This window comes from Xanthomonas sp. NCPPB 3005 (assembly GCF_041228095.2).
GTDB classification, from domain to species: domain Bacteria; phylum Pseudomonadota; class Gammaproteobacteria; order Xanthomonadales; family Xanthomonadaceae; genus Xanthomonas_A; species Xanthomonas_A bonasiae.
The window spans coordinates 3,173,232-3,403,917 of sequence record NZ_CP166096.2; the positions used below are offsets into that span (position 1 = coordinate 3,173,232).

Annotated in this window: 166 protein-coding genes and 6 tRNA genes (2 of these 172 only partly in view); 65 read left to right on the forward strand and 107 right to left on the reverse strand. The window is 68.9% G+C overall.

Features of this window, described 5'->3' with window-relative positions; all coding sequences use genetic code 11:
- The 26 genes from AB8810_RS13910 to rlmE all read right to left on the reverse strand — a co-directional run.
- Positions 1-2,673: the 5' portion of an efflux RND transporter permease subunit gene (locus AB8810_RS13910; protein ID WP_179564193.1), read on the reverse strand. Its footprint begins 381 nt before the window's first position; only the first 2,673 of its 3,054 coding nucleotides appear in the window; it begins with the start codon at positions 2,671-2,673; its stop codon lies off the left edge, out of view.
- A 74-nt stretch (positions 2,674-2,747) separates the two neighbouring features.
- Positions 2,748-3,788: an efflux RND transporter periplasmic adaptor subunit gene (locus tag AB8810_RS13915; RefSeq protein WP_191826948.1), complete on the reverse strand. Its 1,041-nt coding sequence runs from the start codon at positions 3,786-3,788 to the stop codon at positions 2,748-2,750.
- A gap of 11 nt (positions 3,789-3,799) precedes the next feature.
- The gene (locus AB8810_RS13920) at positions 3,800-4,096 is read right to left on the reverse strand and encodes a hypothetical protein (RefSeq protein WP_369913978.1); all 297 of its coding nucleotides are present in this window, start codon (positions 4,094-4,096) and stop codon (positions 3,800-3,802) included.
- Between the two features lie 173 nt (positions 4,097-4,269).
- Positions 4,270-5,337 (reverse strand): ABC transporter permease, encoded by a 1,068-nt coding sequence (locus tag AB8810_RS13925; RefSeq protein ID WP_191826946.1) that lies wholly within the window; start codon positions 5,335-5,337, stop codon positions 4,270-4,272.
- The gene (locus AB8810_RS13930) at positions 5,334-26,285 is read right to left on the reverse strand and encodes a non-ribosomal peptide synthase/polyketide synthase (protein ID WP_369916673.1); all 20,952 of its coding nucleotides are present in this window, start codon (positions 26,283-26,285) and stop codon (positions 5,334-5,336) included. The genes AB8810_RS13925 and AB8810_RS13930 overlap by 4 nt, the downstream gene beginning before the upstream one ends.
- Positions 26,286-26,344: 59 nt before the next feature.
- Complete coding sequence (fabD, locus tag AB8810_RS13935) at positions 26,345-28,189, reverse strand: ACP S-malonyltransferase (protein WP_369913979.1); 1,845 nt, start codon at positions 28,187-28,189, stop codon at positions 26,345-26,347.
- Positions 28,190-28,208: 19 nt separating this feature from the next.
- Positions 28,209-28,466: an acyl carrier protein gene (locus tag AB8810_RS13940; RefSeq protein ID WP_179564183.1), complete on the reverse strand. Its 258-nt coding sequence runs from the start codon at positions 28,464-28,466 to the stop codon at positions 28,209-28,211.
- A 97-nt stretch (positions 28,467-28,563) separates the two neighbouring features.
- Positions 28,564-29,793 (reverse strand): aminotransferase class I/II-fold pyridoxal phosphate-dependent enzyme, encoded by a 1,230-nt coding sequence (locus tag AB8810_RS13945; protein WP_225210100.1) that lies wholly within the window; start codon positions 29,791-29,793, stop codon positions 28,564-28,566.
- Between the two features lie 80 nt (positions 29,794-29,873).
- Complete coding sequence (locus AB8810_RS13950; protein WP_369913980.1) at positions 29,874-30,860, reverse strand: NAD-dependent epimerase/dehydratase family protein; 987 nt, start codon at positions 30,858-30,860, stop codon at positions 29,874-29,876.
- A complete protein-coding gene (locus AB8810_RS13955) occupies positions 30,861-47,054 on the reverse strand; it encodes an SDR family NAD(P)-dependent oxidoreductase (RefSeq protein WP_369913981.1) in 16,194 nt (5,397 codons plus the stop codon).
- A gap of 293 nt (positions 47,055-47,347) precedes the next feature.
- Positions 47,348-47,518, reverse strand: coding sequence for a hypothetical protein (locus tag AB8810_RS13960; RefSeq protein ID WP_369913982.1), 171 nt, complete (start codon positions 47,516-47,518; stop codon positions 47,348-47,350).
- A gap of 542 nt (positions 47,519-48,060) precedes the next feature.
- A complete protein-coding gene (locus AB8810_RS13965) occupies positions 48,061-48,423 on the reverse strand; it encodes a hypothetical protein (protein ID WP_369913983.1) in 363 nt (120 codons plus the stop codon).
- 555 nt (positions 48,424-48,978) lie between these two features.
- Positions 48,979-49,071 (reverse strand) — tRNA-Ser (locus AB8810_RS13970).
- An 81-nt stretch (positions 49,072-49,152) separates the two neighbouring features.
- Positions 49,153-49,365 carry a carbon storage regulator CsrA gene (gene csrA / locus AB8810_RS13975; RefSeq protein WP_145700275.1) on the reverse strand — a complete coding sequence of 71 codons (213 nt, stop codon included), beginning with the start codon at positions 49,363-49,365 and terminating at the stop codon, positions 49,153-49,155.
- 135 nt (positions 49,366-49,500) lie between these two features.
- A complete protein-coding gene (gene alaS / locus AB8810_RS13980) occupies positions 49,501-52,149 on the reverse strand; it encodes an alanine--tRNA ligase (protein WP_369913984.1) in 2,649 nt (882 codons plus the stop codon).
- 106 nt (positions 52,150-52,255) lie between these two features.
- A complete protein-coding gene (recX, locus tag AB8810_RS13985; RefSeq protein WP_179564169.1) occupies positions 52,256-52,750 on the reverse strand; it encodes a recombination regulator RecX in 495 nt (164 codons plus the stop codon).
- Positions 52,751-52,868: 118 nt separating this feature from the next.
- Positions 52,869-53,918, reverse strand: coding sequence for a recombinase RecA (gene recA / locus AB8810_RS13990; RefSeq protein WP_145700280.1), 1,050 nt, complete (start codon positions 53,916-53,918; stop codon positions 52,869-52,871).
- A gap of 185 nt (positions 53,919-54,103) precedes the next feature.
- Positions 54,104-54,739, reverse strand: coding sequence for a transcriptional repressor LexA (gene lexA, locus AB8810_RS13995; protein WP_179564167.1), 636 nt, complete (start codon positions 54,737-54,739; stop codon positions 54,104-54,106).
- Positions 54,740-54,888: 149 nt separating this feature from the next.
- Entirely contained in the window at positions 54,889-56,565 is a 1,677-nt protein-coding gene (locus AB8810_RS14000; protein ID WP_179565567.1) for an AarF/ABC1/UbiB kinase family protein, read from the reverse strand.
- Between the two features lie 29 nt (positions 56,566-56,594).
- Entirely contained in the window at positions 56,595-57,089 is a 495-nt protein-coding gene (locus AB8810_RS14005) for a CinA family protein (RefSeq protein WP_191826501.1), read from the reverse strand.
- Positions 57,090-57,444: 355 nt separating this feature from the next.
- Positions 57,445-58,770 (reverse strand): ribosome rescue GTPase HflX, encoded by a 1,326-nt coding sequence (hflX, locus tag AB8810_RS14010; RefSeq protein ID WP_369913985.1) that lies wholly within the window; start codon positions 58,768-58,770, stop codon positions 57,445-57,447.
- A gap of 26 nt (positions 58,771-58,796) precedes the next feature.
- A complete protein-coding gene (gene hfq, locus AB8810_RS14015; protein ID WP_003471569.1) occupies positions 58,797-59,072 on the reverse strand; it encodes an RNA chaperone Hfq in 276 nt (91 codons plus the stop codon).
- A 119-nt stretch (positions 59,073-59,191) separates the two neighbouring features.
- Positions 59,192-60,142: a tRNA (adenosine(37)-N6)-dimethylallyltransferase MiaA gene (gene miaA / locus AB8810_RS14020; protein ID WP_179564161.1), complete on the reverse strand. Its 951-nt coding sequence runs from the start codon at positions 60,140-60,142 to the stop codon at positions 59,192-59,194.
- Entirely contained in the window at positions 60,142-61,041 is a 900-nt protein-coding gene (folP, locus tag AB8810_RS14025; RefSeq protein WP_191826500.1) for a dihydropteroate synthase, read from the reverse strand. Before folP ends, miaA begins: the two co-directional genes overlap by 1 nt.
- 346 nt (positions 61,042-61,387) lie before the next feature.
- Positions 61,388-63,331 carry an ATP-dependent zinc metalloprotease FtsH gene (ftsH, locus tag AB8810_RS14030; protein WP_179564157.1) on the reverse strand — a complete coding sequence of 648 codons (1,944 nt, stop codon included), beginning with the start codon at positions 63,329-63,331 and terminating at the stop codon, positions 61,388-61,390.
- Between the two features lie 59 nt (positions 63,332-63,390).
- Positions 63,391-64,023 carry a 23S rRNA (uridine(2552)-2'-O)-methyltransferase RlmE gene (gene rlmE, locus AB8810_RS14035; RefSeq protein WP_179565565.1) on the reverse strand — a complete coding sequence of 211 codons (633 nt, stop codon included), beginning with the start codon at positions 64,021-64,023 and terminating at the stop codon, positions 63,391-63,393.
- Positions 64,024-64,089: 66 nt separating this feature from the next.
- On the opposite strand from rlmE, the gene yhbY reads away from it, so the two are divergent.
- Positions 64,090-64,395 (forward strand): ribosome assembly RNA-binding protein YhbY, encoded by a 306-nt coding sequence (gene yhbY, locus AB8810_RS14040; RefSeq protein ID WP_003471333.1) that lies wholly within the window; start codon positions 64,090-64,092, stop codon positions 64,393-64,395.
- A gap of 19 nt (positions 64,396-64,414) precedes the next feature.
- Positions 64,415-64,789 carry an Mth938-like domain-containing protein gene (locus AB8810_RS14045; RefSeq protein WP_179564155.1) on the forward strand — a complete coding sequence of 125 codons (375 nt, stop codon included), beginning with the start codon at positions 64,415-64,417 and terminating at the stop codon, positions 64,787-64,789.
- Between the two features lie 244 nt (positions 64,790-65,033).
- Here AB8810_RS14045 and AB8810_RS14050 read toward each other — a convergent pair whose 3' ends face one another.
- Genes AB8810_RS14050 through surE form a run of 4 tightly spaced genes read right to left on the reverse strand, consistent with a single transcriptional unit; the run spans position 65,034 to position 67,930 of the window.
- On the reverse strand, positions 65,034-65,849 hold the full coding sequence (locus AB8810_RS14050) for a peptidoglycan DD-metalloendopeptidase family protein (protein WP_369913986.1): 816 nt from the start codon (positions 65,847-65,849) through the stop codon (positions 65,034-65,036).
- Positions 65,828-66,442, reverse strand: a complete 615-nt coding sequence (locus AB8810_RS14055; protein WP_179564151.1) for a YqaA family protein — start codon at positions 66,440-66,442, stop codon at positions 65,828-65,830. The genes AB8810_RS14050 and AB8810_RS14055 overlap by 22 nt, the downstream gene beginning before the upstream one ends.
- Before the next feature lie 34 nt (positions 66,443-66,476).
- Entirely contained in the window at positions 66,477-67,154 is a 678-nt protein-coding gene (locus AB8810_RS14060; protein WP_191826498.1) for a protein-L-isoaspartate(D-aspartate) O-methyltransferase, read from the reverse strand.
- Entirely contained in the window at positions 67,151-67,930 is a 780-nt protein-coding gene (surE, locus tag AB8810_RS14065; RefSeq protein ID WP_179564147.1) for a 5'/3'-nucleotidase SurE, read from the reverse strand. The genes AB8810_RS14060 and surE overlap by 4 nt, the downstream gene beginning before the upstream one ends.
- A 109-nt stretch (positions 67,931-68,039) precedes the next feature.
- Between surE and AB8810_RS14070 the strand changes: the two genes are divergently transcribed.
- A complete protein-coding gene (locus AB8810_RS14070) occupies positions 68,040-68,573 on the forward strand; it encodes a Smr/MutS family protein (protein ID WP_179564145.1) in 534 nt (177 codons plus the stop codon).
- 11 nt (positions 68,574-68,584) lie between these two features.
- On the opposite strand, the gene truD is transcribed toward AB8810_RS14070, so the two are convergent.
- The 8 genes from truD to AB8810_RS14110 all read right to left on the reverse strand — a co-directional run bounded on the left by truD (position 68,585) and on the right by AB8810_RS14110 (position 75,784).
- Positions 68,585-69,649: a tRNA pseudouridine(13) synthase TruD gene (gene truD, locus AB8810_RS14075; protein WP_369913987.1), complete on the reverse strand. Its 1,065-nt coding sequence runs from the start codon at positions 69,647-69,649 to the stop codon at positions 68,585-68,587.
- Positions 69,646-70,143 (reverse strand): 2-C-methyl-D-erythritol 2,4-cyclodiphosphate synthase, encoded by a 498-nt coding sequence (gene ispF / locus AB8810_RS14080; protein WP_369913988.1) that lies wholly within the window; start codon positions 70,141-70,143, stop codon positions 69,646-69,648. The genes truD and ispF overlap by 4 nt, the downstream gene beginning before the upstream one ends.
- 66 nt (positions 70,144-70,209) lie before the next feature.
- Positions 70,210-70,911 (reverse strand): 2-C-methyl-D-erythritol 4-phosphate cytidylyltransferase, encoded by a 702-nt coding sequence (gene ispD / locus AB8810_RS14085; protein WP_369913989.1) that lies wholly within the window; start codon positions 70,909-70,911, stop codon positions 70,210-70,212.
- Positions 70,911-71,264 (reverse strand): cell division protein FtsB, encoded by a 354-nt coding sequence (gene ftsB / locus AB8810_RS14090; protein WP_369913990.1) that lies wholly within the window; start codon positions 71,262-71,264, stop codon positions 70,911-70,913. Before ftsB ends, ispD begins: the two co-directional genes overlap by 1 nt.
- Positions 71,265-71,267: 3 nt before the next feature.
- Entirely contained in the window at positions 71,268-72,560 is a 1,293-nt protein-coding gene (eno, locus tag AB8810_RS14095; protein WP_206228450.1) for a phosphopyruvate hydratase, read from the reverse strand.
- Positions 72,561-72,741: 181 nt separating this feature from the next.
- Positions 72,742-73,578 (reverse strand): 3-deoxy-8-phosphooctulonate synthase, encoded by an 837-nt coding sequence (gene kdsA / locus AB8810_RS14100; protein ID WP_047324991.1) that lies wholly within the window; start codon positions 73,576-73,578, stop codon positions 72,742-72,744.
- 149 nt (positions 73,579-73,727) lie between these two features.
- Positions 73,728-75,392 (reverse strand): CTP synthase, encoded by a 1,665-nt coding sequence (locus AB8810_RS14105; protein WP_003474007.1) that lies wholly within the window; start codon positions 75,390-75,392, stop codon positions 73,728-73,730.
- A gap of 137 nt (positions 75,393-75,529) precedes the next feature.
- Positions 75,530-75,784: a hypothetical protein gene (locus tag AB8810_RS14110; protein ID WP_369913991.1), complete on the reverse strand. Its 255-nt coding sequence runs from the start codon at positions 75,782-75,784 to the stop codon at positions 75,530-75,532.
- Between the two features lie 166 nt (positions 75,785-75,950).
- Here AB8810_RS14110 and parE point away from each other — a divergent pair, with 166 nt between their 5' ends.
- Positions 75,951-77,840 carry a DNA topoisomerase IV subunit B gene (gene parE / locus AB8810_RS14115; protein WP_369913992.1) on the forward strand — a complete coding sequence of 630 codons (1,890 nt, stop codon included), beginning with the start codon at positions 75,951-75,953 and terminating at the stop codon, positions 77,838-77,840.
- A gap of 274 nt (positions 77,841-78,114) precedes the next feature.
- Here parE and AB8810_RS14120 read toward each other — a convergent pair whose 3' ends face one another.
- The gene (locus AB8810_RS14120) at positions 78,115-78,897 is read right to left on the reverse strand and encodes a CDP-diacylglycerol diphosphatase (RefSeq protein ID WP_225210099.1); all 783 of its coding nucleotides are present in this window, start codon (positions 78,895-78,897) and stop codon (positions 78,115-78,117) included.
- 105 nt (positions 78,898-79,002) lie between these two features.
- Between AB8810_RS14120 and AB8810_RS14125 the strand changes: the two genes are divergently transcribed.
- Complete coding sequence (locus tag AB8810_RS14125) at positions 79,003-80,553, forward strand: S10 family peptidase (protein ID WP_206228455.1); 1,551 nt, start codon at positions 79,003-79,005, stop codon at positions 80,551-80,553.
- A 117-nt stretch (positions 80,554-80,670) separates the two neighbouring features.
- Here the strand turns inward: AB8810_RS14125 and AB8810_RS14130 are convergent, their stop codons facing one another.
- Positions 80,671-81,792, reverse strand: coding sequence for an inorganic phosphate transporter (locus AB8810_RS14130; RefSeq protein ID WP_179564135.1), 1,122 nt, complete (start codon positions 81,790-81,792; stop codon positions 80,671-80,673).
- Positions 81,793-81,877: 85 nt separating this feature from the next.
- On the reverse strand, positions 81,878-82,504 hold the full coding sequence (locus AB8810_RS14135) for a DUF47 domain-containing protein (RefSeq protein ID WP_179564133.1): 627 nt from the start codon (positions 82,502-82,504) through the stop codon (positions 81,878-81,880).
- A 250-nt stretch (positions 82,505-82,754) separates the two neighbouring features.
- On the opposite strand from AB8810_RS14135, the gene AB8810_RS14140 reads away from it, so the two are divergent.
- Positions 82,755-84,098, forward strand: a complete 1,344-nt coding sequence (locus AB8810_RS14140; protein ID WP_179564131.1) for a hemolysin family protein — start codon at positions 82,755-82,757, stop codon at positions 84,096-84,098.
- Positions 84,082-84,732 (forward strand): exopolysaccharide biosynthesis protein, encoded by a 651-nt coding sequence (locus AB8810_RS14145; protein WP_191826489.1) that lies wholly within the window; start codon positions 84,082-84,084, stop codon positions 84,730-84,732. Before AB8810_RS14140 ends, AB8810_RS14145 begins: the two co-directional genes overlap by 17 nt.
- A gap of 61 nt (positions 84,733-84,793) precedes the next feature.
- Here AB8810_RS14145 and AB8810_RS14150 read toward each other — a convergent pair whose 3' ends face one another.
- Positions 84,794-84,958, reverse strand: coding sequence for a hypothetical protein (locus AB8810_RS14150; RefSeq protein WP_179564127.1), 165 nt, complete (start codon positions 84,956-84,958; stop codon positions 84,794-84,796).
- A 233-nt stretch (positions 84,959-85,191) separates the two neighbouring features.
- On the reverse strand, positions 85,192-86,187 hold the full coding sequence (locus tag AB8810_RS14155; protein ID WP_179564125.1) for an LLM class flavin-dependent oxidoreductase: 996 nt from the start codon (positions 86,185-86,187) through the stop codon (positions 85,192-85,194).
- Between the two features lie 343 nt (positions 86,188-86,530).
- Here AB8810_RS14155 and AB8810_RS14160 point away from each other — a divergent pair, with 343 nt between their 5' ends.
- Entirely contained in the window at positions 86,531-87,331 is an 801-nt protein-coding gene (locus tag AB8810_RS14160; protein ID WP_369913993.1) for an SDR family oxidoreductase, read from the forward strand.
- Between the two features lie 167 nt (positions 87,332-87,498).
- Here the strand turns inward: AB8810_RS14160 and AB8810_RS14165 are convergent, their stop codons facing one another.
- Together AB8810_RS14165 and AB8810_RS14170 are read right to left on the reverse strand one after the other, a co-directional pair.
- Entirely contained in the window at positions 87,499-88,266 is a 768-nt protein-coding gene (locus AB8810_RS14165) for a sulfurtransferase (RefSeq protein ID WP_369913994.1), read from the reverse strand.
- 193 nt (positions 88,267-88,459) lie between these two features.
- Positions 88,460-88,825, reverse strand: a complete 366-nt coding sequence (locus AB8810_RS14170) for a DUF6164 family protein (protein ID WP_058360033.1) — start codon at positions 88,823-88,825, stop codon at positions 88,460-88,462.
- A 66-nt stretch (positions 88,826-88,891) separates the two neighbouring features.
- On the opposite strand from AB8810_RS14170, the gene AB8810_RS14175 reads away from it, so the two are divergent.
- The 3 genes from AB8810_RS14175 to AB8810_RS14185 all read left to right on the forward strand — a co-directional run bounded on the left by AB8810_RS14175 (position 88,892) and on the right by AB8810_RS14185 (position 92,179).
- The gene (locus AB8810_RS14175) at positions 88,892-89,335 is read left to right on the forward strand and encodes an FKBP-type peptidyl-prolyl cis-trans isomerase (RefSeq protein ID WP_369913995.1); all 444 of its coding nucleotides are present in this window, start codon (positions 88,892-88,894) and stop codon (positions 89,333-89,335) included.
- A 13-nt stretch (positions 89,336-89,348) separates the two neighbouring features.
- Positions 89,349-90,608 carry a TIGR03862 family flavoprotein gene (locus AB8810_RS14180; RefSeq protein WP_369913996.1) on the forward strand — a complete coding sequence of 420 codons (1,260 nt, stop codon included), beginning with the start codon at positions 89,349-89,351 and terminating at the stop codon, positions 90,606-90,608.
- A gap of 119 nt (positions 90,609-90,727) precedes the next feature.
- A complete protein-coding gene (locus AB8810_RS14185) occupies positions 90,728-92,179 on the forward strand; it encodes a serine hydrolase domain-containing protein (RefSeq protein WP_369913997.1) in 1,452 nt (483 codons plus the stop codon).
- 145 nt (positions 92,180-92,324) lie between these two features.
- Here the strand turns inward: AB8810_RS14185 and AB8810_RS14190 are convergent, their stop codons facing one another.
- From AB8810_RS14190 to AB8810_RS14205, 4 genes are all read right to left on the reverse strand, one after another.
- Positions 92,325-94,511: a diguanylate cyclase domain-containing protein gene (locus AB8810_RS14190; RefSeq protein ID WP_191826484.1), complete on the reverse strand. Its 2,187-nt coding sequence runs from the start codon at positions 94,509-94,511 to the stop codon at positions 92,325-92,327.
- A 224-nt stretch (positions 94,512-94,735) separates the two neighbouring features.
- A complete protein-coding gene (locus AB8810_RS14195; protein WP_369913998.1) occupies positions 94,736-95,263 on the reverse strand; it encodes a GNAT family N-acetyltransferase in 528 nt (175 codons plus the stop codon).
- Positions 95,260-96,885 carry an FMN-binding glutamate synthase family protein gene (locus tag AB8810_RS14200; RefSeq protein WP_191826482.1) on the reverse strand — a complete coding sequence of 542 codons (1,626 nt, stop codon included), beginning with the start codon at positions 96,883-96,885 and terminating at the stop codon, positions 95,260-95,262. Before AB8810_RS14200 ends, AB8810_RS14195 begins: the two co-directional genes overlap by 4 nt.
- A 126-nt stretch (positions 96,886-97,011) precedes the next feature.
- Positions 97,012-98,304, reverse strand: coding sequence for a nucleotide sugar dehydrogenase (locus tag AB8810_RS14205; RefSeq protein ID WP_369913999.1), 1,293 nt, complete (start codon positions 98,302-98,304; stop codon positions 97,012-97,014).
- Between the two features lie 311 nt (positions 98,305-98,615).
- Between AB8810_RS14205 and AB8810_RS14210 the strand changes: the two genes are divergently transcribed.
- Together AB8810_RS14210 and AB8810_RS14215 are read left to right on the forward strand one after the other, a co-directional pair.
- The gene (locus tag AB8810_RS14210; RefSeq protein WP_179564115.1) at positions 98,616-98,939 is read left to right on the forward strand and encodes a transposase; all 324 of its coding nucleotides are present in this window, start codon (positions 98,616-98,618) and stop codon (positions 98,937-98,939) included.
- A 16-nt stretch (positions 98,940-98,955) separates the two neighbouring features.
- Positions 98,956-99,132, forward strand: coding sequence for a hypothetical protein (locus tag AB8810_RS14215; protein ID WP_179564113.1), 177 nt, complete (start codon positions 98,956-98,958; stop codon positions 99,130-99,132).
- Between the two features lie 135 nt (positions 99,133-99,267).
- Here AB8810_RS14215 and AB8810_RS14220 read toward each other — a convergent pair whose 3' ends face one another.
- Complete coding sequence (locus AB8810_RS14220) at positions 99,268-100,248, reverse strand: LacI family DNA-binding transcriptional regulator (protein WP_179564111.1); 981 nt, start codon at positions 100,246-100,248, stop codon at positions 99,268-99,270.
- Positions 100,249-100,406: 158 nt separating this feature from the next.
- Here AB8810_RS14220 and ptsP point away from each other — a divergent pair, with 158 nt between their 5' ends.
- The 4 genes from ptsP to AB8810_RS14240 all read left to right on the forward strand — a co-directional run bounded on the left by ptsP (position 100,407) and on the right by AB8810_RS14240 (position 107,059).
- On the forward strand, positions 100,407-102,926 hold the full coding sequence (gene ptsP / locus AB8810_RS14225; protein ID WP_369914000.1) for a phosphoenolpyruvate--protein phosphotransferase: 2,520 nt from the start codon (positions 100,407-100,409) through the stop codon (positions 102,924-102,926).
- The gene (locus tag AB8810_RS14230) at positions 102,923-103,876 is read left to right on the forward strand and encodes a 1-phosphofructokinase family hexose kinase (protein ID WP_369914001.1); all 954 of its coding nucleotides are present in this window, start codon (positions 102,923-102,925) and stop codon (positions 103,874-103,876) included. Before ptsP ends, AB8810_RS14230 begins: the two co-directional genes overlap by 4 nt.
- A gap of 97 nt (positions 103,877-103,973) precedes the next feature.
- On the forward strand, positions 103,974-105,701 hold the full coding sequence (locus AB8810_RS14235; RefSeq protein ID WP_369914002.1) for a PTS fructose transporter subunit IIC: 1,728 nt from the start codon (positions 103,974-103,976) through the stop codon (positions 105,699-105,701).
- Between the two features lie 92 nt (positions 105,702-105,793).
- The gene (locus AB8810_RS14240; RefSeq protein WP_369914003.1) at positions 105,794-107,059 is read left to right on the forward strand and encodes a carbohydrate porin; all 1,266 of its coding nucleotides are present in this window, start codon (positions 105,794-105,796) and stop codon (positions 107,057-107,059) included.
- A gap of 599 nt (positions 107,060-107,658) precedes the next feature.
- Here the strand turns inward: AB8810_RS14240 and AB8810_RS14245 are convergent.
- The gene (locus AB8810_RS14245; protein WP_369914004.1) at positions 107,659-108,420 is read right to left on the reverse strand and encodes a hypothetical protein; all 762 of its coding nucleotides are present in this window, start codon (positions 108,418-108,420) and stop codon (positions 107,659-107,661) included.
- Positions 108,421-108,610: 190 nt separating this feature from the next.
- Here AB8810_RS14245 and AB8810_RS14250 point away from each other — a divergent pair, with 190 nt between their 5' ends.
- The 10 genes from AB8810_RS14250 to AB8810_RS14295 all read left to right on the forward strand — a co-directional run bounded on the left by AB8810_RS14250 (position 108,611) and on the right by AB8810_RS14295 (position 117,842).
- A complete protein-coding gene (locus tag AB8810_RS14250) occupies positions 108,611-109,324 on the forward strand; it encodes a response regulator (protein WP_369914005.1) in 714 nt (237 codons plus the stop codon).
- An 8-nt stretch (positions 109,325-109,332) separates the two neighbouring features.
- The gene (locus tag AB8810_RS14255) at positions 109,333-110,751 is read left to right on the forward strand and encodes a sensor histidine kinase (protein ID WP_179564097.1); all 1,419 of its coding nucleotides are present in this window, start codon (positions 109,333-109,335) and stop codon (positions 110,749-110,751) included.
- Entirely contained in the window at positions 110,748-112,190 is a 1,443-nt protein-coding gene (locus AB8810_RS14260) for a TolC family protein (protein ID WP_369914006.1), read from the forward strand. Before AB8810_RS14255 ends, AB8810_RS14260 begins: the two co-directional genes overlap by 4 nt.
- A complete protein-coding gene (locus AB8810_RS14265; protein WP_179564093.1) occupies positions 112,190-113,323 on the forward strand; it encodes an FtsX-like permease family protein in 1,134 nt (377 codons plus the stop codon). The genes AB8810_RS14260 and AB8810_RS14265 overlap by 1 nt, the downstream gene beginning before the upstream one ends.
- Positions 113,320-114,093: an ABC transporter ATP-binding protein gene (locus AB8810_RS14270; RefSeq protein ID WP_369914007.1), complete on the forward strand. Its 774-nt coding sequence runs from the start codon at positions 113,320-113,322 to the stop codon at positions 114,091-114,093. The genes AB8810_RS14265 and AB8810_RS14270 overlap by 4 nt, the downstream gene beginning before the upstream one ends.
- Complete coding sequence (locus AB8810_RS14275; RefSeq protein ID WP_369914008.1) at positions 114,090-114,995, forward strand: efflux RND transporter periplasmic adaptor subunit; 906 nt, start codon at positions 114,090-114,092, stop codon at positions 114,993-114,995. Before AB8810_RS14270 ends, AB8810_RS14275 begins: the two co-directional genes overlap by 4 nt.
- A 67-nt stretch (positions 114,996-115,062) precedes the next feature.
- Positions 115,063-115,890, forward strand: coding sequence for a carboxylesterase (locus AB8810_RS14280; protein WP_191826468.1), 828 nt, complete (start codon positions 115,063-115,065; stop codon positions 115,888-115,890).
- Entirely contained in the window at positions 115,890-116,252 is a 363-nt protein-coding gene (locus tag AB8810_RS14285) for an EamA family transporter (RefSeq protein ID WP_009593961.1), read from the forward strand. The genes AB8810_RS14280 and AB8810_RS14285 overlap by 1 nt, the downstream gene beginning before the upstream one ends.
- Complete coding sequence (locus AB8810_RS14290; RefSeq protein ID WP_179564085.1) at positions 116,249-116,647, forward strand: multidrug efflux SMR transporter; 399 nt, start codon at positions 116,249-116,251, stop codon at positions 116,645-116,647. Before AB8810_RS14285 ends, AB8810_RS14290 begins: the two co-directional genes overlap by 4 nt.
- Positions 116,637-117,842 (forward strand): DegT/DnrJ/EryC1/StrS family aminotransferase, encoded by a 1,206-nt coding sequence (locus AB8810_RS14295; protein WP_369914009.1) that lies wholly within the window; start codon positions 116,637-116,639, stop codon positions 117,840-117,842. Before AB8810_RS14290 ends, AB8810_RS14295 begins: the two co-directional genes overlap by 11 nt.
- Before the next feature lie 109 nt (positions 117,843-117,951).
- On the opposite strand, the gene AB8810_RS14300 is transcribed toward AB8810_RS14295, so the two are convergent.
- The gene (locus AB8810_RS14300; RefSeq protein WP_369914010.1) at positions 117,952-118,833 is read right to left on the reverse strand and encodes a hypothetical protein; all 882 of its coding nucleotides are present in this window, start codon (positions 118,831-118,833) and stop codon (positions 117,952-117,954) included.
- Between the two features lies 1 nt (position 118,834).
- Entirely contained in the window at positions 118,835-119,905 is a 1,071-nt protein-coding gene (locus tag AB8810_RS14305; RefSeq protein WP_369914011.1) for a GNAT family N-acetyltransferase, read from the reverse strand.
- A 113-nt stretch (positions 119,906-120,018) separates the two neighbouring features.
- On the opposite strand from AB8810_RS14305, the gene AB8810_RS14310 reads away from it, so the two are divergent.
- Both AB8810_RS14310 and AB8810_RS14315 read left to right on the forward strand, forming a co-directional pair.
- A complete protein-coding gene (locus AB8810_RS14310) occupies positions 120,019-120,291 on the forward strand; it encodes an acyl carrier protein (protein ID WP_191826464.1) in 273 nt (90 codons plus the stop codon).
- Between the two features lie 6 nt (positions 120,292-120,297).
- A complete protein-coding gene (locus AB8810_RS14315; protein WP_369914012.1) occupies positions 120,298-121,533 on the forward strand; it encodes a beta-ketoacyl synthase in 1,236 nt (411 codons plus the stop codon).
- Between the two features lie 61 nt (positions 121,534-121,594).
- Here AB8810_RS14315 and AB8810_RS14320 read toward each other — a convergent pair whose 3' ends face one another.
- The gene (locus tag AB8810_RS14320) at positions 121,595-122,950 is read right to left on the reverse strand and encodes an aspartate aminotransferase family protein (RefSeq protein WP_206228713.1); all 1,356 of its coding nucleotides are present in this window, start codon (positions 122,948-122,950) and stop codon (positions 121,595-121,597) included.
- Between the two features lie 167 nt (positions 122,951-123,117).
- Complete coding sequence (locus AB8810_RS14325; RefSeq protein ID WP_369914013.1) at positions 123,118-123,810, reverse strand: MtnX-like HAD-IB family phosphatase; 693 nt, start codon at positions 123,808-123,810, stop codon at positions 123,118-123,120.
- A 282-nt stretch (positions 123,811-124,092) separates the two neighbouring features.
- On the opposite strand from AB8810_RS14325, the gene AB8810_RS14330 reads away from it, so the two are divergent.
- From AB8810_RS14330 to AB8810_RS14340, 3 genes are all read left to right on the forward strand, one after another.
- Complete coding sequence (locus tag AB8810_RS14330) at positions 124,093-125,082, forward strand: LysR family transcriptional regulator (protein WP_191826462.1); 990 nt, start codon at positions 124,093-124,095, stop codon at positions 125,080-125,082.
- Positions 125,083-125,387: 305 nt separating this feature from the next.
- Positions 125,388-127,556, forward strand: a complete 2,169-nt coding sequence (locus tag AB8810_RS14335) for a TonB-dependent siderophore receptor (protein WP_369914014.1) — start codon at positions 125,388-125,390, stop codon at positions 127,554-127,556.
- A 103-nt stretch (positions 127,557-127,659) separates the two neighbouring features.
- On the forward strand, positions 127,660-129,744 hold the full coding sequence (locus AB8810_RS14340) for an alpha/beta fold hydrolase (RefSeq protein ID WP_369914015.1): 2,085 nt from the start codon (positions 127,660-127,662) through the stop codon (positions 129,742-129,744).
- A gap of 164 nt (positions 129,745-129,908) precedes the next feature.
- Here the strand turns inward: AB8810_RS14340 and AB8810_RS14345 are convergent.
- The 3 genes from AB8810_RS14345 to AB8810_RS14355 all read right to left on the reverse strand — a co-directional run bounded on the left by AB8810_RS14345 (position 129,909) and on the right by AB8810_RS14355 (position 132,064).
- Positions 129,909-129,995, reverse strand: a tRNA-Leu gene (locus AB8810_RS14345).
- Positions 129,996-130,151: 156 nt separating this feature from the next.
- A complete protein-coding gene (gene hemN, locus AB8810_RS14350) occupies positions 130,152-131,558 on the reverse strand; it encodes an oxygen-independent coproporphyrinogen III oxidase (protein WP_369914016.1) in 1,407 nt (468 codons plus the stop codon).
- 71 nt (positions 131,559-131,629) lie between these two features.
- The gene (locus AB8810_RS14355) at positions 131,630-132,064 is read right to left on the reverse strand and encodes a group III truncated hemoglobin (protein WP_369914017.1); all 435 of its coding nucleotides are present in this window, start codon (positions 132,062-132,064) and stop codon (positions 131,630-131,632) included.
- 227 nt (positions 132,065-132,291) lie between these two features.
- On the opposite strand from AB8810_RS14355, the gene AB8810_RS14360 reads away from it, so the two are divergent.
- Both AB8810_RS14360 and AB8810_RS14365 read left to right on the forward strand, forming a co-directional pair.
- Entirely contained in the window at positions 132,292-132,606 is a 315-nt protein-coding gene (locus tag AB8810_RS14360; protein ID WP_206257181.1) for a hypothetical protein, read from the forward strand.
- 35 nt (positions 132,607-132,641) lie between these two features.
- The gene (locus AB8810_RS14365; RefSeq protein ID WP_372530392.1) at positions 132,642-133,748 is read left to right on the forward strand and encodes a 4Fe-4S dicluster domain-containing protein; all 1,107 of its coding nucleotides are present in this window, start codon (positions 132,642-132,644) and stop codon (positions 133,746-133,748) included.
- Between the two features lie 162 nt (positions 133,749-133,910).
- Here the strand turns inward: AB8810_RS14365 and AB8810_RS14370 are convergent.
- Positions 133,911-133,984 (reverse strand) — tRNA-Cys (locus tag AB8810_RS14370).
- A gap of 80 nt (positions 133,985-134,064) precedes the next feature.
- Positions 134,065-134,140, reverse strand: a tRNA-Gly gene (locus AB8810_RS14375).
- Positions 134,141-134,232: 92 nt separating this feature from the next.
- On the opposite strand from AB8810_RS14375, the gene AB8810_RS14380 reads away from it, so the two are divergent.
- Complete coding sequence (locus AB8810_RS14380) at positions 134,233-135,708, forward strand: hypothetical protein (RefSeq protein WP_369914019.1); 1,476 nt, start codon at positions 134,233-134,235, stop codon at positions 135,706-135,708.
- 136 nt (positions 135,709-135,844) lie between these two features.
- On the opposite strand, the gene AB8810_RS14385 is transcribed toward AB8810_RS14380, so the two are convergent.
- A complete protein-coding gene (locus tag AB8810_RS14385) occupies positions 135,845-137,377 on the reverse strand; it encodes a hypothetical protein (RefSeq protein ID WP_369914020.1) in 1,533 nt (510 codons plus the stop codon).
- Positions 137,378-137,419: 42 nt separating this feature from the next.
- The gene (locus AB8810_RS14390; protein ID WP_369914021.1) at positions 137,420-138,244 is read right to left on the reverse strand and encodes a glycosyl hydrolase family 18 protein; all 825 of its coding nucleotides are present in this window, start codon (positions 138,242-138,244) and stop codon (positions 137,420-137,422) included.
- Between the two features lie 941 nt (positions 138,245-139,185).
- Here AB8810_RS14390 and AB8810_RS14395 point away from each other — a divergent pair.
- Positions 139,186-142,554, forward strand: a complete 3,369-nt coding sequence (locus tag AB8810_RS14395; protein WP_369914022.1) for a DEAD/DEAH box helicase — start codon at positions 139,186-139,188, stop codon at positions 142,552-142,554.
- A 174-nt stretch (positions 142,555-142,728) separates the two neighbouring features.
- Here the strand turns inward: AB8810_RS14395 and AB8810_RS14400 are convergent.
- The 6 genes from AB8810_RS14400 to kdsB form a co-directional block, all read right to left on the reverse strand.
- A tRNA-Gly gene (locus AB8810_RS14400) sits at positions 142,729-142,804 on the reverse strand.
- A gap of 36 nt (positions 142,805-142,840) precedes the next feature.
- Positions 142,841-143,476, reverse strand: coding sequence for a CDP-diacylglycerol--glycerol-3-phosphate 3-phosphatidyltransferase (gene pgsA / locus AB8810_RS14405; RefSeq protein ID WP_003472804.1), 636 nt, complete (start codon positions 143,474-143,476; stop codon positions 142,841-142,843).
- Positions 143,477-143,485: 9 nt separating this feature from the next.
- A complete protein-coding gene (uvrC, locus tag AB8810_RS14410; RefSeq protein ID WP_179564044.1) occupies positions 143,486-145,345 on the reverse strand; it encodes an excinuclease ABC subunit UvrC in 1,860 nt (619 codons plus the stop codon).
- Complete coding sequence (locus tag AB8810_RS14415; protein ID WP_369914023.1) at positions 145,342-146,763, reverse strand: hypothetical protein; 1,422 nt, start codon at positions 146,761-146,763, stop codon at positions 145,342-145,344. Before AB8810_RS14415 ends, uvrC begins: the two co-directional genes overlap by 4 nt.
- Positions 146,760-147,248, reverse strand: coding sequence for a low molecular weight protein-tyrosine-phosphatase (locus AB8810_RS14420; protein ID WP_191826452.1), 489 nt, complete (start codon positions 147,246-147,248; stop codon positions 146,760-146,762). Before AB8810_RS14420 ends, AB8810_RS14415 begins: the two co-directional genes overlap by 4 nt.
- A complete protein-coding gene (gene kdsB, locus AB8810_RS14425; RefSeq protein ID WP_179564041.1) occupies positions 147,245-148,030 on the reverse strand; it encodes a 3-deoxy-manno-octulosonate cytidylyltransferase in 786 nt (261 codons plus the stop codon). Before kdsB ends, AB8810_RS14420 begins: the two co-directional genes overlap by 4 nt.
- 213 nt (positions 148,031-148,243) lie before the next feature.
- Between kdsB and AB8810_RS14430 the strand changes: the two genes are divergently transcribed.
- The gene (locus AB8810_RS14430) at positions 148,244-150,448 is read left to right on the forward strand and encodes a TonB-dependent siderophore receptor (protein ID WP_225210093.1); all 2,205 of its coding nucleotides are present in this window, start codon (positions 148,244-148,246) and stop codon (positions 150,446-150,448) included.
- A gap of 492 nt (positions 150,449-150,940) precedes the next feature.
- Here AB8810_RS14430 and lpxK read toward each other — a convergent pair whose 3' ends face one another.
- The 8 genes from lpxK to AB8810_RS14470 all read right to left on the reverse strand — a co-directional run bounded on the left by lpxK (position 150,941) and on the right by AB8810_RS14470 (position 162,418).
- A complete protein-coding gene (gene lpxK, locus AB8810_RS14435) occupies positions 150,941-151,975 on the reverse strand; it encodes a tetraacyldisaccharide 4'-kinase (RefSeq protein ID WP_179564040.1) in 1,035 nt (344 codons plus the stop codon).
- Positions 151,975-153,711: a lipid A export permease/ATP-binding protein MsbA gene (gene msbA, locus AB8810_RS14440; RefSeq protein WP_191826510.1), complete on the reverse strand. Its 1,737-nt coding sequence runs from the start codon at positions 153,709-153,711 to the stop codon at positions 151,975-151,977. Before msbA ends, lpxK begins: the two co-directional genes overlap by 1 nt.
- An 8-nt stretch (positions 153,712-153,719) precedes the next feature.
- The gene (locus AB8810_RS14445; protein ID WP_179564038.1) at positions 153,720-154,142 is read right to left on the reverse strand and encodes a biopolymer transporter ExbD; all 423 of its coding nucleotides are present in this window, start codon (positions 154,140-154,142) and stop codon (positions 153,720-153,722) included.
- Positions 154,143-154,146: 4 nt separating this feature from the next.
- A complete protein-coding gene (locus AB8810_RS14450; RefSeq protein WP_179564036.1) occupies positions 154,147-154,824 on the reverse strand; it encodes a MotA/TolQ/ExbB proton channel family protein in 678 nt (225 codons plus the stop codon).
- Positions 154,718-157,288, reverse strand: coding sequence for a DNA internalization-related competence protein ComEC/Rec2 (locus tag AB8810_RS14455; RefSeq protein ID WP_369914024.1), 2,571 nt, complete (start codon positions 157,286-157,288; stop codon positions 154,718-154,720). Before AB8810_RS14455 ends, AB8810_RS14450 begins: the two co-directional genes overlap by 107 nt.
- 471 nt (positions 157,289-157,759) lie before the next feature.
- Entirely contained in the window at positions 157,760-159,226 is a 1,467-nt protein-coding gene (locus tag AB8810_RS14460; RefSeq protein WP_369914025.1) for a carotenoid oxygenase family protein, read from the reverse strand.
- Between the two features lie 65 nt (positions 159,227-159,291).
- Positions 159,292-160,764, reverse strand: coding sequence for an aldehyde dehydrogenase family protein (locus AB8810_RS14465; RefSeq protein WP_369914026.1), 1,473 nt, complete (start codon positions 160,762-160,764; stop codon positions 159,292-159,294).
- Positions 160,754-162,418 carry an FUSC family protein gene (locus AB8810_RS14470; protein ID WP_369914027.1) on the reverse strand — a complete coding sequence of 555 codons (1,665 nt, stop codon included), beginning with the start codon at positions 162,416-162,418 and terminating at the stop codon, positions 160,754-160,756. Before AB8810_RS14470 ends, AB8810_RS14465 begins: the two co-directional genes overlap by 11 nt.
- A gap of 128 nt (positions 162,419-162,546) precedes the next feature.
- On the opposite strand from AB8810_RS14470, the gene AB8810_RS14475 reads away from it, so the two are divergent.
- Positions 162,547-163,257 carry a TetR/AcrR family transcriptional regulator gene (locus tag AB8810_RS14475; protein WP_369914028.1) on the forward strand — a complete coding sequence of 237 codons (711 nt, stop codon included), beginning with the start codon at positions 162,547-162,549 and terminating at the stop codon, positions 163,255-163,257.
- Positions 163,258-163,393: 136 nt separating this feature from the next.
- Positions 163,394-164,458 carry an SDR family oxidoreductase gene (locus tag AB8810_RS14480; protein WP_369914029.1) on the forward strand — a complete coding sequence of 355 codons (1,065 nt, stop codon included), beginning with the start codon at positions 163,394-163,396 and terminating at the stop codon, positions 164,456-164,458.
- Positions 164,459-165,030: 572 nt separating this feature from the next.
- Here the strand turns inward: AB8810_RS14480 and lolD are convergent.
- The 9 genes from lolD to AB8810_RS14525 form a co-directional block, all read right to left on the reverse strand.
- Positions 165,031-165,741: a lipoprotein-releasing ABC transporter ATP-binding protein LolD gene (gene lolD, locus AB8810_RS14485; RefSeq protein WP_255432568.1), complete on the reverse strand. Its 711-nt coding sequence runs from the start codon at positions 165,739-165,741 to the stop codon at positions 165,031-165,033.
- A 37-nt stretch (positions 165,742-165,778) separates the two neighbouring features.
- Positions 165,779-167,023, reverse strand: coding sequence for a lipoprotein-releasing ABC transporter permease subunit (locus AB8810_RS14490; protein ID WP_179564026.1), 1,245 nt, complete (start codon positions 167,021-167,023; stop codon positions 165,779-165,781).
- Positions 167,024-167,046: 23 nt separating this feature from the next.
- Positions 167,047-167,502, reverse strand: coding sequence for a hypothetical protein (locus AB8810_RS14495; protein WP_369914030.1), 456 nt, complete (start codon positions 167,500-167,502; stop codon positions 167,047-167,049).
- The gene (locus AB8810_RS14500) at positions 167,453-167,701 is read right to left on the reverse strand and encodes a succinate dehydrogenase assembly factor 2 (protein WP_191824597.1); all 249 of its coding nucleotides are present in this window, start codon (positions 167,699-167,701) and stop codon (positions 167,453-167,455) included. The genes AB8810_RS14495 and AB8810_RS14500 overlap by 50 nt, the downstream gene beginning before the upstream one ends.
- Before the next feature lie 131 nt (positions 167,702-167,832).
- Positions 167,833-168,615, reverse strand: coding sequence for a succinate dehydrogenase iron-sulfur subunit (locus AB8810_RS14505; protein ID WP_179564023.1), 783 nt, complete (start codon positions 168,613-168,615; stop codon positions 167,833-167,835).
- Positions 168,616-168,726: 111 nt separating this feature from the next.
- On the reverse strand, positions 168,727-170,517 hold the full coding sequence (sdhA, locus tag AB8810_RS14510; RefSeq protein WP_206228495.1) for a succinate dehydrogenase flavoprotein subunit: 1,791 nt from the start codon (positions 170,515-170,517) through the stop codon (positions 168,727-168,729).
- A gap of 29 nt (positions 170,518-170,546) precedes the next feature.
- Positions 170,547-170,933, reverse strand: a complete 387-nt coding sequence (gene sdhD, locus AB8810_RS14515; protein ID WP_179564020.1) for a succinate dehydrogenase, hydrophobic membrane anchor protein — start codon at positions 170,931-170,933, stop codon at positions 170,547-170,549.
- Entirely contained in the window at positions 170,930-171,322 is a 393-nt protein-coding gene (gene sdhC / locus AB8810_RS14520) for a succinate dehydrogenase, cytochrome b556 subunit (protein WP_179564018.1), read from the reverse strand. The genes sdhD and sdhC overlap by 4 nt, the downstream gene beginning before the upstream one ends.
- Before the next feature lie 60 nt (positions 171,323-171,382).
- The gene (locus tag AB8810_RS14525; protein WP_179564016.1) at positions 171,383-171,553 is read right to left on the reverse strand and encodes a DUF1674 domain-containing protein; all 171 of its coding nucleotides are present in this window, start codon (positions 171,551-171,553) and stop codon (positions 171,383-171,385) included.
- 38 nt (positions 171,554-171,591) lie between these two features.
- Between AB8810_RS14525 and AB8810_RS14530 the strand changes: the two genes are divergently transcribed.
- Positions 171,592-172,464: a folate-binding protein YgfZ gene (locus tag AB8810_RS14530; RefSeq protein ID WP_369914031.1), complete on the forward strand. Its 873-nt coding sequence runs from the start codon at positions 171,592-171,594 to the stop codon at positions 172,462-172,464.
- A gap of 99 nt (positions 172,465-172,563) precedes the next feature.
- Here the strand turns inward: AB8810_RS14530 and AB8810_RS14535 are convergent, their stop codons facing one another.
- Positions 172,564-173,655, reverse strand: coding sequence for an ABC transporter ATP-binding protein (locus tag AB8810_RS14535; RefSeq protein WP_369914032.1), 1,092 nt, complete (start codon positions 173,653-173,655; stop codon positions 172,564-172,566).
- Positions 173,656-174,066: 411 nt separating this feature from the next.
- Between AB8810_RS14535 and zwf the strand changes: the two genes are divergently transcribed.
- From zwf to AB8810_RS14560, 5 genes are all read left to right on the forward strand, one after another.
- Positions 174,067-175,530, forward strand: a complete 1,464-nt coding sequence (zwf, locus tag AB8810_RS14540; RefSeq protein ID WP_225209771.1) for a glucose-6-phosphate dehydrogenase — start codon at positions 174,067-174,069, stop codon at positions 175,528-175,530.
- Positions 175,527-176,534, forward strand: coding sequence for a glucokinase (gene glk, locus AB8810_RS14545; protein WP_179564008.1), 1,008 nt, complete (start codon positions 175,527-175,529; stop codon positions 176,532-176,534). Before zwf ends, glk begins: the two co-directional genes overlap by 4 nt.
- Positions 176,531-177,250, forward strand: a complete 720-nt coding sequence (locus tag AB8810_RS14550) for a 6-phosphogluconolactonase (RefSeq protein WP_179564006.1) — start codon at positions 176,531-176,533, stop codon at positions 177,248-177,250. The genes glk and AB8810_RS14550 overlap by 4 nt, the downstream gene beginning before the upstream one ends.
- Positions 177,251-177,374: 124 nt before the next feature.
- Positions 177,375-179,291: a phosphogluconate dehydratase gene (gene edd / locus AB8810_RS14555; RefSeq protein ID WP_206228498.1), complete on the forward strand. Its 1,917-nt coding sequence runs from the start codon at positions 177,375-177,377 to the stop codon at positions 179,289-179,291.
- Positions 179,292-179,388: 97 nt separating this feature from the next.
- Positions 179,389-180,045, forward strand: coding sequence for a bifunctional 4-hydroxy-2-oxoglutarate aldolase/2-dehydro-3-deoxy-phosphogluconate aldolase (locus AB8810_RS14560; RefSeq protein WP_179564002.1), 657 nt, complete (start codon positions 179,389-179,391; stop codon positions 180,043-180,045).
- Between the two features lie 125 nt (positions 180,046-180,170).
- Here AB8810_RS14560 and AB8810_RS14565 read toward each other — a convergent pair whose 3' ends face one another.
- The 10 genes from AB8810_RS14565 to AB8810_RS14610 form a co-directional block, all read right to left on the reverse strand.
- Entirely contained in the window at positions 180,171-183,314 is a 3,144-nt protein-coding gene (locus tag AB8810_RS14565; protein WP_369914033.1) for a discoidin domain-containing protein, read from the reverse strand.
- Positions 183,315-183,688: 374 nt separating this feature from the next.
- Positions 183,689-184,525 carry a carbohydrate ABC transporter permease gene (locus AB8810_RS14570; protein WP_191824603.1) on the reverse strand — a complete coding sequence of 279 codons (837 nt, stop codon included), beginning with the start codon at positions 184,523-184,525 and terminating at the stop codon, positions 183,689-183,691.
- On the reverse strand, positions 184,522-185,403 hold the full coding sequence (locus AB8810_RS14575) for a carbohydrate ABC transporter permease (RefSeq protein ID WP_369914034.1): 882 nt from the start codon (positions 185,401-185,403) through the stop codon (positions 184,522-184,524). The genes AB8810_RS14570 and AB8810_RS14575 overlap by 4 nt, the downstream gene beginning before the upstream one ends.
- Positions 185,400-186,713 carry a sugar ABC transporter substrate-binding protein gene (locus AB8810_RS14580; RefSeq protein ID WP_369914035.1) on the reverse strand — a complete coding sequence of 438 codons (1,314 nt, stop codon included), beginning with the start codon at positions 186,711-186,713 and terminating at the stop codon, positions 185,400-185,402. The genes AB8810_RS14575 and AB8810_RS14580 overlap by 4 nt, the downstream gene beginning before the upstream one ends.
- Positions 186,710-188,332, reverse strand: a complete 1,623-nt coding sequence (locus AB8810_RS14585; protein ID WP_179563996.1) for a glucoamylase family protein — start codon at positions 188,330-188,332, stop codon at positions 186,710-186,712. The genes AB8810_RS14580 and AB8810_RS14585 overlap by 4 nt, the downstream gene beginning before the upstream one ends.
- Positions 188,333-188,438: 106 nt before the next feature.
- On the reverse strand, positions 188,439-191,414 hold the full coding sequence (locus AB8810_RS14590) for a TonB-dependent receptor domain-containing protein (protein ID WP_369914036.1): 2,976 nt from the start codon (positions 191,412-191,414) through the stop codon (positions 188,439-188,441).
- A 344-nt stretch (positions 191,415-191,758) separates the two neighbouring features.
- A complete protein-coding gene (locus tag AB8810_RS14595) occupies positions 191,759-194,740 on the reverse strand; it encodes a TonB-dependent receptor (protein WP_206257146.1) in 2,982 nt (993 codons plus the stop codon).
- A 118-nt stretch (positions 194,741-194,858) separates the two neighbouring features.
- Positions 194,859-195,878: a LacI family DNA-binding transcriptional regulator gene (locus AB8810_RS14600; protein ID WP_179563991.1), complete on the reverse strand. Its 1,020-nt coding sequence runs from the start codon at positions 195,876-195,878 to the stop codon at positions 194,859-194,861.
- A gap of 245 nt (positions 195,879-196,123) precedes the next feature.
- Complete coding sequence (locus tag AB8810_RS14605; RefSeq protein WP_206257219.1) at positions 196,124-196,399, reverse strand: BolA family transcriptional regulator; 276 nt, start codon at positions 196,397-196,399, stop codon at positions 196,124-196,126.
- A 20-nt stretch (positions 196,400-196,419) separates the two neighbouring features.
- Entirely contained in the window at positions 196,420-196,719 is a 300-nt protein-coding gene (locus AB8810_RS14610; protein WP_369914037.1) for a YciI family protein, read from the reverse strand.
- 372 nt (positions 196,720-197,091) lie between these two features.
- On the opposite strand from AB8810_RS14610, the gene AB8810_RS14615 reads away from it, so the two are divergent.
- From AB8810_RS14615 to AB8810_RS14625, 3 genes are read left to right on the forward strand one after another with little or no spacing between them, the layout of a single operon-like run.
- Positions 197,092-198,030, forward strand: a complete 939-nt coding sequence (locus tag AB8810_RS14615; RefSeq protein WP_179563987.1) for a ScpA family protein — start codon at positions 197,092-197,094, stop codon at positions 198,028-198,030.
- Between the two features lie 22 nt (positions 198,031-198,052).
- Entirely contained in the window at positions 198,053-199,078 is a 1,026-nt protein-coding gene (gene scpB, locus AB8810_RS14620; RefSeq protein WP_369914038.1) for an SMC-Scp complex subunit ScpB, read from the forward strand.
- Entirely contained in the window at positions 199,071-200,633 is a 1,563-nt protein-coding gene (locus AB8810_RS14625) for a pseudouridine synthase (RefSeq protein ID WP_369914039.1), read from the forward strand. The genes scpB and AB8810_RS14625 overlap by 8 nt, the downstream gene beginning before the upstream one ends.
- A gap of 427 nt (positions 200,634-201,060) precedes the next feature.
- Here the strand turns inward: AB8810_RS14625 and AB8810_RS14630 are convergent, their stop codons facing one another.
- A complete protein-coding gene (locus tag AB8810_RS14630; RefSeq protein ID WP_206257140.1) occupies positions 201,061-201,687 on the reverse strand; it encodes a hypothetical protein in 627 nt (208 codons plus the stop codon).
- A 268-nt stretch (positions 201,688-201,955) separates the two neighbouring features.
- On the opposite strand from AB8810_RS14630, the gene AB8810_RS14635 reads away from it, so the two are divergent.
- Entirely contained in the window at positions 201,956-202,648 is a 693-nt protein-coding gene (locus AB8810_RS14635; protein WP_179563981.1) for a hypothetical protein, read from the forward strand.
- Between the two features lie 81 nt (positions 202,649-202,729).
- Here AB8810_RS14635 and AB8810_RS14640 read toward each other — a convergent pair whose 3' ends face one another.
- The 3 genes from AB8810_RS14640 to AB8810_RS14650 all read right to left on the reverse strand — a co-directional run bounded on the left by AB8810_RS14640 (position 202,730) and on the right by AB8810_RS14650 (position 205,344).
- Entirely contained in the window at positions 202,730-203,167 is a 438-nt protein-coding gene (locus AB8810_RS14640; protein WP_179563979.1) for a hypothetical protein, read from the reverse strand.
- A 90-nt stretch (positions 203,168-203,257) separates the two neighbouring features.
- Positions 203,258-204,088 carry an amidohydrolase gene (locus AB8810_RS14645; protein WP_369914040.1) on the reverse strand — a complete coding sequence of 277 codons (831 nt, stop codon included), beginning with the start codon at positions 204,086-204,088 and terminating at the stop codon, positions 203,258-203,260.
- Positions 204,089-204,195: 107 nt separating this feature from the next.
- Complete coding sequence (locus tag AB8810_RS14650) at positions 204,196-205,344, reverse strand: pyridoxal phosphate-dependent aminotransferase (RefSeq protein WP_369914041.1); 1,149 nt, start codon at positions 205,342-205,344, stop codon at positions 204,196-204,198.
- Positions 205,345-205,562: 218 nt separating this feature from the next.
- Here AB8810_RS14650 and ccmA point away from each other — a divergent pair, with 218 nt between their 5' ends.
- The 10 genes from ccmA to AB8810_RS14700 all read left to right on the forward strand — a co-directional run bounded on the left by ccmA (position 205,563) and on the right by AB8810_RS14700 (position 213,883).
- Positions 205,563-206,210, forward strand: a complete 648-nt coding sequence (ccmA, locus tag AB8810_RS14655; RefSeq protein WP_047324868.1) for a heme ABC exporter ATP-binding protein CcmA — start codon at positions 205,563-205,565, stop codon at positions 206,208-206,210.
- Positions 206,207-206,902, forward strand: coding sequence for a heme exporter protein CcmB (gene ccmB, locus AB8810_RS14660; protein ID WP_179563973.1), 696 nt, complete (start codon positions 206,207-206,209; stop codon positions 206,900-206,902). The genes ccmA and ccmB overlap by 4 nt, the downstream gene beginning before the upstream one ends.
- A 115-nt stretch (positions 206,903-207,017) precedes the next feature.
- Positions 207,018-207,767: a heme ABC transporter permease CcmC gene (gene ccmC / locus AB8810_RS14665; protein ID WP_179563971.1), complete on the forward strand. Its 750-nt coding sequence runs from the start codon at positions 207,018-207,020 to the stop codon at positions 207,765-207,767.
- Positions 207,764-207,937: a heme exporter protein CcmD gene (locus AB8810_RS14670; RefSeq protein WP_003474125.1), complete on the forward strand. Its 174-nt coding sequence runs from the start codon at positions 207,764-207,766 to the stop codon at positions 207,935-207,937. The genes ccmC and AB8810_RS14670 overlap by 4 nt, the downstream gene beginning before the upstream one ends.
- The gene (ccmE, locus tag AB8810_RS14675; RefSeq protein WP_191824611.1) at positions 207,934-208,386 is read left to right on the forward strand and encodes a cytochrome c maturation protein CcmE; all 453 of its coding nucleotides are present in this window, start codon (positions 207,934-207,936) and stop codon (positions 208,384-208,386) included. Before AB8810_RS14670 ends, ccmE begins: the two co-directional genes overlap by 4 nt.
- Before the next feature lie 123 nt (positions 208,387-208,509).
- Positions 208,510-210,444, forward strand: coding sequence for a heme lyase CcmF/NrfE family subunit (locus tag AB8810_RS14680; protein ID WP_369914042.1), 1,935 nt, complete (start codon positions 208,510-208,512; stop codon positions 210,442-210,444).
- Entirely contained in the window at positions 210,444-211,046 is a 603-nt protein-coding gene (locus AB8810_RS14685) for a DsbE family thiol:disulfide interchange protein (protein WP_369914043.1), read from the forward strand. The genes AB8810_RS14680 and AB8810_RS14685 overlap by 1 nt, the downstream gene beginning before the upstream one ends.
- Positions 211,043-211,489 (forward strand): cytochrome c-type biogenesis protein, encoded by a 447-nt coding sequence (locus tag AB8810_RS14690; RefSeq protein WP_191824613.1) that lies wholly within the window; start codon positions 211,043-211,045, stop codon positions 211,487-211,489. Before AB8810_RS14685 ends, AB8810_RS14690 begins: the two co-directional genes overlap by 4 nt.
- 4 nt (positions 211,490-211,493) lie before the next feature.
- On the forward strand, positions 211,494-212,570 hold the full coding sequence (locus AB8810_RS14695) for a tetratricopeptide repeat protein (RefSeq protein ID WP_369914044.1): 1,077 nt from the start codon (positions 211,494-211,496) through the stop codon (positions 212,568-212,570).
- A gap of 200 nt (positions 212,571-212,770) precedes the next feature.
- On the forward strand, positions 212,771-213,883 hold the full coding sequence (locus tag AB8810_RS14700; protein WP_369914045.1) for a homoserine O-acetyltransferase: 1,113 nt from the start codon (positions 212,771-212,773) through the stop codon (positions 213,881-213,883).
- A 239-nt stretch (positions 213,884-214,122) separates the two neighbouring features.
- Here the strand turns inward: AB8810_RS14700 and cydC are convergent, their stop codons facing one another.
- Positions 214,123-215,802: a thiol reductant ABC exporter subunit CydC gene (gene cydC, locus AB8810_RS14705; RefSeq protein ID WP_369914046.1), complete on the reverse strand. Its 1,680-nt coding sequence runs from the start codon at positions 215,800-215,802 to the stop codon at positions 214,123-214,125.
- Complete coding sequence (locus AB8810_RS14710; protein ID WP_369914047.1) at positions 215,799-217,718, reverse strand: ATP-binding cassette domain-containing protein; 1,920 nt, start codon at positions 217,716-217,718, stop codon at positions 215,799-215,801. The genes cydC and AB8810_RS14710 overlap by 4 nt, the downstream gene beginning before the upstream one ends.
- 201 nt (positions 217,719-217,919) lie before the next feature.
- Here AB8810_RS14710 and AB8810_RS14715 point away from each other — a divergent pair, with 201 nt between their 5' ends.
- The 4 genes from AB8810_RS14715 (at position 217,920) to AB8810_RS14730 (ending at position 220,962) form a co-directional block, all read left to right on the forward strand.
- On the forward strand, positions 217,920-219,509 hold the full coding sequence (locus AB8810_RS14715; protein ID WP_369914048.1) for a cytochrome ubiquinol oxidase subunit I: 1,590 nt from the start codon (positions 217,920-217,922) through the stop codon (positions 219,507-219,509).
- Between the two features lie 19 nt (positions 219,510-219,528).
- Complete coding sequence (cydB, locus tag AB8810_RS14720) at positions 219,529-220,680, forward strand: cytochrome d ubiquinol oxidase subunit II (protein WP_369914049.1); 1,152 nt, start codon at positions 219,529-219,531, stop codon at positions 220,678-220,680.
- A gap of 34 nt (positions 220,681-220,714) precedes the next feature.
- A complete protein-coding gene (gene cydX, locus AB8810_RS14725; protein ID WP_206259812.1) occupies positions 220,715-220,825 on the forward strand; it encodes a cytochrome bd-I oxidase subunit CydX in 111 nt (36 codons plus the stop codon).
- 60 nt (positions 220,826-220,885) lie between these two features.
- Positions 220,886-220,962: transfer RNA gene (locus AB8810_RS14730), tRNA-Pro, on the forward strand.
- Positions 220,963-221,088: 126 nt separating this feature from the next.
- Here AB8810_RS14730 and AB8810_RS14735 read toward each other — a convergent pair.
- From AB8810_RS14735 to AB8810_RS14750, 4 genes are all read right to left on the reverse strand, one after another.
- Entirely contained in the window at positions 221,089-221,649 is a 561-nt protein-coding gene (locus AB8810_RS14735) for a cyclophilin-like fold protein (protein ID WP_369914050.1), read from the reverse strand.
- Between the two features lie 28 nt (positions 221,650-221,677).
- Complete coding sequence (locus AB8810_RS14740) at positions 221,678-222,877, reverse strand: MFS transporter (RefSeq protein ID WP_369916674.1); 1,200 nt, start codon at positions 222,875-222,877, stop codon at positions 221,678-221,680.
- 103 nt (positions 222,878-222,980) lie between these two features.
- Positions 222,981-224,015, reverse strand: coding sequence for an alpha/beta hydrolase (locus AB8810_RS14745; RefSeq protein ID WP_369914051.1), 1,035 nt, complete (start codon positions 224,013-224,015; stop codon positions 222,981-222,983).
- Positions 224,016-224,027: 12 nt separating this feature from the next.
- Positions 224,028-225,077, reverse strand: coding sequence for an NAD(P)-dependent alcohol dehydrogenase (locus AB8810_RS14750; RefSeq protein ID WP_369914052.1), 1,050 nt, complete (start codon positions 225,075-225,077; stop codon positions 224,028-224,030).
- A gap of 122 nt (positions 225,078-225,199) precedes the next feature.
- Between AB8810_RS14750 and AB8810_RS14755 the strand changes: the two genes are divergently transcribed.
- Entirely contained in the window at positions 225,200-226,087 is an 888-nt protein-coding gene (locus AB8810_RS14755) for a LysR family transcriptional regulator (protein ID WP_369914053.1), read from the forward strand.
- A 96-nt stretch (positions 226,088-226,183) separates the two neighbouring features.
- On the opposite strand, the gene AB8810_RS14760 is transcribed toward AB8810_RS14755, so the two are convergent.
- Positions 226,184-228,100, reverse strand: coding sequence for a CocE/NonD family hydrolase (locus tag AB8810_RS14760; protein WP_179563956.1), 1,917 nt, complete (start codon positions 228,098-228,100; stop codon positions 226,184-226,186).
- A 317-nt stretch (positions 228,101-228,417) separates the two neighbouring features.
- Between AB8810_RS14760 and AB8810_RS14765 the strand changes: the two genes are divergently transcribed.
- Positions 228,418-230,686: the 5' portion of a glycoside hydrolase N-terminal domain-containing protein gene (locus tag AB8810_RS14765; RefSeq protein WP_369914054.1), read on the forward strand. It continues 140 nt past the right edge of the window; 2,269 of the gene's 2,409 nt are visible here — the first part of the coding sequence; its start codon is at positions 228,418-228,420; its stop codon lies off the right edge, out of view.

Below are 230,686 nucleotides of genomic sequence, written 5' to 3' on the forward strand. Positions count from 1 at the left end.
CAGACTCAGCTCCATGCCGGTCGCGAACAGCAGCAGGAACGCGCCGCCGATCGACAGCGGCAACGCCATCATCCGCGCCAATGGCTGCAACCAGTCGCGATACAGCAAGACCTGGATCGCATAGACCAGAAACAGACCGGTACCGAGCGCCTTCAGGAAACTCACCATCAGTTCGTTCACGAACTCGGCGTCGCCGGTATTGAGCACACGCACGCCCGGCGGCAGGTGCTTGATCGATGGCAAGGCGTTGACCGCCTCCATCGCGGTACCGAGGGCGACGCCGTCGAGATTGGCCTGCAGATCGATGCGACGCTGCCGGTCGTAGCGCTCGATGGTGGCCGGCCCCTTGCCGAATCGCAGCGTGGCCACGGACGCCAATGGCACGCTGTCGCCAGCGGCCGTGCGCAGCTTGAGATTCTGCAAGATGCCCAGATCGGTGCCGTATTCGCGCGGCAGGCGAACGCGCACCGGAATTTCCCTGCTCATGTAATTGAACTTGGACAGTCGCGGAATATCGTCGCCGATCGTCGAGGTGCTGACGGCCTCGCCGACCTGCTGCGCGGTGATGCCGAACTCGGCCGACTTGAGCGGATCCATCTGCACGACGATTTCCGGCTGCTCCTGGCCGACGCTGGTATCGACGCCGATCAGCCCGGGAATCTTCTGCATGTCGCGTTTCACCGCATCGGCCGCGCGGGTGAGCGCGCGATCGTCGTCGCTTACGAGCGCGATCGACACGTCCTTTCGACCCGACAGGCTGTCGAAACTGACCCGCATGTCGGCCAGCTTGGCGATCTCCGGATAGACGCGCGTGGTGAATTCGCGCTCGCTGATGTCGCGCTTGGTTGGAGGAACCAGCTTGACGTAGATCCGCGACTTGTTGACCGCGCCGTCGGCGCCGCCGGAAAGGGTGAGGACGTACTCGACCTCCGCGTGCTTGCTCACCACTGCGGCGACTTGCTGCGCTGCCTGATCGGTCTGCTCGATGGTGCTGCCGCGCGGAACTTCCAGAGTGATGCTGGAGACCGAGTAATCGTCGTACGGCATGAAGCCGAGCGGCAACAAGGGCACCAGCCCGAACGAAGCGACCACGCCGAGCAGCGCCATCACCAGCGTCTTGATGCGGTGCTTGAGCGTCCATCGGACGATCGCAAGATATCGGATCGTCAAGGCGCCGTCCTGCGGATGATCCGTGGTCGGCACTTTCATCAGTCGCGACGCCAACATCGGCGTCAGCAAGCGCGCCACCATCAGCGAGAAGAACGCGGCGACCGCCACGGTCAGACCGAATTGGCGGAAGTACAGGCCCGGCAGCCCGCCCATGAAACTGACTGGAATGAACACGACGCAGATCACCAAGGTCGTCGCGATCACCGACAGGCCGATCTCTTCCGAGGCTTCGATCGCCGCCTGCATGACCGATTTTCCGGAGCGCATATGCCGGTCGATATTCTCGACCTCGACGATCGCATCATCGACGAGCACGCCGGTGACCAAGGTGATCGCCAGCAGGCTGATCATGTTCAAGCTGAAATCCAGCCATTGCATGACCAGGAACGTGGGAATGATCGACAACGGGATCGTCAGCGCCGCGATCAAGGTGGCGCGCCGATTGCGCAGGAACCAAAACACCACCAGCACGGTGAGAATGGCGCCTTCGAAGAAGTTGAACATCGTCGCGCGATAGCCGATCTCGACGAAATCGATATCCGAGAAGGCTACACGGAACTTCACCCCACCCGTCTTCGACAACGCTTCCAGACGCTCGCGTACCGCCTTGGCGACCGAGACCTCGCTGATGGCGGGATCCTTATAGACCATGAAGGTCACCGCCGGGCGACCATCGACCTTGGTGATGTTGCGCACCTCCGACGGGCCGTAGGAAACGACACCGATGTCCGACAGCTTCACCTTGCGTCCGCCCGGCACCGCGATGCGCGTTCCCGCCAAGGCATCCAGACTGTCGGCGCGGCCGATCGTGCGCAACGCGTATTCCGTCGCGCCGAGGGTGAAGCGTCCGCCCGGAGAATTGACGTTGCTGGCCACCATTTGCTGGCTGACGTCGGCTGCGCTGATTCCGAGCGACGCCAGTATCGCCGGGTCGAGCACGATGGAGATTTCCTGATCGCTGCCGCCACTGCGGTCGACACGCGATACGCCCTTGACCGTAAGCAGTTCGCGCGCGACCGTCTGGTCGACGAACCGGCTCAGGTCTTCCATCGGCATTTCCGGCGCTTCGGCGATGTAGATGCCGACCGGCCGGCCGGTATCGCTAGCGCGGCGCACGATGGGTTCGCGTACTGTCGCCGGCAGATTCTGCCGGATCGCGGCTACCGCGTTGCGTACGTCGTTGGTCGCGCGATCGACGCCGATATCGAGGTTGAACTCGATCTGCGTCGTCGACTGGCCTTCCGTCACTGTCGACACGATGCGCTTGATGCCCGGGATCGACGCCACCGCATCTTCGACCTTCTGTGTCGTCTCCGTCTCCAGCTCGGTGGGGGTCGCGCCTGGCTGCAGAATCAACACGTCGACGACAGGCGTGACCACGTTGGGCATCGCGGTGATCGGCAACTGCATGAAGGCGACGATGCCCGCCAGCGTGAGCATGACGAACAGCAGAATCGGTGGCACCGGATTGCGGATCGCCCAGGTGGAGAAGCCGAAGTTCATTTCGAAAGGTCTCTATCCAATGAGGAAGTGCGGCAGGTGGAGCGTTGCGGTACCTGGATCATCGACGCGCGCGGTCAGCGACTCGCGTCGGCGATCAGCACTTTGTCCTTCTCGCGCAGGAACGGACCGGCCTTGGCCACAATGCGCAGATCGCCGAGAGATTCCGACACCACCACTTCGTCGACGGTCTGCAAGGTCGGCGTGATCGGCATGCGCGACACCAGGCCCTTGTCGCCCACACGCCAGACATAGCTGCCCAGCGAATCCTGCTGCATCGCCGTGCGCGGAATCGTCCAGCCTTCCACCTGCGCCAGGTCGATGCGCGCCTGAGCGAAGATGCCGACCGGAACGACGTCTTGCGTGTGCAGACGGATCCGCACTTCGCTCGAACGGGTGGTGCTGTCCACGTTCGGGGTGATCAGCCGAATCTCGCCGGAGATGGGCTCGGCGTGCCCGGCCAGCTTGACGCTCGCGCTCATGCCCGGCTTCAGACGCACGACCACCGCTTCGGGCACGCTGGCATCCATCTCCATCTCGCCGTCCTTCGCGATTTCGAACAAGGCGACGCTATCGCTGGTGAGATTGCCAATCTCGGCGGTGCGCCGATAGACGAAGCCTGCGGCCGGAGCGACTACGCTGGTGCGCTGCACGCTCAGTCGTGCGTTCTCGTAGCGCGCACGTGCGCCCTCGAAATCCGCCTGTTTCTGCTTGAACGACTCCACGCTGACCAGCTGCTGCGGCAGCAACAGGCGCATGCGCTCGTAGTCGCCCTGCGCGCGCTCGAAGTCCGACCGCAGCTCGTTGCTGGAGATCCCCATGCCCTTGCCGTCCAGCACCGCCAATACCTGCCCGGCCTTGACGTAGTCGCCGACCTCGGCTTCCACGCGTTGCACCTGCAGGCCCGACAACTGCGGGATCACCGGTACGTTCTCGCGGCTGCGCGTCGCGCCGACCACGGAAACCGCCTCGGCCAGCGCCTTGCGTTGCGGCTTGACGATGCTGACCGTCAGTGGCGGCGTGGCTTGGTTGGTGGTGACGGCAGACTTCGCGGGCCGGCCGCTGAGCAAAAGCCCCAACACCAAACCGGTGCCCAGCAAGGTTACAGCGTAGATCATGGGACGCATTTTCATGGCGAGGCCACTTCGGTATTTGAACGGTAGGAACGAGCCAGCGACATGTGCACATCGAACCGCTGCGGCGATTGCGCCTGTGTCGGCGCGGCGGCCACCTCGTGACGCTCCGTCGCCAGCGCGGCCAGCTGTGGCGACGATGGCGGAGCGAACGAGACGACGTGAGAACTTCCGAGCGTGTGATCCATCGCACTTCCCTGCGCTAGATAAATGGTGCTGTAGGCAGCCATAACACCAGCACTGCCAATATCAATGGATGTGCCCGTCATTTGCACCCAACTGATGGCATACATGGATCGAAACTGGGGACTGTCTCTCATATCCGGATGCGATAATCGCCGCTGCCGTTCGTTTCGTACGGCACACCCTCCATGCCGCCCTGCCCCGCGCCTGCTGCGGCCGCGCATGAATATTCCGTCGTCCTGCACGACGATGCCCACGCCTATCCGCCACACAGGCGCAGCGCTCACCATCGGAATCTCCAGCGCGCCAGCAACAGAATCACCACCATCCAGATCGACATGGTGATCAGCGACGGATACAGCTGCGAGACGTCGCGCAAACCGACGCCACCGAACATCAGCTCGCGCAGGATCGAGGTGAATGGTGCCAACGGCGAATGCTCGGCGATCGGCTGCAACCAGGATGGGAACAGCTTGATCGAGAAGAACGCGCCTCCGAGCAGCAGCATCGGCACCTGGATGAAGCTGACGATGCCGCTGAACGCCATTACCGAGCGGCTGAACAGGAAGACGATCAGGCCGATGCCGAGGTAGGTCGTCGCGCCCATGGTCACCGCCAGCAACAGCAACGGATAGTTGATGTCGGCCGACACGCCGAGCCCGAGCACCGAGACGGCGAGCATGCCGGCGACCACGCTGTAGGCGACCAATACGCGCGAGAGAAACAGTCCGGCGAAGAACGGCGTCGGCGAAACGTCGATGGCTTTCAGATTCTTGAACAGCCCTGCGCTTTCCTCGCCGATCAGCACCGACCCGAAACCGCTCAAGCCGATCACCAGCATCGTCATCCCGATCAGGCCCGGCAACAAGGTGGCCAGATAGGAAGAGCGCCGGCTTACTTGCACGTTCTGCAGGCGCAGGTTGGCTGCCGGCGAGGCGGAGGCGTTCGCCTTCAGGATCGACGCCAGCGCGATCGCCGAGATTCGGTTCTCTTCCAGCGAGTTGCTTTCGATCGTCACGTTCGCCGGCCCGCCTTCCGAGGAGCCGGACACGCTCAGCAGGTGCTGGATCTCGTTGTTCTTGAGCGCGCTCTCGGCCTGCCCGCGCTCGCCCACGAAGGGCACGACGTGGACGAGGTCCTGCTTGCCGAGCGCGTCGACCAAGGACTTTCCGGCCGGCGCGATCTCGGTTTCCAGGTAGGAGACCTTGATCTTGTGATTGCCGGACAACTCCAAGGGATAGCCGATACCGAGCAGCAGCACCACCGGGAAGATATAGCAGAACACCAGCGCCACCTTGTCGTAGCGCAGCTGGCGCATGCGCAATTTGAAGAACACCCAAACCGTTCTCATGACTTCAGTTCCTTCCCTGTCTTGTTCAAGAACACGTCTTCCAGATTCAAACGGTCGACCTGTATGCCGGCCACCGCGACGCCGCGCGCTTCGGTGATGGAGAGGATCTGGCGGATCGCGCCGGTCACGTCGTCGGTGGGGATGCGCAGCGAGTCGGTGAAGGCATCCCAGGTCGCGACGAACTTCGGCGCCATTTCCACGGCGATCCCTTCACCGGGCGCGCCGATGCCGAGCTTGACCACGACCTGCTGGGTCGCGTTCAACTGCGCCACCAGGGACTTCGGATCGCCGCGATCGACGATCTTCCCCTGATTCATGATCATGATCTCGTCGCACAGACGCTCGGCCTCTTCCATGTAGTGCGTGGTCAGCACAATGGTGCGGGTGCGCTCCTGCTTGAGTTCTTCGATGAACTCCCACAGATGGCGACGGCTATGCGGATCGAGGGCGGCGCTGGGTTCGTCGAGGAACAGGATGTCCGGATCGCCGAGCAAGGCGATCGCGATCGACAGGCGCTGCTTCTGCCCGCCGGACAGGTCGTCGACCTTGAACTTCATCTTGTCGGCCAGATCCAGGCGATCGAGCAAGCGTGCGGTCGTGTCGAGCCTGCGCTTGCCGCTCGCCGCGGCGCGGTACTGCGAGTAGAAGGTCAGCAATTCCTCGACGGTGAGGAACTGGAAGTAGTTGCTGCTCTGCAACTGCACGCCGAGCCGCGGCTGGATCTTGCGGATCTGCGTGCCAACGTCCATGCCGAGCATGGTGATACGGCCGGAGGTGATCGGAACGATGCCTTCGATCATGCCCAGAAGCGAGGTCTTGCCGGCGCCGTTGGGGCCGAGGATGCCGAAGCAAGTCCCCTTTGGCACGCTGAAGGTAAGGCCCTTGACCACCTCGACATCGCCATAGCGCTTGTACACGTCCTGCACCACGATGGCAGGTTCCGCGACTGCGACCGACGGCGCCACCACCGCAAGGATCGGTGCCGCCGCCAGTACAGGCGCAGGTACCGGATCGGCGCCGGCGCTGGCGTCTGCGGTGCGGAGCATCCCTCCCGCCGACGCGATCAAGGCGTTCACTTCTTCGACCATCGCATTGCTTCCTTTGAATACCAATATGGCGTCGAGTCTTTCGCTGCCGGCGTAGGCGTCGAACACGACGCCCTGCACGGCTTCGATCTTGGCGTGCAGCGCCTGGAAGTCGACATGCGAGTGGTCCAGTCCATGGCCGGCGACACGTTGGAAATTGAAGGCGACTTCGCTCTGTGCCGAGGCCAGCGTTCCCGCGACGCGGGCGTCGCCGGAGCGATACCAGTCGAGGAAGCGAACGCCTTGGCGATGCAGCAGGTTGGCGCGTTCGATCGCATCCTCGAGCGCGCTCTCCGGGCCGACGGCGACCGGAATCTTGTCGAGGAACAGGCCGAACTGACCGGCGAACCCGCGGTTCGCCAGTTGTCTTCCGTGATGGGTCATCGCCATCGCGAAGCGGTCCAGCCCGGTGACCGTTGCGACCAGCGTGCGGAACAGATCGAAGGCTTGCTTGGCCGCGCCGTCGGAGGATGCCGCCGGCATTTCGATCACCAACATGCGTGTGGGCTGATCCGCATTCGCCGCGAGTGCATCGGCGGTGGCCCGCGTCGCCTGCGCCATGCCCGTGTTGTCCAGCGCGAGCGCCAGCCGCTCGAGCAAGGACGGATCGTGTTGCTGCGCGCACGCCGCGACGAACTCGCGATAGCAGCCCCGGGTCGGTTCGCCGTCCCCGATCAGGACCCGACGCAGTCCGTCGGCGACGGCTTCAAAGGAGCGGCCGTCGCTGATCAGGTGATCGTTCACCATCAGCAAGCGATGTTCGGTATCGCTGTGCGACAGCAGCACGGCGGCATGGCATAGGCGTGACGTCGACTGCGCCCGATGCAGCGCGGCGACGATCTCCGGCCAGGCAGCATCGGCGTCGCTGGACGAGAGCTGGCGCAGGTCGAGCCACGGCACGTCGTCGGCACGGAACGCCGCCGGTTCCAGCACGTCCCAGCTCAACGCGTCGAGATCGGCGGCCGCACGCAGCATGTCCTGACTGCGCACCAGCACGGCGAACGCAGCGCGCAACTCATCCGCCGACCACAAGCCGTTCACCGGCACGACGTGCTGGGAGACGCGATCGTGCCATTCGATGCCGGACTTCTGCACTTCGCTGAAGGCATACCGTTCGGCGACGCCCGCCGCGCGGATGGCGCGTTCGCTTTGCGCAAGCGAGGCGTCCAGGTCGGCGAGGAACGCGCGTTGATCGAAGCGTGCGTTGCTGGCCGCGGGCGTTTCCTCGCCGATGACGATACGGCTCGGATTCGCTGCGCCGCTCAGCGAAGCGCTGAACTTCTTCAACGCCATAATGTCGGCCGGCGTGGCCGGCGACAGGCGCAGGATCCGACGCCCTTCGACGGTTTCGGCACGGTAACTCCAGCCGCGACGATCCAGCCACGCTTCCATCGTGAGGTCGGCGGCGGCCGCATCGCTATCGGCCTCGATCGCGGCCGCGATGGCCTGCACCGTGCCGAGCCGGTAGATGTCGGGAATCTTCAACTCGATGCCCAGGGCCGCGAGCCTGTCGATCACCACCAACACCATCAGCGAGTGACCGCCGAGTTCGAAGAAATCGTCGGAACGGCCGACCCGGTCGACGTGCAGCAAGTCGGCCCAGATCGTCGCCAGCGCGGTTTCCACACGCCCTTGTGGCGCTTCGTATTCGCGCCGCGCGTAAGCGGCATCGTCCGGCGCCGGCAAGGCCTTGCGATCGAGCTTGCCGTTTGGGGTGAGCGGTAGCGACGGCAACACCACGAATGCCGCCGGGACCATGTAATCCGGCAATTGTGACAGCAACTGCGTGCGCAAGTCGGCGATCGCCGAGGTCGCCCCGGAGCGCAGCGTCACGTAGGCGACCAGCCGCTTCTCGCCCGACACATCCTCGCGCGCCACGACCGCCGCTTCGTGCACACCGGTGCATGCGGCCAGCTTGGCCTCGATCTCGCCCAACTCGATGCGGAAGCCGCGGATCTTCACCTGGAAGTCGTTGCGGCCCAGATATTCGAGTTCGCCGTTCGCGGTCCAGCGAGCGAGATCGCCGGTCTTGTACATGCGCGCACCGGCCTGCATCGCGAACGGATCACGCAGGAAGCGCTCGCCGGTCAGCTCCGCAAGCCCCAGATAGCCGCGCGCGACCTGCACGCCGCCGAGGAACATCTCCCCGGGCACGCCGACCGGCGACGGCTCGCCATAGGCGTCGAGCACATACACCGGCGTGTTGAGGATCGGCTTGCCAATCACAGGGCCACCCAGCGACTCGCGGATGCTGCCGATGGTCGCATCGACCGTGCATTCGGTCGGGCCGTACATATTGTGGAAGTGAATCTTCGGCGAGGCCTTCAGGCGCTCCCACATGCGGCGGCCCACCGGCTCGCCGCCCAGATAGATGCTGGTAGGACGATGCCCAGTGGATTCGAGCAGGCCCGCAGACAGCAGCACCTCCAATTGCGACGGCGTACTGTCCATCGCCTCGATCCGGTAGCGATCGAAGAAGGCCAACAAGGCCGGACCGTTGGCGCGGATCGCCTGCGGCACCAGCACCACGCAGTGGCCTGACAGCAACTGCAGAATGCCCTTCAGCGACATGTCGAAAGAGAATGCCGCGTTCAAGGCAACGCGCGAATTCGGCGCCAGCTCGCGATGGGTGGTCTGACGCATCGCCCGCCAGAAATTGACCGGCGAGCGATGTTCGACCATCACCCCCTTGGGCTGACCGGTCGAGCCGGAGGTGTAGATCACGTAGGCCAAGTGGCGCGAAGTAAGACCCGCGATGCTCGGATCGTGCGCGTCCGCCGCATCCAGGCTACCGTCGTCCAGCACCAGTACCGGCGCTTGCGCAGCCTGCAGCAATGGCAAGCGGGCGTGCACCTGTGCTTGCGTCAGCAATGCCGTGGGCCGGCTGTCTTCGAGCATGTAGGCCAGACGATCTGCCGGATAGCTGGGATCCAACGGCACGTAGGCCGCGCCGGCTTTGAGAATGCCGAGCAGACCCACGATCATCGACAGGCTGCGCTCGGTGCAGATCGCCACCCGATCGTCGGGCTGTACGCCCAGGGCGACCAAGCGATGCGCCACCTGGTTGGCACGACGGTTCAGTTGCGCATAGCTGAGCGTGTCGTCTTCGCAGATCAGCGCCGGCGCATCGGGCGTGCGCCGTGCCTGCGCTTCGAACAGCGCGTGCACGGTCGACTCCGGATGCGTTTCGCGGGCCGCGTTCCACTCGTGCAGCATGCGCATGCGCTCGGCTTCGTCGAGCAGCGGCAGACGCGCCACGGCCATGGACTCGTCCTGCGCCATTCCCGCCAGCAGACGCTGCCAGTAGCCGGCGTAGCGGGCCGCGGTCGCTTCATCGAACAGCGCCGTCATATAGGTCAGCGCACCGACGATGGAGCCATCACGTTCGCCCAGGTCCAGGGCCAGATCGAACCGGGCCTTGCTGGTTTCCTGGGCCAATCCCTCTGTCGCAATTCCAGGCATCGACAAGCGCGCTTCGTCCTGGTTCTGCCACGCCAGCATCACCTGGAAGATCGGCGTGTGCGCGGTGCTGCGCACCGGCTTGGTCACTTCGACCACGTGATCGAACGGCAGGTCTTGGTGCGACTGCGCATCGAGGACTTGTCGGCGCGTACGCGCCAGCAACTCGGCTACCGTCGGTTCATCGCCCAGGTCGATCCGCAGGGCGAGCGTGTTGACGAAGAAACCGATCAACGGCTCGATCTCGGCCCGGTTGCGGCCGGCCATCGGGCTGCCGATCACCACCTCGTCTTGGCCGGACAGGCGGCCCAGCAGCGCCGCCCAGCTCGCCAGCAGGGTCATGTAGAGCGTGACGCCGTGGCGTTGGCTCAGCGCTTTCAGGCTCGCGGTGAGCCCCGCATCCAGATCGATTGCGAGTGCGGCGCCGGCGAAATTCTGATGCGCCGGACGCGGGCGATCGGTCGGCATTTCCAGCAAGGTCGGCGCGCCAGCGAGGGCTTCGCGCCAATACGCGGTCTGCCGCTCGAGTTGACCGTCGGCCAGCCACTGTCGTTGCCATTGCGCATAGTCGATGTACTGGATCGGCAGCGGCGGCAAGGGATCGGCCGCACCTTCGACCTCGGCGGTATACAGCCGGCCGAGTTCACTGAGCATCACGCCGATCGACCAACCGTCGGAGACGATGTGATGCATCACTACGTACAGCGCGTAGTCCTCGTCTTCCAGCTGCACCAGCAGCACCCGCAGGGGCAGATCGGTGCGCAGGTCGAAGGCTTCTGCGTAGATCGCTTCGCCTCGGGCCGCGCGCAACGCCTCGCGGTTTTGTTCGCCACGCAGATCTTCGAAGCGCAGCTGCAGCGTCGCCTCTGCATCGATCTTCTGCATCGGCTGGCCATCGACCAGCACGAAGCGTGTGCGCAACGATTCATGGCGCGCGACGATCCGTCGCAAGGAGCGCTCCAGTGCGTCCACATTCAAGCGGCCGCTCAGACGCAAGGCTCCGGCCGAGTGATAGGCGGCGCTGGCGCCATCGATCTGGGTCAGGAACCACAAGCGTTGCTGTGCCAACGACAGCGGCATGTGGGTGCGACGCTCGGCCACGGCGATCGCGGTCAGTTGCGCGGCTTCGCCAGTCGCCAGGCGCTGCGCCAGTTGCGACAGCACCGGCGCTTCGAACACCCACCGCAGCGGCAGTTCCACGCCCAGGGTCTGGCGCACGCGCGAACTCAGCTGTACCGCGAGCAGCGAATGCCCTCCCAGTTCGAAGAAGCCGTCGTGGCGGCCGACCTGTTCGACCCGGAGCAACTGGCTCCACAATTGCGCCAGGGTGTGTTCGATCTCGCCCTGCGGCGCCTCGTACGCACGCCGCGCATAGGCACTGTCGTCCGGCGCGGGCAGCGCCTTGCGATCGAGCTTGCCGTGCGCGGTCAGCGGCCACGCGTGCATCTGCACGAACGCCGCCGGGACCATGTACTCGGGCAACTGGCTCGCCAGGCGCTCGCGCAACGCACCAGCGTCCACCCCCTCGTCCGAGGTACCGTCGCCCAGGCAGTACGCCACCAGCCGCGGCTCGCCGCCCTCCTCACGCGCGACCACCACCGCCTCGCCCACGCCGGGGCATTCGACCAGCCTGGCTTCGATCTCGCCCAGCTCGATGCGGAAGCCGCGGATCTTCACCTGGAAGTCGTTGCGACCCGCGAACTCCAGACTGCCGTCGGACGACCAGCGGCCGAGGTCGCCGGTGCGGTACATGCGCCCACCGGGTTCACTGCAGAACGGATCGGCGACGTAGCGCTCCTCGGTCAGCGCGTCGCGGTTCAAATAGCCCGGCGTGACGCCGTCGCCGCCGATCCACAACTCCCCGGTCACACCGACCGGCACCGGCTGACGGTGCGCGTCCAGCACGTACACCCGGGTATTGGCGATCGGACGGCCGATGCTGATGCGCGCTTCGTCGGCGCTCAGCGCCGTCGTGGTCGACAGGATCGTCGTCTCGGTCGGGCCGTAGCCGTTGACGTATTCGCCGCGACCCGCCCAACGCCGCACCAACTCTGGCGTCGGCGCCGAACCGGCGGTCAGCAGCTTCATGCCGGCCGGGGCCAGCGCCGGATCCAGTTGTTGCAGATACGCCGGCGGCAAGGCCGCGAAGCCGATCCGCTGCTCCAGCAGATACGCCTGCAGGCGCTGCGGACTTTGGATCGTCGCTTCGTCCAGCAGGTGCAGCTCGGCGCCGCCGAGCAGGCCGGCGAAGATCTCGCCCGCCGATGCGTCGAAGGTATACGGCGCGAATTGGGTCATGCGCACGCCCGCTGCGAGCAATCCGGCATCGCGGCACCAGCAGCAGAAGTTCACCACGTTGCGGTGCGAGACCTGCACGCCCTTGGGCGTCCCGGTCGTGCCGGAGGTGTAGATCACGTACGCCAGCTGCGTCGCATCCATCTGCGCGAGCGCCGGATCGTGATCGGGGTGCGCCGACAGCGCCTCGGCCAATGTCTCCAATCGCGCCACCGGCACACCCGGCATGTCTGGCAGCTGCGCACTCGCGTCCGCGATCAGCAGAGCCGGCTGCGCGTCGTCCAGCATGAATGCCACCCGCGCTGCCGGCAGATCCGGTGCCATCGGCACGTAGGCCGCGCCCGCCTTCAATACACCGAGCAGCGTCTCCACCATCGGCACGCCGCGCGATAGCGACAGAGCGACGCGTGCGCCACGGCCGATGCCCTGCGCCCCCAACCAGTGGGCAAGTCGATTGGCACGGCGATTCAACGCGTCGTAGCTGACCCGCTGCTCGCCCCACACCAAGGCCACCGCGTCCGGCTGTGCCGCGGCCTGCGCGGCGAACAGCTCGCCCACGCAGGTGTCGCGCGGATAGGACTGCGCCGTCGCGTTCCAGCGGTGCAACACCTGCGCGCGCTCGGCCTCGCCCAGCAACGGCAGCGCCGACACGGGCGCCGCATCGTCGTCGGCCATCGCTGTCAGCAAGCGCTGCCAGTAGTCCGCGTAACGCGCCACGGTTGCTCGATCGAACAGCGCGGTCGCGTAGTTCAGGCCGCCCTCGATACCCTGCACGGTTTCGCGCAAGCCAAGGGTCAGATCGAACTGCGCCGTGCGCAGCACCGTGGCAACGGCCGTCGCTTCGATGCCGGGCAACGACAACTGGCCTTCGTCCTGTGTCTGCCAAGCCAGCAGCGTTTGGAACACCGGTGTATGCGATGGATTGCGCGGCGGCTTGACCGCTTCGACCACTTGATCGAATGGCAGATCCTGATGCGACTGTGCCTCGAGCACGCAACCGCGTGTGCGCGCCAGCAACCCGGCGACCGTCGGCGTGCCGGCCAGATCGATGCGCAACGCCAGCGTGTTGACGAAGAAACCGATCAGCGGCTCGATTTCCACGCGGTTGCGTCCTGCGACCGGGCTGCCGATCACCACCTCGTCCTGACCGGATAGACGGCCGAGCACTGCCGCCCAACTCGCAAGCAGGGTCATGTACAAGGTCGCACCGTGGCGGTGGCTCAGCGCTCTCAGCCGCGCGGTCAGATCCGCATCCAGACTGAGCTCGAGCGCGGCTCCAGAGAAATCCTGATGCGACGGACGCGGACGGTCGGTCGGCAGTTCCAGCAAAGCGGGCGCGCCGCTCAATGCCTCACGCCAATACGCGATCTGGCGTTGTGACTGGCCGTCCGCCAGCCATTGCCGCTGCCATTGCGCGTAGTCGACGTATTGCACCGGCAACGGCGGCAGCGGATCGCGATCGCCTTGCAGTTTCGCGGCATAGAGGCGACTCAGCTCTTCCAGCATCACGCCGATCGACCAGCCGTCGGAGATGATGTGGTGCATCACCACCGCCAATCCAAAATCGTTCTCGCCCAGCTGCGCCACCTGCACGCGCAGCAGCGGATCGTGCTCCAGATCGAAGGCCTGCGCGAACAAGGCCTCGTTGAGTGTCGAATTCGCCGCTTCGACATCGTCGTGACCGCGCAGATCACGCACGCGCAGATCGGCCGCAGCGTGCGCCGCCACCTGCTGCATCGGCTGCCCGTCGACCAACACGAATCGCGTCCGCAGCACGTCATGCCGCGCCACAACCTGATCGAGCGCGTGCGACAGCGCGGCCAGATCCAGCGCGCCACGCAGACGCTGCGCGCCCGACAAGTGATAGGCGGCGCTCGCGCCGTCGATCTGGCTCAGAAACCACAGACGCCGTTGTGCCTGCGACAAGGGCATGAACGCCTGCCGTGCCGCCGGCAGAATTGCCGATTGATCCGAGCGCTGCCCCGCCGCGACGTGCGCGGCCAGCCGCGACAGGGTCAGCAACTCGAACAGCTCGCGCATCGACAAGTCGACATCGAACGTCTTGCGCACCCGCGACGCCAATTGCACGGCCAACAGCGAATGTCCGCCGAGTTCGAAGAAATCGTCGAAGCGGCTGATCGCCTCGACCGCCAGCAACTCGGCCCAGATCACCGCCAGGCCTCGCTCGGTCTCGCTTTGCGGCGCCTCGAAAGCGCGTCGCGCATATGCAGAGTCGTCCGGCGCCGGCAATGCCTTGCGATCGAGCTTGCCGTTCGGCGTCAGCGGCCACGCAGGCAATCGCACGAACGCCGACGGCAGCATGTACTCCGGCAAGCGCTTGGCCAGATGCTCGCGCACCGAGGCGATGTCCAGCGTTTCGTCGGCCAGGCAGTACGCGACCAGACGCTTCTCGCCAGCCGCATCCTCGCGCGCCAGCACGACCGCTTCGCGAACCCCCAGGCTTTCGACCAGCTTGGATTCGACCTCGCCCAGCTCGATGCGGAAGCCGCGGATCTTCACCTGGAAGTCGTTGCGGCCCAGCAGGGTGACCTTGCCGTCATCCGACCAACGGCCCAGATCGCCGGTGCAATACATCCGCGCGGCGGGATCGGCCGCGAACGGATCGCGGACGAAGCGCTCGGCCGTCAGCTCGGGTTGGCCGAGGTAACCGCGCGCCACGCCCGCACCGGCGATCCAGATCTCGCCGGCTACGCCGATCGGCACCGGCGCACCGGCCGTGTCCAGCACATAGACCTGCGTGTTGCCGACCGGGCCGCCGATATCGCCGACAAAGCCGCTGTCGCGCGTCATCGTGGTCCAGGTCGAATAGGTCGTCGTCTCCGACGGCCCGTACAGATTGCACAGACGTTCGACGTTGGCGCTGGCCAGGATGCGTTCCGCCAGCGAACGCTTGAGCGCCTCGCCCGCCACATTGACCACGCGCACGCTGGGCGGAATGGCCTGCGCACGGGTCAACTCGGCCATTGCCGAGGGGACGGTATTGATCAGCGTCACCGGGTGCGCGGTGTCCAACAATGTCAGCGCATTCGCGACCAAGGTCACCGTGCCGCCGACAGACAGCGGTGCACCGTACTCGAACAACGACAGATCGAAATTGATCGAGGTCGAGAACAGGCAGTTGCTCAGGTCGTGCGCGCTGAACGCCCCCGTGGCCCAGCTGAGGAAGTTCACCGCGTTGCGATGCTCGATCGCCACGCCCTTGGGCCGTCCGGTCGAGCCGGAAGTGTAGATCAGATAAGCGAGATTCGACGAGCGCAAACCAGCGGCCGCGACGTTCTCATCGGAGGCGTTTGCCCACTGTGCGGCATCGGCTTCGATATCCACGATCACCGGCGAGGATGTGTTTTCGGCGCGGTCCAAGGCCTGTGCCAACACCGGCAGGCCCACCGCATCGGCAAGCACCACGCGCGGCGTCGCATCGTCGAGGATCTGCGTCAGGCGATCCGGCGGATACGCCGGATCCAAGGGCACATACGCCCCGCCCGACTTCAACGTCGCCAGCAACGCCACCATCATCCCGGCCTTGCGTTCCAGGCACAGACCAACCCGATCGTCGGGGGCGACGCCCAGGCTGCGCAAATGCCGGCTCAAACGATTCGCGCGGCGATTCAGCTCGTCGTAACTGAGCCGCTCCTCGCCCGCCACCAAGGCAATCGCGTCAGGCGTGCGTTGCGCCTGCGCTTCAAACAGGTCGTGCAGGCAAGCCTCACGCGGGTACGCCAATGCCGTCGCGTTCCATTCCGACAGCATCCGAGCGCTCTCGGCGGCGCCCAACAAGGGCAAGCACGCGACGAAGGCCTCGCCGTCGGCGACCATGGCGTGCAGCAAGCGCTGCCAGTATTCGGCGTAGCGCGATACCGTTTCCGCATCGAACAACGAGGTCATATAGCCGAGCGCGCCCTCGATAGCGCTGCCGGTATCGCGCAGATCGAGAATCAGCTCGAACGGCGCGGTCGTCGTCGCCAGTGCCTGCTCGGCGACGTCGATGCCGGCCAGATGCAAGCGGCCCTCGGCCTGGCTCTGCCAAGCCAGCATCACCTGGAAGACCGGCGAATGCGCGGTGCTGCGCGGCGGCTTCACCGCTTCGACGATCCGATCGAATGGCAGATCCTGGTGCGCCTGTGCGTCGAGCACCTGGGCTCGCGTGCGCGACAACAGCTCGGCCACGGTCGGCTCGCCGCTCAAGTCGATGCGCAGCGGCAGCGTGTTGACGAAGAAGCCGATCAACGGTTCGATCTCGGTGCGAGCGCGGCCTGCGACCGGGCTGCCGATCACGACCTCGTCCTGCCCCGACAAGCGACTCAACACCGCCGCCCAACTCGCGAGCAGGGTCATGTACAGGGTCGTGCCGTAACGCTGGCTCAGCTTCTTCAGACCCATGTAAAGCGTTTCGTCCAGATGCAGGCCGATGGCCGCGCCGGCGAAATCCTGATGCGGCGCGCGTGCACGATCGGTCGGCAGCTCGAGCAGGGTCGGCGCACCGGCCAGGGTTTCGCGCCAGTACTTCGCCTGCCGCTCGGCCGGACCGCCGGCCAGCCATTGCCATTGCCATTGGGCGTAATCGATGTACTGCACGGGCAACGGCGCCGGCGATTGCGCCGCGGCTCCGACTTCCAAGGCATAGAACGCGCCGAGTTCGTCGAGCAACACACCGATCGACCAACCGTCGGAGACGATGTGGTGCAGCACCGCGTGCAAGGCATGGACGTCGTGCGCGATCTGCACCAATTGCATGCGGATCGGCAGTGCCACACCCAGATCGAAGGGTTGCGCGAGGAAGGCGGTGCCGAGCGCTTGGCTGGCGCCCTCAGGATCTTGCGTGGCCCGCACGTCTTCCAAGCGCAGATCGAACGCATCTGCGCCGACGAACTGCTGCATCGGCTCGCCTTCTACCAGCACGAAGCGTGCCCCCAGGATCTCATGTCGCTCGACGATGTGCCGCAGCGCCCGCGCCAGCGCGCCGCGATCCAATGGACCGGTGAGGCGAAGAGCGCCGGCCGAGTGATAAGCGGCGCTTGCGCCGTCGACTTGGGTCAGGAACCACAGACGTTGCTGTGCCGGCGACAGAGGCATGTATGGCTGGCGCTGCACGATCTCGATCGCCGTCGTCACCGACGAGGTCGCGAGCGATACGCGTTCGGCCAGGCGTGCGAGTTCGGAGGCTTCGAACACGTCACGCAGGTTCAGCTCGACATCGAGCGCATCGCGCACGCGCGTCGCCAGCTGCACCGCGAGTAGCGAATGTCCGCCGAGTTCGAAGAAGTCGTCGAAGCGGCCGACCCGGTCGAGCTTCAGCAGTTCGATCCAGATCTTCGCGAGAGCGGCTTCCACATGTCCTTGCGGCGCCGCATGGCCGCGGCGCGCATAGGCCGCGCCGTCCGGCGCTGGCAAGGCCTTGCGATCCAGCTTGCCGTTCGGCGTGAGCGGTAGCGACGGCAGAATGACGAACGCGCTGGGGACCATGTAGTCGGGCAGCTGCACCAACAGCTGAGCGCGCAGGTCGGCGACGGCCGTGGAAGACTCGACCGACATGGTCAGGTAGGCGACCAACCGCTTCTCGCCCGGCACGTCCTCGCGGGCCAGCACCACCGCCTCGCGCACGTGCTCGCATTCGGCGAGCTTGGCTTCGATCTCGCCGAGTTCGATACGGAAGCCGCGAATCTTCACCTGGAAGTCGTTGCGTCCGAGATACTCGACGTTGCCGTCGGGTAACCAACGCGCCAAGTCGCCACTGCGGTACAGGCGTGCCCGTGGATCACGCGAGTAGGGATCGGCGATGAAACGTTCTGCGGTGAGCTCCGCGCGGTTGCGATAGCCGCGGCCGACTTGCACACCGCCGATGTGCAATTCGCCGGCGACGCCGACCGGAACCGGCTCGCCATGCGCGTCGAGCAGATAGACGGAGGTGTTGGCGACCGGCTTTCCGATCGGCACGGTGCCGGCATGCGCGTCATCGACACACCGCCAGTAGGTGACGTCGACGGCGGCCTCGGTCGGCCCGTACAGATTGTGCAACTGCGCGTGCGGCAATGCGGCACGGAAGCGTTGCTGCAAGGCATAGGGCAAGGCTTCACCGCTGCATTTGACGTGACGCAGCGAACCGCAGCGCGCCAGATCGCTCTGCGTCAGGAAGGCCTGCAGCATCGAGGGCACGAAGTGCATCACGGTAATGCCGCAGTGCTCGATCATCTCGACCAGGTACGCCGGGTCCTGATGGCCGCCGGGACGGGCCAGGGTCACGCGCGCGCCAGCCAGCAACGGCAGGAAGAACTCCCATACCGACACGTCGAAGCCGAAGGTGGTCTTCTGCAGAACGCGATCGCTTGCGTCGAGCCCGAACTGATCCTGCGCCCACAGCAAACGATTGACCACGCCGCGATGTTCGTTCATCGCCCCCTTGGGCAGGCCGGTCGAACCAGAGGTATAGATCATGTAGGCCAGGTGCGACCCGCTCACCGCGACAGACGGATTCGCATCGCTATGCGACTGCGTCGACAGCCGATCGAGGTCGAGCACGGGGAACGGCGCTTCGGACGCTGCGGCCAGCGCAGCGATCGTCTGCGTCAACTGACCATGACTGAGTGCCGCTTTCGGCGCGCAATCGTCCAGCATGTGGCGCAGACGATGGTGCGGATACGAAGGATCGATCGGCACATAGGCCGCGCCGGATTTGAGGATCGCCAGCAGGCCGACCACCATGTCCAGGCTGCGTTCCATGCAGATCGCGATACGATCCTCCGCGGCCACGCCCATCGCGATCAGATGATGGGCAAGGCGGTTGGCGCGGCGGTTCAATTCGGCGTAGCTCAGCGCATTGCCTCCGGCGCCGTCCTCGTAACTCAGCGCGATCGCATCTGGGCTGCGTTGCGCCTGCGCCTCGAACAGCGCATGCACGGTGGTGTCTGGATAGCTGCGCTCGGTCGCGTTCCACTCATTCAGCAAGCGGTGGCGTTCGGCGGCGCCGAGCAACGGCAGGCGCGCCATCGCCGCGGTGTCGTCCTGGGTCATGCCGGCCAGCAGACGCCGCCAATAGCCGAAGTAACGTGCGACTGTCGTTTCGTCAAACAAGGACGTCATGTAGCTCAGCGCGCCGACGATCTCCTCGCCCTGCTCGCGCAAGTTCAGGATCAATTCGAACTGGGCGTTGCTCGCTTCCTGTTCCAGGCTCTCGGTGGCCACGCCAGGCATCGACAGCCGCGCTTCGTTCTGGTTCTGCCATGCCAGCATCACCTGGAAGATCGGCGTGTGCGCGGTGCTGCGCACCGGCTTGGTCACTTCCACCACGTGGTCGAACGGCAGGTCCTGATGCGATTGCGCGTCGAGTACGCGACGGCGTGTGCGGGTCAGCAGTTCCGCCACCGTGGGCTCGCCGCCCAGTTCGATACGCAGCGCGAGGGTATTGACGAAGAAGCCGACCAGCGGCTCGATCTCGGCCCGGTTGCGGCCGGCCATCGGGCTGCCGATCACCACTTCGTCTTGGCCGGACAGACGGCCCAGCAGCGCCGCCCAGCTCGCCAGCAGGGTCATGTAGAGCGTGACGCCGTGGCGTTGGCTCAGCGCTTTGAGCTGCGCAGTCAGGGTCGCATCGAGTACGACGTCCAGCGCGCTGCCGGCGAAGCTCTGATACGGCGGACGCGGGCGATCGGTCGGCACTTCCAGCAAGGTCGGCGCGCCGGCGAGGGCTTCGCGCCAATACGTGACCTGACGCTCCAGCTGGCCGTCGGCCAGCCACTGCCGTTGCCATTGCGCATAGTCGATGTACTGGATCGGCAACGGCGGCAAGGGATCGGCCGCACCGTCGACCTCGGCGGTATACAGGCGACTGAGTTCTTCCAGCATGACGCCGATCGACCAACCGTCGGAGACGATGTGATGCACCACCACGTACAATCCGTAATCCTCGTCCTCCAGTTGCATGAGCATCACCCGAAGCGGCGGATCGGCGCTCAGGTCGAACGGTTCCGCGTACAGCGCTTCGCCTCGGGCGGTGCGCAAGGCTTCGCGATTGTGTTCGCCGCGCAGGTCTTCGAAGCGCAGTCGCACGCTTGCGCTTGCGTCGACCCGTTGCATCGGCTGGCCGTCGACCAGCACGAAGCGCGTGCGCAGCGATTCATGGCGCGCGACGACGCGTTGCAAGGAGCGCTCCAGCGCCGCCACGTCCAAGCGGCCGGTCAAGCGCAATGCGCCCGCCGTGTGATAGGCGGCGCTGGCGCCGTCGAGCTGGGTCAGGAACCACAAGCGTTGCTGTGCCAACGACAGCGGCATGTGGGTGCGACGCTCGGCCACGGCGATCGCGGTCAGTTGCGCGGTTTCGCCAGTCGCCAGACGCTGCGCCAGTTGCGACAGCACCGGCGCTTCGAACACCCACCGCAGCGGCAGTTCCACGCCCAGGGTCTGGCGCACGCGCGAACTCAGCTGTACCGCGAGCAGCGAATGCCCTCCCAGTTCGAAGAAGCCGTCGTGGCGGCCGACCTGTTCGACCCTGAGCAACTGGCTCCACAACTGCGCCAGGGTGTGTTCGATCTCGCCCTGCGGCGCCTCGTACGCACGCCGCGCATAGGCGCTGTCGTCCGGCGCGGGCAGCGCCTTGCGATCCAGCTTGCCGTGCGCGGTCAGCGGCCACGCGTGCATCTGCACGAACGCCGCCGGGACCATGTACTCGGGCAACTGGCTCGCCAGGCGCTCGCGCAACGCACCGGCGTCCAACGCCTCGTCCGAGGCGCCATCGCTCAGGCAGTACGCCACCAGCCGCGGCTCGCCGCCCTCCTCACGCGCGACCACCACCGCCTCGCCCACGCCGGGGCATTCGACCAGCCTGGCTTCGATCTCGCCCAGCTCGATGCGGAAGCCGCGGATCTTCACCTGGAAGTCGTTGCGACCCGCGAACTCCAGACTGCCGTCGGACGACCAGCGGCCGAGGTCGCCGGTGCGGTACATGCGCGCACCGGGTTCACTGCAGAACGGATCGGCGACGTAGCGCTCCTCGGTCAGCGCATCGCGGTTCAAATAGCCCGGCGTGACGCCGTCGCCGCCGATCCACAACTCCCCGGTCACACCGACCGGCACCGGCTGACGGTGCGCGTCCAGCACGTACACCCGGGTATTGGCGATCGGACGGCCGATGCTGATGCGCGCTTCGTCGGCGCTCAGCGCCGTCGTGGTCGACAGGATCGTCGTCTCGGTCGGGCCGTAGCCGTTGACGTATTCGCCGCGACCCGCCCAACGCCGCACCAGCTCCGGCGTCGGCGCCGAACCGGCGGTCAGCAGCTTCATGCCGGCCGGGGCCAGCGCCGGATCCAGTTGTTGCAGATACGCCGGCGGCAAGGCCGCGAAGCCGATCCGCTGCTCCAGCAGATACGCCTGCAGGCGCTGCGGGCTTTGGATCGTCGCTTCGTCCAGCAGGTGCAGCTCGGCGCCGCCGAGCAGGCCGGCGAAGATCTCGCCCGCCGATGCGTCGAAGGTATACGGCGCGAATTGGGTCATGCGCACGCCCGCTGCGAGCAATCCGGCATCGCGGCACCAGCAGCAGAAGTTCACCACGTTGCGGTGCGAGACCTGCACGCCCTTGGGCGTCCCGGTCGTGCCGGAGGTGTAGATCACGTACGCCAGCTGCGTCGCATCCATCTGCGCGAGCGCCGGATCGTGATCGGGGTGCGCCGACAGCGCCTCGGCCAATGTCTCCAATCGCGCCACCGGCACACCCGGCATGTCTGGCAGCTGCGCACTCGCGTCCGCGATCAGCAGAGCCGGCTGCGCGTCGTCCAGCATGAATGCCACCCGCGCCGCCGGCAGATCCGGCGCCATCGGCACGTAGGCCGCGCCCGCCTTCAATACACCGAGCAGCGTCTCCACCATCGGTACGCCGCGCGACAGCGACAGAGCGACGCGTGCGCCACGGCCGATGCCCTGCGCCCCCAACCAGTGGGCAAGTCGATTGGCACGGCGATTCAACGCGTCGTAGCTGACCCGCTGCTCGCCCCACACCAAGGCCACCGCGTCCGGCTGTGCCGCGGCCTGCGCGGCGAACAGCTCGCCCACGCAGGTGTCGCGCGGATAGGACTGCGCCGTCGCGTTCCAGCGGTGCAACACCTGCGCGCGTTCGGCCTCGCCCAGCAACGGCAGCGCCGACACCGGCGCCGCATCGTCGTCGGCCATCGCTGTCAGCAAGCGCTGCCAGTAGCCAACGAAGCGCTCGATCGTCTCGCGATCGAACAAGGCGGTCATGTAATTCAGGAAGCCGCTGATGCAGCCGTCCTTCTCGCGCAGATCCACCAGCAGATCGAGCTGCGCGGTCTTCATCGCCTTCGGCGCGCGCAGGACTTCGATGCCTGGCAGGGCCAATTCGCCCTCGTCCTGACTCTGCCAGGCCAACATCACCTGGAACATCTGGTTGTAGGCGCTGTTGCGCGGCGGCTTGAGCGCTTCGACCACGCGGTCGAACAGCACATCCCCGTGCGCCTGCGCATCGAGCAGCCGCTGGCGCGTGCGGGTGAGCAGTTCGCCGGTGGAGGGATTGCCGTCCAGATCGATCCGCAACGCCAGGGTATTGATGAAGAAGCCGATCAGCGGCTCGATCTCTTCACGGCTGCGGCTGGCCATCGGGCTGCCGATCACGACCTCCGATTGACCCGACAGGCGCGAGAACACTGCCGCCCAGCTGGCCAGGATCGTCATGTAGAGGGTGACGCCGTGGCGCCGACTCAAGGCTTTCAGCCGTGCGGTCAAGGCTTCGCCCAGATGCAGATCGATCGCTGCACCAGCGAAATCCTGCTGCGGCGGGCGCGGGCGATCGGCCGGCAACTCGAGCAGCGGCGGCGCACCCGCCAGCGCATCGCGCCAGTAGCCGATCTGCCGATCCTGCTCCGCGGCCGGCAGATGCTCGCCCTTCCAGAACGCGTAATCAAGGTACTGCACCGGCAGCGCTGGCAGTGCTGCCTGAGCGTGGCCGGTCTCGGCGGCGTAGAACTCGCTCAGTTCCTTGAGCATGACACCGATCGACCAGCCATCGGAGACGATGTGATGGGTCACCCATTGCAGCTCGAATGCATGCTCGTCCAGTTGCAGGACTTGTGCGCGCAGCGGAACGTCGTGACCGAGATCGAAGGGTTCCGCGTACAGTTCCGAATACAGCGTGTCGCAACGAGCGGCCGTATCTTCGGCGCCACGGATATCCTGAAAGCGCAAATCGAACGGCGCAGTCTGGTCGACGCCCAGCATGGGCTCGCCATCGACCTGAACGAAACGGATGCGCAGGATCTCATGTCGCGCGATGATCGCGCGCCAGCTGCGCTCCAGTGCCGGACGATCGAGGTCGCCAGCGAGGCGATACGCGCCGCCGATGTGATGCGCTGAGGTCGCCTGACCGAGCTGGGTCATGACCCAGAAGCCGCGCACGATCTGCGGCATCTGCATCAACGGCCGGCGCGCCACCGGCACGATCTGGCTCAGGCTCGAGACGGCGATGCGCGGCAGGCGCTCGCCCAGCTCCCGCAGTTCCGAGGCTTCGAACACATCGCGGAACGTCAGCTCGACATCGAGCGCCTTGCGTACGCGCGATACCAGCTGTACGGCGAGCAACGAGTGCCCGCCAAGTTCGAAGAAATCGTCGTTGCGTCCGATCTTTTCGAGCCGCAACAAATCGGACCAAATGGAGGCGAGCGTCGTCTCGATCTCGCCCTGCGGCGCCTCATACGCACGGCGCGTATACGCGTCGTCGTCGGGCGCGGGCAACGCCTTGCGGTCGAGCTTGCCATTGGCGGTCAGCGGCCAGGCTTCCAGACGCACGAATGCCGACGGCATCATGTATTCGGGCAGAGCGCTGGCGACATGCTCGCGAATCGCCGCGATGTCCAGCGCTTCGTCGGCCAGGCAGTAGGCGACCAGACGCTTGCCGCCGTTGTCGTCGTCGCGTGCGACCACCACCGCTTCGCGTACACCCGCGCATTCGCCGAGCCTGGCTTCGATCTCGCCCAGCTCGATGCGGAAGCCGCGGATCTTCACCTGGAAGTCGTTGCGACCCAGCAAGGTGATGGTACCGTCGTTCGACCAGCGCCCGAGGTCGCCGGTCTTGTACATGCGCGCGCCGGGCTCGGCGCTGAAGGGATCATCGAGAAAGCGATCCGCGGTCAGCTCCGGCTTGCCGAGATAGCCGCGGGCGACGCCATGGCCGCCGATGAAGATCTCACCGGCCACGCCGACCGGCGCGGGAGTGCCGGCCTCATCGAGGATATAGACCTGCGTGTTGCCGACCGGACGGCCGACGTCGGCGATGAAGCCGGTACTGCGATCCATCCGCGTCCACGTCGAATAGGTGGTGGTTTCGGACGGGCCATAGAGATTGCACAGTTGCTCGACCTGCGGGGTCGCGATGATGCGTTCGGCGAGCGCGCGCTTGAGGGGCTCGCCGGCGACGTTCACCACCCGCACGCTCGGCGGAATCGCCTCGGCGCGCGTCAGCTCCATCATCACCGAAGGCACGGTGTTGATCAGGGTGACCGGCAAGGCCGCGTTCAACAAGGTCAGCGCGTTGTCGACCAGGGTCACACAGCCTCCGCACGACAGCGGCACGCCGTATTCGTAGATCGACAGATCGAAATTGATCGAGGTCGAGAACAGGCAGTTGCGCAGCGTGTCGGGCGAGAACTCCTGCAAGGCCCAGCAAATGAAGTTGACGCCGTTGCGATGTTCGATGGCCACGCCCTTGGGCCGGCCGGTCGAACCGGAGGTATAGATCAGATAGGCCAGATGACGTGAGTGCAGGCCGACCGCTTGCGCCGACGGATTCTCGCCGGGTGCGTTCGCCCACGCAGCCGCATCGGCCTGCAGGTCGAGCACGGCCAACGACTGCGCCTGTTCCGCCAAGGCCAGCGCTTGCGCCAGCACCGGACCACCAACGGCATCGGTGAGCACCACGCGCGGCATGGCGTCGTCGAGCATGTAGCCCAGACGATCGGCCGGATAGGCCGGATCCAGCGGCACATAGGCGGCGCCGGACTTCAGCGAGGCCAGCAGCGCGACCAACATCTCGGCGTTGCGCTGCACGCAGATGCCGACCCGCTCGTCCGGGCCAAGGCCAAGCGCGCGCAGATGATGCGCGAGGCGGTTGGCGCGCTCGTTGAGTTGCGCATAGCTCAGCGTACTGGAGCCGGCGACCAGCGCCACCGCATCCGGCGAGCGCACGACCTGCGCTTCGAACAACTCGTGCATGCAGGCGTCGTGCGGATATTCGATCGACGTCGCGTTCCAGGTCTCCAGAACCAAGCGGCGCTCCTCCTCGCCAAGAATCGGCAGGCGCGAAACCGCCCGCGTCTCGTCGAGGGTCATCGCGCGTAACAAGCGCTGCCAGTGGCCGAGGTAGCGTTCGACGCTGTCGGCGTCGAACAAGGCGACCGCGTAGTAAAGTTCGCCGGCGATGCCCTCGCCGGTCCCGCGCAGATTCAAGGCCAGATCCACGCCTGGCGACTGTGCCTGGGATGGCGCATCGGCGTCGCGCAAGGCCAGCACGCTCTGAAACACAGGCGCCGGCAGCGCGCCGGCCAGCGATGCGGTCGACGCGACAATGCCTTCGAAGGTTGGCACTGCGTGCGCGAAGGCATCGCGCAGACGCCGGTCGACCCGGGCCAGCAGTTCGGCAACGCTCGGCTGCCCGCTCAGATCGATGCGCAGCGGCAGCACATCGCCGATCGAACCGGCCGGCGCATCGCCATCGGTCGGCACGCCGATCACGACATCGTCCTGACTCGACAAGCGCGCCAGCGTCGCCGCCCACGCCGCCAGCAAGACGGTTTGCACGGTCGCGTCGTGACGCGCGGCGAGCGCGTCCAGGCGCACGGTCAACTCGGGATCGATAGCGACCGCGACGCTGACCGTAGCAGGGTCCCGTCGCCCGGAACGCGGACGGTCGGTCGGCAACTCGAGCATGGCCGGTGCGCCGGCGAGCGCGTCGCGCCAATAGGCGACGTGACGATCGAAGTCGTTGCCGATCGCAGGGTTGACCGTTGATGTACCCGCATCGGAACCGATGCCGGTGCTGATCGAAGCGTCCAAGAAGTTCCCGTTTGACATCCCTATTCCCTGTCCTTGCTGCATCGAACCGGCTTTCCAGCCGGTCCTGTCCTCATGATGCGGACCGAAAGGTCCGATACGCTTCAGGCTGCGAGCCTGTCGATCGCGCCGGCGACGGTTTCCGCGTTGCGTCCGAACTGATTGATCGTGGTGATCTGTTCCAGGCGATCGCCATAACCGTATTTGATGAAACCCGACAGCGTGCCGGTGGGGCCGAGATCGACGAAGCGACACGGCCCTTCCGCGGCGATCGCGGCGATCGCGGCGCGGAAATCCACCATCTCGCTGGTCACCTTCCAGTAGTGCGACGGCTCGACCCGCTCCAGGCGACCACCGGTCGCGGAGGAGTACTGCGCGATGGATGGCACCGAGATCGGCACCCCATCGAACATGCGCAGGAAGGTCGGTTCGATCGGCGCGAGCAAGGGCGAATGAAACGGATACTCGACCGGGAGACGCATCGAGACGACGGCCCGAGCATCTAGCTTGCGCCGGGTGTCGTCGATGGCCGCACGACTGCCACTGACAACGAAGTTGCCGTCGAAATTGACGCTGCCGATCGCGGTACCGCCGTAGAGCTCGGGATGACTGTGGAAATGTCCGACCGGCGCCATCACGGTGAGCATGCCGCCGCCGGCGGCCTCGCTCCTGAACACCCCGGCCTGGCGGATCACGATGCGCATCGCGTCTTCGTGCAACAGCGTTCCGGCCGCGACCGAGGCCGCGTACTCGCCCAGGCTGTAGCCGAGCACGGCATCCGGACGAATGCCGGCATGCGCCATCGCCTGGGTGAGGCCATAGCCGATGCTGAAGATGGCCGGATGCGACAAACCGATATCGGTCATCTCGCGGCGCTTGCTCGCTTCGTCGTAGAGCTCGGCGACCAGATCGCGCGACGTCATATCCCGATAGATGGCGTTGCACGCGTCCATCGCCTCTCGGAACGCGGCGTTCTTCGCATACAGCTCTCGCCCCATCCCGTAGTACTGCGAGCCTTGGCCCGAGTACATGAAGACGATGCGCGGTTTCGCCGCGAAGCGGGCTGGCTCCGTGGCAGCGCTCAAGATCATCGGCGCCTTGCGGATCTTCACGAACAAGCCGCTCAGCACATCGCCCGGCCCGATTTCCCGCAACGCGACCTCGCCCTGCGCCAGCAGCCACGACATCGATTCGTACCAGTTCACCGGATGGCTGATCTGCTCGATCAACTTCGGCAGCCAGGCCTCGCGCGCATGCGGGCGCGCCGTGCGATTGGAGACGACATCGGCGCGCAGCGGATGCAGACGGCCTTGTTCGAACAGCTGTCCGACGAACTCGGCGTAGGCATTCTCGACTTCGCGCATATAGCGCGAATGGAAGGCTGCGCTGACTTTCAGGCGCACGAAACGCGCGCCCGCCCCGGCAAACACGGCCTCGCAGCGACCGATGTCCTCGTGCAGACCCGAAATGACGTGCTGAGTGTCGGAATTGATGTTCGCGATATCGACGCCGCTCAACCCCGATTGGTCCAGAATCGTCCGCACGTGGGCCAGCTCCGGTCCGATGATTGCCGCCATCGCGCCGCGCGGCGCTTGCGCCATCAATGCCCCGCGCTTGGCGACCAACTCGATGCCGGTCGCGAAATCGAACGCGCCCGCGGCGAACAGCGCGGCGAATTCGCCGAGGCTATGGCCGGCAAAGACCTGTGGAACTGCCGCACCCTCGTCGCGGGCCTGCAGAAACGCCAGCGCCGACACTGCGAACAGCGCCGGCTGGGTGTACTCGGTCTGGTTGAGCAGGCCGTTCGGATCCTCCAGGCACAGCTCGCGCAAGGAGTAGCCCAGGACCGCGTCGGCCTGCGCGACCAGCTCCGGATAGCGCCCGAACAGCTCGCCGCCCATGCCCTTGTGCTGCGATCCCTGTCCAGGAAACACCCATACCGTCGTCATCGCGCCGTCCTCGTCCGTCTCAGGCGACCAGCGCGCGGTTGTTCAGCTGCGCGCTCAGCACGTCGACGACGTCCTGCAGCGTGTAGCGGTCGCGCTTGTCCGAATCGGCGATGCGCACGCTCAGGCGCTGCTCCAGTTCGTACCAGATTTCCAGCATTTCCCGCGAATCCACGCCCAGATCGCCACCGAGATAGAAGTCCGGTTCGACGGTATCGACGGTGAATCCGGTCCGCTTGATCTCGTTGATGGCGGACAACACTTCTGCGTACACGTTCATGTCTCTCTCCTCAGCTGACATTGCGTCCGGCACGAAGCAGCGCTCGCCCGGATCTCGTTGGCGCGCATTGCGGCGCGCGAATGGCGAAAAACCGGCGTTAGAGCAGCCCCATCTCGCGCGCGGTCGATGCGATCAGATCGACCGCGGCGTCGATCTCTTCGCGCGTATGCGTGGCCATGACCGACAGACGCAGGCGCTCAGCACCCGGTGGAACCATCGGGTATTCCATGATGTTGGCGAACAGGCCGCGACGGTACAGCTCCTTGTTCAGCCGCCTGACCGCGCCATCCTCGCCGAAGAACACCGGCACGATCCCGGATTCGCCGCGAGCGATGCGCATGCCCGCCGCCTCCAGGCGGTCCTGGATGTAGCGGACGTTGGCATGCAAGTTCTCGATGCGCTGCGGTTCGCGCTCCATCACGTCGAGCGCGGCCGAGATCGCGGCGATCGTCGGCTGCGCCAGGCCCGAGGTAAACAGGTACGGATACGAGAAATTGCGCAGCAGGAAGATATGCTCGTTGCTGCCCGACACGAACGCGCCCTGCGCACCGATCGCCTTGCTGCAGGTGGACATGCGCAGGTCGACCTGGCCCAGCAGATCCAGATGCTCCAACGTGCCGCGCCCGTTGCGGCCGACCGTGCCCAGGCCGTGGGCATCGTCGAGGATAGTGATCACATCGTGGCGTTTGCAGATCTCGACATACTTCTTCAGGTCGATGATCAGACCGTCGACCGAGCGCACGCCCTCGACCGTGGAGAAGATCTGCGCGCCCGGCTTGGCCTTGGACTTGATCCGCTCGAGAATCCTCTCGAAGCCATCGAGTTCGTCGGGGTCGAAGGTGTAAAACGGTACGCCGGCCATCTTAATCGCGTTGATCACGCTGGCGTGGCTGTTCTTGTCGTAGACGATGACGTCGTTGCGGTTCATCAGGCCGCTGACCCAGCACAGATTGGCCATGTAGCCGCCCGGCAACAGCACCGCATCTTCGTGGTCGGCCAACTTGGCCAGACGCAGTTCCAGATCGCGATGCTGTTTGGTGTAGCCGGAGAACGCCGGCGATCCGCCGCTGCCGATGCCGTACAGTTCGACCGCCTCGATCACCTTGCGCTTTACATAGGGATCGTTCGACAGACCCAGATAGCTGTTGGAACCGAATACCAGGACCTCATTGAAGACCTCGCTGTTGAGTTCCTTGTACTTCATGCGGCGATCGACCGGACCGAAGCCCTGGCGGCCGACCATGTACCCCGCCTCCAACTCTTTCACATAGGTTTCGTACTGGTGCGCGAGCCGCTCTTTGAAAGGCTTGCGTTCGAGTTCGATCAAAGCTCTTGAGTCCATGTTCTTTCCCTATCCTTCCTGTTAAGTGTCCCTACCGCGTCCTGAGCATCGTCCACGCAGAGCCTTCAGCCGAAAAATCCGTTGCGCCTGTACCACTCCGCGCTGTCGCGAACCATCGCTTCGATCGGCGCGGAGCGATAGCCGAGCTCACGCTCGGCCTTGCTCGAATCGAAGTAATACGTACATCCCATCACGCGCATCCGGTACGCCTCGACCGCGGGCTGGCCGGGTACGAACGGGAACCGGCGCTCCTGCAGAGTGGTCTTCAGGCGCAACCAGCGGTAATTCGCTTTCGGAATACGCAACGGCTTTTCCAAGACTTCGCCGATCACGTTCAGGAAACGAGCGATGCGAATATTCTCTCCGCCCAGCAGATAACGCTCTCCGGGCCTTCCAAGGGACAACGCACTGACATGCGCGCGCCCCACCTCGGCTGCGGAGCAATAGGTCGCACCGCCTGGCGGACTGAACGGAAGTTGGTCGTAGTGTGCGGCGATCAGCAACCGACCCCACTGCAGGTTGTGATCGTAGGCCCCGACCACCTCCGCCGGATTGAGCACGATCGTCTCCAGACCACGCGCATTGGCCTCGAACACGACGCGCTCAGCCTGCTGCTTGGTCGCCGCGTACGGGCTGCGCCTACGGTAGCCGGTGAGCGGCACGCTTTCATCGGCGACGCGCGACGCGTCGTCGAAAGCACCGATCGTCGATGTGGTGCTGGTGTAGACCAGCCGGCGTACGCCATTGCGCAAGGCCGCATCGACGACGTTGCGCGTGCTGTGCACATTGGCTGCCTGCAACATCGGCAGGTCGCTCCACTTGCAACTGGTGTTGCCGGCGGCATGAATCACCGCATCGGCGCCGCGCATGGCCTGCGACAGTGCATCCACATCGTCAAGACCGCCACGGACGATGTCCACGCCGAACGGTTCCAGGTACTTCGTGTTCGAATCCGACCGCACCATGGCGGTGACGCGATGCCCGGCGGATACCAGCGCGGAGACGATGTTGAGACCGACGAAGCCATTGCCGCCAGTGACGAATACAGTCATTCAGGAACCTTCCGTGGTAATGGCTTTGGCTTCCATGGTCTTCCAGAAGCGTTCCCGGCTCTCGGATTTGGTGCGCATGCCGAGCGCGGACGGGATGCGATCGGGATTGGAGACAATGCCTTCGAGCAGCACGGTGATCTGTTCGAGCAGCATCGCCGCGCTGGCGTGGTCGGGCTCGACCGCGCGATAGATCAAGCTCAGCTCCAGCGAATCGACGTCGATCGCCGCAGCCAGTTCCATGCGCGGGCGCAGGCCGCAGGGATACGCTTCCGAGGCCAGGTGGCGTTCGCCATCCTCGCCTGGCTCGATCGGCGAGCCGAAGCTCACCACGCAATCGAACAACTGCTCGCGCCCGACCCATTCGCCAATCCGTTCGACCGTCGTGGAGGCGTGGCGATGCTTACGCAGCAAGGTCGTCTGCAACTCACCCAGCCATTCGAGCACCTTCTGCCGACCGACGGTGCGCACCCGCACCGGCAGCAGGACCGCCTCACCGGCATGATCGGCGCCGAGGAGACCAAACTGGGAATAGCGGGCATTGCTGTATCGATTGAGCAACACGGCCCAGGCCGCGGCGATCAAGGTTTCCAGCGCGATGCTGTGGCGCGAACCAAAGACCTGCAGCAACTGCGTCAATGCCGGATCGACCACCTCGGACACGGCATGCACCGTCCCCGGCCCATCGCCCCCCGGTGCCGCGGACTCCAGCGACATGCGCTCGCCCAAGGCGACCACGGTATCGGACGCGTCGCCCAGGTGGTCGACCCAGTAGCGGCGCACCCATTCCTCGTAAGGCTCATCGGCCGCGGTCCAGCCTGATGCATCTTCGACGTCGGTGGAGGCGACATCCGACAGACGGCGCCATTCCGCGGATGCTTCCACTGCTCCTGTGGGGGCTTCGGCTTCGCTGATTTGCAGGCGGTTGTCGGCCAGGATGTCAACCGGCCTCGACTGAGCAGAGGCCACACCGTCCGGGACGACTACATTGCGCAAATCGCAACGTACCTGTTCGAACGGCGTGCCCGGGAACGAGGCGCGACGGCGCGGTTGGCCATGGTGGATCTCGGACCAATCGATCGCCGCACCGCGCACCCACAGCTCGGCGAGCTTGTCGAGGTCTCGCGCACGCAGCAGCGTGTCGACGAAGCCGTCTCCGGCATCGCCGTCTAGCAAACGCAGCACGTCCAGCGAACCATGGGCTTCAGTATCGCCCGAGAACATGCCGCTACGGCCGCCGGCCTCGTGCGGGTGCTCGAGCGCTGCAATCAGCGCCTGCGCATCGGCGGCAACCACCGCCAGACGATGACGATAGGCGATGCGCCCGACTTGCGAGGTGTAGGCGAGGTCGGCGAATGCAGACTGGGTCAGTCCCTGCGCGATCTGCTCGCGCATGAAGGCAGCAAGCGAGGCCGTGTAGCTCTTCAATCCCTCTTGGCTACGCGCCGACAACACGAACAAGACCGGCACCGCGACGCTCGCGGCTTCGGCCGGCGCGGACTCATGCGATTCCACGATCACGAATGCATTGGAACCACCCATGCCGAACGAGTTGACGCCGGCGATACGCGTGCCCTTGGCATTGCGCGGCCACGCCGTCGCCACATCGGGAAAACGGAAGGCTGAACCGGCATGATCGAAATTGCTGTTGATCCGGCGCAGCTTCGCGCAGGGCGCGAATTCGCCGTGGCGCATGCTCAACAACACCTTGATCAGCGAACCGATGCCGGACGCGGCCTCCATATGCCCGATGCCGGCCTTGCTGCCGATCGCGCACCGGCCGATCGCGCTGGAAGTACGCCGCAGCGCATTGTCGAGCGCCTTCAATTCGATCGGGTCACCCAATTCGGTACCGGTGCCGTGTGCTTCGATGCACCCTATGTCGTCGGCGACCAGACCGGCATCGCGAATGCAGTCGGCGACGGTGTCTTCCATCACCTGCAGATTCGGCATGAACTGCCCCGGTCCGGTGCCGAAGTGGCCGATGCGCGAAGCGCGAATGACACCGTGGATATGATCGCCGTCGGCAAGCGCACGGCTGAGCCGCTTGAGCACCACCACGCCGGCACCCTCGCTCGGCACAAGACCATTGGCGCCTTCATCGAAGGTGCGTTCCTTGCCGTCAGGCGACAATACCTTCATATCGTGCAACAACTGGTACTTGCTCTGATGTAGCGACAGATTGATGCCGCCGACCAGGGCTATTTCGCAATCGTCCGAAAGAATCGACTGCCGCGCCAGATGCAGTGCGGTCAGCCCCCCGGAGCATGCGGTCGAAACGGTCAGGCTGGGCCCATGGAAGTTCATCACGAACGACAAGCGGTTCGACAGCTCGCTGGCGACCGAACCCGGGCCGATGTACTCGCGGCTACTCCGCTGCATGTCGGCGGCGACACGGCTGAAGTCGTCGTTCATCGCGCCAACGAACACGCCGACCTTGGAGGCAGCCAAGGCCTGCGGCGTATACGCGGCATCCTCGACCGCACGCCACGCGGCGCGCAGCAATACGCGCAGTTGCGGATCGGCCTTGTCGGCCTCGGCCTGCGACATGCGGAACAGCTTCGGATCGAACAGTTCGACATCGGACAGGAAACCTCCGACGTCGGCGATCGATTGGCCAGAGCGCGAGCGATGCTCGTTGAGCGAAGATGCGAATCCGCGTGCCAGCGGAATACGGGTCAGGCAATCGCGGCCTTCGCGCAGATTCCGCCAGAACTGATCCAGGTCGGGCGAGGACGGGAATTCACCGGCCATGCCAACGATCGCGATGGCTTCAGCCGCGGCGGACGGCGCGCGCCCGGCCGGCAGCCGCTTGGAGTGCATCGGCGCGGCGGTCTTCTCGCGAGCGGGCGACGGCACGGCCGGCGTTGCGCGCGCCTCGCGAACCGGGATGCCGGTAGCCAGCGCGTCGGCAATGGCGAAACGCTGGCGCACCGCCTCCGGATAACGCGCAAGCAGATAGCGCGCGAGCTGCGCGGCACTGTCGTATTCGAACAGCGCGGTCTTCGGCAATTCGGCAAAGTCCGCACGCAGTGCGGTGTGCAATTCGAGCATCAACACCGAATCCATCCCGCACTGCTCGAAGCTGGCACGCGAACCGATCGCCGAGGCCTGGGTCTTGGTGACTGCGGCCATGCATTGCTTGATGAACTGTTCGACCTCGATAAGCAGCGTGTCGTCGATGACGCTAACGTCGGCTACGCGGTGCGCGGCTGGCGACATTTGCTGGTTGGGACGCGCGGCCAACGGCGGCTCGGCCGGCGCAATGTCGCGCACCGCTGGCTTGGCATCGATCATGCGCATCGCAACGGCGCGCTCGACGGCGACCGGCTTGTCCGCTTGCGGCACAGCGTCGTCCGTCAACCTCAGGGTCTTCGCGATGCGCTGCGGATCGCCGACCGTCACCAGCACGCGTCCCTGCGCCGAACGCAACAGCGTGTCGAGGATCTCCAACCCTTCGGCCTCGCTCAGCGCCTGCATGCCGGAGAACCCGAACACCACCGAATCGCCGCCGGTGATTTCCATGCCGCCCGTCGCCCACAACGGCCAACCGATCGACAGGCTGCGACCATGACGCAGGCCGCGGGCGCGCTGCGCCTCGCGCCACAGCGCATAGCCATCCATGAAGCGATTGCCGGCTGCATACGCGCCCGATCCCAGATCGCCGATCAGCGCCGAGACCGAAGAGAATGCGACGAAGAAATCCAGCGGCAATGCCGCGGTCGCACGGTCGAGCACGATCAAACCGTCGACCTTGGGCGCGAGCAGCGCGTTGAAACCGGCATCGTCGAGTTCGAGAATGGAGCGATCGCTGGCCGCGCCGGCGCAGTGAATGACGCCGTTCAAGCCGCCCAACTCGCGCTCGGCCACCGTCACCAACGCCGCAACCGCGGCCGCATCGGCGATATCGACGCCGCGATACTCGACTTGCGCGCCGAGCGCGCGGATCGCGTCGACCGCCTCGCACGCGCTCGCCGGCAACTCGAGCGAGCGACCGCAGAGCAGCAGCCGCGCCCGGCACTTCGTCGCCAACCAATGCGCCACCGCCAGCCCGAGCTTGCCCGCGCCGCCGGTGATCAGATACGTGCCGTGATCGCGCAACGTCAATGCGGCATTCGCATCGTGCGCGGCCATCGGCAGGACGCGCAACGCCCGGCGGTGCCGATGGCCGCCGCGCCAGGCGATTTCGTTGGCGCCGAAACCAGTATCGACGTCCAGCTCGTCGATGATCGCCCGTGCGCACACCTCGATCCGATCTCGATCGTCGCTCAGCGTGGACAGTTCGAAACGATGATTGGCCATCAACAGCGAACGCGCGTATCCAATGATCGCCTCGTGTTGCGGCTGGACGTCGCCGTCATCGCGATACGCATACAGCAACCGCACCGCGGCGCCGGGATTGGCCCGCTCCGAGGCAATGAACAATTGGCGCACCGACTGCAGTCCGCGATGCAAAGCGCTCTGTCCGGCGCCCTCGGCCGACCACGCGGCAGCGGGCGCACCGCTTCTAATCACGATATGGTCCGGCAGCAGATCGCGCTCGCGCAGAGAATCGAACAGGGCCGACGCACTCGCAGCATTGAACGGATCGAAGCGATCCGGCGCAGATGCCTCTTCTCCATCCGCCGCGAACGCGATCGCGACGCCGCGATCGCCCTTGGGTAAGGCGCGAACCAAACCATGCGCAAACTCGCGGTCGTCCGCGATCACCAGCACCGTGCGCGCGGCACGGCTCGCGACCGTGACCTGCGCTAGCGGCGCAGGCACCCAGTGATCGTCGAAGAACTGCACCGCGCGGCTCGGCACCTCCTGACGAACCAGCGCGCGGCCGCTGAAGCCGTGCAACTTCGCCAGCACGCGACCATCCGCGTCGGTCACCAAGATGTCGTACTTGTAGGCGGTCGCGTCGGTGGTCGACGCCAATCCGGCCGGCAGCGCGGTCGCCAGCGCATCGCGGCTGCGCACGACATGCGCATAGCAGGTTTCGGTGAGCGGGTGACGAATCTCCAACTCATCCAGTGCGAATGGCACGATCGGCACCACCGGATCACCGCTACCGGCCATCTCGACCGCCAGCCCGGCGCGCAATGCAGCATCGAGCAAGGATGGGTGCAGAGCGAATTGGCTCACGCCCGAGCGCAGATGCGCCGGCAGGCGCAGCTCGCACAACGCGCCTTCGGCCAGGCGATAGCGAGCCTGGGTGACCTGGAAGGATGGGCCGAAATGGAAGCCCATGCGGCGGAAGGCGGAGTAGATCTCCTCCGGACCGCGTTCGATGCGGGTGCCGCGCGCGACCATGGCCTGGATGTCCAGCCACTCGTCGGCGACCTCGTCCCCGGCCCCCTGGAACAGCAGTTCGCCGTCCACGCAGATCGCCGCATCCGATTCGCGCAGGATATCGAACTGCAATCCGGCCTCGTCGTTGTGCATGCGGATCGTCAGCGCATCGGGCGCGCCGGCGATTTCGAACGGCTGGCGCCAGGCGAAATTGCGGATACGCGACACGCGCCAACCTTCCCCCGCCGCAAGATCGCCGGCCGCACGCGCCATTTCCAGATAGGCCACGCCCGGCAGAATCCTACGGTCGCGGTCGGTATGGACGATATGGTCACGCAGGTAGAACTCCTGGCCATCGAAACGCTTGCGATAGATCTGCGCGGCGAGAGTGGACAGGTTGCGGTCGATCAGCGGATGCGGGGCGTCGGCAACCGCATCGCGGCGCTTCTCGTCGACCCAATAGCGCTGGGTGATGAAGGGCATGGTCGGGAACGGCACACGACGCGGTCGGGCGCCACCGGCATTGACCGGATACAAGATGTCGACATAACGCGCCCAATCTACGTCGAGCATCGAGACCCAGGCGCGCGCCAACTGGGGCAAGCGGCCGCCGGCGATCAAGGTGCGGATGATCGCGTCGCGCTCGCCCTCCTCGACGATCGCATCGAGCTTCTCGCCTTGCCGGCGCGGCGAACCGCGCAGCACACCCTCGGCAATGGAACCGGCGCGACAGGCGCGCAACGCGTTCAACAGTTCGGCGACGCTGGTCGCAACGATCGCGAGGCGCTCGTCCATCGCCTCGCGGCCGATCTGCGAGGAATAGGCGAGCGAACGAAGGTCCAGACCGACATCCGGATCGCCGCCACGTTCCAGGAACGCGATCATGCGATCGACATAGCGCATCAAGCGCTCTTCGCCGTCGGCCGACAACACGAACAGCACCGGTCGACCGTCGGCGACCGCCGGCAAGGTCCTGGGATGGTCCTCGATCAGACAATGCGCGTTGGCCCCGCCTGCACCGAAGGAACTCAAACCGGCGCGACGTGGGCTGTGCACGCCGGTCGCGACCCACGGCTCTTGCTGTTGAACCACGCGAAAAGGCGCTTGGGCGAAGTCGATGTTCGGATTCGCAGGCGAAGCATGCAGCGACGGTGCGATGGCGTGGTGGCGGAACTGCAGCAGGATCTTGGTCAACCCGGCGATGGCCGCAGCCGATTCCAGATGGCCGACATTGGACTTGACTGAACCGATGCGGCACTTCTGGAGACTCGATTCGGTGCCGCGGCCGAAGGAAGCGGAGGCCGTATCGAATGCGCGGATCAGCCCGGCGATCTCGATCGGATCGCCCAAGGACGTGCCTGTACCGTGCGCTTCGATGTAATCGATGCTGCGTGGATTCCAACCGGCCTGCTTGAGCGCCTTGCCGATCACATTGGTCTGCCCGACCTGATTCGGCACGGTGTAGCCATCGGTCTTGCCGCCGTGATTGAGGCTGGTCGCCTTGATCACGCCGTAGACGTGGTCGCCGTCCTCGATCGCCTGACTCAAGCGCTTGAGCATTACCACACCGACGCCCTCGCCCGGCACGTAGCCGTCGCCGTTGGCGCCGAACGCGCGGCAGCGGCCGTCGCTGGACAGGAACTGCGCGGCGGACAACTTCTGATACTTGTTCGGATGCACGATCACGTTGACGCCACCGGCGAGCGCCATGTCGCAGTCGCCGTTGTCGATAGCGCGGCACGCCAGATGGATTGCGGTCAACGACGAGGAGCACATCGTATCGATGGCCATGCTCGGGCCGTTGAAATTCATGAAGTACGAAACGCGGTTGGCGATCGAGGAGAACGGCGGATTCGGCCGTCCCGACTTGAGCTGCTCGTCTGTGACGTCGATCTGACCGTAGTAGCCCCACATCACCCCGACGTACACGCCGACCGACCGGCCTTTGAGCGACTGCCGGGTCTGGCAGGCGTCCTCGACGCATTCCCAGGCGGTTTGCAGGAACAAGCGCTCCTGCGGATCGATCAGTTCAGCTTCGCGCGCGGAAATATTGAAGAAGCGCGCATCGAACTGATCCACGCCGTCGATGAAGCCCCCCCACTTGCTGTAGACCGCGCCCTTGAGCGTGCGATCGGGATGGAAGTAACGGCTGTGGTCCCATCTCGACAGCGGAATTTCGCTAACGCTGTCGCGGCCGGCCGAGAGATTCTGCCAGAACGCGTGCAGATCATTCGCGCCGGGATAACGGCCACTGAGGCCGACGATGGCGATGTCTTCCGGCTCGAAGCGATCCGCGCCGCCGCGCAGACGGCGGAACGCGCCCGACGTACTGAGCCCACGCGCTCTCGCGGGCGTCGGACTAGCGGCGCTCGCCTGCGTGTGCACTTCCGCGCGGATGTGCTGAGCGCGTCCGTCCCGCCAATGCAGGTCGGCGGCCCAATCGGCCAGCGTGCCATGGCGGTATGGAGCGGACGCATCCACACCTTCGAAATCCTGCGCCAAGGCATGCAGCACGGTGACGATGTTGACCGCGTCCAGAGGCCAATGTGCGATCGGCGTGTCGACGCGGCAGCGCGCGGCTTCCGCGCCGAGAATCCGCCGCAGTTGCCGGAACAGATGTTCTTGCACGCTCGCATCACCGCCTTCCGCGGCTACCGGCGCCTCATCGCTCACGCTGGCCGGCGCGATCCATGCCGCCGACGTTGCTGCGGAACCGGCTCCGGCCAAGGATTGAGCGGCCTCCGGGAACGCCTCGGCCAGATGCTCGGCAAAACTGGCGACGTCCTGGTATTCAAAGAACAGCGTCTTGGAGATTGCGCCGAAGGTCTCTTCCAGACGACCGGTCAGTTTGACGATCATCACCGAATCGATGCCGTAGTTTTCCAGCGGCACGTTCGGATCGATATCGGACGGACTCAGGCCAACCGTTTCGCCGAGGATGCGGCGCAGGAATTCCTGCGCGGCCAGTCGCGGTGCATCGACGGAGACAAGCGGTTCTTGCGCGACAGCGAAGGTTTGCGTCGTCGGTGCGTGCGCCTCGGCGGCAGGCGCCATCGCGCGCAACAGCTCAGCGTGATTTTCTGCGAGGTAGCCCGCGATGCCGGACAGTTCCTGGTACTCGAAGAACAGCGTCTTGGGCACTTCGCCGAAGCGCAGCTCCAACTCGCGGTTCAAGGCAGCGATCATGACCGAATCGATACCGTAGTTTTCCAGCGGCGCATGCGGATCGATCTGCGCCGGCGCAAGCTTGGTGACGTTGGCGAGCAGTTCGACCAGGCGCGCGGTCGCGATCGCCTGCAGGGCTTCCGGTTCGGCCATGGTCGAGTTCGCCGCAACCGCAGACGACTGCATCGCCGCCGGCAGGGCCTTCGCGGCCACCGGTTTCGGCGCCGTACGCGCACGCGCGAGCAGCGACAGTTGCGGCGCGGACTGAATAGTGAGTTGTTCGATGCGCACCAGTACCCGGCCTTGCGCATCGCACACGCTCAGGTCGAAGTGCGATTGCTCAGGCGTCATATCGCCGTGCACGATCGTGCTCCTGCACGCATGCACGAACACCCGTTCGCCCGGGATCGCGAGGATCTCGATCCGGCGCAACCGTACCGGCACGCGGATGCCATCGCCGTTCGCGCTGAACCCGCCGACGCCGAGACCGACGCGGATGGCACCGTCGATCAACGCCGGATGCAGGACGAAATCGCCCGCCTCCACCCCGACGATACGCGGCAGGCGCAACACGCCCAGCGCTTCATCGGCGTTGTGACGCAGGCTTTCGAAGACCTGGAAACTTTTTCCGAAGGCAAAGCCCATGGCCGAGAACGCGGCTTCAACGTCGGTGCCGTCGAGCGCGGCCGTGCGGACCGCTATCGCGGCCAGATCCACACCCGCAACCTCGCCAGCGACGAAAGCATCGCCGAGCACGATCGCACCATCGGCATACGGCTGTTGCGCATCGCCGCCGACGGCGCCGATAGCGAAGGCAACCGCGCCACGCTCAGGCAGCAGCGAAATCCGTACGGTTTGCGGCGCATCGTTGACCACGATCGGCTTGTACCAATGCACGTCTTCGATTGCCGTCACCACGCGCCCGGGCGCGGCTAGCTGCGCTGCCTGCAAGGCCAGTTCGAGATACACCACACCCGGCAGGACGCGGTTGTCGCCCAGGCGATGATCGCGCAGATAGAACGCGTCGGGCCGCAATGTCTTCAGGAAAGCCTGTTCTTCCAAGGTGGACACGTTGACGTCGATCAACGGATGCAATGTAGCGATGCCGCCCCCGCCGCTCGCGTCGACGTCCGATGTCTCGACCCAGTAACGCTGGCGTTGGAATGCATACCCCGGCAGCGGCACACGGCGCCGGCTGCCGGCGACATGCAACACGCGCCAATCGATCGCTACGCCGTCTACCCAGGCCTGCGCCAAGGCGGGCAGATCGCGAGCGGCGAGCGATTCCGACAGCCGCGCCGTCGCGGCGGCGCCGCGTGCGGCCACCGCAGGGTCGCGTTTGGCGGCATCGCGATGACCGGACCACGCTTGCGCGGCCAGCAGACCCCGCTCGGCGTACAGTCGCAGCGCATCCAGCAGCTCGCGCCGCGATGTCGTCACGAAAGCGACGCGGATTTCCATCGCGATGCGGCCGATCTGCAAGGTATATGCTGCATCCTGCAAACCGATCGTCGGATCGTCCTGCAATCGTTGGGCCAACCTGGCGGCCATTTCGCGCAAGGCGGTATCGCGACGCGCGGACAGCACGACGATGACCGGTGCATCGGCGCCCACGCTGCCGCGAGCCTCCTCGATGTATTCCTCGACGATCAGATGGCCATTGCTGCCGCCGGCGCCGAACGAGCTGATGCCGGCCAGGCGCGGCAATTCCGTGCTCGCCCCGGCATGTTCGACGACCGGACGCCGCCAAGGCTGCAAGCTGCGCTGCACGCGGAACGGACTGTGCGCGAAGTCGATGTAGGGATTGGGCGCATCGGAATGAATCGACGGCACCAGACTGCAATGCCGCATCTGCAGCAGCACCTTGGTCAGGCCGGCGATGCCCGCGGCCGCTTCGAGATGGCCCAGATTGGATTTGGCCGAACCGATCGCGCAGTACTGATGCTCGCTTTGAGCGAAGGCCTTGGTCAGGCCCGCGACCTCGATCGGATCGCCCAGGCTCGTGCCGGTGCCATGCGCCTCGACATAACTGATATGGCGCGCATCCACGCCCGCCGAATCCAGCGCTTCCTGCACCAGCGCCGCCTGGCGCTTGGGATTGGGCACGGTGAACCCAGAGGCCTTGCCGCCGTGATTGATCGACGAGCCGCGGATGATGCCGTAGATGTGGTCGCCGTCGCGGCGCGCCTGAGCGAGGGATTTCAACACCACCGCGCCGACGCCTTCGCCGGGCACATACCCGTCGCCACCTTCGCCGAAGGCGCGGCAGCGGCCGTCGCTGGACAGGAAATGCATGTCCGAGAGCAGGTTGTACTTGTTCGGGTGCAGCGACAGATTGACCGCACCGGCGATGGCCACGTCGATCTCGCCCACGCCGATCGCCTGACAGGCGAGATGAATCGCGGTCAGCGAGGACGAGCAGGCGGTGTCGATGGTCAGACTCGGACCGGAAAAATTGAACTGATACGAAACCCGATTGGCGACAGCCCAATAGAAGCTGTGCGGCACCACCCAGCTGTCACGTGGACGATCCACGCCGTGCAGCTGGTAGTCACCCCACATCAGACCGGCATACACGCCGACCGGGTTCTCGCGATACCCACGCGCCTGCGCCAGCGTGTCCGGCGTATAACCGGCATCCTCGATCGCCTGCGAGGCGATCTCCAGGAACAGGCGTTCGTTTGGATCGATGTTCTCCGCTTCTTTTGGCGAAATATTGAAGAACAGCGGATCGAACTGGTCGACATCGCGCAGGAATCCGCCCCAACGGCTGTAGCTGTTGGCCCGCGTCGCTTCGCCCGGCTGGAAGCGGAACTTCGCCGCCAGATCCGGCCTCTCGGCGGGAATTTCCTCGACGCAATCGCGGCCCAGCCGCAGGTTTTCCCAGAACGCTTCCAGCGTTTCCGCCTGCGGATAGCGACCTGCCAGGCCAATGATCGCGATGTCGTCGCGCTGCGGCGGGGATGCGGGTTCGACGGCACCGCGGCGGATCGGCGAGGATACAGCGTAGGCGGCAGCGCGCCCGGAATCGTTCGCGATGGTCGGCGCAGGCGGCGTTTGCGCGGCCGTGTATGCGGCAGATGCAGCGGCGATGTCGACGGCGGCTTGTGTGGGATTCGCGATCGCGCGGCAACGATCCGGGTGCTGCTCGATAAAGTACGCGCTGAGTTCGGCCAGCGTCTGGTATTCGAAGAACAGCGTTTTCGGCAAGGTGCCGAAGGGTTTTTCCAGATCGGCGATGAGGTCGATCATCACCACCGAATCGAAGCCGTAATCCTTGAACGAGCGGTCCGGCTCGAAGTCGGCGGAAATGCCGAGCTGCGAGGCGAACAAGTTCGCGAGGAAACTGGATACCGGCGCGCGCCAGGCAGAAGGATCGTGATCGGCATGGCTCCCGTCGGCACGCGGCGCGGCGATGGCGATGGCGGCAGCCACGGGCCGGTGATCCTCGGCGATCACACCCAGCACTTCGCGCACCTTATCGATATCGCCCGCCGGCATCACCACGACTTGCGGCTGCGCTTGCGCAATCGCGTATTCCAGCACCTCGATACCGCGCTCGGTCGTCAACGGCACGATACCGAAGCTGCGCCGCAGCGCTTCCTCTTCCTTGTCGCTAAGCCGCATGCCGCCGTCCTGCCAATACGGCCAGTTGATCGACACCGACTTGCCGCTGCGTTGGCCGACTGCGACCAGCGCCTCGCGCATCGCCGAAAACTCATCCTCGAACGCGTTGCCGAACGCGTAGTCGCTCTGCCCGACATTGCCCAGCACACCGGTGACGGAGGAAAACAGCACGAACAGGTCCAGCGGATCGCGCTGCGTCTCCTGATCCAGGCACCAGGCACCCAGGGTCTTGGGCGCAATGACGCGCGAGAACGCTTCCGCGGGCTTGCGCAGCAGGAAATCGTCCTCGATGACCCCGGCCGAATGCAGCACGCCGTTCAGCACTTGATCGCGCAAACGCAGATCCTCGCGGATCGCCGCAAACACGCGCCGGACTTCGTCGCGGTCGGTGATATCGCACGCCAAATACATCGCATGACCGCCCAGGCCGGCCAAGGCGTCGAGCGCCGGCTGCTGCGCCTCGGACAGTGGCTTGCGACCGGTCAGATAGACCGTGGCCCGATAGCGCTCGCACAGATGGCGGGCGACGATCAGGCCGAGCGCACCGAGTCCGCCGGTAATGAGATATGCGCCGCCCGCCCGAAAGTCCATGCCGCTCGCGTGAGCCGCGGCCGGCAGGGCGTTCGAATGCACGGGCGCGAACCGGCGCGTCTCGCGCAGGCCGTTGCGATAGCGCACGTCGGTGACTTTGTCTGCGGCGAGCAATTCGTCGGCGACCAGGTCGGCCCAGCCCGTGCTATCGGCCGGGCATTGCACAACGCGCCCGTTGAAGCTCGGCTTTTCGATCGACAGCGTCTTGTAGAACCCGCCCAGCGCGACGACATCGGTGACGCCGAGCCCGTCGCGATTCGCCACGCCTTCGCTGTCTTGTTGAGCCAAATGAACAAAGCGCGCGCGCTTAGGACCGCGCAGCATCGCCTTGACCAATGCGAACGCGGCACGCGCGCTGGTGTCGATGCGCGCCTGCACGGACAGGTTCTTGCCCGGCCTCGGCGCGACCCAGACAAAGTGTTCCGGTTGCGCGCCGCGCGCTTTCCAGGCTGCGACCACGGCCTCGGCATCGGCGAGCGAACCGGCGCGAAGAACCTTGCCCGGCTCTGCCGGCGCGAGTCCGGCGTCCGCGGCCAGGACCGGCAGGCATTCGAAACTCGTGCCGGCGAACCGCAGCGATCCTGCAAGCAGCGCATGCAGGCTGTCGAGATCGTCCCGCTCGCCGATCATCACCACCGTCGCGGGCGCTTGCACCGCGCTCGCTGCCGCAGCCTGCACCCACAGCGGTGCGTAGAGATCGCCGGCAATCGATTCGGGCGGAAGACGCATCGCAACGGCGGCGGGGCCCTGCGCCACCGAGGTTTGCGCCATGCGTGGACGCAAGCTCAATCCACGGAATGCCAGGCACACACGACCGACGGATTGGCCGGGCTCGCACTCGATCAGATCGATATCGAACCGGGAAATTCGCTCGCTGCCGGACGAGGTCGGCGCGAATCGCGCCCAAGCGTACAGCTCGGTTGTATTCGAATCGGAACCCGTTCCCGCATCCAGAACATCCAGACGATCCAGGGCGAACGGCAAGCACGGCGCATGCGCGCGCGGTGCGTTAGTCGCGTCGATGGCGGACGCAAGTATGACCGCCGCCTGCAGTGCCGCATCAGCCGTACTCGGATGCACGACGAACCCCACGTGGCCGGCCGAAAGCTGCGTGGGCGACACGATCCGCGCCAGACACTGGCCGGCGCCGAGGCGCACATCGGCGATCGACTGGTGCCTCGGTCCGTATTGCAATTGCAATCCGGCCAAGCCACGGTAGCAGGCTGCCGAATCGACGAGGCCGGCCGTGCAGTCGTTGCCGATCGCGCCGATATCCACCAGCATTTCGCCGGTATCCCGATCGACGTCCAACAGGCCCTGGCAGTACACCTGCGCCGATTCCCGCGTTTCCGCGTCAATGACCCGAAAGCGCAGACGAGCCGGGCCGGCGTTCTGCGCCACACCGTCGCCGGATGCATCCAACTCCAACTCGACCGACACCGCAGCGCCCGTCACTTCGAGCGGACGCTGCCAGACCACGTCGTGCAAGCTGACAGTGGACACGGCCCCCGCATCCGCACCATCGGCCAGCGCAAGACGCGCAGCGGCGCGGGCCATTTCCAGATACGCGACGCCAGGCAGGATCGATCGGCCGTCGACGACGTGATCGGCAAGGAAGAATTCGCGACCGTCGAAGGTCGAGCGGAAGCGCTGCCGGCCGAGGACGGACACGTTGTTGTGCAGCAGCGGGTGCAGGCGGGCTTCGGCCTTGGCCTCGCCGCGCAGATCCGCCGTGATCGATGCGGGCGTCCAGAAGGTCGCGCCCTTGAAGGGGTAGCCGGGCAGGCGCACGGGCTGCGCCGACATGCCGGCGAACAGCGGCGGCCACGACAGCTTCGCGCCGCCACGGAAGGCGTTCGCCAAGGCGCTCAATGCGTCGATGCGCGCCTGTTTCTTCAGCTTTGGCCATTTCGACAGCAGCGCCTGCAGCGCCTCAGCGTCCACATTTTCGGATGTGGCGGCGCCTTGCGTGTTCGCATCCATCGCTTGATTCAATGCATCCAGCAATGCAGCCGGGCTATCCACCACGCATGCGAACCGGCAAGCCAAGGCGTCGCGGCCCAATAGCAACGTTCGGCTGACATCCATCAGCCGCGTCCGTCCCGCATCGTCCCGTACCCAATCGCGCAGTGTCGCGATGCGGCGCTGCAAGGCCGATGCCGTCTTGGCCGACAAGGCGATCAACACCGGTTCATCGCCACGAACGCGACCGACGCCCTGCCCGACCGGCGCCGCCGGCGCCTCTTCCAGAATCACGTGGGCATTGGTGCCGCCGAATCCGAACGAACTCACGCCGGCGCGCAGCGGTTGCCCCGGCGCAGGCGGCAGCCAGGGGCGGCTGTCATCGAGGACATAGAACGGCGTGTCATCGATAGCGATGCGGTGGTTGAGCCGGGCGAAATTCTGGAACGGCGGCAGGCGGCGATGCCGCATCGCCAGCAACACCTTGATCACGCCGGCCACGCCCGCGGCCGCCTCGAGATGGCCGATATTGGTTTTCACCGAACTCAAGCCGCAGTATGCGGACGGCAGTTCGATGCCCTGCTTGCGCGCCAGGCCACCGAAGGCCTGCAGCAGGCCTTCGAATTCGATCGGATCGCCCTTCGGTGTGCCGGTGCCGTGCAGTTCGACGAATCCCAGGCTGTCGACGGCCACGTTGGCGCGTTCGTGCGCGGCCATGATGACCTCGGCCTGCGCCTGCGGACTCGGGTAGGTCAAGGTATAGGTGCTGCCGCAGTGATTGACCGCGGAACCCTTGATCACACCATGGATCGCGTCGCCATCGGCGATGGCCCGCTCCAGCGGCTTGAGCAGCAAGAACGCCGCGCCTTCGCCGCGCACATAGCCGTCGGCAGCGTTGTCGAACGTCTTGCAGGTGCCGCTCGGCGAGAGCATGCCCATCTTCGAGAACGAGATATGGCGGGTCGGCGTCAACATCAGGTTGATGCCGCCAGCGAGCGCCATCTCGCAATCGTCGTATTGCAAGGCCTGGATGGCGCTGTGGATCGCGTTGAGCGAACTAGAACACGCCGTATCGATCGGCACGCTAGGCCCGCGCAGGTCGAAGTGATGCGAGACGCGATTGGCGATCACCGCGGTCGCGGTACCGGTGGAATGATGCGCTTCGATCGAAATCTCGTCGCGCTCCTGCAGTTCCTTGTAATCGTGATTGAAGACGCCAACGACAACGGCGATCTTGCGTCCGCGCACACTCGAAGGCGCCACACCGGCGTCTTCCATGCAATTCCAGGCGAGCTCCAGCATGATCCGCTGCTGCGGATCCATGGACTGCACCACCTTGGGCAGAAAACCGAAGAACTCATGATCGAACGCGTCGACCGCGTCGATGAATCCGCCCCATTTGCTGTCGGTTTTATTGACCGTCTGCTTTGGATCGCCCCATACGCCGCGCCAATCCCAGCGCTGCGCTGGAATCTCGGTCACGCTCGATTTACGGTCAATCAAATTTCCCCAGAACGTCGTACTGTCGTTCGCCCCTGGAAATCGAAACGCCATCCCAATAACCGCGGTATCCATATCGCTCTAAGCATCCTGTCTGCGTCGCGATCGCGATCGCCGTCTCTCCCCATTTAAGAGACCGGCAATATCCTTCTGCCCCCACAGATGGTTATCCGAATGTGACGGACTTACTCGAAAATATTTTAGATTGATATCACAAACCAAGAAAGACGCCGTAGACAGATGCTGAGTAAACCGGGGAAGAGATACCTAGCGCATGTCGATCCAGCGCTCGAAGCGGATGCAAACTTGCCGTGCCGGCGGACTGAACGCCGTTCCGCTCGACCGGCCGACGAGGCGCCACCAGGTCATCACCCTTGATCGCCTGGCGCGCGATGCGCAAAGCCGCTTAGCTTGAAGCGATCACGGCAGCGGTCGATGTCGCAGCCCTTGTAGGCAACTCGCTTGGTCCGCGCCATGGACGCCCCGCCTGCCGGCATTGGCAACAAGGTATCGATCAACTCTTGAAGCATCTGAAGCATCAACAAATCGTGCCGATTGGCTTGGGCAATACAAAGCGCCAGAGGCACCATTGCGATCGACGATCAGATGCCGGCAGCAGTATTTCTTTGCAATGAGTCATGCGGATAACTCTGCCGCGACCGATGCAGTGTTTGAGCGGTTTTGCTGGAGGTTCTGAGTGCTGCCTAGCCGAGATCGACGGCCATAGCGCGTACGCGGTTTTTCATCCTCGTCTCCTTCGATTCTGTTGCGAGCATGGATCGCCCTGGAATGAAGACGAGGTGCGCGCGCACTGACCGTCCGGAAACGTCCGCGTCCTGATCGACAACCGCCATGGGCCGATCGTCAATACGTGGGCGATAGGGCGTGCTAGCCGATGCTCGGCAAGCAGCAGCACGGGACGCGGTGCTGACACTTGGAACGGACAAGGCGCTATGACCCAGCCGAGTTCATCCAGGCGCAGGATAGGCTGAAGATCCTGCCGCGTGTGACGCAGAAGTGCGCCAGGCCGACGTTCGGCGATGGCCGATGCGGTCGCGGCCAGCGAGGATGGGGCGATCTCTCAGCGCAAAAGCGAGTTGCTCGTGTAGGGATTGGGCTGGACCAAGTCATCAGGCCGTATCCGGCAGGCGAGGTACACGGCCTGGAGAAAGTTGACCATGTGTTGGTGCTGAACATGGCGGCCTACAACGTGATGCAAATGCGCACGCCAAGACAACTGCGCCTGCCGACCGGGGCAACGGCACGCCGGCACTCGCTTGATGAAGTTGGCGCAGGCCGGGAACCGGTTGGTGATGTAGATGCAGATGATGACCCGCTTCTGCGCGGTCTCGTGCAGGAACCACTCGAAGAAGCCGGTTCGCGTCAGCTTTCCCAGCCGCACGGCACGCTTGGCCTTGCGCTGCACCGCCACGAAGGCATCCATCCTTGAGGGTGCGGGTGTTTGAACGATCGTCTTCGGGTAGTTCTGCCCTAGATGCTACCCAGATATTTGGCGCCGGCGTCTGCGAGGGTTAGGCCGGCGGGGGCGCGCCTCGCCGATAGGCTGGATGCCCCTCGGCGGGAACGGCGCCGGTGCGGGCCGGGCACTGCGCTGCCAACCGCTGGAACAGCGACAAGTCGTGATGTCGTTGATTCCGACCTGACCGGATGCCCCGCCCGGCAGCTTCACGCCTTTGATCAGCTCCAGTGGCGGCGTCCCTTCAAAGCTCTTCAAGCACTCATCCAGCTCCGATCCCGTGCTGCCATTCCTGATGGCTGCGAAGGCTTGAGCCGAGGCAGCGCGATCGCATGTCGTCCCGGTGCCGCGCGTGAAGACCTGCCTGCAGATCGGCAGGAACGCGCAAACGGACGTAGTAGCGGCCAGTCGAGCCGCGCCTGAGGAGTGCGCTACTCGCATGGAAGTGTCCAAGCGAGTGTCCAAGGTGGGCGAAAAGAAAAACGCCCGCAAATCGTTGATTTGCGGGCGTTTCCTTGACACTGGCGGAGTGAGAGGGATTCGAACCCTCGATAGAGCTTTTGACCCTATACTCCCTTAGCAGGGGAGCCCCTTCAGCCGCTCGGGCATCACTCCGGATTTAGACGCTGCGGATATTCCGCGACCGGGCGCGAAGGATAACGGTTTGTAGGGTCTCAGGTAAACCCTTTCGACGCATCAATCGGAAGATTGATCGCCATGGCCGCCGCCATGCGAAGTCGGCTCGTCGCCGCGCTGGATGCGCTGATAGATTTCTTCGCGGTGCACGGCGACATCCTTCGGTGCGGTGATACCGATGCGCACTTGATTGCCCTTGACCCCAAGCACCGTCACGGTGACCGAATCGCCGATCATCAAGGTTTCGCCTACCCGGCGAGTCAGGATCAACATTTTTAAAATTCTCCAGGGAACCGGTGATTCCCACCGGTACGGCGTCCCGAGCCGGGACGCCCCATCACGAAAGGGAAAAGAAGATCGATGTTAAGGGAAGCCGCGCCCTGCCAGCAAGGCGGCGCGAGTTCGTGTTCAGGGGAGATGTTGCTTGACCCAGGCGGGTACGCCCTCGAGCGCAAGGGCAAGGGCGGGCCCGTCCTCGCCACCACCCTGGGCGAGGTCCGGGCGGCCGCCGCCCTTGCCCGAGATCTGACCGGCGATATGGCTCAGCAGTTCCCCAGCCTTGACCCGGCCCATTGGGCTGCCGTTCACCCCGGCGACCAGGGCCGCCTTGCCCTCGCTGGCGCCGGCCAGCACGATCACGCTGTCGCCCAATTGCTGCTTCAGGCGGTCCATCGCCTCGCGCAAGGCCTTGGCATCGAAGCCTTCCAGGCGCACCGCGAGCACCTTCACACCGGCCACCTCGACCGCCGTGGCGGCCAGGTCGGCGGTGGCGCCGGACGCCAACTTGGCCTTCAGCGCCTCCAGCTCGCGCTCCAGGCGCTTGTGCCTGTCGCCCAGCTGGCGAATCTTCTCGACCACGTCGCCGGCGCTGCCGCCGACCAGCTCGGCCGCCTCGTGCAGCTTGGCCTCTTCGGCCGCCACATGGTCCAGGGCGCCCTGCCCGGTCACCGCCTCGATCCGGCGCACGCCGGCCGACACGCCGCCCTCGCTGGTGATCTTGAACAGGCCGATGTCGCCGGTGCGCGCCACGTGCGTGCCGCCGCACAGCTCGGTGGAGTAGTCGCCCATCTTCAGCACACGCACACGTTCGCCGTATTTCTCGCCGAACAGCGCCATCGCGCCGAAGTCCAGCGCCTCCTGCATGCCCATGTGGTGCACCTCGACCGCGTGATTGGCACGCACCTGCGCGTTGACCTTGCGCTCGATCACCGCCAGTTCCTCGGCGCTCATCGGCTGGAAGTGCGAGAAATCGAAGCGCAGCCGGTCCGGCGCGACCAGCGACCCCTTCTGCTGCACGTGGGTGCCGAGCACCTCGCGCAACGCGGCGTGCAGCAGGTGCGTGGCCGAATGGTTGAGGATGGTGGCGCCGCGGCGGTCGCTGTCGACCTGCGCCGACAGCGTGGCGCCGACCTGCAGGCGGCCGCTGCGCAGCTGGCCGACATGCCCATGGAACTGGCCGGCGAACTTCTGCGTCTCCTCGACCTGGAACAGCACGCCGTCCGCGCTCAACTGGCCCAGGTCGCCGACCTGGCCGCCGGATTCGGCATAGAACGGGGTGCGATCGAGCAGCACGATCGCCGCATCGCCGGCCTCGACCGACTCGACCGGACGCCCGTCCTTCAACAGCGCGACCACCTTCAGCGCATCGGCCTGCAGCGCGTCGTAGCCCAGGAACATCGTGGGAACCAGTTGCGCCACCAGGTCCGCCGGCAGCGTGGTACCGCCGCCGAACTTGCCGGCCGCGCGCGCGGTCTCGCGCTGGCGCTCCATCGCGCTTTCGAAGCCGGCCATGTCCACCTCCATGCCGCGCTCGCGGGCGATGTCGGCGGTGAGATCGACCGGGAAGCCATAGGTGTCGTACAGGCGGAACGCGTCCGCGCCGGGGATGCTGCCGCTGGCGCGGGCGGCGATCTCGTCGAAGATCTTCATGCCCGAGTCCAGGGTCTCGGCAAAACGCTCCTCTTCGGCCTGCAGCGCCCGCTGCACGGTGGACAGCGCCGCCGGCAGTTCCGGATAGGCCTCGCCCATCAGGTCGGACAGGGTGGCCGCCATCTTGTGGAAGAACGGCTGGCGCACGCCGAGCATCCAGCCATGGCGCAGGGCGCGGCGGATGATCCGGCGCAGCACGTAGCCGCGGCCCTCGTTGGAGGGCAGCACGCCATCGACGATCAGGAACGCGCAGGCGCGGATGTGGTCGGCGATCACGCGCAGCGACTTGTTCTCCAGGTCGGCCATGCCGGTCAGCTCGGAGGCGTGGCGGATCAGCGTCTGGAACAGGTCGATCTCGTAGTTGCTGTGCACGTGCTGCAGGATCGCGGCCAGGCGCTCCAGGCCCATGCCGGTATCCACGCACGGCGCCGGCAGCGGCACCAGGGTGCCGTCGGGCTGGCGGTCGAACTGCATGAACACCAGGTTCCAGATCTCGATGAAGCGGTCGCCGTCCTCGTCCGGCGAGCCCGGGGGCCCGCCGGCGATATGCGCGCCGTGGTCGTAGAAGATCTCGGTGCACGGGCCGCAGGGGCCGGTGTCGGCCATCTGCCAGAAGTTGTCCGAGGCGTACGGGGCGCCCTTGTTGTCGCCGATGCGCACGATCCGCTCCGGCGGCACCCCGATCATGTCGCGCCACAGCTCGTAGGCCTGCTCGTCGGTGTGGTAGACGGTGACCAGCAGGCGCTCCGCAGGCAGCTTCCAGACCTGGGTCAGCAGTTCCCAGGCCCAGGCGATCGCCTCTTTCTTGAAGTAGTCGCCGAACGACCAGTTGCCCAGCATTTCGAAGAAGGTGTGATGGCGCGCGGTATAGCCGACCGAATCCAGGTCGTTGTGCTTGCCGCCGGCACGCAGGCAGCGCTGCACGTCGGCCGCGCGCACATAGCTGCGCTTCTCGGCGCCGAGGAACACGTCCTTGAACTGCACCATGCCGGAATTGGTGAACAACAGCGTCGGATCGTTGCCCGGCACCAGCGGCGCGGACGGAACGATGGTATGGCCCTTCCCGTTGAAGAACTCGAGGAAGTCGCTGCGGATCTGGGAGGTGGAGAATTTGGCGGGTGCGTTCATGGGCTGGCTATAGACGAGCGGACGGGTTTCCGGGCGTACCCCCTCAAGATAAGGGCGTGCGGAAACCGGACAAGACAATCCGCCAAGGTTAGCAGGCCCGGCCCGCTCAGTCCTCCGGCTCGTAGCGCGTGGCCGCGCGGATGCTGTCGCCATCGAAACCGCGCCGCGCCAGCAGATCGGCGGCCTTGCGCCGCTGTGCCAGGTCCACCGGTCCGGCCGCGCCGAAGCGGCGCTGCACCAGATCGCGGGCGTTTTCGCTCCAGTCGCCGTCGAATGCGGCCATCGCCGTGGCGATAGCCTCGCTATCCAGGCCGTGGGTGCCCAGTTCGGCACGAATATGCAAGGGTCCATAGCCGGTATTGGCCCGGCTGCGCACCAGCAGTTCGGCGAAACGGCCATCGTCCTGCCAGCCCTCGCCCGCCAGGCGCTCCACCGCGGCGGCGGCGGCATCCTGCTCCACGCCGCGCGCCCGCAATTTGCGGGTCAGTTCCTTGCGCGAATGTTCGCGGCGCACCAGCAGGCCCAAGGCCCGCTGCAACGGCGTCTGTTCCGGCTGCCGGCGGCGCCGGCGCGGTTCCTGTGCTTGTTCGTCGTCACCCATGCAGGCTCACCGCCACGATCGTCAATGTGCCGTCCCTGGCACCTGCCCTCCTGGCTTGCTCAAGACTGCCGAGGGAGACGAGCGGCACTGACTCCACCGCTCCCCCGGCAGAAGACCATCACGCCTCGGCGTCTGCGTCGGCGTCCTCGGCTTCGGCCGCGCTCGGCGCGATTTCCGTAGGCTGGAACTTCTCGCGCAGCTCGCTTTCCAGCTTCGCCGCCACCTGCGGGTTGTCGCGCAGGTACTGGCGCGAATTGTCCTTGCCCTGGCCGATGCGCTCGCTGCCGTAGCTGTACCAGGCACCGGCCTTCTCGACCAGCTTGGCTTCCACGCCCATGTCGATCAGCTCGCCTTCGCGGCTGATGCCCTCGCCGTACAGGATCTCGGTGATGACCTGCTTGAACGGCGGCGCCAGCTTGTTCTTGACCACCTTGATCTTGGTCTGGTTGCCGATGATCTCGTCGCCCTTCTTGATCGCGCCGATGCGGCGGATGTCCAGGCGCACCGAGGCGTAGAACTTCAACGCGTTGCCGCCGGTGGTCACTTCCGGGCTCTGGCCGGGCATCATCACGCCGATCTTCATGCGCAGCTGGTTGATGAACACCACCAGCGTGTTGGAGCGCTTGATGTTGCCGGTCAGCTTGCGCAGCGCCTGGCTCATCAGGCGGGCCTGCAGGCCCGGCAGCTGGTCGCCCATCTCGCCTTCGATTTCGGCCTTCGGGGTCAGCGCGGCGACCGAGTCGACCACCACGATGTCGACCGAGCCCGAACGCACCAGCATGTCGGCGATTTCCAACGCCTGCTCGCCGGTATCCGGCTGCGACAGCAGCAGTTCGTCGACGTTGACGCCGAGCTTGCCGGCATAGATCGGGTCCAGCGCATGCTCGGCATCGATGAAGGCCGCGGTGCCGCCCTTCTTCTGGCACTCGGCGATGGCCTGCAGGGTCAGCGTGGTCTTGCCCGAGGATTCCGGACCATAGATCTCGACGACGCGGCCCTTCGGCAAGCCGCCGATGCCCAGCGCGATGTCCAGCATCAGCGAGCCGGTCGGAATCACCTCGACGGCTTCGATGATGCGATCGCCCATCCGCATCACCGAACCCTTGCCGAACTGCTTCTCGATCTGGCTCAGTGCGGCAGCGAGCGCGCGCTTCTTGTTCTCGTCCATTTTGGTGTCCTTCGGAGGTGAGGATGATTTGCGGGGTAGGTTCAATTTAGCGGCCAGGTATCGCACGGGCTGAGACAGTGCGGGGCAAAGAAAAAATAATTCGTCCGGGCAGGTCTACAGCAGCGGCGAACAGCGATGGTGCGGGTCGGGAAAATCCGGCCTGCGGTGTAGTGCAATCTCCAACATCAACGGTTGGGGCGCAGCAGGCCGCAATACAGGCCTTCGATAGCGAAATCCTGGTCGGGCAGCACGTCGATCGGCGCGTAGTCCGGGTTGCGCGGCAGCAGGCGGATGCGGTCCTTGCCGATCTTCAGCAGCTTGACCGTGATCTCCTCGTCGATCCGCGCCACCACGATCTGCCCGGAACGGGCGTCGCGGGTCCGGTGCACGCCGATCAGGTCGCCGTCGAAGATGCCTTCGTCGCGCATCGAGTCGCCCTGCACCTTCAACAGGTAGTCCGGCGCCGGCGAGAAGAACACCCGGTCCAGCACCACGAAATCGTCCGAACCGATGTCCGCGCCGATCGGCAGGCCGGCGGCGACCCGCCCCAGCACCGGCAGGCGCAGGATGTCGGCACTGTCCACCTGCGGGGCCGGCGCCGGTGCGGCCGCGCCGCTCACCAGCCGGATGCCGCGCGCCTGTCCCGGCACGCGGCGGATCGCGCCGGCCTGCTCCAGGGCTTCCAGGTGGTATTGCGCGGCGCGCACACCCTTGAAGCCGAAGGCACGGGCGATCTCGGTCTGCGACGGCGGTGCGCCGTCGTGCTCGATACGCTGGGCGATCAGGTCGAGGATCGCTTGCTGGGTTTCGGTCAGTTCCATGGTTAGTAGTAATACTACTAAAAACGGAAATGGGCAACCCCTGCGTGATCGCATCAAGGGGGCTGCCGTTCCGCAGATTGCCCGCCCCGCTGGGCCTTGCGGCCACACCCGCACACCGGGACTTCGCTCGCAGCGACAACCCGCTCCGCTCAGCGGCCGCTGCGCCAGATCGAGATCAGGATCCACACGCCCGACAGCGCCGCGCCGATGAAGCCGCCCACGCCGATCGCCAGCAGCCAGCGGCTGGAGACGCCGCCGACGCTGTTCATCACGATCGAGGAGCCGATGATCAGCGCGGCGGTGACGATGCCCATGGTCAGCCGATTCGCGGCGCGGTTGACCTGGTCGCCGAAGCCCTTCAGCGACGTCGTCTCGACGTTGAGCTGCAGCCGTCCGCGCCGCGCCGCCTGCAGCAGCCGGCGGGTGTCGCGCGGCAGGTCGCCGAGCAGTTCCAGCGCGCCGAGCACGGTGCGGCGGCCGCGCTTGGCCATCGCGCGCGGGGCGAAGCGCTGCAGCATCACCCGCTCCAGGTACGGCGCCGCGGCGCCGGCCATGTCGAAGTCCGGATCGAGCTGGCGCCCTACCCCTTCCAGGGTCAGGAAGGTCTTGATCATCAGCGCCAGGTCGGCCGGCAGCGCCAGCGCGTGCTGGCGCAGGATCGCGGTGACGTCGCCGAGCATCGCGCCGACCCTCAGCTCCTTCAACGGCACGCCGCGGTACTGGTCGACGAAGCCGGCGATCTCCAGTTGCAGCCGCGCCTCGTCGATCTCGGCATCGCCGTCGGTCCATTCCAGCAGCACGTCGGTGACCGCCTCGGCCTCCTGGGTGACCAGGCCGTGCAGCAACTGCACGACCTGGTAGCGGCGCTGCTCGGAGATGCGCCCGACCATGCCGAAATCGATCACCGCGATGCGTTCGCCGGGCAGGTAGAAGATGTTGCCCGGGTGCGGATCGGCGTGGAAGCAGCCGTCCTCGAGCACCATCTTCAGCACGATCTCGGCACCGACGCGGGCCAGTCGGCGGCGGTCCAGGCCGGCGGCATCCACACCCGCCAGGTCGCGCCCGCCGATGCCGGCGACGAAGTCCTGCACGTTGAGCGTCTCGCAGGTCCACTGCCAGTGCACGCGCGGGATCAGGATCTCGTCGTGGCCCTGGAAATTGGCGGCGATGCGCTCGGCGTTGCGGCATTCGCCGGCGAAATCCAGTTCGCGCCGCAGCGACACGGTGAACTGATGCACCACCTCCGCCGGGTGGTAGCGCTTGAGATCGGCCGCACGCGCCTCGACGATCTCCGCCAGCCGCGCCAGCAGCCGCAGGTCGGCCTCGATCACGTCGCGGATGCCGGGGCGACGCACCTTCATCACCACCGCAGTGCCGTCGTGCAGCCAGGCACGGTGGGTCTGCGCCAGCGACGCGGCGGCCAGCGGAGTCTCCTCGACCTGGGCGAAGATCGCCGACGGCGCCTCGCCCAACGCCTCGAGCAGTTGCGGCAGGATCTGTTCGTAGGGCAACGCCGGCGCCGCGTTCTGCAGCTCGCCGAGTTCGTCGATCCACTCCGGCGGCAGCAGGTCCACGCGCGTGGCCAGCACCTGGCCGAGCTTGACGAAGGTCGGCCCGAGATCCTGCAACGCACGCCGCACCCGCTGCGGCGCCGACATGCGCAGCATCTCTTCGGCGTTGTGCCAGTGCAGCAGGCGTCCGGCGCGTTCCAGCACGTCGGCCATGCCGATGCGGCGGACCACGTCGCCGAAGCCGTAACGGATCAGCACCGAGGCGATTTCCTGCAAACGCCCCAGGTCGCGGACCGTGCTCAGCGCCTCCCACATCGCGGTCGCCACCTAGCGCCCGTCGGCGTTCACAGCAGCGCGCCGAGGCCGTGCAGCGCCGCGGCGACGGTCTGCCGGCGCACCGCGTCGCGGTCGCCGTCGAAATGGAACAACTGCGCGCTGGCGTAGCCGCCGCGCCGCTTCCAGCCCACCCACACGGTGCCGACCGGCTTGTCGGCGGAACCGCCGCCGGGGCCGGCGATGCCGGTCACCGCCACCGCGATGCTGGCGCCGGAATTGACCAGCGCGCCGGACACCATCTCGATCACCGTCTCGCGGCTGACCGCGCCGTGGTGCTCCAGGGTCTGCGGACGCACGCCGAGCAGCGCCTGCTTGGCCTCGTAGCTGTACGCGACCATGCCGCAGTCGAACCAGTCCGAGGAGCCGGAAATATCCGTCATCGCCTTGGCGATCCAGCCGCCGCTGCAGCTCTCGGCGGTGACCAGGCGCTCGCGCGCGGTGCGCAGCTGATCGCTGAGCGCAGTGGCGAGTTGCAGGAGTTGCGGGTCGGTGGGGACGTTCATGGCGCTGCTCGGGAAACCAATGCGCTTTGTAGCCGAATTCGCCACGGCTGTCGCGTTTGCGCAGCGCGCGGCCCTGCGTGGCTTCAGCGATGGTGGCGCAGCGGGCTGGTGCTGGTGCTTCAGGCGCAGGCTCGCTTGCATGCCGCCACCATCAGTAGCGTCTTCGCGCAGCGGGGAAGAACAGCGACTTGCCGATTCATATGACATCACCGCAGGAGCCGCTTCAGCCGCGACGGACCGTATCGGTAGAGCCCGCCGCGGCTGAAGCCGCGCCTACAGGCCTTGCGCAAGCCGCAAACGGCCGAGTCCAAATGCACTTAGCCGAGGCGTGCAGCGGCGTCATCCGGCATTGCGGCTAACGCTGCTGCCACTCCTCTTCCTCGCGCGGCGGCAACAGCGCGCGGATCGGCGCGCCGTCGGCGCTGGCGGCCAGGCGCTCGGCCTCGGTGATCGGGATGTCCACCTGCAGCAGCCAGCCGTCTTCGTCGGCCTGCTCGCTGCGGACCACCTGCAGTTGGTGCAGTTGCGAGCGCAGGCGCCCGGCGCTGGACGGCAGGCGCAGGCCGCCCTGCACGCGCTGCAGCCCCAGCCGCTGGCCGAGCACGCCCTGCAGCAGGTCCAGGCCACGTTCGTCGCGCGCCGAGATCCAGACCCGCTCGCGACGCGCCTCGTCCGGCACACCGTCCTGCGCATCGTGGCGCACGTCGGCGCCTTCGATGCGGTCGATCTTGTTGAACACCAGCAACTGCGGCAGATCGCCGGCGCCGACCGCGTGCAGCACCTCGTCGACCTGGGCGATGCGCTCTTCGCGCAACGGATCGGCGGCATCGACCACGTGCAGCAGGAAATCGGCCTCGCGCGCCTCGGACAGGGTCGAGCGGAACGCGGCGACCAGTTCGTGCGGCAGGTTGCGCACGAAGCCGACGGTGTCGGCCAGCATCGCGTTGCCGCCCGGCAGCGCGATGCGGCGCACGGTCGGGTCCAGGGTCGCGAACAGCTGGTCGGCGGCGTAGGCCTCGGCCCCGGTCAAGGCGTTGAACAGGGTCGACTTGCCGGCATTGGTATAGCCGACCACCGCGATCCGCGGCAGTTCGCTGCGCACCCGCGCACGGCGCATCTGGGTGTGTTGCACCTCGACCTTTTCCAGCCGCTTCTGCAACTGCTCGACCCGCTTCTGCAGCAGCCGGCGGTCGGTTTCCAGCTGGGTTTCGCCAGGACCGCGCAGGCCGATCGAACCGCCGCGCTGGCGCTCCAGATGGGTCCAACCGCGCACCAGCCGCGTGGCCATGTGGCGCAGCTGCGCCAGTTCGACCTGCAGCTTGCCCTCGTGGCTGCGCGCGCGTTGCGCGAAGATGTCCAGGATCAGCCCGGTGCGGTCGATCACGCGCCGCTCCAGGTACTTTTCCAGGTTGCGCTCCTGGCCGGGACTCAGGGCATGGTTGACCAGGATCAGATCGGCGCCGCTGGCCTCGGCCGCGGCCTTGACCTCTTCCAGCTTGCCGCTGCCGATCAGCGTCGACGGGCTGGGCTTGTCGATGCGCGCGGTCAGCGTGGCGGCGATGCTGGCACCGGCGGAGCGCGCCAGGTCGGCGAACTCCTCCAGCACATCGTCCTCCAACGGTCCACCGGCATAGGGCTGGATCAGCAGTGCGTGTTCGCCGCGGCGGGAACGATCAAACACCCGCGGCTCCGGTCTTCACCAGCGTCTTACTCGGCTTCGTCATCGTCCGCACTACCACCCTCGTTCTGCTGCACATAGCCACCGCCCGGTCCGACGCGCACGTTGCGCGCCGGCACCACGGTGGAAATGGCGTGTTTGTAGACCATCTGGCTCACGGTGTTGCGCAACAGCACCACGAACTGGTCGAAGGACTCGATGGTACCCTGCAGCTTGATGCCGTTGACCAGATACACCGAGACCGGCACCCGTTCGCGACGCAGCGCGTTCAGGAAAGGATCCTGTAAGGATTGCCCCTTGGACATGCTTCACTCCCGTTTATTGTTTTTATGTGCCCGGGACGGCACTGCAGCTCCCCTGCCGTGGCCCGGACCGCCGATGTTACACAACCGCGGGCTCCAGCACAGCGCGGCGTGTAGCCAAATCAGCCAAGAAAGTCCGCCACTGCGACATCCAGGCGCGCGCCGTCGCATTCGGGGTCGAACCAGCGCGCGTCCAGCTCCCCGCGCAGCCAGGTCAGTTGGCGCTTGGCCAGCTGGCGGGTAGCGGAGATCGCGCGATCGCGGAACGTGGCCGCATCGCTGGCCCCGTCCAGGTGTTCCCAGGCCTGGCGGTAGCCGACCGCGCGCACCGCCGGCAGCTCCAGCGGCCGCGCCACCTGGCGCAACGCCGGCAAGGCGCGCAGCGCACGCACCTCGTCGAGGAAGCCCTGCTCCAGCATCGCGTCGAAGCGCAGCGCGATGCGCCGGTGCAGCAGCGCGCGGTCGGGCGGCGCCAGCACCAGTTTCAGGACCCGCAACGGCAGCCGCGGCGGCCCCGGCTGCGCCTGCCATGCGCTGATCGGGCGGCCGCTGAGCTGGAACACTTCCAGCGCGCGCTGGATGCGCTGCGCGTCGCCGGGCCGGATCCGCCGCGCGGCCAGCGGATCGACCTGCTGCAGTTGCGCGTGCAGCGCCGCCCAGCCGTCGGCCTGCGCGCGCGCGGCCAGCGCTGCGCGCAGCTGCGGATCGGCCGGCGGCATCGGCGCCAGGCCTTCCAGCAACGCCTGGAAATACAGGCCGGTGCCGCCGGCCAGGATCGGCAGGCGGCCGCGGGCGACGATCGCCTCCAGCGCGGCACGCGCGTCCACCGCGAATTCGGCGGCCGAATAGGGTTGCCACGGATCGCGCAGGTCCAGCAGATGGTGCGGCACGCGCGCCAGCTGCCGGGCATCGGGCTTGGCCGCGCCGATGCTCAAGCCGCGGTACACCAGGGCCGAATCGACGCTGACGATCTCGCCGCCGTAGCGCTCGGCCAGGGCGATCGCCGCGGCGGTCTTGCCCGACGCGGTCGGCCCCATCAGCGCGATGGCGCGCGGGCGCCGGTCGGCGGGCATCAGTCCTCGTCCGGCCAGCGGAGCGCGGCGGGCGCGGCGCCGCTGCGCGGCAGCGGCACCGCCGCCAGCGCATTCCAGACCTTCAGCGCGTCGACCGTGGCGGCGACGTCGTGCACGCGCAGCAGCAGCGCACCGCGCTGCGCCGCCAGCAGGTGCGCCGCCACCGAGCCGGCCATGCGCTGCTCCGGTGCGGTGCGCCCGGTCAGTTCGCCGATGCTGCGCTTGCGCGACAGCCCGGCCAGCACCGGCACGCCGAGTTCGACCAGGCGCGACAGCTGCGCCAGCAACTGCAGGTTGTCGGCGGTGCCCTTGCCGAAACCGAAGCCCGGATCGACCAGCAGGCGGCGCTTGTCGATGCCGGCCATTTCCGCGGCGAACAGGCGCTCGGCCAGGAACCGGTGCACCTCGCCGACCACGTCGTCGTAGTGCGGCGCGCTGCCGGCGGCATAGGCGTCGTCGGGCATGTGCATCAGCACCACCGGCACCCGCAGTTCCGCCGCCGCGTCCAGTGCGCCGGGCCGGCGCAGGGCCTGGATGTCGTTGATCATGCCGGCGCCGGCGGCGACCGCCGCGCGCATCACGTCCGGCTTGAAGGTGTCCACGCTCAGCGGCAACGTGGTCTGCGCCGCCAGGCGCTCGATCACCGGGATGACCCGGCGCAATTCCTCTTCCACCGGGACCGGGGTGGCGCCGGGACGGGTCGATTCGCCGCCGATGTCGAGCAGGTCGGCGCCCTCCTCCACCAGGCGCAGGCCATGCGCGACGGCCGCTTCCACCGTCGCATGCGCGCCGCCGTCGGAAAACGAGTCGGGGGTGACGTTGACGATGCCCATCACCCGCGGACGATCCAGCAACAGGCGGCGTCCGCCGCAATCCAGGCTCGGCGAGGTTTCGAACATCAGCGGTACTCCTGCGGGTTGCCGCACCGGATGGGGATGCCGCGCACGGGCTTCGTTGCGCTTCGTGCAGCGGCGCGGCGCGTCGTGGCGACGACGGCGTTCGCAGGCAGCGACAGCGATGGACAAGCGGGCGTTGGCATGGGCGGCGGACAGTGATGACGGGGCGCCATTGTCGCCCAGTCGCAGTGCCTACGACGACGCGGCGGCAGGATGCGTCCACAAGCTCGGCCGGAGCGATGCGATCGCCGCTGCGGCGGCCTGTCCTGCACCACCGGATCTACAAAAGCGCAGGCAACAAAAAAGCCAGGGATCGCTCCCTGGCTTTCCGATCGACCCGAGCGGGCGCTTACAGCTGCTCGGCCGGGCCGGTGATCGGCGGCAGCGGCCGCGAACTGCCCTTGTCGTTGCCACCGTCCTTGCCATCCTTGCCGGACTTGTTCCAGCCCATCGGCGGCGGCGGATCGCGGCCTTCCATGATCGCGTCGATCTGCGGCACGTCGATGGTTTCGTACTCCAGCAGCAACTTGGCCATCACGTGCAGCTTGTCCAGGTTCTCGGTCAGGATATGCGTGGTCTTGGCGTAGGCCTTGTCGAGGATCGAACGCACTACTTCGTCGATGCGGCGCGCGGTATCGTCGGACACGCTCTTGTGCTGGGTCACCGAACGGCCCAGGAACACCTCGTCGTCTTCCTCGCCGTAGGCGATCGGCCCCAGCTCGTCGGACAGGCCCCACTTGGTGACCATGTTGCGCGCCATCTTGGTCGCGCGCTCGATGTCGTTGGAGGCGCCGGTGGTGACCTTGTCGGTGCCGAAAATCAGCTCCTCGGCGACGCGGCCGCCGTACAGCGAGCACAGCTGCGACTGGATCGCGACCCGGTTGATCGAGTACTTGTCGCCTTCCGGCAGGTACATGGTCACGCCCAGCGCACGCCCGCGCGGGATGATGGTGACCTTGTAGACCGGATCGTGCTCCGGTACCAGGCGACCGACGATGGCATGGCCGGCCTCGTGGTAGGCGGTGAGCGTCTTCTCTTCCTCGCTCATCGCCATCGAACGGCGCTCGGACCCCATCAGGATCTTGTCGCGGGCGCGATCGAAGTGATCCATGCGGACCTCCTTCACCGTTTCCCGCGCGGCGAACAGCGCCGCCTCGTTGCACAGGTTGGCCAGGTCGGCGCCGGAGAAGCCCGGGGTGCCGCGCGCGATCACCATCGGCTCGACGTCGTCGGCCAGCGGCAGCTTGCGCATGTGCACCTTCAGGATCTGCTCGCGGCCACGCACGTCCGGCAGGCCCACCACCACCTGGCGGTCGAAGCGGCCCGGGCGCAGCAGCGCCGGGTCGAGCACGTCCGGACGGTTGGTCGCGGCGATCACGATCACGCCTTCGCCGCCCTCGAACCCGTCCATCTCCACCAGCAACTGGTTCAGGGTCTGCTCGCGCTCGTCGTGGCCACCGCCCAGGCCGGCACCGCGATGACGGCCGACCGCATCGATTTCGTCGATGAAGATGATGCACGGCGCGTGCTTCTTGGCCTGCTCGAACATGTCGCGCACGCGGCTGGCGCCGACGCCGACGAACATCTCGACGAAGTCGGAACCGGAAATGCTGAAGAACGGCACCTTGGCCTCGCCGGCGATGGCCTTGGCCAGCAGCGTCTTGCCGGTGCCGGGCGGGCCGACCATCAGCACGCCGCGCGGGATCTTGCCGCCGAGCTTGGTGAACTTGGTCGGATCGCGCAGGAAGTCGACCAGCTCGCTGACTTCCTCCTTGGCCTCGTCGCAGCCGGCGACGTCGGCGAAGGTGATCTTGATCTGGTCCTCGCCCTGCAGCTTGGCGCGCGACTTGCCGAACGACATCGCGCCCTTGGCGCCGCCGCCGCCACCCTGCATCTGGCGCATGATGAACAGCCAGAAGCCGATGATCAGGATGACCGGCAGGAAGTTCAGCACCAGCGACCAGAAGCTCGGGCCGTTGGCCGGCTTCTGCCGGGTCATCTCCACGTTCTTGCTGTACAGCACGTCGACCAGCTTGTCGTCGCGCGGGCCGTAGACCGTGCTCTCGCTACCGTCGCTGCGCTTGAAGCGGATCGCGGTCACCGACAGCCCGGTGTCGTCGGTGAAGTCGACCGACTTCACCCGCCCGCCGTCCACTTCCTTCAGGAACTGGGTATAGGTCACGGTGTCGTTGCCGGGACCGCCGGCCAGCCGTGGCGAGAAGCTCTGGAACACCACCATCAGCACGACGGCGACGACTACCCACAGCAACAGATTCTTGGTCAAGTCGTTCATCCTCATTGGCTCCGGTGTCCCTTCAACTCTTTCTCGATGCGTGATGCGACGGGTTCAGCTTACTTGATCTGGGCACGCTTGCCCTGTCCGAGGACATAGACCTCCGGCGAGCGCTTGCGCGATGCCGCCGGTTTGCGGATGGACACCTTCTCGTAACGGCGGCGCATCTCGCGGATGTAGTCGTCGGACCCGACGCCCTGGAACAGCTTGATCAGGAACGCCCCGCCCGGTTTGAGGTGGGTATCGGCGAACGCCATCGCCAATTCGGCCAGATGCATCATCCGCGGCTGGTCGACCGCATCCATGCCGCTTTTATTGGGGGCCATATCCGACAGCACAAGGTCTACCGGGTTGCCGCCCAGCATTTCCTCGAACTGCGATAGCACCGCGTCTTCCCTGAAGTCGCCGTGAAGGAACTCCACGCCGGCCAGCGGCGGCATCTCCAGGATGTCCAGCGCCAGCACCCGGCCGCGCTCGCCCAGCGACTTGCGCACCTGCTGCGACCAGCCGCCTGGCGCGGCGCCGAGATCGACCACCAGCATGTCCGGCTTGAGCAGCTTGTCGCGCTGCAGCAGCTCTTCCAGCTTGTAGGCGGCACGCGAACGCATGCCTTCGGCCTGGGCCTTCTTCACGAAGGGGTCGGCGAAATGTTCGCGGAGCCAGCGTTGGCTGCTTTTGCTGCGGGTTGCCATGGGATCGCGGTCGTGGTGGGCGGCCATGATACCCTGATCGCCCTTGGCAACCCCGTTCCCGCCTGCATGTCGATCAGCCTGACTCCGTCCCAGAACCGCTTCCTGCGCGGCCTGGCGCACGACCTCAAACCCCTGTTGCAGATTGGCGGCAAGGGCGTCACGCCGGCCTTCCTGGCCGAACTGGACGAGGTGCTGGAGCGCCACGAACTGGTCAAGGTGAAGGTCGGCGGCGACGACCGCGAGGCCCGCGACGCGAGCATCGCCAGCCTGGTCGAGCAATCGCACAGCGTGCTGGTGCAGCGCATCGGCCACACTGCGATCCTGTATCGCCCGGCCAAGGAAGACCGCCAGATCGTGCTGCCGCGCGGCTGACCCGCTTCCCGGTGCCCTCATGCAGCTGACCCAGGACCTGCCCGACTACGCCTACACCCTGCGCATGGCCGATGGCCGCCAGGCCAAGGTGAACGACCGCCTGCTCACCCGCAGCTTCATTCTCGCCCCGGATGCTTTGGTCGAGGCGTGGGACGCACCGGTCGCAACCGAGCTGCAGCCACAGCACCTGCAGCCCTTGCTGGAAATGAACCCGGCCCTGGTGATCCTGGGCACCGGCGAACGCCAGGTCTTCCCCTCTGCCGCCGCGCTGGCGCTGTTCCTGACCCGCGGCATCGGCATCGAAGTGATGAACAACGCCGCGGCGGCGCGCACCTACAACGTACTGGCCGCGGAAGGCCGGCGCGTGGCGGTCGGGTTCCTGCTCGAAGGCTGAGCGGCGGCACCGCCGCTGTCTGCGCGGACCGCGTTTCGCCGTCCGATCCACTGGCGCGCTGCGCCGGAATACGCCCCATCGCCGATCCGCCGCTTGCTTGCTCAGCAAATACAGCAGCGTGATCGACCGGCTTGGCCGTTGTAGCGGGCTAGGCGGCGCCGCCTGCGGTCCACCGGACCGCGCGCCGCCGAGCGCCCGGCGCGCTGCGCCGGGCCGGGGATCCGCCCGATCGATGACGTGCCGGTTATTTGCTGGGCAGGTACAGCAGCGGGTCGACCGGCTTGCCGTTGTAGCGGATCTCGAAGTGCAGCATGTCGCGCGCGGCGCCGCTGCGCCCCATCTCGGCGATCTGCTCGCCGGCCTTCACGTTCTGGCCTTCGTTGACCAGGCGCTTGCGGTTGTGGCCGTAGGCCGACAGCCATTGCTCGTTGTGCTTGATGATGATCAGTTCGCCGTAGCCGACCAGGCCGGCGCCCGAATAGACCACCACGCCATCGGCGGCGGCACGCACCGCCTGGCCGCTGCTGCCGGCGATGTCCACGCCCTGCTTGGTGGTCTCGCCGACCACGAAGCGGCTCACCACCGCGCCGTCGGCCGGCCAGCGCCAGCTGAAGCCGCTGCTCACCGGCGTCGGCGCAGCGACCGGCGGCCGCGCGGCCGTTCCCGCAGAACCCGACGGCGCGACCGGAGCGCTACCCGGCCGCGCGACGACCGTGCCGCCGCCACTGCCGCCACCCGGCGGGTACAGCTTCAGCGACTGCCCGGGATAGATCGTGTACGGCGGCGGCAACCGGTTCCAGGCGGCCAGGTCCTGCGGATTGATGTTGTTGACGCGGGCGATCGCATACAGCGTGTCGCCACGGCGCACGGTCGCACTGACCCCGGGCTTGGGCACGGACGGACGCGGCGCCGACGTGCCGGGCTTGCCGGGCGCTCCGGACGTCCGCACCACGGTGGCGCTGCTGCACGCGCCCATCCCTGCCGCCACCAGCAACCACACGCTGCAACGCAGGCCGTTGCGCACCACCCGATCGACGCTCATCCGTACTTCGCTCTCCATATGACCCACACCACCAGCAGCGCCAGGATCGCCATCGCGACCCAACCGAGCGGTTCGATCCAGCGCCGCAACGCGGCTTCCGCACGCGGCCCGCCCAGGCGGATCGCGCCGGCCACCAGGTACACGCGCTTGCCGCGGCCGACCAGCATGCTCGCCAGGAACGGTAGCAGCGGGATTCCCACGATGCCTGAGGCCCAGGTAAATATCTTCAGCGGGATCGGGGTGAAACCGGCCAGCACCAGCAGCCAGAACGCACGCCATGGCGACTCGGCGACCACCTCGCGCAGATGAGTCACCTGCGCATCGATCTTCTGCGTCCAGCCCAGCCATTCGATCAGCGGCTGCACCGCGGCGAAGGCGAAATGGCCGAGCATGTAGCCGACCAGCGCACCGGCCAGCGAGCCCATCAGGCTCAGCGTGGCGAACCACAGCGCGCGCCGCGGTTGCGCCAGCGACATCGGCGCCAGCATCACCTCCGGCGGCACCGGGAACACGATCGCCTCGGCGAAGCTGAGCCCGGTCAGGAACGTCGGCGCGCGGCGATGGCGCGACCAGGCGATGGCACGTTCGTACAACGGCCCGAATATCTTCATGCAACCCAGCTCCGGTGATTCAATCCAGGGTGACTCAATCCAGCATGCCCGACAGCAGCGGGACGAAGGTCACCGGCGCCAGAATGTCCTGTTCGATGCGGCCTTCGGCATCGCGGCGCAGGCGCACCAGCGATTGCGACGAGGGGCCGCCGACCGGCGCCACCAGGCAGCCGCCCGGCGCCAGTTGCTCGACCAGCGCATCGACCAGCGCCGGCGCCGCGGCGGTGACCACGATCGCATCGTAGGGGCCGTGCTCGGCCCAGCCGATGCGGCCGTCGTCGTGCTTGCTGCGCACGTTCATGCCGAGCTGGCGCAAGCGCTTGCGCGCCTGCCGCAGCAGGTCGCCGATGCGCTCCACGGTATAGACCTCCAGCCCCAGCGCGGCCAGGATCGCGGCCTGGTAGCCGGAGCCGGTGCCCACTTCCAGCACCTTCTTCGGTGCAACCTCGAGCACGGTCTCGGTCATCCGCGCCACCACCCACGGCTGCGAGATGGTCTGGCCATGGCCGATCGGCAGCGCAGTGTCCTCGTAGGCGCGCGAGGCCAGCGCTTCGTCGATGAACAGGTGCCGCGGCACCGTGCGCACCGCGTTGAGCACGGCCTCGTCGCGAATGCCGGACTCGCGCAGGCGTTCGACCAGGCGGTCGCGCACGCGCTGCGAGGTCATGCCGATGCCGATCGCTTCCGGTTGCAGGCGCAGCCGCGGGGTCATGCCGGGTTGTCCAGCGCGGCGGTGAGGCCGCCGACCCAGCTGGCCACCGTCTCCAGCGCCTGGTAGCGGGTCAGGTCGACCTGGATCGGGGTGATCGAGATGAAGCCGGTGCGCACCGCGTGGAAATCGGTGCCCGGGCCGGCGTCCTGCTCGCGGCCGGCCGGGCCGATCCAGTACACGGTGCCGCCGCGCGGATCGGGCTGCGGCAGGCACGGTTCGGAGCGGTGGCGGTTGCCGAGCCGGGTGACCTCGAAGCCCTTGATCTCGCCCCACGGCAGGTCCGGCACGTTGACGTTGAGGATGGTGTCCGCCGGCAGCGGATCGGCCTTCAGCCGCGCCACGATCTCGACCGCGGCGCGCGCGGCGGTCTGGAAGTGCTTGGGTTCGTGGTTGTGGGTGACCAGCGACATCGCCAGCGCGGGCAGGCCCAGGAAGCGGCCTTCCATCGCCGCCGAGACGGTGCCCGAATAGATCACGTCGTCGCCCAGGTTGGCCGAGTTGTTGATCCCCGAAACCACCATGTCCGGTTCGTCGTCGAGCATGCCGGTGAGCGCCAGGTGCACGCAATCGGTCGGCGTACCGGCGACGCTGCAGGTGTGCGGGTCGATGCGCTTGATCCGGATCGGCAGATCCAGGGTCAGCGAGTTGCTGGCGCCGGAACGATCGCGATCAGGTGCGACCACGGTCACTTCGTGGCCCGCGCCGCGCAGTTGCTCGGCCAGCATCTTGATGCCGGGGGCGTCGACGCCGTCGTCGTTGCTCACTAATACGCGCATGGGACTCCTCGGATAACCCGGCCATGATACCGGATGCGTCCCTCGCCTTCCGCCCTCATGCACGCTTGCACTGCTTGCGCCGCGTGACCGGCGGGTTACGCTGTGCGCCATGTCGCATCCCGAAGACGAAGATCCCGCCGCCCTGTTCCGCGCGGCGATCGGCGCGGTCACGCCGCTCAACGCGACGCCGCCGGCCAATGCCAAGCCGCGGCCGAAGCCGCGCGCGCGCATGGCCGAGCGCGACGACGCAGAGGCGCAGAGCGAATTCCAGCGCCTGCTGCGCGACAGCGCGCCGCTGGAGGCCGGCGACGTGGCCAGCTACCGCCGCGAGAACGTGCCGGCGCGGGTGTTCCAGCGGCTGCGCCGCGGCCAGTTCTCCGCCCAGGACGAACTGGACCTGCATGGCGCCAACGCGGCGCAGGCCGAGGCGCTGCTGCGGCAGTTCATCGCCGAGGCGCATGCGCACGAGTTCGGCTGCGTGCGTATCGTGCACGGCAAGGGCCTGCAGTCCGGCGGCATCCCGATGCTGAAGAATCTGGTCGATCGCCTGCTGCGGCAGCGCAACGACGTGCTGGCGTTCCATTCGGCGCCGCCCACGCAAGGCGGTACCGGGGCGATGCTGGTGTTGCTGGCGCGGCGCTGACGCCGCGCCGCTCACTCCTGCGCCGCCGGCTCGGCCTGCGCGCCCTGTCCGGCATCGACGACCTCGCCCAGCTCGTGCAGCAGCGCGGTGGCATAGCTGCCCGGCGGCAGCGCGAAACGCAGTTCCAGCGCGTCGTCGTGCGCGTCCAGCCAGCGCCACTGCAGCGTGGCCGCGCGCAAGCGGGTGGCGCGCCGCTCCTGTTTCAGGCCTTCGCGCTCCAGGCCTTCGCGCAAGCGCACGGACGTCGCATCCTCGAGCGCGGCCAGTTCCAGCGCGCGCGCCGCGTCGGCGCTGCGCAACTCGCCCGCGCCCCACAACGGCGCCGAAGGATGGATGTCGAAACGCTGCAGCCGCTCGGCCAGCACGTCGGACCAGGGTTCCGGGCCGAACACGCTGCGGCTGCCGTCGAGCAGCCACACCTCGCCATCCAGCGCGCCGTCCCAGTTGCCCGCCGCCACGCGCGCGGCCAGGACCCGGTTGAACAGTTCCGAGCGCGCCGCCGACAGCAGCAGCGAGCGCTGCTCGCGCCGCGCCCGGCGCCCGCCGAACATCGCCAGCGCGTTGCCGACGTTGCCGCCGTCGCGGCCGAAGCGCTGTTCGCCGAACCAGTTGGGGATGCCGCGCGCGGCGATCTGCGCCAGCCGCGCCTCGATCGCGGCGCGCTCGCCGCGCACCTCGCGCAACACCAGCACGAACCCGTTGCCGGCCAGCGCGCCGCGCGGCAGCTTGCGGTTGTGCCACTGCGACTGCACGACCTGCAGGTCCTCGCTGTGCAGCGCCTCCAGCGCCGGCGCCACCCGCTTGGGCAGGTGCACCGAGAAGCGCTGGGTGGTGACCGCGTGGCGGTCCTTCATGCCCGCATAGCCGATCGCCATCTCCGTCACACCTGCCCATTGCGCCAGGCGGCGTGCGGCGAATGCGGTGTTCATGCCGCGCTTGCGCACGGTCAGCAACAGATGTTCGCCCTCGCCGCTCGGCTCGAACGCGGGCATTTCGTCGACCTGGAAATCCTCGGCCACGCTGCGCATGCGCGCCTGCAACGGCGCGGCGCCGAATGCGCGCGGCAAGTCGCTCACAGCGCCACCAGCAACACCGCCGCCTGCGCCGCGATGCCTTCGCCGCGGCCGGTGAACCCCAACTGCTCGCTGGTGGTGGCCTTGACGCTGACCCGCTCGACGCCGACCTGCAGCAGCGCGGCCAGGCGTTCGCGCATCGCCAGCGCATGCGGGCCGACCTTGGGCCGCTCGCAGATCACGGTGACGTCGGCGTTGCCGAGCTGCCAGCCGCGCTCGCGCAACAGTTGTTCGCAATGGCTCAGGAACTGCGCGCTGTCGGCGCCTTTCCAGCGCGCATCCGAGGGCGGGAAATGCTGGCCGATGTCGCCCAGCGCCAGTGCGCCGAGCAGCGCGTCGCACAGCGCGTGGATCACCACGTCGCCGTCGCTGTGCGCGAGCACGCCGCGCGTGTGCGGCACGCGCACGCCGCCGAGCATCACATGGTCGCCGTCGCCGAAGGCGTGCACGTCGTAGCCCTGGCCGATACGGAACGGAGGAAAGTCAGGCATGGGCATCGCAGGATCGCAAAAGGAAAAAAGGAAGGCATCGGCGGCGCGACGCCGCAGCGCGGCGCGGCCGCGTCACGGCTGCCGCGCGCGCAGGAACAGTTCGAACTCGAAGCGCACCAGGTCGGCCGGGGTGGTGACCTTGAAGTTGTCCTCGGCGCCCTCGACCAGCAGCGGCCGCAGGCCCAGCAACTCCATCGCCATCGCATCGTCGGTGACCTCGACGCCGGCGGCCGCGGCCTGTTCCAGCGCCCTGGTCAGCTGCAGGCGCCGGAACAACTGCGGGGTCAGCGCGCGCCACAGGCGCTCGCGCGGCTCGGTGGCGTCGATGCCGCCGTCGTCGCCGGCGCGCTTGAGCGTGTCGCGCACCGGTGCGGCCAGGATCGCGCCGACCGGATCGCCGCGCCCGGTTTCCAGCAGCCGGTCCAGGTCGGCCAGCGCCAGGTTCGGGCGCGCCGCATCGTGCACCAGCACGAAATCGTCCGCCTTGACCGAGTCCGGCAAGGCCTGCAACGCGGCCAGCACCGAGCCGGCACGGCTGGCGCCGCCGACGCAGGTCAGCACCGGCTTGCCGTCCAGTTCGTTCCAGCCCGGCCAATCGGCATCGTCGGTGCCGAGCGCGACCATCGCCCCGACCACCGCCGGATGCGCCAGCAGGGACTGCAGCGCATGCGCGATCAACGGCTGCCCTCCGGCCTGCAGATACTGCTTGGGCACGGGACTGCCGAAACGGGTGCCACGGCCGGCGGCCGGCACCACGGCCCAGACCGTGGCCATCAGGGTTGCTCGCTCGGCGCGGCCGGCGCCTGCGCCGGGGCGCCGTCGGCGGCCGGCGCGACCGGCACCGGCGCGTCCTCGACGACGCGATAGAACTTCTCGCCCGGCTTGATCATGCCCAGCTCGCTGCGCGCGCGCTCCTCGATCGCCGCCTCGCCGTCCTTGAGGTCCTTGACCTCGGCGGCGAGCGCGGCATTGCGTTGCTGCAGGCCTTCGTTATCGCGCTTCTGGTGCTCGACCTGGCTCTCGAGCACCAGTACCTCGCCGGAATTGCCCGGACCGAGCCAGAAACGGTACTGCAGCCACGCCAGCAGTCCCGCCAGCACCAGCAGCAGCCAGCGCCAGTTGCGCACGGCTTACCGCTTGAGCGAGACGAATGCGTCGCGCCCCGCGTAGCGCGCGCCGCTGCCCAGCGCTTCCTCGATCCGCAGCAGCTGGTTGTACTTGGCCACGCGGTCGCTGCGGCACAGCGAGCCGGTCTTGATCTGGGTGGCGGTGGTGGCCACGGCGATGTCGGCGATGGTGGTGTCCTCGGTCTCGCCGGAACGGTGCGAGACGATCGCGGCGTAGCCGGCGGTGTCGGCCATGGCGATCGCTTCCAGGGTCTCGGTCAGGGTGCCGATCTGGTTGACCTTGATCAGGATCGCGTTGGCGGTGCCGGACTCGATGCCCTGCCTGAAGATCTTCGGGTTGGTCACGAACAGGTCGTCGCCGACCAGTTGCACCTTGCTGCCAAGGCGATCGGTCAACAGCTTCCAGCCGGCCCAGTCGTCCTCGGCCAGGCCGTCCTCGATGCTGATGATCGGGTACTGCGCGGCCCAGTCGGCGAGGAAGTCGACGAACTGCTCGCTGGTCAGGCGCTTGCCCTCGCCCACCAGGTGGTACTTGCCGTTGTCGTAGAACTCGCTGGAGGCCACGTCCAGGCCCAGCAGCACGTCTTCGCCGGCGGTGTAGCCGGCCTTGCCGATCGCCTCGAGGATGGTGTCCAGCGCTTCCACGTTGCTGCGGAAGTCCGGCGCGAAGCCGCCCTCGTCGCCCACCGCGGTGGACAGGCCATGGCCCTTCAGCACCGCCTTGAGCGCGTGGAAGATCTCGGTGCCGGCGCGCAGCGCTTCGGAGAACGAGGCGGCGCCAACCGGCAGCACCATGAATTCCTGGAAGTCGACGTTGTTGTCGGCATGCGCGCCGCCGTTGATGATGTTCATCATCGGCACCGGCAGCGCCACGTTGGCGGTGTTGGCGCCGGCCAGGTACTGCCACAGCGCCTGCTTGCGCGAGGCGGCGACTGCATGCGCGTTGGCCAGCGACACGCCGAGCAGCGCGTTGGCGCCGAGGCGGCCCTTGTTCTCGGTGCCGTCCAGGTCGATCAGGCGCCGGTCCAGGCCCTGCTGGTCGGCACCGTCGAAGCCCTGCAGCGCACTGGCGATCGTGGTGTTGACGTTCTCCACCGCCTTGCGCACGCCCTTGCCCAGGTAGCGGGTCTTGTCGCCATCGCGCAGCTCGACCGCTTCCTTGGTGCCGGTGGAAGCGCCCGACGGCACCGCGGCGCGGCCCAGCGAGCCGTCGGCCAGCGTGACTTCCGCTTCGAGCGTGGGGTTGCCGCGGGAATCGAGAATCTCGCGGGCGTGGATCTTGGCGATAGTGGTCATAAGTCCAGTCGGTTACCAGGAAAGGAGGGGGACACCGGAAACCGTCGGATTATGGCCGCAGCGCCGCTGCTTGCCAAATGAACCGCGCGCCGCGCCGGCGCCGCGCACGGGTCCGAACAACGCGAGCGCTGTGCGAGAGACGGGTGCATCCAGGGGCCGGCGCACCCGCACCGCCGCCGCATCAGCCCAGCCCGTGCTCCAAGAAGCCGCTGCGCTTGGTGATCGCGTCCAGCGCCATCAGCGTCTCCAGCAGCGCCTCCATCTTGTCCAGCGGCCAGGCATTGGGGCCATCGGATAGCGCCTTGGACGGATCGGGGTGGGTCTCGGCGAACACGCCGGACACGCCCACCGCCACCGCTGCGCGCGCCAGCACCGGCACGAACTCGCGCTGGCCGCCGGAGGTGCTGCCCTGCCCGCCCGGCAACTGCACCGAATGGGTGGCATCGAACACCACCGGGCAGCCGGTCTCGCGCATCACGCTCAGCGAGCGCATGTCGCTGACCAGGTTGTTGTAGCCGAAGCTGGCGCCGCGCTCGCAGACCATGATCTGCTCGTTGCCGGTGGACTTGGCCTTGTCCACCACCGGCTTCATGTCCCACGGCGACAGGAACTGGCCCTTCTTGATGTTGACCGGCTTGCCGGCGGCGCAGACGTTCTTGATGAAGTCGGTCTGCCGCACCAGGAACGCCGGCGTCTGCAGCACGTCCACCACCGCCGCCACCTCATGCATCGGCGTGTACTCGTGCACGTCGGTCAGCACCGGCACGCCGATCTGCTTCTTCACCGCCTCCAGCACCTTGAGCCCCTCTTCCAGGCCGGGGCCGCGGAAGCTGGTGCCGGAAGTACGGTTGGCCTTGTCGAAGCTCGACTTGAAGATGAAGTTGATCCCCAGCCTGCCGGTGATCTCCTTGAGCTTGCCGGCCACGTCCAGCTGCAGCTGCATCGACTCGATCACGCACGGGCCTGCGATCAGGAACAGCGGCTGGTCCAGGCCGACTTCGAAGCCACACAGTTTCATCGGATCACCTATCGATTGGAGCCCCTCTCCCATTGGGAGAGGGGTTGGGGTGAGGGTACGGGCGAAGCTTCGAGGAATTCAGGCGCGCGAGGCTGCGCCCGTCCCCTCATCCGGCGCTTCGCGCCACCTTCTCCCGATGGGAGAAGGAACTAGGCGCGCGCTTCCTTCAACAGCTTGCCGCCGGCCTTCTTCTCGCGCGCGGCGCGCACGAAGCCGATGAACAGCGGATGGCCGTCGCGCGGCGTGGACAGGAACTCCGGGTGCGCCTGGCAGGCCAGGAACCAGGGATGCACCTCGCGCGGCAGCTCGACCATCTCCACCAGGGTGTCGTCCATCGACTTGGCGGAAATCACCAGGCCGGCGTCCTCGAGCTGGGTGCGGTAGCGGTTGTTGAACTCGTAGCGGTGGCGATGGCGCTCGGACACCACGTCCTTGCCGTACATCTCGCGCGACAGCGTGCCGGGCTTGAGCCGTTGCTCCTGCAGGCCCAGGCGCATGGTGCCGCCCAGATCGGACTTCTCGTCGCGCTTCTCCACGTCGCCGCTGGCGGTGCGCCACTCGGTGATCAGGCCGATCACCGGATACGGCGACTGGCGGTCGTTCTCGGTGCTGTTGGCGCCGTCCAGGCCGGCGACATGGCGCGCGTAGTCCACCACCGCCGCCTGCATGCCGTAGCAGATGCCGAAGTACGGCACGCGGTGCTCGCGCGCATAGCGCGAGGTCAGCACCTTGCCTTCGAAGCCGCGGTCGCCGAAGCCGCCGGGCACCAGGATGCCGTCCACGTCGGCCAGCGCCGACAGGTCGCTGCCTTCCAGTTCCTGCGCCTCCAGCCACTTCAAGGTGACCTTGGTGCGCTGGCGCAGGCCGCCGTGCTTGAGCGCCTCGCCGACCGACTTGTAGGCGTCCTGGTGGTCCACGTACTTGCCGACCACGGCGATGGTGACCTCGTCGAGCGGGTGCTTGGTGGCGTCCACCACCGCTTCCCATTCGGACAGATCGGCCGGGCCGACCTTGTCGCGCAGCTTGAACTGGTCGATGACGATCTCGTCCAGGCCCTGCCGGTGCAGTTCCAGCGGCATGCCGTAGAGCACGTCGATGTCGGCGGCGCTGATCACCGCGCGCTCGGAGACGTTGGTGAATAGCGCGATCTTGCGCCGCTCCGAATCCGGAATCGCCTGCTCGGAGCGGCACAGCAGCACGTCCGGCTGGATGCCGATCGAGCGCAGCTCCTTGACCGAATGCTGGGTCGGCTTGGTCTTCAGCTCGCCGGCAGCGGCGATGTACGGCACCAGGGTGAGATGCATGAACAGCGCGCGCTCGGCGCCGCGCTCGGTGCGCACCTGGCGGATCGCTTCCAGGAACGGCAGCGACTCGATATCGCCGACGGTGCCACCGATTTCCACCAGCGCCACGTCGAACCCGGCGGTGGCTTCGTCCACGCAACGGCGGATCTCGTCGGTGATGTGAGGGATCACCTGCACGGTGGCGCCCAGATAGTCGCCGCGGCGCTCCTTGCGGATCACGTTCTCGTAGATGCGGCCGGTGGTGACCGAATTCTTGCGCGACAGGCGGGTGCGCACGAAGCGCTCGTAGTGGCCCAGGTCCAGGTCGGTCTCGGCGCCGTCGTCGGTGACGTACACCTCGCCGTGCTGGAACGGGCTCATCGTGCCCGGGTCGACGTTGATGTAGGGGTCCAGCTTCATCATCGTGACCGACAGGCCACGTGCTTCGAGAATGGACGCAAGCGAAGCGGCCGCGATGCCCTTGCCAAGCGAGGACACTACGCCGCCGGTAACGAAGATCAGGGGGGTCATGGCTCGAAGGCCTCCCGGAAAGCCATAGTTTAACGGGTGAAGCCGATTTGCCCAAGCGCTTTCGGACCGATCGACCGCACAAAAAGAAGACGCCCCGGCACCAGCCGGGGCGTCGCAGGTCGCAACAGGGCGCGCGCTCAGGGCTTGCGCGCTTCCTCTTCTTCCTCTTTCTTCGGCGTAGCCGCATCCTTGCCGGCCTTGTGCTCGGCCGCCGCAGCGGCACGGCGCTTGGCCTTGGCATCGGCCTCGGCCTTCTCCTTCGCGACCTGCGCCTCGTAGGCGGCGGCGCCGGAGGTGGCCGGATCGGCGCTCTGCGCCTGGGCCATCGCGACCGGGATGGCCACCGCGGCGGCGACCAGCGCGGCCAGGGTCAACAGCTTGCGAACGTTCATGGCGTACTCCTGTGTGAGGCTGCAACGACAATGGGGATGCCGTTACCGATTTTCCAGTGCAAGGCTAGCGCACGGCCACGGCACTGGCCCTGAACACCGGCGACGTGCAAAAAGCCGCCGCACACCGCACACTTCCGGATCTGCTTCGCGCCACCTGTTGAGACGCATGAATACCCGCTACAACGCCGCCGACATCGAAGTTCTCTCTGGCCTGGACCCGGTCAAGCGCCGGCCGGGCATGTACACCGACACCGCCCGCCCCAACCATCTGGCGCAGGAAGTCATCGACAACGCCGTGGACGAGGCGCTGGCCGGCCATGCCCGGCACATCGAGGTGACCCTGTTCAAGGACGGCAGCTGCGAGGTCGCCGACGACGGCCGCGGCATGCCGGTGGACATCCATCCGGAAGAGAAGATTTCCGGCGTCGAACTGATCCTGACCCGGCTGCACGCCGGCGGCAAGTTCAACGACCGCAACTACACCTTCAGCGGCGGCCTGCACGGCGTCGGCGTCAGCGTGGTCAACGCGCTGTCCAAGAAGGTGGAGCTGTTCATCAAGCGCGACGGCAACGAATACCGGATGGAATTCGGCGACGGCTTCCCCACCTCGAAGCTGGAGATCGTCGGCAGCGTCGGCAAGAAGAACACCGGCACCCGGCTGCGCTTCTGGGCCGATCCGAAATACTTCGACACGCCCAAGTTCGCGGTGCGCGCGCTGCGCCACCTGCTGCGCGCCAAGGCGGTGTTGTGCCCCGGCCTGACCGTGAAGCTGCACGACGAGGCCACCGGCGAACAGGACACCTGGTACTTCGAGGACGGCCTGCGCGACTACCTCAAGGGCGAACTGGCCGAGCGCGAACTGCTGCCGGCCGACCTGTTCGTCGGCAATCTGAAGAAGGATCGCGAGATCGTCGACTGGGCGGTGGCCTGGGTCGCCGACGGCGAGCTGGTGCAGGAAAGCTACGTCAACCTGATCCCGACCGCGCAGCACGGCACCCACGTCAATGGCCTGCGCAGCGGCTTCACCGACGCGTTGCGCGAGTTCTGCGACTTCCGCAACCTGCTGCCGCGCGGGGTCAAGCTGGCGCCGGAAGACGTGTGGGACCGGGTCACCTTCGTGCTGTCGCTGAAGATGACCGACCCGCAGTTCAGCGGCCAGACCAAGGAACGCCTGTCCTCGCGCCAGGCCGCCGGCTTCATCGAAGGCGCCGCGCACGACGCCTTCAGCCTGTGGCTGAACCAGAACGTGGAAACCGGCACGCGCATCGCGCAGATCGCGATCGATCGCGCCAGCGCGCGGCTGAAGACCGAGAAGCAGATCACCCGCAAGAAGGTCACCTCCGGCCCGGCCCTGCCCGGCAAGCTGGCCGACTGCATCAGCCAGGACCTGTCGCGCACCGAGCTGTTCCTGGTGGAAGGCGACTCGGCCGGCGGCAGCGCCAAGCAGGCGCGCGACAAGGACTTCCAGGCGATCCTGCCGCTGCGCGGCAAGATCCTCAACACCTGGGAAGTGGCCTCCGGCAGCGTGCTGGCCTCCGAGGAAGTGCACAACCTGGCGATCGCGATCGGCTGCGACCCGGGCAAGGACGACATCACCGGGCTGCGCTACGGCAAGGTGGTGATCCTGGCCGACGCCGACTCCGACGGCCTGCACATCGCCACCCTGCTCACCGCGCTGTTCCTGCGCCACTTCCCGGCGCTGGTGAAGGCTGGTCACGTGTTCGTGGCGATGCCGCCGCTGTTCCGCGTGGACGTGGGCAAGCAGGTGTTCTACGCGCTGGACGAAGAAGAGAAGCGCTCGCTGCTGGAGAAGATCGCGCGCGACAAGCTCAAGGGCCAGCTCAGCGTGACCCGCTTCAAGGGCCTGGGCGAAATGAACCCGCAGCAGCTGCGCGAATCCACCATCCACCCGGACACGCGGCGGCTGGTGCAGCTGACCGTCGACGAAGGCGACGAAACCCGTGCGCTGATGGACATGCTGCTGGCCAAGAAGCGTGCCGGCGATCGCAAGCAGTGGCTGGAGACCAAGGGCGACCTGGCGTCGCTGGAGGTCTGAGGGGCCGGGATTGGGGAGTCGGGATTGGGGATTGGGTTAGCCCGATAGACTCCATGCGTTGCCCGTGCTGCCACTGGTGACAGGAATGCGATTCGGTTGGAGCGGAGCCAGACGGCCCCGGCCATCTGGCACCGCGCTGCGTGCCGGCCATGGTTGCAGATCCAGCGGCGCCGTCACGCGCGGCCGGCCACTGAGAGGAGCGGCGTTCGATTCCAGGCGCTCGCCGGCATCGCGGTAGACCGGTCCTCGCGCCGCCCCTCCCCGGGGGAGGCGCTCAGCGCACGCCCGGCAGCACCTGCTCCGCGCCGGTCACCAGGCCGCAGGCATGGTCCTGCAGTTCCTCGCCGCTGGCGCGATTGCCGCTGGCGGCATCGACTCGCGTTGCCAGCAACACGAACCCGGGCGCCGGACTGGCGTCCCCGACGACGACCAGCGAGTAGTCGCGCAGCGCGTCGCCGGCCGGCAATCCCTCGGCGAGCAGCCGCAGCGGATTGGCCGACAGCGCCTCCCCTGGCAGGCGCCGGGCCAGGTAGCGGTGGCCCAGCAGCGGCTGCGGCAGCGGCCGCCACGCCGTACCGACCTGCGCCTGCATCGCATCCAGCTCGCGTCGGACCTGCGGATGCAGGCAATCGACATGGATGTGCAGTTGCTCCTGCGACCGGCCATGCGGGGAATTGAGCGCCAGCGACAGATACTGCCGCGGCAGCGGACGGCCGAGCGCCCGTTCCACGAAGATGCGCGCGTCCCACGCCGCGGCGAAGTAGTTGGGCGAACCGGCCTGCAACAGGCGGGGGTCCTCGATGCCGGTGATGCGGTCGATCGGCAGCAGCAGGAACTGGAAGTCGCCGTGATTGTCCTTGAGCACCACCGAGCGCCGCTCCGGCTGCGACCACACCGCGGCGCAGTCGACCGCGCGCGGCGCGTCGGCGGCCAGGCAGTGTGTGTTGATGATGCGCCACAGCGCGTCGGGATCGGCCGCATGACGCACGCGCGGTACGCTCAGGCACGCGGCCAGCGCCAGCAGCAACGCCAATGGCAACAGGCTTCTGAACTTCAAAACGACGTCTCCGGGCAGGCAGGGCGGGACATGATAGGGCCCGTCGCGCCATGCGTGCCGACCATGCCTTTGGGCACATCCGCGCGCGCCGCGCCGCGGCCTAGCATGCCGGCTTCCCTTCTGCCGAGCGCCCTCCCCGTGCCGAACCTGTCCAAGCCGCTGCTGGCGGCGTTGTTGCTGGCCGTCCTGCCGATCTCCGCCGCACTGGCTGCCGATGCCGACGGCGCCGACAAGGCGGACAAACCCGACAAGGCCGACAGCGCCGAGCAAGCAAAGCCGGCCGCGCTGCCGGCCGACGCGAAGGTGCGCCAGGTCACGCACGTGGACGGCAAGTCGCTCAGCTACACCGCCACGGTCGGCACGCTGCCGGTGAAGGACGCACAGGGCAAGACCGTCGCCGACGTGGTGTTCACCGCCTACACCGTGGACGGCAAGGACCGCCCGGTCACCTTCGCCTTGAACGGCGGCCCCGGCGCCGCGTCGGTCTACCTCAACCTGGGCGCGATCGGGCCGAAGGTGGTCACCTTCGGCAGCGAGGGCGACAGCGCCTCGGCGCCGGCGACGCTGCACGACAACCCCGGCACCTGGCTGGATTTCACCGACCTGGTGTTCATCGATCCGGTCGGCACCGGCTTCAGCCGTTCGCGGGTCGCCGACGAGCAGGCCAAGAAGCTGTTCTACAACCCGCAGGCCGACATCGAATACCTGTCGCGCACGATCTACGACTGGCTGCTGAAGAACCAGCGCCTGCAGTCGCGCAAGTATCTGGTCGGCGAGAGCTACGGCGGCTTCCGCGGGCCGCGCATCACCCATTACCTGCAGACCCAGCTGGGCGTGGCGATGAACGGCGTGGTGCTGGTCTCGCCGTACCTCAACCCGACCCTGGACGACAACGGCGACGTGTCGCCGCTGGCGTGGATGCTGACCCTACCCTCGATCGCCGCCGCGCACCTGGAGCGCGAGCAGCGGCTGACCCCGGAGGCGATGCGCCAGGTGATCGACTACACCCGCGGCGACTACGTCACTGCGCTGCTGCGCGGGCGTTCCGACGCGGCCGGCAGCGAACGCATGATCCAGCAGGTGGCGGCGATGACCGGACTGGACCCGGTCTACGTGCGCCGCGCCGGCGGCCGCCTGGAAACCCAGGCCTACCTGCGCGAGGTGTTCCGCGACAAGGGCCAGCTCGGCAGCCGCTACGACTCCAACGTCACCGCTTTCGACCCGTTCCCGAACGCGCCCGAGCAGCGCGCCAACGACCCGCTGCTGGACAGCATCATCGCCCCGACCACCACCGCGATGGTCGATTTCGTGACCCGCGTGGTGGGCTGGAAGGTGGATGCGCGCTACCAGGCGCTGAACTACGACGTGAACAAGCTGTGGGACTGGAACGACGAACTGCGCAAGGGTTCGGTGACCGAACTGCGCCAGGCGGTGGCGATCGATCCCAAGCTTCGGGTGCTGATCGTGCACGGCTGGAACGACCTGTCGTGCCCGTTCATGGGTTCGGTGCTGACCGTGGACCAGATGCCGGTGATGGGCAACGACCCGACCCGGGTACAGGTCAGGAACTATCCGGGCGGGCACATGTTCTACAACCGCCCCGACAGCCAGCGCGCGTTGCGCGGGGATGTGCTGGCGATGTATCGGGCCAACTAGCGGGGAGTGGGGAATCGGGAATGGGGAATCGCAAAAGCGGCTCCCCGCGCATCCGAAGGACAGATGCCTTCGGCTTTTACGATTCCCGTTTCCCCATTCCCGTGTCCCGGCTTTACCTCACGTCCAACCGAACAGCGCAAACATCCGGAAGATCAGATACGCCACACCGGCGGCGGCCGGGATGGTCAGGATCCAGGCCCAGACGATGCGCTCGATCACGCCGAAGCGCAGCGAGCGCGGGTTCTTGGCGAAGCCCACGCCCATGATCGCGGTGGAGATGCTGTGGGTGGTGGACACCGGCATGCCGAAGTGCGCGGCCAGGGTCAGGATCGTCGCCGAGCTGGTTTCCGCGGCGAAGCCGTGGATCGGGTGCAGCTTGACCATCTTGTGGCCCAGGGTCTTGATGATCTTCCAGCCGCCGGAGGCGGTGCCGGCGGCCATCACCACCGCGCAGGTCAGCACGATCCAGGTGGCGATGCCCTGGCCCTGGCTGGCGGCCGGGTGCAGGAACGCCAGCCACGCCGGCAGGTCGTCCAGCGCGCCGGTGCTCTGCGCGCCGACCAGGGTCATGGCGATGATGCCCATGGTCTTCTGCGCGTCGTTGTGGCCGTGCGCATAGCCCATGTACGCGGCCGAGGCGATCTGCGCCTTGCCGAAGAAGGCGTTGACCCAGCGCGGCCGCGCCAGCCGTCCGATGCGGCCGCCGAGCCCGGCCATGCCGGCGATGATCGCCCACAGCAGCAGCATCACCACGATGCCGAGCAGGAAGCCGGCGATCGGCGAGGTGATCATCGGCACGAACACCTTCCACAGCAGGCCCTTGTTCTTGGCCCAGTCGCCGACGTTCTGCGACCAGATCAACGCGCCCCAGTTGTTGTGCGCCGCGGCCAGGCCGGCGCCGCACAGGCCGCCGATCAGGGCGTGCGAGGACGAGGACGGCAGGCCCTTCCACCAGGTGATCAGGTTCCAGACGATGCCGCCGAGCAGCGCGCACAGGATCACCTGCGGGGTCACCGTCACCACGTCGGTGTTGAGCAGGCCCGAGGCGATGGTCATCGCCACCGCGGTGCCGGTCAGCGCGCCGATCAGGTTCATGCCGGCGGCCAGGATCACCGCCCAGCCGGGGCTGAGCACCTTGGTCGCGACCACCGTGGCGATGGAGTTGGCGGTGTCGTGGAAGCCGTTGATGAACTCGAACACCAGCGCGGCCAGGATCACGATCAGGACCAGCGTCAGCATCGTGCGCTCCTCGCCTCACGCATGGCGGCCGCGGCGGCGGGCATGGCGGCGCAGCCGCGCATGCAGCGGATCCGGAGCGTGCCCATTACGAATTCTTCAGCACGATCTGGTAGACCACCACGCCGGCCTCGCGGCAGCGGTCGATGGCCTTCTCCAGGATCTCGAAGAACTCCTTGAGCAGGAACATCTGCAGGTTGTCCAGGCGCCCGGAATAGATGTCGCGGTACAGCTCCAGCATCAGCCGGTCGGCCTCGTTCTCCAGCGAGCGCAGCTTGTCGTTGAGCGCGCTCATCCGGTCCAGGTGCATGTTGCGCAGGTCGTGGACCATCTCCACCACCACCGCCGCGGCCTGTTCCAGCATCGCCGCGCGCGGCGCGAAATCGATGTGCTCCAGGTGCTGCACCGCCAGCGAATAGCGGTCGGCGAACTTCTCCACCTGCTTGGGGATCTTGTACAGCGCCGAGCCCAGCGCCTCGATGTCCTCGCGCTCGATCGGGGTCATGAAGCTGTCGACCAGCGCCTGGCCGATCTTGTCGGCGGCGGCGCGCTCGCGCAGCCGCGCCAGCTTGAAGGCGTCCAGCGCCGGCTGCCGATCCGACTCGCGCATCATCGAATGCAGCGCCTTGGTGCTGTCGTAGGCGGCCTGGGCCGCCTCGTCGAGCAGGGTGTAGAACTGCTTGCCGGAACCGAAGATGGTCTGCAACGAGAACATGAAACGCAATCCCGCCGTCGCGGGAGGGACGGCACCGGGGCGGAATTATGACCGTTTGCTGACAAAACGGGGAAATCGGGCGACCGGCGGCAGCGCACCGGCGCCGCGTGGACGCGCCCGCCACCCGGGTTTGCTACCATGCAGCCGCGCCGTCGCTAGGCGCACCCTATGGACGACCACCCTAGCCCCCCTCCCCCGCGCCGCCTTGGCGCCCATGTCCCCGCTTCCCTCGCCGCCAGGGAGCGCGCGCATGCTTGAACTATTGGTCGTGGCAGCCCTGGTGCTGCTGAACGGCTTCTTCGCGATGTCCGAGATGTCGCTGATGACCTCGCGCAAGAGCCGCCTGAAGCAGATGGCGCAATCCAGCACGCGCGCGGCCAAGGCGCTGGCGCTGGCCGAGAATCCGGAAAACTTCCTGTCCACCGTGCAGATCGGCATCACCGCGATCGGCATCCTGACCGGCGTGTTCGGCGGCGAGGCCATCGGCGAGGCGATCGCGGCCAAGCTGCAGTCGCTGTTCCCGGCGCTGTCGGCCACCTTCAGCCTGATCGGGCAGCCGCAGCCGTATTCGGCGGTGATCGGCAAGACCCTGGCGATCGTGCTGATCACCTTCCTGACGCTGATCTTCGGCGAACTGGTGCCCAAGCGCCTGGCGCTGACCCGCTCGGAAGTCATCGCCGGCTTCGTCGCGGTGCCGATGGGCTGGCTGGCGCTGATCGCCGCGCCGGCGGTGTGGGTGCTGTCGCGCTCGACCCGGCTGGTGCTGCGCGTGCTCGGCCTGGGCAACGAGCAGTCGGCGTCGGTGACCGAAGAGGAGATCCGCATGCTGGTGGCCGAGAGCCACGAGGCCGGCGTGATCGACAGCCACGAGCGCGACATGATGAACCGGGTCATGCGCCTGGGCGACCGCACCGCCGACAGCCTGATGACGCCGCGCAACCGCATCGCCTGGCTCGACGCCAATGCCGAGGCCGAACGCAATTTCCAGGTGATGCGCGAGCACGAGTTCTCGCGCTATCCGGTCTACCGCGGCAGCGACCAGGACATCGCCGGCGTGCTGGAAGTGAAATCGCTGGTCACGCGCATGGACGGCAACGCCACCCAGCTGTTCCAGAGCCTGCGCGAGACCCTGTTCGTTTCCGAATCCACCCACGCGATGAAGCTGCTGGAGATCTTCCGCGAGGAACAGCAGTCGATGGCGCTGGTGGTGGACGAATACGGGGAGATCCAGGGCCTGGTCACGATCAGCGACCTGATGGGCGCGGTGGTTGGGCGCCTGCAGTCGGTGGACAACGCCGACGAGGACGCGCTGGTGGTGACCCGCGCCGACGGCTCGCTGCTGATCGACGGCTCGCTGGCGATCGAGGACCTGCGCGAGCTGCTCGGCGGCGCCGAACTGCCCAACGCCGAGGAAGGCGACTACAACACGCTGGCCGGCCTGTGCATCTACTACTTCGGCCGCATCCCGCACGCCGGCGAGTTCTTCGATTGGGCCGGCTGGCGCATCGAGATCGTCGACCTGGACGGCGCGCGCGTGGACAAGCTGCTGTTGAGCAAGCTGCAGGACGAGAACAGCGATGACATCACCGGGTGAGACACCCGGCACGGACGACGCTCACGGCTACAGCGCCGAAGGCATCCGCACCCTGCTCGACACCTTCCTGCTCGGCGATCCGGACGAACAGCTGCGGCTGCGGCTGATCTTGGCCGACCTGCAGCAGAGCGCGTTCGGCATGTTCCTGTTCGTGGCGATCCTGCCGGCGTTCCTGCCGGTGCCGGGCCTGGCCGGCGGCATCAGCGGACCGCTGGTGACGCTGATCGGCGCGCAGATGCTGATCGGCCTGCGCAAACCCTGGCTGCCGCGCTTCATCGGCGAACGCGGCCCGCGCCGGCGCACCATGCAGCGCTTCGTCGGGCGCATCGCGCCGTGGCTGCGGCGGCTGGACAAGCTGCTCAAGCCGCGCCTACCGGCGCTGGTCGAGACGCTGCCGGCGCGCGCCTTCAGCGGCCTGTTGCTGGTGGTGCTGGGGATCCTGCTGTCGCTGCCGATTCCCTTCACCAACTATGCGTTCGGCGCGATGCTGCTGCTGTTCTCGCTGGCCCTGCTGGAACGCGACGGCGGCCTGATGCTGGTGTCTTGGCTGGGCGGCATCGCGGTGGCGGTCGGCCTGGGCCTGGCCTCGGACCAGGTGGTGGACCTGGGCCGCGAGTGGATGCACAAGCTGTAGCCCGCAGTTGGCGCGAAACCGCGCCCGCGCGCCACCGGCACGCATCTCTCGCGACGCAGCGCTACTCCGAAACCGGCGCCTCGGCGAACACCTGCCTGCGCAACGGCTGCGCCGCCCGGGCGTCCTCCGGCGCGCGCTGCAGACGTTGCAGCTGCAGCGCGAGCTGATGCAACACGGCCTCCAGGCCGCAGCCGCGCGCGGCCGGCGGCAGGTATTCGGATTCCATGTGACGCCCCCTGTTTCGATCCGTGGATGCGTGGCGCCGACCGGTGCGATGCCGGGTCCTGCCGCCACGTGCGCGCCAACCCATGGCGTGCCATCCGAATCTGCTCCAAGGCACCGACAAGGCGCAGTGAAAACCGCCGCCGTCGCCGCGACTTGTCTACGCTGCGCGCCAAGACGGCCCAGGCCGCCGGCCTGGCGAACGCGGCCACGCAGTGCGACCGCGCCTGCCGCCGCCTACGCGGCCGCCGCCTGGGTCCAGGCCTCGGCGGCGATCGCGAACGAGCGCAGCCGCGCCGCGTGGTCGTGGATGTTGGCGGTCAGCAGCAGTTCGTCGGGGCGATGGCGGGCGACGAACTCGGCCATGCCGCGCGCGACCTCGGCCGCATCGCCGAGCACGGTGCAGGCCAGCGCGCGCTCCACGCCGGCCTTCTCGTGCGGCTGCCAGAACGCCTCGATGTCGTCGATCGGCGGCGGGATCAGCCCCGGGCGGCCGCGGCGCAGATTGACGAAACTCTGCTGCTGGGTGGTGAACAGCCGCCGCGCCGCATCCGTGGACTCGGCGCCGACCACGTTCAGCGCCAGCACCGCGTACGGATCGCGCAGCCGCGCCGAGGGGCGGAACTCGCGCCGGTAGACCGCCAGCGCCTCGTCCATCGCATCCGGCGCGAAGTGCGAGGCGAACGCGAACGGCAGTCCCAGCGCCGCCGCCAGGCGCGCGCTGAACAGGCTGGAGCCGAGCAGCCACACCGGCACCTCGATGCCGGCGCCCGGCACCGCGCGCACCAGCTGGCCGGGTTCGGCCGGCTCGAAATAGCGCAGCAGCTCGGCCACGTCCTGCGGGAACTGGTCGGCGCTGTCGAAATAGCGGCGCAAGGCGCGCGCGGTGGGCTGGTCGGTGCCGGGCGCGCGGCCCAGGCCCAGGTCGATGCGCCCCGGATACAGCGAGGCCAGCGTGCCGAACTGCTCGGCCACCTGCAGCGGCGCGTGGTTGGGCAGCATGATGCCGCCGGCGCCGACCCGGATCCGGCGCGTGCCGCCGGCCACATGCCCGATCAGCACCGCGGTGGCGGCGCTGGCGATGCCGGGCATGTTGTGGTGCTCGGCCAGCCAGTAGCGATGATAGCCCCAACGCTCGGCGTGCTGCGCCAGATCCAGCATGTTGGCGAAGGCCTGGGTGGTGTCGCTGCCTTCGCAGACCGGGGCGAGATCGAGGATGGAGATCGGCATCATGGAGAGCGGGTTCCTGCAAAGCGATGCAGTGGAAATGGGGACGGACGGGCCGATTGCAGCGGCCGGCGCCGGAACGCTGATTTGCGATGGCGGCGTGGCTGGTTCGCGTGCGGCCGTACCCTCACCCCACCCCCTCTCCCGGGGGGAGAGGGGCTCGAGCAAGCGAGCGCTCCCTTCTCCCTCCGGGACCATGGCACCCTTTTCGGGGGAAGGTGCCCCGAAGGGGCGGATGAGAGTACGGCCGCCCACTGTCTTTCGACACCCACGCGCAAGCGCGCCACGGCAACGCCGACTGCACGACCGCCTGGCTACGCTTGCACTCCCGCCCTGCCCGGTGTGCGCCATGCCCCTGATCCCACCAGTCTCCACCACTCCCGCCCTGCCGCTGCGCGACCGCGTGGTGCTGGTCACCGGCGGCGCGCAAGGAATCGGCCGCGGCGTAGTGCAGGCGGTGCTGGGCGCCGGCGGCCGGGTCGCGTTCGGCGATCTGGACGCCGAGGCCGGGCGCGCCTGCGTCGCCGAACTCGATGCCGGCGACCGGGTGCTGTTCCGGCGCCTGGACGTGGCCGCCGAGGCCAGCGTGCGCCGTTTCGTCGATGCCGCGCTTGCGCGGTTCGGCCGCATCGACGGCCTGGTCAACAATGCCGGCGTCGCCGATCCGCACAGCGGCCCGCTGGAGCGCCTGGCGCTGCGCGAATGGAACCGGCGCCTGGGCGCGAGCCTGGGCGGCGCCTTCCTGTGCAGCAAGCACGCGCTGCCGGCACTGCGCGCCAGCGCCGGCGCGATCGTCAATATCGCCTCGACCCGCGCCCACCAGTCCGAACCCGACAGCGAAGCCTATGCGGCGGCGAAAGGCGGCCTGCTGGCCTTCACCCATGCGCTGGCGATCAGCGCCGGGCCGGCGGTGCGGGTCAACTGCATCAGCCCGGGCTGGATCGCCACCGATGCCTGGCGCAAGCCCAGTGCGCGGCGCAAGCCGGCGCTGTCGCGACAGGACCATGCGCAGCATCCGGCCGGCCGGGTCGGCACGCCGCAGGATATCGGCGCGCTGGCGGTGTACCTGCTGTCGAACGATGCCGGGTTCGTCACCGGCCAGGACTTCGTGGTCGATGGCGGGATGACGCGCAAGATGCAGTACGCCTGAAACGCTGGGAATGGGGAGTCGGGAATGGGGAATGGGGTGGCGCCGTGTTGCAGCGGCTGCGGACTTATCGCGAGGACGCGGACGGCAAGGGGCACCAATGTTGCTTGATGCAGATGCCGGACCGGGCTATTTCTGGATGAAAAACCGCGCTCGCGGCGTCGCTGCGGTCAGGCGGTCGCGCTGAGGCTCGCCGGTTGCGGATCGTCCACCAGCGGCCGCAGCTGCGGGTCCAGCGCCACGCGTTCGTCGAACACGAAGCAGCGGCCGGCGTAGCCCTCGCCGCCCACTTCCTCGAAATAGCCGAGGATGCCGCCGTCCAGCTGCAGCACGTTGTGCATGCCGTCGGCGCGCATCCACAGCGCCGCCTTCTCGCAGCGGATGCCGCCGGTGCAGAAGCTGACCACGGTGGCGTCGGCCAGCTCGGCGCGATGCGGCGCCAGCGCCTCGGGCAGTTCGGTGAACTTGACGATCGGCAGGGTCAGCGCGCCGGCGAAGGTGCCGTACTCCACTTCCTGGGCGTTGCGCGTGTCCAGCAGCACCACGCGGCGGCCGCTATCGTCGTGGCCCTGGCGCAGCCAGCGCTGCAGCGTGGCCGGCGCCACCGCCGGGGCGCGTTCGGCGGCCAGCGGCGAGGCGGCATCGCGGCGGAAACTGATGATCTCCGGCTTGACCTTGGTCTTCAGCCGCGCGAACGGTTGCTGCGCGCTGAGGCTGGTCTTGACCCGCAGCGCGGCGAAGCGTGGGTCGGCACGCAGTTGCGCGTAGAAGTCGTCGATCGCCTCCGGCGCGCCGGCCAGGAACAGGTTGATGCCCTCGCCCGCGACCAGGATGGTGCCGCGCAACGCGCCGGCCTGCGCCCAGTCCTGCAACCGCGCGGCGAGCGCGTCGGGATCGGCGATGGCGACGAAATGGTAGGCGGCGGTATTGGCGATCATCCGCGCATTTTAGCGCGCGGCGTGCAGCCGGGGCTGGCAGCGCGAGGGCGATGGCGTCGCCGCGCTCATGCGCGAGGGCAAGGGAGCAATGAGGCCCCATGCGTCGCCTGCGTCGCCGAGCGACGATCCTTCCGGGACACGCCCAGCCACGTCACGCCGGTCGCCGCGCCCCTGCCAATCGTGCCGGCTGGCTTCAGCCGCGCAACAGGAAGAACGGCAGCAGCACCAGCGAGGCGATCAGCAGCATGCCCAGCAGCGTCGCCAGCACGAACAGCGGGCGCCGCCGCAGCAGCGTGGCGAAGGTCTCGGCGCTGCCGTCGCGCAGCGCCGCGGCACGCTCGGCGCGGGCGCGTTCGCCGCGCTGCGCCTGGTAGTCGGCCAGCAGCGCCTTGGCCCGCGCCTGCTCGGCGTCCTCGCGCAGCCACACGCCGCCGGCGGAAATGCCGAAGGTGCCGGGACGGGTTTCGTAGTAGTCGATGCGCGCGGCATCGAGCAGTGCCCGCACCTCGGCGAGTTCGTCGTCGGGCACGTGGCGCAGGTTGAGCAGCAGTTTGGCCATGCGCCGATGATAGCCGCTGCGGCGATGCGCTACCCTTGCACGCCCTGTTCGCCCATGGATGACCGCATGCGCCGTGTCCTGTTGCTGTTGAGTCTGTCGTTGCCGGCCTGGCTGTTGAGCGGCTGCACGCCGCCGGGTCCGCCGCCGGGCGGCAGCATCGCCGCGTTCCAGATGATCGACGAGCAGGTCGGCAGCGGCGCCGAGGCGCGGCCCGGCAACCAGGTGACCGTGCACTACACCGGCTGGCTGTACGACGAGGCCGCCAAGGACCAGCATGGCAAGAAGTTCGACGCCTCGGCCGACCACGGCCAGCCTTTCAGCTTCACCCTTGGCGGCGGCCAGGTGATTCGCGGCTGGGACGAAGGCGTGGCCGGCATGCGCGTGGGCGGCAAGCGCAAGCTGATGATCCCGTCGGAATACGGCTACGGCGCCAGCGGCGCCGGCGGGGTGATTCCGCCGAACGCCTCGCTGGTGTTCGAGGTGGAACTGCTCGACGTCAAGCCGCGTTGAGCCGCTGCCGCCGATGTCCGCCAGCAAGCTCGCCGCCGCCGTGCGCGGCCGCATTGCCATCGTCGGCGGCGGCCCCGCCGGGCTGATCGCCGCCGAGACCGCACGCGCGGCCGGTGCCGAGGTCGACGTGTACGAGGGCAAGGGCTCGGTCGGGCGCAAGTTCCTGATCGCCGGCAAGGGCGGGCTCAACCTGACCCACTCCGATCCGTTCGCGCTGTTCGTGTCGCGCTACCGGGAGCGTGCCGCGCAGGTCGGCGAATGGCTGGCCGACTTCGACGCAGACGCGCTGCGCGCCTGGGCGCAGGCGCAGGGCGTGGAAACCTATGTCGGCAGTTCCGGCCGCGTGTTCCCGCTGGACCGCAAGGCCGCGCCGCTGCTGCGCGGCTGGGTGCGGCGGCTGAAGGACGCCGGAGTGCGCTTCCACGTGCAGCATCGCTGGCTGGGCTGGGACAGCGCCGGCGCGCTGCGCTTCGCCGGCGCCGACGGCGAGCGCCTGGTGCATGCCGATGCCTGCGTGCTGGCGCTGGGTGGCGGCAGTTGGCCGCAGCTCGGCTCCGACGGCGCCTGGCAGGAGACGCTGCGCGTGCGCGGCGTCGACCTCGCGCCGCTGCGGCCGACCAACTGCGGCTTCGATATCGACTGGAGCGCGCATTTCCGCGAGCGCCATGCCGGCGCGCCGCTGAAACCGGTGATCGCGCACTGGCGCGATGCGCAGGGATGCGAACACGCGCTGCAGGGCGAATGCGTGGTCGGCGAGCACGGCATCGAAGGCAGCCTGGTCTATGCGCTGTCGGCGGAGCTGCGCGAGGCCATCGCCGCGCACGGCGCGACCACGCTGTGGCTGGACCTGGCGCCGGGGCGCGAGCTGGCGCGGCTGCAGGCCGAACTGGGCAAGTCGCGCGGCGGGCGCAGCTTCGGCGAGCACCTGCGGCGCCAGGCCGGCATCGACGGGGTCAAGGCGGCGCTGCTGTTCGAGATCCTGGGCAAGCAGGCCGGCGACGATCCGGCGCGTGCGGCGGCCACGCTGAAACGGCTGCCGCTGACCCTGCTGCGCCCGCGTCCGCTGGCCGAGGCGATCAGCAGCGCCGGCGGCGTGCGCCTGGAAGCGCTGGACCCGGCGCTGATGCTGCGCGCCCTGCCCGGCACCTTCTGCGCCGGCGAAATGCTCGACTGGGAAGCGCCGACCGGCGGCTACCTGCTCAGCGCCTGCTTCGCCAGCGGCCTGCGCGCCGGGCGTGGCGCGGTGGCCTGGCTGCAACGGACGACGGGCTGAGCGGCATCGGCCGCAAGGGGCGCCGGAACGGCCAATGACCTTCGGGCCTGTCGGCCATGCCGCGGCGTGGCATATCCATGCGGTGGCCGCCGCAACGGCGCCATCGACCCGGAGCACGCATGCGCCTGTTGACCCTTCTCGCACTCGGTGTGGTGAGCTGCAACATCGCCGGCGCCGCGCCGCCGGCGTCCTCCGCGCAGATGCGGCGGGTGGAAACCGGCCTCTTGCCGGCCGTCGTGGTGCAGGACCAGGCCACCACGACGCTGTCGCTGCGCGAGCAGATGGACGCCTTGCACGTGCCGGGCGTGTCGATCGCGGTGATCCACGGCGGCCGCGTCGACTGGGCCAAGGGGTACGGTGTCACCGCCGCCGACGGCGCCCCGGTCGACGCCAGGACCCTGTTCCAGGCCGGCTCGGTGAGCAAGCCGGTCGCGGCGATGGCGGCCTTGAAGCTGGTCCAGGACAAGCGCCTGGCGCTGGATGCGCCGGTCAATGCGCTGCTGAAGACCTGGAAGCTGCCCGACTCCGTCTACACCCGCGATCACCCGGTCACGCTGCGGCAACTGCTGTCGCACAGCGCCGGCACCAGCGTGCACGGCTTCGACGGCTATGCCCAGGGCGCGGCGGTCCCGACCCTGCAGCAGGTGCTCGACGGCCAGGCGCCGGCCAACTCGGCGCCGGTGGTGGTGGATGCGCCGGTCGGCGAACGCTACCGCTATTCGGGAGGCGGCTATACGGTCATGCAGCAGTTGCTGATCGACGTCGGCGGCAAGCCGTTCCCCGACCTGCTCCGCGACAGCGTGCTGGCGCCGCTGCGCATGGAGGCCAGCGGCTATACGCAACCCTTGCCGGTGGCGGTGCTGGCCAGGGCGGCGCAACCGCACGACGCCATGGGCCAGCCCATCGCAGGCGGCGCGCATGTCTATCCGGAACTGGCCGCCGCAGGGCTGTGGAGCAATGCCGAGGACCTGGCGCGCTATGCGCTGGAGCTGTGCGCGGCCAGCGCCGGACATGGCCGCGTGCTGTCCGCGGCCAGCGTGCGCAGCATGCTGACCCCGGTGCGCGGCGACTACGGGCTGGGACTGCAGATCGGCGGGCATGGCGCGCGCCGCTACGCCTATCACGATGGTTCCAATGCCGGCTACAAGGCCACCCTGGTCGTCTATCCCGACCGCTGCGACGGCGCGGTGGTGCTGAGCAACGGCGACCAGGGCTACCAGTTGGGCCTGGAAATCGTCCGCGCCGTCGCCGCAGCCTACGACTGGCCCGACTTCCGGCCGATCCAGCGCCAGGCCGCCAGCGTGGACATCGCCGTGCTGCGCCGCTTCGTCGGCCGCTTCGCCATTCCCGAGCTGGGCACGTTCGACATCCGCGAAGGGGCTGGCGGCCTGCAGGTCGAACTGCGCAAGGATCAGGCCTACCCGCTGATTCCCTCGTCGGAGCATGCGTTCTTCCTCAGCGCGCAGGACATCGTGATCCGCTTCGACGCCGGCCAAGCCGACCTGGGTACGATCGACGCCGGAAGCTTTCACTCGCCGTTCCGCCGGGTGCCGGCCGACAGCGTACGCTGAGGCGCGCGAATGCGATGGGAAGGACCGCGCCGTGCCCGGGCGCGTCCGCGGCAGGCAGGCACGAAGACCGATAAGCGCGCGAACAAGGGCGCCCCCCGCGCGCCGATCGGGTCGCCGTGCCCCGCCCCCATCGCGTCGCCGCGGATCAGAGATCGGCGATCTGCACGCGTCGCTGCGGATCGCGCTTGGCGCTGTACATGGCCTCGTCGGCACGCTGGATCAGCAGGACCGGGTCGAATTCCGGGCCGGTCTGCAGCGCGATGCCGATGCTGGGCTGCAACGGCAGGCGCTGCCCGTCGACCACGCAACCGTCGCGCGCGGCGGCCAGCACCCGCGCCGCCGCCGCGTGCGCTTCGCTGCGGGCGTCTGCCAACTGGTCCAGCAGCACCACGAACTCGTCGCCGCCCAGGCGCGCGATGAAATCCTCCTCGCGCAGGCAGGTCTTGAGCAATCGCGCGAAATGCACCAGCACCGCGTCGCCGGCGTGATGGCCGAACCGGTCGTTGACCGTCTTGAAATCGTTGAGGTCCAGGAACATCACCGCCACCTGGTCGGCACCGCGGCGGCCGGGCTGGGCCAGGGTCCGGCGCAGGGTCTCGTTCCACGCCATCCGGTTCGGCAGCCCGGTCAGTTCGTCGCGCAGCGCGCGCGCTTCCATCAGCCGCGCCAGTCGCGTCTGCCCGGTGATGTCGCTGATCATGATGTGGAAGCCGGGGCGCGCCGGCGCCATGGAGTCGTCGGGCACGTAGCTGGAGTGCATGACCCGCAGTTCGCCGGCCGCGTCGCGCAATTCCGTATCGAAGTGCTGCGCCTCGCCGTCCAGCACCCGCTGCAGATGCGGCCGGATCCTGTCCATGTGCTCGGCATCCAGCAGCTCCGGCATGCGCCGGCCGACGATCGCCGCCGGCGCCAGCGCGAACCAGTCCGCATAGGGCTTGTTGACGAACTGATAGCACAATTGGCTGTCGACGTAGGCGATCAGGGTCGGCGCGTTGTCGGCGATAGTGCGCAGCTGCGATTCGCTCTGGCGCAGGCGCGCCTCGGCCAGGTGCTGCTCGGTGACGTCCTGGATCTGCGCCACGAAGTGCAGCGGCCGCTCGTGTTCGTCGCGCACCAGCGATACCGCCTGGCGCGTCCACAGCGTGGCGCCGTCGCGGCGCAGGTAGCGCTTGTCGAGGTGGTAGCCGCTGCGTTGCCCGGCCACCAGTTCGGCCGCCAGCGCCAGGTCCGGGGCGACATCCTGCGGATGGCTGAGCTGGCGGAAATCCAGCGCCAGCAGCGCATCGCGATCGTAGCCGAGCATCGCGCACAGGGCGTCGTTGACCTCGAGCCAGCCGCCTTGCAGCGACACCAGCGCCATGCCGTGCGCCGCCGCCGAGAACGCGCCGGAGAAGCGCTGTCCGGCCAGCAGCGCGGCACGCGTGGCCTGGCGCTCGACGGTGACGTCGCGCATCACGCAGACCGCGCCCAGCGCGTGGCCGTCGGCGTCGTGGAGCCGCTCGGCGCTGCACAGCACGCTGCGCGGCGGCTGTCCGGCGGCGGCGACGACGATTTCCGCATCGCGCACCGATTCGCCGCGCCAGGCGCGGAACAGCGGGATCCGTTCGCGCTCGAGCAGGCGCTGGCCGTCCGCGTCGAACAGATCGAAATACTGCGCCCACTGCGCCGGCGGCAACGCACGCGGATCGGTGCCGTGCCAGGCGCGCGCGACCCGGTTGAACTGGGAGAGCGTGCCGTCGGCGGAACACGACACGACCGCGTCGGGCACCGTTTCCAGCAGCAGGCTCAGCATCTGCGCCTGGGTCTGGGCGATGCGCGCGTCACGGCGCGCCTCCAGCTGCATCGTCACCTGCGCGGCCAGGCGCCGCAGCCCCTCGCGCTGTGCCGTGCCCAGCTGCCGCGGCATGGTGTCGATCACGCCCAGGCTGCCGTAGAGATGGCCGCCGCTGCCGCGCAGCGGCATGCCCGCATAAAAACGGATATGCGGCGCCCCCTGCACCAGCGGGTTGCCGGCGAAGCGCGGATCCTGCAGCGCATCCGGCACCTCCAGCAGTTGCGGCGACAGCAGCGCATGCGCGCAGAACGCCAGCTCGCGCGGCGTCTCTGAAACATTCAGGCCGCGGCTGGCCTTGAACCACTGGCGGTGTTCGTCGATCAGCGTGACCAAGGCGATCGGCACGTCGCACAGTTGGCTGGCCAGCCAGATCAGGTCGTCGAATACCGGCTCCGGCGGCGTGTCCAGCATGCCCAGTTCGGCCACCGCGCGCAGCCGCTCCAGTTCGTCGGCGGGCAACGGCGCGGGAATGAAGCCGAGGGGCGGTCGCTGGGGCATGCGCGGCAAGCGGGATGGGGAGCCGGTCACGATAACTGGCCGCGGGCGACGATGGCAGTCGCACGATCGCGGTTGGCGACGTGCACCACGCATTCGGCGCGCAGCGCGGGTGTCACGGCAGGTGACGTGCTGCGGCGCAAGCAGTGCCTGCGCAGCGGGGTGGCCGGGGGCGTCACGCCCCGGGCCGGCCGCCGCGCCGCTCCAGGCAGCCGCCGCAGGCGCCGCTAGACGGCGGCTTGCGGCGTGCCTGCCTGCGTCTGTGCGGGGTGCTTTTCCATGTACACGCAGGCCAGCGCGATGCCGCTGGGATGCGCATAGCTGCCCTGCTGCAGCACCGCGTAGCCCTGGGCCCGATAGAACGCGACCGCGTTGAGTGCGGCGGCCAGGTGGATGCGCGCGCCGGGCACCAGTTTGGCTTCGAGCGCCTGCAGCAGGCGTCGCCCCAGTCCGCTGCCGCGCACGTCGGGATCGACGAACAGGCCGTCGATCTCGCTGCCGGCCAGATCGGCCACGCCGAAGCCGAGCAGGCGACCGCCGGCGTCCTCGGCGAGCACCGCGCCGCCGCTGGCGATCAGCTGCGGATACGTCGCCGGCGCCGGTGCCGACGCCCAGGCCGCGATGACCTCGGGCGGATAGTGCGTGCTGCACACCTGGCGCACGCAGCGGGTGCGCAGCGCCCACATCGCGGCGATGTCGGCGTGCCGCGCCGCGCGCAAGGCGACGGCGCCCGACGGAGGCGCGGCGGCACTCATCGCGACTTGCTGTCGCGCAGGCTGCGGATCCGCGCCGGCGGCTGGAACGAATCGCTGCGCGCATCGGCCCAGTACTCCTGGAACACCGCGTGGTCGGGCACGCCGTCGCGCAGCAGTTCGCCCGGTTCCAGATAGCGGTACAGCGAGGCCAGCGAACGGATCTCGACCTGCGAGATGCGCCGCAGGATGTGCTCCGGCCCCAGTTGCGACGGATCCGCCAGGCCGGCGGCGCTGAGCAGTTCGCGCAGCGCGCGCAGGGTGTTGGCGTGGTAGTGCTCCACCCGCACCGCCTTGTCGGTGGGATCCAGGTGCTTCCAGCGGCGCTGGTCCTGGGTGGCGATGCCGGTCGGGCAGCGGTCGCTGTGGCAGCTCAGCGACTGGATGCAGCCCAGCGCGAACATGAAGCCGCGCCCGGCGTTGCACCAGTCCGCGCCCAGCGCCAGGGTGCGCGCGATGTCGAACGCGCTGGTGATCTTGCCGGCCGCGCCGAGCTTGATCCGGTCGCGGATGTCCAGCCCGACCAGGGTGTTGTGCACCAGCAGCAGCGCCTCGTGCATCGGCACGCCGACATGGTCGATGAACTCGGCCGGCGCCGCGCCGGTGCCGCCCTCGGCGCCGTCGATGACGATGAAATCCGGGTACAGCCCGCTTTCCTGCATCGCCTTGGCGATCGCGAACCACTCCCACGGATGCCCGATCGCCAGCTTGAAGCCGCTCGGCTTGCCGCCGGACAACTCACGCAGCCGGGCCACGAATTGCAGCAGCTGCAGCGGCGTGGAGAACGCCGAATGCCGCGACGGCGACACACAGTCCTGGCCCATCGCCACGCCGCGGGTGGCGGCGATCTCGGCGCTGACCTTGGCCGCCGGCAGCACCCCGCCGTGGCCGGGCTTGGCGCCCTGCGACAGCTTGACCTCGATCATCTTCACCTGCGCCAGCGTGGCGTTGGCGACGAAGCGCTCCTCGCTGAAGCGTCCGTCCGCATCGCGACAGCCGAAGTAGCCCGAGCCGATCTCCCACACCAGGTCGCCGCCGCATTCGCGGTGATACGGCGAGATCGAGCCTTCGCCGGTGTCGTGGTAGAAGCCGCCGCGGCGCGCGCCCTCGTTGAGCGCGCGGATGGCGTTGGCCGACAGCGCGCCGAAGCTCATCGCCGAGATGTTGAACACGCTGGCCGAGTACGGCTGCGCGCAGCCGGCGCCGATGGTGACGCGGAAATCGTGATGGGCGATCTCGCTGGTCGCCAGCGAGTGGTTGATCCACTCGTAGTCGGTGGCGTAGGCGCTGCGCAGGGTGCCGAACGGCACCACGTCCATGACGTTCTTGGCGCGCTGATAGACCAGGGCGCGCTGCTGGCGCGAGAACGGCGCCTCCTCGATGTCGCTCTGCAGGAAATACTGGCGCATCTCCGGGCCGACCGATTCCAGCCCATAGCGGAAATGCGCCAGGATCGGATAGTTGCGGCGCAGCGTGCTGCGCGTCTGCAGCAGGTCCCAGGTGCCCAGCAGGGCCAGGACCGCGAAGGCGGCCACGCCCCAGCCCCACAGCGGCCAGATCGCGCACAGGGCGATGGACAGCGCCAGCAGCACGCAGCTGGCGACATAGGCTAGGTAGCGGTGCATCGCGTTCCTCGCGAGATTCGGAAGGCAGCGAGTGTAGGCGGTGCAGGCCGGCAATGGCGCTGGCGCAGCCTACCGCCCGCTTGGGCGGCGTACAGCTTGGTGGTGCACAGCGTGCGGCGCTTTCGGCTACAGCCGGTCGTCCACCGCCTCGCGCGGCCACACCGACTTGACGTCGTAGACCACCAGGTTCGGCGTGCCCAGCGCGCGGATCCGCGCGGCATCGAAGCCGCGGTATTCCTCGTGCGCCACCGCCAGCACCACCGCGTCGTAGCGGCCGGCGACCGGCGCCGGCAGCAGTTCCACCCCGCCATGTTCGCGCGCCAGCTGCGGCTCGGCCCACGGGTCGCAGGCATCGACCCGGGCGCCGCTGGCGGCCAGCGCCTGCACCAGCTCCAGCGCGCGGCTGTTGCGCAGGTCCGGGCAGTTCTCCTTGAAGGTGACGCCGAGCACCAGAATCGTGGCCGCGGCCATGGCCACGCCCTTGTCCGCCAGCAGTGACTGCACCCGCGCGGCGACGTGCGCGCCGACCCGGTTGTTGACCTGGCGCGCGGTGTGGATCAGGTCCGGGTGGTAGCCCATGCTCTCGGACTTGTGCAGCAGGTAGTACGGATCCACGCCGATGCAGTGGCCGCCGACCAGCCCGGGACGGAACGGCAGGAAGTTCCACTTGGTGCCGGCCGCTTCCAGCACGTCCTGGGTATCGATGCCGAGGCGGTCGAAGATCAGCGCCAGCTCGTTGACCAGGGCGATGTTGACGTCGCGCTGGATGTTCTCGACCACCTTCGCCGCCTCGGCCACGCGGATCGACGGCGCGCGCCAGGTGCCGGCGTCGATGATGCTCGCGTACAGCGCATCGACCGCCTCGGCGGCCGCGGCGCTGGAGCCGGAGGTGATCTTGCGGATGTCGGCCAGGCGCCGCTGGCGGTCGCCCGGGTTGACCCGCTCCGGGCTGTAGCCGCAGTGGAAGTCCTCGTTGAAACGCAGGCCCGAGCCTTGTTCCAGCAGCGGCACGCACACCTCTTCGGTGGTGCCCGGATACACCGTGGACTCGTAGATCACCAGGTCGCCACGCTTGAGCACGCCGGCGAGCAGTTCGCTGGCCTGGCGCAACGGCTGCAGGTCGGGCTGCTCGTAGGCGTCGATCGGGGTCGGCACGGTGACGATGTAGACGTTGCGGTCGCGCAGCGCGGCGGCATCGTCGCTGTAGCGCAGGTGCACGCCGGCACGCAGTTCGTCCGGTTCCATTTCCAGGGTCTGGTCGTGGCCGTCGCGCAACTGCGCCACGCGCTGCGCGTCGATGTCGTAGCCGAGCGTGTCGTAGCGCGCGCCGAACGCCACCGCCAGCGGCAGGCCGACATAACCCAGGCCGATGACGGCGATGCGCAGTTGCGCGGGATCGAACACGATATCGACGGGCATGCCGTTCCTTTCAGGGCGCAGCGGCGGCGTGCGCCGTCGATGCGGGTGGTCGCGGAAGTGCGGATGTCCGCGGCGCGGACCCACGGCCATGGTAAGCGGCGCGGCGGCACGCTCCAAGCGGGCACTGCCTTCACGCACGACATGCCTATCATTGGCCCATCGCACACACCGTCTCGCCAGCCTGTCGCGGTTCTTGCCACGGCCGCGACGCCGATGTGACCTGGCGTTTACGCCTTACGCCCTAGTCTGGCCAAGCGCCTCCGCGCAGTTCCCAGAACAACCCCCTCATCACTACTACAGGAGATCCTGCCGTGAGCCACGCTCCGTGCCTGCTCGTGGATGTCGAAGCCGAACTGGCGCATTGGAAGGTGCTGCACGGGGAAGGCAAGCTGGGGCCGCAGTCCTTCAGCGAGCATGCGCGTCTGATCAAGATGGCCTGCGATGTGTTTCTGCAGCTGCCGCGCGAGTCCAACGAGGTGCGCATGCAGCGCCTGCGCCAGCGCTACGACGCCGAACATCCGTGGCCGCGCATCGCCTGGAACGATGCCGAAGCCTTCGTGCTGGCCTGCTGGGCCAGGCTAGACGGTTCCGAGCGGCGCGATACTCAGCCCGATCCTGCCCCTGTCCCCGCCTGACCCTGGAGGCACGCCCATGTCCAACCCACCCAATCGCGAGAACGCGGACAGTCCGCAGCAGCGCGGCCACACGCCCGACAAGCTGCGCAACGACGCGGCGAAGTGGAAGGACCGCGACCAGCCGGACAGCGACCCCGAACGCGACCACGCCGATCCGGAGCACGACTACCCGCGGCCGGACGGCAGCGAGTAGGCAGACACACCGCCGGCGGCACGGCGCCGGCGATTCCAGCCTGCACGCGCCTAGCATTGCGCTCCAGCGCGCTCATCGACGCTCGCGCCACCGCGCCAGCGTCCGTCCCTCGGCGCGCCCTGCGACGCCACGCCCTCAGCGCAGGCTGGACCCGCGCACGATGCAGCGTCCGCTCAGCACCACCTTGCGCATCGGCAGGGTCGGCGCATTCAGTCGCTCCAGCAGCAATGACATCGCGGTGCGGCCCATGTCCTCCACCGGCTGTTCGATCACGGTGATGCCCGGCTCGACCAGGTCGGTCCAGCTCTCGTTGTCGAAGCCGGCCAGCGCCAGGTCCTGCGGAATGCGCAGGCCGGCGCCGCGCGCGGCCTTCAGCGCGCCCATCAGCAACAGGCTGTTGCTGGCCACCAGCGCCTCCGGGCGCTCGGGTTGCGCCAGCCACGCCTGCACCTCGGCGGTCGCCGCCTCCGCGCTAGGCGCCACCTCGCGGTAGCTCGGCGCCAGGCCGTGCGCCTGCATCGCCGCCAGATAGCCGTCGCGGCGCTCGGCGGCGGTGCTGCTGGTCTTGCCGAACAGCCCGCCGATGCGGCGCAAGCCGCGCTCGGCCAGGTGCTCGATCAAGCTCGCCATCGCCGCGGCATTGTCCAGCACCACGCTGTCGTGCACGCCGGCCTTGCCGGCACGGTCGAGCAGCACCACCGGATAGTCGAAGTTCAACTTCGGCAACTGGCTCTGGGTGGTGCGGGTCGGCGCGAAGATCAGGCCGCTGACCCGTTCTTCCTGCATCAGCTGCAGGTACAGCGCCTCGCGCTGCGGATCCTCGTCGGTGTTGCACAGGATCACCCGCATCCCGGCGCGGTAGGCCACCTCCTCGACCGCGCCGATCGCCGCGGTGAAGAACGGGTTGCGGATGTCGGCCACGATCAGCCCGACGATCCCCGAATGCTGCGAACGCAGCCGCCGCGCCATCAGGTTCGGCCGGTAGCCGGTCTCGCGCACCGCCGCCTCGACCCGCGCCCGCACGTCCTCGCTGACCGGGCCCTGGCCCAGCGCCCGCGATACGGTCGAAGTCGAGACACCGGCCACCCGCGCCACGTCATGGATGCTGACCGTCACTGGCAACGTTCCCGCAAAATTCCCACTGCAACCCCCTTCCAAGTGGCCAAATTCGATAGTAGCACCGGGTTTTCCCGAATAAATTGTGCAGTGCACATTGACGCGAGAGTGGGAACGTTCCCACACTGCGCCCACTCGCCGCCCCAGACCCTCGAAGGATGCCCCGCGTGACCCAGACGAATCCCCCCGTATTGGTCGCCAGCGAACTGGTCCGCGTCAACGTCCAGGTCCGCGACAAGGCCGACGCCATCGCCCAGGCTGCGCAGCTGCTGGTCGCCGCCGGTTGCGTGCCGCCCGCCTACGCGGCCAGCATGCTGCGCCGCGAAGCCCTGGCCAACACCTTCCTCGGCCACGGCGTGGCGATCCCGCACTGCACCGGCGAGGACCGCCACCTGGTCCAGCGCGACGGCATCGCGGTGCTGCAGATCCGCGACGGCGTGGAGTGGAATCCGGGCCAGACCACCCATCTGGTGGTCGCCATCGCCGCGCAGTCCGATACCCACATCACCTTGCTGCGGCGCCTGACCCGGCTGATCCAGGACCAGCCGCGGCTGGACGCGCTGTTCGCCAGCGACGACCCGCAGGCGATCGTCGACGCGCTGAGCCAGGACCCGGCCGTCGCGGCGAGCGGCGCCCCGGTCGCCGATCTCGGCGAGCGCTTCGAATGGACCGTCGCCTACCCCACCGGCCTGCATGCGCGCCCCGCGACGCGCTGGGTGGAGACCGCGCGCGGTTTCGCGGCCAGGATCCAGGTGCGCGCCGGCGAGCAGACCGGCGATGCCAAGAACCTGGTGTCGCTGCTGCAGCTGGGCCTGCATGCGGGCGACACGGTGACCATCTCGGCCGAAGGCCAGGACGCCGCCGCCGCGCTGGCGCGGCTGCGCAGCGTCATCGACGGCCTCACCGCACAGGAGAAAGCCGACGCGCAGGCCGCGGCGCAGCGCCGTGCCGCCCCGGTCAGCGGCTGGACCCCGCCGCAGGCGCAGCCGGCCATCGTCGGCATCGGCGCCAGCCCCGGCCTGGCGATCGGCGTGGTGCACAAGCTGGCCGGCAACGACGGCCCGGTGCCGGACGCGCCGGTGCCGCTCAGCGACGGCGGCGCGCTGCTGCACGACGCCTTGCTGCGCACCCGCCAGCAACTGCAGGCGATCGAGGACGACACCCGGCGCCGGCTCGGCGCCGGCGATGCGGCGATCTTCCGCGCCCAGGCCGAACTGCTCAACGACACCGACCTGATCACCCTGGCCTGCCAGCTGATGGTCGAAGGCCACGGCGTGGCCTGGTCCTGGCAGCAGGCGGTCGAGCGCATGGCCAACAAACTGTCGGCGCTGGGCAATGCGGTGCTGGCCGGACGCGCCAGCGACCTGCGCGACGTCGGCCGCCGGGTGCTGACCCAGATCGACCCGAGCCTGGCCAGCGGCAGCCTGGAGCACCTGCCCGACCGTCCGTGCATCCTGCTCGCCAGCGACCTGTCGCCGTCGGACACCGCGCACCTGGACACCAGCCGCGTGCTCGGCCTGGCCACCGCGCTGGGCGGGCCGACCTCGCATACCGCGATCCTGTCGCGCACCCTGGGCCTGCCGGCGCTGGTCGCCGGCGGCGCCGACCTGCTCGACCTGGACGACGGCGCCACCGTCATCGTCGACGGCAACAGCGGCCGCCTGTACCTGGCGCCGTCGGAGGCCGACCTGGCCTCGGCCCGCGCCTACATCGAGGAACAGCGCCAGCTGCGCGAGCGCGAGGCCGAGCAGCGCAACCAGCCGGCGCAGACCCAGGACGGCCACCGCGTGGAGATCGGCGCCAACGTCAACCTGCCCGAGCAGGTGCCGATGGCGCTGGCGCAGGGCGCCGAGAGCGTCGGCCTGATGCGCACCGAATTCCTGTTCCTGGAGCGCGGCAGCACGCCGAGCGAGGACGAGCAGTACGACACCTACATGGCGATGGCCAAGGCGCTGGACGGGCGTTCGCTGATCGTGCGCGCGCTGGACATCGGCGGCGACAAGCAGGTCGCGCACCTGAACCTGCCGCGCGAGGACAACCCGTTCCTCGGCGTGCGCGGCGCGCGCCTGCTGCTGCGCCGCGCCGACCTGCTGCAACCGCAGCTGCGCGCGCTGTACCGCGCGGCCAGGGACGGCGCCAAGCTGGCGATCATGTTCCCGATGATCACCTCGGCGGCGGAGATCGTCGCGCTGCGCGCCGAGTGCGAACGCCTGCGCGCCGAGCTGGACGCGCCGGAAGTGCCGCTGGGGATCATGATCGAAGTGCCGGCGGCGGCGATCCAGGCCGACGCGCTGGCGCGGCATGCCGACTTCTTCTCGATCGGCACCAACGACCTGACCCAGTACACGCTGGCGATCGACCGGCAGAACCCGGACCTGGCCGCCGAGGCCGACAGCCTGCACCCGGCGGTGCTGCGCCTGATCCGCACCACCGTCGAAGGCGCCGCGCGCCATGGGCGCTGGGTCGGCGTGTGCGGCGGCCTGGCCGGCGACGCGTTCGGCGCGGCGCTGCTGACCGGGCTGGGCGTGCACGAGCTGTCGATGACCCCGAACGACGTGCCGGCGGTGAAGGCGCGCCTGCGCGGCAGCCGCCTGGATGCGCTGCAGGCGCTGGCGCAGCGGGCGCTGGACTGCGAAAGCGCGGCCGACGTGCGCGCGCTGGACGGAGCCGGCGCATGAGCGTGCAGGCCGTCAGCGTCAGCCTGAACCCGGCGATCGACCTGACCGTGGCGATCGAGCGGCTGCAGCCCGGCCAGGTGCATCGCGCCAGCAGCGCACACGCCATCGCCGGCGGCAAGGGCATCAACGTCGCCGCCTGCCTGGCCGACGCCGGCGTCGCCACGGCCGCGCTCGGCGTGCTCGGCGCCGGCAACGCGCACCTATTCGAGACCCTGTTCGCCGCGCGCGGTATCGACGACCGCTGCCTGCGCGTGCCCGGCGACACCCGCACCAACCTCAAGCTGGTCGCCGCCGACAGCGGCGACACCACCGACATCAACCTGCCCGGCCTGCCGCTGGGCGCGGCCGAGCTGCACGCGGTCGGCGCGCGCCTGGCCCCGCTGCTGCGTCCGGGCCTGCCGGTGGTGCTGACCGGCAGCCTGCCGGCCGGCCTGGCCGACGACAGCTGGCGCGTGCTGCAGGCGCAGGCCGCCGCCGCCGGCGCGCGGGTGCTGCTGGACACCAGCGGCGCGCCGCTGCGCGAAGCGCTGGCCGCACCGCGCGCGCAGCTGCCGTTCGCGATCAAGCCAAACCGCCACGAACTGGAGGACTGGGCCGGCACGCCGTTGCGCGCGACCGCCGAATTGCTGGCGGCCACCCGCGCGCTGCTGGCCAGCGGCATCGCGCTGGTGGTGGTGTCGCTGGGCACCGACGGCGCGCTGTTCGTGCGCGGCGAGCAGGCGCTGCTGGCACGCCCGCCGCAGCTGGCCGGCGGCAGCAGCGTCGGCGCCGGCGATGCGATGGTCGCCGGCCTGGTCGCGGCGCTGCTCGCCGAGGCCGACCTGGCGACCTGCGCGCGCCAGGCCACCGCCTTCGCCGTGGCCACGCTCGGCAGCGGCGCCGCGCGCCGGCTGCCGCGCGACCAGGTCGACGGCATCGCCGCCGCGGTCCGCATCGAGTCGCTGCAATGAACCCCACGTCGAACCGCATGTGTTCGAACCGCATGTCATCGAACCGCACGCCGCCGCCATCGCGCGCGGCGTCCCCCTGCGTCCATCGGGAGCAAGCATGAATCCTATCTTCGTGGTGATCGTCGCCGGCGAACGCAGCACCGAAGCCGTCCTCGCCGCCGAGGCCTTGCGCCATGCGGCCAGCGCACGCGGCGCGGTGGTGCACGCCGAGGTGCGCACGCCGCAGGGCGTGATCGCGCCGCTGGACCTGGCCGCGGCCGGCAGCGGCTATCCGCTGCTGCTGGTCGGCGACGGCGATGCCGATGCGGCGCGCTTCGCCGGCGCCGCGCCGCTGCGCGCCAGCCTGGATGCGGTGCTCGACGATGCCGACGGCGTGCTCGCGCCGCTGCTGGCCGCGGCCGCGGCCGCACCGGCGACGACCGCCGGCGCGGCCACGCAGACCGATGGCCCCAAGCGCATCGTCGCCGTGACCTCCTGCCCCACCGGCATCGCCCACACCTTCATGGCCGCCGAAGGCCTGCAGCAGGCGGCCAAGACCCTGGGCCACCAAATCCGGGTCGAGACGCAAGGCTCGGTCGGCGCCCAGGACACGCTCAGCGACGCCGAAATCGCCGACGCCGACCTGGTGCTGATCGCCGCCGACCGCGAAGTGGACCTGTCCCGCTTCGGCGGCAAGCGCCTGTTCAAGAGCGGCACCAAGCCGGCGATCAACGACGGCCCCGGGCTGATCCGCAAGGCGCTGGCCGAGGCCGGCGTGCATGCGGCCAGCGGCAACGGCGCCGCACCGGCGAGCAGCGAACGCGGGAAGTCGGCCGGCCCCTACAAGCACCTGATGACCGGCGTGTCGTTCATGCTGCCGTTCGTCACCGCCGGCGGCCTGCTGATCGCGCTGGCGTTCGCGCTGGGCGGCATCTACGCCTTCGACGACGCGCACAAGGGCACCCTGGCCTGGTCGCTGTTCCAGATCGGCGCCAAGGCCGGCTTCACCCTGATGGTGCCGGCGCTGGCCGGCTACATCGCCTACTCCATCGCCGACCGCCCCGGCATCGCCCCCGGCATGATCGGCGGCATGGTCGCGGCCAACCTCGGCGCCGGCTTCATCGGCGGCATCTTCGCCGGCTTCATCGCCGGCTACGGCGTGGCCGCGCTGAACCGCGCGATCAAGCTGCCGCGCACGCTGGAAGGGCTCAAGCCGGTGCTGATCCTGCCGGTGCTGGGCACCCTGCTGGTCGGCCTGACCATGCTGTACGTGGTCGGCCAGCCGGTCGCCGAAGCGCTGGCCTGGCTCACCGACTGGCTGCGCGGCATGCAGGGCAGCAGCGCGGTGCTGCTGGGCCTGCTGCTCGGCGCCATGATGGCCTTCGACATGGGCGGGCCGGTCAACAAGGCCGCCTATGCGTTCTCCACCGGCCTGATCGCCAGCCAGGTGTACACGCCGATGGCCGCGGCGATGGTCGCCGGCATGACCCCGCCGCTGGGCATCGCGCTGGCCACCTGGGTGTTCCGCAACCGCTTCACCCGCGAGGAGCGCGGCACCAGCGCCGCCACCGGCGTGCTCGGCCTGGCCTTCGTCACCGAAGGCGCGATCCCGTATGCCGCGCGCGACCCGCTGCGCACCATCCCGGCGCTGATGCTGGGCTCGGCGCTGGCCGGCGCGATCTCGATGGCCGCCGGTGCCGAACTGAAGGTGCCGCACGGCGGCGTGTTCGTGCTGCCGATCCCCAACGCGGTGACCCATCTGGGCATGTACCTGATCGCGCTGCTCGCCGGCACCGTGCTGACCGCGCTGGCGCTGCGCGTGCTGAAGAAGCCGGTCGCCGAATAAGTCCTGCGCCGACGCGCTGCCGGGGGCGATGTCCCCTCCCCCGTCGCCCACGGCGGCGCGCCGGCCTCCATCACACCCCAGGAGTCTCTGCCATGTCCCTCCCCCTCACCCGGCGCCTGTCGCTCACCGCCCTGGCGCTCGCGCTCGCCCCGCTGGCCCACGCCCAGGACGCCAGCGACGCGTTCAAGCTCAAGCTCGCCTACACCGGCGAGGCCGCGGTCTCGCTGGACGGCGGCAAGGAACAGGGCAGCGCCTACGCCGGCCAGCTGATGCTCGGCACCGACGTCGACCTGCAGCGGCTGATGGGCTGGAACGGCGCCACGCTGAAGGTCTACGCGATCAACCGCCACGGCACCAACCTGGCCAACAGCGACATCGGCAACAGCACCTCGGTGCAGGAAATCTACGGCGGTCAGGGCACGCGCCTGGCCAACTTCACCATCGCGCAGAAGCTGTTCGACGACCGCCTGGAACTGGAGGCCGGCCGCAGCGTGGCCAACATCCATTTCCTCGGCTCGGACCTGTGCGGCTACTTCCAGGGCAACTCGGCCTGCGGCAATCCGACCTTCGTGTTCCGCACCAGCAACTTCACCTACTGGCCGGTGTCCAGCTGGGCCGCGCACGCCAAGGCCTGGGTGACCCCGAACGTGTACGTGCACGTCGGCGCCTACGAGGTCAATCCGACCCAGGCCGAGGACGGCGAGCACGGCCTGAACTGGAGCAGCCGCGACCGCACCGGGGTGATCGTGCCCTACGCGATCGGCTACAAGACCGAGGCGGCCAGCGTGCGCTTCCCGGCGATGTACGAACTGGGCGGCTGGCAGGACAACTCCGACTACACCGACCCGCTGACCGACCGCAACGGCAACCCGGCGCGGCTCAGCGGGCTGGACTACGCCCCCCGCAACGGCCGCTCCGGCGCGTTCTTCCGCTTCGAACAGCAGGTCACCCGCCCCGACGCCGACAGCGCGCGCGGGCTGGTGCTGTTCGGCTCGGTGCTCAAGGGCACCTCCGGGCAGCTGATCGAAGACCACTTCCTGGAGCTGGGCCTGGTCCAGCGCGGCACCTTCGCCAGCCGCGAGCAGGACAACATCGCCTTCGTCGTCACCCAACAGCGCTACAGCGACGACGCGCTGGAAGACCTGCGCCTGGCACGCGCCGCGGCCGGCGGCAGCGGCACCCCGCACAGCTCGCAGTACATGATGGAACTGAGCTACGGCATCCAGGTCACCCCGCAGCTGCGCATCGCGCCGAACCTGCACTACATCGTGCATCCGGACCAGTTCAACGACCCGTCGCGGACCCGCGACCTGCCGAATGCGCTGGTCGCCGGCATGCGCGTGGATTGGGCGTTGTAGAGCCGGGATTGGGGATTGGGGATTCGTCGCGCCTGGGCGGACGCTGATGGTGGCGTGCGCAGGGCGCGGTGTTTCCTCAGCGCGCGTAGCCGATCGCCTCGATGCCAGGCGGCAGGATCGAAGCGACCGCGATAGCGGCGATCCTGCCTGGCTAGCGAAGCAGCGGTCCAGCGGATATCGCAAGGTCAAAGGACGGTCCGGGAATGGATGCACCGACAGTCCGCAGTAGCGTCCAGGCGACGCCGATTTCTGCATCGGCGCCACGGGAACGTCATCGCTCGGCCGGTATTCCGCGCAGGCGCGCGGCCAAGCAAGATGCACCCAAACGCACGACGCCCCGGCATGCCGGGGCGTCGTGCGTTCCGTCCGTGTCACTCCGCTCGCATGCACGCGCGCCGGTCCGTCGGCGCATGCGGGAACGAAATCCGGTGGCCGGCGAATCGAGATCCGTTCGATTCCGTGCAAGCGCGCATCCCTGGCGCGGGAGCGATGACGTTGCCGACAGACACAGGATGCCTGTGGCCACGTGCCGGCGCGATCGGTCGATGCCGTGTCGTGCCGTCAGAATTTCCCGACACGGACCGACAATCGAGGGCGGGCTAAGGACTCCGATCCGCCGCAAGCTGCCGCGCGCACAGTCCTTGCGGCTGCCAGGCCTGGGTCAAGGTCGTCGCTGGCCGGTCGGCGTCGTGGAGGATGAGCGCAAAGCCTTGCCGTGGCACCGTGCCGATCGCCATCAGCAGCATCGGCGGTCCGGCCTCGATCGTCAGGCTGTTGCCGGGTCCGCGCCCGACCTGGACGCCGGCCGGCGTCTCCAGGCAGGTGTCGCCGCTGACCGCGAAGAAGGCCTCCGGCCCGGAATGGACATGCAACGGCGCCGTCGTCCCCGGGAGGAAGATCGAGCGCAGATAGTCGGCCGCATAGGTCGACGCCGGCGCCACCGCGAGCGGACCGACCGTGGACACGTGCTCGCCGCCCTCTGAATGCCATGCGGCCTGCGCGAGGGTGAATAGCCAGACCGATCCGAACGCCTCCACCACCACGCTGGTCGGGACGGCGGCAGCGTCTGCGGACGCCTTCGACGCAAAGCGATCGAGATGCCAGAACACCGCCCCGGCAGGCAACGCCGGTAGCGGCTTGCGCGCCAGCAGGCACGCCGGCCCCGCCTCCTCCACTGCCCCGCATTGCCGTGTTGTCGCCTGCGCGACCGCCGCGGTGGGACACGCCGCCGCAACTGCAAACAGACAGAAAAGCATCCCGCGCATTGCCAATCCCCTGGCCGCGAAGCAGATCGGGAGCTTGCGCGCTTGTGGGCCCGGTTTCAACGGTGTGCGCGCATCGACGCGCGGCGGCTTGCGCAACGGCAGGCGCCGCCGCGGGAGGACCGCGGCCGTGGCCGAGCCGCCCGCTGGCCGCGCCGGCTCGGCGCCGGCCGCGCCGCAGTTGCCGCGCAACCGTCACCGTCGCTACATAAACGGATCCCATCGTAATCGCCTCGCCACCGCCGATTACGACGGTTTTCCAACATCCGCGTTGCAAGCATCTCGCGCCATGCGCATCCTGGTTGCCGAAGACGATACGTCCATTGCCGTTGCGTTGCGCGACTCGCTCGCCGAGTGCGGGCACGTGGTGGACCACGTCAACGACGGCGCCGCCGCCGAGCGCGCGCTCAGCGCCGAGTCCTACCACCTGCTGGTGCTGGACCTGGGCCTGCCGCGGCGCGACGGCCTGCAGGTGCTGCAGCGCGTGCGCGAACGCCGCGACGAGGTCGCGGTGCTGGTGGTGACCGCGCGCGACGGCGTGGAGGACCGCATCCGCGCCCTCGACCAGGGCGCCGACGACTACCTGATCAAGCCGTTCGAACTGTCCGAGTTCCTGGCCCGCACCCGCGCCCTGCTGCGCCGGCGCAGCAGCGGCGGCATCCCCGAGCTGGCCCTGGGCCAGCTGCGGATCAACCTGGCCGGGCGCCGGGTATGGCTGCAGGACGAGCCGCTGGAACTGACCGCGCGCGAGTTCGCGCTGCTGGAAACGCTGCTGATGCGCAGCGGGCGCGTGGTCAGCCGCGGCCAGCTCACCGACGCGCTGTGCGACTGGCAGCACGAGATCACCGACAACGGCCTGGACATCTCCATGCACCGCCTGCGCCGCAAGCTGCACGGCTCCGGGGTCGGCATCCGCACCATCCGCGGCCTGGGCTACCTGCTGGAAGAATCCCGCACCGCGGACGCCGACGCCGACACCGCCAACGACCCGCACGCGTCGTGAGCGCGGCCGTGGCAGCCGCGACGGCGGGCGCAGTCCCCGCCCATCCCAGCCTGCGCCGGCGCCTGCTGGCGTTCCTGCTGATCCCGACCCTGCTGCTGATGCTGGTGGTCTCGGCGCTGTTCTACCTGCTGATGCTCAAGTACTCCAACCACGTCCACGACATGGACCTGAAGGAGGACACGCTGGGCCTGGCCAAGGCGGTCAACGACGCCGGCGCGCGCCTGCCGCTGCCGCTGCAGGCGCGGCGCCTGCTCGAATACAGCAGCGACGGCCGGGTGTTCTTCGAGGTACGCAGCCGCGACCACGGCGTGATCAGCAACAGCGCGCAACCGATCCCGGCGCACGCCGCGCCGGCCGCGCTCGGCCGGGTGGTGCTGCGCGACGAACGCATGGCCGACGGCACCCCGGTGCGCGTGGCCAGCCTGATCGTGCCGTCGGCCTGGGAGGCCAACGACCGGCTGACGATCTCGGTGGCCGAGACCCTGGACGACCGCCACCGCCGCGCGCGCGAGATCCTGATGCTGATGCTGCCGACCGAACTGCTGCTGACCTGCTCGCTGCTGGCGCTGGTCTGGCATGGGGTGCGCGTGGGCCTGCGCCTGCTGCAACCGGCGGTGCGCCGGCTCGACGACAGCCAGCGCGACCTCAGCCCGGTGTCTGGCCCCGACATCCCGATCGAGGTGCTGCCGCTGACCCAGGCCATCGACGGCCTGCTGGGCCGGCTCAAGCAGCTGATGGCCTTGCAGGAGCGCTTCGTCGCCGACGCCGCGCACCAGCTGCGCACGCCGCTGGCCGGACTGAGCATGCACGTGCAGCGCGCCCAGGCCAGCACCCGCCCGCAGGACACCGCGCAGGCGCTGCAGCACATCCGCCAGCTGACCGACCGCGCGATCCGCAGCTCCACCCAATTGCTGGCGCTGACCCGCGCCCAGGCGCCGCGCGAGAGCATCCGCCCGCTGCTGCCGCTGGACCTGGCCGCGTGGCTGCCGCAGGCGCTGGCCGAGCGCATTCCCGACGCGCTGCAGGCCGGAGTCGATCTGGGCTACGACGACGACGATGCCGACAACGGGCCGGCCTGGGTCGCCGCCGACGCCTGGTCGCTGCGCGAACTGCTCGACAACCTGCTCGACAACGCCTTCAGGCATGCCGCCGGCGGCATGGTCACGGTGAGCCTGCGCCGGCAGTCGCGGCACCTGCAGCTGGCGGTCGACGACGCCGGCCCGGGCGTGGACGAGGCCTTGCTGCCGCGCCTGGGCGAACGCTTCTTCCGTGCCCCGGATGCGCCCGAAGGCGGCACCGGCCTGGGCCTGGCGATCGTCGCCAGCATCGCCGCACGCCACCACGCCGCCCTGCGCTACCAGCGCTCGGCGCTGGGCGGCCTGCGCGTGGAGCTGGACCTGCCGGCCAGCGCGGCGACGCCCGCATGAGCCGCCGTCGCGCATCCCGGCTGGCCGGCCTTGCCGTGCTGAGCGCCGCGGCGCTGGCCGGCTGCGTCAGCACCCCGCTGCCGGAGCTGACGCAGCCGCTGCCGTCGCAGTGGACATCGCTGCCGGCAGCGGCCACTCCACGACCGCCCGGCAGCGCGTGGTGGCAGGACTTCCACGACCCGCAACTCGATGCGCTGGTCGCGCAGGCGCTGCGCGACGATCTCGACGTGGCCCAGGCCCTGGCCAGGCTGCGCGCGGCGCGGCGCATGGATGGCGTCGCAACGGCAAGTCTGAAGCCGCAGTTGCATGCGCGCACCGAAGAACCGATCGACCCCGACGCCAGCGCCTCGTTCCTGGTCGCCGGCTTCGACGCGGAATGGGAACTGCCGCTGTTCGGGCGCGGCGAAGCCACCCGCCGCATGAGCCGCGGCGACCTGCAGGCCGCGCAGGCCAGCCTGGAGCAGGTCCGCACCGCCACCGTCGCCGACGTGGCGCGCAACTGGATCGAACTGCGCCACGCGCAACAGGCCGAACAACTGCTGCAACGCATCGCCGACGCCCGCCAGCGGCAGGCGACGCTGAGCGCCTCCCTGGTCGCGCTGCGCCTTGCGCCGCCGGCCGCCGCCGCCCAGGCGCAGGCCGCGCAACTGCAGGCGCAAGCCGCGCTGGGCGAACCGCGCACCGCCAGCGCCGCCGCCGCGCAACGGCTGGCGGTGCTGCTGGCGCGCAGCGCACCGGACCCGGCGTGGAGCGCCGCCGACGCGGCAGCCGCCGCCCCGGACGCGACGGCGTCGGGCCTGCAGATCGGCGCGATCGACGCGGTGCCCGCGGATCTGCTGCGGCGGCGCCCGGACATCGCCGCGCGCGAGGCCGAGGTGCTGCGCGCGGCCGGCGAACTGGGCATCGCCCGCGCCGACCGCTACCCCAGCATCGGCCTGGGCGGCGCCATCCACTGGTCCACCAACCTGCTCTCGCACCGCCGCACCGCCACCCCGCACGAGATCGCCTCGCTGGGTCCGCTGATCGACATCCCGCTGTTCGACTGGGGCCTGCGCCAGGCCACGGCGCAGGCCCGCGGCGAGCTGCTGCAGGCGGCGACGCTGGCCTACCGCCAATGCGTGCTGGATGCGGTGGCCGAAGTGCAGAACGCGCTGACCGCGCTGGAACAGCAGCGCCAGCGCGTGCTGGCGCAGCAGCAGGCGCTGCAGGCGCTGCAGCAGGCCGCCGACGCGGCGCAGGCGCGGCGCAGGCTGGGCCTGGGCAGCGATCTGGACGTGGCCACCCAGCAGGCCGCGCGCGACCAGATCGCGCTGGAGCTGCTCGAGGCGCAGCGCCAGCGCGACCTCGACTACATCGCGCTGCAAACCGCGCTGGGCAGCGCGCAAACGCAGGCCACCGCCACCGTCGGCGACGCGGGCAGCGCAGGCGCAACGCCCTGATGGTCGCGCTGGCCCGCCAGACCCTGCGCCACGAATGGCGCCGCTTCCTGCCGGTGGTGGTCTCGGTCGGTTTCGCCAGCCTGTTGCTGCTGCTGCAGACCGCGCTGGTGCTGGGCATCTTCGGCAGCGCTAGCGTCTACGTGTCCGGCTCCGACGCCGACCTGTGGCTGGGCTATCCGGGCACGCAGAGCGTGGACCAGGGCCGCCCGATCGATCCGGATGCGGCTACGGCGCTGTACCTGGACCCGCGCGTGGTCCAGGTCGAGCCGTTCGTCTGGTTCGACGGCGACTGGCGCGGCCCCGACGACACCGGCGCGGTGTCGATCTATGTCTCCGGCATCGACACCCGCGCCGACGGGCTGATGTTCGCGCGGCTGCTGAGCCCCGCCCTGCGCGCGGCGCTGCGCGAACCGGACACGGTGGTGGTGGACCGCGCCGAACTGGACAAGCTCGGCGTCGGCATCGGCCGCAGCGCGCGCATCAACGGCCACCGGGTGCGGGTGATCGGGGTCGGCCGCGGCCTGCGCGCACTGGGCGGGGTCAACGTGCTGGCCTCGCTGGAAACCGCGCGCGCCCTGAACACCGATGCCGTGCACCCGGACTGGCCGACCTACATGGTCGCGCGGCTGCGGCCCGGCAGCGACGCCGCGGCGGTGGCGCGCAGCCTCGCCGGCAACGCCGCGCCGGCGCGCATCGAGGCCTGGAGCGCGGCGCAGTTCGCCCGGCGCAGCATCCTGTTCTGGATGTTCGACACCGGCGCCGGCTCCGGCGTGCTGTTCCTCGGCGGCATCGTGCTGCTGGTCGGCGTGGCGATCACCAGCCAGACCCTGCTGGCCACGGTGCTCGGCGCGGCGCGCGAGTACGCCACGCTCAACGCCCTGGGCGTGAGCATGCGCGCGCTGCGCTGGGTGGTGCTGGAGCAGGCGGCCTGGGTCGGCGCGCTCGGCCTGCTCGGCGCCAGCGCGCTCGGCGCCGCGCTGGTGGCGCTGGCGCGTGCGCACGACGTGCCGGTGGCGTTCGATGGCAACGGCTGGGCCGCGTGCGTGGTCGCGGTGATGTTGCTGACCGTGCTCTCGGCGCTGGCCGCGCTGCGCGGACTGCGCCGCGCCGACCCGGCGCTGCTGCTGCGATGAACCAGGCCGCCGCCCCCGCCGACGCCGCACTGCTGCCGCACGCCGCCACGCTGCACGGCAGCGCCCTGTGCAAGAGCTTCGTCTCCGGCAAGCTGCGCACCGAGGTGCTGCGCGACGTGAGCCTGCAGGTGTGGCCCGGCGAACTGACCCTGATCTCCGGACCGTCGGGCTGCGGCAAGAGCACCCTGCTGTCGATCCTCAGCGGCCTGCAGCGCGCCGACAGCGGCCGGGTGCAGGCGCTGGGCGAGAACCTCGGCGCGCTCGACGCGACCGCGCTGGAGCGCTTCCGCCTGCGCCATACCGGCTTCATCTTCCAGGGCTTCAACCTGTTCCCGGCGCTGAGCGCGCTGGACCAGGTGCGGCTGCCGCTGCAGTACATGGGCCTGGCCGCCGCCGAGGTGCGCGCACGCGCCGAAGCGGCGCTGGCCGAGGTCGGCATCGCCCATCGCCAGCACCTGCGCCCGGCCGAACTGTCCGGCGGCGAGAAGCAGCGCGTGGCGATCGCGCGCGCACTGGCCAAGCACCCGGCGCTGCTGTTCGCCGACGAACCGACCAGCGCGCTGGACGCCGGCAACGGCCAGATCGTGATCGACCTGCTGCACCGCATCGCCCGCAGCCACAACACCATGGTGCTGTGCGTCAGCCACGATCCGCGGCTGATCCGCCATGCCGACCGCGTGCTGTCGATGGAAGACGGCCGCATCCTCGACGACCGCCGCCTGGCGCCGCCGCCTCCGCCCCCCTCTTCGTCCCGGATGTCCGCACCATGAAAGCGTTCCTCGCCGCTCCCCTGCTGGGCCTGCTGCTGGCCGCCTGCGCGCGGCCGCCGCAGGCGGCGCCCGTGCCCAGCGCGGCGCCGGCCTACCTGGCGGTGGCGCGCGGGCGCATCGACGTGGAAGGCGGCCTGCTGCGGCTGAGCCTGCCGGTCGCCGCGACCCTGCAGCGGGTGGCGGTGCACGAAGGCGACGCGGTGCGCCGCGGCGCGCTGTTGATCGAAGCCGACGACCGCGCCGCCGCGCTGGAGCTGGAGATCGCGCAGACCCGCGCGCAGGCGGCCAGCGCGCACGTGAGCCAGCTGCAGCAGCGGCTGGCGCACGCGCAGCAGCGCCAGCGACGGCTGGCCGAAGCGGCGCGGATCGGCGCCGGCGACGGCCAGAGCGCGGATGATGCCGCCGACGCCAGCCAGACCCTGGCCGACGCGCTGCAGGCCGCGCGCAGCGACGCCGCGCTGGCTGCCGAACAGGTGCATCAGGCGCAACTGCAGCGCGACCAGTACCGCCTGTCCGCGCCGGCCGACGGCCGCGTGCTGCAACTGGCCGCCGCGGTCGGCGCGCGCAGCGACGGCGGCGCCACGCCGCTGCTGACCCTGCTGCCGGACGCGCCGCGCCTGGTCCGCGCCGAATTGAACGAAAGCTACGCCGCCGCGGTGAGCCCCGGCATGCAGGCCGAGGTGATCAGCGACGACGGCCGCCAGACCGCACTGGGCACCGCGGTGGTGCGCTGGCTGGCGCCGGCGTTCGGCCCGGCGCAACTGCACGACGACGCCGATGGCGCCAGCGCCGGCAACGACCGCAGCGTGGCCTGCGTGCTGGCGTTCCGGCAACCGTCGGCGCTGCGCCTGGGCCAGCGCGTGCTGGTGCGCTTCCGCAACCCGGCCGCCGCGCAACGCTGACGAAAGGCTGCTGAAACGCCTGTCCGCCACGCTGCGCGCGTTCCTCCGCTGCCGACGCCGTGCCGCCATGATCCAATCCGCCGAATTCCACTTCCAGGGCGGCCGCCACGGCGTGCTGCTGCTCCACGGCCTGACCGGCACCCCCAGCGAGATGCGCCTGCTCGGCAAGAGCCTGCACCGCGAAGGCTTCAGCGTGCATGGCGTGCAGCTGGCCGGACATTGCGGCAACGAGGACGACCTGATCGCCACCGGCTGGCGCGACTGGAGCGCCAGCGTCGAGCAGGCCGCGGCGCAGATGCGCCCGCAGGTGGACAAGCTGTTCGTGGCCGGCCTGTCGATGGGCGCGCTGCTGGCGTTGCAACTGGCCGAAGAACGGCCGGAGTGGGTCGACGGCGTCGGCGTGCTCGGCGCCACCTTCCGCTACGACGGCTGGAACATCCCGCGGCGCGCGCGGCTGGCGTTCCTGCTGCCGTGGTTCAAGCGCCTGGGCATCGGCCGCCGCCGCATGTTCCTGGAAGAACCGCCGTACGGCCTGCGCGACGAGCGCATCCGCGCGCAGATCAGCGGCGCGATGCTCGGCGGCGACAGCAGCGCCGCCGGCCTGCCCGGCAATCCGTGGCACGCGCTGGCCGAGATGCACCTGCTGTCGCGGCGGGTGCGCCGCAACCTGGCCAAGGTGACCGCGCCATGCCTGGTCGCGCATGCGGCCGAGGACGACATCGCGCATCTGCGCAACGCGCAGCTGGTGGTCGCCGGCGTGTCCGGGCCGGTGGAACTGCTGTTGCTGCACGACAGCTACCACATGATCACCCTGGACCGCGAACGCCGCGTGCTCGGCGCGCGGCTGGCGCAGTTCTTCGCCGCCCAGGCCGGCGCGCCGCGCCAGGCCGCCTGATGGCGCTGCAGGCGCCCGTGGTCGGCGTGTGGCTGGCGACGGTGGCGCTGGACACGGTCGGCCAGCTGGCCTTCAAGCACGTCGCCAGCGATCCGCTGGCGAGCGGCGCGGCACGCTGGCGGCGCATGGCGCGGCAACCGTGGCTGTGGCTGGGCATGGCCTGCTACGCGTTCGAATTCCTGGCCTGGACCGCGTTCCTGTCGCTGGTGCCGCTGGGCCGCGGCGTGCTGCTCGGCTCGATCAACATCGTGGCGATCATGCTCGCCGGGCGCTGGCTGTTCGGCGAGCGGCTGGGACGCATGCAGGTGGCCGGAATCTGCCTGGTCAGCGCCGGCGTGGCCGTAGTCGGGCTGGGCACATGAGCCGCCCGCCGCTGCACCGCTACGCCGTGGGCTTCGCCCTGCTGCTGGGCTTCGACACCCTGGCCCAGTTCGGCTTCAAGCTCGGCGGCGCGCATGCGTTCCCGCCACAGGCCGAGTGGGCCTGGGTGCTGCGCCTGCTCGCCAGTCCCTGGCTGTACGCCGCGCTGCTGGGCTATGTCGGCGCGTTCTTCACCTGGATGAAACTGCTCGAACACGCGCCGATCGGCCCGGCGTTCGCCGCCTCGCACCTGGAGGTGGTCAGCGTGCTGCTGCTGTCGGCGTGGTGGTTCGGCGAACCGATCGGCGCCTTGCAGGCGCTCGGCGCGGCGCTGATCGTGGCCGGCATCGTCTGCCTCGCGCTCGGCGAGCGCGCCGCGCCGGCCGATGCGCACTGAGGTTCCGCCCACCGCCGGCCTGCCGCTGCGCTGGCGCGACCTGTGGCCGGCGCGCACGCCGCAGCGGCTGGCCGCGCAACTCGGCGTGCCCGATGCGCTGCTGACCTGCTCGGGCACCGCCGCGCTGGTCGTCGCGCTGCGCACCCTGGCCGCCGGCAGCCGCCGCCGGCAGGTGCTGGTGGCCGCCTACACCTGTCCGCTGGTGGCGCTGGCGGTGGCCCACTGCGGCCTGCAGCTGGTGCTGTGCGATCTGCTGCCCGATGCGATCGAACCCGATCCGGCGCAGCTGGCGCAGCGCTGCGGCAGCGACACCCTGGCGATCGTCGCCACCCACCTGGGCGGGCGCCTGACCGACCTGGAACCGCTGCGCCAGGCCGCCGCGGCCTGCGGCGCGATGCTGATCGAAGACGCCGCGCAGGCGCTGGGCGGCGTGCACGCCGACGGCCGGCCGGCCGGCCTGGGCGGCGACATCGGCTTCTGCAGCCTGGCGGTGGGCAAGGGCCCGACCCTGTACGAAGGCGGCCTGCTGATGTCGCCGCACGCGCCATTGCGGCGCAGCCTGGCCGCGATGGCGGCGCGCCTGGGCCAGCGCGACTGGCGTTGGGAACTGCAGCGCAGCCTGCAGTTGCTCGGCTACGCCGCGCTGTACCGGCCGCACACCTTGCGCTGGGCCTACGGCGCGCCGCTGCGTCGCGCCTTGCGTCGCGGCGACCGCGTGGCCGCGGCCGGCGACCATTTCGATGCGGCGATCCCGCAACACGCGGTCGGCGCCTGGCGCGAAGCGGTCGGCGTGCGCGCCAGCGCGCGCTGGCCGGCGTTCCTGGCGCAGGCGCGCGACCAGGGCCGGCGCCGCAGCGCCCGCCTGGCCACGCTGCCCGGGCTGCGCGTCGTCGCCGACAGCGCCGGCGCGCAAGGCAGCTGGCCGGCGCTGCTGGTGCTGCTGCCGGACGCGGCCGCGCGCGAACGCGCGCTGGCGCAGCTGTGGCCGCGCGGACTCGGCGTCGGCCTGCTGTTCGTGCACGCCCTGCCCGACTACGCCTATCTGCGCGACATCGTCGATCCCGCACCGATGCCCAACGCGCGCGACTTCGCCGCGCGCTGCCTGAGCATCAGCAACAGCCCGTGGCTGCACGAAGAGGGTTTCGAGGCGATCGTCGCGGTGCTGCGGCAGGTGTGTGCCGAGCGGATCGGCTGATCCCGCAACACCATCGCACCCTGCACAATCCTGTAGGAGCGGCTTCAGCCGCGACAGGATCCATCGGTAACGCGGGTCGCGGCTGAAGCAGCTCCTGCACGGGCATGCGCTATCGACGCAGCCCGGCCTCGGCCAGCGCGTCCAGCAGCCGCAAGTTCACCTCGTGCTGCTGCGCCTGCCATGCCGGCAGCGCCTGCGGCGACGGCGGCGGCTGCGCATCCAGCGCCGCCAGGCGCCGCTTCCACCATTGCGGATAGCGCGCTTGCGACACCTCGCCGGTGATGTCGCTGCCGAGCAGTTGTCCGTGCAGATAGGCGATGGCGGTGAGCAGGTGCGGCACCCGCAGCTCGCCCTGGTCCCAGTTGGTGCGCGCGTCCTGCGGATCCAGCACGTCCTTGTCCAGCGACAGGTAGGTCGGCATCGGCGTGCTGCGCAGCTGCTGCAGGAAGGCGTCGATCATCTCCATGCTCGAGCCGAAGCCGCGCACCGCGCGGCCCAGACCCAGGCGCCGCGCCCAGCCCACGTCCACGCCGCTGCACCAGTAGCGCAGCTTGCCGCGATACAGCGGCCGCAGGTGGTTTTCCCAGGCGTGCGCGGCGCCGACATCGCCCGAGGTGATGCCGACCACTTCCACCCGCGCCACCTGCGGCAACGCCGCGACCCGCCATACCCACGAGCCGCAATGCACCGCGAACGGGAAGCGCATGTTGTCCGGATGATTGTCGAACACCACCACCCGCAGCGGCGCCTGCGCGCGCTGCGCCTGTCGCACGATCAGCGGCAGGCTCAGGTGGTGGAAATCGCCGCTGCCCAGCAGCACGGTGCCATGCCGCGCCGGCAGCACGCGGTCGAGTGCGGCGCCGAAGCGCCGCAGCCGGCGCAGCGAACAGGCGAAGCGCAGCCCGTCGCACCACTCGTGCAGCGGCAGGCGCAACGCGCCCGGCACCGTGCCGAGCGAGTCGTCCAGGTCCAGCAGTACCGGTGCGCTCATGTCATTCCGCCGCGTCGGCGTCAGGGTCTGGAGTGCCGACGTCGTCGGCTTCGAACAGCGGCCGCAGCCGCCGCAGCGCAATGCGCAGCAGCGGATTGCGCAGGTACACCGCATGCCAGGTGTAGGTGAAGCTGGCGCCGAGTTGCGCCTTCACTTCCGGATCGGTCCAGCCGGCGACATAGGCGCGCAGGCCATGGCGGCAGGCGTAGTCCAGGTTGTGCATCCAGCTCAGCGCGTACAGGTTGTGTTCGCGCGCATCCGGATAGTGCAGGCCGATGTACTTGTCCAGCAGCCGCCCGTCGTGCACGTAGCACAGGTTCCAGCCGATCAGCCGGCCCTGGTGGCGGTAGGTGAACACCAGGCCGCCGGACTGGGCATCGGTCAGCAACGCATCGAAGAACGCGGCGGTCAGCAGATCGAAATGCACCTCGCTCTGCGCATAGACCTGCAGGTACAGCGCGTAGCAGTGCGCGCGCAGCGCCGGGTCGGCGAAGGCGGCGCCGGTCGGCAGTACCTCGATCTCCAGGTCGGCGCGCGAGCGCAGCTTGCGGCGGATGTTGCGGCGGCGGCCGCGCGACAGCCGCGCCAGGTATTCGTCGGTGGAGGCGAAATCGATCGGCACCCAGGCCAGCGCCTGCCCGCGCAGCAGCACGTAGCCGCTGCGTTCGCAGGCCTCCAGGAACACGTGCGCCCAGGCATTGTCGGTGGCATCGAGCAGCGGCGAGTGCTGCGGGATGTCCTTGACGATCAGCAGCGGGCGCTTGCGCCCCAGCTGCGTTCGCCACTGGCCGGGCAACTGCGCCGGATCGGCCGCACGCGGCAGCCAGGCGTATTCGCTGACGGTACTGCCGACGAAGCTGGTGCGCGGCCGCAGCCAGCGCCGCCACAGCCGCTGCAGCGGCCAGCTGGCCACGCGCGCGCGCAACGCCGGATCGGCGGTGGTGAGCAGGTCGAACACGGCGTCGAACGCAGGCACGCCATGCTCCAGGGTCCGCGCCTGGAAATCCTGCGGGGGATGCGCGAGGAACTGCTGCTGCAGCGCCCGCGGTTCGAGTTGGCTTACGAAAGGCATCTGCAAGATTGACCGGCTAGCGTGGAGGATGGATGCCGCCGCCGTGGGCTGTGGCATGCCTTCCACCGGCGGCACGCGCCGCGCGGTGGCCATTCATTTCGCGGAGGACTGCCATGACCCCGTCTATCGAGACACAGATCCACAGCATCGTCGCCAAGCATGGCGAGATCGATCCCGCCGGCCTGACCGCCGACACCAAACTGCAGGACCTGGGCGTGGATTCGCTCGAGGCGATCGAAATCCTGTTCGACATCGAGGAGCACTTCGACATCACCTTCCCGCAGCGCGATCCGAACCTGGACGACGGCTCGCTGGGCAAGCTGGCCGAAGCGGTGCACCAGGCGCTGGCCGCCAAGGCCGCCGCTGCGCTGGCACCGGCGCACTGAGCCGGCATGGACCGCTCGGCGCAGGGACACCGCGTCGTCGTCACCGGGATGGGCGCGGTCAGCGCGCTCGGCCTGGGTGCCGATGCCCTGTGGCGCGGCATGTGCGAGGGCCGTAGCGGCATCGCCGCGCTGGCCTCGCCCGATCCGCAGGCCACCCTGAAGATGCGCCTGGCCGCCGCTCTGCCGGGCTTCGCGCCGCAGGCGGCGCAACTGGGCGGCATCGCGCCCGGCCAGTTGGACCGGATGACGCAGATGGCGCTGGTCGCGGCCTACGAGGCCGTGGCCCAGTCCGGCCTGGACGTGGACGGCACCGGCGCCGCACGCGGCGCGGTGGTGATCGGCACCGGCGTCGGCGCCGAATTGAGCCGCGACGAACAGTCGCGGCGGCTGTACCGCGAGCAGGCCGAGCGCCTGCATCCGCTGACCATCGTGCGCAGCATGAACAACGCCCCGGTCAGCCAGATCAGCATCGCCTTCGGCCTGCGCGGCCCGGCCTTCGCCGTGTCCAGCGCCTGCGCCTCGGCCAACCACGCGCTGGCGCAGGCGGCGCTGCTGATCCGCCACGGCCTGGCCGACGTGGCCATCGCCGGCGGCAGCGAAGCCTGCCTGAGCCTGCCGCTGATCCGCGCCTGGGAAGCGATGCGCGTGATCAGCGACGACACCTGTCGGCCGTTCTGCGCGCAGCGCAGCGGCCTGGTGCTGGGCGAAGGCGCCGGCATCTTCGTGCTGGAAAGCGCCGCGCATGCGGCCGCGCGCGGCGCCATGGCGCTGGCCGAACTGGCCGGTTTCGGCATGAGCGCCGATGCCCACGATATCGTCGCGCCCAGCGCCGACGGCGCCGCCGCGGCGATGCGCCTGGCCTTGCAGGATGCCGGCCTGCAGCCGCAGCAGATCGACTACATCAACGCCCACGGCACCGGCACCCTGGCCAACGACCGCTGCGAGACGCAGGCGATCCGTGAGGTGTTCGGCAGTCACGCCGATGCGCTGGCGGTGAGTTCGACCAAGGCGGTGCACGGGCATGCGCTGGGCGCCGCCGGCGCGCTGGAACTGGTCGCGGCGATCGGCGCGCTGCGCGAGCAGACGGTGCCGCCGACCGCGAACTTCCTGGATCCGGATCCGGACTGCGACCTGGACTACGTCCCCAACCACCCCCGCGCGCAACCGGTGCGCGCGGTGCTCAGCAATTCCTTCGCCTTCGGCGGCCTCAACGCGGTGCTCGCGTTGCGCGAGGCGCGCTGAGGCCGATGCCGCGGCGGACGACGGGAGGCAACGCGGCGCCAACGCGCTGTCTCCCGCCATCTCATGCCACCCGCTTGGCGCGGGTCAGCAACTGGTCCAGCAGCGACAGGCCCAGATCGATCTCGTCGTGGCTGATGTGCAGCGACGGCGCCAGGGTGATCACGTTCTTGTAGTAGCCGCCCACGTCCAGCACCAGGCCGATGCGCTTGCCGTTGTGGCGCAGCTCGCCTTCCAGGCCCATGTCCACCATCGTGTCGAGCAGCTTGCGGTTCGGGGTGAAGCCGTCCGCCTGGCAGATCTCCGCGCGCAGCGCCAGGCCCAGGCCGTCGACGTCGCCGATTTCCGGATGGCGCTTCTGCAGGTCGCGCAGGCCGTCGAGGAAGTGCGCGCCCTTGGCCATGACCATCGACTCGTAGTCGGTCTCGGCCAGCATGCGCATCGTCTCCAGGCCCACCGCGGTGCCGAGCGGGTTGGAGGCGAAGGTGGAATGGGTCGAACCCGGCGGGAACACGGTCGGGTTGATCAATTCCTCGCGCGCCCAGATGCCGGCCAGCGGATTGAGGCCGTTGGTCAGCGCCTTGCCGAACACCAGCACGTCTGGGGTCACCCCGAAATGCTCGATCGCCCACAGCTTGCCGGTGCGGAAGAAGCCCATCTGGATCTCGTCCACCACCAGCAGGATGCCGTACTTGTCCAGCACCCGCTTCAGGCCGGTGAAGAAGTTCGGCGGCGGGATCACGTAGCCGCCGGTGCCCTGGATCGGCTCGACGTAGAACGCGGCGTACTCGCACTGCCCGGCCTTGGGATCCCACACGCCGTTGTACTCGGTCTCGAACAGGCGCTCGAACTTGGCCACGCACTGCTCGCCGTACTCTTCCTTGGAAATGCCCTTGGGGCCGCGGAAGTGGTACGGGAATTCGATGAACTGGGCGCGGTCGAAATGGCCGAAGCGGCGCCGGTAGCGGTACGAGGAGGTGATCGCCGAGGCGCCCAGGGTGCGGCCGTGGTAGCCGCCCTCGAAGGCGAACATCAGGCTCTTGCCGCCCGTGGCATTGCGCACCAGCTTCAGCGAATCCTCCACCGACTGCGCGCCGCCGACGTTGAAGTGCACGCGGCCCTTGCGGCCCCACTTGCGCTCGGCATCCACCGCGATGGTCTTGGCCAGTTCGATCTTGGTCGGGTGCAGGTACTGGCTGGCCACCTGCGGCAGCGTGTCGATCTGCCGCTTCAGCGCGCCGTTCAGGCGCGGATTGGCGTAGCCGAAATTGACCGCCGAATACCACATCTGCAGGTCCAGGTACGGCACCTCCTCGGTGTCGTACAGATAGCTGCCGTCGCAGTGCGCGAAGATCCGCGGCGGCTCGCTGTAGTGCACGGTGTCGCCGAACGAGCAGTACTCGGCCTCGTCGGCCAGCATCTGCGCATCGCCGAGCGCGGCGTGGTAGGCCGGGCCGGTGCGCAGCAGCGCGTCCGGATCGGGCGAGGCCGGCTGCAGGCCGTCGTGCGCGGCCGGATCGAGCGTCTCGAGATCGCCGTGGAGCGGCGCAAGCGCGGTGGGGAGCGGAACATTCCGATTCATGGGGATCAGGCTCGTTGGGGAACGGGGAGTGGGAAGCGGGTGCTGGCGGCGGCAGGCGCGGCGAGCTCGTGCAGCAGGGCGATGGCGTCGTCGAAACCGCCGATCGCGCGGTGGGCGATGCCGCTGGTGCGGCAATGGCGCAAAAGGCCGTCCTTGGCGAAGACCAGATCGGCCTTGCCGGCCACGCAGAAATCGGAGCGGCCGTCGCCGATCAGCAAGGTGGCGCGCGCCGGCTCCTGCTGGGCCATGACCGCGCACTTGCAGGTACCGCTGGCGCAGCCAGGCTGCGCGTGCGGCGAGGCCATGCGCCATTGCCCGGCGTCGGTGCGCAGCAGGCGGTTGGCGATGATCGGCAGCTGATGCAGGCCGTGCCGCGCCAGGATCCGCGCGATCGGGTAGTCCAGGCCGTCGCTGACGATGCTCAGCGGCATGCCCAGGTCGCGCGCCAGATCGACGAAGCGCACGAACGCCGGATCGATGCGGACCTCGTCCAGCACGCGGTGCAGCGCGTCGACGTCGCCGTCGAGCAGCGCCACCTGGCCGCTCATGCACTCGCGCGCACCGATGCGCCCGGCCACCCAATCGTCTTCCAACGCGCGCCAGCCGGGCTGGCCGAGACGCTCGAGCAAGGTATCGGTCACATCCTGCAGCGACACGGTACCGTCGAAATCGCAAAGAATTTTCCACTGGACGCGCAAGGCGGCTCTCCGGCTAATTCGGGCAGAGCCTAGGCGGGCTGTCTTTCGTGCTCCTTTCCGCGCGCGGACAGCGCCCGGCAACGCGGGCCTGGCCGGCGGACCCGACCGGCAGGCGGCAGCGGCGGCTGGGCGAACCGCTTCGCGCACCCCGGCACGCATCGCGTCTGCGCCCGATCGGGCGGCGGCCGTCGCCGTATTGCGCGCCTTGACACACATCCAGCCAGGCGCAAGGCTAGATTCGCATCAGGGGGGGCTCATCGGCGGTAGCGGGGGCCTGTTTCAATGAAAGACGCCGTGCTGTCGTCCTGCGCCGAGCAGGACGCCTTTCGCCTGGACGCGCAACTGCTGTCGGACCTGTGGGTGTTCCGCGCCGCCGCCCGCCATGGCAGCATCACCGGCGCGGCAGCGGCGCTGAACGTCACCCAGGGCGCGGTCAGCCAGCGCGTGTTGCGGCTGGAAGCGCGCCTGGGCACCGAACTGTTCCGCCGCAGCCAGCGCAGGATCGCGCTGACCCCGGCCGGCATGACCCTGCTCGGCGCGGTCAACGGCGCCTCGGCCGGCCTCAACGACGCGCTGTCGCGCATCGCCCGTTCGCAGGGCGGCGCGCTGGTCGTGGTCTGCCCGCCGTCGCTGGCGATCGAATGGCTGATGCCGCACCTGCCGGACTTCTACCGCGAATGCCAGGGCATCGAGCTGCATGTGCGCGCGGAGATGGTGGCGCCGCATGCGTACTGGATGGAAGAGCAGCGCGTGGACGTGGTGATCGGCTATTCGCATGCGCCGATCGCCGGCCTGTGCCAGCTGGCCGAATTCGCCGAGACGATCTTTCCGGTGTGCTCGCCGGCGACGCGGCAACGCCTGGACGCGCAGCCGGCGCAGGTGCGCGACGTGCTGCTGATGCACGACGACGCGGTCTGGCTGGAAGGCGAGTTGGCCGGCGCGGAGTGGCGCGAGTGGCTGGACCACGTGGCCGAGAAACCGCGCTGGCGGATCACCGCCGAACGCCATTTCAACCTGGCCTATCTGGCCTACCAGGCGGCGATCTACGGCGACGGCCTGGCGATGGCGCGCTCGGTCGGGATCCAGCGGCTGATCGATTCCGGCCTGCTGGTGCCGGCGCTGGATCGGCCGCCGGTGCCCAGTGCGCATTACCGGCTGATGTCGCTGCTGCCGGCCCGGGAAGGCAGCTCGGCCGCACGCTTCACCGAGTGGCTGATCGGCAGCATGCGCCGCACCCAGCAGCGCGCGCTGGCGGCCCTGGAGCATCGGTGAACACGATCTATCAGCCTGGCTATTGGATTCGCTAGAAATGCTGCATTGCCGCAAGCGCGGCGCCGCGCTACATAGGATCACAGCAAGGCAGAGAAAGTGGGGATGCGCTTTCCGGCCGGGGACAGGCCCGCCTTGCACTGCTGGAGCGGGATCCATCCTGCCCGGCCTCCGCTTCTGCCTTCCGCTCGCCGGATCGTCGTCATCGCCCGTACCGGCGCAGTCAGTGCGTGGGCGCCGGTATGCCGACGCTCGCCGGACCCGGCGTGGAGGCATTCGCCTAGCCACTTTCGCGAGGTTCGACCGCCATGATCGCCATACCCGTCCGTGCCGTTTCCCACGCCCTGCCCCGCCGCGCCGCGGTGTCCAGCCGCATCTCCGTCGCCCTGGCGCTGGCATTGCTGACGCAGCATGCGTTCGCCGCGGAGGATGACGGCACCCAGGTAACCGATCTCAACAGCGTCGAGGTCACCGCCAAGAAACAGAAACAGCAGGTGCAGAACGGCGCGCTCGGCGACACATCCGACCTGGACACGCCGTTCTCGGTCAGCACGGTGGACGCGGAGCAACTGGAAACGCGCCAGGCCAAATCGCTGATGGACGTGTTTTCGCGCGACGCCAGCGTCAGCCGCAGCGCCGGCAGCGACTACAACGGCTGGGCCTCGCGGCTGATCGTGCGCGGCCTGCCGTTGAGCTTCGAGGACAGCATGAAGGTCAACGGCCAGCCGACCGCGCTGTTCGGCGTCAACCTGCCGCTGGAGGCGATGGAACAGGTGCAGTTGCTCAAGGGCGCCAGCGGCTTCATGTACGGGTTCGGCCAGCCCGGCGGCATCGTCAACTACATCACCAAGAAGCCGCCTGCCGACGGCGGCGACATCGCCAGCCTCGACATCGGCTACCGCTCCGACAGCGTCGTCAGCGAACACGTCGATGTGGGCGGCTGGCTCGGGCAGGACAAGGATTTCGGCTATCGCATGAATGCCGTGCACGAAGCCGGCAACTTCTATTCCGGCGGCCACGTCGACCGCAACGCGTTCGCGCTGTCGCTGGTCGGCAAGCTGACCCCGGCGGTGACCTGGACCGCGGACCTGCTGTACCAGGACAAGCAGATCGATGCGCCCACGCCCTACTTCTATCCCTGGAGCTACCCGCTCAAGTACCTGCCCGACGGCATCAGCGGCAACACCAACTATTCCTCGCCGGCCACGCTCAACCACGACAAGTTCAGCATGCTCTCCACCGGCCTGGCCTGGGAGATTTCGCCCGACTGGAAGGCGACGCTGTCGCTGGGCTACCTGAAGAACGATTACCGGCTGCGCCAGGAATACTTCGAACTGGACGGCGCCGACGGCTACTACGACGACTGGGTGTTCAACGGCCTGGACCTGTGGACCTTCAAGTACGCGCAGGCGATGCTGCAAGGCGGCTTCGCCACCGGCGCGATCGGCCACAAGGTCGTGGTCGGCGCGTCCTGGCAGGAAATGGCGCAGGACCTGGGCAACGGCAACCTGAGTTCCTGGGACGTGATCGGCTCGGGCTACCTGTCGGTGCCGGTGCGCTTCGCCTGGAATCCCAGTTCCGACAACCTGGCGCTGTTCCGCTATTCGGACGTCAAGCAGCTGGCCGGCTTCGCCAGCGACACCCTGACCTTCTCGCCGCACTGGTCGTTGCTGCTCGGCGCGCGCTTCACCGACTACACCCAGACCAACCACGCCTGGGGCACCGGCGAGGTCACCGACATCTACAAGAAGCCGGTGTGGACGCCGACCGTGGCGCTGCTGTTCAAGCCCGCCGCCGACTCCACGATCTACGCCAGCTACGTGAAGTCGCTGGAACAGGGCAGCAGCGTCGGCAACAGCTTCGCCAATGCCGGCGCGCAGCTGGATCCGCTGCAGAGCAAGCAGTACGAGCTGGGCTACAAGATCGAAAAGCCGGGCTGGCAGGCCGCGGCGGCGCTGTTCCGGATCGACCGCGGCGCCGAATACGCCAATGCCGACAACGTCTACGTGCAGAACGGCAACCTGCGCTACGACGGGCTGGAGCTGGAGGGCCGCGTGCAAGCGACCGCACGGCTGGGCCTCGGCGCATCGCTGCTGCTGCTCGACGCCTACTACCAGCAGACCAGCACCGCCTGGCTGGTGGACAAGCAACTGGAAGGCACCGCCAGGCTGACCGCGACCCTGGACGCCGACTACCAGGTGCCCGGCATCGACGGCCTGGCGCTGCATTCGGACCTGAAGTGGTACGGGCGCACCGCGATCTACAACAATACCGCGCAGCAGACGACCGTCTATGCCAAGGGCTATGCCGTGGTCAACGCCGGTGCCGGTTACCAGACCCGGATCGGCGGCCGCCCCGTCACCTTGCGCGCCGAGGTGCAGAATCTGTTCGACCGCGACTACTGGCAAGGGGGCTATTACGAGTTCGCGATCGGCGCGCCGCGCACCTACGCCGCCAACGTCAAGATCGATTTCTGAGCCGGCATCCGCAGCCTGCGTTTGCCATCCTGCGCGGCCGCCACCGGCCGCGCACCTGCCGCCGCGCGTCCCACGGCGGCATTCTTCGAAGAGATGCCCCGCTATGACCCGAACGTTGTTGCCATGGCGGTTGTGCGCCGCATTGCTGGTGTCGGCATGGAGCGTCGCCACGCCGGCGGCGGGCTTGCGTCCGATCAGCGCCGACGACATCGTCGACCTGCGCCATCTGGACGATCCGCAGATTTCCGCCGATGGCCGCCAGGTCGCCTACGTGCTGAAAACCCCGCGCGACAACGGCAAGCCGCCGCTGTTGCGGCTGTGGCTGGTGGACACCGCCGCCGGCGCGGCATCGGCGCATGCCTTGACCGATGCGGGAAGCTCCGCGGCCGGCGAAACGTCTCCGCGCTGGTCGCCGGACGGTGCCTGGATCGGCTTCCTGTCCGATCGCGGCAAGACCCAGGACCCGCGCCCCGCCTGCGCTCCCGGCGACGCGGCGGCGGACGCCGACGCGCCGAGCATGCAGGTCTGGCGCATCGCCCGCGGCGGCGGCGCGCCGCAGCAACTGACCGCGGCTGCAGGCGCGGTCAGCGCCTTTGCCTGGTCGGCGGACGGAAAACGCCTGGCCTGGATCGCTACCGATCCGCCGTCCGCCGAGCGCAAGGCACGCCTGCAGCGCAAGGACGATGCGCAGCAGGTGGACCACGACGTCGCATTCGACCGGGTCTGGGTCCGCGACCTGCCCGACGGCGCGCCGCGCGCGCTGACCGCGCCCGGCCTGCAGGTCTCGCAACTGGCCTGGTCGCCGGACGGCACCGAGCTGGCCTTGCGCGTGGCCGACGCCCCCGGTTTCAACGGCTACTGGAACCGCTCGCGGCTGGTGCTGGTGGATGCCGCCGACGGCCATCTGCTGCGCGTGGTCGCCGCCTCGGTCGGCGCGCAGCCGCCGCGCTGGTCGCCCGACGGCAGCCAGTTGCTGTATGCGGCGCTGAGCCAGGGCAAGATGACCTCGACCCTGCTCGCGCACCGTCTGGCCGACGACCGCCAGGTGCGCCTGGCGCCGGACTGGACCGGCACGCTGTGGCATGCGCAATGGCGCGACGACGCGCACATCGTGGTCGAAGGCCAGCGCGGACTGCGCGCCGAATTCCTGCAGGTCGACGCCGATAGCGGCAAGGCGCGCACGCTGGCCGCCACGCATGCGGCCTGGGCCTCGTTCACCCTCGCCCGCGACGGCCGTGTCGCCTTCCTCGGCGAAACGCCGACGGCCCCGGCGGAAATCTGGCTGCTGCGCGACGGCCGCACGCACGCGCTCACCGACAGCAATCCGCAGGTACGGCAATGGGCGCTGGGCACATTGCGCGAACTGAGCTGGCGCAGCTCGCGCGACGGACGCCGCATCGACGGCGTGCTGGTGCTGCCGCCAGGATGGAAAGCCGGCACGCCGTTGCCGACGCTGCTGCAGATCCACGGCGGGCCGGCATGGGCGTGGTGGTCCGGCTGGCTCGGCTCCTGGCACGATTGGGCGCAGCTGCTGGCCTCGCACGGGTACGCCGTGCTGCTGCCGAATCCGCGCGGCTCCGAAGGCCAGGGCGCCGCCTTCACCGAGGCGGCCAACAACGACTGGGGCGGCGGCGACTACCAGGACGTGCTCGACGGCCTGGACGCGATCGTGGCCCAGCGCATCGCCGATCCCGCGCGCGTGGCCATCGGCGGCTGGAGCTACGGCGGCTACCTGGCGGCGTGGGCCGCGACCCACGACCCGCAGCGGCGCTTCCGCACCGCCATCGTCGGCGCCGGCGTCACCGACCTGTACAGCATGGCGCTGACCACCGACGTGCACGATTTCCTGCCCGGCTATTTCGGACGCGACGCCCTGGCCGCACGCGCCATGCTGGACGAGCGCTCGCCGCTGCGCTACGCCGAACGCGTGCGCATGCCGGTGCTGATCCTGCACGGCGAACAGGACCAGCGCGTGCCGCTGGCGCAAGGGCAGATGCTGTACCAGGCGCTGAAAACCAACGGCACGCCGGTGCAGATGGTGACCTACCCGCGCAGCACGCACTGGCCGGAAGAACGCGATCTGCAACGCGATCTGCTGCAGCAGGTGGCGCGCTGGCTGGATAAGGAGCTTGCCGTCGGCGCAACGAGCGAAGGCGCCGGCGATGCCAAGCCGGCGCCGGTCCAATGACGTTGTGCTTCATGCAGATCGGCCCAGCCCGCGAAGATGCGCCATGCCGGCGCACGCTACAGCTGCGGCATCACGAGCGTGCAGTCTGGGAAATGCGCGGAAGCCGACCCGCCTTTCCCCATTCCCTACTCTCCATTCCCCATTCCCGGCGTCAACGACGCCACTGGTGCCCGGAGCCGGAATCGAACCGGCATGGGGTCGCCCCCGGCGGATTTTAAGTCCGATGCGTCTACCAGTTTCGCCATCCGGGCCTGGTGCCGCTAGCGTGCCTGATTGCAGCCCGCTTGTGAACCGCGGCGCGGGCAGCAGGCTCCTGCGCGGCCCCCGAAAAGAACCCCGGCGTCGCCGCCACGACGGCGCCGGGGATGCCATTCGGCAACGGTGAACCTGGTGACTCCGCGTGGCGCTCAGATCGCCCGCGAATAGCGCGCCGGTTGCGCCGGCTGGCGCAGATAGCGGTCGAAGCACATCGCGATCAGGCGCAGCAGCGGGCGCCCGCGCGCAGTGGCCTGGATCGTGCCGTCGCGGTAGTCGGCCAGGCCATCGGCGCACAGCGGCGCCAGCGCCTGCAGCTCCTCGTCGAAATAGCTGGCGAAGTCGATGCCATGGCGCTGCGCCAGCGCCGCCACATCGGCGCGGCCCTGGCACATCAGCTGCTGGATCAGCTCCGCGCGCAGCGCGTCGTCGGCGCTGAGCCGCAGGCCGCGCAGCACCGGACTATCGCCGGCATCCACCGCCGCTTCCCAGGCCGGCAACTCGCGCTGGTTCTGGCTGTAGCTGTCGCCGATACGGCTGATCGCGCTGACGCCCAGGCCGAGCAGGTCGGTGTCGGCATGCGTGGTGTAGCCCATGAAATTGCGGTGCAGCCCGCCCTGGCGCTGCGCGCGCGCCAGGTCTTCGTGCGGCAACGCGAAATGGTCCATGCCGATGTACTGGTAGCCGGCCGCCGACAGCTTGCGCACCGCCAATCCGAGCAGCGCGAGCTTGTGCTCGGCGTCGGGCAGGTCCGCATCGGCGATGCGCCGCTGCGCCTTGAACAACTGCGGCATGTGCGCATAGCCGTAGACCGCCAGGCGGTCCGGGCGCGCCGCGATCACTGTGTCCAGGGTGCGCTCGAAGCCGGCCAGGGTCTGCCGCGGCAGGCCGTAGATCAGGTCCACGTTGACCGAACGCATGCCCTGCACGCGACACGCGCGAAGGATGTCCAGCGTCTCGGCCACGCCCTGGCGGCGATTGATCGCCTGCTGCACCAGCGGATCGAAATCCTGGATACCCAGGCTGGCGCGGTTGAACCCCAGCGCCGCCAGCGCGGCGATGTCCTGCGGCGTCACCGTGCGCGGGTCTAGTTCGATCGAGATGTCGCGATCCGGCGCCTCGCTGAAGCGGAACAGCCCGCGCAAGCCCTGCAGCAGTTCGCCGAGCAGTTCCGGCGCCAGGAAATTCGGCGTGCCACCGCCCAGGTGCAACTGCACCACCTCGCGCTCGGTGTCCAGGCAGGCGGCCATCATCGCCGCCTCGCGCAGCACGCGCTGCACGTAGGCCCGGCCCTTGCCGGTGTCGCGGGTGATGACCCGGTTGCAGCCGCAGTAGAAACACGGGTTGCGGCAGAACGGCACGTGCACGTACAGCGACAGCGGCCGCGTCGGATCGCTGGCCTGCACCGCCGCGAACAGCTGCACCGGGCCGAAGCCGGCCTGGAAATGCGGCGCGGTCGGATACGAGGTATAGCGCGGGCCGGGACGGTCGTAGCGGCGCAGCAGCTCGGCGTCGAAGGTCCAGGTGGCGGCGGGATCGGAGGCGGTCAGGATGTCCATGGCGGCCAGCATGCGCGGCGCGGCGGCAGGCCGCTTTGACCTGGATCAATCCGCCGGATCGATCCGCTGCGTCACTCGACAGGCGACAACGGCGTCGCCGGCTCGAACGGCCGCCAGCTCATCTGGTGGCGGCGCCAGAAGGTGTCGGCGATGCGCGCGGCGATGTCGTCGGCCAACAGGCGCATCGGCGCATTGTCCAGTTCGGCGGTGGTGGCGCGGAACAGGCCTAGCCAGCGCTGGAACAGGACGTCGCTGAGTTCGCGCATGGCCATGTGCTTGGGCATCGGCGCGCCACGGAAGCGGCGGGTGCCGCGCAGCATCGCCGACCAGAAATCGGTCAGCTGCAGCAGGTGCGCGTCCCAGTCCTCGATATGCGCGGCGAACACCGCGGCCAGGTCGGCGTCGGCGCGCACGCGGCGGTAGAACGCGTCCACCAGCGCGCTCACTTCCTCTTCGCTGCACAGTTCAGGCCCGGGCAACGGCAACGCGGCGATGTGGTCATGCATGTCGGTGCTCCTGCTCGATGGCGCCAGTATCCGCAGCCGCCGCGGCCCGGCCTTGATCAGGATCAATGTCGCCACGCGCGGCACTGCCTAGTCTGCATGGGCGGCATGCGCCTGCGCCGACGCCGACGGGGAGCGGCGGCGCGACCGCGTGCGGGCGGCGCCAGCCCATGCGTGGCACCACCCAGGCGCATGCCGCACCTCCCCTTCCGCGATGGAGCCCGCCCGTCATGACGCCCAGCGACGACCCCCTGCTCGATCCGCTCGATGCCGCCGCGCCGCGCCCGCTGGTGCAGCGGCTGGGCGTGATCCTGTGGCCCAGCTTCCTGGTCGCCGGCGCGATGAGCGTGCTGTTCTTCGCCCTGGTCGATCCGCTGGCGCTGCGCGACATCACCTTCCCCGGCCGCCCGTTGAGCCGCGAACTCGGCTACACGCTAGGCTTCTTCATGTTCTGGTTGGCCACGCTGAGCTCGAGCGTGCTGACCGGGTTCCTGCTGCGGCCGGCGCCGCATGCCGCTGCAGACGACGACGAGTCGCTGTCGTGAGCGGAACGCCGATGCCCCGCGGCATTCCCCTGCGCATGCACGACGCCAGTGCCGCACACGGCGCCGCCGATGCCGCGGCGCCGCCGCGCGGCCGCTACGCGCGCCTGCGCCGCTGCAGCCTGTGGCTGCTGTTCGCCGCGTTCTACCTGCTGCCGTGGCTGCGCTGGGACGGCCGCCAGGCGCTGCGCTTCGACCTTCCCGCGCGGCGCCTGGACCTGTTCGGCCTGACCCTGTGGCCGCACGATGTCGGCTGGCTGCTGCTGGCGCTGTTCGCCGCGGCCGCCGCATTGATGGTGACGACCACCCTGGCCGGACGGGTGTGGTGCGGCTTCGCCTGCCCGCAATCGGTCTGGAGCCATGCATTCGCCTGGCTGGAACGGCGCTTCGCCGCGTGGCCGGCGGCCGCGCGGCATGTGGTCTGGGCGGCGCTGGCGCTGTGGACCGGGATCAGTTTCGTGGGCTACTTCGCGCCGATCGCCGACCTGGTCGCGCGGCTGCGGCCATTCGCCTGGAGCGGCTGGGAAAGCTTCTGGGTGCTGTTCTACGCCCTGGCCACCTGGGGCAATGCCGGCTTCCTGCGCAGCCAGGTGTGCCGCTACCTGTGCCCCTACGCGCGGCTGCAGCCGCTGCTGTGCGATCGCGACACGCCCCTGATCGGCTACGACGCGATGCGCGGCGAGCCGCGCGGCGCGCGCGCCTGCGGCCAGGGCAGCGTCGCCCAGCGCGGGCGGCGCCTGCTCGACGCCGGCACCGCGCGCGACTATGCGCTGCGCGCCAGCATCGCCCGGCTCGCCGGCCAGGGCGGCCACCGCGGCGACGCGCTGGCCACCTACGCCGGCACCCTGCCCAAGTTCACCGACGCGCAACTCGGCGACTGCGTGGACTGCAGCGCCTGCGTGGACGCCTGTCCCGCGCGCATCGACCTGCGCAACGGCCCGCACTACGCCTGCACCGCCTGCGGCGCCTGCGTGGACGCCTGCGACCGCAGCATGGATCGCCACGACTTCGCCCACGGCCTGCTGCGCTGGGCCAGCGCCAACGCGATCGAGCGCCAGCCGCCACGCAGGCTGCGGCCGCGGCTGCTGACCGGCGCCGCACTGCTGCTGGCCGCGTTGCTGGCGGCGTTGTTCGCGGCTGCCTGACCGGCACGCCGTCGGCGACGGGAACGACAGGCATTCCAGGCGCGCAGCAAAAGGGCCCGGCAAGCGCGGCGGCGATCCACCGCGGCGAGCGCCCGCCAGATCGGGCAGCCACGAACGCAAACGCCCGGTAGATCGTGGATCTACCGGGCGTCGAAGTGCAGATGGAGGCCTGGGTCGGAATTGAACCGGCGTACGCGGATTTGCAGTCCGCTGCATAACCACTCTGCCACCAGGCCGGTGGACTGAATTCTAGCCGAAACCGCCAACAGCGGTGTCCGACAAAACAAAGCCCCGCTGACGGGGCTCTGTCTGAATCTGGAGCGGGAAACGAGACTCGAACTCGCGACCTCAACCTTGGCAAGGTTGCGCTCTACCAACTGAGCTATTCCCGCTTGGGAGCCAGCCATTCTACAGCCCTCCTGCGCATTGCGCCAGCCTTCGGGCAAAAAAATCCGCCAGTGGCGTTCGCGCGGCCGGGAGCACGGTGCGACGGGCCATCCGCACCGGATCCGCGGCGCGCGGCGGCGCCTGCCCCGGCGAAGACCGCTGCCGCATCGGCGGCGCCGCCGGCGCGAGCGCGGACTGGAATCTCCACCACAGCGCCTCGCCCATCGAGGTAGACAAGTGCCTGGACGTGCATGCGTCGCTGCGCACCTGCGCCGGCCATGCCCCTAGCATCGCAGCGACATCCATACGAGGGATCGCCATGAACCGATGGACACGCTGCAGCGCCGCGGTGGTTTGCCTGGCCGCGGCCGGCGCCGCGCAGGCGCAGTCCTGTCGGCTGCAGACGCAGACCCTGCGCTTGCCGCTGGTCTCGCAGAACATGCCGAAATACGCCTACCAGGTGCGGGTGCAGGTCGGCACGCCGCCGGCCTCGGCGACCTCCGCCGCTGCCGCCAGCCAGGTCCTGGAAGTGGACACCGGCTCCACCGGCGTGGTGGTGCCGCTCAGCGCGGCGATCCAGCAGGCCTGGGACGCCTCGACCAAGCTCGGCTACATCTTCTATTCCAGCAACAGCCAGTACCACCCCGGCAAATACGTGCAGGTGCCGATGCGGCTCGGCGTATCGGCCGACGGCAACAGCGCCGCGGCGCGCATCGACGCGATCGAGGTCCTGGCCGCGCAATGCACCTGCGACGTCGCCACGATTCCGAAGGGAACGCCGCCCGGGTCGGCGAAGACGCTGAGCCAGGCGCCGGACAACTGCGCGGCCTACAACAACACCCTCGCCCTGAGCAGCGGCGGCACGCAGACGTTGAAGGACTGCAAAACGATCTCTCCCGACTTCGGCATGATGGGCGTGGGCTACGACCGCGGCGTCGCGGCAGCACGCAATCCGTTTCTCAACCTCGTGCAGATGCGTACCGGCAACATGAGCCCGGGCTACATCGTCAGCGCGTCGGGCATCACCCTGGGCGTCAGCGAGCAGGCGCTGCGCGCCTTCTCGCTGATTCCGCTGCAGCGCGCCGCGGCGAGTGCCGCCGGTGGCGCCGACTGGCAGGCGCCGAACGCATGCGCCGGTTTTCCGGCCAGCGGCAGCGATTACCAGGTCTGCGGCAAGCTGCTGCCGGATACCGGCATCGCTTACATGATGCTGACCCCAACCAAACAACCGCCTGCCCCGGCGAAATTGCAGCAGAAGCTGACCACACCCGCAAAGCCTGCAAGCGCAACGTCCGGCCGCGCCTCCGACGCCACTGCGGCCACTTCGCTGGTGGTACCGGAAGGAACGCAGATGACGCTCGCCATCGGTCCGGCCGGGCATCCGGTCTTCAGCTACGGCTTCAAGGTCGGGGGCACCGCACCGGCGACACCGGACAGTGTGCAATGGCGCGGACCGCTCGACGCACCGCCCGCGCACATCAACAGTGGCCGCCACGTACTCGCTGCGACGGACTACGCCTACGATGCCGCCTGCGGACGGGCGGGCTTCCGCGAGGCTGCGACGATGCCCTGACGCAGCGGTCGGGTACTGCGATTGCGACGGGCGTACCGGTAACGCCCGTCGCGGCTGAAGCCGCTCCTACAGGGTCACGTGCATCGACAGGCCGCATCCGCAGCGAACGCTCCATATCTCCGCCGCCGGCGCGCGTTCAACGGCGCCGGAGCAGGAACACACCGACGCGGACGGCCGCCAGCGCCTTCTTCCATTTGCCGGGCAGCGCGACCTTGCCGAAGGATTCCCGATCGATGCTGCCGGCCAAGTGCTGCTGCAGCCGGCGGAAGCTGTCGACTTGCCGCGCGAGCGCGTCGATGTCGACCAGGTCGCCTTCGCACTCCGCAAGCAGATACTCGGGACCGGTGACCAGCGCGACCGCAGGAATTCCCCGCTCGAACAGCGGCTCGCCTTCGCCGAAATGCAGCAGCGCGCCGGGCTTGACCGGGGTCGCTGCATCGGCGATTGCGCCACGCCACAGCGTGCGGGTGAGTCGGGCGAGTTCGGGTGTCGTGGCGTACAACAGTTCGGGTTCGAGCGTGCCGTCGGACGCGTAGCGCCCGGTGGCGGCATCGATGCGCAAGTGCTTTGCGCCCAGATGTTCGATGACCAGACCGGCGGCCGCGGTATAGCCGCCAGGTGTTCCGGCCCACAGGTCGCGGTGGGTCTCGAGCCAGGCGGTGGTGGCTTGGCCGTGCGCGGTGACGGCCGGCATACGCAGGTGGCCGGCGGTGTAGACGAAGACGATGCTGCGTTCGTGCGGCGCGGCGACCGCGTCGCGCGCCAGCGCGAGCAAGCCGATGTGGCCGTTCTCTTCGACCGCGTTGCCGCCATCGCTGTGGGTGACCACCAGCACCGACTCGCTGGCCCGCGGACCGGTTCCAGGCGACACGGCCCAGAGCGTGTCCATGCGCGCGTTCGCGGTCTTGCTCGCGCTCACGGTCAGCGTGGCCACAGCGCCGCGTTCGGCGGCGGCGAGCAGCTGCGCGCGCTGGCTTTCGGCAACCCAGACGGCCGGCAGGCCCTGATAGCCGCGGGTGAAAGGCAGATACTGACCCGCAGCGGCCGCATCGGGCAGGCCGCGCCAGACCGCGATCACGCCGAGCACCCCCGCGCGCTTTGCCTTGGCCAGATCGGTGCCGGCGAGTTCGGAACTGATGATCGGGTTGGAGACCCGGTCGAACGGCAGCGGCCCGTCCCAGGCCTCGACCAACAGCGTCGTCGGCACCGCGATGTGCGGCACTTCGATCACCGCGATCTTGCCGGCGGCCGCTCGCCAGTGCTTGCGTCGCCCGCGCAGCAGGACCAGCGGCGCGGTCGTGCCTTCGCGCGGAGTTTCGCCGGAATAAGGCCACGCCGAGGCGATCGCGATGCGACGTTCCCCCACCTGCAGCGCCAGCGTGTCCCGGTCGACCTCCCAGCGTTCGAACGTGTGCGGATCGCGCCGCACGTCGAGGCCGAGCTCGGCCAACGCGGTCGCCACATGGTCGATCAGCGCATTGTGGGCCGGCGTACCGGACGCACGCGGCCCCAGCTCGGTCAGGTAGCGAATCTGATCCGCGTAGGCGTCATGGCTGGCACTCACTTCCTCGGTCTTCTCTCTCGTCTGCGCCGCTGGAGTATATCCAGCGACGCATGACGCCCCGATCGTGCGCGCGACGATGCAAGCGGCGTGCAGCGTGCCACGCATGCACCCAGGCCTGGCGGCGCACTGCCGCCGTGCAGAATCGCGCTAACGCAGCGGGTCCGCGGCGCCGCGCTGCGCATGGACGGTGTCGTAGATCGTCTTGGCGCCGGTGAAGGTCGGATCCACGTCCTCTTCCTGGCCATCCTGGCCATGGTCGTTGTCCAGCCTCCAGCTGAACATGCCGCGCAAGCCGTTCTGCAGCGCGTAGCTGGTCCAGGCCGCGGTGTCTTCGAGCGAGGTCTGCACGTTGCCGTTCTCGGTGGCCACCCCGCCCATCAGGATGTCAGCGCGCACCCCGGCCTGGATCCACACCTGCGCATCCTGCGGCGTGCCGGAGGACGAATAGTCCTGCAATTCGGCGGCATCCACGTACTGGTTGAACGCCGCCACCGCGCCGTCGCCGTACAGCGCGACCGGCCCACCGGCAGGCCACGGCACCGACACCGCGATGCCGAGCCCGGCCGCCTTGAAACTCGGGCTGAGCTGCGTCACCAGCTCCACCACCGAGGACATGCCGTCGCCTTCGGAATCGATGCTGATGCCGTTGAGGCCCTGCTGCTGCAGATAGGCCACGATGTTGGCGGTGGAACGGTTGGCGTTGTCGCGATTGTCCGCCACCGTCGCCACCAGCCCGGTGTCGCCGACGCCGGCATAGATCAGCGCGCCGGGCGCCTGCGTCTTGATCTGGCCGAGATTCTGCGCGGCGAATTGCGCGTTGAGGTCCAGGGTATAGCCGTTGCCGGTCTCGACGAATATGCCGAAGGCCAGGTTGTAGCGGCTGGCATAGCCGAGCGGCACCTTGCCCTGCGCAAGATTGTCGGCACCGGTGCCGTTCCAGGTGTCGTACCAGGTCGCGATCTCGAAATTCATGGTGGCTCCTGCAGCGGTGAGATGGATGTGCGCCGGGCGACCGGCATCCGCGCATGCGCTTGCCGCCCGACCGTTCCGGTCCCGATGCAAACGTCTGTCGTGTCTTGCTCGTGCCGGGTCGCTGCGGCTGCAACGCCGCCTCCTCCACCCGCCTGCACGCGATGCAATGCCGCCTGGCCGAACCTAGCGCAGATCGCGGCGCGCGCGGTCGACACTGCGCGGCTCCGGAACAGCCATCCCAGTCGCGAAGCCGGCGCGCATGCGGGCCGGCGCCGCCGGCCTCGGTAGCCACGGTCACCAGCTGCGCCTGCGCCGCGGCATCGCCGATGTTGTTCAGCGCGACGTTGGCCGGGATACGCCCTTGCCACCCTCGCCAGGCGCGGATCGGCGTGCACGCCATCGCTGGCGATCGGCAACGGCGCGCGCTCGAGCAGCCACACATGGCGGTACAGGCCGCCGCCTTCGGACCGCCACCGTTCCCATGCCATGCGAACGAAGAAAGAACGAAGGACACACGCCGACCACACTGCGATCGCGCACGGGCATTCCGATTCAAGCACACCCGGCCGCCGCACGCGCGGCAGGCGATTCGGCCCGCGCAACTGGCGTCCAGTAGACACTGCGGGCCTGGCGCGCAGCTGGCGCCAGGCCGCGCCCGAGGTGCCGCAGATGGAGAAACTCCCCGCGTCTGGATCGAACCATCCATGCGACCGGCGCCCCACGCGGCACCACATGCCGATAGCCGGCGTGATAGACGCCACAATCCGGCGCCGCACCGCTCCAGACTGCGATGCTGCGCACGGCATCCTGCGGACCACTGCATGGTGGGGCGAATTCGGAAGCGCTATGCTCGAAGCGCATTGCTTTTGTCATCGACGGGACCGGCAAGGACCCGTGCAGGCGCAGGAAACGCGCCGATGTGTCTTGAATGGAGTGATACCTTGAGTAATTCGGCCAGCGAACCCCTTCGCGTCCTCGGTTTTTGGCGCGACCTGGAAGTCTTCAACATCCCTACCGCGCCTTCGGCCCGGGATGCCACCGGCCAGACCAAGATCACCACCCTTCGCCACGGCCAGTCGCTGCCCTGGCATCGCCACGATTTCAGGCCCACGGCAGAACACGGCTACGTCCATGTGGTCTATCTCGGCGTCGCCGATACCGATGCTCTTTCTCGGCTGCTGTTGCGCGCGATCTTCCCCGGGCGCGACCTGAGCGAGCGCGAGCGTCAACGTGTCACCGGCAACGGTTGGCTGGCCGCCTTCGTCGTCGACGAGGACGGTCGTCCCAAGCCTGACAGCTACCTCGCTGCCAGCTTCGCCCACGGCGTGCAGGCATTGCGGCAAAGCAACACGCTGGAGAACGTCAATGCGCGCCTGGGCCGTGCGCGCGACGAGTTCGCCCAGCGCTGCCACCGCCTCGAAGAGATCGACGATGCCTCCGCTCCGCGCACGGCGAGCGAGAGCGCGACGGCCTTGTCGCTGACCTGGGACGAGCTGGAGACCGAGTTGCAGCTGGTGCGCCAGTTGCTAGGCAACGACACCGACGAGCCAGCCCTGGACTGGCGGGTGGTTGTGCGCAGCAGCCGGGTCAAACGCCGCTACCTGAGCGACAGCCTGCAGGCCGCCACCGATTTCCTGAATTCGTTCTACCTGGACGACCTCGATCGCCTGATTGCACAGGCACAGAACGGCCGCCCCTTCGGCGCGGCGCTGAGCGCGTACCTGGGACCAGCGCTCGAGCAGCGCCAGCGTACTGACATTCTGGTACAGCATGCCGCAATGGCCAAGCTGGTGAGCGCGGCGCATCTGCCCAGCGCACGTTGGCCCGCGTCGTCGCGGCACCCATTGGTACTGGCGCAGCAAGCCGCAGTCGCGCAGGTGCTGCATACGCTCGGAACGGCCGATGGCGTCATCGGCGTCAATGGACCTCCCGGCACCGGCAAGACCACCCTGCTGTGCGATGTGGTCGCCGACATCGTCACCGAACGCGCCCGTCGGATCGCCGCGCTCGACCGGCCTGCAGCCCTGTTCGAGGACAAGATCGGCGTGGCCGGCAAGAGCTTCTTTCCGCTCAAGGCCTCGGTGGTCGCAGGCACCTCCATCGTGGTCGCCAGCACCAACAACAACGCGGTCAAGAACATCACCCAGGAGTTGCCGGCACGCAAGAAAATCGCGGACGAGTATGGCCCTGTCGATTATTTCGCCGGGGTCATGGCAGAGATATTCAAGGCGCAGAAGGTCGTGGACGACAACGATCGGCCGCTGCAAGGCTGGGGCGTGATCGCCGCGGCGCTGGGCAACGCCGGCAATCGGCGCTCGTTCGCCCAGGGGTTCTTCCGCGAGGACTATGTGCCGCGGGTCGAGACCGCCGAGGCGCCCGGCGAGGATGCGGAACCGACGCAGCAGCAAGCCGAGGAATCAGCTGGCGCCACTCCGGCCGCAGCACTGCCGCCGTCGATGAAGCAGCTGCTCGAGGTCGCCGCCGATGCCGACTACCGACGCCATCAGGAAGAATGGCAAACCGCCAAACGCGGTTTCCTGCAACTGCTGTCCGAGTTCGAGCAACACCGCGAGGCGTTGCTGCGCGCAGAGCGAGCGGCCCAGGCGCTGGATGCCGAGCATGGCCACCTGGCTGCGCTCCAGGCCGACATCGATCGCGTGACCGGCGACATCGCCGAGAGCGCACTGATCCTCTCCCGACAACAGGCAGCGCTGTCGGATCAACGCGCGATGCTGGATGCCCACAAAGCCCTGCTCGCGCAGCGGCAAGCGGCAGCGACGCCCAACCTGCAGGACCGCCTATCGGGCTTGTTCGGCCGCCAGACGCAGCGGATGGCGGCATTGCGCCAAGCCCTGGAAGAGCCCGCCAGGCGTCTAGCCGAGTCCGCCGAGGCCTTTGCGCAGCAAGCCAAGGACGTCGCCCAACGCCAGGCAGAGCTGGATCATCGGCACGAGCGCCTGAAGTTGCTGTCCTCCGAGCGCGCCAAGTTGGACCAGGACCTGCAACGGCACAGACAGGCGCTGGACGCCGGCTACGCGCTGGGCGCCCGCCACTTCCCGGACCGCAAGCTGTGGGAACTGCAGCCCGCCGACCTGCAACGCGCCAGCGTGGCGGTCTATTCAGAGCTGGACCAGCTGCGTGCGCGGGTCTTCCTGCAAGCGGTGGAGTTGCACAGGCTGAGCATCCTGGCCAACGCCGGCAAATTCATCGCCAATCTGCGCGCGGTCAACGGCATGTTGATGGGCACGCTGCGGGACAAGCTCCCCGTCGAACAACGCCCCGCACTGTGGGACGCGTTCTTCTTCGCCGTGCCGGTGGTGTCCACCACCCTCGCCTCCTTCGACCGCCTGTTCCTGGGCATGGGCCAGGACAGCCTGGGCTGGTTGCTGCTGGACGAAGCCGGCCAGGCCACGCCGCAGTCGGCGGCAGGCGCCCTGTGGCGCAGCCGCCGCGCCGTGATCGTGGGCGACCCGCTGCAGATCGAACCCGTCTTCACCGTGCCGCTCAGCCTCGCCGAAGACCTGCGCCAGCGGCATGGCGTCGACCGCACCTGGTCGCCGGTCGACGAATCCGTGCAGACGCTGGCCGATCGCATCACGCCCTTCGGCTCATGGGTCGCGATGGCATCCGATCCGGCCGCAGCCGATGCGCCGGAACGCCTGTGGACCGGCATGCCGTTGCGCACGCATCGCCGCTGCGACGACCCGATGTTTTCCGTTGCCAACGACATCGCCTATGCAGGACAGATGGTGCAAGGCCGGGTGGACAAGCACGGGCAACCCCAGCCCATCGCGTTCTCCTGCGTGCTGGGCGAGAGTGCCTGGCTGGACGTGCGATCCAGCCAGATCCAGCACCCGGTCTGCAGCGACGAAATCGCTCACCTGCTCGCATGCCTGGAGCAATTGCGGCAGACGCCGGCACGCGTGCTGTCGGGATCGCCGGATGAGCCGGACACGCAGGCCAAGGTGTTCGTCATTTCGCCCTTCCGCAAGATCGCCCAGGCCTGCAGGAGCCACATCAAGCAGGCCGGCGTCAGCGGCATCGAATGCGGCACCGTACATACGTTCCAGGGAAAGGAAGCGGATATCGTGTTCTTGGTCCTCGGCACCGCGCCGGGCGCGGAGGGTGCAGGCGCGCGTGCCTGGGCCGCAGGCAAGCCCAACCTGTTGAACGTGGCGATCACGCGCGCCAAGTGCCGCCTGTATGTGCTGGGCGATGTGCAGCAATGGGGTGGCCTGGACTATTTCCGGCAATTGCGCGAAGCGCTGCCGGTGCGGCGTATCGACGCGACGACCGCATCGACGCCGTAGCGGAAGGCGCGGCCGCACTCGCGCGATGGCGCTCGCCAGGCGCAGCACCGTGCCGATGGGCGGAGCGTCGTCGCGCAAGCGCATTGCGCTGCCATCGGCCAGAAACGAAAAAAGGACCCGAAGGTCCTGATTTCATCGTTTCGCCGGTATCCGCTGGATGCCTGCAAAACCGTCTGGAGCGGGAAACGAGACTCGAACTCGCGACCTCAACCTTGGCAAGGTTGCGCTCTACCAACTGAGCTATTCCCGCTTGAGGCCGCGAATTTTACCGGGAACCGGCAGGCTGTCAACCATTGCCTTCGATTTTTTTCGCATTCTTGTCCGCGACCGCGGCACGCTCGTCGGCGCGCAGGCTCGGCCAGGCCGCATGCAGGTACTGGATGCCGGACAGCAGGGTCAGGATCGAGGCGATCGCCAGGGTCCAGTCGCCGATGTGGAAGATGAACAGGCCCATCCACACGCTCTCCGGCGGCGAGCCGTCGGGCATCACCGAATACAGCAGGCACAGCAGCGCGACCATCTGCGCGGTGGTCTTGACCTTGCCGATCATCGCCACCCGCACCTTGGCGCGCTGGCCGATCTCGGCCATCCACTCGCGCAGCGCCGACACCGCGATTTCGCGGCCGACGATCACCGCCGCCCAGAACGCCATCCACGGCGTCGGGTGGCCCTGCACGATCAGGAACAGCGCCACCGCGACCATCAGCTTGTCGGCCACCGGATCCAGGAACGCGCCGAACGCGGAATACTGGTGGTAGCGCCGCGCCACCCAGCCGTCCAGCCAGTCGGTGAACGCGGCCAGGCCGAAGATCGCCGCCGAGGCGAAGTTCGTCCACGTGTAGGGAAGGTAGAACACCAGCACCAGCACCGGAATCATCACGATCCGCAGCAGCGTCAGCCAGGTGGGGATGGTCAACTTCATTGCGCTGCTCTACTCGCCTGCCGGATCGGGCACCGGCAGCCCGTGCAGGTTAGCGTAGATTCGTGCAGCGAGCGCGTCGTTGATGCCTTCCACGCGCGCGATCTCCGCTTCGCCGGCGGCCTTGAGTCCGGCCAGTCCGCCGAAATGCTTCAACAGGCTGGCGCGGCGGCGCGGACCGATGCCGGGGATGTCCTCCAGCTTGCTGGTCATGCGCGCTTTCTGGCGCCGCCCGCGGTGGCCGGTGATCGCGAAACGGTGCGCCTCGTCACGCACCTGCTGAATGAACTGCAATGCCGGCGAGGCCGCACCGGGGCGCAGTTCGCGCCCGTCCGGCATCACCAGCGTCTCGTGGCCGGCGCGGCGCTCGGCGCCCTTGGCCACGCCGATCACCAGGATGCCGTCCACGCCCAGGTCGGCGAGCGCGGCGTTGGCCTGCGCCAGCTGGCCGGCGCCGCCGTCGATCAGCAGCACGTCGGGCAGCACCGCATCGCCCTTGCCCTCGCCTTCCGCGGCGCGGCGGAAGCGGCGCTCGATCGCCTGGCGCATCGCCGCGTAGTCGTCGCCCGGCTCGATGCCGCTGATGTTGTAGCGCCGGTACTGGCTGCGCACCGGGCCGCTGGCGTCGAACACCACGCACGAGGCCACGGTGGCCTCGCCCATGGTGTGGCTGATGTCGAAGCACTCCGCGCGCCGGACCGGCTCGGCCAGCCCCAGCATCTCGCGCAAGGCCTCGCTGCGCGCATGCTGCGCGTTGCGGCTGGTCAGTTCGGTGGCCAGCGTGGCCTGTGCGTTGCGGCTGGCCAGTTCCAGGTAGCCGGCGCGCTCGCCGCGCACGTTCCAGCGCAGCTGCACCTTGCGTTCGGCGGCCGAACTCAAGGCCGCTTCGATCATCTCCGCATCGTCGATCTCGCGGTCCAGCAGCACCTCGCGCGGCGGCGGCTGTTCGGCGTAGTACTGCGACACGAACGCGCCCAGCACCTCGGCGGCGCTGTCCTCGCCGTTGGTCTTGGGGAAGAACGCGCGGGTGCCGAGATTGCGGCCGTCGCGGAACGCCAGCAGCAGCACGCAGGCGTTGGCGCCCTGCATCGCGCAGGCGAGCACGTCCAGGTCGGCGGCGCGGCCGTCCACGTACTGCCGGCTCTGCATGCTGCGCAGCGAGCCGAGCAGGTCGCGCAGGCGCGCGGCGCGCTCGAATTCCAGTTGCTCGCTGGCGGCCTGCATCGCCTGCACCAGTTCCTCGCCGAGCTGGTCGCTGCGGCCGTCCAGGAACATCGTCGCGCGGCGCACCGATTCGGCGTACTCGTCGGCCGGCACCAGCGCCACGCACGGCGCGCTGCAGCGGCCGATCTGGTACTGCAGGCATGGCCGCGAGCGGTTGCGGAACACGCTGTCCTCGCAGCTGCGCAGCTTGAACAGCTTGTGCATCAGGTTCAGCGTCTCGCGCACCGCGGTGACGCCGGGATACGGGCCGAAGTAGCGTCCGGGCAGCGCGCGCGGGCCGCGGTGCAGCGCGATCCGCGGCCATTCCTCGCGGGTCAGCAGCACGTAGGGATAGCTCTTGTCGTCGCGCAACGACACGTTGTAGCGCGGCGCCAGCGACTTGATCAGCTGGTTTTCCAGCAGCAGCGCCTCGCCTTCGCTGCGGGTCACGGTGACATCCATGCGCGCGACCTGGGCCAGCATCGCCATGGTCCGCGCGTTCTTCGGCGAGGCGCTGAAATAGCTGGACACGCGCTTGCGCAGCGCGCCGGCCTTGCCGACATAGAGCAAGGTGTCGTCGGCCGCGTACATGCGGTAGACGCCGGGCGCGGTACTGAGGTTGGCGGCGAAGGCCTTGCCGTCGAACGGGGGCAGTGCGGATGCGGTCATTCGCTGATCGGCACGTCGCTCAGTTCGCCGCTGGCGATGTCGTAGCGCAACACGGCGTGGGCGTCGGTCTCGGCGATCCACACCGTGCCGGCGCTCACCGCCAGCCCGGCCGGGCCGTGCAGGCGCCGCGGCAGGGCGGTGGTCGACAGCTCGCCGCCGCCCAGGCGCAGGCTGCGCAGGCTGCCGTTGCCGCTGTCGGCGATCCACAGCAGCGGCGATTCCGGACTCAGCGCGATCGCCTGCGGAAACTGCAGGCGCGCGCGGCTGCGCGGGCCGTCCTCGTTGCCGAAGTCCCACGGCCCCTGGCCGCCGAGCAGGGTCTGCACCAGGTCGCCGCGCAGCTGCAGCGAACGCACCGCCGAGCCCAGCGCGTCGCACACGTACAGCGCCTGCTGCACCGCGGCCAGGCTGCACGGCTGCGCGAACGCGGCCAGGTGGCCGCTGCCGTCGCGCAGTTCCAGCGCGCCTGCGCCGGCACGCCAGCGCAGGGTGCGGTTGCCGAGTTCGTAGCTCCAGATGCGGTTGTCGCCGGCCATCGCGATGTGCACCTGGTTGTCGGCCACCACCACGTCCTGCGGGTGGTTCAGCGGCGCCTGCTGCGCGTGCTGCACCGGCCCTTCGACCGGTTCGCCGGCGCGGCCGTTGCCGCACAGGGTATCGACGTGGCCGCTGAGCAGGTTGATCCGGCGCAGCGCGTGGTTGCCGGTATCGGCGACGTACAGCACGCCGCGTTCCAGCGCCAGTCCGCGCGGCCGGTGGAACGCCGCCTCGCCGATGCCGCCGTCGATGAAATCGGCGGTACCCAGCCCGAACTGGCGCAGCACGCGGCCGCCGGTGGTGCATTCGAGAATGCGGTGGTGGCCGCTGTCGGCGATGTACAGGCGATCGTCGGCGACCGCCAGGCCGACCGGGAAACGCAGCGCCAGGCGCGGCTCGGGCTGGGTCTCGCGCGCATCGCGCAGCTCCTCGTCCAGCGGCAGCGACTGCCCGGCGCACAGCGCGTTGAGCGCCTTTTCCAGATCGGCGCCGCCGATCCCGACCAGGCGCTCGCGCTCATAACCGCCGGCGTCGAGCAGCACCAGGGTCGGCCAGGCCTGCACGTCGAAACGCTGCCAGGCGGCCCAGTCGGCGTCGAGCAGGATCGGCGCCGACACGCCCTGGCTGCGCAGCAGCTTCAACGCCCGCTGCGGTTCGCGCTCGCTGTCGAAGCGCGGTACCTGCACCACGATCAGCTGCAGGCGCCCTGGATTGCGCGCCTGCCACTGGCTGAGTTCGGCCAGGCGCTGCGCGCACCACACCGAGGCGGCGTTGACGAAGGCCAGCACCAGCGCGCGGCCCTGCTGCTCGCGCAGCGTGGTCGGCGCGGCATTGAGCCAGGTGCCGGGCTGCGGCAGTTCCAGGGCGGCGATCGAGTTCATCGGCCGATTATGCCGGAGCCGCCGTCGGCGGACAGTCGCGCCACGCTGCGCGCCGCCGCTTCGTCCACCAGGCGCCAGACGTCCTCGAAGTGGTCGCTGCCGCCGGTGTACGGGTCGGGGATCTCGCTGCGACCGTCCATCCCGGCCCACGGCAGCCACAGCGCCACCCGTTCCAACGCGGCGGCCGGCGCGCGCTGGCGCACGTCGCGCAGGTTGGCCGCGTCGGCGCACAGGATCCAGTCGAAGGCGGCGAAGTCGGCCGCCCGCAGCTGCCGCGCGCGCAGCCCGGCGATGTCCACGCCATGGCCGCGGGCGCAGGCGATCGCGCGCCGGTCCGGCGGCTCGCCGCTGTGCCAGTCGCCGGTCCCGGCCGAATCCACCTGCACCTGGCCGGCCAGCGGCGAGCGCTCGAGATGGTGGCGCAGCGCGCCTTCGGCCATCGGCGAGCGGCAGATATTGCCGAGACACACCAGCAGCAGCTTCATGCCAGGGCCTGCAGGTGCGCCTCGGCGCGGGCCAGGTCCTCGGGCGTGTCCACCCCGGGCGGGAACGGCTCAGGCGACAGCGCCACCGCGATGCGGAAGCCGGCCTCCAGCACCCGCAGTTGCTCCAGCGCCTCCACTTGTTCCAGCCCGCCCGGCGGCATCGCCGCGAAACGGCGCAGGAACCCGGCGCGGTAGGCATAGATGCCGATGTGGCGCAGCCACGGACCCGGCGGCAACCGTTCGCGCGAGGCGGCGAACGCGTCGCGGTGCCACGGGATCGGCGCGCGGCTGAAATACAGCGCATCGCCCCGCGCGCTGCGCACCAGCTTGACCACGTTCGGGTCGAACAGGCTGTCGGCCGAGGCGACCGGCGTGCCCAGCGTGGCCATCTCCGCGCCGCTGTCGGCCAGCGCCTGCGCCACCGCGACGATGCCGGCGGCAGGCGCGAACGGTTCGTCGCCCTGCAGGTTGACCACCAGGGTGGCGTCGTCCCAGCCGGCGATGTCGGCGCATTCGGCCAGGCGATCGGTACCGGAGACATGCGCCGCGGACGTCAGCGCGACATGCACCCCGTCCAGATCGGCCACCGCCGCGGCGATGCGCGGATCGTCCGCGGCCACCCAGACCTGCTGCGCGCCGGCGCCGAGCGCACGCCGTGCCACGTGCCGCACCAGCGGCTCGCCGCCGAGCAGGCGCAGCGGCTTGCCGGGCAGGCGCGAGGCGGCGTAGCGCGCCGGAATGGCGACGACGAAGGGCGGCGGCGCCGCGTGCGGTGCGCTCATGGGGCGCTCGCGCCGGAGGCGATAGCTGAACGCTGGAATTCACCAAACCGAAACATGCGTTGCTCTTTCCCTGTCGTTTATTGAGAATAGTTCGTATTCGCCAGAACGGCGACGACCTGCGGCTACCAGATGGCGTCCACTGCACGCCGTTTCCAGTCCGCTGCCGGCCGCGTGACATTTCGCCCTCCCCCACCATTCTATAGATCCCGCCCGATGAACCTTCCTGCCCGTTCCGCCTGGTCTGCCGCCGCGCCGGCCCGCCTCCCCGTCCGCCGCCAGGCCCTGTGCCTGGCGCTTGCCGCCCTGCTCGCGCCGCTGGCCGCCAGCGCGGCCGATACGGAAGCGGCCACGGCCGATGCGGCCACGGCCGGCGACACGGCACCGAAGCTGCTGGACAAGCTGCAGGTGGTGGCGCAGCGCAGCGACGGCTATACCCCGCCGGCCAGCGCCACCGGCACCGGCCTGGTGTTGAGTCCGCTGCAGACGCCGCAGTCGGTGAGCACGATCAGCCGCGAGCAGATGGACGATTTCGGCCTGGACAGCGCCAATGCGGTGCTGGCGCTGGCCACCGGCGTCAACGTCGAGAAGATCGAGACCGACCGCACCTACTACACCGCGCGCGGCTTCGACATCATCAATTTCCAGGTCGACGGGCTGGGCCTGCCGTTCACCAACGGCGGCGCCGAGGGCGACCTGGACACCGCGATGTACGAGCGCGTAGAGGTGCTGCGCGGCGCCAACGGCCTGCTGTCCTCGACCGGCAACCCGTCGGCGACGGTCAACTTCGTGCGCAAGCGCCCGACCGAGGAACTGCAGGGCAGCGTCGGCGTCACCGCCGGCAGCTGGGACACGCGGCGCGTGGACGCCGACCTGTCCGGCAAGCTCGACCGCAGCGGCCGCGTGCGCGGGCGCATCGTCGCCGCCGGCCAGGACGGCGACAGCTATCTGGACCGCTACTCGCTGAAGAAGCGCAGCGTCTACGGCATCGTCGAGGCTGATCTCAGCGACAGTACCTTGCTCAGCGTCGGCGCCAGTTACCAGAAGAACGAGCCGCACGGCGGCATGTGGGGCGCCTTGCCGCTGTACTACAGCGACGGCAGCGCCACCCACTACGCGCGCTCGACCAGCACCTCGGCCGACTGGTCGTACTGGAACAGCACCGACAAGCGCGCGTTCGTGGAACTGCAGCAGGCGCTGGGCGGCGGCTGGCAGCTCAAGGCCGCACTGAACTACCGCAAGCTGGAGTCGGACGGCAACCTGTTCTATGTCTACGGCACGCCCGACCGCGACACCGGGCTGGGGCTGTACTCCTATCCCTCGCGCTACGTGAGCCACGAGACCCAGAAGTACGCCGACCTCTACGCCAGCGGTCCGTTCGCCCTGGGCGGACGCGAACACGAACTGGTGGTGGGCGTGAAATGGGCCGGCATCGACGTCTCGCAGATCTCGACCTATCCCGATTCCAGCGACAGCAGCGCCTGGTTCGCGCTGCCCAGCCTGGAGGACTGGACCGGCGCCATCGCGCTGCCGGCGTTCACCACCGCGCCGACCGGCGCCGAATTCGACATGATCCGCCGCAGCGCCTACGCCACCGCGCGCTGGAATCTGAGCGACGCGCTGAAGTTGATCACCGGCGTCAACCACACGCAGATCGAGAGCCGCGGCCAGAATTACGGCGTGCAGCACGTCTACGACGACAGCAAGACCACCCCCTTCGTCGGTGCGGTCTACAATTTCGATCCGAACTACGCGCTGTACGCCAGCTATGCGGAGATCTTCAATCCGCAGACCGAGCTGGACCGCAACCTGCAGGTGCTGGATCCGATCACCGGCAGCAATGCCGAACTGGGCATCAAGGGCCAGTGGCTGCAGCAGCGGGTCAACGCCTCGTTCGCGCTGTTCCGCGCCAAGCAGGACAACACCGCCGAAACCGACCTCTACATCGGCAACGTGCAGACCTACAAGGCGGTGGACGCGACCTCCACCGGCTACGAGTTCGACCTCGCCGGCCGGCTCGGCGACCACTGGCAGCTCAACGCCGGCTACACCCAGCTGAGCCTGAAGGACGACGCGGGCCGCAACGTGCGCACCTACGTGCCGCGCCGTACCTTCAAGCTCGCCACCACCTACACGGTTCCGCAATGGGAAGCGCTGAAGCTGGGCGCGACGCTGACCTGGCAGGGCGACATCTACCGCGACCAGCAGGCGCTGGACACCAGCGGCAACGAGATCTTCACCCGCCAGGACAGCTATGCGCTGCTCGGGTTGATGGCGCACTACGACTTCACCCCGCAGTTCAGCGCCACGCTCAACGTCTACAACGTCACCGACCGCAAGTACATCAACAGCCTGTACTGGGCGCAGGGCTATTACGGCGCACCGCGCAATACCTCGCTGTCGCTGAACTACAAGTTCTGAGCGGGGGTGCGCGGCGGACATCGCGATGCGGCGATGTCCGCCTTGCCGAACGGCGCTGGCGAGCGCGACGAGCAATTCCTCGTCACGTGGCCACGCGCTGACGGGTCAGCGGCGGAGGCGTGTTCGAGGTCGGCGGCAATCAAGTCGGCCACGGCCTGGAAACGAACAGCAGGCCTGCCTACAGGCGGAACATGCGGCAGCAGTTGCGCACGGCCGCCACGTCAGCGGCCTGCGCGTGGCAGCGATCGCGAATATGACAAGGAACTAGCTGCGCGCACACCTGCGGAAAGTCCGTTACTGCGCGCGATCGGGACAGCACTTGCGTCGCATCGCGACACAGCGAGCTGTGGCCCCTATCGAGGTGTGCTCGCGACCGAACCAGCCGCACCCCCGACAGCCGAGGCCGTCGGGCTGGCCGCATGCAACAGGGTCTCGGCGCCCTGCACCGCCACTCTCGTCTCCGCTGACTGCGCCTGAGCGCAGCCAGCGCCGCTATTCGATGGCGTCGCCGCTGCGCCCGCGCAGCTTGTCCAGCCGGTCGAGCAGGCCGATCCAGAACGCGGCCGGCAACTCCGCCACCAGCGGCACGCTGAAGCACCAGTCGTTGACCAGCGCCGCGCACTTGACCGCGTCCTTCTCGGTCATCAGCACCGGCAACTCGCTGCCGAACGACAGGTCGGCGGCGCGGTAGCGGTGATGGTCGGGAAACGCGTGCGGCACCACGCCGATGCCATGCGCGCGCAGCATGTCGAAGAAGCGCTGCGGATGGGCGATGCCGGCGACGGCGTGCACGCGCTGCCCGGCGAAGCTGCGCAAGGCGCGCGCGCGGCCGCCCTGCAGCGGTTGCGCGCTGTCGATGCGCAGGCGCATCGCCCATTCGCCGAAACCGGCCTGGACTTCGCCGACATCGCTGGCCTGGCCCAGGTTGATGACCCGGAAATCGCATTCGCGGCCGCGCGCCACCGGCTCGCGCAGCGGCCCGGCCGGCAACAGGCGGCCGTTGCCGTAGCGGCGGTGGCCGTCGACCACTTCGATCTCGATGTCGCGCTGCAGCCGGTAGTGCTGCAGGCCGTCGTCGCAGACCACGATGTCGCAGCCGGCCTGCAGCAGCGCGCGCGCCGCGGCGACGCGGTCGCGGTCCACCCGCACCGGCGCGCCGGTCTTGTGCGCGATCAGCACCGGCTCGTCGCCGCCCAGTTCCGGCGTGGTCCCGGGCTCGATCCAGCGCGCGACCTGGTCCTGGCTGCGGCCGTAGCCGCGGGTGGCCACGCCCGGCGTCCAGCCGGCGTCCTGCAGCTTGCGCACCAGGGCGATGGTCAGCGGGGTCTTGCCGGTGCCGCCGGCGGTGAGGTTGCCGACCACGACCACCGGCACCGCGATGCTGTAGCGCTTGCGCCAGCCGCGCCGGTACAGCGCGCGGCGCAGGCCGATCGCCGCCGCGTACAGCGGAGTCAGCAACTGCGCGTACAGCGGCGGCGTGCCCTGGCCATACCAGTAGCCAGGCGTGTGTGGCCCGCGACCGCTCATCAGGGCTGCCTTTCGCGGAACTGCATGCTGTGCAGGTGGGCGTACAGGCCGCCCTGGGCGAGCAGCGCGTGGTGGGTGCCGCGCTCGACGATGCGGCCGTGGTCCATCACCAGCACCTGGTCGGCATGCTCGATGGTGGACAGGCGGTGCGCGATGACCAGCGTGGTGCGCTCGGGCATCAGCCGGTGCAGCGCATCCTGCACCAGGCGCTCGGATTCGTTGTCCAGCGCGGCGGTGGCTTCGTCCAGGATCAGGATCGGCGCGTCGCGCAGGATCGCGCGGGCGATCGCCAGGCGCTGGCGCTGACCGCCGGACAGCAGCGCGCCGTTCTCGCCGACCGGGGTGCGCAGCTGCAGCGGCAGCCGCTCGATGAACTCCCAGGCATTGGCGGCCTCGGCCGCGGCGCGGATCTGCGCGTCGCTGGCCTGCGTGCCGTAGGCGATGTTGGCGGCGATGGTGTCGTCGAACAGCATCACCCGCTGCCCGACCAGGGCGATCTGCCGGCGCAGGTCGTGCAGGCGGTAGTCGTGCAGCGGCACCCCGTCCAGGGTGATGCTGCCGCCGCTGGGTTCGTAGAAGCGCGGCACCAGCCGCACCAGGCTGGTCTTGCCGCTGCCGGAGCGGCCGACGATGGCGGTGACCGTGCCCGGCCTGGCGGTGAAGCTGATGTCGTCCAGCGCCAGTCCGCTGTCCTGGCGGTAGCGCAGCATCACCTTGTCGAACGCCAGTTCGCCGCGCACGCGCTGCACCGACACGCTGCCGCTGTCGCGTTCCTCCGGCGTGTCCAGGATCGAGAACAGACGTTCGGCCGCGGCCACGCCGCGCGAGATCGAGGTCTGCACGCTGGTCAGCCGGCGCAGCGACGGGATGATCGCCATCATCGAGGTCATCAGCGCGATGAACTGGCCCGGGTTCAGGCGCCCGGCCAGCGCCTCGCGGGTGGAGACCCAGACGATCGCCGCCAGCGCCACCGCGGCCAGGAACTGGACCATGCTCGAGGCCAGCGCGCGGGTGGTCTCGACCTTCATGTTCAGGCCCAGCATGCGGTTGGCCAGCACCGCGTAACGCGAGATCTCCAGCGACTGGGTGCCATGCACCTTCACTTCCTGCTGCGCGCTCAGCGATTGCTCGGCACTCTGCGCCATCGAGCCCATGCCGTCCTGGATGCCGCGGCTGATCTTGCGGTAGCGCTTGCCAACGTAGGAGACGATGACCCCGATCAACGGCGCCACCACCAGCAGCGCCAGGGTGACCTTGACGCTCATCTGCAGCATCACCACCAGCATGTAGAAGATGGTCAGGGTGTCGGCGACGATGGTCTTCAAGGCGTCGGCGGCGGCCTGGGTGACCTGCTCGGTATCGAAGTTCAGCCGGCTGACCATCACCGGCGTGGCCTCCACGTCGAAGTGCGAGGACGGCAGGTGCAGGTACTTGGCCAGCACCTGCTCGCGCAGGTCGCGCACCACGCTGCGCCCGGTGCGCGCCATACAGTAGTCGCCGACGAAGGTGGCGAAGCTGCGCATCACGAACAGGCCCAGGATCGCCAGCGGCAGCAGCACCGCCATGCGCGGCTCCGGATTGACGAAGCCGCGATTGACCAACGGGTCCATCAGCCGGGTGAAGAAGTAGCCGGCGGTGGCTTCCACCACCATCGCCACCAGCGCGGCGGCCAGCATCACCCAATAGGCGCGGGTATATCCGAGCAGCCGACGGTAGATCGGCCAGACCGGTGCCATCTTGCCGCTCACTGTTTGACTTCCGGCGCGGTGGCGATGGCGATGCGGCGGAAGCCGAGCTGGCCCAGCGCGTCCTGCGCGGTGACCACGGCCTGGTAGGGAGTGCGCGCATCGGCGCGCAGCAGCACCGGCTGCTCGCGGTCGTCGCCGGCGACCTGGGCGATGCTGCGCTTGACCGACTCCACATCGGTGCGCAGCACTTCCTGGTCGTTGATGAAATAGTGCCCGTCGGCGTTGACCAGCACGCTCAGCGCACGCGGCGGCGCCGGGTTGTGCTGGTCGCTGGCGTTGGGCAGTTGCAGTTGCAGCGTGGAACGAGCGTCGAAGGTGGTGGTCACTACGAAGAAGATGATCAGGACAAGGATGACGTCGATCAGGGGCACCAGGTCGATATGCGGCTCGTCCTGGCCGCGGTCGTCGCGGATCCGCACCGGCTCAGCCCTTGGCCGGCGCAGCGGCGCCGCCGCGCGCAGCCGGACGCGGCGCGGCCGGCGTCGCCGCGCCCGCACGGCCGTGGCCGTCGAGGACGTCGCTCAGGGCGGTGGCTTCGCGCTCCATCTCGATGATGTAGCCGGCGATGCGGCTCTTGAAATAGCGGTGGAAGACCAGCGCCGGCACCGCGATGATCATGCCGGTGGCGGTGCACACCAGCGCCTTGCCGATCCCGCCGGCGAGCTGGTTCACGTCGCCGACGCCGTGGTCGAGGATGCCCAGGAACATCTGGATCATGCCGACCACGGTGCCGAGCAGGCCGAGCAGCGGCCCGGCCGAGGCCACCGTGCCCAACGCGTTCAGGAACCTCTCCATGCGATGCACGACGTGGCGGCCGGTGTCCTCGATGCGTTCGCGGACGATCTCGCGCGGCCGGCTGCGCACGTCCAGCCCGGCGGCGAGCAGCTCGCCCAACGGGGAATTGCGCCGCAGCGACTCGATGTGGGTCGGGTCGAGCTTGCCGCGCGTGGCCCAGTTGCGCACTTCCTGGCCCAGCCCCGGCGGCAGCACTTCGCTACGGCGCAGGCTCCAGAACCGCTCCAGGACGATCGCCAGCGCGACCACGCCCAACAGCAGCAACGGCACCATCGGCCAGCCACCGGCCTTGACCAGTTCCCACACGTTGCAACCCTCCGGCACGTTCGGCCGTTCGTTCACTGGCCGATAGGATAGCAGCCGCCCGCGCCCGCTCCGCGGCATCCCACAGCCGCGCCCGCCACGGCCGCCGTTCGCGCAGCTGCAGGCCGGCGTGTCCCAGCCACACGCGCAGCGCGCCGCCGTGCGGGGTGGTGGCGACCTCGGCGCCGGACGCCTGCCAGCGCGCCACCACCGCCGCCCGCGGATGGCCGAAGCGGTTGCCCTCGCCGGCCGAGATCAGCACCAGCCGCGCGCCGGTGGCGGCGACGAAGGCCGCCTGCGAGGAATGCGCGCTGCCGTGATGCGGCGCCAGCACCACGTCGGCGCGCAGGTCCTGCGGGGCCTGGCGCAGCAGCCGGCGCTCGATCACATCGCCGATGTCGCCGGTCAGCAGCATCGCGCCATGCGCGGTTTCCACCCGCAGCACGCAGCTGGACTCGTTGTCGAGATAGGGAAAGCCGGGCGCCGGATGCAGGAAGCGGAAACGCACCCCGTCCCATTCCCACGCCGCTCCGGCCAGGCACGGCCGGTCGACCCGTACCGGCGCGCCGGCCGGCGCCTCGGCCAGGCCGACCGGCAGCGCCGCGCGCACCGCCTCGAAGCCGCCGGCGTGGTCGTTGTCTCCATGGCTGATCACGGCCCGGTCCAGGCGCGCCACGCCGAGCGCGTGCAGCGTCGGCACCACCGCGCGCTCGCCGGCGTCGTAGCCGTCCTTGATCGCCGGGCCGGCGTCGTACAGCACCTGATGCCGTGCGGTACGCACCAGCACCGACAGGCCCTGGCCGACGTCGATCATCACCAGTTCCACTTCGCCCGCCGCCGGCCGCTCCAGCGGCGGCCAGAACAGCGGCAACCACAGCAGCGCCGCCAGCGGCTTGCCCGGCACCGCGCGCGGCAACAGCAGCCAGAACGCACCGAACAACGCCAGCGGCAGCGCCCAGTCGCGCGCCTCCGGCAGCCACCACAGCGCGAAGCGGCTTTCGCCCAGCGCGGTGAACAGCGGCCAGCTCAGGTCGAAGCACGCCGCCGCCGCGCGCCATGCCCACACCCCGGCGCCGGCGTGCACCGCCTCCAACGCGCTGCCGAGCAGCGCCAGCGGCACCACCACCAGGCTCCACCACGGGATCGCCAGCAGGTTGGCGAGCGGCCCGGCCGCCGAGGCCTGGCCGAACAGCATCGTGCTCAGCGGCAGCAGGCCCAGCGTGGCAACGCCCTGCGCCGACAGGAATTGGCGCAGTTTGTCGCGCCAGCCGCTGCCCGCGACCGGCATGCACCAGGCCAGCCAGGCCACGCCGAGGAAGCTCAGCCAGAAGCCGGCGGACAGCACCGCCAGCGGGTCGAACGCGAGCATGACGATCGCCGCCAGCGCCAGCGCATCGACCACGCGTACCGGGCGCCGCCACAGCCGCGCCGCCACGACCACCGCGATCATCAACGCGGTGCGCACGGTGGGCAGCGCCATCCCCGACAGCACGGTGTAGCCGCCGGCACCGAGCACCGCCAGCAGCGCAGCGGCCTGGCGGCGCGGCCAATGCCGCCCCAGCCGCGGCCACAGCCGCCACAGGCCGCCGCCGAGCAACGCGAACGCGCCGGCGACCAGGCCGACATGGAAGCCCGAGATGGCAATCAAGTGGGTCAGGCCGGCGGCGCGCAGGATGCGCCAGTCGCGGTCGTCCAGCATGCGCGTGTCGCCGAGCGCCAGTGCCTGCACATAGCGCGCCGACGCATTCGGCACCGCTGCCGCGATCCGCGCCGCCAGGCGCTCGCGCCAGGCATCGATGCCGTGTCCCGGCGCCAGTTCGACGGCCGCGTGCGGCGCGGTCACATAGCCGCTGGCGCTGATCCGCTGCGCCAGCGCATACGCCTCAGCATCGAAACCGCCGGGATTGCTGAGCCCGCGCGGCGCGCGCAGGCGCACGCTCAGACGCCAGCGCGCGCCGGCATGCAGCGCCGTGCGCGGCCCAGGCGCGTGCGCACCGAAGTCGTCGTACCAGGCCAGTTGCAACAAACGCCCGCGCAACGGCGCCGGCTGCGCCGGATCGGCGTCCACCCGGAACATGAACCGCGTGCGCCGCACCTCGGCCTGCGGCAGCTCCACCACCTGCCCCTGCAACGTCGCCACGCGCTTCTCCCAGTCGGCGGGCAGTTGCCGCGCCAGCACCATGCCGGCGATCAGCCCCAACCAGCCGCAGCCCACGGGGAAGGCGCCCAGCCATCGCCAGCGCGGCATGCCGACGCAGACCGCGATGCCGCCGAGCAGCAGCGCCAGCGACAACGGCCACGGCGCCAACCGCGGCAGCCACAAGGCGGCCAGCACGCCGGCGGCGAGGCTGGCGGCGACGGCAATGCCGAACGGGGCGACCGCAATGCCGTGCCACGGCGCAGACGTCGGCGCGGACGCCGGCGCCACGCGCTCATGGCCACTCGCGGATATGCGGCATTGCTGCATACGATCGCCACTCCTTGGCGGGGCACTAACGTGCGGATGGAAATGCGACGGCCCGGTTCGCGACCGGTGGCGACCAGCACGACGGAAACCGCATCGCCAGCGTCGCGCGCCGATCGACCGACCGCTATCGGCCAAGTCCAGGGCAGTGCGTAGGAATTCGCCTCAGCCGCCGCATCGGTCGGTGGCTGGGCCGCATCCCCTGCCCGGCCGCGACGCGGCGGGCGAGGCGAACCGACATCGCTGCCGCGGCGAGGCGGGCCGGAACGCTCGACATCCCCGCCAAGTGGCCGCAGTGCCGTCGCTACGCACCCGCATCCGCGTCCCGATCGTCGTTGCGGCGGCACGCAGCAGCGCCAGGCGAGCGCAGCTACGGCGACCGCGCCAGGGGCAAGCACGCGATCTCGCCCGGACCCGGCACGACCGACGACGCGACCTGCGTCGATGCCTGCCGCGCCAGGCCCGGCAGTGCGATCAGACCGGCGCTGGCGCCAGCGCCCTGGCCGGCGTCCAGTTGCCATGCAACGACATGCGCATCCGCAACGGCACCTTGATGCGCGCCACCGGGCCATCGGCCATGCGCAGCGAATCGAACACCAGCAACTCGGTATCCTCGCCGTGCAAGTGGTTCAGCAGCGCGAGCACATAGCCGTCGCCTTCCGCCGCGTCGGCAGAACGCGGCACGAAGACCGGCTCCTGGAAGCATTGCGCATCGCCCGGATACCAGGCTTCGCTGGTGCCGGCCACCAAATCGACATGCGCCAGCTGGTTGAAGAACTGGAACGGCGGCGCGCCGAGCGAGGCGTCGAACGGCAGCGTCGGGTCGAACGCCAGCACGAAGCCATGCCGATACGGCTTGCCGCTGTAGCGTTCGTCGCAGCGCGGGAACTCGCACGGGAATTCGGTCAGCGCCACCGGCTCGATCGCGCCGCCCTGGGCGCTGAGGTCGAACGTCCAGCGCATCAGCTGCGAGCGCAGCGTCTCCGGCGACGGCACCGACCCATCGGCCTGCGGGAAGAAGTAGAAGACGTTGCCCGACGTCACCGGCATGTCCAGATAGAGCTTGCCGCCCTCTTCGTAGGCGTTGAGGGTATGGCCCTGGAAACCGTCCTTGGGGCCGGTGAACCAGCGCACGTCCTCGGCACCGCCGCCGCGCGGCAGCACGCCGAACAATTGCGGCAGATCCGGTTGCCACTGGAAATGCTGCCCGCCCTGGCGCATACGCTGCACATCCACGGTCAGCGGAATGAGCGGAAACACGACATGGTGCTCGGTGACCGCGAAGTCGTGGATCATCGCCGCGTACGGCGCCTCGAACCAGACTTCCTGCTTCAGCTTGCCCTGGGCGTCGAGCTCGAAATAGGCGATGTCCGGCGTGCCGTCGCCCTTGGCTTCATAGGCGAAGCACAGCAGGTCGCCGTTGTCGGGATCGACCTTGGGATGGGCGGTGAAGGTAGCCGAGGTGATCTGCCCGCCGAAGTCCCAGACCCCGCGCGTCTGCAGCGTGTGCGGATCGAGCGCGTAAGGCAGCGCGTCTTCCTTCATCGCCAGCAGCACGCCGCCATGGAACAGCACGGTGGTATTGGCGGTGGTGTTGTTGGCGGCGGCCAGCGCATCGTTGGTGTGCACGTTGCGATAGACGCCGTTGAGCGAACGCCCTTCGCGGCGCTGCGCCAGCAGGCGGTCGGTCTGCACATAGCGGCGGCGCAGGCTGACCCGGCCAGCTTCGAAACGGAACGCGCTGACCAGACCGTCGCCGTTGAAGAAGATGTCCTTGCCCAGCATCGGCGGGTACTGCGAATCGGGCGAGACCTGGAAGAAGACGCCGTCGATCGCGGCCGGCACCTCGCCTTCGATCTGCAGGTCGACCACATCGGCTTCGACGCGGCTGGGCTTGTACAGCCCGGTGAATTCGGGGATTTGCGGAAACAGCATGCTCATGGTGTTGTCCTTTTGCTCGGTAAGGCCTGGCGCGGGGTGAGCCAGCGGGAGTGCCGGCGGATGGGTCAGAACGGAGCGGCGTACGCTTGGTGCTGCACGCTGATCCAGTGGTCGGTGGTGAACTCGTCGATGATCCAGTCGCTGTTGAAGCGGCCGATGCCGCTGTTCTTCTCGCCGCCGAACATCGCCGACGGATCGTCGTTCGGGCTGATGTCGTTGATGTGGGTCATCCCCGCCTCGATCCGCTGCGCGAAGCGCAGACCGCGCGCCGCGTCGCCGGTGAACACCGCGCTGGACAGGCCGAACTCGGTGGCGTTGGCCATGCGCAGCGCGTCCTCCTCGTCGGCGGCGCGGATCAGCGGCGCGATCGGGCAGAACTGCTCGGTCTGCGCCAGCGCCGAGTCGTTGGCGACATCGACGAATACCTGCGGCGGCAGCACCTGCCCGATCGGCGCGCCGCCCAGCACCTGGCGCTGCCCCTCGGCCTGCGCGGCGGCCAGGCGCTCGGTGGCGGCCTGCAGCTGGCGGGCGTTGATCAGCGGGCCAATCACCGTGTCCGCCAGGTTGGGATCGCCCACTTTCAGCCCGCGCGCGCGCTCGACGAAGGCCTCGACGAAACGGTCGTACAGCGGCGCCTGGACGATGATGCGGTTGCTGCTCATGCAGATCTGGCCCTGGTGCAGGAAACGGCCGACGATCGCGCCGGTCACCGCCCGCTCCAGGTCGGCATCGTCCAGCACCACGCACGGCGCGTTGCCGCCCAGCTCCAGGCCGACGCGCTTGAGCCGCGGCCCGCTGACGGCGAGCTCGCCGATGCGCCGCCCGACCCGGGTGGAGCCGGTGAAGGAGATGAATTTCGGGATGGGATGCAGGGTGAAGGCATCCCCGATCTCGGCGACCTGGCCGACGACGACGTTGAACAGCCCGGGCGGCAGCCCCGCCTCCTCGTAGATGCGCGCCAGCAGCAGGCCGCCGGTCACCGGCGTGTCCTCGGCCGGCTTGAGCACCACGCCATTGCCCAGCGCCAGCGCAGGGGCGACCGAGCGGCTGGACAGGTGCAGCGGCCAGTTCCACGGGCTGATCACCCCGACCACGCCGAGCGGGCTGCGGTACACGCGGCTTTCCTTGCCGGCGATGTCCACCGGCAGGATGCGGCCGGCCACGCGGCTGGGCATGGTCGCGGCGGCCAGCGCGTCGGCGCGCAGCGCGCCCCATTCCATCTCCGCCTTCAGCCGGGTGCTGCCGGATTCGGCGATCAACCAATCGACGATCTCGGCATGCCGGCGCTCGATGACCTCGGCGGCGCGCAGGAACACCGCGGCACGTTCGCGCGGCAGGGCGCGGGCCCAGTCGCGCTGCACCGCCGCGGCGGAACGGTAGGCCGCGTCCAGGTCGGCCCGCGACGCATTGGCGATCTCGGTCAGCAGCGACTGGTCGTAGGGATTACGGTCCTGCAGCACGGTGCCGGCGCTGCCGGGGCGCCACTGGCCGGCGATGTACTGCCCGGTGAAGTCGTTCGGGTATCGGCTATCGCTCACGGTGGTTGTCCTTGGTGGAGGTGGGCACGCGTTCGGCAGGCGCGGCGGTTGCGGCGCGGCCGGTTGTGGAAGGCGGCATGGCGGCTTCGGCGAGCGAACGGCTGGTCAGCCGCCTGCGCGCCCACGCCAGGCACTGCAGCGTGTCGGCGGTCGCTTGCCGCGGATCGCTGCAGGCCAGCAACCGGACCTGCGCAGCGCGCAAGCGGCGGTGCGCACGCAGTGCCGCCGCCGCATCGGGCGCCCGCTCCACGCGTGAGGCCAGGCGCGCGATGCGCCGCAGCAGCAGGCGGCGCCGTGCCGCCGGCGTGGCCGGCAGGATCAGCCAGTAGGTCGCGACCGCCAGCAGCACGCCGACGACGATCGCCGCTGCCTGGTGCAGCGCCATCGCGGCCGGCACCGGCGGCGAGCCGGGCTGGGCCACGAGCAGGAAGGTCAGGGTCAGATCGATCGCCATCCTGGCCGTGCGCGGTCGCTGCATCAGCCAGGCGCCCAGCAGCAGGAACGGCGCGATGCACAGCAGCACCGGCAGCAGGCCCTCGGCATGCGGCAGCACCAGCAGGCGCGCGCCGGCACCGAGGAGCGCGCCCGACAGCGAGCCGAGCAGCACCTGCAGCAGCGCCTGGTTGCCCTGGTCGCTGCTGGAAAAAAGCGAGGCGAACAGCGCGGCGGTCATCGCCATCATCGCGCCCATCTGCCAGCCCGTGCCCCACCACAACGCGGCGGCGATGGCCAGCGCGACCACCGGGCGCAAGGCCGCGCGCGACATCGCGGCGACATCGATGTCCCATGCCAGGCCAGATGGAAGCGAGGCCGCGGGTCCGTGCAGCGCCTGTCGCAGTTCGTCGAGCGTCGCGGCCAGCGCCGGCTGTCCGGCCGATGCGGCGTGCGCGGCAAGCAGGACGAGCCGATCGTCGGCCTTGTGCGGCATCGCCGGCAGCTCGGAAACGGTGGCCTCTGGCGGCTGCAGCGTCAGCGCGATCAGCTCCAGCACCGGGCCGGCGATGCGCCGCACCCGCAGCGCGACGCGACGCCCGCTCAGCGAACCGGCCGCGTCGCTCTCGATGTCCCGATCGAGCGCCTGGATCTGCGCGATGACGGCCCCGGCCGGCGCCGGTGCGGCGCCGCGCAGCTGCGCCTCCACCCTGCACAGGCAACGCTGCAGAACCGCCTCCAGGCGCACCGCCACGTGCTCGCCGCGCGCCGCTGCTGCCCCATGCAGCGATACCAGGCTTACGCAGACGATCCCGAGCACGGTGCAGACCACGCGGTCCAGTGCCAGCCCCGCGTCGAACGCGCCATCGCCGAGGCCGAACAGCGCCACGATCGCCGCGGTATAGCCGGCCAGCACGAAACCGTAGTTGCGGAAATGGCGAAACAGGCTGCCGACGCCCGCGCACAGCGCCAGCCACACGGCGATCGCCGCAAGCAACAGGGCCGGAACGCCACCGAGCGTGTGCAGGATCAAGGCGCCGACGATGGCCCCAAGCGCCGTTCCGACGAACCGTGCCACACCGCGTTCCAACAACAGGCCGCGGGTGGGCTGGGCGACCAGCCAGACCGTCATCGCCGCCCACCACGGATGCTGGATGCCCAGGCCCGCGGCGATCGCCAGCGCCAGCAACGCCGCAAGCGTCGTGCGCAACGTCCAGGCCACGGGGCCATCCGTGCCCAGGCTAGGCGTCTGTCGCGAAACGAGCATCGGATTGGCCACGGGCCCTTCTTAACTGAACTAATTCGTACAGTTATCCGCCCAGGAAAGGGTCACGTCAACATTTCTTTACGATGTCGTTCAGTTATCAGCTATGTTATCGGCGAAGACCGCACCGGCCGCCAAGCGCGCCACGGCCTTCTTCCCTTCCGGATATCGACGAGACCCGCTGCACGATGCGCAAGAAAACCGAAGTCCGCCGCCTGAGCTTCGCCAATGCCGCCGGCAAGCTGTTCATCGAACGCGGCTTCGGCGCGGTGACCATGGAGGCGATCGCAGCGGAAGCCGGCGCCTCCAAGGTCACGCTGTATGGCTACTTCGCGAGCAAGGACGCCTTGTTCGAAGCGTTCGTGGTGGAAGCCGGCCGCGGCGGCCTCGCCGCGCTCGAGGCGTCGAAACAGGACACCGATCTGCAGCAGAGCCTGCTGCATCTGGGCACGGCCTACCTGGAGCTGGTGATGCGCCCGGATGTCGTCGCGCTCAACCGGCTGATCATCGGCGAAGCCGGACGCCAGCCGCAGCTGAGCCGCATCTTCTACGAGAACGGCCCCAAGCAGACCCTGCTCACGATCTGCGACGTACTGGAAAGCCTGATGGAGCGCGGCCTGCTGCGCCGCGCCGCGCCGCGGCAGACCGGCCTGTACTTCAAGTCGCTGTGCGAAGCGGGGATGCTGGAACGGCAGCTGTGGGGACTGGACCCGCCGCCCGATGCCGAGAGCCGCCAGGCGGCCGTGCTCAGCGCCATCGACGCGTTCCTGCCTGCGTATCGTCCCGCATCGTCGTAACCGAAGTCCGCACCGCCTCGGGGCAGCAAGACCCACGTCTCTTCTCGCGACTGCGACGCGCAGGTACCGACGACTTCGCCGCATGTTCATCGGCCTGCGGCTAGCGTGTGCCCTTTATGGCGAAGGAATTCTGCGCATGCGCAAGGGCACCGCATTGGTGGTCGGGGTCACCGGCATCTCCGGCTACAACCTGGCGAACGTTCTCGTTGCCGAAGGCTGGACCGTCTATGGGCTGGCGCGCCGTCCGGTCGCGCAGGAAGGCGTGATTCCGGTCGCGGCCGATCTGCTCGACCGCGACGCGACCATCGCCGCGCTGCGCGGGTTGCCGATCACCCACGTGTTCTTCTGCACCTGGACGCGGCGCGACACCGAGCAGGAAAACGTCGCCGCCAACGGCGCGATGCTGCGCCACCTGTGCGAGGGCCTGGACAGCGCAGCGCTGCAGCACATGGCGCTGGTCACCGGCACCAAGCACTACCTGGGTTCGTTCGAGCACTACGGCAGCGGCAAGGCGGAGACGCCGTTCCGCGAGAGCGAGCCGCGCCAGCCCGGCGAGAATTTCTACTACACGCTGGAGGACCTGCTGTTCGACGCCGCCGCGCGCCATGGCTTCGGCTGGAGCGTGCACCGCTCGCACACCATGATCGGCCAGGCCAACGGCAGCAATGCGATGAACATGGGCGTGACCCTGGCGGTGTACGCGGCGCTGTGCAAGCACAGCGGGCAACCGTTCGTGTTTCCCGGTTCGCGCGCGCAATGGGACAGCCTCACCGACCTCACCGACGCCGGCCTGCTCGGCCGCCAACTGGCCTGGGCCGCGACCAGTCCGTCTGCGCGCAACCAGGCGTTCAACACGGTCAACGGCGACGTGTTCCGCTGGCGCTGGATGTGGGGCGAGATCGCCGCGTTCTTCGGCCTGGAGGCGGCACCGTATCCGGATGCGCCGATGCCGCTGCAGCCGCGCCTGCAGCACACCGCACCGGCGCAGTGGCGCGAGATCGCCGAGCGCCACGGGCTGGTGCAGGCGGACGTGAACCAACTGGCGTCGTGGTGGCACACCGACGCCGACCTCGGCCGCGAGATCGAGTGCGTCAACGACATGACCAAGAGCCGCGACCTGGGCTTCCTCGGCTATTACGACAGCCGCGCGTCGTTCCTGGAGCTGTTCGCGCGGCTGCGCGCGCAGCGGGTGATCCCCTGACGGTCGCAGCATCGGCGGGATAGCCGCCGCTGTGAGAGCGGCGGTGCGGGATTGTCGAATTGATGGACACTTGAGCGGTCTTCATGCGGTTGGTCGCCCCCGTTGCGGGAGCGACTCCGCATGCCTCGGCCCATCAGCCCATCGGTTCCGCGACGGGGCAGACGCCGACTTCGCTCGTCGCGGCTGAAGCCGCTCCTACAGTGGCTTGCGGCCGACCGGCTGGGTGCACTGTGGAAAGAACTCCAGTCCCGACTGTTTCCGAAGCCGGATAGCTGGATGGCTCTGCTCGTCGCGGCTGAAGCCGCTCCTACAGTGGCTTGCGGCCGACTGGCTGGGTGCACTGCGGAAAGAACTCCAGTCCCGACTGTTTCCGAAGCCGGATAGCAGGATGGCATCGTTTGTCGCGGCTGAAGCCGCTCCTACAGGAAGCTCGCGGGCGACTCGCGGGGTGCACTGTAGGAGCGGCTTCAGCCGCGACCGATCGCCGAAACCGCCATGCTCCCGGGATGCATGGGTCGTGACCGACGGGCCGCGGCCATGCCGGCGCGCCTTCCACGCCGGCATGCCTGCCGCTACACGTCGGCAGGCGCCAGTTCGCGCAGCTTGCCCTGGTGCAGTTCCAGCACGCGGTCGAGCTTGCGCGCCAGGCTGCGGTCGTGGGTGACCAGGGCCAGGCTGGTGCCGTGCGCGCGGTTGAGGTCGAGCATCAGCGCGAACACGTTGGCCGCGGTCTTGTCGTCGAGGTTGCCGGTCGGTTCGTCGCCGAGCACGCAGGCCGGGCGGTTGACCAGCGCGCGCGCCACCGCCGCGCGCTGGCGCTCGCCGCCGGACAGCTCGCCGGGCTTGTGCTCCAGGCGGTGGCCCAGGCCCACCGACTCCAGCAGCGCACGCGCGCGCGCGTCGGCGTCCTTGACCGCGGCGCCGCCCAGCAGCACCGGCATCATCACGTTCTCCAGCGCGGTGAATTCCGGCAGCAGGTGATGGAACTGGTAGACGAAGCCGAGCGAGCGGTTGCGCAGCTGGCCGCGCGCCGCGTCCGACAGCGCCGACATGCGCTGCCCGGCCACATACACCTCGCCGGCAGTGGGGACGTCCAGGCCGCCGAGCAGGTGCAGCAGCGTGCTCTTGCCGGCGCCGGACGCGCCGACGATGGCCACGGTCTCGCCCGGCGCCACCGCCAGGTCCAGCCCGTCGAACACGGGCGTGCGCATCTTGCCCTCGGCGTAGGTCTTGCCCAGGCCTTCGGCACGGATCGCCGCCTGCGCTTGCTGTGGCTTGTGCATTGCCGATTCCCGATTCCCGATTCCCGACTCCCGGCCCTCATTCATAACGCAGCGCCTCCGCCGGTTGCGTGCGCGCGGCGCGCCAGGCCGGATACAGCGTGGCCAGGAAGCTCATCAGCAGCGCGACGATGGTGATCACCACCACGTCGTGCGGCTGCATGTCGGTGGGCAGGCCGGTGATGTAGTACACGTCCTCCGGCAGCAGCTTGATGTTGAACAGCGCCTCGATGCCGGCCAGGATCCGCTCCAGGTTCAAGGTCAGCAGGATGCCGCCGATCACCCCGGCGATGGTGCCGAACACGCCGATCAGCGTGCCCTGCACCATGAACACCTGCATCACCCCGCCCGGGCTCAGCCCCAGCGTGCGCAGGATGGCGATGTCGGCCTGCTTGTCGGTGACCAGCATCACCTGCGAGGACACCAGGTTGAACGCGCCCATCGCGATGATCAGCGACAGCAGGATGCCCATCACCGTCTTTTCCATCTTCAGCGACTGGTACAGGTTGGCGTTCTCGCGGGTCCAGTCGCTGACCATGTACGGGCCGTGCAGGTTCAGCGCCAGGTCGCGCGCCACCTCCCAGGCCAGGTCCATGTTGTGCAGCTTCAGGCGCACGCCGGTGACGCCGTCGCCCATGCGCAGCACGCGCTGCATGTCCGGCATGCTGGTCACCGCCAGGCCACGGTCGATCTCGTTGTAGCCGGCTTCGAAGATGCCGCTGACGGTGAAGCGCTTGTAGCGCGGCACCATGCCCATCGGGCTGGCCTGCGGTTCGCCGAGCATCACCACCACCTTATCGCCGACGCCCACGCCCAGCCACAGCGCCAGTTCCTGGCCGAGCAGGATGTTGTAGGAGCCGGGGGTGAGGCTGTCGATCGAGCCCTGCTTCATCTTCTGCGCCAGCACCGAGACCTTGGCCTCTTCGCTGGGCAGGATGCCGCGCACGATCGCCGGCTGGTTGCGCTGCCCGGTGAGCAGCGCCTCCTCTTCCACGTACGGCGCGGCGCCGGCCACGCGCGGATCGCGGGTCGCCACGTCCACCGCATGCTGCCAGTTCTCCATCGGCGCGCCTTGCGCGCTGACCGTGGCATGCGCGGCCATCTGCAGCAGGCGGTCGCGGATCTCCTTCTGGAAACCGCTCATCACCGCCAGCGTGGTGATCAGCACGGTCACGCCCAGGGCGATGCCGAGGATCGAGGCCATCGAGATGAAGGAGATGAAGTTGTTGCGGCGCTTGGCGCGCAGATAGCGCAGGCCGATGGCCACGGGTAAGGGTTTGAACATGCGCAGCCACCATCCAGGGAGCGCTATGGTGCCATCTGCAGCGGCGCAGACGAAGCGGCACGGGCCTGAGCGGCCAGACGCAGTTCACGTCGTGCCGCCGGCGGCAGCGTGTCCGGCCACCAGGCCAGGCGCCCGACCCGGCCCTCCGCGTCGCGCCAGCGCACGAAGGCCAGCGGCCCGCGCCAGTCCACCTGCAGCGCCGCCAACGGCTGGCCGTCGAGGCTTGCCGCGGCGCTGCCCTGCGGCGGGATCAGCAGCGCGCGCGGCGCGCGCCGGGCTTCGCGCCGCAGCAGCAGTACCGCATACAGCGCGGCCAGCGCCGCCGCCGGCCAGGCGCAACTGCGCGGCATGTCCGAACCCAGGATCGACAGCGGCGCCAGCACGCTCAGCAGCGCCAGCGCCGCCAGCAGCCAGCGCGAGGGACGCCACTCAAGCCGGCATGGCGCGGATGGTGGCGATGAGATCGGCGGCGCGTGCATCGGGACAAGCCTCGTAGCCCATGAACCAGCGCCACAACTTATCGTCCTCGCAGTCGAGCAGGTATAGGAAAACCCCGCGCTCGGCTTCGGACGCCTGCGCCCAGCGCCGGTCTAGGTAGCGCCCGAACAGCTGGTCCAGTTCGCGCATGCCGCGCCGGCAGCGCCAGCGCAGCTTCTTCAGTTCGGTGGCTTCGTCCATCGCATCGCACCCCTGTCTTGGTGGGCGGACGCCTGCTGCGGCGACCGCCGGAAACGCGCGCGGCACCGAACCCGAGAGCCGGTGCCGCGCAAGTCGGACGGGCCTGCCGTCCGTGGTGAAGCGCTAGCCGATCAGGCGCGACGCGCCATCATCAGCTTCTTGATCTCGGCGATCGCCAGCGCCGGATTCAACCCCTTCGGGCAGGTCCGCGCGCAGTTCATGATGGTGTGGCAGCGGTACAGCTTGAACGGATCTTCCAGATCGTCCAGGCGCGCACCGGTGTCCTCGTCGCGCGAGTCGATGATCCAGCGGTAGGCCTGCAGCAGGATCGCCGGGCCCAGGTAGCGCTCGCCGTTCCACCAGTAGCTCGGGCAGCTGGTCGAGCAGCACGCGCACAGGATGCATTCGTACAGGCCGTCGAGCTTCTTGCGGTCTTCCGGCGACTGCAGCCGCTCGCGGTCCGGCGGCGGCGGGGTCTGGGTGCGGATCCACGGCTTGATCGACGCGTACTGCGCGTAGAAGTGGGTCAGGTCCGGCACCAGATCCTTGATCACGCTCATGTGCGGCAGCGGATAGATCGGCACTTCGGCCTTGTCGCAGTCGGCGATCGCCTTGGTGCAGGCCAGCGTGTTGGTGCCGTCGATGTTCATCGCGCACGACCCGCAGATGCCCTCGCGGCAGGAACGGCGGAAGGTCAGGGTCGGATCGATCTCGTTCTTGATCTTGATCAGCGCGTCCAGGACCATCGGGCCGCACGCGTCCAGATCCACCTCGTAGGTGTCGGTGCGCGGGTTGCTGTCGTCGTCCGGATTCCAACGGTAGACCTTGAAGGTACGAGCATTCTTCGCGCCGGTGGCGGGAAAGTGCTTGCCCTTGCCGATCTTGGAATTCTTGGGGAGGGTGAACTCTGCCATGGCTTTAAAATCCGGGAATGGGGATTGGGGAATGGGGAATGGGAAGCAGGGGCGAAGAGCGCAGGCGCTTTTTTCGATTCCCCATTCCCGATTCCCGTTTCCCGGCTTTGGTCAGTAGACGCGCGGTTTCGGCGGCACCACGTCGACGTCCTTGCTGAGCGTGTACATGTGCACCGGACGGTAGTCGAAGCTGCACTGGCCCTTGTCGTCGACGGTGACCAGGGTGTGCTTCTGCCAGTTGACGTCGTCGCGGTCCGGGAAATCCTCGTGCGCATGCGCGCCGCGGCTTTCCTTGCGTTGCTCGGCCGAGTTGATCGTCGCCACCGCGTTGAGCAGCAGGTTGTTCAGCTCGTAGGTCTCGATCAGGTCCGAATTCCACACCAGCGAGCGGTCGGAGACCTTCACGTCCTCGAACGTGGCGTAGATCTCGGCCATCTTGTCGACGCCTTCCTTGAGCGTCTTGCTGGTGCGGAACACCGCCGCGTCGGACTGCATGGTGCGCTGCATCTTGTCGCGGATCACCGAGGTCGGCGTGCCGCCATTGGAATTGCGCAGCTTGTCGAGCAGGCCCAGCGCCTTGTCGCAGGAATCGCTGGCCAGGGTCTTGTGCGGCGCGCCGGTCTTGATCGTCTCGGCGCAGCGGTTGGCCACCGCACGCCCGAACACCACCAGGTCCAGCAGCGAGTTGGAACCCAGGCGGTTGGCGCCGTGCACCGACACGCAGGCCGCTTCGCCGATCGCGTACAGGCCGGGCACCACCGCATCGGGGTTGTCGCCGTCCTTGCGCACCACTTCGCCGTGGTAGTTGGTCGGGATGCCGCCCATGTTGTAGTGCACGGTCGGGATCACCGGGATCGGCTGCTTGGCCACATCGACGCCGGCAAAGATGTGCGCGCTCTCGGCGATGCCGGGCAGCTTCTCGTTGATCACCTCCGGGCCGAGGTGGGTCAGGTCGAGCAGGATGTGGTCCTTGTGCTCGCCGACGCCGCGGCCTTCGCGGATCTCGATGGTCATCGAACGCGACACCACGTCGCGCGAGGCCAGATCCTTGTAGTGCGGCGCGTAGCGCTCCATGAAGCGCTCGCCATTGCTGTTGCGCAGGATGCCGCCTTCGCCGCGCACGCCCTCGGTGATCAGGCAGCCGGCGCCGTAGATGCCGGTGGGGTGGAACTGCACGAACTCCATGTCCTGCATCGGCAGGCCGGCGCGCATCACCAGGCCGCCGCCGTCGCCGGTGCAGGTATGCGCGGAGGTGGCGCTGAAGTAGGCGCGGCCGTAGCCGCCGGTGGCCAGCACCACGCCGTGGGCGCGGAACAGGTGCAACGAGCCTTCGGCCATGTCCAGCGCGAGCACGCCGCGGCACACGCCTTCCTCGTCGAAGATCAGGTCCAGCGCGAAGTACTCGATCATGAAGCGCGCGTTGTGCGCCAGCGACTGCTGGTACAGCGTGTGCAGCATGGCGTGGCCGGTACGGTCGGCGGCGGCGCAGGTGCGCTGCGCGGACGGGCCTTCGCCGTACTTGGTGGTCATGCCGCCGAACGGACGCTGGTAGATCTTGCCGTCCTCGGTGCGGCTGAACGGCACGCCGTAGTGCTCCAGCTCGATGATCGCCGGGATCGCCTCGCGGCACATGTACTCGATCGCATCCTGGTCGCCCAGCCAGTCCGAGCCCTTGATGGTGTCGTAGAAGTGGTAGCGCCAGTCGTCCTCGCCCATGTTGCCGAGCGCGGCGGAGATGCCGCCCTGCGCGGCCACGGTGTGCGAACGGGTCGGGAAGACCTTGGTCAGGCAGACCGTCTGCAGGCCCTTGGCGGCCAGGCCGAAGGTGGCGCGCAGGCCGGCGCCGCCGGCGCCGACCACGACCATGTCGTACTTGTGTTCGGTGATCTTGTAAGCGGACATCTAGTTTGAATTCCTGTTCCGGGCGCCGATCAGGCGCTGCCCAGCGCGATGCGGGCGACCGCGAATACACCGACGATCGCACCGAGCACGGCGACGAACTTCACCGTGGTCTGCAGCGCCAGGGCCAGCAGCGAGTTGTGCACATAGTCTTCGAGGATAACCTGCAGGCCGATCTGCGCATGCCAGAACATCGCGACCAGGAAGCCGACCAGCAGCACCGCGTTCCACGGCTTGGCCACCGCCTCGGTGGCGGTGACGTAGTCGGCGCCGAGCAGGCTCAGCACGAACACCAGGAACCAGATGGTGAGGCCGACCAGCGCGGTGGCGGTGAGTCGCTGCAGCACGAAGTGCTCGGTGCCGGACTTGGCGGCTCCCAGGCCGCGCACGTTCTTCAACGGGGTGCGGTATCGGCTCATGCGGCGGCTCCGGTCAGCACGTAGGCCCAGATCAGCGCGACGATCACCAGGCTGCCGATCACCGACAGCCAGCTGTTGCGCACGAAGGCGGGGATGCTGAAGCCGTGGCCGAAGTCCTGCACGATGTGGCGCAGGCCGTTGCACAGGTGGTAGGCGAAGGCCCAGCTCCAGGCGAACAGGAACAGCTGGCCGTACCAGGCGCCGGCCATGCCGCGGAAGCAGTTCCAGGAGGCCGGGCCGAGCATCAGCACCAACAGCGCGGCCGCAATGATCAGGGCACCGACCGACAGGATGATGCCAGTGGCTCGATGCAGGATCGAGGTCACCATCTGGATCTGCCAGCGATAGACCTGCAGGTGGGGGGAAAGAGGACGTTCGCGGGTCGCCATTCGCTGGGCTCGTTGTCTCGGCTGGGCGGCGTGCTTAAGGCCGCGTTGGCTCAAAGCTGCTCAAAAATCGATGCAGCGTCCGTTTTTCTCCCAGTCGCCGTAGCGCGTCGGCTCGAGGCCGCCGCGACCGCCGATTTCCCGCGGCGCAGGCGTCGCTTCCGGAGTGTTCTCCTCGGCGGGTCGCTGCGTTTCGGGATCGGGCTCGGGTGTGGGGGTTGGTTGGCCTATCATGCGGGTCTCACAACAGCGTAATTTTAGTCCTCCCCCTCGTGCCTGACAACCTGAATCTCACTTCCGCCGGTTTTTCCGCGCTCCCAGACCTGCAATACGTGGCGTTGAGCGGCGCGGATGCAGTCGCTTTCGCCCAGGCGCAGTTCGCCAACGACGTGCAGGCGCTGCGCAACGGCCATTGGCAATGGAACGCCTGGCTGAGCGCCAAGGGCCGGGTGATCGCGCTGTTCGCGCTGCTGCGCCGCGCCGACGACGCCCTGCTGGTGCTGCTGCCGGACGGCGGCGCAGCGGACCTGGCCATGGCGCTGAACCGTTTCGTGTTCCGGCGCAAGGTGCGCATCGCCGCGCACGACGATCTGCACGCCTACGCGCGCCTGGCGGCGCCCGCGCATGCGCAAGGCGCGGTGCTGGCCGAGCGTGGCGACGGGGCGATCGAACTGGACATGGGCGGCGACGGCCTGCCGCGCACGCTGCTGTTGGTGCCGGCCGCGCAAGCCACGCAGGACGTGGCTGACCCCAGCTTCGCCGCCGCCTGGCGCCAGGCCGATCTGCGCCTGGGCCTGGCCCGGCTCGATCCCGGCCAGCGCGAGCAATGGACCCCGCAACAGCTGGCGCTGGACCGGCTGCACGCGTTCAGCGTGAAGAAGGGCTGCTATCCGGGCCAGGAGATCGTCGCCCGCACCCATTTCCTGGGCAAGGCCAAGCGCGCACTGCAATTGCTGGAGGTGGACGGCACGGCCGAGGTCGGCGCGCAGGTGCTGCGCGACGGACAGCCGCTGGGCAGCGTGGTCAGCGTCGCCGGCACGCTGGCGCTGGCGGTGCTGCCGCTGGAGGAGGCGCCGCCGACCGGCCTGTCCATCGGCGCGCATCCGGCGCACTGGCAGCCGCTGCGCGACGGCCTGGCACGCTGAGCGAGCCTCGCAGCCCGCCGTCCTGCCCTCCTCGGCAGCGGGCTGCGTCGGCGCGGCGGCGCGCTGTCAGAACTCGCCGCCGCCGGCCGGCGCGATGCCTCAGGCCGGCGACAGGCGCTCGCCGCTCTCCGGATCGAAGAAGTGCAGCGCCTCGCCGCGCACCGCCACGCGCAGGGGCTCGCCCAGGCCGGGTAGCGTACGCGGCGCCACCCGCATCACCAGCGGCTGGCTGCCGTAGCTGAGGTTGACGAAGATCTCGTTGCCGACCGGCTCGATCACCTCGACCGTGGCTTCGAACCCACCCTGCCCGTCCTCGCTGGGCTGCAGGTGCTCGGGGCGCACGCCGATCGCGATCGGCCGGCCCAGCCATTGCGGCGCCACATGCGCGCCGTGCAGCGGCACGCGGCTGCCGTCGGCCAGCTGCAGTTGCTGCAGGCCGCCCTCTTCGAGCAGTTGGCCCTGCAACACGTTCATCGCCGGGCTGCCGAGGAAGCCGGCCACGAACAGGTTGGCCGGGCGGTCGTACAGCGCCATCGGCGTATCGATCTGCTGGATCCGCCCGTCCTTGAGCACCACGATGCGCTGGCCCAGGGTCATCGCCTCGACCTGGTCGTGGGTCACATAGATCATCGTGGTGCCGAGCTTGCGGTGCAGCTGCGCGATCTCGGTGCGCACCGAGTGGCGCAGCTTGGCGTCCAGGTTCGACAGCGGCTCGTCGAGCAGGAACACCGCCGGCTCGCGCACCAGCGCGCGGCCCAGCGCCACGCGCTGGCGCTGGCCGCCGGACATCGCGCGCGGCAGCTTGTCCAGCATCGGGGTCAGGCCCAGGGTGTCGGCGGCGGCGGCGACGCGGCGCGCGATGACGTCCTTGCTCTCGCCGCGCAGCTTCAGCCCGAACGCCAGGTTCTCGGCCACGGTCATGTGCGGGTACAGCGCGTAGCTCTGGAACACCATCGCGATGTCGCGGTCCTTCGGCGCCACGTCGTTGACCACGCGCTCGCCGATGCGCAACTCGCCGCCGCTGATCTCCTCCAGGCCCGCGATCATGCGCAGCAGGGTGGATTTGCCGCAGCCCGAGGGCCCGACCAGCACCATCAGTTCGCCGTCGGCCACTTCGAAGCTGGCCCCGTGCACGGCGACCTGGCCGTTGTCGTAGACCTTGCGGATGTTGTCCAGTTGTACTTTCGCCATGGTGCGGTATCCGGTTTCCGGCTGGAGAGACGGGCTGCCGCCGGTCCCTCCCGAAGGCAGTGCATACGAATGCGGTTCGCATCGTGCCAGCGACACAGGCAACAATGGGATCGCAATGCGGTATTCTGCCATGTAACCGTTTTCACGGGGCAACATCGACGCCTGGGAGGGCTTGCGATGCGAACCGCCAGCCGCCGCCGTCCGGCGTGCGCCGAGCGCCGGCTCTGATGCTTGAGGCATTAGACAGGTATGCTCAGAGGTCTGGCAGTCGTATTCATCTCCCGGATCGTGCGGTCCCGCCTGGCGGTCGTCATCGCTATGCCCCCGCGCGAGCTGCAGGACGGATACAGGCCGCTTCCGCCGCTTGCTTACCAACGCCACGTCACTACTAGCCCCCAGGTGATCGACGAAATGTCACCCGAAACCGAAAACCGGTCGATGCACGATACGTTCCTGCTGTTTGGCGCCACCGGCGATCTGGCCCAGCGCTACCTGTTCCCGTCGCTGCTGCGCATGCTCGACGACGGCTTCCTGCCGGAAGACTTCCGCATCCGCGCGCTGGCGCTGTCGCCGCACGACACCGCCAAGTTCCACGAGATCCTCAAGCCGCGGCTGCAGGCGGCGATGCCGCAGGTCAGCGAGGCGGTGATCCAGTCGCTGCTGGATCGCACCGACTACCGCTCGGTGGACCTGCGCAATGCCGAGTCGGTGGCCGACGCGGTGCGCGAGCTGGCCTCGCGCAAGTGCGTCAGCTACCTGGCGATCCCGCCGGGGCTGTACATCAGCACCTGCCAGGGCCTGGCCCTGGGCGGGGCGCTGGCCGCGCCGAACCGGCTGATGCTGGAGAAGCCGATCGGCCACGACTCGGCCAGCGCGCGCGAGATCCTGCAGGCGATCGGCGCGCTGATCGACGAGGACCGCGTGTTCCGCCTGGACCACTACCTGGGCAAGGCGGCGGTGCAGAACCTGATCGCGCTGCGCTTCGGCAACACGCTGCTGGAGGCGGTGTGGAACCGCAACTACATCGAGTCGGTGGAGATCCTGGTCGCCGAGAGCGAGGGCGTGGACGGCCGCGACGCCTACTACGCGCGTTCCGGCGCGCTGCGCGACATGGTCCAGAGCCATATCCTGCAGCTGCTGTGCCTGGTGGCGATGGAGCCGCCGGCCTCGCTGGAGGCGGACCGCATCCGCGACGAGAAGGTCAAGGTGCTGCGTGCGCTGCGTCCGCTGCAGGCCGCGCACGCCGCGCGCGACAGCGTGCGCGGGCGCTACACCGCCGGCACCATCAACGGCCAGCAGGCGCAGGCCTACCAGCCGCCGGAAGGCAGCGACGTGGAGACCTTCGTCGGCGTCACCGCCTACATCGACAACTGGCGCTGGGCCGGGGTGCCGTTCCGGCTGTGCACCGGCAAGCGCCTGGCCGAACGCACCACGCGCATCGTGGTCACGCTCAAGCCGGTCACCCATTGGCTGTTCGAGCGCCCCGACGCGAAGCACGTGGCGCCGAACCGGCTGACCTTCCAGCTGCAGCCGCAGGAGAACATCGAACTGGGCCTGATGAGCAGCCTGGCCGGCCCGGAATGGGGCGCGCTGGAACTGCAGCCGCTGGAACTGGAACTGTCGGTGCCGACCGGCCTGCATCGCCGCATCGCCTACGAGCGGCTGATGCTGGACGCGCTCAACGGCAACCACGCGCTGTTCGTGCGCGACGACGAAGTGCGCGCGGCCTGGGCCTGGATCGACAGCGTCAGCGACGCCTGGGCGCAGGCGCAATTGCCGCTGCTGCCCTACCCGGCCGGCAGCTGGGGGCCGCAGGAGGCCGAACGCTACGTCTCCGCCGACGACGCCAGCGCCGTGCAGCGGGACGCGTCATGAGCGCGCCGCTGCGGCCGGTGCTGGTCGCCGACATCGGCGGCACCAACGCGCGCTTCGCGCTCGCCGACCTCGACGCGTCCACGCCGTTGCTCGACGACAGCACCCAGACCTATGCGGTGGTGGAGTTCCCGTCGCTGGGCGACGCGGCGCGCCACTACCTGCAGCAGACCGGCGTGGACGCGCGCAGCGGCGTGTTCGCCGTGGCCGGGCGGGTGGACGGCGACGAGGCGCGGATCACCAACCACCCGTGGGTGATCTCGCGCTCGCGCACCTGCGCCATGCTCGGCTTCGACGAGCTGCACCTGATCAACGACTTCGCCGCGCAGGCGATGGCGATCAGCCTGCTGCAGCCGCAGGACGTGGTCCAGGTCGGCGGCGCGGCGTGGCAGCCGGCGCCGGTCGCCACGCCGCGCAACTACGCGGTGATCGGCCCCGGCACCGGCCTGGGCGTCGGCGGCCTGCTGACCCGCGGCGGCCGTTGCATCCCGCTGGAGACCGAGGGCGGCCATGTCAGTTTCCCGCCGGGCACGCCCGAGGAGATCCGCATCCTGGAGCTGCTGTCGCAGCAGTTCGGCCGCGTCTCCAACGAACGCCTGATCTGCGGCCCCGGCCTGGTCAACATCCATCGCGCGCTCAGCGAGATCGCCGGCGACAACCCCGGTCCGCTGCAGCCGGAGGACATCACCGCCCGCGCCGCGCAGGGCGACTACCGCGCGATGCGCACCATCGACGTGTTCTGCGCGGTGTTCGGCGCCATCGCCGGCGACCTGGTGCTGGTGCAGGGCGCCTGGGACGGCGTGTTCCTGACCGGCGGCCTGGTGCCGAAGATGCTCGACGCGCTGCAGCACTCCGGCTTCCGCCAGCGCTTCGAGCACAAGGGCCGCTTTTCGTCGATCATGGCGCGGGTACCGTCGCTGGCGGTGATCCACCCCCGTCCCGGCCTGCTCGGCGCCGCCGCCTACGCGGTCGATGCCGAGCGGCAATCCCCAGGAGTCGTTACATGAGCCCCACGTTGTCCGATCGCATCACCCTGATCCGCTACGACGATCCCGACGAATGGATCGACGCGGCGGCGGCAGAGATCGGCGACGCGCTGCGCGCGGACATCGAGCTGCGCGGCAACGCGCGGCTGCTGCTGTCCGGCGGCACCACCCCGGCGCCGGTGTACCAGGCGCTGGCCGAGTTGCCGCTGGACTGGACCAAGCTGGAAGTGGGCCTGGTCGACGAGCGCTGGCTGTCGCCGCAGGACAGCGACAGCAATGCCTACCTGGTCCGGCAGAGCTTCCTGGAACGTGCCGAAGGCGCGCGCTTCGAGCCGCTGGTGCGGGTCGGCAAGCCGCTGCAGGATTGCGTGCACGCCGCCAACCTGCATGCGCAGCATGCGCCGGCCGCGTGCATGGCGGTGCTCGGCATGGGCGGCGACGGCCACACCGCGTCGCTGTTCCCCGGCGCCACCGACCTGAACAAGGCGCTGGCCAATCCCCTGCCCTACGCCGCGCTGGACGCCACCGGCTGCCCCGGCGCCAACACCTGGCCGCTGCGCATCACCCTGACCCCGGCCGGGTTGGCGCCGATCGGCCAGCGCATGCTGTTGCTGCGCGGCAAGCAGAAGCTCGACGTGCTCGAGCGCGCGCTGGCCGGCAGCGATCCGCACGAATTCCCGATCCGCGTCGCCTTCGACACGCCTGGTGCGCGCTTGCGCGTGCATTGGTGTGAGTGAGGCTGGGAGTGGGGAATCGGGAATCGGGAATGGGAACAGCCGCGCGCTGCCACCGTCCCGGTTTGTCCGAGTTCCTCGCTCCGTTATGCGACGCCACCCCCACACTTCATAGCCACTTCAGCCAATGAGCCTGCATCCGAAAATCCACGCGATCACCGAACGCATCCGCGCACGCAGCGTACCGTCGCGGCGCGCCTACCTGGCCGGCATCGATGCCGCATTGCGCGACGGCCCGTTCCGCAGCCGCCTGAGCTGCGGCAACCTGGCGCACGGCTTCGCCGCCTGCGGCCCGACCGACAAGAGCCGGCTGGAAGGCGGGATCACCCCGAACCTGGGCATCGTCACCGCCTACAACGACATGCTGTCGGCGCACCAGCCGTTCGAGCACTACCCCGAGATCATCCGCAGCACCGCGCGTGCGCTGGGCGCCACCGCGCAGGTCGCCGGCGGCGTGCCGGCGATGTGCGACGGCGTGACCCAGGGCCGTCCCGGCATGGAGCTGTCGCTGTTCTCGCGCGACGTGATCGCCCAGGCCACCGCGATCGGCCTCAGCCACGACATGTTCGACACCACCCTCTACCTGGGCGTGTGCGACAAGATCGTGCCCGGCCTGCTGATCGGCGCGCTGGCGTTCGGCCACCTGCCGGCGGTGTTCGTGCCGGCCGGGCCGATGACCCCAGGCATTCCCAACAAGCAGAAGGCCGAAGTGCGCGAGCGCTACGCCGCCGGCCAGGCCACCCGCGAGGAACTGCTGGCCGCCGAATCGGCGTCCTACCACGCGCCCGGCACCTGCACCTTCTACGGCACCGCCAATTCCAACCAGGTGTTGCTGGAAGCGATGGGCGTGCAGTTGCCCGGCGCCTCGTTCGTCAATCCGGGCACGCCGCTGCGCGACGCGCTGACCCAGCAGGCCACCGAGCGCGCGCTGCGCATCACCGCGCTGGGTAGCGATTTCCGCCCGCTCGGCCGGCTGATCGACGAACGCGCGATCGTCAACGCCGCGGTCGCGCTGATGTCCACCGGCGGCTCCACCAACCACACCATCCACTGGCTGGCGGTGGCGCGCGCGGCCGGCATCGTGCTGACCTGGGACGACCTGGACGAACTGTCGCAGATCGTGCCGCTGCTGACCCGCGTGTATCCCAACGGCGAGGCCGACGTGAACCATTTCGCCGCGGCCGGCGGCGTGGGATTCGTGTTCCGCGAGCTGATGGACGCGGGGCTGATGCACGACGACCTGGCCACCATCGTGCCCGGCGGCATGCGCGCCTACGGCGACGAGCCGTGCGTGCAGAACGGCGCGCTGGCCTACGTGCCGAGCCCGGCCAAGAGCGCCGACGAAAGCGTGGTGCGCCCGGCCTCCAATCCGTTCGAAGCGCAGGGCGGATTGCGCCTGCTGCGCGGCAATCTCGGCCGCTCGCTGATCAAGCTGTCGGCGGTGAAGCCGGAATTCCGCACCATCGAGGCGCCGGCGGTGGTCATCGACGCGCCGCAGGCCTTGAACAAGCTGCACGCCGCGGGCGTGTTGCCGCACGACTTCGTGGTGGTGCTGCGCTACCAGGGCCCGCGCGCGAACGGCATGCCGGAACTGCATTCGCTGGCGCCGCTGCTGGGCCTGCTGCAGAACCAGGGCCGGCGCGTGGCGCTGGTCACCGACGGGCGCCTGTCCGGCGCCTCGGGCAAGTTCCCGGCGGCGATCCACGTGACGCCGGAAGCGGCGCGCGGCGGCCCGATCGCGCGCGTGCGCGAAGGCGACATCGTGCGCCTGGACGGCGAAGCCGGCACCCTGGAAGTGCTGGTGGACGCCGCCGAATGGGCGGCGCGCGCACTGGCGCCGAACACCGCGCCGGCTGCGCACGACCTCGGCCGCAACCTGTTCGCGATCAACCGCCGCGTGGTCGGTCCCGCCGACCAGGGCGCGATGTCGATCTCCTGCGGCCCGCCGGCCGCCGACGGCGACGACTGGAACTACGACGCCGAGTACGACCTGGGCCGCAGCAGCGAGGCCGCCGACGCGCCGCACGAGGCGAAGGACGCGTAAGCCTGCGGCCCGACCGGCGCCACCGGCGCCACGCCACCCCCGCGTCGGCCGCCTGCGGCCGATGCACTCCCGCCATCTTCGCGACTACGAGATTGCCATGACGATTGCCGAACACCAGAACACCGCCGAACAGCTCCTGCGCGCCGCCGGCATCCTGCCGGTGGTGACCGTGCACAGCCTGGACGAGGCGCGCCGCGTCTCCGCCGCGCTGCTCGAAGGCGGCCTGCCCGCGATCGAGCTGACCCTGCGCACGCCGGTGGCGATGGACGCGCTGGCGATGCTCAAGCGCGAACTGCCGGACATCAAGATCGGCGCCGGCACCGTGCTCACCGAAACCCAGCTGCAGCAGGCGATCGACGCCGGCGCCGATTTCATCGTCACCCCGGGCACGCCGCCGGCGCTGGCCGACGCGCTGGCGCGGGCGCCGCTGCCGGTGGTACCGGGCGCGGCCACCCCGACCGAACTGCTGGCGCTGATGGCGCGCGGCTTCCGCGTCTGCAAGCTGTTCCCGGCCACCGCGGTCGGCGGCCTGGCGATGCTCAAGGGCCTGGCCGGTCCGCTGGCGGACCTGAAGCTGTGCCCCACCGGCGGCATCGGCGAAAGCACCGCGGCCGAGTACCTGGCGCAGCCGAACGTGGTCTGCATCGGCGGCTCGTGGATGGTGCCGAAGGACTGGCTGGCCAATGGCGAGTGGGACAAGGTGCGCGAGAGCGCGGCGAAGGCGGCGGCCATTGTCCGCGGGATTCGGGATTAGGGATTCGCTAAAGCCCGGCTCCCCGCGATCGGGAAACGAACAAAAAAAGCGCCGGCATGCCGGCGCTTTTTTTGCTTTTGCTTTTGCTGTTACGACTCCCTAATCCCGACTCCCGAATCCCGGCCTCACCGCACCTCGATCTGCACATCCGCCGGCAAAGAACGGATCCGCAGCTCGCCATTTTCCCACTGCGCCGCTTCGCCATTGACCAAGGTGCGCCCGGGCTCGCCCGGATACGGCCACGGCAGCACCAGGCCGCCGCTGGGCACGCGCAGGCCACCGCTGATGCCCAGGGTCAGGCGATTCTTCTGCCGGCGCAGCTGGTAGCTCAGTTCGCCCTGCGGAGTGCGCAGGTCCTGGATCGCGATGCCCTTGCCGTCGAACCAGGCCGCCGGCACGCCGGCCGCCAGCACCAGGCTGTCGTCGATGTCGCGCGCGTAGGCGAACATGTCTAGCGTCGAGCGCACGAAGTCCGACGCCACCCAGGCATGCGGCAGGTCGCCGACGAAGAACGGCTTGCGCGGCGTGCGCGAGACCACTTCGGCCCACTGGTTCCACGGCTGCGGCGCGCGGTCCTTGAAGAAGAACTGGGTCGCGTCCCAGGCCCGTTCGCGCCAGCCCAGGCGCACGAACGCGGCGACGTTGCGCCATTCGTACGGGGTGTAGTCCTTCCACTCGCGCTTGCCGTCGCGGCGGCTGGCGAACTCGCCCCAATAGCGCTCGAAGGTGTTGCCCAGCAGCTGCGGCGGCAGCCGGCCCTGCTCCCCGCCCGGCGCCAGCGCGATGGTCGTGGAGGTGGGATCGAAATCGCCCAGCTCGGCCGAACCGGGCAGGAAATCGATGTGGTGCTGCTGCGTGGCGGTCTGCAGCGAGGCGTACAGGTCCTGGCGGAATTCGTCGCGCGCGGCGGCGAAGCGTGCCGCATCGTCGACGCGGCCGAGCTCGGCGGCGATCTCCACCGCGTCCTTGTAGCCGCGCAGCGCCCAGAAGTTGTCCCAGTACGAATGCATCGGCTTGGCCGAATAGCCTTCGTGGCTGATCGACACCGGCATCATCCCGTAGAACGCCGGATTGCGCGCCCGGTTCTCCTCGGTGCGCTCGCTGAGCCGCAGCTGTTCCATGTACTCGTACGCGGCCAGCACGTGCGGCCACATCTTTTCCAGGAACGCGCGGTCGCCGCTGTAGCGGTAGTAGTCGGCGACGCCGAAGATCAGTTCGCCATGGCTGTCGTTCTCCGGCACCGGATCGCTGCCGCGGTCGTCCACGCAGCACGGCACCATGCCGTTGGCGAACTGGTACGGCGCGTACCACTCCAGGTACTCGCGCGCCACGTCGGCGCGGCCCAGGCGCAGCAGGCCTTCGGAAATCATGGCGCCGTCGCGGATCCAGCTGCGCGAGTACGAGCGCGTGCCCGGCTGCAGGCGTGGCCCGATCCGCGAGATCAGCATGTGCGCCAGCGCGGTGCGCAAGGTGTCGGCCAGCGCCTTGCCCTCGGCCGGGACGCTCAGCTGCACCCGGTCCAGTTTCTCGCGCCACTGCTCGGCCACCAGCTGTTGCGCACGCGCCGCATCGAACCCGGACGGCAGCGCCTGCGCGCCGGTCTGCGGGATCAGCAAGGCCACTTCGCGCACTTCGCCCGGCGCCAGGCGCCCGCGGTACAGCAGCGCGCCCGAGGCCAGGCCGTCGGCGTCGGACGCCTGCTGCGGCAGCGCGGCGCTGTCGGCGGCCAGGCGCTCGATGTCGATGCCGGCGTCGAACGCCGTGGCGTAGGCCGCGTCGGGCTTCTGCACCGCGAACACGCGCGGCTCGCCGTTGACCTGCACCTGGCCGCCGTCGAACGCCAGCAGATGGATCGGACTGACCCCGCCGACAGTGTTGAGGAACTGGCTGGGCGGGTTCACCTGGAACGGCCGCACCGCCAGCGCCAGGGTGTAGTCGTGCGGCTTCTTGCTCGGGTTGCTGAGCCGGTAGCGCGCCACCAGCTGCGCCTGCTCCGGCGTGCCCTGCACGAAGGCGGTGATGCGCAGGCCGGCATTGTCGTGGCTCCAGTCCACGCTGGGGATCGGCAGGTAGTCGTCCTGCAGGCTCTGCGCGGTCTTCACGTCGGCCCAGCTCAGGCGCTTGCCGTCCAGCAGCAGGAACGGCTCGATGCTGAAACCGCCCTTGCCCACTTCGATCGCGCCGTCCTCGCCGACCAGGCCCTGTTCGCGGCCGCCGTCCAGGCCGACGATGGTCCAGTACGGCTGCTCGCCGCTGAAGCCGCGCGGGAACCAGCCGCGGGTGGAATCGGCCGCCACCGACTTGACGAAGTCGTTCGGGGTCGCGGCGAAGGCCAGCGGCTGCAGCGCGATGTCGGCGATGCCGTAGCGGAAGCTGGGGCCGTCCTCCAAGTCGATGCGCACGTAGCGCGCCTCGGTTTCGGGCATCGGCAACCAGTCGGTGCCGCCGTTGCCGGCGGTGACGGTGCGCAGCTCGCGCCAGCTGCGGCCGTCGGCCGAGCCCTGCAGCTTGTAGCGCGAGGCATACACGCCCGGCGCCCATTGCACCTTGGCGCCGCCGAACTCGCGCACCTTGCCCAGGTCGAGCATGATGGTCTGGGTCTTGGCGTTGCCGCTGTACCACACCGTGTCGGGCTTGCCGTCGGCGATGCGCTGCTCCAGCGCCGGCGCGGTGTCGGCGCTGACCTTCACCGTCAGCGGCGAGGTGTCCTGCGGCGGCAGCGGCGTCAGGGTCAGCTGGTCGAAGCACACCGTGCCCTTGCCGCCGACCTGGTTGTAGATGGTGAACTCGACCTGCGCGCTGTGCTTGAGTTCCTTGTCCGGACTCGGTCCCCAGGCCTTGTCGATCTGCCGCTTCTTGAAGCTGACCGTGCTCCACTGCTTGGGGAAGTCGTAGCGCGGCCGGTTGACCCACCACACGTTGTCGCCGCTGGCGTCGACCAGCTTGAACTGCAGGTCGTTGCTCGGCGAATCGCCGCGCAGCTGGAATGCGAGCTGGTAGTTGTCCGGATAGTCGATCGGGATCGCGCGGCGGATCCCGGCGTAGCCGGAAACGCCGTTGAAGTCGTAGTCCAGGCAGATCGCCTTGGCGCGGCCGCCGCTGGCGGCCTGCACCAACCGGGTCGAGGCGGTGACCTGATTGGAGACGACGATCTGCCAGTTGTCGAGATTGTTGAAGCTGTCCAGCGCTACCGGCGCGGTCGGCACCGCGGCAAAGGCCTGCGCCGCCGCCAGGCCCAGGATGGCCATCGTCCACCGTCTGCTCGTCATCGCCGCTCCCGTCATGAACCTCGTCCCCGTTGTGTCGTTGGCTTTTTGCAGGAGGGGGTTCAACCCCGACGCGTTACCGGTACGGCGTCGGGGCTGAAGCCCCTCCTACAGGTGCGCGTCCACCATGACCTGCGAGTCGCACACCCCGCACCAGTGCATACGCCATGCCGTCCCTGGCGAAGCATACCGGCTTCGGACAACCCGGCCTGACCATCGCGGCCAGGCGTTCGGCGCAAGGCGCGCCAATGGCGCTCCATGATCGGCAGAACCGCTGCCATCCATGGCGTAACACTCGCACTCCAGAACGTCCGGCCCGGCCATCCATGGCCGGGCGTTCGGGAACGCGCGAGCCAGTGGCTCGCAAGCGCGTTCCCTCACCCCTTCACGCTACCCAGCAGCAAGCCCTGGATGTAGTAGCGCTGCAGCGCCAGGAACAGCGCCAGCACCGGGATCACCGTCACCACCGCGCCGGCCATCATCATCTCCACGTCCATGATGTGTTCGCGCGACAGCGCCGCCAGCGCCACCGGCAGGGTGTAGTGCTCCTGGTCGGTCAGCACGATCAGCGGCCACATGAAGTCGTTCCACGCGGCCATGAAGGTGAAGATGGTCAGCGTCACCAGCACCGGCTTGAGCATCGGCAGCACGATCTGGAAGAAGATGCGCAGCTCGCCGGCGCCGTCGATGCGCGCGGCCTCCAGCAACTCGTCCGGGATCGAGCGCGCGTACTGGCGCACCAGGAAGATGCCGAACACCGTCGCCAGCGCCGGCACCACCACCCCGCCGAAGTTGTTGACCAGGTGCAGCTGCTTCATCAGCAGGAACAGCGGCAGCATCGCCACCTGCGCCGGGATCACCAGCGCCGCCAGCAGGATCTGGAAGATCCGCTCCTTGCCGACGAAGCGCAGCTTGGCGAAGGCGTAGCCGGCCATGGTGTTGATCAGCAGCGAGCCGAAGGTGATGGCGCACGACACCAGCAGGCTGTTGGCGAAGTTGCGCGCCATGCCGGTCCGCGAGAACAGCTCGCCGTAGTTGGCCAGGGTCGGGCCGGTCGGCAGCATCGGCGGCGGGAAGCGGCTCGCCTGCCCCGCCGGCATGAACGACACCGACACCATCCACAGCAGCGGCGCCAGGCTGATCAGCGCCAGCACCAGCAGCCCGCCGTTGACCAGCAGCGTGTTCCAGCGCGACGCGCCGATTTCGCGGCTCATACCAGGTCCTTCTTGCGGCCGAAGCGCAGCATCACGGAGGTCACTCCCAGGATGATCAGGAACAGCAGGAACGCCACCGCCGACGCGCGGCCGAGGTTCCACCACTTGAAGCCTTCATCGAACATGAAGTACAGCACGCTGACCGTGCTTTGCAGCGGGTCGCCGCGGGTCATCACGTAGGGTTCGGCGAACAGCTGGAAATAGCCGGACACGGTGATCACCCCGACCACCAGCAGCACCGGACCCAGCATCGGCAGGGTGATGTGCAGGAACTGCCGCCACTTCGACGCGCCGTCGATGCGCGCAGCCTCGTACAGGTCCTGCGGGATGCCCTGCAGGCCGGCGAGGAAGATCACCATGTTGTAGCCGAAGTTCTTCCACACCGCGAACAGCATGATCGTCGGCATCGCCCAGTGCGGGTCGCCGAGCCAGTCGATCGGGCCGATGCCCAGATGGCTCAGGCCGTAGTTGACCAGGCCGTAGCTGGTGTGGAACAGGTAGCGCCAGATCACCGCCACCGCCACCAGCGTGGTCACCACCGGCGCGAACAGCGCGGTGCGGAACAGCGGCTTGAACCGCGCCACCGGCGCATTGAGCAGCAGCGCCGCGCCCAGCGAGGCGCCGATCGACAACGGCACGCCGACGATGACGAAGTAGGTGGTGTTCCACAGCGACTTCCAGAACATCTGCGTCTGCAGCAACTCGATGTAGTTGCCGAAGCCGACGAAGCGCAGGTGGTTGCTGTCGGCCAGCGCGTACAGGTCGAAGTCGGTGACGCTCAGCGCCAGCGCCGACAGCACCGGCAGGCCGAAGAACACGCCGATCACGATCAGCGCCGGCCCGGCGAACAGCCAGCCGGCCAGGGAACCGCGCTTCATGGCGCCGCTCCCGCAGCCGCTGCGGCCGCTGCCTGCGGATGCTGCTGCTGGTAGATCCAGCGCCGCTTCTCCAGGATTTCGTCCACGCGCTTGTCCAGGTCCTGCACCGCCTTCTCCTGGCTTTCGCCGCCGCGCACCACGCGCTCGGTGACCAGCCGCATTTCCTGCACGATGCGCTCCCACTCCAGCACCTTCGGCGCCGGCTTGACCCGCTCCAGCTGGTCGCGGAACGCGTGCGCCAACGGATCGTTGGCCAGCGACGGGTACTCCCAGGTGCTGCGCCGCGGCGGCATGTCGCCGATCAGCGCATGGAACCGCGCCTGGGTCTGCGGTCGCGACAGGAACTCGATCAGCTTCCACGCCGCGTCCTTCTGCTGCGACTTGCGGAAGATCACCAGGCTGGTGCCGCCGGCGATGCCGGCGCCCGGGCCGCTCGGGCCCGGCAGCGGCATGGTGCCCCACTGCCCTTTCAGCGCCGCCGGCTCCAGCTTGCGGAACTCGCGGATATTCCACGGCCCGGAGATGTAGAACGCGTAGAAGCCGTTGAAGAATTCGTCCCACACGTTGGAGATCTGGGTCTCGGACATCTTCGGCGCCCAGCCCTGTTCGAACATGTTGGCGTAGAAGCCCAGCGCCTTGCGGAAACCGGGGCTGCGGAAGTTGCCGTAGTTGTTGTGGTCGCGCAGCAGCGGATCGTCCAGCTGCAGGCCCAGCGACAGCTGCTGCTCGAATTCGTTGATCGGCATCAGGATCGCGTAGCGCTTCGGCCCCACGTGCTTCTTCACCGCCGCCATGGCCTGCTCCCACTCGGCCCAGGTCTGCGGCAGCTTTTCCACGCCGGCCTCTTTCAGCATGTCCTTGCGGTAGAACAGCAGGCGCGTATCCACGTACCACGGCACCCCGTACAGCTGGCCGTCGATGACGCTGGTGTCCCAGATGCCGGCGAAGTAGTCCTTCGGATCGACAATCTTGGACTTGTCCACGTAGGGCTGCAGCGGCTGCAGCGTGTCCAGCGCGGCGAATTCGGGGATCCAGGTGTTGCCGAGCTGGCACACGTCCGGCAACCCGTCGGCGGCGAACGCGGTCAGCAGCTTTTCGTGCGCGGCGGTCCACGGGATGTTCTGGATGTCCACGTGGATGCCGGGATTCTCCTTCTCGAACTCCGGGATCAGCTCGGCCACCACCTCGGCCTCGCGGCCCATCGCCCAGAACCGCACCACCTCGCCCTGCGGCGCGCGCGCGCAACCGCACACGGCCAGCACCAGCATGCCCAGCGTCACGTACCGGCGCATCGTCCGCACGGCGCTCATTGCGGATTCTGCGGCTGGCGCTGCGCGGGATTGGGCTGCGCTTCGGCGGACGCGGCGCGCGACTCGGCGATGCCCAGCGCCCGGGCCGTGGCCGCCTGCTCGTCCTTCTTCGGCAACGGCTGGGTCTCGCCCTCCGGGGTCAGCCAGCCACCGCTGAAGCCGGCGCGCTCCAGGCCGGTCCGCAGGTACTTGTTCTTCTTCATCACGTTCCAGACGAACTCGTTGCGGTAGTTGGCGATCATGGTGACGATCGCGCCCTGGTCGATGCCGATGTAGTCGCCGGCGACCCAGCCGCGGTTGGGCAGCATGCGCCCGGTCTTGAGCGGGATATCGTAGTTGAAGCTGGGATTGAACGAATCCAGGAAGCCGTAGCTGGAATAGATGTAGTCGCCGAAGCGCTTGTGCATCTCCTGGGTCGCCGGGATCACCACTTCCGGCGCGAACACGATCGAGGACACCGCCGCGGTCGGCGCGATGGTGCCGTCGTCGAAGGCTTCGAACAATCCGGCGCCGCGGGTGCGGTAGTGGAAGAACTGGCGCTGTTCGCCGCGGTAGTCCTGGGTGGTGTTCTGCGGGCCGTCGCTGGCGGTCAGGCCCCACACGTTCTCGCCGTACTCCTTCCACTTCATCGGATTGTCGATGGCGTACTCGCGCTGCGCGAGCGTGGCGCGGCGGCTGTTGAGGAAGTAGTCGATGCCGTGCTCGCGCATGTACTGGTCCTGGATGTCGCGGAAGTCGATCCAGACGTGGTTGTACTGGTGCGCGAACAACGGCCCGAACGCCAGGTATTCCTGGCCGTAGTACACGCCCCAGTCCTTGTTGTAGGTGCGGGTCCACTCCAGCCACGCATCGGGTTCCACCGGATGGGTCGGCGAGCCGAGCGCCAGCAGGTAGACCATCATGCCTTCGTTGTAGCCCATCCAGTCGTGCTGGATGAAGCCGCGCTCGGGGTACCAGCCCATCGTGATCAGCGGCGTGCGCTGCTGCATCCACTTCCAGTCCACGCGGCGGTACAGCGTGTCGGCGATCTGGCGGATCTCCTTCTCGTCGGCGCTGTCGCCTTCGTAGTAGGACTGCGCGAACAGCACGCCCATCATCAGCAGCGCGGTGTCCACGCTCGACAGCTCCACCCACTGGTCGTAGCGCAGGCCTTTCTGCATGTCCAGGAAGTGGTAGTAGAAGCCCTTGTAGCCGGCGCGGCCGGTGCGCTGCGGACCGACCGGCACGTCGCGCAGGAAGCGCAGCGTGGTCAGGGTGCGTTGCACCGCCTGCTCGCGGCTGATCCAGCCGTTCTCGTAACCGATCGGATAGACGGTGAGCGCAAACCCGATCGAGGCGATGCTGGCGAACGGGCGCGACGGGTAGCGGTCGACCGCCAGGCCATTCTGCTCGTTGGTGGTGTCCCAGAAGAACTGGAAGGTGCGCCGTTCGATGTCGTCGAACAGCGGCGGCAACTCGGGTTTGACCAGCTTGGGGGGAAGTTCCGCTTCGATCAAGATCACTTTTACCGGCTTCTTGTCCGCTACGGAGGGCTCCTCGGTTTTCTTGCAGGATGCCAGCAGCGCTGCCGCCGCCAGCAGCAGGACCAATGGTGAGCGTGCGACGCTGCCCAGTTTCATGCCTTCGACACCCCTGTGAAATCGTTTACATGCATGTGCGAAATTATCCTACTTCCCGCCTCGCCGCGACCACCCTAAACGTTCCGGGGTGGCCGCGGCAAAGCCTTTACCAATCCAGGCCCAGCGACAGCTTCGCGGTACGGGTCGCGTACTGGTCGTAGCCGGTATAGGTCCCGCTGTCCCAATCGACGCTGTACGAGTCGTAGTTCTTCCAGTTGAAGACGTTCAGCACATCCAGGCGCATCTTCAGCTTGACGTTGGACCCGGTGTCCCACACCTTCTGCGCCGCCAGGTCCAGCTGCTTGATGCCCAGCGTGGTGTCGGGATGGAACTGGCGGATGCGGCACTGCCCGTCCGACGGGCAATAGGTGGTGTAGTAGTACTCCGGCGTGGACAGCGTCAGCTTGCCGGAGAACGTGGTGTCCCAGGGACCGTCGGCGACGCCGCTGATCACCAGGCGGTGCCGCGCCACGCCGCCGGAGGTGAACCAGCCGTAGCCGGAGAGCGTCGGGTAGTCCAGCGCATAGTGCTCGCCGAACTGCCGGTTCTCTTTGGCGTTGCTGTAGGTGTAGGCGAAGTTCACGCTCCACGGCGACTCGGACGTGTACGGCTTCTCCAGGCTCAGCAGCAGCGAGTTGTTGCGCGTCTCCAGACCGTTCATGCCCAGGATCAGCGACCCGTAGCCCGGCACGCCGTAGTCCCACGGCGAGCCGGAAATGGTGCCTGCCTCGAAGAAGCTGCCGTCCGGACGCCGGTTGCCCAGCAGAAACACCAGGCCGTCCTTGGACACGATGCGCTGCAGGGTCACCGAACTGTTCCAGCCGTAGCCCAGCATCTGGAACGTGTCGCGGATGCCGAGGCTGAACTGATCCGAATACGGCACCTTCAGGTTGTTGGCCAGCAGGTCGACCTCGCGGCCGGCCGCCGAGTTGTTCGCCACCAGCCCGTCGAGCGTGGACTGCTGCAGCAGCGAATCGTCCCACTCCAGGCAATTGTTGACGCCGACCGTGCACGGATGCGCGGCGGTGTTGACCGAATAGCCGTAGCTGCCGTAGGTGGCCTTGGTCTGCTCCAGCGCCAGGTAATCGAACAGGTTGCGGTCGTAGGAGCGCCCGGCGCCGCCGAACAGCACGTGCTTCTGGTCGCCGGTCAGATCATAGGAGAAGCCCAGGCGCGGCTGCCAGGCATCCTTGAACGCATGCCGGTTGCTGCCGTCGCTGATGTAGTTGGAGATGTCGATCCCGCCCAGCGCCAGCGTCTGCGCATAGGTCTGGCCAGTCGGCGCGTTCGGATCCTGGCTGTAGATGGCCGCCACCACGTCCGGATCGGTTACATAGTTCAGGTAGCTCGGCGTCTTTTCGTAGTCCCAGCGCAGGCCCAGGTTCAGGGTCAGCCGGTCGTTGACCTCCCAGTCGTCCTGGAAATAGATGCCGAACTGCTTGTTCTTGGACGTCAGCGTGCCCTGGCTGGTGCCGGTAAGGCCGGAGGCGAAGCTGATGTAGTACGGCACCGAGGTGCTGTCGTTGATGTCGTAGTAGTACTGCGGGTTGTATGGCTGCTGCTCGAGCGTGGTCAGCTCGACCTGCTTGTACTTCACACCCATCTTGAGGGTGTGGCCCTCCCAGCCGGAGAAGGTCAGGTCGTCCTGGAAGGAGTGGCCCGTCTGTCCCTTGTGCTGATAGCCGCCCGAGCCGGCGCCGGTGGCCAGGATCACGTTGCCGGTGTTGCCCGCGCCGTCGGTCAGCACATAGCCGTCGCCGAAGTTCTTCGGCTCCAGCGACCAGAACGCCTTCTCGTAGGTCAGGTGCGCATCGTTGAGCCAGTCGCCCATGGTCAGCTGCCAGCGCAGGTCCACCCGGGTTTCGTCCACCTGGTTTTCGGTGGCATAGGACTCGGTGTTCTGCGCGCCGACGTTGCCCAGGCCGGTTTCCTCGCGGCGCTTGGCGGTCAATTCGAGCAGGTTGTTGTCGTCGATCGCCCAGTCGATCTTGCCGAAGTACAGGTCCTCGTGGAACGGCACGGTGCTGTTGCGCACCGCCGACTGCACCGACGCGGGCAGTTCGGACACGGTGTAGCCCTGGCCCGGATACACGTCCTGCGGCGCGGAGTAGTCCTTGCCTTCGTAGGTCACGAAGAAATGCGCCACGTCCTTGACGATCGGGCCGCCGAACGAGAAGCCGTACTGCTCGTCCTTGGAACGGTCCTTGCTGCCCTGCGCCTTCTCCGACTCGCGCGCCGCGCGCCAATCGGAATTGCTGTAGTCCCAGAAGAAGCTGCCGTGGAAATCGTTGCCGCCGGACTTGGTCACCGCCGACACCGCCGCGCTGCTGAGCTGGTCGTACTCGGCCTTGTAGTTGGAGGTGATGACCTTGTATTCGCCGATCGCCAGCTGCGGGAACGGATTGCCGCGGCTGGAGTCCTGCCCGGTGATGCCGCCGGCCAACACGTAGTTCTTCTGGCCGACGCCATCGATGAACACATTGATGTTGTTCGCGCTCTGCGCGCCGGACTGCAGCTTGGTCGAGCCATCGCTGGGGCTGGTCTCGAACACCATGCCGGGCACGGTATCGGCGAAGGCCAGGAAGTTGCGCGAGCTCTGCGGCAAGGCCTCGATCTGGCGCGTGGTGACGTAGGTGGCCACCTCGGAAGTCTTGGTTTCCACCGCCAGCGGCGCGGTGACCTGCACCGTGTCCAGGGTGGTGGCGCCGCCGCCAGCGGCAGTGCCGGCGCCACCGGCGGCGAGATTCAGCGTCGCCGCCTGGCCGACCTGCACGGTGATGGTCTGGCTGCTGGTGCTGTCGCCCGCCTGCACGTCGACCCGGTAGGTGCCCGGCGGCAAGCCCGCGACCGAATAGCTGCCGGACGCCGTGGTCTGGACGCTGCGGCTGAAGCCGGTCGCCAGGTTGGTCGCGGTCACTTTCGCGCTGCCGGCAGCGGCCGAATCGGCCGTCACCTGGCCGCGAATGGTGGCCGCGGTGCTCTGCGCGAGCACCGGCGCGGCGGCAAGCAGCAAACAGCCGGCCAGTGCGCAGGCAAGTGCGCTGCGTTGCGGCCGGCACGTCGATTGGATGGAAATTTTCATGAAACCCTCCCGGGGTTGTTCATGTTCTGGTTGCAGGGAAGAGCGAATTGGCCGAATGCAAGAAAGAAAAATCCAACAAGTGACGCATCATCAGCAGCGACACGGGCAGCGACGACGTTGCGCGGCCCATGCTTTTCCAACGTTTCCACCGGCACTACCCACCACGCGCGGCAAGGTCGCACTCGGATCGCCGAACGCGGGTTCGCGCTGCGGCGGCACCGTTCCTGCGACAACGCGCTGTTTCGACCTCGTGCGCGCCCCGGCAATCGCTTGCATCCACGCTTGCAACATGTCCCTGCAACCGCCGCGGCCCCCGAACGGTGTCGGGAGCCGCGGCCGCGGCATCACCAGTTCAGGCCGAACGACAGCTTGAACGTGCGCATCGGCGACGCCAACACGCCGTTCGCGGTGCCGTACGACGTGTTGAGGTCGTCGTAGGTCCCGGTGTCGGTGTTGTAGTCGGCGTAGTTGGTCCAGTTGAACAGGTTGATGACGTCGGCGCGCACGTTGAACTTGATGCCCGCGCCGGTATCCCATTCCTTGTTCGCCGCCAGGCTGAATTCCTTGTAGCCCAGCGTGGCATCCGGCTTGTACTGGATGATATAGCACTGGTCGTTGCCGGCCAGGCAGTTGGTACCGTAACGCGGCGTCTGGCTGGCCAGCGACAGCTTGCCCGACAGGGTGATGGCGTACGGCAACTCGTAGATGCCGGTCACCACCAGGCGGTTCTTCGGGATGCCGCCGGCCTCGCGCCAGCCGTAGCCGGCCATCGACGCCTGGTCCAGCGCGTAGTGCTCGCCGTACTGACGGTTTTCCTTGGCGTCGGAGAAGGTGTAAGCCACGGTCAGGCCCCAGCCCGACTCCTTGTCGTACGGCTTGTCCAGCTTCAGCGCCAGCTGGTTGTTGCGCGTTTCCAGGCCGTTGGTGCCCAGCACGATCGCGCTGTAGCCGCTCGGCGAATCGGTCGGCACGCCGGACGTGGTGCCGGGCAGGAAGAACGAACCGTCGGCACGACGGTTGCCGCGCAGGAACACGAAGCCGTCCTTGCTCACGATCCGGCTCAGGGTCACGTCGGTGTACCAGTCGTTGCCCCACAGATGCACCATGTTGCGCATGCCGAGGCTGAACTGGTCGGAATACGGCACCTTGATGTTGTTGTCGATCAGGTAGATCTCGCGACCGCCGCCGCCGGTGTTGCTCGACGCCAGCCCGTCCAGGCCGGCCTGGGTGGCGTAGCTCTCGTTCCAGGGCACGCACGGGTCGCCCAGGCACGGGGTCGCCACGCCATTGTTGTTGACGCTGTTGAAGTAGTAGCTGTACGACTTGAAGCTGTTGTTGAGCTGCTCCAGCGCCAGGTAGTCGAAGATGTTGCGGTCGTAGGCACGGCCGGCGCCGCCGTAGATCACGTGCGCCTGGTCGCCGAACAGGTCGTAGGAGAAGCCCAGCCGCGGCTGCCAGGCGTCCTTGAACGCCTTGCGGTTGTGGCCGTTGCTGATGTAGTTGGAGATGTCGTAGTTGGCGTTGTCCAGGTTGCTCCAGTTCTGCAGCGCGCTGGCGACGTCGGCCGGGGTCACGAAGTCGAGGAACGAGGGGGTCTTCTCGTAGTCGTAGCGCACGCCCAGGTTGAGCGTCAGGTGCTCGTTGACTTCCCAGTCGTCCTGCAGATAGATGCCGTACTGCTTGTTCTTGGACACCACCGAACCGCCGCTGGTATCGCCCCAGCGCACCCGGTACGGCGTGTCGGTATCGGTCAGGATGTTGTAGTAATACTGCGGATTGGCCGGATTGATCTGGGTCGAATCCAGCTCGATGTCCTTGTACTTGAAGCCCATCTTGACCGTGTGGCTGCCGTGCCAGTCCATGCTGTTCAAGGTCAGGTCGTCCTGCAGGGTCCAGCCTTCCTGCCCCTTGTTCTGGTAGCTGCTGCCGGCGCCGGCGGTGAGGATGGTGGTCTCGTTGCCGGCCTGCGGCACGTACGACAGCACGTAGCCGCTGCCGTTGGTCAGCGGATTCTGGGTCCAGTACGCGCTCTCGTAGCTCAGGTTCAAGTCGTTGAGGAACGCGGCGCCGGTGTACTGCCAGCGCAGGTTGGCGCGCTTCTCTTCCTGGCCGTTGCTGCTGCCGTGCTGGTAGGTGGTGGTCTCGCCGATGTCCGACAGCTCGTCTTCCTTGCGGTACTTGCCGCTCAGCTCGAACAGGCTGTTGTCGCCGATGGTCCAGTCGATCTTGCCGAAATACAGGTCTTCCTTGAACGGGGTGCTGTAGGTGGTGACCAGCGGCTGCAGTTCGCTCGGCAGCTGATCGACGCGGTCGGCATAGATGCCGCCCGGGATCACCGTATTGGGCGTGGTGTATTCCTTGGCCTCGTAGGCGATGAAGAAATGCGCGCGATCCTTCAGGATCGGGCCGCTGAACGTCGCGCCGTACTGGGTTTCGGAGAAATCGTCGCGCTTGCCGGCTTCGCGTTCCAGCGGACTCTCGGCGCGCCAGTCGTCGTTGGTGGTGTCCCAGAAGAAGCTGCCGTGGAAATCGTTGCCGCCGGACTTGGTCGAGGCGACGATCGCCGCGCTGCTGACCTGGTCGAACTCGGCCTTGTAGTTGGAGGTGATGACCTTGTACTCGCCGATCGCCGACTGCGGGAACGGATTGCCGCGGCTGGAGTCCTGGCCGCTGACGCCGCCGGTCAGCACGTAGTTCTTCTGGCTGATGCCGTCGATGTAGACGTTGGTGCCGTTGGCCGAGGTCGCGCCGGAGCGCACCGTGGTGTTGCCCTTGGCGTCGCGCTGGAACTGCACGCTCGGCACGCTGTCGGCCAGTTCGAGGAAGTTGCGCGTGGCCTGCGGCAGCTTCTCGATCTGCACGTTGGAGATGTAGGTGGCGTTCTCGGAGGTGCGGGTCTCCACCAGCACCGGCGGCGCGGTGACCTGCACCGCGTCGAGCGTGGTGGCGCCTTCGGCGCCGGCGCTGGCGGCCGGTGCGGCGCCGCCGAGGTTCAGCGTCGCGGTCTGGCCGACCTGCACGGTGACGTTCTGCGAGGTGGTCTGGCCATTGGCGGTCAGGTCGATGCGGTACGAACCCGGCGGCAGGCCGCCGACCGCATAGCTGCCGTTGTTGACCTGCACGGTGCGCGACAGACCGGTCGCCAGGTTGGTCGCGGTGACCTGCGCTTGCGCCGACGGCGCCGACTCCAGCGCGACCTGCCCACGGATCGTGGCGGCGGTGCTCTGCGCGAACGCCGGTGCGGCGCTCAGCAGCAGGCAGCTGGCCAGCGCACAGGTGAGAAGCTTGCGCGCAGGCCTAGCCGCGGTCTGATTACGTTGATGCATGAAAACCCTCCAGGTTGGTTCTTAGTTGTTGTAGCGACTGCGTAAACAAGGAAAAAAGTGCAGCAAGTGAAGCGTTGAAAACAGCATGGCGACAGCGGCGTCGGCGACGTTGCTCCTCCTATTTCTTCGTGACGTTGCGACTGGAATCGCGCACGACGAGCAGCGGCGTCAGCGTCTGCCGCAGCCCCTCGTCGTTTCCCGGTTGATCGATCAACTGCAGCAGGCGCCGCATCGCCTGCTCGCCGAGGCCGGCGATACTCACCTGCATGGTGGTGAGAGACGGGTGAACGAAGCGCGCCAGCGGGATGTCGTCGAAGCCGGCCAGCGCGATGTCGTCGGGCACGCGCACGCCGGCCTGGGCGAAGGCGTACAGGCAGCCGAGCGCGGTCATGTCGTTGGCGGCGAACACCGCATCGGGCAGCGTGCCCGACTGCAGCATCGCCTGCCCGGCACGATGGCCCGAGGCTTCGTCGAACTGTCCGGGAAACTCCTGGCCCTGCGCCTGGCCCGGATGCGCGGCGATCGCGTCGCGGAACCCGCGCAGGCGTTCGCGCGCATCGAAGTTCAGGTCCGGGCCGCCGACGAAGGCGATGCGGCGATGGCCCATCGCCAGCAGGTGCTCGGTCATCGCCATCGCGCCGGCATGGTCGTCGATGCTCAGTACCGGATACTCGGCGCCGGGCAGATAGGTGTTGATCAGCACCGTCGGCAGCGCCTGCGGCAGGTTGTCGGTGAGAAAGCCGGGACGCTCGGCGTACGGCGACAGCACCAGCAGGCCGTCCACGCGCCCGCGCATCGCGCGCAGCGCGCGGCCCTGCTCTTCCGGATCGCCGTGGTAGCTGGACACCAGCAGATGCTGGCGGCGCGCGCGCGCCGCGCCGTCGATGCCGCGGATCAACTCGGAGAAGAACTCGCCGTACAGGTCCGGCAGCACCACGCCCAGGGTCTGGGTGCGGCGGCTGCTGAGGCTGCGCGCGGCCGCATGCGGGCTGTAGCGCAGCCGCTCGGCCACTTCCAGCACCAGCTTGCGTACCGGCTCGGCGACGTTCTCGTGGCCGTTGAGCGCACGCGACACCGTGGCCACCGATACCCGGGCCTCGCGTGCGACATCTTTGATGGTGACCGCGCTCTTCGCCATCGTGCCGCCCTCCGCGGCCGAGACATTGAGAAACTGGCGCGGACTGTAATCGTTTTCAGGACGAGGCAGAAGCCTTTTGTTATTTTTTCAATAAAAACGTTTCAATTCAAACACTTGACCCATTGCAAAATCGCCAAAATCATGACGCGCCGCAGCATAATGACGGCCTGGATCCCGCTTTTTTCGGCTGCCGCGGCATGCGCGCGGCACTGCGGACGGTCCGCCGCGAGGCCCTGCGCGACGGGTCAGGCGGCCTCGCGCGGCGCCTCGGCGCGGATCGACAGCGCGTGGATGTCGCTCTCCATCATCGTGCCGAGCGCGGCGTAGACCGCGCGGTGCCGGGCCAGCGGCGCCATGCCGGCGAAGGCGGCACTGACGATGCGCACATTGAAATGACCGCGCCCGTCGCGCGCCCCGGCGTGGCCGGCATGGCGGTGGCTGTCGTCCTCCACTTCCAGCGACTGCGGCGCGAACGCCGCCTGCAACGCGGCGCGGATGCGCGTGACCCGGCTCGCGGCCATCTCGCCCACGGCAGGCCCGCTCACGGCAAGGTCTTCCGGAACGGCCGCACTTCGACCCGCGCGTAGACGCCCGCAGCCACGTACGGATCGGCCTCGGCCCAGGCCCGGGCCTGCGCCAGCGAGTCGAACGCCGCCACCACCAGGCTGCCGCTGAACCCGGCCGGACCCGGGTCCTCGGCGTCGATCGCCGGGCACGGACCGGCCAGCAGCAGGCGGCCGGCCTCCTGCAGAGCTTCCAACCGGGCCAGGTGCGCCGGCCGTGCCGCCGCCCGCCGCGGCAGCGCATCGGCGCCGTCGTATCCCTCGATCACGTACCACATACCGCCACCCGCCTTTCGTTTCGCGTATGAACCCCGCACAATTCTAGCGCCACGGCGCTGGACACCGACCCGGCTGGCGCATTACCCTTGGTTCCATTGCACGCGGCCGGATGCAGCGGCCCGTCGGTGATTGGCTCCCCCAGCCCCTTCCGACGACCGATTCGCTGCCTGACACCGCCCGCGCAGACGTCCTCCTCAAGCTGTTCCGTCGCCGCGACTCGTGCGGCGTACGCCTTGTGTCCTGTTGAAGTGTGGATCGCGTTGCGGGGATGACGCGACGTGAACTGCAGTACTGCTGGCAAGGCCCCGAGCCGGATCGCCCCTGCCCGGCCCTTCGCTACCGCAACACCTGATGTACCTGACGTCCAACTGATGACCTCCGAACTCGCGCTCGACGCGAACCCGCCAATCCAGCAGACCGCGCCACAGCAGCAGGAAATGCCGCTGGCGGTGGTGCATGGGCAGCCGGTCCTGCAGATCCCGCAGGACCTGTACATCCCGCCGGATGCGCTGGAAGTCATCCTGGATGCGTTCGAAGGCCCGCTGGACCTGCTGCTGTACCTGATCCGCCGGCAGAACCTGGACATCCTGGACATCCCCGTCGCCGAGATCACCCGGCAGTACGTGGACTACATCAACGTGATGCAGGAGCTGCGCTTCGAACTGGCGGCCGAATACCTGGTGATGGCCGCGATCCTGGCCGAGATCAAGTCGCGGATGCTGCTGCCGCGGCCGCCGGCGCAGGAAGGCGAGGAAGCCGATCCACGCGCCGAACTGGTCCGCCGCTTGCAGGAGTACGAACGTTTCAAGCAGGCCGCCGAGGACATCGACGCGCTGCCGCGGCAGGACCGCGACACCACGCCGGTGCAGGCGCATGTGCCCGACCGCGCCGCGGTGAAGCTGCCGCCGCCGGTGGAGCTGAAGGAAATGCTGCTGGCGCTGTACGACGTGCTCAAGCGCGCCGAGCTGTTCAGCGGCCACGCGATCAAGCGCGAGGCGCTGAGCGTGCGGCAGCGGATGGGCGATGTGCTGAGCCGCCTGGACGACGGCCGGTTCTACCGTTTCGAATCGCTGTTCAGCGCCGAGGAAGGCAAGCTGGGCGTGCTGGTCACCTTCCTGGCCTTGCTGGAACTGGCCAAGGAGCAGTTGCTGGACATCGTCCAGGAGCCGATGGACCAGGTCGTTCGCAATGGCGAACGGCTGCCGCTGGCGCCGATCTACGTCAAGTCGCTGGCGCTGGGCAACACCAACGAACCGCTGCAGTTCAACAGCGAGTTCGACGATACCGACGCCGCCAACGACCCTACCTGAGTTTTCGAAGACCCCCTTACGCATGGATCAAGCGCTGATCAACCGCATCGTCGAGGCCGCCCTGCTCGCCGCCAACCAACCGCTGCCGCTGGCCCAGCTGCACGGCCTGTTCCCCGAGGACGAGCCGGCGCCGCCGGGCAGCATCGAGCGGGCGCTGGAGCAATTGCGCGAGGCCTGCGCCGGGCGCGGCGTGGAACTGGTGGAAGTGGCCTCCGGCTTCCGCTACCAGGTCAACAGCGAGGTGCACCCGTGGGTGGCGCGGCTGTGGACCGAGCGCAAGACCCGCTACACCCGCGCCACGCTGGAGACCCTGGCGCTGATCGCCTACCGCCAGCCGATCACCCGCGGCGAGATCGAGCAGGTGCGCGGCGTGGCGGTAAGCAGCAACATCATCCAGGCGCTGGAAGAGCGCGAGTGGATCCGCGTGGTCGGCCACCGCGACGTGCCCGGCAAGCCGGCGCTGTTCGGCACCACCAAGGGCTTCCTCGACTACTTCGGGCTCAAGCGCCTGGACGAACTGCCGCCGCTGTCGGAACTGAAGGACATCGGCGAACTGGAACCGCAACTGCAGCTGGACCGCGACACCCTGCCGGTCGGCGACATGGCCCAGGCCGGAGCGGCCGATGCCGACACCGATGCCGACGCAGCCACGTCGGCAGCGGATGCCGACGCGGCCGACGCGCCGCCTGCCGAGGCGAGCGACGAAGACAACGGCGCCACATCCGATCCGGATACTGCACCGGATCCGGACGCAGCACCGGCCGAAGCCGACAGCGCAGCCGATTCCCACGCGGCCGACGACACGGCGGCCGCACACAGCGATACCGAAACCGAACGCGAGACCGATGCAGACGCCGCCACGGCGACTGCCTCGTCTGCAGACACCGCCCCGACGGGCGAACCCGAAGCCGCGCCGGGCGAGCGCGCGGCGGATGCGAACGAAGCCGAAGACAACGCCGTCGCGACGACGACCGTGGCTGTTGACGATGCCGATTCCGAACCACAGGCCGACGCACCCCGCGCCGGCCGGAGCCAAGTAAATGAGTGACACCTCCCGCAAGCTGTCGTTGAACAAGCTCTCGCTCAAGCGCGATGCCGCCGGCGAGCAGCCGAAACTGGAAGAACGCCTGCACAAGGTCCTGGCGCAGGCCGGCCTGGGGTCGCGCCGCGCGCTGGAGCAGCGCATCGCCGACGGCCTGGTCAAGGTCAACGGCGAGGTCGCGCAGACCGGCATGTCGGTCAAGAGCGGCGACAGGATCGAGCTGGATGGCCGCAGCTTCGTCGCCAGCGCGCTGACCGAGCCGGCGCGCGTGCTGATCTACAACAAGCCCGAAGGCGAAGTGACCACGCGCGAAGACCCCGAAGGCCGCCCGACCATCTTCGAGGCGCTGCCGGCATTGAAGGGCGCGCGCTGGATCGCCATCGGCCGCCTGGACATCAACACCACCGGCCTGCTGCTGCTGACCACCGATGGCGAGATGGCCAACGCGATGATGCATCCGTCCTACGAGATCGAGCGCGAGTACGTGGTGCGCGTGCGCGCCCCGGAAGGCGAGGACAAGGTGCCCGACAGCATGGTCGAGCGCCTCTCGCGCGGCGTGCTGCTGGAAGACGGCGGCGCCAAGTTCGACGAGATCGAACGCATCGGCGGCACCGATTCGCACGACTGGTTCCGCGTCGTGGTCAAGGAAGGCCGCAACCGCGAAGTGCGCCGGCTGTGGGAATCGCAGGGTTGCCAGGTCAGCCGCCTCAAGCGCACCCGCTACGGCAAGGTGGGCCTGCCGCGCGAGCTGCTGCGCGGGCAGTCGCTGGAGCTGGCGCAGGACAAGGTCGAGGCGCTGCGCGCCGAACTGAAGCTGGAAGAAGGCACCCCGTCGGCGCTGACCCTGCAGCCGGTGATCGGCCAGCGCAAGGCGGCCAAGGCCACCGTGCAGGTCGGCCGCGGCGGCAATGCCTACGTCAACGGCCACAACGTCGCCGACGAAGGCCGCGAGCTGCGCCGCTTCGACAACTTCCGCGAGGACCGCGGCCGCGGCCGCGGCGGCAAGAAGCCGCACGGCGGGCTGACCGTCAGCGGCGAGATGGCCGCCCAGCAGGCGCAGAAGCCGTTCAAGCAGCGCACCCCGAAGGGGCCCAAGCCGCTGCCGGACGGCAACCCCGCCGCGTTCCGCACCTGGTACGTGCCCGACGGCGTCAGCACCGGTCCGACCGGCCACCGCAATGCCGGTCCCACCGCTGCCCGTGGTCCGGGCCAGGGGCAAGGCCAGGGTCGTCCCTATGGCAAGCCGCGCCCCGCCGGCGCCGGTGCCGGCCAGGGCGCAGGCCAGGGCCGCGGCGGCCAGGGACAGGGCCAGCGCAAGGCGCACCCGTACGGGCACCCGGGCAATGCGCCCAGCTTCCCGTCCGACCATGCCAACCCCGGCTTCAGCCCGTACGGCGCGGCGCCGCGCTCTGCGCGTCCGGCCGGCCCGCGCGCCGACGGGCAGAAGCGCGGTCCGGGCGGCCCCGGTGGTCGTCCCGGCGGCAACCGCCCCGGCGGCGGGCGTCCGGGCGGCGGCGGTCGCCCCGGTGGCGGCAACCGCGGTCCGCGCGGCGGCGGCTGAGTACCACGCGGCCGGCACCCGCTGCCGGCCCAGCAGCCAAGACCAAGGGCGCCTGCGCATGCGGCGCCCTTTTTGCTGGGCGCAAATGCGGCAGGCGCTGCCGGATCTCGCCCGCCAAGGCGGCCAGCGGGAGATCGAGCAGGCGATCCCGTCGCAGACGCGCGCCGCGGTGCCGCCGGCCAGGGCGTGCCGTCGGTTGCCGAGTCAGTCGCCGGGTCTGCCGGGGCGCCGGCCGACACTGCGTCGCAGCGCCCGACTGGCGCTCGGGTCGTCGAGCCGCGCGGTGTCGGCTGGCACCCGACAAGCCCAATCCACAGGGCCGCTGTTGCGCGTGCGCGCTGCCGCATCAGCGCTCTGGCACGGACGTGGTTCCCTTGCTGGCTTTGCCCCATGCACGCGCAAGCGCGGCGCGACCTGCTGCCACGCCCTAAGGCGAGCCTGCCCGGCATTCCTGGCTGTAGGCCACGGCGTAGGATTTCTCCATGCACCGCGCCAGCCCTTCGACGACGTCCGCATTCGGCGGCCAGCGCATCTTGATCACCTGCCCATCCTGCATCGGCAGCTCGATGACTCCATCCTTCAACGGCGGCAGGTCCGGCGACGGCGGCACCGCGTCCAGCGCCTTCTTCGCCGCTGCCAGGCCCTTCTGGTCGTGGGCGAGGAACGCCATCGTCGCATCGACATACGGATTCCATCCGGCAGGATCCTGCGACGCAGGCTTCTTGGACGCCTGCATCAGCGCCATCGCGGCGGGATAGTCGCCGGCGAACGCGCGCAGCTGTCCCTCATGCCAATAGAGAAGACTGGCGTCGTCGGGATGCGCCTTCCTGTAATCGCGGATCAGATCGGCAGCGGCCGTTTCGCAGCCGGGACGCGCCGCAATGGCGCGCCAACCGCCGCCGCCATCGCGCACGTCCTGATCGAACTGCTGCTGATCCAGGGCCAGCAGCCTGGGCCTGTCGATCTCGCAGGCTTGCATGCCCTGCCCGGCTGCAGACACGTCGCGCGCCGACAGCAGCGCCATAAACACAACGGCCAGCCCGATCCTGCTCATCGATCGCCTCTCCTGCCTGCGGCATGCGCATCCGCCGGATGTCGGTGGCGATCTTGCCACGGCAAGCGGCTGGCTACGAACAAGCGTTCGATGCGATAGGTCTTGGTCCGCACAGCCGGGACATGACGCGCATGGCGCCAAGGGCTGCTGCGGCATCCGCGCATGGCCGCACGCCCGAGGCGCCGATGCGCAAAAGCGGCGAAGCCGATATCCTGGGCGTCCTGAGCTGCCCACTTCCGCGGCGGCGCCTCTACCGATCGGAGATTCCATGTCACGGAAGATACTGCTGCCCCTGTTGATCGCCGCCGTGCTGAGCCTGGGCGCGTGCAAGAAGGTGCAGGAAGAAGTCGCCGCCGCGCAGAACCCCTACCCCAAGAGCTCGCCGCTGCACGAGCCGTTCGACCGCATGCTGCGCAAGCTGGTCAACGATCCGCGCTATGTCGCGCTGCTCAAGCAGGGCGACAAGGCGCAGGCGCAGCGTGCCGGCTTCGAACTGGCGCAGAAGGGCATCACCCGGCTGGACCATGCCACGCTGGAACAGCGCCTGGAAATCCTTGCCGCGGTCAGCGAAAAAGTGGACGTGCCCAAGTGCGCGCTGCTGGCCCGCGGCGGCAACCCGAACGACGCGCAGGCGATGAGCGCGGCGATGCTGCAGGGGCTGGAGACGCTGCCGCCGGCGCAGATCGATCAATGGTTCGAGATTTCGCTCAAGGCGACCGATGCGCAGTTGAGCAACACGCCGCCGCAGACCGTGGCGCCGGCCGATGTGCAGGCGGCGATGACCAGCCTGATCGGCGCCCTGCCCGCCGATCAGCAGCAGCGCCTGGTGAAGGTGCTGCCGCAGATGGCGCAGGCCAGCGACGCCGACGCCTGCTGGGCCGCGCGTACGCTGTACGCGCAGGCGCTGGCCGCCAAGGAACCGGTGCGCGGCCAGCTGGCCTGGGTGTTCGCTCAGCAGTGAGCGGACCTGCCGGCGCTGCAGCCTCCTGCGGGAAGCCGCCTCGCCCTGGCGCCGCTGCGATCGCAGACGGCGCCGCGCGGCTCAGCGCCGCTCGATGGTGAAACCGCCGACCGCCACGCCCAGGTCCCAGCCCTTGCCGGTGCCGGCCAGGGCCAGCGAGATATCGCCCTTGGTCATCACCTGCGCGTCGGAAGACTTGGCCGCGCCGGCATGCGCCTCGGCGGTCGCGTAGGTGCCGAACAGGTCGTTGAGGGTGTAGGCGCCGGTGAACCGGCCGCGGCCGTCGACGATCTTCGACTTGCCCACGCTCAGGCCGCCGCCCTTGGCGCTGATCTTGACCGGGATCTTGGAGCCGTTGTCGCAGGTGATGGTGCCGGTGCCGGTGGCGGTCTTGTAGAACACCGACCAGCCGGACAGATTGAAGCGCAGCTGGCAATCGATGTTGCCGGCGGCATGCGCCTGCGGCATGAAGGCGATGCCGGCGAGCAGCGCGGCGGTGGTCAACAGTTTGTTGTACATGGCGACGCTCCGTGGATGGAAAACCGGCCCGAGCGTAGCAGCGCGCCGCGCACGGCAGCGTGGTGAAACCCGCCTCCGGCACGGCGCCGTTCAGCGATCGGCGTTGGCCGCGCCCAGGGTGAAGGCGTCGGCATCGAGCATCGCCGGGAAGCGCGCGCGATGCGCGGCCAGCGCCGCCGCCGAGATCGTGGTGGTGGCCACCTGCTCGCGCTCGCGGATCTCCAGCTGCGGCTGGCCGAGGAAGTCGATCACCGCGCTGTCGCCGGCATAGTGCAGGCCGTTGCCGTCCTCGCCTACCCGGTTGACCGCGGCCACGAAGCACAGGTTCTCGATCGCGCGCGCGCGCAGCAGCGTGCGCCACGGGTAGGCGCGCGCCGACGGCCAGTTGGCGACGAAGATCTGCAGGTCGAAATCCAGCTGGCCGGGGCGCTCGACGTCGTAGCGGTTGCGGCAGAACACCGGGAAGCGCAGGTCGTAGCAGACCTGCGGATTGATCCGCCAGCCCTTCCAGTCCACGCACAGCCGCTCGCGCCCGGCGGCATAGCGCTGGTGCTCGTTGGCGTAGCGGAACAGGTGGCGCTTGTCGTAGTGCTGCAGGGCGCCGTCGGGCGTGGCCCACAGCAGGCGGTTGAACACCTTTGCGGCGCCGTCCTCGCTAGGCACGCGCAACTGCACGCTGCCGGTCACCGCCGCCCCCAGCCGCGCCGCCTGCTCGCGGATCCAGGCCACGGTCGGCCCGTCCATGCCCTCGGCCTGGTCCAGCGCCTCGTTGGAGAAACCGCTGGTGAAGGTTTCCGGCAGGATCACCAGATCGGTGGCCCCGGCCAGCGGCGCCAGCAGCTCGGCGTAGTGCGCGCGATTGCCGGCCGGATCGTGCCAGCGGGTGTCGCCTTGGATCAGGGAGATGCGCAGATCGTTCATTGCCGGGAATCGGGAAAGGAGAATAGGGAATCGGCACAGGCTAAGCGCAACAGCCGCTTTTCACCATTCCCCATTCCCGTTTCCCCGTTCCCAACGGCTTCGCGCGCCTACAGCGCGCGAAGCCGTTCGATCGCCGCATCCAGCGTCGCTTCGTTCTTGGCGAAGCACAGCCGGGCCAGGCGCTGGCCCGGCGGCGGGGTCTGGTAGAACGGCGACAGCGGGATCGCCGCCACGCCCTTCTCGATGGTCAGCCACTTCACGAACTCGGTGTCGGGCAGGTCGCTGATGGCCGAGTAATCGACCAGCTGGAAGTAGCCGCCCGGCACCGGCAATGGCTTGAGCCGGGTGCCCAGCAGCTGTTCGCGGAAGCGGTCGCGCTTGGCCTGGTAGAACGCGCCCAGTTGCTCGTCGTGCTCGGGTTCGTCGCGGATCATCGCGGCGAAGGCGTACTGGGCCGGGCCGAAGCTGGTGAAGGTGTTGTACTGGTGGACCTTGCGGAATTCGGCGCTCAGCGCCGGCGGTGCGATCGCGTAGCCGATCTTCCAGCCGGTGCAGTGGTAGGTCTTGCCGAAGCTGGAGACGACGAAGGCGCGTTCGCGCAGTTCCGGCCAGCGCAGCACCGATTCGTGGCGGCGGCCGTCGAACACGATGTGCTCGTAGACCTCGTCGGAGATCAGGAAGATGTCGCTGCCGCGCAGCAGGTCGGCCACCGCCTGCAGGTCGTCGGCGCCGAGCATCGCGCCGGACGGGTTGTGCGGGCTGTTGAGGATCAGCAGCCGCGTGCGCGGGGTGATCGCCGCGCGCACCCGCTCCCAGTCCACCGCGAAGCTTTGCGGGTCCAGCGGCACGTGCACCGCGCGCGCGCCGGCCAGGTCGATCGCCGGCTCGTAGCTGTCGTAGGCCGGATCCAGCACGATCACTTCCTCGCCCGGCCGCACCACCGCATGGATGGCGTTGAACAGCGCCTCGGTGGCGCCGCTGGTCACGGTGACCTCGGTGTCCGGATCGACCTGCGCGCCGTAGCAGCGCAGCGCCTTGCCGGCGATCGCCTGGCGCAGCACCGGCACCCCGGTCATCGGCGGATACTGGTTGTGGCCGTCGCGCATCGCCTGGGCGAGCGTGTCGATCAGCCGCGCCGGCGCGGCGAAGTCGGGAAAGCCCTGGCCCAGGTTGACCGCACCGTGCTCGGCGGCCAGTTGCGACATCACGGTGAAGATGGTGGTGCCCACCTTGGGCAGCTTGGTCTGCGGGTGCATGCGTCCGGGTACGGGAGCGGGAAAGCGTCGAGTGTACGCAAAGCCGCTTGCCGGCGATGCGTCGTCGCCGCGCAAAACAGCGTTCTTCGCGCGGCCCACTGGGCCGGCGCCGCCGTCGCCGCGGCGGCGCCCGCGCCGGGTGGCCGCATGCCGATACAATGCGCGCCTCCCGCACCCACCGCCTGCCGCCGCGCCCGTCCCGGCGCGGCATTCCGCCGATGACCGATCCGCTGCATTCCCCGCCGCCGCTGCTGGCCGCGCACGGGCTCACCTTCGCCCGCGACGACGCCGCCGTGTTCGGCCCGCTGGACTTCCATCTGGATGCGGGCGAGGCGCTGCTGGTGCAGGGCGACAACGGCGCCGGCAAGACCACCCTGCTGCGGGTGCTGGTCGGGCTGCTGCGCGCCGAGGCCGGACGCATCGAGATCGACGGCCGCCCGGTGCGCCGCGGCGACCGCGCGCGCTACATGGCCTATCTGGGCCACCTGGGCGCGCTGAAGGCGGACCTGAGCACCTTGGAGAACCTGCACTACCTGTGCGGCCTGCAGGGCCGCCGCGCCAAGCAGATGCCGGGCAGCGCGCTGGCCATCGTCGGCCTGGCCGGCTACGAGGACACCCTGGTGCGGCAGCTGTCGGCCGGACAGAAGAAGCGCCTGGCGCTGGCCCGGGTGTGGCTGTCGCCGGCGCCGCTGTGGCTGCTCGACGAGCCCTACGCCAACCTCGACCTGGACGGCATCACCCTGGTCAACCGGATGATCGCCGCGCACCTGCGCAGCGGCGGCGCGGCGCTGGTCACCACCCATGGCGCCTACGCCGCGCCGCCGGTGCGCACGCGCATGCTGAGCCTGAGCGGGGTGGCCGCATGAGCCTGGCCGCACCGGTTCCCTCGCTGTGGCAGGCCACCCGCGCGCTGTTGCTGCGCGATCTGCGCCTGCTGTGGCGGCGCCGCGGCGACGCGCTGCAGCCGGCGCTGTTCGCGTTGCTGATCGTGGCCCTGTTCGCGCTGGCGCTGGGCAACCAGCCGCGCCTGCTCGGCGAGGTCGCCGGCGCCGCGCTGTGGCTGGCGGCGCTGCTGGCCGGACTGCTGGCGCTGGACAGCCTGTTCCGCGGCGACGCCGAGGACGGCTCGCTGGAACAGTGGCTGCTGGCGCCGGTACCGCTGGCCTGGCTGGTGCTGGTGCGGGTGCTGCTGCATTGGCTGACCACCGCGCTGCCGCTGATCGTGGCCACCCCGCTGCTCGGCGAATTGCTGCACCTGCCGCATGACCGCATGCCGGTGCTGCTGGCATCGTTGGCGCTGGGTACGCCGCTGCTGAGCCTGATCGGCGCAGTCGTGGCGGCGCTAACGGTGAGCATGAAGCGCGCCGGGATCCTGGTCGCGCTGCTGGCGCTGCCGCTGTACGTGCCGGTGCTGGTGTTCGGTGCCGGCAGCGTGGCGGCCGCGGCGCAGGGCCTGGATCCCAGCGGCGGCCTGCTGCTGCTGGCGGCCGGGCTGGTGCTGGGCCTGGTGCTGGCGCCGCTGGCGGCGGCGGCGGCGATCCGCATCTCGTTGAGCTGAGCGTATTTGGCGCAGCGCCGGCGCCGCGCGGGCCGTACCATCGTGTTGTCCTGGTCCATCGTCGCACCGCTGTCGCCGCACCGTAGCAAGCCCCCCGCCCGCTAGAATCGACCGCATGTCCTCCGTCGTCCGCTGGTTCCACCAACTCGGTTCGCCCCCCGCCTTCGACCGCTTCGCCGCGCGCTGGACGCCGTGGTGCTATCTGGCCGCGCTGCTGCTGGGCGGGCTGGGGATCTGGCAGGCGCTGTTCGTGGTACCGGCCGACCGCCTGCAGAGCGACGCCTTCCGCATCCTCTACATCCACGTGCCCAGCGCGTGGATGAGCCTGTTCGTGTTCGGGCTGATGGCGCTGTACGCGGCGATCGCGCAGGTCTGGCGGATCAAGCTGTGCGAGGTGCTGGCGATGGCCTGCGCGCCGATCGGCGCCGCCTTCACCGTGATCACCCTGCTGACCGGCAGCATCTGGGGCAAGCCGATGTGGGGCGCCTGGTGGGACTGGGATCCGCGCCTGACCACCGAACTGATCCTGCTGTTCCTGTACATCGGGGTGATGGGCCTGTACCTGGCGATCGAGGACCGCCGCAACGCCGCGCGCGCGGCCGGGCTGCTGGCCATCGTCGGGGTGGTGCTGCTGCCGGTGATCCGCTATTCGGTGGTGTGGTGGAACTCGCTGCACCAGGGCCAGACCATCCGCCTGTTCGGCCAGTCGAGCATGGACCCGAGCATGCTGCCGCCGCTGTGGCTGATGGTGGCGGCGACCAAGTTCTGGTTCGCCGGCTCGCTGCTGGCGCGCGCGCGCGCCGACAACCTGCGCCGCGAGGCCGGCAAGGACTGGGTGGCGAAACTGGCGGAGGCGCGCGGATGAATTACCTGCCCTACGTGATCGGCGCCTATGCGGTGTTCGTCGGCGTGCTGCTGGCCGACTTCGTGCTGGCGCGGCTGCAGCTGCGCGGCGCCCTGCGCGCGGCGCGGCTGCGCGCGCAACGCAAGCAGCAGCCCAAGCCCGACCCCGCCACGCTGGACCTGAGCCGATGACCCCGCAACGCAAGCGCCGCCTGCTGCTGTTGATGGTGCTGGTGCTGGCCGCCGGCCTGACCACCACGCTGGTGGCGATGGCCCTGCAGCGCAATACCGCCTACCTGTACACCCCGGCCGAAGTGCTGGCCGGCAAGACCGCCGAGCACGCGCGCTTCCGCCTCGGCGGCATGGTCGAGAAAGGCTCGTTCCAGCGCGCGCCCGGCTCGTTGCTGGCGCGGTTCCGGGTCACCGACGGCGATGCGCAGCTGACCGTCAGCTACGACCGGATCCTGCCCGACCTGTTCCGCGAAGGCCAGGCGGTGGTGGCCACCGGCCGCATGCACGACGGCGTGTTCGTGGCCGAGGACGTGCTGGCCAAGCACGACGAGACCTACATGCCCAAGGAACTGGAAGACAAGATGGGCAGCGCGCATCGCAAGCACGATGTGGCGGAGGCGGCGCGGTGACTGGAGCTTTTTGCGGGACGCGGGACTTGGGACTCGGGACTCGTAACAGCAAGACCGCGCGCGGCCTGAGCGTTCGCTTTTCCGGGTCCCGCGTCCCGGATCCCGCGTCCCGGCGCACACCCCATGCTTCCTGAATTCGGCCAGATCCTGCTGATCCTGGCGCTGCTCGCCGCGCTGCTGCAGGCGGCGGTGCCGCTGGCCGGCGCGCAGCGCGGCGACGCGCGCTGGATGGCGGTGGCGCGGCCGGCCGCGTTCGCGCAGCTGGCGCTGGTCGCCGGCGCCTTCGCGGTGCTGACCCACGCGTTCCTGGTGCAGGATTTCTCGGTGGCCTACGTGGCCGAGAATTCCAACTCGCTGCTGCCGCTGATCTACCGCTATTCGGCGGTATGGGGCGCGCACGAAGGCTCGCTGCTGCTGTGGACGCTGATCCTGGCGCTGTGGACCGGCGCGGTGGCGCTGTTCTCGCGCAGCCTGCCGGCGCCGGTGGTGGCGCGGGTGATCGGCACGCTGGCATTGGTCAGCCTGGGGTTTCTGGCGTTCCTGCTGTTCACCTCCAACCCCTTCGCGCGGCTGCTGCCCGCGCCGCTGGAAGGCCGCGACCTCAATCCGCTGCTGCAGGATCCGGGCCTGGTGATCCACCCGCCGCTGCTGTACGCGGGCTACGTCGGCTTCGCGGTGCCGTTCGCGTTCGCCATCGCCGCGCTGCTCGACGGCCATGTCGATGCGCGCTGGCTGCGCTGGACGCGGCCATGGACCAACGTGGCCTGGGGCTTCCTGACCATCGGCATCGCGCTGGGCAGCTGGTGGGCATACTACGAGCTGGGCTGGGGCGGCTGGTGGTTCTGGGACCCGGTGGAGAACGCCAGCTTCATGCCGTGGCTGGCCGGCGCGGCGCTGCTGCATTCGCAGGCGGTGACCGAAAAGCGCGGCAGCTTCACCGCGTGGACGCTGCTGCTGGCGATCGCCGCGTTCTCGCTGTCGCTGCTGGGCACGTTCCTGGTGCGTTCGGGCGTGTTGACCAGCGTGCATTCGTTCGCCGCCGATCCCGGCCGCGGGCTGTTCATCCTGGTGTTCCTGAGCCTGGTCTGCGGCGGCGCGCTGCTGCTGTACGCGCTGCGCGGCGGGCGCCTCGGCGCCAGCGCCGGCGACGAACGCCAGCGCTTCGCCGCGTCCTCGCGCGAGACCCTGCTGCTGGCCAACAACCTGCTGCTGACCTGCGCCTGCGCGATGGTGCTGCTGGGCACGCTGTATCCGCTGCTGGCCGACGCGCTGGGGCTGGGCAAGCTGTCGGTCGGCCCGCCCTACTTCGGTACCCTGTTCGTGGTGCTGATGGCGCCGCTGGTGGCGCTGCTGCCGTTCGGTCCGCTGACCCGCTGGCAGCGCGAACAGCCGTCGCGGCCGCTGGCGCTGCTGGCGCCGTGGGCCGGGCTGGCGCTGCTGGCCGGCGCGATCGGCTTCTTCCTGGCGCCGCAGGGGCCGTGGAAGACCGCCGCCGGCGTGGCCGGCGCGGCCTGGGTGCTGCTCGGCACCGCGCGTTTCGTGTGGAGCCGCTTCCAGCTCAAGGGCAGCCGCTTCACCGCCGAGATGCTGGGCATGACCCTGGCGCATGCCGGCATCGCGGTGTTCCTGACCGGCGCGCTGCTGGTGGAAGCGCTGGACCAGCAACGCGAGGTGGCGCTGGCGCCGGGGCAGAGCCTGCAGATGGGCCGCTACCGCTTCGAGTTCCAGAGCCTGGACCAGATCCGCGGCCCCAACTACCTGTCCGAACGCGCGCACGTGCAGGTGCTGCGCGACGACCGCCCGCTGGCGCTGCTGCATCCGGAAAAGCGCGTCTACGCCAGCGGCGGGCAGAGCCTGAGCGAGGCCGGCATCCATCCCGGCCTGTTCGGCGACGTCTATATCGCCCTGGGCGAACCGCTGGGCGGCAACGCCTGGGCGATGCGCCTGCATGTCAAACCGTTCGTTCGCTGGATCTGGCTCGGCGCGGCGCTGATGGCGCTGGGTGGCTTCGTCACCGCCGGCGACCGGCGCTTCCGTCGTTCCCCGGAGAAATCCTGATGTCCGCTCCTGCTCCACGCCGCCTGCCGCTCGCCGCCATCGTGCTCGGCGCCCTGTTCTTCCTCGGCCTGCTGGCGCTGATGTTCTACGCGGTGCAACGTTCCGGGGTGGCCGATCGCGATGCGCTGCCGTCGGCGCTGATCGGCAAGCCGGCCCCGGCGTTCGACCTGCCGGTGCTGCACGACGCCTCGATCCGCGTGCGCAGCGCCGAACTGCGCGGCGCGCCGTACGTGCTCAACGTGTGGGGCAGCTGGTGCGCCACCTGCCGCGAGGAGCACCCGGTACTGACCCGCTTCGCGCTGACCAAGCGCGTGCGGGTGATCGGCTACGACTGGAAGGACACCCGGCAGGACGCACTGCACTGGCTGGAGCAATTGGGCAATCCGTTCTTCGTAGTGCTGTTCGATCCGGACGGGCGCACCGCGATCGACTGGGGCGTGGCCGCGGCGCCGGAGACTTTCCTGGTCGATGCGCGCGGCGTGGTGCGCTGGAAGCATTCCGGCGCATTGACCGACCAGATCGTGCAGGACGAACTGCTGCCGGCGCTGTTGCAGGCCGAACGCGACGCGCCGACCGCCAAGCAGGGCCGGGCCGCACCGTGACGCGCCGTTGGCTCGCGCTGCTGCTGGTGCTGCTGGCCTGCGCCGGGCATGCCGGCGCGCAGCCGGTGGCCGACCCGACCCCGCTGGCGTACCGCTCGGCGGCCGAGGAAGCGCGCTTCCATGCGCTGACCGCCGAACTGCGCTGCGTGCAGTGCCAGAACCAGTCGCTGGCCGATTCGCATGCGCAGATCGCGCTGGACCTGCGCCGCGAAGTGCTGCAACTGATGCAGCAGGGACGTTCGGACGCGGAGATCAAGCGCTTCCTGGTCGATCGCTACGGCGAGTTCGTGCTGTACCGGCCGCAGGTGGAAGCGCGCACCTGGCTGCTGTGGTTCGGGCCGTTGCTGCTGCTCGGCGCCGGTGCGCTGCTCGTGGTCTGGGTGGTGCGCCGCCGCGCGCCGGCCGGCGCTGCGCCGCCGGCGCAGGAGGAACAGGAATGGTGAGGCGATGCTGAGCTGGGGCATGCATGCCGCCGCGGCGGTGCTGGCCGCGCTTGTGTTCGGCGCGGTGCTGTGGCCGTTGCGGCGCGGCCGCGGCGGCACGCCGCTGCTCGCCGTTGCGGTGCTGGCGCTGGGCGTGGCCGCCGCCGCGCTGTATGCGCTGGTCGGCACGCCGCGCGCGCTGCAGGCGCAGAACCGCGAAGCGCCGCGCAATCTGGAAGACGGCGTGGCGCAGTTGCAGGCGGCGCTGGCCAAGGATCCAGGTCGCGCCGAAGGCTGGGCGCTGCTGGCGCGCTCGCAGATGTCGCTGGGCCGCCCCAACGAGGCCGCCGCCGCGTTCGCACGCGCAGTGCAGCTGGCGCCGGACGAAGCGCAATGGCTGGTGCAGGCGGCCGAGGCGCGCGCGCTGGCCACGCCGCAGCGCCAGTTCGATGCGCAAGGCGTCGCTTGGCTGCAACATGCCTTGCAGGTCGAACCGAACAACGAGCGCGCGGCCTGGTTCCTGGGCATCGCGCAGCGCCAGCGCGGCCAGCATGCCGAGGCCGCCGCGACCTGGGAAGCACTGCTGCCGCGCGTGGATGCCGCTACCGCCGCCGCGCTGCGCCCGCAGATCGACGCGGCGCGTGCCGATGCCGGGTTGCCGGCGCTGCCGGCCGCCGCGCCAGCCGCAACGGCGACGGCCGCGGCAAGCGCAACGGCCGCGCCGAACCCCGCCGCCTCGTCTGCATCCACCGCCGCCGGCACGCTCACCGTTGCGGTGTCGCTGGACCCGGACTTCGCCGCACAGGTGCGCCTGCGCGGCGACGCCAGTGTGTTCGTGATCGCGCGCGTGCCCGGCGGCCCGCCGATGCCGGTCGCGGTGCAGAAGCATGCACTGCAGTCGCTGCCGCTGCGCGTGACCCTGAGCGACAGCGACAGCCCGATGCCGACGCAAAAGCTGTCGCAGCTCAAGCAAGTGCAGGTGCTGGCGCGGCTCTCGAACAGCGGCAACGCGATGCGCCAGGAAGGCGACCTGGAATCGGCGCCGGTGACGGTGACGCTGCCGACGGCGACACCGGTGGAGTTGGTGATCGGGACGCCATGACGCGGCGCGCCCGGGTTCTCCTGTAGGAGCGGCTTCAGCCGCGACACCGGCGCGAGGAACATGTCGGTTGCGGAAAATGCCTGTCGCGGCTGAAGCCGCTCCTACAGGGGCGCCGCTCGTTGCTGACTTCGTCTACGCGTCTCCTTCGCCGGGCACGCGCACGCACGCCGCGTCCGCCGCGGCACGGCTAGAATCGGCGCATGACCGAATTCATTCCTGCCGGCAGCCGCTTCCTCGCCCTGCCCTCGCCGTTCCCGATGAAGCGCGGCGGCCAGCTGCGCGATGCGCGCGTCGCCTACGAGACCTGGGGCACGCTGGCGGCGGACCGCAGCAACGCGATCCTGATCGTCACCGGCCTGTCGCCCGACGCGCATGCCGCCGCGCATGCCGACGATCCCAGCCCCGGCTGGTGGGAAGCGATGCTCGGCGCCGGCAAGCCGATCGATACGCAGCGCTGGTTCGTGATCTGCGTGAATTCGCTGGGCAGCTGCAAGGGCTCGACCGGCCCGGCCTCGCCGGCTCCTGACGACGCGCAGCCGTATCGCCTGCGCTTCCCGGAACTGTCGATCGAGGACGTCGCCGATGCCGCCGCGCACGTGGTGCGCGCGCTGGGCATCGACCGGCTGGCATGCCTGATCGGCAACTCGATGGGCGGCATGACCGCGCTGGCGCTGCTGCGCCGCCACCCCGGGCTGGCGCGCAGCCACATCAACATCTCCGGCAGCGCGCAGGCCTTGCCGTTCTCGATCGCGATCCGCTCGCTGCAGCGCGAGGCGATCCGCCTGGATCCGAACTGGAACGGCGGCGACTACGACGAGGCCACCTATCCCGAATCGGGCATGCGCATGGCGCGCAAGCTGGGCGTCATCACCTACCGTTCGGCGCTGGAATGGGATGGCCGCTTCGGCCGCGTGCGGCTGGATTCGGACCAGGCCGACGACGATCCGTTCGGCCTGGAATTCCAGGTCGAAAGCTACCTGGAAGGCCATGCGCGGCGCTTCGTGCGCCGCTTCGATCCGAACTGCTACCTGTACCTGAGCCGCTCGATGGACTGGTTCGACCTGGCCGAATACGCCGGCGGCGACGTGCTGGCCGGACTGGCGACGATCCGCGTCGAACGCGCGCTGGCGATCGGCGCCAACACCGACATCCTGTTCCCGGTGCAGCAACAGCAGCAGATCGCCGACGGCCTGCGCGCCGGCGGCGCCGACGCGCAGTTCCTGGGCCTGGACTCGCCGCAGGGACACGATGCGTTCCTGGTCGATTTCGCGCGTTTCGGGCCTGCGGTGAAGGGGTTCCTAGACGCGTTGTAGGCGGTCGCGGCGCGCTGCGTCGTTGCGCGCAGGCGGATGCGTCACCGCTGCGTTCGTCGCGACTGAAGTCGCTCCCACAGGAAGACTGCTGGACGCGCGGGAGCCGGATGCTTTTGCGAGAGCGCTTCAGTCCGACATGCAGGCGCTGCATGCCGCCCTTGTGGGAGGGACTTCAGTCCCGGCTGCATCCACCCTCAGCGCATGCGCCGCTCCGATCATCGTCGGCGCTGCCCGCGATGCTACGGCTCGGCCTGCAACCGCCCCTGCTGCAAGCGGTAGCGCGTATGCACCACGCCCTCCGGCAGCGCGTCGTGGCTGATCAGCAGCAGGCTGCGCTGGCCGAGCGCGGTGGTCAGGTCGCGCAGCAAGGCCTGCGCGGTGTCCACGTCCAGGCCTTCGGTGGGTTCGTCCAGCACCAGCAGCGGCGCGTTGCGCAGCAGCGCGCGGGCCAGGGCCAGGCGCCGCGCCTGGCCGGCGGACATGGTCGCGCCGTTCTCGCCCAGCCAGGCATCCAGGCCGCCGACTTCGTGCAGCCAGGCGTCCAGGCGCACGTCGGCGAGCGCGCGCTGCAAGGTGGCGTCGTCGGCATCGATCGCGCCCAGGCGCAGGTTGTCGCGCACGCTGCCGGCGAACACCGGCGCGCCCTGCGGCAACCAGGCGATGCGCTGGTGCCATTGCGCCTGGGCCAGCTCGCGCAGGTCCACGCCGGCATAGCGGACGCGGCCCTGTTGCGGATCCCACAGCCGCAGCAGCAGCGCCGACAAGGTGGTCTTGCCGCTGCCGCTGTCGCCGCAGATGGCGACGCGCTCGCCCGGGGCGATGCGCAGGTCGATGCCGTCGAGCACGTGCCGGGTCTCGCCGGGCCAGGCGAAGACCACGGCGTCGAACTGCACGTCGCCGACATCGGGCAGCGGTTGCGGCTGTGCGGCGTCGGCCACCGGCGCGCTCTGGCCGGCGATGGCCTGCAGCCGCCGCGCGGCGACGCGTCCGGACTGCAGCGCCTGCCAGGCCAGGCCGGCACCGGCCCAGACCTCGAGCAGGGCCACGGTCAGGAAGATCAGTCCGGCCGCCTGCTCGGCGCCGATCAGCGCGGCACGCGCCGCGCCCAGCGCCAACCACAGCATCGCCAGCAAGCCCAGCGCCGCGCACAGCGCGTGCAGCGCATTGCCTCCGATCAGGCGCTGCCGCTGCCGGCGGTCCTGCGCGCGCAGCTCGTGCGCGCTGGCGTCCACGCGCGCGATCCAGTCGGCCTGCGCGTCCAGCGCGGCCAGGTCGGCGGCGCCTTCCAGGCCTTCGTAGGCCAGCGTGCGCAGCGTCTCGCGCTGCTGCGCGCGGCGCTGCTCGCGGATGCGGCCGCCGCGCGCGACCACCCACGGCACGCCGGCGCCGATCGCCAGCGCCAGCACTGCCAGCACCAGCGCCGCCGGCCAGTAGATCGCGGCTGCCGCGGCCACGCCGGCCACGCCGATGCCGAGCAAGGCGACCAGCGGCCCCAAGGCGCGTACCACCAGCCCGTCGACCTCGCCGATATCGGACATCAGGCGCGCCAGCAGTTCGCCGGTGCGGCTGGCGCCGAGCCTGGCCGGCGCCAGCGGCAACGCACGGCGGAAGAACCACACGCGCAGGTCGCGGGCGATGCGCAAGGTGGCGTCGTGGCCGACCAGCTTTTCGCCGTAGCGCGAGGCGATGCGGGCGAAGGTCAGCGCGCGGATGCCGGCCGAGGGCGAGAAGAAGTTGAAGCCGCTGCCCATGCCGGCCACGCCGGCCAGCGCCGCGGCGGTCAGGAAGCCGCCGGACAGGCCGAGCAGGCCGACCCCGGCCAGCATCGTGCACAACAGCAGCAGCGCGGTTAGCAGCAGGCGGCCGAGATGGCGGCCGAACACGCTGCGCAGGTCGTCGTCGCGCACGGGGCCCGTCATGGCGCGGCTCCGATCGCGTCGCCCACCGCCACCCGCGCCGGCAGCCGCAGCACGCTGTCGGCCCAGCGCATCGCCGCCTCGCTGTGGGTGGCGACGATCACACTGCGGCCGTGGCTGAAGGCGGCCAGGGTGCGCAGCAGTTCGGCCTCGGTGTCCGGATCGAGGAAGGCGGTGGGTTCGTCGAGCAGCCACAGTTCCGGATCGCGCAGCAGCAACCGCGCCAGGCCGATGCGCCGCGCCTCGCCGCCGGACAGGCCGAAGCCGCGTTCGCCGATCACGGTCTCCAGGCCCAGCGGCAGGCGTGCGGCGAAACGCATGACCTGCGCCGCCTCGGCCGCCGACTGCAGTTGCGCGGCGCTGGCCTGCGGAGCGGCCAGGCGCAGGTTGTCGGCGATGCTGCCGTGGAACAGGTACGGGCGCTGCCCGGCGTAGCCGACGCGCAATCCGCGCCGCAGTTGCAGGCTGCCGGCGCGCGGCGGCAGCCAGCCGGCCAGCGCTTCGAGCAGCGTGCTCTTGCCGCTGCCGCTGGGTCCGACCAGAGCCAGGCGTTGGCCGGGCTGCAGACTGAAGGACAGATCCTGCAACGCATCGCAGCGTGCGCCTTGTGGGCGCAGCGTCAGGCGCTCGGCGTGCAACAGCGGCTGCGCTGGCGCTGCCGGCGTCGCCAGCGCCATGGGCACTGCGGGGACTGAAGGCTTTTCAGGCACTGCGAGCGTTTCGGGCACCGCAGACGTTGGCGGTGCTGCAGGCGACGGCACTGCGGATTCATCAGGCGCCGCCGGCATTGCGGGCGCAGGTGGCACAGACAACGGCGGCGCCACCGATGCGAGCGCCGGCGCGGCAACCGTCGGCGACGACACAGACGGCGCCAGCGCTACCGGCGCATCCGGCAACTCGCCAAGCAGGCGCTCCACCTCGGCCGCCGCGGCCAGCGCGTTGGCGCGGTCGTGGTAGTGCGCGGCCAGGCGCCGCAGCGGCGCGTAGAACTCCGGCGCCAGCAGCAGGCAGAACACGCCCACGCCCAGGGTCGGCACCGCCGCGTGCAGCGCGATCATGCCCAGGTAGCTCAGGCCCAGGTACATCGCCACCATCGCCACGCTGACCGAGGCGAAGAACTCGAGCACGGTCGAGGACAGGAAGGCGATGCGCAACACTTTCAAGGTGCGCTCGCGCACGCCCTCGGCGGCGGCGGCGATGCCGCGCAGTTCGTCCTCGCCGCGGCCGTACAGGCGCAGCAGGCCCAGGCCCTTGAGCCGGTCGGCGAAATGCCCGCCCATCCGCGCCAGCTCGCGCAGCTGGCGGCGCCCGGCCGCTTCGGCGCCCCAGCCGACCAGCATCATGAAGATCGGCACCAGCGGCGCGGTGAACAGCAGCAGCAGGCCCACCACCCAGTCGCTCCAGCCGACCGCGAGCAGGATCAGCAGCGGCACCACGCTCACTTCCAGCCGCGCCGGCTGGTAGCCGGCGTAGTAGCCGTCCAGCGCGTCGCCGTGCGCCAGCAGCAATTCGCCCAGCTCGCCGTTACGCTGGCCGCGCAGCCACAGCGGGCCGCGCTGCAGCAGGCGCCGGTACACGCGCCGGCGCAGTTCGAACTTCGCCGCATCGGCGACCTCGCCGGCGGCGCGCTGCGCGCAGGCGCCGAGCAGCGCACGCACGGCCAGCACCAGCGCCAGGACGGCGAACGCGGGCAGCGCCTGCTGCAGCGCGCGATGCTCCACCAGCAAGGCCTGCAGCAACCAGGCGATGGCGCCGGCCTGCACGATCAGCAGCGCCCCGGACAGGCTGATCGCGGTCGCGGCCAGCCGTTGCCGCCCACGCGCCGCGCCGGCCAGCGACGCCAGCCAGCGCACGCGTTGCCGCCGCAGGTGCGGCGACTCGGCAGGCGGTGCGGCAGGCGACTCGGCGGGATCGGTCAAAACGGACTCTGCGCGGCGAACAGGCCGCCATTGTAAGGCGGCATCCCGGTCGGGACCGCCGCGTGCCGCCACGATGCCGATCGCGGCCGGCGAGGACATTGATCTGGATCAAGGCTTCGCGCGCGGCGGAAGCGGAACATCGCTCTCAACCTACCGCCACTCGGCCACCCAGATGCACATTTCCCACGAGGTAGCACAGCCATGATCGACACCACTGTCGTAGAGCTGTCGCGGCTGCAATTCGCCATGACCGCCATGTACCACTTCCTGTTCGTTCCGCTCACCCTCGGCCTGTCCTTCATGATCGCGATCATGGAGAGCGTGTTCGTCATGACCCGCAAGGAGGTCTGGCGGCGCATGGCGCTGTTCTGGGGCGTCCTGTTCGGCATCAACTTCGCGATGGGCGTGGCCACCGGCATCGTCATGGAGTTCCAGTTCGGCATGAACTGGTCCTACTACAGCCACTACGTCGGCGACATCTTCGGCGCGCCGCTGGCGATCGAAGGGCTGATGGCGTTCTTCCTGGAAGCCACCTTCATCGGCCTGTTCTTCTTCGGCTGGAACAAGCTGTCGCCGGTCAAGCACCTGATGGTGACCTGGCTGATGGCGCTGGGCACCAACCTGTCGGCGGTGTGGATCCTGATCGCCAACGGCTGGATGCAGAACCCGACCGGTGCGGTGTTCAACCCGGACACGATGCGCATGGAAGTGGTCGATTTCATGGCGGTGGTGTTCAACCCGGTGGCGCAGGCCAAGTTCGTGCACACGGTCAGCGCCGGCTACGTGACCGGCGCGGTGTTCGTGATGTCGATCAGCGCGCTGTTCCTGCTGCGCGGCACGCACCGCGACATCGCGCGGCGCTCGTTCGCGGTGGCCGCCGCGTTCGGCCTGGCGTCCTCGCTGTCGGTGGTGGTGCTCGGCGACGAGAGCGGCTACGCCGCCAACGAACACCAGAAGATGAAGCTGGCCGCGATCGAAGCGATGTGGGAGACCGAGCAGGCCCCGGCCGACTTCACCGCCTTCGGCATCCCCAACCAGACCACCGGCAAGAACGACTACGCGATCAAGGTGCCGTACCTGATGGGCCTGATCGCCACACGCTCGCTGAACACGCCGGTCCCCGGCATCCTGGAACTGGTCGGCCGCGCCGAACACCGCATCCGCGGCGGCCAGATCGCCTACGGCGCGCTGGAACGGCTCAAGGCCGACCGCAACGACGTGCAGGCGCGCGAGGTGTTCGACCGCCACTGGCAGGACCTGGGCCACGGCCTGCTGCTCAAGCGTTACCGCGACGACATCCTCAATGCCACGCCGGAGGAGATCTCCAAGGCCGCGCTCGACACCGTGCCGCGCGTGCTGCCGCTGTTCTGGACGTTCCGGGTCATGGCCGGCCTGGGCTTCTACCTGATCGCCTTCTTCATCGCCGCGATGTGGTTCTCGTGCAAGCACAACTTCGAGGACAAGCGCTGGTTCCTGAAGCTGGCGCTGTGGACCCTGCCGGCGCCGTGGATCGCGATCGAATGCGGCTGGTTCGTCGCCGAGTACGGCCGCCAGCCGTGGGCGGTGGAAGGCGTGCTGCCGACCTTCTACGCCGCCTCCGGCCTGGCCCTGCACGAGATCCTGATCACCCTGGCCGGCTTCGTGGCGATCTACACCGTGCTGCTGGTCATCGAGATCAAGCTGATGCTCAAGGCGATCCGCAAGGGCCCGGACAATCTGCCCGCGCTGCTGCAGCCGACCCCGCGCCCCGCTACCCCGCTCGCCGCGTCCGCGGCCGCCGGTCAACTCTGATCCCGGCAGGAGAATGACGATGGACTTCATTGCATTGGACTACACCACGCTGCGCGTGATCTGGTGGCTGCTGCTCGGCATCCTGCTGATCGGTTTCGCGGTGATGGACGGTTTCGACCTGGGCGTCGGCGCGCTGCTGCCGTTCGTGGCGAAGAACGACGCCGAACGCCGGCTGGTGGTCAACACCATCGGCCCGGTCTGGGAAGGCAACCAGGTCTGGCTGGTGCTCGGCGGCGGCGCGATCTTCGCCGCCTGGCCGCCGCTGTACGCGGTCAGCTTCTCCGGCTTCTACCTGGCCATGTTCGTGATCCTGTTCGCGCTGATCCTGCGCCCGGTCGGGTTCAAGTTCCGCGGCAAGCTGCCCAGCCAGCGCTGGCGCAACGGCTGGGACTGGGCGCTGTTCATCGGCGGCTTCATCCCGGCGCTGATCATGGGCGTGGCGGTGGGCAACGTGGTGCTGGGCGTGCCGTTCCACTTCGACGACACGCTGCGGGTGTTCTACACCGGCAGCTTCTTCGGCCTGCTGATGCCGTTCGCGCTGCTCGCCGGCCTGCTCAGCGTGAGCATGCTGATGGCGCACGGCGCGGCGATGCTGGTGCTGAAGACCGATGGCCCGGTGGCCGAGCGCGCGGCCCGCTACGGCAGCGTGGCGGCACTGGTCGCCTGCGCGCTGTTCGCCGCTGGCGGCGCCTGGGTCGCAATGGGCCTGCCCGGCTATGCGGTGACCTCGCAGGTGGTCACCGACGGCGCCACCAATCCGCTGCTGAAGACCGCGGTGCTCGGCGAGGTCGGCGGCTGGATGCACAACTACCAGTCGATGCCGCTGACCGCACTGGCGCCGGTGGCCGGCCTGCTCGGCCTGCTGCTGAGCGCGGTGCTGCTGCGCAAGCGGCGCGGCGGCCTGGCCTTCATCGCCTCCGGCGCGGCCATCGCCGGCATCATCCTCACCGTCGGCTTTGCGATCTTCCCGTTCCTGCTGCCCTCCTCCAGCCAGCCCGGCTCCAGCCTGACCGTGTGGGACGCCTCGAGCAGCCACCTGACCCTGTGGATCATGCTGCTGGCCACCGCGCTGTTCCTGCCGATCATCATCGGCTACACCACCTGGGTGTACCGGGTGCTGAAGGGCAAGGTCAGCGCCGCGTCGATGGACGACAACCCCAACGCGTACTGAGCGCGTTCAACCCATTCGCATAGGAGATTGCAGCATGTGGTATTTCGCCTGGATTCTCGGTGTCGGCCTGGCCTCCACCGCCGCCATCCTCAACGGCATGTGGTTCGAGGCGCGCGAGGGCACCGCCCCCGACGCCGCCGACTGAAATTTTTTCGCAAAGGATCTTGCCGAATGCGGGTGACCCCCGTATCATGTGCGGCTCCTTCGGGGTGTAGCTCAGTCTGGTAGAGCGCTACGTTCGGGACGTAGAGGTCGCAGGTTCGAATCCTGTCTCCCCGACCAGTTTTACGGTCACAAGAAGCCTGGAAAACGTCAGTTTTCCGGGTTTTTTTGTGTCTGCGGCAAACCCCTGCGGACGCGGCTGGCGCTGGCGGCGCGAGGCCTGCGGCGGTGAACGCGGGGCGTCCGCTAGTCGTTGGTGAATGCGACCCGGACGTCGCCCCGGCCCAGTGCCTGCGCCAGCGCAGTCGGGTCGTCGACACGTCCCAGCCGCGTGTAGGAATAGGCGGAACCGAAGCTCGCATAGAACACGACCAGCGTCTGCGCGCCGTAGAGCATCAGGTCGCCGGCATGGATCGTGCCTGGCCGGCGCGGAGCCGCCGGCAGCGGCTGCGGCAGTTCGGCGTGTTTCTCGTTGCCGTTGAGCTCGGCCATGTCCAGCACCAGCGGCAACTGCGCGGCGAACGCGCGGGCGGCCGTGTTGTCGGCCAAGGCGATGGCGAAACGGCGATCGCCGACGGTCATCCACATGCGTGCGTCCTCCGGAGTGATGGATGCCGCGGCGGCCGCGGGCGGCGCCGCCTCCGCGCGCATGCCGGCCGCAAAAGCGCCGAGTGCCGGCAAGCCGACCAGCAGTATCGGCCAGCGCAGTGCCCGGCGTCGCCTGCGATGCCCGGCGCCGTTGCCGGCGACGGGCCGCTGCGCGCCGGGCCTCGCCTCGCCATCGTCTGGTTGCCGGGTCATGGCCATGGCGCCGACCTGCGGCGATCGCGCCGGCTCATGCGCCGCGCGCCGCGTTCGCGCGCGATGCGCGCCAGGTCAGCGCGGCCGCGAGCAGCAGCAGCGCGGCGCTGGCCACGAAGGTCGCCGCGTAGCCATTGCGATCGAACAGCATGCCGCCGATGGTCGAGCCCAGGGCGATGGCCAACTGGATCACCGCCACCATCAAGCCGCCGCCGGCCTCGGCGTTGCCGGGCAGCACCCGCGCGATCCAGTTCCACCATCCCACCGGCGCAGCGGTGGCCAGCAATCCCCACAGTCCCAGCAATGCGGCCACGGCAGCGACGCGCGCGCCGAATGCAATCAGCAGCAAGGCGATCGCCGCCATCAGCAGCGGAATCGCGATCAAGGTGCGATACAGGCCGCGCTCGAGCGCGACGCCGACGAGCGTGGTACCGACGAGACCGGCCACACCGATTCCGAGCAGAAGCAGCGACAGCGTGGGCACGTTCGCCAGCGTCACGGTTTCCAGGAACGGGCGCACGTAGGTGAACAACGCGAACTGCCCCATGAAGAACGCAGCGCAGGCCGCCATGCCCAAGGCGACCGCTCGGTGCCGAAGCAACACGAACACGTTGCGCGCGCCTGCCGCGCGCGCCGCGGCCATGGCCGGCAGGCTGGCCCACTGCCAGGCGAACGCGAGCGCCGCCACCGGCACCAGGCACAGGAACGCGCCGCGCCAGCCGATCACCGCGCCCAGGTAGCTTCCGAGCGGGGCCGCGACCACCGTGGCCAACGCGTTGCCGCCATTGAAGATGGCCAGGGCACGCGGCACCTGCGCGGGCGGCACCAGGCGCATCGCGGTCGCGGCCGACATGGACCAGAAGCCGCCGATCACCACGCCGATGAGCGCGCGGCCGGCCATGTAGATCGGATAGTTCGGGGCCAGCGCGACCACCGCGCCGGACACCGCCATCAGCCCGGTCAGCGCCAGCAACAGGCGCTTGCGGTCCATGGCGCCGGCCAAGGCGGGAATGGACAGGCTGGTGAGCACCGCGAACGCACCGGAGATGGCGATGCCATAGCCGGCCAGGCCTTGGCTGACATGCAGATCGGCGGCCATCGGCGTCAGCAGGCTTACCGGCATGAACTCCGACGCGATCAGCGCGAACACGCACAGCGCCATCGCGCACACGCCGCCCCAGTGCGCAGGCTGCGGCGTGGCGTCGCGCGGCCCGGGTCCTGCACTTGCCTGCAGCGGCGCACTCACCGCGCTGCGCCCTGGCGGCAGCGGCCAGCTGCATGCCTGAGTGCGGTCGGCGGCAGCGCCGGATGGCGCGGGCGATTCGTCATGCGTGCGCTCACGGCGCGCCCAGGTGCTGCTTGAAGAAGGATGTCAGCTTGTCGAACGGGATCAGGTCGGTGCGGTCGTAAAGATCCACGTGGCCGGCGCCCTTCACCCAGTACAACTCCTTCGGCTGCCCCGCCAGGCGGAACGCGTCCTCGCTGAACTCCTTCGAGTGCGCCTGGTCGCCGGCGATGAACAACATCGGCCGCGGCGCGATGGTCTCAATGTCGGCGAACGAATAGAAGTTCATGAACTTGACGTTGCTGGTCAGGGTCGGATGCGTGGTGAGCGCAGGCGAAGAGCCCGCCGGGGTGAACTCGCCGCGTGCGGTTCGGTAGAAGTCGTAGAACTCGCGCTGGATCGGATGCGTCCGCGCATCGAGCGCATGCACCGTGCCGCCGGTGTACTCGGCCTTCCCGCCGCTGAATTCCACGTCGCGCTGTCGCGCCGCGGCGGCGATGATCTGCTTGCGTTGCTCGAGGGTCTGCGCGTGATTCAACCCATCGCGGTTGGCGGCGCCCATGTCGTACATGCTCACGGTGGCGATGGCCTTCATGCGTGGGTCGATCTTGGCCGCGCTGATGACGAAGCTGCCGCTGCCGCAGATGCCGAGCACGCCGATGCGCTCGCGGTCCACGAACGCCTGGCTGCCGAAATAATCCACCGCCGCGCTGAACGCCTCGGCATAGAGGTCCGGCAGCACAGCGTTGCGTGGCTGGCCCTGGCTCTCGCCCCAGAACGACTGGTCGATCGCCAGGGTAACGAAGCCCTGCTCGGCCAGCTTCTGCGCATAGAGGTTCGAACTCTGCTCCTTCACCGCGCCCATCGGGTGTCCGACGATGATCGCCGGATAACGGACGCCGCCCTTGCGCTGCTTGGGCACGAACAGGTTGCCCACGATCGTCATCCGGTACTGGTTGCGGAAGGAGACCTTTTCCGCGGTCAGCGTGTCGCTCTTGTAGAAGTTGTTCGCGCCATTGGCCATGTCTTGTCCCATCGCAGTGGATGCGCTGGCCGCCAGGGCCAGTATCAGCAGCAGTCGTTTCATCTGTCTCTCCGGTCAGGCGGCCAAGGTGGCGTTGTCGATGACGAAGCGATACTTCACATCGCCCTGCAGCATCCGCTCGTAGGCGGCGTCGATCTGGTCGGCGCGGATCAGTTCGATGTCGGCGACGATGTCGTGCTCGGCGCAGAAATCCAGCATCTGCTGGGTCTCGGCAATGCCGCCGATCATCGAGCCGGCCAGAGTGCGGCGCTTCAGGATCAGGTTGAACACCGCCGGCGACGGGTGCGGGCTGGCCGGCGCGCCGACCAGCACCATCGCGCCATCGCGCTTGAGCAGGGCCAGCAACGCGTCCAGATCGTGCGGCGCGGCGACCGTGTTGACGAGCAGGTCGATACTCTGCGCATGCGCCGCCATCTCCTGCGCATTGCGCGACACCACCACCTCGTCGGCGCCCAATGCGAAGGCGGCGTCGCGCTTGGCATCGGAAGTGGTGAACGCGACGACATGCGCGCCCATCGCGTGGGCCAGCTTCACGCCGACGTGGCCGAGCCCGCCGATGCCGACCACGCCCACCTTCTTGCCGGGGCCGGCGCCCCAATGGCGCAGTGGCGAATAGGTGGTAATGCCCGCGCACAGCAGCGGCGCCACCGCCGCCAGTTGCCGTGCCGGGTGGCGGATGCGCAGCACGTAGTGTTCGTGGACCACGATCTGCTGCGAATAGCCGCCCAGGGTGTGGCCGGGCGCGTCGGCGGTCGGGAAGTTGTAGGTTCCGGTCATGCCGTCGCAGTAGTTCTCCAGCCCGTTGTCGCACTCCTCGCAGTGCCTGCAACTGTCGACGATGCAGCCGACGCCGACCAGATCGCCGGGCTGGAAACCGGCGACATGCGCGCCGACCGCTGCGACCCGGCCCACTATCTCGTGGCCCGGCACGCACGGGAACCGGGTGCCGGCCCATTCGCCGCGCGCCTGGTGCAGGTCGGAATGGCAGATGCCGCAGAACGCGATGTCGATGCGCACGTCGTGCGGGCCGGGGGGACGGCGCGCGATCCGCATCGGCTCGAGGGGCTGGTCGCCGGCGTGGGCGCCGTAGGCGTTGACGGACATGGTGGGGTTCCGGTGAGAAGGGAGGATGGCCATTGTCGGCACACCGCACCCGGCTGATAAGATGATTAATCCTTGCACCCCCTATTAGCCCAGCTAATCAATCGAACTGTCAGACTCGACCCATGGCACGACGCAACCTCAACGACCTGCTGGCCTTCGTCACCGTCGCCCGGGAAGGCAGCTTCACCCGCGCCGGCGCGGCGCTGGGCGTCAGCCAGTCGGCGCTCAGCCAGGCGATCAAGGCGCTGGAAACGCGGCTGGAGATCCGCCTGCTCACGCGTACCACGCGCAGCGTCTCGCCCACCGCGGCGGGCCAGCGCCTGCTGCAGGCCATCGGCAACCGCTTCGACGAGATCGAGTCGGAACTGGACGCGCTGACCGCCCTGCGCGACAAGCCCGCCGGGATCGTGCGCATCACCAGCGGCGACCACATCCTGCACACCACCCTGCTGCCCAAGCTGACCCCGGTGCTGCAGCGCTACCCGGACGTGCAGATCGAATTCGATGTCAGCTACGGCTTCCGCGACATCGTCGCCGACCGTTTCGATGCCGGCGTGCGCCTGGGCGAAAGCCTGGACAAGGACATGATCGCGATGCCGATCGGCCCGCCGCTGCGCATGGCCGCGGCCGCGGCGCCGGCCTACTTCCAGCAGCGACCGGTGCCCAAGCTACCGGGCGACCTGACCCAACACCGCTGCATCAACATCCGCTTCCCCACCCATGGCGGCATCTACGTGTGGGAGTTCGAGCGGCGCAACCGGCAGGTGAACGTGCGGGTCGAAGGCCAGGTGATCTTCAACACCTCGCCGCCGATCGTGCGCGCCGCGCTGGATGGACTCGGCATCGCGTTCCTGCCCGAACAGGAATTCGCACCCCATCTCGAAGACGGGCGCCTGGTGCGGGTGCTGGAAGACTGGTGCCCGCCGTTCTCCGGCTACCACCTCTACTACCCCAGCCGCCGCCAGCACTCGCCGGCGTTCTCGCTGGTCCTGGACGCACTGCGTCTGTGAGCCGGGTGCGCGGCGGCGCGATACGGCATGCCGCGCACACGGAATGCGCCGGCTTCGCCGGCGCTGCACACCCGCACGACCGCCCTGCAGCGGCGCTCAGCGCACCGGCAGACTGATGTAGCTCGCCTGCTGCGGCGTATGCCAGATGCGCTGCGTGGCCTTCTGGTAATCGCCCGGCTTGGCGAAGTAGATATTGGGCACGTAGGTCTGCGGATTGCGGTCGTACAGCGGGAACAGGCTGGATTGCACCTGCACCATCACCCGGTGGCCACGCTGGAAGGTGTGGTTGGCGGTGGGCAGGCCGAAGCTGTAGGCCAGCGGCTGGTTCGGCGCGATCGGCTTGGGCGTTTCGAAGCTCTCGCGGTAGCGGCCGCGGAAGATCGCCATCGACACCGCCAGTTCGTAGCCGCCCAGCTTCGGATCGGAGGCCATCTCGTCCGGGTAGACGTCGATCAGCTTCACCACCCAGTCGCTGTCGCTGCCGCTGGTGGAGGCCTGCAGGTGCACCTCGGGCACGCCGGCGATGCTGAGCGGCGCATCCAGCGGTTCGCTGACGAAGGTCAGCACGTCCGGGCGGCCGTCGACGAAGCGCTGGTCGTGCACCAGCCAGCTGGTCCACATGTCGCGATCGCCGAAATCGACCGGGCGCGGCACGAACGGCACCGGCTTGGCCGGGTCGGACACGTATTCCTCGTAATCGCCCTGCCCGGCCGTGGGCGCGTCGAACGACAGCGTGCCGCCGGCGGCCAGGTACAGCGGCTTGCTGCGTGACGCGCAGCCCTGCGCGCAGCTGCGCGGCCAGGTCTGCAGGCGATCCCAGTGGTTCTCGCCGGTGTTGTAGATGAACACCGGCGGGGTGTCGGCCTTGGCCGCGCCGTCGACCAGGTACTGGTCGAAGAACGGCTTGAGCACGTCGCGGCGGAACTGCAGCGCGGTGTCGCCGTCGAACTTCAGCGCGCCCAGCGCCGAGCCGTCGTAGTTGACCTGGCTGTGCCGCCACGGCCCCATCACCAGGTAGTTCCTGTCGTTGCCGGTGTCGCGCGGTTCCATCGCCTGGTAGCTGTGGATCGCGCCCCACATGTCCTCCTGGTCCCACAGGCCCTGCAGCCACATCGTCGGCACCTTCAACGGGGTGCGCGCCATCACCTTGTCCAGCGCCTGCTGCTGCCAGAAGCTGTCGTAGGCCGGATGCTCGGTGAGCTTGTGCCACCACGGCAACTGCTCCAGGCCCGCGGCCTTGGCGTAGTCGCCGGCCGAGCCGGCGCGCAGGAAGTTGCTGTAGTCGTCGTGGCCGTGGCGCGGGATGCCGCTGCCCTTGCCGCGCTGGGTCAGCTGGCCGGTGAAGTAGTCGAAGTTGACCTGGCGGAACGCGCCGTAGTTGAGCCAGTCGTCGCCCATCCAGCCGTCGATCATCGGGCTTTCCGGCGCGGCCACCTTCAGCGCCGGGTGCGGATCGGTCAGCGCCATGACCACGGTGAAGCCCTCGTAGGACGAGCCGATCATGCCGACCTTGCCGTTGGACTCGTGCACGTTCTTGACCAGCCAGTCGATGGTGTCCCAGGCATCGGTGGCGTGGTCCACCTTGCTGCCGTTGAGCGGCCCGCGCAGCGGCCGGGTCATCACGTAGTCGCCCTGCGAACCGTACTTGCCGCGGATGTCCTGGAACACGCGGATGTAGCCGCCGTCGACGAACACCTCGTCGCCCTGCGGCAACAGGTCGCGCATATGCGGCGAGGCCATGCGGCTGGCGCGGCCGCTGGCGTCGTAGGGCGTGCGCGTCAGCAGCATCGGCGCATGCTGCGCGCCCTTGGGCAGCACGATCACGGTGTGCAGCTTGACCCCGTCGCGCATCGGGATCATCACCTCGCGCTTGACGTAGTCGTTGGCCTCGGTCGGCGCGACGAAGGCCTTGCCGGTGATGTCGGGCGTCATCGGCGCGGTCTGCGCCTGGGCGGCGGCGGCCAGCGCGGCGGCAACGACGGTGACGAGCAAGCGGGCGGCGATGGGACGCATGGAACCTCCGGGCAGTGAGACGGCGACTGTAGGCGCAACCGCGGCCCGGGCGGAAGTGTCGGCGCGCCGCAGACGGCCCGGCGTGTCCGCACGGGGGTCGCGGTGCGCATGCGTCAGGACACGGAAATGGCGGGATCCGGAGCGGGAACGGCCATGCGACCGCCAACGCTCCGGTCAGTTGCGGACATGCCTGGCGCCATCGGCGCCACCGCACCGGAAACCGCACGCGATAGCTTCCCTGCGGCGCGCACGGCAGGTACAACGATGCTTCTGCCCATCGCCGCAACCGCGTGCGGGGCGCCGGCGAGACCCACACGATGAGCGACTCCGAGCACGCGCCCGGCCATGCGGCGCGCCGCGCGTTCCTGAAACAGGGCGGCGCCCTGGCGGCCATGCTGCCGTTGCTGGGCCTGCCCGCATTCGGCCGTACGCTGGCCGCGCCGCTGCGCCCGGCCCGCTCGCCGCTGGTGCCGCCGGCGCAGGCGCTGCGGATGCGCTACGCCAGCGCGGCCAACGAGGCCGACGTGTTGCGGCAAGGCCTGCCGATCGGCAACGGCCGGCTCGGCGCCCTGGTCGGCGGCGCGCCCGACCGCGACTTCCTGTACCTGTCCGATGCCAGCCTGTGGACCGGCGGGCGCAACGACGTGCTCGACGCGCAGGGCCAATTTCCCTACGAGAAGGACAACTTCGGCAGCTTCGTGATGCTGGCCAAGCTGTATCTGGAACTGGACGGACACGCGCCGGCGCAGCTGCGCGACTACGCACGCGAGCTGGACCTGAGCAACGGCTGCATGCGCGTGCACTACGCGCTGGGCTCCGCGCAGTTCACCCGTACCGTGTTCGCCAGCCATCCCTACGACGCCCTCGTGATCCAGCTCGAGCAGCGCGGGGGCGGCCGCCACAGCGGCCGGCTGCGACTGGTCAGCGCGCACGCCGCACCGGTGCAGGGCGATGCGAGCGGGCAGCTGGGATTTTCCGGCGCATTGGCCAACGGCCTGCGCCATGGCGCGCACGTGCAGTTGATCGCCACCGACGGCAACGTGGAACTGCACGGCGACACGCTGCACTTCCGCGACTGCAGCGCGCTGCGCATCGTGGTGTGCGGCGGCAGCAACTACGTGCCCGACCTGGCCAGGAACTGCCGCGACCCGGACCTGGATCCGCAGGCCCTGGCGCGGCAACGTTGCGAGGCGGCGGCCAGGCTCGCGCCCGAGGCGCTGCTGTACACCCACGTGGCCGACTACCGCGCCCTGTTCGACGGCATGCAGGTGGATCTGGGCCGCTCCAGCCCGGCGCAACGCAAGCTCGACCTGTGGGAGCGGCTGCAGGCCCGCGCCGCGGCCGACACGCCCGACCCCGAACTGGAAGCGCTGTACCTGCAGTTCGGCCGCTACCTGACCATCGCCGCCTCGCGCGACGCGCTGCCGATCAACCTGCAGGGGCTGTGGCTGGAGAACAACGATCCGCCGTGGATGAGCGATTACCACAGCGACGTCAATCTGCAGATGAACTATTGGCTGACCGACGCGGCCGGGCTGGCACCGTGCTTCGACGCCCTCGCCCGCTACTGCCTGGCGCAGCTGCCGGCATGGACGCAGATCACCCAGGCGCACTTCAACGACCCGCGCAACCGCTTCCGCAACACCTCCGGCAAGGTCGCCGGCTGGGCGGTGGCGTTCTCGACCAATCCGTTCGGCGGCAGCGGCTGGTCCTGGCACCCGGGCGGCAACGCCTGGCTGTGCGACAGCCTGTGGCAGCACTACGAATACACCCAGGACCGCGCCTACCTGGCGCGGATCTATCCCTTGCTCAAGGGCGCCTGCGAGTTCTGGCAGGCGCGGCTGATCGAGCTGGAGGTGACCGGTGCCGATGGCCGCCCGCAGCGGCGCCTGGTCGACGATCACGACTGGTCGCCCGAGCACGGCCCGGAAGACGCGCGCGGCATCGCCTACGCGCAGGAGCTGGCCTGGAACCTGTTCGGGCAATACCGCCAGGCCAGCGCGCTGCTCGATCGCGATGCGGCCTATGCCGCGACCGTCGCCGAGCTGCAGCGGCGCCTGTACCTGCCGGAAATCAGTCCGAGCAGCGGGCAACTGCAGGAATGGATGTCGCCCGACGACCTGGGCGAGGCGCACCACCGCCACCTGTCGCCGCTGATGGGCCTGTACCCCGGCCATCGCCTGCATCCGGACCTGGCCCCACCGGAACAGGTCGCCGCGGCACGCAAGCTGCTGGAAGCGCGCGGCATGCACAGCTTCGGCTGGGCCTGCGCCTGGCGTGCGCTGTGCTGGGCGCGGCTGGGCGAGGCCGAGCGCGCCTATGCGCTGGTCGCGACCAACCTCAAGCCGTCGATCGTGCACAGCAACGGCACCGCGCCGAACTTCTTCGACATCTACGACCTCAGCCAGCATGGCGACCCCACCCTGGGCGGCGTGTTCCAGATCGACGCCAACTTCGGCACGCCCGCCGCGATGCTGGAGATGCTGCTGTACTCGCGGCCCGGCCATATCGCGCTGTTGCCGGCGCTGCCGAAGGCCTGGGCCGAACGCGGCCGGGTCACCGGCATCGGCGCGCGCGGCGGCTTCG

Bases quoted from the DNA above. Each gene is read 5' to 3' on its own strand.
- AB8810_RS14295 (WP_369914009.1), top strand. From the start codon at position 116,637: ATGCGCACTGAGGTTCCGCCCACCGCCGGCCTGCCGCTGCGCTGGCGC.
- AB8810_RS14570 (WP_191824603.1), bottom strand. From the start codon at position 184,525: ATGAGCCGCGAAATCGGCGCGTCGCGCTGGAACACGCTGCTGGTCAAC.
- sdhC (WP_179564018.1), bottom strand. From the start codon at position 171,322: ATGGCGACCCGCGAACGTCCTCTTTCCCCCCACCTGCAGGTCTATCGC.
- AB8810_RS14105 (WP_003474007.1), bottom strand. From the start codon at position 75,392: ATGACCCCCCTGATCTTCGTTACCGGCGGCGTAGTGTCCTCGCTTGGC.
- AB8810_RS14430 (WP_225210093.1), top strand. From the start codon at position 148,244: ATGAACCTTCCTGCCCGTTCCGCCTGGTCTGCCGCCGCGCCGGCCCGC.
- AB8810_RS14290 (WP_179564085.1), top strand. From the start codon at position 116,249: ATGAGCCGCCCGCCGCTGCACCGCTACGCCGTGGGCTTCGCCCTGCTG.
- AB8810_RS14190 (WP_191826484.1), bottom strand. From the start codon at position 94,511: ATGCCCCAGCGACCGCCCCTCGGCTTCATTCCCGCGCCGTTGCCCGCC.
- AB8810_RS14560 (WP_179564002.1), top strand. From the start codon at position 179,389: ATGACGATTGCCGAACACCAGAACACCGCCGAACAGCTCCTGCGCGCC.
- lpxK (WP_179564040.1), bottom strand. From the start codon at position 151,975: ATGAGCGGTCGCGGGCCACACACGCCTGGCTACTGGTATGGCCAGGGC.
- AB8810_RS14595 (WP_206257146.1), bottom strand. From the start codon at position 194,740: ATGCATCAACGTAATCAGACCGCGGCTAGGCCTGCGCGCAAGCTTCTC.
- AB8810_RS14200 (WP_191826482.1), bottom strand. From the start codon at position 96,885: ATGCACCGCTACCTAGCCTATGTCGCCAGCTGCGTGCTGCTGGCGCTG.
- AB8810_RS14005 (WP_191826501.1), bottom strand. From the start codon at position 57,089: ATGAACGTCCCCACCGACCCGCAACTCCTGCAACTCGCCACTGCGCTC.
- scpB (WP_369914038.1), top strand. From the start codon at position 198,053: ATGGATCAAGCGCTGATCAACCGCATCGTCGAGGCCGCCCTGCTCGCC.
- AB8810_RS14110 (WP_369913991.1), bottom strand. From the start codon at position 75,784: ATGAACGTTCGCAAGCTGTTGACCCTGGCCGCGCTGGTCGCCGCCGCG.
- AB8810_RS13915 (WP_191826948.1), bottom strand. From the start codon at position 3,788: ATGATCTACGCTGTAACCTTGCTGGGCACCGGTTTGGTGTTGGGGCTT.
- AB8810_RS14390 (WP_369914021.1), bottom strand. From the start codon at position 138,244: ATGAATTTCGAGATCGCGACCTGGTACGACACCTGGAACGGCACCGGT.
- AB8810_RS14145 (WP_191826489.1), top strand. From the start codon at position 84,082: ATGACATCACCGGGTGAGACACCCGGCACGGACGACGCTCACGGCTAC.
- sdhA (WP_206228495.1), bottom strand. From the start codon at position 170,517: ATGTCCGCTTACAAGATCACCGAACACAAGTACGACATGGTCGTGGTC.
- AB8810_RS14250 (WP_369914005.1), top strand. From the start codon at position 108,611: ATGCGCATCCTGGTTGCCGAAGACGATACGTCCATTGCCGTTGCGTTG.
- AB8810_RS14315 (WP_369914012.1), top strand. From the start codon at position 120,298: ATGGACCGCTCGGCGCAGGGACACCGCGTCGTCGTCACCGGGATGGGC.
- AB8810_RS14760 (WP_179563956.1), bottom strand. From the start codon at position 228,100: ATGCGTCCCATCGCCGCCCGCTTGCTCGTCACCGTCGTTGCCGCCGCG.
- AB8810_RS14480 (WP_369914029.1), top strand. From the start codon at position 163,394: ATGCGCAAGGGCACCGCATTGGTGGTCGGGGTCACCGGCATCTCCGGC.
- kdsA (WP_047324991.1), bottom strand. From the start codon at position 73,578: ATGAAACTGTGTGGCTTCGAAGTCGGCCTGGACCAGCCGCTGTTCCTG.
- rlmE (WP_179565565.1), bottom strand. From the start codon at position 64,023: ATGGCAACCCGCAGCAAAAGCAGCCAACGCTGGCTCCGCGAACATTTC.
- AB8810_RS14000 (WP_179565567.1), bottom strand. From the start codon at position 56,565: ATGTGGGAGGCGCTGAGCACGGTCCGCGACCTGGGGCGTTTGCAGGAA.
- AB8810_RS14600 (WP_179563991.1), bottom strand. From the start codon at position 195,878: ATGGCGAAGAGCGCGGTCACCATCAAAGATGTCGCACGCGAGGCCCGG.
- AB8810_RS14635 (WP_179563981.1), top strand. From the start codon at position 201,956: ATGTCACGGAAGATACTGCTGCCCCTGTTGATCGCCGCCGTGCTGAGC.
- AB8810_RS14310 (WP_191826464.1), top strand. From the start codon at position 120,019: ATGACCCCGTCTATCGAGACACAGATCCACAGCATCGTCGCCAAGCAT.
- AB8810_RS14355 (WP_369914017.1), bottom strand. From the start codon at position 132,064: ATGCATGACCACATCGCCGCGTTGCCGTTGCCCGGGCCTGAACTGTGC.
- pgsA (WP_003472804.1), bottom strand. From the start codon at position 143,476: ATGAAGTTGACCATCCCCACCTGGCTGACGCTGCTGCGGATCGTGATG.
- AB8810_RS14155 (WP_179564125.1), bottom strand. From the start codon at position 86,187: ATGATGCCGATCTCCATCCTCGATCTCGCCCCGGTCTGCGAAGGCAGC.
- AB8810_RS14280 (WP_191826468.1), top strand. From the start codon at position 115,063: ATGATCCAATCCGCCGAATTCCACTTCCAGGGCGGCCGCCACGGCGTG.
- ispD (WP_369913989.1), bottom strand. From the start codon at position 70,911: ATGGCCACGGTCTGGGCCGTGGTGCCGGCCGCCGGCCGTGGCACCCGT.
- AB8810_RS14165 (WP_369913994.1), bottom strand. From the start codon at position 88,266: ATGATCGCCAATACCGCCGCCTACCATTTCGTCGCCATCGCCGATCCC.
- surE (WP_179564147.1), bottom strand. From the start codon at position 67,930: ATGCGCGTATTAGTGAGCAACGACGACGGCGTCGACGCCCCCGGCATC.
- kdsB (WP_179564041.1), bottom strand. From the start codon at position 148,030: ATGAGCGCACCGCACGCGGCGCCGCCGCCCTTCGTCGTCGCCATTCCG.
- AB8810_RS14160 (WP_369913993.1), top strand. From the start codon at position 86,531: ATGCCCCTGATCCCACCAGTCTCCACCACTCCCGCCCTGCCGCTGCGC.
- ccmB (WP_179563973.1), top strand. From the start codon at position 206,207: ATGAGCCTGGCCGCACCGGTTCCCTCGCTGTGGCAGGCCACCCGCGCG.
- AB8810_RS14475 (WP_369914028.1), top strand. From the start codon at position 162,547: ATGTCGTTCAGTTATCAGCTATGTTATCGGCGAAGACCGCACCGGCCG.
- AB8810_RS14505 (WP_179564023.1), bottom strand. From the start codon at position 168,615: ATGGCAGAGTTCACCCTCCCCAAGAATTCCAAGATCGGCAAGGGCAAG.
- AB8810_RS14050 (WP_369913986.1), bottom strand. From the start codon at position 65,849: ATGGAGAGCGAAGTACGGATGAGCGTCGATCGGGTGGTGCGCAACGGC.
- AB8810_RS13950 (WP_369913980.1), bottom strand. From the start codon at position 30,860: ATGACTGTATTCGTCACTGGCGGCAATGGCTTCGTCGGTCTCAACATC.
- AB8810_RS14750 (WP_369914052.1), bottom strand. From the start codon at position 225,077: ATGTCCGTCAACGCCTACGGCGCCCACGCCGGCGACCAGCCCCTCGAG.
- AB8810_RS14175 (WP_369913995.1), top strand. From the start codon at position 88,892: ATGCGCCGTGTCCTGTTGCTGTTGAGTCTGTCGTTGCCGGCCTGGCTG.
- AB8810_RS14360 (WP_206257181.1), top strand. From the start codon at position 132,292: ATGACGCCCAGCGACGACCCCCTGCTCGATCCGCTCGATGCCGCCGCG.
- AB8810_RS14340 (WP_369914015.1), top strand. From the start codon at position 127,660: ATGACCCGAACGTTGTTGCCATGGCGGTTGTGCGCCGCATTGCTGGTG.
- AB8810_RS14305 (WP_369914011.1), bottom strand. From the start codon at position 119,905: ATGCCTTTCGTAAGCCAACTCGAACCGCGGGCGCTGCAGCAGCAGTTC.
- hemN (WP_369914016.1), bottom strand. From the start codon at position 131,558: ATGGACATCCTGACCGCCTCCGATCCCGCCGCCACCTGGACCTTCGAC.
- ccmA (WP_047324868.1), top strand. From the start codon at position 205,563: ATGACCGATCCGCTGCATTCCCCGCCGCCGCTGCTGGCCGCGCACGGG.
- folP (WP_191826500.1), bottom strand. From the start codon at position 61,041: ATGTTCGAAACCTCGCCGAGCCTGGATTGCGGCGGACGCCGCCTGTTG.
- AB8810_RS14680 (WP_369914042.1), top strand. From the start codon at position 208,510: ATGCTTCCTGAATTCGGCCAGATCCTGCTGATCCTGGCGCTGCTCGCC.
- AB8810_RS14735 (WP_369914050.1), bottom strand. From the start codon at position 221,649: ATGGCCATGACCCGGCAACCAGACGATGGCGAGGCGAGGCCCGGCGCG.
- ptsP (WP_369914000.1), top strand. From the start codon at position 100,407: ATGCCCCGCGTGACCCAGACGAATCCCCCCGTATTGGTCGCCAGCGAA.
- AB8810_RS14385 (WP_369914020.1), bottom strand. From the start codon at position 137,377: ATGCGTGGCACGCTGCACGCCGCTTGCATCGTCGCGCGCACGATCGGG.
- ispF (WP_369913988.1), bottom strand. From the start codon at position 70,143: ATGCCCATGCCTGACTTTCCTCCGTTCCGTATCGGCCAGGGCTACGAC.
- AB8810_RS14575 (WP_369914034.1), bottom strand. From the start codon at position 185,403: ATGAAGCGCGGTTCCCTGGCCGGCTGGCTGTTCGCCGGGCCGGCGCTG.
- recA (WP_145700280.1), bottom strand. From the start codon at position 53,918: ATGGACGAGAACAAGAAGCGCGCGCTCGCTGCCGCACTGAGCCAGATC.
- AB8810_RS14125 (WP_206228455.1), top strand. From the start codon at position 79,003: ATGCCGGCTTCCCTTCTGCCGAGCGCCCTCCCCGTGCCGAACCTGTCC.
- uvrC (WP_179564044.1), bottom strand. From the start codon at position 145,345: ATGACCGCATCCGCACTGCCCCCGTTCGACGGCAAGGCCTTCGCCGCC.
- AB8810_RS14235 (WP_369914002.1), top strand. From the start codon at position 103,974: ATGAATCCTATCTTCGTGGTGATCGTCGCCGGCGAACGCAGCACCGAA.
- AB8810_RS14460 (WP_369914025.1), bottom strand. From the start codon at position 159,226: ATGAGCATGCTGTTTCCGCAAATCCCCGAATTCACCGGGCTGTACAAG.
- AB8810_RS14150 (WP_179564127.1), bottom strand. From the start codon at position 84,958: ATGGAATCCGAATACCTGCCGCCGGCCGCGCGCGGCTGCGGCCTGGAG.
- AB8810_RS14610 (WP_369914037.1), bottom strand. From the start codon at position 196,719: ATGTGGTACGTGATCGAGGGATACGACGGCGCCGATGCGCTGCCGCGG.
- AB8810_RS14285 (WP_009593961.1), top strand. From the start codon at position 115,890: ATGGCGCTGCAGGCGCCCGTGGTCGGCGTGTGGCTGGCGACGGTGGCG.
- AB8810_RS14330 (WP_191826462.1), top strand. From the start codon at position 124,093: ATGAAAGACGCCGTGCTGTCGTCCTGCGCCGAGCAGGACGCCTTTCGC.
- AB8810_RS14630 (WP_206257140.1), bottom strand. From the start codon at position 201,687: ATGAGCAGGATCGGGCTGGCCGTTGTGTTTATGGCGCTGCTGTCGGCG.
- AB8810_RS14300 (WP_369914010.1), bottom strand. From the start codon at position 118,833: ATGAGCGCACCGGTACTGCTGGACCTGGACGACTCGCTCGGCACGGTG.
- AB8810_RS14135 (WP_179564133.1), bottom strand. From the start codon at position 82,504: ATGTTCTCGTTGCAGACCATCTTCGGTTCCGGCAAGCAGTTCTACACC.
- recX (WP_179564169.1), bottom strand. From the start codon at position 52,750: ATGGGTGACGACGAACAAGCACAGGAACCGCGCCGGCGCCGCCGGCAG.
- AB8810_RS14525 (WP_179564016.1), bottom strand. From the start codon at position 171,553: ATGATAGGCCAACCAACCCCCACACCCGAGCCCGATCCCGAAACGCAG.
- AB8810_RS14500 (WP_191824597.1), bottom strand. From the start codon at position 167,701: ATGGACGAAGCCACCGAACTGAAGAAGCTGCGCTGGCGCTGCCGGCGC.
- cydC (WP_369914046.1), bottom strand. From the start codon at position 215,802: ATGACGGGCCCCGTGCGCGACGACGACCTGCGCAGCGTGTTCGGCCGC.
- AB8810_RS14495 (WP_369914030.1), bottom strand. From the start codon at position 167,502: ATGCACGCGCCGCCGATCTCATCGCCACCATCCGCGCCATGCCGGCTT.
- glk (WP_179564008.1), top strand. From the start codon at position 175,527: ATGAGCGCGCCGCTGCGGCCGGTGCTGGTCGCCGACATCGGCGGCACC.
- AB8810_RS14550 (WP_179564006.1), top strand. From the start codon at position 176,531: ATGAGCCCCACGTTGTCCGATCGCATCACCCTGATCCGCTACGACGAT.
- lolD (WP_255432568.1), bottom strand. From the start codon at position 165,741: ATGCACAAGCCACAGCAAGCGCAGGCGGCGATCCGTGCCGAAGGCCTG.
- AB8810_RS14055 (WP_179564151.1), bottom strand. From the start codon at position 66,442: ATGAAGATATTCGGGCCGTTGTACGAACGTGCCATCGCCTGGTCGCGC.
- AB8810_RS14205 (WP_369913999.1), bottom strand. From the start codon at position 98,304: ATGCCCGTCGATATCGTGTTCGATCCCGCGCAACTGCGCATCGCCGTC.
- AB8810_RS14580 (WP_369914035.1), bottom strand. From the start codon at position 186,713: ATGAGCGCCGTGCGGACGATGCGCCGGTACGTGACGCTGGGCATGCTG.
- sdhD (WP_179564020.1), bottom strand. From the start codon at position 170,933: ATGAGCCGATACCGCACCCCGTTGAAGAACGTGCGCGGCCTGGGAGCC.
- csrA (WP_145700275.1), bottom strand. From the start codon at position 49,365: ATGTTGATCCTGACTCGCCGGGTAGGCGAAACCTTGATGATCGGCGAT.
- AB8810_RS14640 (WP_179563979.1), bottom strand. From the start codon at position 203,167: ATGTACAACAAACTGTTGACCACCGCCGCGCTGCTCGCCGGCATCGCC.
- zwf (WP_225209771.1), top strand. From the start codon at position 174,067: ATGTCACCCGAAACCGAAAACCGGTCGATGCACGATACGTTCCTGCTG.
- AB8810_RS14700 (WP_369914045.1), top strand. From the start codon at position 212,771: ATGACCGAATTCATTCCTGCCGGCAGCCGCTTCCTCGCCCTGCCCTCG.
- yhbY (WP_003471333.1), top strand. From the start codon at position 64,090: ATGTCGATCAGCCTGACTCCGTCCCAGAACCGCTTCCTGCGCGGCCTG.
- AB8810_RS14060 (WP_191826498.1), bottom strand. From the start codon at position 67,154: ATGACCCCGCGGCTGCGCCTGCAACCGGAAGCGATCGGCATCGGCATG.
- AB8810_RS14185 (WP_369913997.1), top strand. From the start codon at position 90,728: ATGCGCCTGTTGACCCTTCTCGCACTCGGTGTGGTGAGCTGCAACATC.
- AB8810_RS14140 (WP_179564131.1), top strand. From the start codon at position 82,755: ATGCTTGAACTATTGGTCGTGGCAGCCCTGGTGCTGCTGAACGGCTTC.
- miaA (WP_179564161.1), bottom strand. From the start codon at position 60,142: ATGCCCGCCGACCGGCGCCCGCGCGCCATCGCGCTGATGGGGCCGACC.
- AB8810_RS14755 (WP_369914053.1), top strand. From the start codon at position 225,200: ATGGCACGACGCAACCTCAACGACCTGCTGGCCTTCGTCACCGTCGCC.
- AB8810_RS14275 (WP_369914008.1), top strand. From the start codon at position 114,090: ATGAAAGCGTTCCTCGCCGCTCCCCTGCTGGGCCTGCTGCTGGCCGCC.
- AB8810_RS14070 (WP_179564145.1), top strand. From the start codon at position 68,040: ATGTCGCATCCCGAAGACGAAGATCCCGCCGCCCTGTTCCGCGCGGCG.
- msbA (WP_191826510.1), bottom strand. From the start codon at position 153,711: ATGGCACCGGTCTGGCCGATCTACCGTCGGCTGCTCGGATATACCCGC.
- cydB (WP_369914049.1), top strand. From the start codon at position 219,529: ATGGACTTCATTGCATTGGACTACACCACGCTGCGCGTGATCTGGTGG.
- AB8810_RS14420 (WP_191826452.1), bottom strand. From the start codon at position 147,248: ATGAAGCTGCTGCTGGTGTGTCTCGGCAATATCTGCCGCTCGCCGATG.
- AB8810_RS14565 (WP_369914033.1), bottom strand. From the start codon at position 183,314: ATGACGAGCAGACGGTGGACGATGGCCATCCTGGGCCTGGCGGCGGCG.
- AB8810_RS13925 (WP_191826946.1), bottom strand. From the start codon at position 5,337: ATGAGAACGGTTTGGGTGTTCTTCAAATTGCGCATGCGCCAGCTGCGC.
- AB8810_RS14535 (WP_369914032.1), bottom strand. From the start codon at position 173,655: ATGGCGAAAGTACAACTGGACAACATCCGCAAGGTCTACGACAACGGC.
- AB8810_RS14230 (WP_369914001.1), top strand. From the start codon at position 102,923: ATGAGCGTGCAGGCCGTCAGCGTCAGCCTGAACCCGGCGATCGACCTG.
- AB8810_RS13960 (WP_369913982.1), bottom strand. From the start codon at position 47,518: ATGCTTCAGATGCTTCAAGAGTTGATCGATACCTTGTTGCCAATGCCG.
- lexA (WP_179564167.1), bottom strand. From the start codon at position 54,739: ATGGAACTGACCGAAACCCAGCAAGCGATCCTCGACCTGATCGCCCAG.
- cydX (WP_206259812.1), top strand. From the start codon at position 220,715: ATGTGGTATTTCGCCTGGATTCTCGGTGTCGGCCTGGCCTCCACCGCC.
- ccmC (WP_179563971.1), top strand. From the start codon at position 207,018: ATGTCCTCCGTCGTCCGCTGGTTCCACCAACTCGGTTCGCCCCCCGCC.
- AB8810_RS14415 (WP_369914023.1), bottom strand. From the start codon at position 146,763: ATGAACTCGATCGCCGCCCTGGAACTGCCGCAGCCCGGCACCTGGCTC.
- AB8810_RS13955 (WP_369913981.1), bottom strand. From the start codon at position 47,054: ATGGATACCGCGGTTATTGGGATGGCGTTTCGATTTCCAGGGGCGAAC.
- AB8810_RS14645 (WP_369914040.1), bottom strand. From the start codon at position 204,088: ATGAACGATCTGCGCATCTCCCTGATCCAAGGCGACACCCGCTGGCAC.
- AB8810_RS14265 (WP_179564093.1), top strand. From the start codon at position 112,190: ATGGTCGCGCTGGCCCGCCAGACCCTGCGCCACGAATGGCGCCGCTTC.
- ccmE (WP_191824611.1), top strand. From the start codon at position 207,934: ATGACCCCGCAACGCAAGCGCCGCCTGCTGCTGTTGATGGTGCTGGTG.
- AB8810_RS14695 (WP_369914044.1), top strand. From the start codon at position 211,494: ATGCTGAGCTGGGGCATGCATGCCGCCGCGGCGGTGCTGGCCGCGCTT.
- AB8810_RS14455 (WP_369914024.1), bottom strand. From the start codon at position 157,288: ATGCAGCAATGCCGCATATCCGCGAGTGGCCATGAGCGCGTGGCGCCG.
- AB8810_RS14130 (WP_179564135.1), bottom strand. From the start codon at position 81,792: ATGCTGACGCTGGTCCTGATCGTGATCCTGGCCGCGCTGGTGTTCGAG.
- AB8810_RS14240 (WP_369914003.1), top strand. From the start codon at position 105,794: ATGTCCCTCCCCCTCACCCGGCGCCTGTCGCTCACCGCCCTGGCGCTC.
- AB8810_RS13920 (WP_369913978.1), bottom strand. From the start codon at position 4,096: ATGTATGCCATCAGTTGGGTGCAAATGACGGGCACATCCATTGATATT.
- AB8810_RS14320 (WP_206228713.1), bottom strand. From the start codon at position 122,950: ATGCTGGCCGACGAGGCCGAGTACTGCTCGTTCGGCGACACCGTGCAC.
- AB8810_RS14715 (WP_369914048.1), top strand. From the start codon at position 217,920: ATGATCGACACCACTGTCGTAGAGCTGTCGCGGCTGCAATTCGCCATG.
- AB8810_RS14215 (WP_179564113.1), top strand. From the start codon at position 98,956: ATGTCCAACCCACCCAATCGCGAGAACGCGGACAGTCCGCAGCAGCGC.
- AB8810_RS13940 (WP_179564183.1), bottom strand. From the start codon at position 28,466: ATGAACGTGTACGCAGAAGTGTTGTCCGCCATCAACGAGATCAAGCGG.
- AB8810_RS14585 (WP_179563996.1), bottom strand. From the start codon at position 188,332: ATGAAACTGGGCAGCGTCGCACGCTCACCATTGGTCCTGCTGCTGGCG.
- AB8810_RS14650 (WP_369914041.1), bottom strand. From the start codon at position 205,344: ATGCACCCGCAGACCAAGCTGCCCAAGGTGGGCACCACCATCTTCACC.
- AB8810_RS14180 (WP_369913996.1), top strand. From the start codon at position 89,349: ATGTCCGCCAGCAAGCTCGCCGCCGCCGTGCGCGGCCGCATTGCCATC.
- hfq (WP_003471569.1), bottom strand. From the start codon at position 59,072: ATGTCCAAGGGGCAATCCTTACAGGATCCTTTCCTGAACGCGCTGCGT.
- AB8810_RS14260 (WP_369914006.1), top strand. From the start codon at position 110,748: ATGAGCCGCCGTCGCGCATCCCGGCTGGCCGGCCTTGCCGTGCTGAGC.
- AB8810_RS14615 (WP_179563987.1), top strand. From the start codon at position 197,092: ATGACCTCCGAACTCGCGCTCGACGCGAACCCGCCAATCCAGCAGACC.
- edd (WP_206228498.1), top strand. From the start codon at position 177,375: ATGAGCCTGCATCCGAAAATCCACGCGATCACCGAACGCATCCGCGCA.
- parE (WP_369913992.1), top strand. From the start codon at position 75,951: ATGAATACCCGCTACAACGCCGCCGACATCGAAGTTCTCTCTGGCCTG.
- ftsH (WP_179564157.1), bottom strand. From the start codon at position 63,331: ATGAACGACTTGACCAAGAATCTGTTGCTGTGGGTAGTCGTCGCCGTC.
- AB8810_RS13930 (WP_369916673.1), bottom strand. From the start codon at position 26,285: ATGCAGCAAGGACAGGGAATAGGGATGTCAAACGGGAACTTCTTGGAC.
- alaS (WP_369913984.1), bottom strand. From the start codon at position 52,149: ATGAACGCACCCGCCAAATTCTCCACCTCCCAGATCCGCAGCGACTTC.
- AB8810_RS13965 (WP_369913983.1), bottom strand. From the start codon at position 48,423: ATGGATGCCTTCGTGGCGGTGCAGCGCAAGGCCAAGCGTGCCGTGCGG.
- AB8810_RS14590 (WP_369914036.1), bottom strand. From the start codon at position 191,414: ATGAAAATTTCCATCCAATCGACGTGCCGGCCGCAACGCAGCGCACTT.
- AB8810_RS14605 (WP_206257219.1), bottom strand. From the start codon at position 196,399: ATGGCCGCGAGCCGGGTCACGCGCATCCGCGCCGCGTTGCAGGCGGCG.
- AB8810_RS14270 (WP_369914007.1), top strand. From the start codon at position 113,320: ATGAACCAGGCCGCCGCCCCCGCCGACGCCGCACTGCTGCCGCACGCC.
- AB8810_RS14745 (WP_369914051.1), bottom strand. From the start codon at position 224,015: ATGAAACGACTGCTGCTGATACTGGCCCTGGCGGCCAGCGCATCCACT.
- eno (WP_206228450.1), bottom strand. From the start codon at position 72,560: ATGACCACTATCGCCAAGATCCACGCCCGCGAGATTCTCGATTCCCGC.
- AB8810_RS14365 (WP_372530392.1), top strand. From the start codon at position 132,642: ATGCACGACGCCAGTGCCGCACACGGCGCCGCCGATGCCGCGGCGCCG.
- AB8810_RS14195 (WP_369913998.1), bottom strand. From the start codon at position 95,263: ATGAGTGCCGCCGCGCCTCCGTCGGGCGCCGTCGCCTTGCGCGCGGCG.
- fabD (WP_369913979.1), bottom strand. From the start codon at position 28,189: ATGACGACGGTATGGGTGTTTCCTGGACAGGGATCGCAGCACAAGGGC.
- AB8810_RS14685 (WP_369914043.1), top strand. From the start codon at position 210,444: ATGTCCGCTCCTGCTCCACGCCGCCTGCCGCTCGCCGCCATCGTGCTC.
- AB8810_RS14625 (WP_369914039.1), top strand. From the start codon at position 199,071: ATGAGTGACACCTCCCGCAAGCTGTCGTTGAACAAGCTCTCGCTCAAG.
- AB8810_RS14335 (WP_369914014.1), top strand. From the start codon at position 125,388: ATGATCGCCATACCCGTCCGTGCCGTTTCCCACGCCCTGCCCCGCCGC.
- AB8810_RS14490 (WP_179564026.1), bottom strand. From the start codon at position 167,023: ATGTTCAAACCCTTACCCGTGGCCATCGGCCTGCGCTATCTGCGCGCC.
- AB8810_RS14170 (WP_058360033.1), bottom strand. From the start codon at position 88,825: ATGGCCAAACTGCTGCTCAACCTGCGCCACGTGCCCGACGACGAACTC.
- AB8810_RS14045 (WP_179564155.1), top strand. From the start codon at position 64,415: ATGCAGCTGACCCAGGACCTGCCCGACTACGCCTACACCCTGCGCATG.
- AB8810_RS14670 (WP_003474125.1), top strand. From the start codon at position 207,764: ATGAATTACCTGCCCTACGTGATCGGCGCCTATGCGGTGTTCGTCGGC.